The 230,686-nt window shown below is 38.8% G+C and carries 204 protein-coding genes, 1 pseudogene and 1 riboswitch (2 of these 206 running past the window's edge); of the genes and pseudogenes, 118 read left to right on the top strand and 87 right to left on the bottom strand.

All coding sequences use genetic code 11. The annotated features are described in order from the left end of the window. From PL_RS07865 to PL_RS07855, 3 genes are all read right to left on the bottom strand, one after another. A protein-coding gene (locus tag PL_RS07865) for a glycoside hydrolase family 38 C-terminal domain-containing protein (RefSeq protein WP_052496321.1) crosses the window boundary here: on the bottom strand, positions 1 to 1,484 show its beginning. 1,492 nt of this gene lie to the left of the window's left edge; 1,484 of the gene's 2,976 nt are visible here — the first part of the coding sequence; it begins with the start codon at positions 1,482 to 1,484; its stop codon lies beyond the left edge, outside the window. Between the two features lie 19 nt (positions 1,485 to 1,503). Beyond that, the gene (locus tag PL_RS07860; protein ID WP_348621383.1) at positions 1,504 to 3,303 is read right to left on the bottom strand and encodes a class I mannose-6-phosphate isomerase; all 1,800 of its coding nucleotides are present in this window, start codon (positions 3,301 to 3,303) and stop codon (positions 1,504 to 1,506) included. A 128-nt stretch (positions 3,304 to 3,431) separates the two neighbouring features. Next, positions 3,432 to 4,166, bottom strand: a complete 735-nt coding sequence (locus PL_RS07855) for a GntR family transcriptional regulator (RefSeq protein WP_041882615.1) — start codon at positions 4,164 to 4,166, stop codon at positions 3,432 to 3,434. 409 nt (positions 4,167 to 4,575) lie between these two features. Between PL_RS07855 and PL_RS07850 the strand changes: the two genes are divergently transcribed. The 3 genes from PL_RS07850 (at position 4,576) to PL_RS07840 (ending at position 10,631) form a co-directional block, all read left to right on the top strand. Next, complete coding sequence (locus PL_RS07850) at positions 4,576 to 5,871, top strand: hypothetical protein (protein WP_041882612.1); 1,296 nt, start codon at positions 4,576 to 4,578, stop codon at positions 5,869 to 5,871. A gap of 169 nt (positions 5,872 to 6,040) precedes the next feature. Beyond that, positions 6,041 to 9,109 (top strand): SusC/RagA family TonB-linked outer membrane protein, encoded by a 3,069-nt coding sequence (locus PL_RS07845; RefSeq protein WP_041882610.1) that lies wholly within the window; start codon positions 6,041 to 6,043, stop codon positions 9,107 to 9,109. Between the two features lie 10 nt (positions 9,110 to 9,119). Continuing rightward, positions 9,120 to 10,631: a RagB/SusD family nutrient uptake outer membrane protein gene (locus PL_RS07840; RefSeq protein WP_041882609.1), complete on the top strand. Its 1,512-nt coding sequence runs from the start codon at positions 9,120 to 9,122 to the stop codon at positions 10,629 to 10,631. A gap of 101 nt (positions 10,632 to 10,732) precedes the next feature. On the opposite strand, the gene PL_RS07835 is transcribed toward PL_RS07840, so the two are convergent. From PL_RS07835 to PL_RS07825, 3 genes are all read right to left on the bottom strand, one after another. Continuing rightward, positions 10,733 to 11,116 carry a GreA/GreB family elongation factor gene (locus PL_RS07835; protein WP_041882608.1) on the bottom strand — a complete coding sequence of 128 codons (384 nt, stop codon included), beginning with the start codon at positions 11,114 to 11,116 and terminating at the stop codon, positions 10,733 to 10,735. A 54-nt stretch (positions 11,117 to 11,170) separates the two neighbouring features. Continuing rightward, entirely contained in the window at positions 11,171 to 11,386 is a 216-nt protein-coding gene (locus PL_RS07830) for a hypothetical protein (RefSeq protein WP_041882606.1), read from the bottom strand. A gap of 97 nt (positions 11,387 to 11,483) precedes the next feature. Further along, positions 11,484 to 11,642 (bottom strand): hypothetical protein, encoded by a 159-nt coding sequence (locus PL_RS07825; protein ID WP_160292108.1) that lies wholly within the window; start codon positions 11,640 to 11,642, stop codon positions 11,484 to 11,486. A gap of 374 nt (positions 11,643 to 12,016) precedes the next feature. On the opposite strand from PL_RS07825, the gene PL_RS07820 reads away from it, so the two are divergent. The 12 genes from PL_RS07820 to PL_RS07765 all read left to right on the top strand — a co-directional run bounded on the left by PL_RS07820 (position 12,017) and on the right by PL_RS07765 (position 28,767). Then, complete coding sequence (locus PL_RS07820) at positions 12,017 to 12,403, top strand: group III truncated hemoglobin (protein WP_348621379.1); 387 nt, start codon at positions 12,017 to 12,019, stop codon at positions 12,401 to 12,403. 324 nt (positions 12,404 to 12,727) lie between these two features. Next, positions 12,728 to 13,873 (top strand): formylglycine-generating enzyme family protein, encoded by a 1,146-nt coding sequence (locus PL_RS07815; RefSeq protein WP_041882605.1) that lies wholly within the window; start codon positions 12,728 to 12,730, stop codon positions 13,871 to 13,873. Positions 13,874 to 13,909: 36 nt separating this feature from the next. Continuing rightward, positions 13,910 to 14,521 carry an RNA polymerase sigma factor gene (locus PL_RS07810; protein ID WP_052496320.1) on the top strand — a complete coding sequence of 204 codons (612 nt, stop codon included), beginning with the start codon at positions 13,910 to 13,912 and terminating at the stop codon, positions 14,519 to 14,521. Between the two features lie 64 nt (positions 14,522 to 14,585). Continuing rightward, on the top strand, positions 14,586 to 15,764 hold the full coding sequence (locus PL_RS07805) for a FecR family protein (protein ID WP_041882604.1): 1,179 nt from the start codon (positions 14,586 to 14,588) through the stop codon (positions 15,762 to 15,764). A gap of 174 nt (positions 15,765 to 15,938) precedes the next feature. Continuing rightward, positions 15,939 to 19,322: a TonB-dependent receptor gene (locus PL_RS07800; protein WP_160292107.1), complete on the top strand. Its 3,384-nt coding sequence runs from the start codon at positions 15,939 to 15,941 to the stop codon at positions 19,320 to 19,322. An 18-nt stretch (positions 19,323 to 19,340) separates the two neighbouring features. Beyond that, positions 19,341 to 20,999, top strand: a complete 1,659-nt coding sequence (locus tag PL_RS07795) for a RagB/SusD family nutrient uptake outer membrane protein (RefSeq protein ID WP_052496318.1) — start codon at positions 19,341 to 19,343, stop codon at positions 20,997 to 20,999. 103 nt (positions 21,000 to 21,102) lie between these two features. Then, the gene (locus PL_RS07790; protein WP_348621376.1) at positions 21,103 to 22,509 is read left to right on the top strand and encodes an arylsulfatase; all 1,407 of its coding nucleotides are present in this window, start codon (positions 21,103 to 21,105) and stop codon (positions 22,507 to 22,509) included. Between the two features lie 14 nt (positions 22,510 to 22,523). After that, positions 22,524 to 25,697, top strand: a complete 3,174-nt coding sequence (locus tag PL_RS07785; protein WP_041882602.1) for a glycoside hydrolase family 2 TIM barrel-domain containing protein — start codon at positions 22,524 to 22,526, stop codon at positions 25,695 to 25,697. A gap of 181 nt (positions 25,698 to 25,878) precedes the next feature. After that, positions 25,879 to 26,496, top strand: a complete 618-nt coding sequence (locus tag PL_RS07780) for a TetR/AcrR family transcriptional regulator (protein ID WP_041882601.1) — start codon at positions 25,879 to 25,881, stop codon at positions 26,494 to 26,496. Between the two features lie 68 nt (positions 26,497 to 26,564). Continuing rightward, positions 26,565 to 27,785, top strand: a complete 1,221-nt coding sequence (locus tag PL_RS07775; protein WP_348621372.1) for an MFS transporter — start codon at positions 26,565 to 26,567, stop codon at positions 27,783 to 27,785. 57 nt (positions 27,786 to 27,842) lie between these two features. Further along, a complete protein-coding gene (locus PL_RS07770) occupies positions 27,843 to 28,151 on the top strand; it encodes a hypothetical protein (protein ID WP_041882599.1) in 309 nt (102 codons plus the stop codon). 49 nt (positions 28,152 to 28,200) lie between these two features. Further along, a complete protein-coding gene (locus PL_RS07765; RefSeq protein ID WP_041882598.1) occupies positions 28,201 to 28,767 on the top strand; it encodes a cysteine hydrolase family protein in 567 nt (188 codons plus the stop codon). On the opposite strand, the gene PL_RS07760 is transcribed toward PL_RS07765, so the two are convergent. From PL_RS07760 to PL_RS07730, 7 genes are all read right to left on the bottom strand, one after another. Then, a complete protein-coding gene (locus tag PL_RS07760) occupies positions 28,761 to 30,329 on the bottom strand; it encodes a GMC oxidoreductase (RefSeq protein WP_082035936.1) in 1,569 nt (522 codons plus the stop codon). The two genes, PL_RS07765 and PL_RS07760, sit on opposite strands and share 7 nt — an antisense overlap. 63 nt (positions 30,330 to 30,392) lie before the next feature. Then, positions 30,393 to 31,052 carry a hypothetical protein gene (locus PL_RS07755; RefSeq protein ID WP_041882596.1) on the bottom strand — a complete coding sequence of 220 codons (660 nt, stop codon included), beginning with the start codon at positions 31,050 to 31,052 and terminating at the stop codon, positions 30,393 to 30,395. Between the two features lie 221 nt (positions 31,053 to 31,273). Then, a complete protein-coding gene (locus PL_RS07750; RefSeq protein WP_041886095.1) occupies positions 31,274 to 32,332 on the bottom strand; it encodes a phosphotransferase enzyme family protein in 1,059 nt (352 codons plus the stop codon). 83 nt (positions 32,333 to 32,415) lie between these two features. Continuing rightward, complete coding sequence (locus PL_RS07745) at positions 32,416 to 33,444, bottom strand: LacI family DNA-binding transcriptional regulator (protein ID WP_041886096.1); 1,029 nt, start codon at positions 33,442 to 33,444, stop codon at positions 32,416 to 32,418. 130 nt (positions 33,445 to 33,574) lie between these two features. Next, entirely contained in the window at positions 33,575 to 34,924 is a 1,350-nt protein-coding gene (locus PL_RS07740) for a DUF3472 domain-containing protein (protein WP_041886098.1), read from the bottom strand. Between the two features lie 70 nt (positions 34,925 to 34,994). Next, positions 34,995 to 36,452 (bottom strand): RagB/SusD family nutrient uptake outer membrane protein, encoded by a 1,458-nt coding sequence (locus PL_RS07735; RefSeq protein ID WP_200890805.1) that lies wholly within the window; start codon positions 36,450 to 36,452, stop codon positions 34,995 to 34,997. 58 nt (positions 36,453 to 36,510) lie between these two features. Further along, complete coding sequence (locus PL_RS07730) at positions 36,511 to 39,627, bottom strand: SusC/RagA family TonB-linked outer membrane protein (RefSeq protein WP_041886105.1); 3,117 nt, start codon at positions 39,625 to 39,627, stop codon at positions 36,511 to 36,513. Positions 39,628 to 40,082: 455 nt separating this feature from the next. Here PL_RS07730 and PL_RS07725 point away from each other — a divergent pair, with 455 nt between their 5' ends. The 7 genes from PL_RS07725 (at position 40,083) to PL_RS07695 (ending at position 47,930) form a co-directional block, all read left to right on the top strand. After that, on the top strand, positions 40,083 to 40,721 hold the full coding sequence (locus tag PL_RS07725) for a hypothetical protein (protein WP_041886107.1): 639 nt from the start codon (positions 40,083 to 40,085) through the stop codon (positions 40,719 to 40,721). A gap of 36 nt (positions 40,722 to 40,757) precedes the next feature. Beyond that, complete coding sequence (locus PL_RS07720) at positions 40,758 to 42,110, top strand: Gfo/Idh/MocA family protein (protein WP_041886109.1); 1,353 nt, start codon at positions 40,758 to 40,760, stop codon at positions 42,108 to 42,110. A gap of 74 nt (positions 42,111 to 42,184) precedes the next feature. After that, positions 42,185 to 43,696 carry an alpha-L-fucosidase gene (locus PL_RS07715; RefSeq protein ID WP_041886110.1) on the top strand — a complete coding sequence of 504 codons (1,512 nt, stop codon included), beginning with the start codon at positions 42,185 to 42,187 and terminating at the stop codon, positions 43,694 to 43,696. Between the two features lie 136 nt (positions 43,697 to 43,832). Continuing rightward, a riboswitch (Fluoride riboswitch) is annotated at positions 43,833 to 43,897 on the top strand. 50 nt (positions 43,898 to 43,947) lie between these two features. Next, positions 43,948 to 45,306, top strand: coding sequence for a voltage-gated chloride channel family protein (locus tag PL_RS07710; protein ID WP_052496573.1), 1,359 nt, complete (start codon positions 43,948 to 43,950; stop codon positions 45,304 to 45,306). A 144-nt stretch (positions 45,307 to 45,450) separates the two neighbouring features. After that, positions 45,451 to 46,533, top strand: a complete 1,083-nt coding sequence (locus tag PL_RS07705) for a c-type cytochrome (protein WP_041886113.1) — start codon at positions 45,451 to 45,453, stop codon at positions 46,531 to 46,533. A 3-nt stretch (positions 46,534 to 46,536) separates the two neighbouring features. Next, positions 46,537 to 46,992, top strand: coding sequence for a DsrE family protein (locus tag PL_RS07700; RefSeq protein ID WP_041886114.1), 456 nt, complete (start codon positions 46,537 to 46,539; stop codon positions 46,990 to 46,992). Positions 46,993 to 47,006: 14 nt separating this feature from the next. Beyond that, the gene (locus PL_RS07695; RefSeq protein WP_235324653.1) at positions 47,007 to 47,930 is read left to right on the top strand and encodes a molybdate ABC transporter substrate-binding protein; all 924 of its coding nucleotides are present in this window, start codon (positions 47,007 to 47,009) and stop codon (positions 47,928 to 47,930) included. Between the two features lie 62 nt (positions 47,931 to 47,992). On the opposite strand, the gene PL_RS07690 is transcribed toward PL_RS07695, so the two are convergent. The 4 genes from PL_RS07690 to PL_RS07675 form a co-directional block, all read right to left on the bottom strand. Beyond that, positions 47,993 to 48,571: a peroxiredoxin-like family protein gene (locus PL_RS07690; protein ID WP_041886118.1), complete on the bottom strand. Its 579-nt coding sequence runs from the start codon at positions 48,569 to 48,571 to the stop codon at positions 47,993 to 47,995. 100 nt (positions 48,572 to 48,671) lie between these two features. Then, entirely contained in the window at positions 48,672 to 48,989 is a 318-nt protein-coding gene (locus PL_RS07685) for a hypothetical protein (RefSeq protein WP_041886121.1), read from the bottom strand. Positions 48,990 to 49,053: 64 nt separating this feature from the next. After that, on the bottom strand, positions 49,054 to 49,329 hold the full coding sequence (locus tag PL_RS07680) for a hypothetical protein (protein WP_041886122.1): 276 nt from the start codon (positions 49,327 to 49,329) through the stop codon (positions 49,054 to 49,056). A gap of 1 nt (position 49,330) precedes the next feature. Then, positions 49,331 to 49,933: a sigma-70 family RNA polymerase sigma factor gene (locus tag PL_RS07675; protein ID WP_041886123.1), complete on the bottom strand. Its 603-nt coding sequence runs from the start codon at positions 49,931 to 49,933 to the stop codon at positions 49,331 to 49,333. Between the two features lie 207 nt (positions 49,934 to 50,140). Here PL_RS07675 and PL_RS07670 point away from each other — a divergent pair, with 207 nt between their 5' ends. From PL_RS07670 to PL_RS07660, 3 genes are read left to right on the top strand one after another with little or no spacing between them, the layout of a single operon-like run. Next, the gene (locus PL_RS07670) at positions 50,141 to 50,947 is read left to right on the top strand and encodes a cytochrome b/b6 domain-containing protein (protein WP_082036035.1); all 807 of its coding nucleotides are present in this window, start codon (positions 50,141 to 50,143) and stop codon (positions 50,945 to 50,947) included. Continuing rightward, complete coding sequence (locus PL_RS07665; protein WP_041886127.1) at positions 50,928 to 51,716, top strand: molybdopterin-dependent oxidoreductase; 789 nt, start codon at positions 50,928 to 50,930, stop codon at positions 51,714 to 51,716. Before PL_RS07670 ends, PL_RS07665 begins: the two co-directional genes overlap by 20 nt. A 41-nt stretch (positions 51,717 to 51,757) precedes the next feature. Next, positions 51,758 to 52,354 carry an HPP family protein gene (locus PL_RS07660; protein WP_041886128.1) on the top strand — a complete coding sequence of 199 codons (597 nt, stop codon included), beginning with the start codon at positions 51,758 to 51,760 and terminating at the stop codon, positions 52,352 to 52,354. On the opposite strand, the gene PL_RS07655 is transcribed toward PL_RS07660, so the two are convergent. Further along, positions 52,347 to 52,727 (bottom strand): hypothetical protein, encoded by a 381-nt coding sequence (locus tag PL_RS07655; protein ID WP_041886130.1) that lies wholly within the window; start codon positions 52,725 to 52,727, stop codon positions 52,347 to 52,349. The genes PL_RS07660 and PL_RS07655 overlap by 8 nt on opposite strands. A gap of 139 nt (positions 52,728 to 52,866) precedes the next feature. On the opposite strand from PL_RS07655, the gene PL_RS07650 reads away from it, so the two are divergent. Further along, positions 52,867 to 53,439 carry a Crp/Fnr family transcriptional regulator gene (locus PL_RS07650; protein WP_041886133.1) on the top strand — a complete coding sequence of 191 codons (573 nt, stop codon included), beginning with the start codon at positions 52,867 to 52,869 and terminating at the stop codon, positions 53,437 to 53,439. An 84-nt stretch (positions 53,440 to 53,523) separates the two neighbouring features. Continuing rightward, positions 53,524 to 53,958: a carboxymuconolactone decarboxylase family protein gene (locus PL_RS07645; protein ID WP_041886136.1), complete on the top strand. Its 435-nt coding sequence runs from the start codon at positions 53,524 to 53,526 to the stop codon at positions 53,956 to 53,958. Positions 53,959 to 54,017: 59 nt separating this feature from the next. On the opposite strand, the gene PL_RS07640 is transcribed toward PL_RS07645, so the two are convergent. Further along, positions 54,018 to 54,893, bottom strand: a complete 876-nt coding sequence (locus PL_RS07640) for an NAD(P)H-binding protein (protein ID WP_041886138.1) — start codon at positions 54,891 to 54,893, stop codon at positions 54,018 to 54,020. 81 nt (positions 54,894 to 54,974) lie between these two features. Between PL_RS07640 and PL_RS07635 the strand changes: the two genes are divergently transcribed. Then, positions 54,975 to 55,340 carry a winged helix-turn-helix transcriptional regulator gene (locus PL_RS07635; RefSeq protein WP_041886141.1) on the top strand — a complete coding sequence of 122 codons (366 nt, stop codon included), beginning with the start codon at positions 54,975 to 54,977 and terminating at the stop codon, positions 55,338 to 55,340. Between the two features lie 26 nt (positions 55,341 to 55,366). Here the strand turns inward: PL_RS07635 and PL_RS07630 are convergent, their stop codons facing one another. Continuing rightward, a complete protein-coding gene (locus tag PL_RS07630; protein WP_082036036.1) occupies positions 55,367 to 56,119 on the bottom strand; it encodes an adenylate/guanylate cyclase domain-containing protein in 753 nt (250 codons plus the stop codon). 156 nt (positions 56,120 to 56,275) lie between these two features. After that, a complete protein-coding gene (locus tag PL_RS07625; RefSeq protein ID WP_041886149.1) occupies positions 56,276 to 56,860 on the bottom strand; it encodes an NAD(P)H-dependent oxidoreductase in 585 nt (194 codons plus the stop codon). A 74-nt stretch (positions 56,861 to 56,934) separates the two neighbouring features. Between PL_RS07625 and PL_RS07620 the strand changes: the two genes are divergently transcribed. Together PL_RS07620 and PL_RS07615 are read left to right on the top strand one after the other, a co-directional pair. Next, complete coding sequence (locus tag PL_RS07620) at positions 56,935 to 57,786, top strand: helix-turn-helix domain-containing protein (RefSeq protein ID WP_041886151.1); 852 nt, start codon at positions 56,935 to 56,937, stop codon at positions 57,784 to 57,786. A gap of 137 nt (positions 57,787 to 57,923) precedes the next feature. Further along, the gene (locus PL_RS07615) at positions 57,924 to 58,943 is read left to right on the top strand and encodes a class I fructose-bisphosphate aldolase (protein ID WP_041886154.1); all 1,020 of its coding nucleotides are present in this window, start codon (positions 57,924 to 57,926) and stop codon (positions 58,941 to 58,943) included. Positions 58,944 to 59,069: 126 nt separating this feature from the next. Here PL_RS07615 and PL_RS07610 read toward each other — a convergent pair whose 3' ends face one another. The 6 genes from PL_RS07610 to PL_RS07585 are packed head-to-tail and all read right to left on the bottom strand — an operon-like array spanning position 59,070 to position 65,002. Then, positions 59,070 to 59,444 carry a hypothetical protein gene (locus PL_RS07610; protein WP_041886156.1) on the bottom strand — a complete coding sequence of 125 codons (375 nt, stop codon included), beginning with the start codon at positions 59,442 to 59,444 and terminating at the stop codon, positions 59,070 to 59,072. Positions 59,445 to 59,499: 55 nt separating this feature from the next. Beyond that, on the bottom strand, positions 59,500 to 59,928 hold the full coding sequence (locus tag PL_RS07605) for a response regulator (protein WP_041886157.1): 429 nt from the start codon (positions 59,926 to 59,928) through the stop codon (positions 59,500 to 59,502). Beyond that, on the bottom strand, positions 59,918 to 60,997 hold the full coding sequence (locus PL_RS07600; RefSeq protein WP_041886159.1) for a hybrid sensor histidine kinase/response regulator: 1,080 nt from the start codon (positions 60,995 to 60,997) through the stop codon (positions 59,918 to 59,920). The genes PL_RS07605 and PL_RS07600 overlap by 11 nt, the downstream gene beginning before the upstream one ends. Before the next feature lies 1 nt (position 60,998). Continuing rightward, positions 60,999 to 63,122 (bottom strand): 7TM diverse intracellular signaling domain-containing protein, encoded by a 2,124-nt coding sequence (locus PL_RS07595; RefSeq protein ID WP_160292158.1) that lies wholly within the window; start codon positions 63,120 to 63,122, stop codon positions 60,999 to 61,001. A gap of 19 nt (positions 63,123 to 63,141) precedes the next feature. Then, positions 63,142 to 63,849 (bottom strand): hypothetical protein, encoded by a 708-nt coding sequence (locus tag PL_RS07590; protein ID WP_041886164.1) that lies wholly within the window; start codon positions 63,847 to 63,849, stop codon positions 63,142 to 63,144. Further along, positions 63,836 to 65,002 carry a ThiF family adenylyltransferase gene (locus PL_RS07585; RefSeq protein WP_052496575.1) on the bottom strand — a complete coding sequence of 389 codons (1,167 nt, stop codon included), beginning with the start codon at positions 65,000 to 65,002 and terminating at the stop codon, positions 63,836 to 63,838. The genes PL_RS07590 and PL_RS07585 overlap by 14 nt, the downstream gene beginning before the upstream one ends. Before the next feature lie 128 nt (positions 65,003 to 65,130). Here PL_RS07585 and PL_RS07580 point away from each other — a divergent pair, with 128 nt between their 5' ends. Further along, positions 65,131 to 65,598: a response regulator gene (locus PL_RS07580; protein ID WP_041886166.1), complete on the top strand. Its 468-nt coding sequence runs from the start codon at positions 65,131 to 65,133 to the stop codon at positions 65,596 to 65,598. 60 nt (positions 65,599 to 65,658) lie between these two features. Here the strand turns inward: PL_RS07580 and rpoN are convergent. Then, positions 65,659 to 67,132: pseudogene (gene rpoN / locus PL_RS07575) on the bottom strand (RNA polymerase factor sigma-54). A 173-nt stretch (positions 67,133 to 67,305) separates the two neighbouring features. On the opposite strand from rpoN, the gene mscL reads away from it, so the two are divergent. Next, a complete protein-coding gene (gene mscL, locus PL_RS07570) occupies positions 67,306 to 67,755 on the top strand; it encodes a large conductance mechanosensitive channel protein MscL (RefSeq protein ID WP_041884777.1) in 450 nt (149 codons plus the stop codon). A 138-nt stretch (positions 67,756 to 67,893) separates the two neighbouring features. Here the strand turns inward: mscL and PL_RS07565 are convergent, their stop codons facing one another. After that, complete coding sequence (locus PL_RS07565) at positions 67,894 to 68,757, bottom strand: ChaN family lipoprotein (protein WP_041884780.1); 864 nt, start codon at positions 68,755 to 68,757, stop codon at positions 67,894 to 67,896. A 158-nt stretch (positions 68,758 to 68,915) separates the two neighbouring features. Between PL_RS07565 and PL_RS07560 the strand changes: the two genes are divergently transcribed. From PL_RS07560 to tsaB, 7 genes are all read left to right on the top strand, one after another. After that, positions 68,916 to 69,764 (top strand): LiaF transmembrane domain-containing protein, encoded by an 849-nt coding sequence (locus tag PL_RS07560; RefSeq protein ID WP_041884782.1) that lies wholly within the window; start codon positions 68,916 to 68,918, stop codon positions 69,762 to 69,764. A gap of 10 nt (positions 69,765 to 69,774) precedes the next feature. Beyond that, the gene (locus PL_RS07555; RefSeq protein WP_235324617.1) at positions 69,775 to 70,818 is read left to right on the top strand and encodes a sensor histidine kinase; all 1,044 of its coding nucleotides are present in this window, start codon (positions 69,775 to 69,777) and stop codon (positions 70,816 to 70,818) included. Beyond that, positions 70,815 to 71,549 (top strand): LytR/AlgR family response regulator transcription factor, encoded by a 735-nt coding sequence (locus tag PL_RS07550; protein WP_041884783.1) that lies wholly within the window; start codon positions 70,815 to 70,817, stop codon positions 71,547 to 71,549. Before PL_RS07555 ends, PL_RS07550 begins: the two co-directional genes overlap by 4 nt. A 113-nt stretch (positions 71,550 to 71,662) precedes the next feature. Further along, on the top strand, positions 71,663 to 71,821 hold the full coding sequence (rpmH, locus tag PL_RS07545) for a 50S ribosomal protein L34 (RefSeq protein WP_008241331.1): 159 nt from the start codon (positions 71,663 to 71,665) through the stop codon (positions 71,819 to 71,821). A 62-nt stretch (positions 71,822 to 71,883) separates the two neighbouring features. Continuing rightward, positions 71,884 to 72,345: a ribonuclease P protein component gene (locus PL_RS07540; RefSeq protein ID WP_082036013.1), complete on the top strand. Its 462-nt coding sequence runs from the start codon at positions 71,884 to 71,886 to the stop codon at positions 72,343 to 72,345. Further along, positions 72,332 to 72,562 carry a membrane protein insertion efficiency factor YidD gene (gene yidD, locus PL_RS07535; RefSeq protein WP_041884785.1) on the top strand — a complete coding sequence of 77 codons (231 nt, stop codon included), beginning with the start codon at positions 72,332 to 72,334 and terminating at the stop codon, positions 72,560 to 72,562. The genes PL_RS07540 and yidD overlap by 14 nt, the downstream gene beginning before the upstream one ends. A gap of 44 nt (positions 72,563 to 72,606) precedes the next feature. Further along, entirely contained in the window at positions 72,607 to 73,293 is a 687-nt protein-coding gene (gene tsaB / locus PL_RS07530) for a tRNA (adenosine(37)-N6)-threonylcarbamoyltransferase complex dimerization subunit type 1 TsaB (RefSeq protein WP_041884787.1), read from the top strand. 25 nt (positions 73,294 to 73,318) lie between these two features. Here the strand turns inward: tsaB and PL_RS07525 are convergent, their stop codons facing one another. Together PL_RS07525 and PL_RS07520 are read right to left on the bottom strand one after the other, a co-directional pair. Then, the gene (locus PL_RS07525; RefSeq protein WP_041884789.1) at positions 73,319 to 74,716 is read right to left on the bottom strand and encodes a DUF5723 family protein; all 1,398 of its coding nucleotides are present in this window, start codon (positions 74,714 to 74,716) and stop codon (positions 73,319 to 73,321) included. Positions 74,717 to 74,809: 93 nt separating this feature from the next. Continuing rightward, the gene (locus tag PL_RS07520) at positions 74,810 to 76,390 is read right to left on the bottom strand and encodes a hypothetical protein (RefSeq protein WP_041884792.1); all 1,581 of its coding nucleotides are present in this window, start codon (positions 76,388 to 76,390) and stop codon (positions 74,810 to 74,812) included. A 525-nt stretch (positions 76,391 to 76,915) separates the two neighbouring features. On the opposite strand from PL_RS07520, the gene PL_RS07515 reads away from it, so the two are divergent. Then, entirely contained in the window at positions 76,916 to 77,302 is a 387-nt protein-coding gene (locus PL_RS07515; protein ID WP_041884794.1) for a DUF423 domain-containing protein, read from the top strand. Beyond that, positions 77,303 to 79,783: a replication restart helicase PriA gene (gene priA / locus PL_RS07510; protein WP_041884796.1), complete on the top strand. Its 2,481-nt coding sequence runs from the start codon at positions 77,303 to 77,305 to the stop codon at positions 79,781 to 79,783. 40 nt (positions 79,784 to 79,823) lie between these two features. Here the strand turns inward: priA and PL_RS07505 are convergent, their stop codons facing one another. After that, complete coding sequence (locus tag PL_RS07505) at positions 79,824 to 80,504, bottom strand: hypothetical protein (protein ID WP_041884798.1); 681 nt, start codon at positions 80,502 to 80,504, stop codon at positions 79,824 to 79,826. A gap of 277 nt (positions 80,505 to 80,781) precedes the next feature. Between PL_RS07505 and PL_RS07500 the strand changes: the two genes are divergently transcribed. Then, positions 80,782 to 81,438 (top strand): protein-L-isoaspartate(D-aspartate) O-methyltransferase, encoded by a 657-nt coding sequence (locus tag PL_RS07500; RefSeq protein ID WP_041884801.1) that lies wholly within the window; start codon positions 80,782 to 80,784, stop codon positions 81,436 to 81,438. On the opposite strand, the gene smpB is transcribed toward PL_RS07500, so the two are convergent. The 3 genes from smpB to PL_RS07485 all read right to left on the bottom strand — a co-directional run bounded on the left by smpB (position 81,439) and on the right by PL_RS07485 (position 84,520). Beyond that, the gene (gene smpB, locus PL_RS07495; RefSeq protein ID WP_041884804.1) at positions 81,439 to 81,888 is read right to left on the bottom strand and encodes an SsrA-binding protein SmpB; all 450 of its coding nucleotides are present in this window, start codon (positions 81,886 to 81,888) and stop codon (positions 81,439 to 81,441) included. Between the two features lie 82 nt (positions 81,889 to 81,970). Next, a complete protein-coding gene (locus tag PL_RS07490; RefSeq protein WP_041884806.1) occupies positions 81,971 to 83,833 on the bottom strand; it encodes an Nramp family divalent metal transporter in 1,863 nt (620 codons plus the stop codon). 30 nt (positions 83,834 to 83,863) lie between these two features. Beyond that, a complete protein-coding gene (locus PL_RS07485; RefSeq protein ID WP_041884808.1) occupies positions 83,864 to 84,520 on the bottom strand; it encodes a metal-dependent transcriptional regulator in 657 nt (218 codons plus the stop codon). A gap of 136 nt (positions 84,521 to 84,656) precedes the next feature. Here PL_RS07485 and PL_RS07480 point away from each other — a divergent pair, with 136 nt between their 5' ends. Continuing rightward, a complete protein-coding gene (locus PL_RS07480; RefSeq protein ID WP_041884810.1) occupies positions 84,657 to 85,127 on the top strand; it encodes an Lrp/AsnC family transcriptional regulator in 471 nt (156 codons plus the stop codon). A gap of 17 nt (positions 85,128 to 85,144) precedes the next feature. Here PL_RS07480 and ung read toward each other — a convergent pair whose 3' ends face one another. Both ung and PL_RS07470 read right to left on the bottom strand, forming a co-directional pair. Further along, positions 85,145 to 85,822: a uracil-DNA glycosylase gene (gene ung / locus PL_RS07475; protein ID WP_041884812.1), complete on the bottom strand. Its 678-nt coding sequence runs from the start codon at positions 85,820 to 85,822 to the stop codon at positions 85,145 to 85,147. Positions 85,823 to 85,825: 3 nt separating this feature from the next. Further along, entirely contained in the window at positions 85,826 to 86,242 is a 417-nt protein-coding gene (locus PL_RS07470; RefSeq protein WP_152620368.1) for a thioredoxin family protein, read from the bottom strand. 176 nt (positions 86,243 to 86,418) lie between these two features. Between PL_RS07470 and PL_RS07465 the strand changes: the two genes are divergently transcribed. After that, complete coding sequence (locus tag PL_RS07465) at positions 86,419 to 86,958, top strand: membrane protein (protein WP_041884814.1); 540 nt, start codon at positions 86,419 to 86,421, stop codon at positions 86,956 to 86,958. Between the two features lie 54 nt (positions 86,959 to 87,012). Here the strand turns inward: PL_RS07465 and PL_RS07460 are convergent, their stop codons facing one another. The 6 genes from PL_RS07460 to PL_RS07435 form a co-directional block, all read right to left on the bottom strand. Further along, the gene (locus PL_RS07460; RefSeq protein ID WP_041884816.1) at positions 87,013 to 87,225 is read right to left on the bottom strand and encodes a hypothetical protein; all 213 of its coding nucleotides are present in this window, start codon (positions 87,223 to 87,225) and stop codon (positions 87,013 to 87,015) included. Between the two features lie 86 nt (positions 87,226 to 87,311). Then, a complete protein-coding gene (gene lysS, locus PL_RS07455; RefSeq protein ID WP_041884905.1) occupies positions 87,312 to 89,033 on the bottom strand; it encodes a lysine--tRNA ligase in 1,722 nt (573 codons plus the stop codon). Positions 89,034 to 89,150: 117 nt separating this feature from the next. Further along, positions 89,151 to 91,064, bottom strand: coding sequence for an AMP-dependent synthetase/ligase (locus PL_RS07450; RefSeq protein ID WP_041884817.1), 1,914 nt, complete (start codon positions 91,062 to 91,064; stop codon positions 89,151 to 89,153). Between the two features lie 192 nt (positions 91,065 to 91,256). After that, complete coding sequence (locus PL_RS07445) at positions 91,257 to 91,583, bottom strand: HesB/IscA family protein (protein ID WP_041884819.1); 327 nt, start codon at positions 91,581 to 91,583, stop codon at positions 91,257 to 91,259. Between the two features lie 40 nt (positions 91,584 to 91,623). Next, positions 91,624 to 92,037, bottom strand: coding sequence for a Fe-S cluster assembly scaffold IscU (iscU, locus tag PL_RS07440; protein WP_041884820.1), 414 nt, complete (start codon positions 92,035 to 92,037; stop codon positions 91,624 to 91,626). A gap of 71 nt (positions 92,038 to 92,108) precedes the next feature. Then, positions 92,109 to 93,320, bottom strand: coding sequence for an IscS subfamily cysteine desulfurase (locus PL_RS07435; protein WP_041884823.1), 1,212 nt, complete (start codon positions 93,318 to 93,320; stop codon positions 92,109 to 92,111). Positions 93,321 to 93,445: 125 nt separating this feature from the next. On the opposite strand from PL_RS07435, the gene mce reads away from it, so the two are divergent. From mce to PL_RS07395, 8 genes are all read left to right on the top strand, one after another. Continuing rightward, the gene (mce, locus tag PL_RS07430; RefSeq protein WP_041884825.1) at positions 93,446 to 93,850 is read left to right on the top strand and encodes a methylmalonyl-CoA epimerase; all 405 of its coding nucleotides are present in this window, start codon (positions 93,446 to 93,448) and stop codon (positions 93,848 to 93,850) included. A gap of 3 nt (positions 93,851 to 93,853) precedes the next feature. Beyond that, a complete protein-coding gene (locus PL_RS07425; RefSeq protein WP_041884828.1) occupies positions 93,854 to 94,141 on the top strand; it encodes a hypothetical protein in 288 nt (95 codons plus the stop codon). A 94-nt stretch (positions 94,142 to 94,235) separates the two neighbouring features. After that, positions 94,236 to 94,484, top strand: coding sequence for a type B 50S ribosomal protein L31 (locus tag PL_RS07420; RefSeq protein ID WP_041884831.1), 249 nt, complete (start codon positions 94,236 to 94,238; stop codon positions 94,482 to 94,484). 152 nt (positions 94,485 to 94,636) lie between these two features. Beyond that, the gene (locus PL_RS07415) at positions 94,637 to 95,812 is read left to right on the top strand and encodes a putative sugar nucleotidyl transferase (protein WP_041884834.1); all 1,176 of its coding nucleotides are present in this window, start codon (positions 94,637 to 94,639) and stop codon (positions 95,810 to 95,812) included. 124 nt (positions 95,813 to 95,936) lie between these two features. Next, positions 95,937 to 96,698 carry a triose-phosphate isomerase gene (tpiA, locus tag PL_RS07410; RefSeq protein WP_348621339.1) on the top strand — a complete coding sequence of 254 codons (762 nt, stop codon included), beginning with the start codon at positions 95,937 to 95,939 and terminating at the stop codon, positions 96,696 to 96,698. Beyond that, a complete protein-coding gene (prmA, locus tag PL_RS07405) occupies positions 96,698 to 97,537 on the top strand; it encodes a 50S ribosomal protein L11 methyltransferase (protein WP_041884836.1) in 840 nt (279 codons plus the stop codon). Before tpiA ends, prmA begins: the two co-directional genes overlap by 1 nt. Before the next feature lie 73 nt (positions 97,538 to 97,610). Next, positions 97,611 to 98,963, top strand: a complete 1,353-nt coding sequence (locus tag PL_RS07400; RefSeq protein WP_041884839.1) for a UDP-N-acetylmuramate--L-alanine ligase — start codon at positions 97,611 to 97,613, stop codon at positions 98,961 to 98,963. Positions 98,964 to 98,991: 28 nt separating this feature from the next. Further along, positions 98,992 to 99,321 carry a helix-turn-helix domain-containing protein gene (locus tag PL_RS07395; RefSeq protein WP_041884843.1) on the top strand — a complete coding sequence of 110 codons (330 nt, stop codon included), beginning with the start codon at positions 98,992 to 98,994 and terminating at the stop codon, positions 99,319 to 99,321. A 60-nt stretch (positions 99,322 to 99,381) separates the two neighbouring features. Here the strand turns inward: PL_RS07395 and PL_RS07390 are convergent, their stop codons facing one another. From PL_RS07390 to PL_RS07375, 4 genes are all read right to left on the bottom strand, one after another. Next, entirely contained in the window at positions 99,382 to 100,503 is a 1,122-nt protein-coding gene (locus PL_RS07390; protein WP_041884846.1) for a hypothetical protein, read from the bottom strand. A gap of 97 nt (positions 100,504 to 100,600) precedes the next feature. Beyond that, positions 100,601 to 100,801, bottom strand: coding sequence for a hypothetical protein (locus tag PL_RS07385; RefSeq protein WP_041884848.1), 201 nt, complete (start codon positions 100,799 to 100,801; stop codon positions 100,601 to 100,603). Positions 100,802 to 101,229: 428 nt separating this feature from the next. Then, entirely contained in the window at positions 101,230 to 104,178 is a 2,949-nt protein-coding gene (locus tag PL_RS07380; protein ID WP_348621336.1) for a sensor histidine kinase, read from the bottom strand. After that, complete coding sequence (locus tag PL_RS07375; RefSeq protein WP_348621334.1) at positions 104,168 to 104,938, bottom strand: LytR/AlgR family response regulator transcription factor; 771 nt, start codon at positions 104,936 to 104,938, stop codon at positions 104,168 to 104,170. The genes PL_RS07380 and PL_RS07375 overlap by 11 nt, the downstream gene beginning before the upstream one ends. A 164-nt stretch (positions 104,939 to 105,102) precedes the next feature. Between PL_RS07375 and PL_RS07370 the strand changes: the two genes are divergently transcribed. Beyond that, positions 105,103 to 105,816, top strand: coding sequence for a ferritin-like domain-containing protein (locus PL_RS07370; RefSeq protein WP_041884908.1), 714 nt, complete (start codon positions 105,103 to 105,105; stop codon positions 105,814 to 105,816). A 10-nt stretch (positions 105,817 to 105,826) separates the two neighbouring features. Further along, the gene (locus PL_RS07365; RefSeq protein ID WP_041884855.1) at positions 105,827 to 106,657 is read left to right on the top strand and encodes a ferritin-like domain-containing protein; all 831 of its coding nucleotides are present in this window, start codon (positions 105,827 to 105,829) and stop codon (positions 106,655 to 106,657) included. Positions 106,658 to 106,734: 77 nt separating this feature from the next. On the opposite strand, the gene mqnC is transcribed toward PL_RS07365, so the two are convergent. Further along, positions 106,735 to 107,859 (bottom strand): cyclic dehypoxanthinyl futalosine synthase, encoded by a 1,125-nt coding sequence (gene mqnC, locus PL_RS07360; protein ID WP_041884857.1) that lies wholly within the window; start codon positions 107,857 to 107,859, stop codon positions 106,735 to 106,737. A gap of 141 nt (positions 107,860 to 108,000) precedes the next feature. On the opposite strand from mqnC, the gene PL_RS07355 reads away from it, so the two are divergent. Further along, positions 108,001 to 109,245, top strand: a complete 1,245-nt coding sequence (locus PL_RS07355) for a M16 family metallopeptidase (protein WP_041884859.1) — start codon at positions 108,001 to 108,003, stop codon at positions 109,243 to 109,245. After that, positions 109,238 to 110,512: a M16 family metallopeptidase gene (locus PL_RS07350; RefSeq protein ID WP_041884860.1), complete on the top strand. Its 1,275-nt coding sequence runs from the start codon at positions 109,238 to 109,240 to the stop codon at positions 110,510 to 110,512. Before PL_RS07355 ends, PL_RS07350 begins: the two co-directional genes overlap by 8 nt. Positions 110,513 to 110,523: 11 nt before the next feature. On the opposite strand, the gene PL_RS07345 is transcribed toward PL_RS07350, so the two are convergent. Next, positions 110,524 to 112,422 carry a DUF3857 domain-containing protein gene (locus tag PL_RS07345; RefSeq protein WP_041884862.1) on the bottom strand — a complete coding sequence of 633 codons (1,899 nt, stop codon included), beginning with the start codon at positions 112,420 to 112,422 and terminating at the stop codon, positions 110,524 to 110,526. Then, positions 112,419 to 114,440: a transglutaminase domain-containing protein gene (locus tag PL_RS07340; RefSeq protein WP_041884864.1), complete on the bottom strand. Its 2,022-nt coding sequence runs from the start codon at positions 114,438 to 114,440 to the stop codon at positions 112,419 to 112,421. Before PL_RS07340 ends, PL_RS07345 begins: the two co-directional genes overlap by 4 nt. Positions 114,441 to 114,670: 230 nt before the next feature. Between PL_RS07340 and PL_RS07335 the strand changes: the two genes are divergently transcribed. The 13 genes from PL_RS07335 to PL_RS07275 all read left to right on the top strand — a co-directional run bounded on the left by PL_RS07335 (position 114,671) and on the right by PL_RS07275 (position 132,903). Further along, positions 114,671 to 115,141: a GNAT family N-acetyltransferase gene (locus PL_RS07335; RefSeq protein WP_052496499.1), complete on the top strand. Its 471-nt coding sequence runs from the start codon at positions 114,671 to 114,673 to the stop codon at positions 115,139 to 115,141. 108 nt (positions 115,142 to 115,249) lie between these two features. After that, entirely contained in the window at positions 115,250 to 116,719 is a 1,470-nt protein-coding gene (gene guaB / locus PL_RS07330) for an IMP dehydrogenase (protein WP_041884865.1), read from the top strand. 206 nt (positions 116,720 to 116,925) lie between these two features. Beyond that, positions 116,926 to 118,020, top strand: a complete 1,095-nt coding sequence (locus tag PL_RS07325) for a hypothetical protein (protein ID WP_041884866.1) — start codon at positions 116,926 to 116,928, stop codon at positions 118,018 to 118,020. A gap of 109 nt (positions 118,021 to 118,129) precedes the next feature. Continuing rightward, positions 118,130 to 118,714, top strand: a complete 585-nt coding sequence (locus PL_RS07320; protein WP_041884913.1) for a TIGR00730 family Rossman fold protein — start codon at positions 118,130 to 118,132, stop codon at positions 118,712 to 118,714. A 103-nt stretch (positions 118,715 to 118,817) separates the two neighbouring features. Then, on the top strand, positions 118,818 to 120,446 hold the full coding sequence (locus tag PL_RS07315) for an acyl-CoA carboxylase subunit beta (RefSeq protein WP_041884917.1): 1,629 nt from the start codon (positions 118,818 to 118,820) through the stop codon (positions 120,444 to 120,446). 20 nt (positions 120,447 to 120,466) lie between these two features. After that, on the top strand, positions 120,467 to 121,093 hold the full coding sequence (locus tag PL_RS07310; RefSeq protein ID WP_041884868.1) for a toxin-antitoxin system YwqK family antitoxin: 627 nt from the start codon (positions 120,467 to 120,469) through the stop codon (positions 121,091 to 121,093). Positions 121,094 to 121,306: 213 nt separating this feature from the next. After that, on the top strand, positions 121,307 to 122,275 hold the full coding sequence (gene trxB, locus PL_RS07305) for a thioredoxin-disulfide reductase (RefSeq protein WP_041884870.1): 969 nt from the start codon (positions 121,307 to 121,309) through the stop codon (positions 122,273 to 122,275). Between the two features lie 529 nt (positions 122,276 to 122,804). Then, complete coding sequence (locus PL_RS07300) at positions 122,805 to 125,495, top strand: glycoside hydrolase family 2 protein (RefSeq protein WP_041884872.1); 2,691 nt, start codon at positions 122,805 to 122,807, stop codon at positions 125,493 to 125,495. 24 nt (positions 125,496 to 125,519) lie between these two features. Continuing rightward, entirely contained in the window at positions 125,520 to 127,439 is a 1,920-nt protein-coding gene (gene nagB, locus PL_RS07295) for a glucosamine-6-phosphate deaminase (protein WP_041884874.1), read from the top strand. Positions 127,440 to 127,469: 30 nt separating this feature from the next. Next, a complete protein-coding gene (locus tag PL_RS07290; RefSeq protein ID WP_041884877.1) occupies positions 127,470 to 128,732 on the top strand; it encodes a sugar MFS transporter in 1,263 nt (420 codons plus the stop codon). A gap of 47 nt (positions 128,733 to 128,779) precedes the next feature. Then, positions 128,780 to 130,198, top strand: coding sequence for a glycoside hydrolase family 125 protein (locus PL_RS07285; RefSeq protein WP_041884879.1), 1,419 nt, complete (start codon positions 128,780 to 128,782; stop codon positions 130,196 to 130,198). A gap of 35 nt (positions 130,199 to 130,233) precedes the next feature. Then, complete coding sequence (locus PL_RS07280; protein ID WP_041884882.1) at positions 130,234 to 132,120, top strand: beta-N-acetylhexosaminidase; 1,887 nt, start codon at positions 130,234 to 130,236, stop codon at positions 132,118 to 132,120. A 159-nt stretch (positions 132,121 to 132,279) separates the two neighbouring features. Continuing rightward, complete coding sequence (locus PL_RS07275; RefSeq protein ID WP_041884921.1) at positions 132,280 to 132,903, top strand: hypothetical protein; 624 nt, start codon at positions 132,280 to 132,282, stop codon at positions 132,901 to 132,903. Between the two features lie 28 nt (positions 132,904 to 132,931). On the opposite strand, the gene PL_RS07270 is transcribed toward PL_RS07275, so the two are convergent. After that, positions 132,932 to 133,531 carry a hypothetical protein gene (locus PL_RS07270; RefSeq protein ID WP_041884885.1) on the bottom strand — a complete coding sequence of 200 codons (600 nt, stop codon included), beginning with the start codon at positions 133,529 to 133,531 and terminating at the stop codon, positions 132,932 to 132,934. Further along, positions 133,518 to 134,015: an RNA polymerase sigma factor gene (locus tag PL_RS07265; protein ID WP_041884888.1), complete on the bottom strand. Its 498-nt coding sequence runs from the start codon at positions 134,013 to 134,015 to the stop codon at positions 133,518 to 133,520. Before PL_RS07265 ends, PL_RS07270 begins: the two co-directional genes overlap by 14 nt. A gap of 160 nt (positions 134,016 to 134,175) precedes the next feature. Here PL_RS07265 and PL_RS07260 point away from each other — a divergent pair, with 160 nt between their 5' ends. The 4 genes from PL_RS07260 to rpmA all read left to right on the top strand — a co-directional run bounded on the left by PL_RS07260 (position 134,176) and on the right by rpmA (position 136,964). Continuing rightward, complete coding sequence (locus PL_RS07260) at positions 134,176 to 135,561, top strand: dicarboxylate/amino acid:cation symporter (RefSeq protein ID WP_041884892.1); 1,386 nt, start codon at positions 134,176 to 134,178, stop codon at positions 135,559 to 135,561. 46 nt (positions 135,562 to 135,607) lie between these two features. Beyond that, positions 135,608 to 136,120: a hypothetical protein gene (locus PL_RS07255; RefSeq protein ID WP_052496500.1), complete on the top strand. Its 513-nt coding sequence runs from the start codon at positions 135,608 to 135,610 to the stop codon at positions 136,118 to 136,120. A gap of 82 nt (positions 136,121 to 136,202) precedes the next feature. Beyond that, the gene (gene rplU / locus PL_RS07250; protein ID WP_041884895.1) at positions 136,203 to 136,514 is read left to right on the top strand and encodes a 50S ribosomal protein L21; all 312 of its coding nucleotides are present in this window, start codon (positions 136,203 to 136,205) and stop codon (positions 136,512 to 136,514) included. Positions 136,515 to 136,574: 60 nt separating this feature from the next. Next, positions 136,575 to 136,964, top strand: coding sequence for a 50S ribosomal protein L27 (gene rpmA, locus PL_RS07245; RefSeq protein WP_082036011.1), 390 nt, complete (start codon positions 136,575 to 136,577; stop codon positions 136,962 to 136,964). Positions 136,965 to 137,035: 71 nt separating this feature from the next. On the opposite strand, the gene PL_RS07240 is transcribed toward rpmA, so the two are convergent. Further along, positions 137,036 to 137,395 carry a helix-turn-helix domain-containing protein gene (locus tag PL_RS07240; protein ID WP_041878647.1) on the bottom strand — a complete coding sequence of 120 codons (360 nt, stop codon included), beginning with the start codon at positions 137,393 to 137,395 and terminating at the stop codon, positions 137,036 to 137,038. A gap of 191 nt (positions 137,396 to 137,586) precedes the next feature. Between PL_RS07240 and PL_RS07235 the strand changes: the two genes are divergently transcribed. Beyond that, the gene (locus PL_RS07235) at positions 137,587 to 138,552 is read left to right on the top strand and encodes a response regulator (RefSeq protein ID WP_052496070.1); all 966 of its coding nucleotides are present in this window, start codon (positions 137,587 to 137,589) and stop codon (positions 138,550 to 138,552) included. Positions 138,553 to 138,569: 17 nt separating this feature from the next. Here PL_RS07235 and PL_RS07230 read toward each other — a convergent pair whose 3' ends face one another. Genes PL_RS07230 through rnr form a run of 3 tightly spaced genes read right to left on the bottom strand, consistent with a single transcriptional unit; the run spans position 138,570 to position 142,844 of the window. Continuing rightward, entirely contained in the window at positions 138,570 to 139,538 is a 969-nt protein-coding gene (locus PL_RS07230; protein ID WP_041878649.1) for a polyprenyl synthetase family protein, read from the bottom strand. Further along, positions 139,538 to 140,704, bottom strand: coding sequence for a carboxypeptidase-like regulatory domain-containing protein (locus tag PL_RS07225; RefSeq protein ID WP_041878651.1), 1,167 nt, complete (start codon positions 140,702 to 140,704; stop codon positions 139,538 to 139,540). The genes PL_RS07230 and PL_RS07225 overlap by 1 nt, the downstream gene beginning before the upstream one ends. Positions 140,705 to 140,711: 7 nt before the next feature. Further along, complete coding sequence (gene rnr / locus PL_RS07220; protein WP_041878652.1) at positions 140,712 to 142,844, bottom strand: ribonuclease R; 2,133 nt, start codon at positions 142,842 to 142,844, stop codon at positions 140,712 to 140,714. Between the two features lie 244 nt (positions 142,845 to 143,088). Between rnr and PL_RS07215 the strand changes: the two genes are divergently transcribed. Beyond that, entirely contained in the window at positions 143,089 to 143,964 is an 876-nt protein-coding gene (locus PL_RS07215) for a mechanosensitive ion channel family protein (RefSeq protein WP_041878655.1), read from the top strand. Between the two features lie 35 nt (positions 143,965 to 143,999). On the opposite strand, the gene PL_RS07210 is transcribed toward PL_RS07215, so the two are convergent. Then, on the bottom strand, positions 144,000 to 145,718 hold the full coding sequence (locus tag PL_RS07210; RefSeq protein ID WP_041878657.1) for an ABC transporter ATP-binding protein: 1,719 nt from the start codon (positions 145,716 to 145,718) through the stop codon (positions 144,000 to 144,002). Between the two features lie 73 nt (positions 145,719 to 145,791). On the opposite strand from PL_RS07210, the gene PL_RS07205 reads away from it, so the two are divergent. Beyond that, the gene (locus PL_RS07205; protein WP_348621321.1) at positions 145,792 to 147,105 is read left to right on the top strand and encodes a nicotinamide mononucleotide adenylyltransferase; all 1,314 of its coding nucleotides are present in this window, start codon (positions 145,792 to 145,794) and stop codon (positions 147,103 to 147,105) included. Between the two features lie 23 nt (positions 147,106 to 147,128). On the opposite strand, the gene PL_RS07200 is transcribed toward PL_RS07205, so the two are convergent. Next, the gene (locus PL_RS07200) at positions 147,129 to 148,163 is read right to left on the bottom strand and encodes an LLM class flavin-dependent oxidoreductase (RefSeq protein ID WP_348621319.1); all 1,035 of its coding nucleotides are present in this window, start codon (positions 148,161 to 148,163) and stop codon (positions 147,129 to 147,131) included. Positions 148,164 to 148,241: 78 nt separating this feature from the next. Next, a complete protein-coding gene (locus PL_RS07195; protein ID WP_041878659.1) occupies positions 148,242 to 148,751 on the bottom strand; it encodes a hypothetical protein in 510 nt (169 codons plus the stop codon). Positions 148,752 to 149,008: 257 nt separating this feature from the next. Here PL_RS07195 and PL_RS07190 point away from each other — a divergent pair, with 257 nt between their 5' ends. Continuing rightward, on the top strand, positions 149,009 to 149,524 hold the full coding sequence (locus PL_RS07190) for a ferritin (RefSeq protein ID WP_041878661.1): 516 nt from the start codon (positions 149,009 to 149,011) through the stop codon (positions 149,522 to 149,524). A 38-nt stretch (positions 149,525 to 149,562) separates the two neighbouring features. Here the strand turns inward: PL_RS07190 and PL_RS07185 are convergent, their stop codons facing one another. After that, positions 149,563 to 150,009, bottom strand: coding sequence for a GNAT family N-acetyltransferase (locus tag PL_RS07185; protein ID WP_041878663.1), 447 nt, complete (start codon positions 150,007 to 150,009; stop codon positions 149,563 to 149,565). After that, entirely contained in the window at positions 150,009 to 150,500 is a 492-nt protein-coding gene (locus PL_RS07180) for a YajQ family cyclic di-GMP-binding protein (RefSeq protein ID WP_041878664.1), read from the bottom strand. The genes PL_RS07185 and PL_RS07180 overlap by 1 nt, the downstream gene beginning before the upstream one ends. Positions 150,501 to 150,574: 74 nt before the next feature. Here PL_RS07180 and PL_RS07175 point away from each other — a divergent pair, with 74 nt between their 5' ends. From PL_RS07175 to PL_RS07165, 3 genes are all read left to right on the top strand, one after another. Next, entirely contained in the window at positions 150,575 to 151,318 is a 744-nt protein-coding gene (locus PL_RS07175) for a hypothetical protein (protein WP_052496071.1), read from the top strand. A gap of 134 nt (positions 151,319 to 151,452) precedes the next feature. Continuing rightward, positions 151,453 to 153,510, top strand: a complete 2,058-nt coding sequence (ppk1, locus tag PL_RS07170) for a polyphosphate kinase 1 (protein WP_041878666.1) — start codon at positions 151,453 to 151,455, stop codon at positions 153,508 to 153,510. A gap of 6 nt (positions 153,511 to 153,516) precedes the next feature. Next, a complete protein-coding gene (locus tag PL_RS07165) occupies positions 153,517 to 154,401 on the top strand; it encodes an exopolyphosphatase (protein WP_041878668.1) in 885 nt (294 codons plus the stop codon). Here the strand turns inward: PL_RS07165 and PL_RS07160 are convergent. The 13 genes from PL_RS07160 to PL_RS07100 all read right to left on the bottom strand — a co-directional run bounded on the left by PL_RS07160 (position 154,367) and on the right by PL_RS07100 (position 166,071). Then, positions 154,367 to 154,933: a 4'-phosphopantetheinyl transferase family protein gene (locus PL_RS07160; protein WP_052496072.1), complete on the bottom strand. Its 567-nt coding sequence runs from the start codon at positions 154,931 to 154,933 to the stop codon at positions 154,367 to 154,369. The two genes, PL_RS07165 and PL_RS07160, sit on opposite strands and share 35 nt — an antisense overlap. After that, complete coding sequence (locus PL_RS07155; RefSeq protein ID WP_041878670.1) at positions 154,920 to 155,183, bottom strand: acyl carrier protein; 264 nt, start codon at positions 155,181 to 155,183, stop codon at positions 154,920 to 154,922. The genes PL_RS07160 and PL_RS07155 overlap by 14 nt, the downstream gene beginning before the upstream one ends. Continuing rightward, positions 155,176 to 156,453: a beta-ketoacyl-[acyl-carrier-protein] synthase family protein gene (locus PL_RS07150; protein ID WP_041878672.1), complete on the bottom strand. Its 1,278-nt coding sequence runs from the start codon at positions 156,451 to 156,453 to the stop codon at positions 155,176 to 155,178. The genes PL_RS07155 and PL_RS07150 overlap by 8 nt, the downstream gene beginning before the upstream one ends. Next, entirely contained in the window at positions 156,446 to 156,892 is a 447-nt protein-coding gene (locus PL_RS07145; protein WP_041878674.1) for a 3-hydroxyacyl-ACP dehydratase FabZ family protein, read from the bottom strand. Before PL_RS07145 ends, PL_RS07150 begins: the two co-directional genes overlap by 8 nt. Positions 156,893 to 156,961: 69 nt before the next feature. Continuing rightward, positions 156,962 to 158,014 carry a type III polyketide synthase gene (locus PL_RS07140; RefSeq protein ID WP_041878677.1) on the bottom strand — a complete coding sequence of 351 codons (1,053 nt, stop codon included), beginning with the start codon at positions 158,012 to 158,014 and terminating at the stop codon, positions 156,962 to 156,964. Then, on the bottom strand, positions 158,011 to 158,724 hold the full coding sequence (locus PL_RS07135; protein WP_041878679.1) for a methyltransferase domain-containing protein: 714 nt from the start codon (positions 158,722 to 158,724) through the stop codon (positions 158,011 to 158,013). The genes PL_RS07140 and PL_RS07135 overlap by 4 nt, the downstream gene beginning before the upstream one ends. Then, positions 158,724 to 159,857: an NAD(P)/FAD-dependent oxidoreductase gene (locus PL_RS07130; RefSeq protein ID WP_041878681.1), complete on the bottom strand. Its 1,134-nt coding sequence runs from the start codon at positions 159,855 to 159,857 to the stop codon at positions 158,724 to 158,726. The genes PL_RS07135 and PL_RS07130 overlap by 1 nt, the downstream gene beginning before the upstream one ends. A 116-nt stretch (positions 159,858 to 159,973) precedes the next feature. Next, a complete protein-coding gene (gene pgl, locus PL_RS07125; protein WP_041878683.1) occupies positions 159,974 to 160,699 on the bottom strand; it encodes a 6-phosphogluconolactonase in 726 nt (241 codons plus the stop codon). Position 160,700: 1 nt separating this feature from the next. Next, the gene (zwf, locus tag PL_RS07120; protein WP_041878685.1) at positions 160,701 to 162,215 is read right to left on the bottom strand and encodes a glucose-6-phosphate dehydrogenase; all 1,515 of its coding nucleotides are present in this window, start codon (positions 162,213 to 162,215) and stop codon (positions 160,701 to 160,703) included. A gap of 92 nt (positions 162,216 to 162,307) precedes the next feature. Continuing rightward, on the bottom strand, positions 162,308 to 163,723 hold the full coding sequence (gndA, locus tag PL_RS07115) for an NADP-dependent phosphogluconate dehydrogenase (RefSeq protein WP_041878687.1): 1,416 nt from the start codon (positions 163,721 to 163,723) through the stop codon (positions 162,308 to 162,310). Further along, positions 163,713 to 164,489: an ROK family protein gene (locus PL_RS07110; RefSeq protein ID WP_041878689.1), complete on the bottom strand. Its 777-nt coding sequence runs from the start codon at positions 164,487 to 164,489 to the stop codon at positions 163,713 to 163,715. Before PL_RS07110 ends, gndA begins: the two co-directional genes overlap by 11 nt. Before the next feature lie 209 nt (positions 164,490 to 164,698). After that, positions 164,699 to 165,331, bottom strand: a complete 633-nt coding sequence (locus tag PL_RS07105) for a YiiX/YebB-like N1pC/P60 family cysteine hydrolase (protein ID WP_041878691.1) — start codon at positions 165,329 to 165,331, stop codon at positions 164,699 to 164,701. 17 nt (positions 165,332 to 165,348) lie between these two features. Further along, complete coding sequence (locus PL_RS07100; RefSeq protein ID WP_152620258.1) at positions 165,349 to 166,071, bottom strand: hypothetical protein; 723 nt, start codon at positions 166,069 to 166,071, stop codon at positions 165,349 to 165,351. Positions 166,072 to 166,446: 375 nt separating this feature from the next. Here PL_RS07100 and PL_RS07095 point away from each other — a divergent pair, with 375 nt between their 5' ends. From PL_RS07095 to PL_RS07070, 6 genes are all read left to right on the top strand, one after another. Continuing rightward, positions 166,447 to 167,031 carry an RNA polymerase sigma factor gene (locus PL_RS07095; RefSeq protein ID WP_041878695.1) on the top strand — a complete coding sequence of 195 codons (585 nt, stop codon included), beginning with the start codon at positions 166,447 to 166,449 and terminating at the stop codon, positions 167,029 to 167,031. A 68-nt stretch (positions 167,032 to 167,099) separates the two neighbouring features. Then, complete coding sequence (locus PL_RS07090; RefSeq protein WP_041878696.1) at positions 167,100 to 168,293, top strand: FecR family protein; 1,194 nt, start codon at positions 167,100 to 167,102, stop codon at positions 168,291 to 168,293. 257 nt (positions 168,294 to 168,550) lie between these two features. Next, complete coding sequence (locus PL_RS07085; RefSeq protein ID WP_052496073.1) at positions 168,551 to 172,156, top strand: SusC/RagA family TonB-linked outer membrane protein; 3,606 nt, start codon at positions 168,551 to 168,553, stop codon at positions 172,154 to 172,156. 14 nt (positions 172,157 to 172,170) lie between these two features. Continuing rightward, the gene (locus tag PL_RS07080) at positions 172,171 to 173,652 is read left to right on the top strand and encodes a RagB/SusD family nutrient uptake outer membrane protein (protein WP_041878698.1); all 1,482 of its coding nucleotides are present in this window, start codon (positions 172,171 to 172,173) and stop codon (positions 173,650 to 173,652) included. A 49-nt stretch (positions 173,653 to 173,701) separates the two neighbouring features. After that, complete coding sequence (locus PL_RS07075; protein WP_348621310.1) at positions 173,702 to 174,742, top strand: substrate import-associated zinc metallohydrolase lipoprotein; 1,041 nt, start codon at positions 173,702 to 173,704, stop codon at positions 174,740 to 174,742. A 51-nt stretch (positions 174,743 to 174,793) separates the two neighbouring features. Beyond that, on the top strand, positions 174,794 to 175,657 hold the full coding sequence (locus tag PL_RS07070) for a DUF4302 domain-containing protein (RefSeq protein ID WP_052496076.1): 864 nt from the start codon (positions 174,794 to 174,796) through the stop codon (positions 175,655 to 175,657). A gap of 75 nt (positions 175,658 to 175,732) precedes the next feature. Here the strand turns inward: PL_RS07070 and PL_RS07065 are convergent, their stop codons facing one another. Further along, positions 175,733 to 178,096: a M1 family metallopeptidase gene (locus tag PL_RS07065; RefSeq protein ID WP_348621308.1), complete on the bottom strand. Its 2,364-nt coding sequence runs from the start codon at positions 178,094 to 178,096 to the stop codon at positions 175,733 to 175,735. Between the two features lie 118 nt (positions 178,097 to 178,214). Between PL_RS07065 and PL_RS07060 the strand changes: the two genes are divergently transcribed. The 7 genes from PL_RS07060 to PL_RS07030 all read left to right on the top strand — a co-directional run bounded on the left by PL_RS07060 (position 178,215) and on the right by PL_RS07030 (position 186,586). Next, positions 178,215 to 178,697, top strand: a complete 483-nt coding sequence (locus PL_RS07060) for a DUF6702 family protein (RefSeq protein ID WP_052496077.1) — start codon at positions 178,215 to 178,217, stop codon at positions 178,695 to 178,697. A 411-nt stretch (positions 178,698 to 179,108) separates the two neighbouring features. After that, a complete protein-coding gene (locus PL_RS07055; RefSeq protein WP_041883428.1) occupies positions 179,109 to 179,708 on the top strand; it encodes a TetR/AcrR family transcriptional regulator in 600 nt (199 codons plus the stop codon). 214 nt (positions 179,709 to 179,922) lie between these two features. Continuing rightward, entirely contained in the window at positions 179,923 to 181,056 is a 1,134-nt protein-coding gene (locus PL_RS07050) for an efflux RND transporter periplasmic adaptor subunit (RefSeq protein WP_041883452.1), read from the top strand. 11 nt (positions 181,057 to 181,067) lie between these two features. Beyond that, positions 181,068 to 184,259: an efflux RND transporter permease subunit gene (locus tag PL_RS07045; protein WP_041883429.1), complete on the top strand. Its 3,192-nt coding sequence runs from the start codon at positions 181,068 to 181,070 to the stop codon at positions 184,257 to 184,259. Next, on the top strand, positions 184,246 to 185,658 hold the full coding sequence (locus tag PL_RS07040) for a TolC family protein (protein ID WP_041883453.1): 1,413 nt from the start codon (positions 184,246 to 184,248) through the stop codon (positions 185,656 to 185,658). The genes PL_RS07045 and PL_RS07040 overlap by 14 nt, the downstream gene beginning before the upstream one ends. 27 nt (positions 185,659 to 185,685) lie before the next feature. After that, complete coding sequence (locus PL_RS07035; RefSeq protein WP_041883430.1) at positions 185,686 to 185,910, top strand: DUF7336 domain-containing protein; 225 nt, start codon at positions 185,686 to 185,688, stop codon at positions 185,908 to 185,910. A gap of 184 nt (positions 185,911 to 186,094) precedes the next feature. Then, entirely contained in the window at positions 186,095 to 186,586 is a 492-nt protein-coding gene (locus PL_RS07030) for a hypothetical protein (RefSeq protein WP_041883431.1), read from the top strand. A gap of 88 nt (positions 186,587 to 186,674) precedes the next feature. On the opposite strand, the gene PL_RS07025 is transcribed toward PL_RS07030, so the two are convergent. Beyond that, complete coding sequence (locus PL_RS07025; protein ID WP_041883432.1) at positions 186,675 to 187,907, bottom strand: MFS transporter; 1,233 nt, start codon at positions 187,905 to 187,907, stop codon at positions 186,675 to 186,677. Positions 187,908 to 187,987: 80 nt separating this feature from the next. After that, positions 187,988 to 189,151: a metallophosphoesterase gene (locus PL_RS07020; RefSeq protein ID WP_052496408.1), complete on the bottom strand. Its 1,164-nt coding sequence runs from the start codon at positions 189,149 to 189,151 to the stop codon at positions 187,988 to 187,990. Positions 189,152 to 189,402: 251 nt separating this feature from the next. Here PL_RS07020 and PL_RS07015 point away from each other — a divergent pair, with 251 nt between their 5' ends. From PL_RS07015 to PL_RS07005, 3 genes are all read left to right on the top strand, one after another. Next, positions 189,403 to 189,834: a hypothetical protein gene (locus PL_RS07015; RefSeq protein WP_052496411.1), complete on the top strand. Its 432-nt coding sequence runs from the start codon at positions 189,403 to 189,405 to the stop codon at positions 189,832 to 189,834. 61 nt (positions 189,835 to 189,895) lie between these two features. Then, positions 189,896 to 191,122: an exonuclease SbcCD subunit D C-terminal domain-containing protein gene (locus PL_RS07010; RefSeq protein WP_041883433.1), complete on the top strand. Its 1,227-nt coding sequence runs from the start codon at positions 189,896 to 189,898 to the stop codon at positions 191,120 to 191,122. Beyond that, positions 191,119 to 194,790 (top strand): AAA family ATPase, encoded by a 3,672-nt coding sequence (locus tag PL_RS07005; RefSeq protein WP_041883434.1) that lies wholly within the window; start codon positions 191,119 to 191,121, stop codon positions 194,788 to 194,790. Before PL_RS07010 ends, PL_RS07005 begins: the two co-directional genes overlap by 4 nt. Here PL_RS07005 and PL_RS07000 read toward each other — a convergent pair. After that, entirely contained in the window at positions 194,787 to 195,476 is a 690-nt protein-coding gene (locus PL_RS07000) for a phosphatase PAP2 family protein (protein WP_041883435.1), read from the bottom strand. The genes PL_RS07005 and PL_RS07000 overlap by 4 nt on opposite strands. Before the next feature lie 131 nt (positions 195,477 to 195,607). After that, positions 195,608 to 196,390, bottom strand: a complete 783-nt coding sequence (locus tag PL_RS06995; RefSeq protein WP_041883436.1) for a murein L,D-transpeptidase catalytic domain family protein — start codon at positions 196,388 to 196,390, stop codon at positions 195,608 to 195,610. A gap of 246 nt (positions 196,391 to 196,636) precedes the next feature. Here PL_RS06995 and PL_RS06990 point away from each other — a divergent pair, with 246 nt between their 5' ends. The 4 genes from PL_RS06990 to PL_RS06975 all read left to right on the top strand — a co-directional run bounded on the left by PL_RS06990 (position 196,637) and on the right by PL_RS06975 (position 200,375). Next, entirely contained in the window at positions 196,637 to 197,299 is a 663-nt protein-coding gene (locus tag PL_RS06990; RefSeq protein WP_041883437.1) for an START domain-containing protein, read from the top strand. Between the two features lie 208 nt (positions 197,300 to 197,507). Then, positions 197,508 to 198,695, top strand: coding sequence for an ankyrin repeat domain-containing protein (locus tag PL_RS06985; protein ID WP_041883438.1), 1,188 nt, complete (start codon positions 197,508 to 197,510; stop codon positions 198,693 to 198,695). A gap of 11 nt (positions 198,696 to 198,706) precedes the next feature. Further along, positions 198,707 to 200,044: an ankyrin repeat domain-containing protein gene (locus PL_RS06980; protein ID WP_041883439.1), complete on the top strand. Its 1,338-nt coding sequence runs from the start codon at positions 198,707 to 198,709 to the stop codon at positions 200,042 to 200,044. Positions 200,045 to 200,123: 79 nt separating this feature from the next. Then, a complete protein-coding gene (locus PL_RS06975) occupies positions 200,124 to 200,375 on the top strand; it encodes a hypothetical protein (RefSeq protein WP_041883440.1) in 252 nt (83 codons plus the stop codon). 4 nt (positions 200,376 to 200,379) lie between these two features. Here PL_RS06975 and PL_RS06970 read toward each other — a convergent pair whose 3' ends face one another. Next, on the bottom strand, positions 200,380 to 200,760 hold the full coding sequence (locus PL_RS06970; RefSeq protein WP_041883441.1) for a winged helix-turn-helix transcriptional regulator: 381 nt from the start codon (positions 200,758 to 200,760) through the stop codon (positions 200,380 to 200,382). A gap of 97 nt (positions 200,761 to 200,857) precedes the next feature. Here PL_RS06970 and PL_RS06965 point away from each other — a divergent pair, with 97 nt between their 5' ends. From PL_RS06965 to PL_RS06950, 4 genes are all read left to right on the top strand, one after another. Beyond that, a complete protein-coding gene (locus PL_RS06965; RefSeq protein WP_041883443.1) occupies positions 200,858 to 202,117 on the top strand; it encodes a serine hydrolase domain-containing protein in 1,260 nt (419 codons plus the stop codon). Positions 202,118 to 202,127: 10 nt separating this feature from the next. Beyond that, positions 202,128 to 203,294 carry an MFS transporter gene (locus PL_RS06960; RefSeq protein WP_041883457.1) on the top strand — a complete coding sequence of 389 codons (1,167 nt, stop codon included), beginning with the start codon at positions 202,128 to 202,130 and terminating at the stop codon, positions 203,292 to 203,294. Positions 203,295 to 203,386: 92 nt separating this feature from the next. Beyond that, positions 203,387 to 203,989 (top strand): DUF1349 domain-containing protein, encoded by a 603-nt coding sequence (locus tag PL_RS06955; protein WP_200890760.1) that lies wholly within the window; start codon positions 203,387 to 203,389, stop codon positions 203,987 to 203,989. Positions 203,990 to 204,120: 131 nt separating this feature from the next. Beyond that, entirely contained in the window at positions 204,121 to 204,789 is a 669-nt protein-coding gene (locus PL_RS06950; RefSeq protein WP_041883445.1) for a hypothetical protein, read from the top strand. Here PL_RS06950 and PL_RS06945 read toward each other — a convergent pair. Continuing rightward, on the bottom strand, positions 204,746 to 206,425 hold the full coding sequence (locus PL_RS06945) for a MutS-related protein (protein WP_052496410.1): 1,680 nt from the start codon (positions 206,423 to 206,425) through the stop codon (positions 204,746 to 204,748). The two genes, PL_RS06950 and PL_RS06945, sit on opposite strands and share 44 nt — an antisense overlap. A 375-nt stretch (positions 206,426 to 206,800) precedes the next feature. On the opposite strand from PL_RS06945, the gene PL_RS06940 reads away from it, so the two are divergent. The 8 genes from PL_RS06940 (at position 206,801) to PL_RS06905 (ending at position 217,700) form a co-directional block, all read left to right on the top strand. Further along, on the top strand, positions 206,801 to 208,897 hold the full coding sequence (locus tag PL_RS06940; protein WP_041883446.1) for a HEPN domain-containing protein: 2,097 nt from the start codon (positions 206,801 to 206,803) through the stop codon (positions 208,895 to 208,897). Continuing rightward, positions 208,887 to 209,678 carry a uroporphyrinogen-III C-methyltransferase gene (gene cobA, locus PL_RS06935; protein WP_041883447.1) on the top strand — a complete coding sequence of 264 codons (792 nt, stop codon included), beginning with the start codon at positions 208,887 to 208,889 and terminating at the stop codon, positions 209,676 to 209,678. The genes PL_RS06940 and cobA overlap by 11 nt, the downstream gene beginning before the upstream one ends. Positions 209,679 to 209,689: 11 nt before the next feature. Next, positions 209,690 to 211,153 carry a TSUP family transporter gene (locus tag PL_RS06930; protein ID WP_052496413.1) on the top strand — a complete coding sequence of 488 codons (1,464 nt, stop codon included), beginning with the start codon at positions 209,690 to 209,692 and terminating at the stop codon, positions 211,151 to 211,153. 1 nt (position 211,154) lies between these two features. After that, complete coding sequence (locus PL_RS06925) at positions 211,155 to 211,859, top strand: phosphoadenylyl-sulfate reductase (RefSeq protein WP_041883449.1); 705 nt, start codon at positions 211,155 to 211,157, stop codon at positions 211,857 to 211,859. A 10-nt stretch (positions 211,860 to 211,869) separates the two neighbouring features. Beyond that, on the top strand, positions 211,870 to 212,775 hold the full coding sequence (gene cysD / locus PL_RS06920) for a sulfate adenylyltransferase subunit CysD (protein WP_200890761.1): 906 nt from the start codon (positions 211,870 to 211,872) through the stop codon (positions 212,773 to 212,775). Continuing rightward, positions 212,775 to 214,025 (top strand): sulfate adenylyltransferase subunit 1, encoded by a 1,251-nt coding sequence (locus tag PL_RS06915; protein ID WP_041883451.1) that lies wholly within the window; start codon positions 212,775 to 212,777, stop codon positions 214,023 to 214,025. Before cysD ends, PL_RS06915 begins: the two co-directional genes overlap by 1 nt. A 147-nt stretch (positions 214,026 to 214,172) precedes the next feature. Continuing rightward, complete coding sequence (locus PL_RS06910; protein ID WP_041881866.1) at positions 214,173 to 216,305, top strand: carboxy terminal-processing peptidase; 2,133 nt, start codon at positions 214,173 to 214,175, stop codon at positions 216,303 to 216,305. A 102-nt stretch (positions 216,306 to 216,407) separates the two neighbouring features. Further along, on the top strand, positions 216,408 to 217,700 hold the full coding sequence (locus PL_RS06905; RefSeq protein WP_041881682.1) for a gluconate:H+ symporter: 1,293 nt from the start codon (positions 216,408 to 216,410) through the stop codon (positions 217,698 to 217,700). Between the two features lie 51 nt (positions 217,701 to 217,751). Here the strand turns inward: PL_RS06905 and PL_RS06900 are convergent, their stop codons facing one another. The 3 genes from PL_RS06900 to PL_RS06890 form a co-directional block, all read right to left on the bottom strand. Then, positions 217,752 to 218,462, bottom strand: a complete 711-nt coding sequence (locus tag PL_RS06900; RefSeq protein ID WP_348621295.1) for a DUF2490 domain-containing protein — start codon at positions 218,460 to 218,462, stop codon at positions 217,752 to 217,754. A gap of 122 nt (positions 218,463 to 218,584) precedes the next feature. Then, complete coding sequence (dcp, locus tag PL_RS06895; RefSeq protein WP_041881684.1) at positions 218,585 to 220,717, bottom strand: peptidyl-dipeptidase Dcp; 2,133 nt, start codon at positions 220,715 to 220,717, stop codon at positions 218,585 to 218,587. 118 nt (positions 220,718 to 220,835) lie between these two features. Then, positions 220,836 to 221,180, bottom strand: a complete 345-nt coding sequence (locus PL_RS06890; RefSeq protein WP_041881686.1) for a response regulator — start codon at positions 221,178 to 221,180, stop codon at positions 220,836 to 220,838. Positions 221,181 to 221,406: 226 nt separating this feature from the next. Here PL_RS06890 and PL_RS06885 point away from each other — a divergent pair, with 226 nt between their 5' ends. The 6 genes from PL_RS06885 to PL_RS06860 all read left to right on the top strand — a co-directional run bounded on the left by PL_RS06885 (position 221,407) and on the right by PL_RS06860 (position 227,962). Next, the gene (locus PL_RS06885) at positions 221,407 to 222,186 is read left to right on the top strand and encodes an Fpg/Nei family DNA glycosylase (RefSeq protein WP_041881687.1); all 780 of its coding nucleotides are present in this window, start codon (positions 221,407 to 221,409) and stop codon (positions 222,184 to 222,186) included. 63 nt (positions 222,187 to 222,249) lie between these two features. Continuing rightward, complete coding sequence (locus PL_RS06880; protein WP_052496254.1) at positions 222,250 to 223,989, top strand: ABC transporter ATP-binding protein; 1,740 nt, start codon at positions 222,250 to 222,252, stop codon at positions 223,987 to 223,989. Then, positions 223,979 to 225,742 carry an ABC transporter ATP-binding protein gene (locus PL_RS06875; RefSeq protein WP_041881689.1) on the top strand — a complete coding sequence of 588 codons (1,764 nt, stop codon included), beginning with the start codon at positions 223,979 to 223,981 and terminating at the stop codon, positions 225,740 to 225,742. Before PL_RS06880 ends, PL_RS06875 begins: the two co-directional genes overlap by 11 nt. 20 nt (positions 225,743 to 225,762) lie before the next feature. Continuing rightward, positions 225,763 to 226,389: a hypothetical protein gene (locus PL_RS06870; RefSeq protein WP_041881692.1), complete on the top strand. Its 627-nt coding sequence runs from the start codon at positions 225,763 to 225,765 to the stop codon at positions 226,387 to 226,389. A gap of 202 nt (positions 226,390 to 226,591) precedes the next feature. Further along, entirely contained in the window at positions 226,592 to 227,308 is a 717-nt protein-coding gene (gene gpmA / locus PL_RS06865; RefSeq protein WP_041881872.1) for a 2,3-diphosphoglycerate-dependent phosphoglycerate mutase, read from the top strand. Between the two features lie 111 nt (positions 227,309 to 227,419). After that, the gene (locus tag PL_RS06860; protein WP_041881694.1) at positions 227,420 to 227,962 is read left to right on the top strand and encodes an SRPBCC family protein; all 543 of its coding nucleotides are present in this window, start codon (positions 227,420 to 227,422) and stop codon (positions 227,960 to 227,962) included. 22 nt (positions 227,963 to 227,984) lie between these two features. On the opposite strand, the gene PL_RS06855 is transcribed toward PL_RS06860, so the two are convergent. The 3 genes from PL_RS06855 to PL_RS06845 all read right to left on the bottom strand — a co-directional run. Beyond that, a complete protein-coding gene (locus tag PL_RS06855) occupies positions 227,985 to 228,452 on the bottom strand; it encodes a hypothetical protein (protein WP_041881696.1) in 468 nt (155 codons plus the stop codon). 64 nt (positions 228,453 to 228,516) lie between these two features. Then, positions 228,517 to 229,266, bottom strand: a complete 750-nt coding sequence (locus PL_RS06850) for a transporter substrate-binding domain-containing protein (RefSeq protein ID WP_052496267.1) — start codon at positions 229,264 to 229,266, stop codon at positions 228,517 to 228,519. A gap of 105 nt (positions 229,267 to 229,371) precedes the next feature. Then, positions 229,372 to 230,686, bottom strand: the 3' portion of a protein-coding gene (locus PL_RS06845) for a M20/M25/M40 family metallo-hydrolase (RefSeq protein ID WP_082035910.1). The gene runs 269 nt beyond the window's last position; only the last 1,315 of its 1,584 coding nucleotides appear in the window; its start codon lies beyond the right edge, outside the window; the stop codon is at positions 229,372 to 229,374.

The raw sequence follows: 230,686 nt of genomic DNA, 5'->3' as shown, positions 1-230,686 counted from the left end.
TTAAATGCACCCCAGGTATGTTCATTAAATAATAATAGGTTTTTCCAACTCTCCTCAAAGCTCTTTACCGGATAATTTTTTCTGTTGCGGATAGCCCAGATCGCGTCAGCCTGTTTCAGCTGATCGGATAATTTGCGGCTTAAAGCAGTTTCTTTTGCTGCAGATGATACACCGTCAGTCCAGTATTCTGTATAATCCCCGGTGAAGGAAGGAATCTGCCTGTTGTATTTATTCTCAAAATCCGCAAAAAACTGTTTTGTTGAAGTAATAATCAGTTGAGGTGAAGCATATTTTTCATTCCATATCTTAACTGCATCAGGCAGTTCCGGATCAATAGGAGCATTATCACTCATCGCCCAGGTCAGAATTGACATATCATAAGGAAAACCCTTTTGTGCCAGCTGATCAAGATAGTCAAACAGATAAGGATTGAGGAAATTTTTTGAAGGATGACCCGTATAGAACGGCTTCGGATCTTCCATCGTAAAGAAGTTTGGAATTTTATCCCCCTTTAACTGGTAGCCGATAGAATATGGCTGACATTGCCAGAAAAGTAATTTCTGTTTGCCCGAAGGAGAGAGCCAGTAAAAAGGTTTATCCTGCCATTTAGCCAGGTTTCCGATTCTGTCTGAAGCATTTGGCCCTGAAAGGAAATATTTTATCCCTGTCTGTTCAACCTGTGCGGCTAAACCCCATGAGGCACCAGGTACATCTCCCTGAAAAAGAGTATTAATAACAATGCCCTGTTCCTTAGCCAGTTTTTGTGATTTAGAGAACATTTGCATCAGTTGTCTGGAATCAGTCAGACTGGTGTTAATATTTCCATAGGCGCCGTCCAGGTTAATCCATCCTTTTTTTACAGCATCCCAGAATTTGTCTTTCTTTTGCTGACTGGCAAGTGCAAGATAATTATCCACTACCCAGATAGCTTCTGTTGTCCATTTAAAACGTGCCTGGGTAGGGTATTGCTGTGTTTTTTCTGCAAGGGCAATAGCTTCATCAATATTATCCTGATGCAGTTTAAGGACTTTGGATTGTGTATTGGTATATCCTATATCAACATGAGAATGGGGTAACACATACATGTTCCACATTCTGGAAGGTTCAACAATACAGCTCCCTTTGTAAGTTTTTCCGCCGGTTAAAATAGAGACTGTTGCCTGTGTCGCTTTGGTTACGGGACTGCCCGGTAAGGGGATTTCAAAAGATTCAGCTCCGTCTTTACTGGCCTGAACAATCAGGCTTTCCTGTAAACCATTAAAGGAAACAGAGATTTTTCCCTGCTGGTAATTTTTCCCATTTTTAAAGATCAGCCTGATCATTCTTCTGCTTTCTCCGTGATACTTCAGATAGGCAATTGTGGGTTGCAGCTGGATATCACTAAAAGCAGATCCGGTCTTCTGAGCTGATACATTATGGCTTATGCCTATCAGAAAAGTGATCAGAAGAGCATTAAATTGTAGTCTGTAAGACACTGGTTTCATCAGGGTGGTTTTTAATTAATTAACAACATTCTTCTTTCACAAAAGCGGTGATCACTTTCGCGCGGTTTTTACCCTTATTGATCAATTCGTAGTGAACAGCATCAGCAGGGATAATAAAAGTTTCCGCATAGTGGATTTCCTGCTCAGAATTTCCTGTTTTAACAATAATGCTTTCACCTTCTACCAGACTGAGAATATGGCACTGTCCTTCAGTATGAGCTTTAATGGTGGAATCAAATTCAAAACGCCGAACGGCGTAAAAGTGGTCAGGATGTGTTGCCAGATTAACGATCTGCCAGTCATCATCCTGCAGGAGTACAGTCTGTTTAGCAATCAGCGTATCAGACACTATCTGTCCTTTTCTTTCAAAATTCAGATTGGCAAAAGCACGGTCAATATTTAATGGACGTGGTTTTCCATTCAGATCAGGACGCAGCCAGTCATACATTTTAAAAGTGAATATATAGGGAGTGGCACTGATTTCCAGTACCAGATTGTTTTTTCCCGAACTGTGAACCGTACCATTTGGAATCAAAAAAAGCTCATGTTTTTGAGAATCAAATGTCTGTACATAATCTGTTACGTTTACCTGGTTATGGTGTTTGAAGCTGTTTTCCAGCACTGTTCTGAATTCCTCCTGGTTAATGTTTTCCTGAAAACCCAGATAGACTTTAGCATCCTGATGATGATCCAGGATATAATAGGTCTCATCCTGCGTGAAATTTTCTCCAAAATGTTCTTTGGTATAAGCGACAGAGGGGTGGCATTGCAGAGACAGATTATCTCCGTCCATCGTATCAAGAAAATCAAAACGAATAGGGAAATTATAACCAAAGCGTTCGGCTGCTTTGCCTAAAATAGCTTTGTTATTATGGAAAAGAAGCATGTCAAATGAAACTTCCAGCAGCCTGCCTTCATTTTCCATAATAATACCATTTTCAGGGGCAATCAGTTCAAATGACCAGGCATAATTTATAACTTCCTGATTCAGGCCATTTATATTTTCCCGGATCCACTGGCCACCCCATACACCAGGCTCAAACCAGGGTCTTGCCCTGAAGGCGTGTACAGACATCCGGGCAAGTCCACTGCGAAAATCTGTTCCATTCATCCAGGATATTGCTTTGATCCTTTGTTCATCGACAATAATGTCAATACTGGCCAGTAATTGTTGTTTATGTTTATTTAAAACAGGCCAGTCGATAAAATAAAAGCGTTTATACTGTATTTTTGGGTCGGTAGTCGTGGCAGCACCCAGATTGAAAATATGACCAGCTCTTGAACGAAACTGTATCTCATTTTTAGGCACATCAATATAAATAACCTTTGCATCCAGATTGACCAGTGCAGCTCCGCAACCATAAATAATCGTCAGTTCATCATTGATCGGGCTGATTAATCCAAGTTTTTCAGTGTCAAAGAAGTCTGCGAGATCTCCTTCATACTGTTTACCAAATACTGGGTCATTCAGCTGAAGATTGTCAGCTATTAACCGGTCAATAATTTCAGGTGTTTTTAGGGCAGTATCAATATTTATCCAGTGTACTGTCTTTCCATTTTCAATGAGCTGCTGATTGAGTTCCATTCTAAACTGTTCCCAGTACACGCCTGAATAACCATCAATAACAATGTTTTTTTTCTGATTGATGATCCATTCTGATAAACTGGCGAAATCATTATAGATAGGCCCTTCAATTTTGAAAGCAGGATAGATATCATAACCCTGATGGATTGTTTTTTTTTCCGGAATAATAAATTGCGTAGTATTTCTCAGAGAATTGATATCAGCTTTTACTCCGTTCATAGTGTCAGCAGTCATTGTGTTTGGTTAGTTATATGTTATAATGTCCAAACATATGACATTTCACTTAAATATTCAAAGACCTTTTTTTATTCTCTTGAATATTTGGAGTTTCGTTAGCTTTAAAGAGGGGAAATCAATGCTAATTATCTGTTTCTACGGCTTTCTACAGTATAAATAAAGCTTTCAGCTCTATAATAACCCAGATTATATTCCATTGGGCGGTCACCCTGGTCATAAACAAATCTTTTTCTGAATAAAAGAGGACTTCCGGTCTCTACCTCTAACTTACCAGCTATAAACTTACTTGCTGCTATTGCACTGATCTCTTCCTTAGACAGATTGGCAATTACGGAGTGTTCTGATTCAAGCATTTCGTATAATGGCAGTTTGAAATCTTCCTCTCCGCTGAGACCAATTCTGGGATGGAAATAGGATATGAAATACACAAATGCACTGGCTGATCCACCTCGCAGACGCTCCAGTTTCAGGATCTTTTTATCAGTTTTAATGTCGAAAAAACTGGCTATCTGTTCATCAGGATATACCCAGCTTAAATGAAGTTCATAGTTTCTGACAGGTATTCCTCTGGCTTTCATTTCCTGAGAAAAGCTAAGCCAATTCATTGATTTTGAGCTTATTTTAGAGGGAGCGACCTTAGTTCCATAACCTTTTTTTCTAACCAGTAATTCTTCATAGACCAATTTGTTCAATGCCTGTCTTAATGTCGTTCTGGAGATGGCAAGTTTTTTTGCAAGTTCGACTTCGTTTGGTAATAACTTGCCTGCCTGGTAAACGGGATCTTTGATCAGTTCTCTGAGTAATAGTTCTGCCTGAATGTGAAGTGGAATATGACTTTTATGGTCAATTGAAATATTCATGGTCGGTTGATAATTATTCGATGATGGAATACAAATCTAAGCTTTTTAGTACATACATAGCAAATAGGAATGTAGGTATATATGTCTTCCAAATTTGTTGTGATTTAAATCTGATAGCCGATCTGAAATTTAATAACAATGAACAGAAATGTTACAAGAAAGAAAAAATGAGTGTGATCGAAGCCTTCTTCTATGTTATTATTTGAATAATAGATAAATAAGCGGGAAATCAGGAATTACGACTCAGCTGTTTGGAGAGTCGAAAAAAAATCATTAAAAATTTGGAAATAACTATAATACTTCTATGTTTGTACATAACTATTGACCAACCAAATATAAACAGCGACCATTTTCTCCCTGAAAATAGGAGCATGGGAGCTTTTTATTTATCTTATTTAAATAAAACTAAATGAAAAGACCTTTACTTCTGTTTTCTGCTGTTTTTTGTTTTTTACATCTGAATTCTACCGCTCAGGTAGCAGATAGAACAGCGTTAGCCAAATCAATCCGTTCCGATAGCCGTTTAGATACGATTCAGGCAAGAGCTATTCAATTACTTACCGGGTTTTCTGCAGGTACTTCCTATGATGAAGTCTGGATCAGAGACTTTAACACTTTTATCAAAGGATCTTTAAAGATTCAGCCAAAAGAAAAAGTCCGGACCATGCTGCTGATGTTTTTTAAAATTCAGGGCGATGACGGTAATATTGTTGATGGCGTTGTGGATAGTGCTAAAGCAAATGGTGGATATAAATACCGGTACTCTGCTTTATTACCAGGGTGGGCAGCACATAAAAATACGGTAGAAACAGATCAGGAATTTTCATTGGTACAAGCCGTTAAAAAATATGTAGACCTTACCGGAGATGTATCCATCCTTTTTGAGCGGGTTGGAGCTAAAACCATTTTGCAGCGAATGGAAGATTCTTTTGCTTACATCCTGAAAGACAGATGGTCAGAGAAATACGGACTGGTAAAAGGAGCCACTACAGTTGACTGGGGAGATGTGCAGCCAGAAAAAGGCTGGGGAGTAGCAATCAATGAACATACGAAATGGTCAGTTGATATCTATGATAATGCCATGTTTGTCATTGCAATTAATGATTTTCTGGCGATGAAACCCAAAGCTTATCAAACACAAAAAGACTGGAGTGCATTAGCGGCAACAATCAAAGCAAATGTCCGTAAACATTTATGGATGTCTGAAGCCCAAAAGTACAGACCGCATTTATACCTGAACGGCAGTCCGTTTTCAAAAACATTTGACGAGGACAAAATCTTGTATTCCGGTGGATCTGTATGTGCAGTTCTGGCTGGTTTTAATACTAAGAAAGAGGTTGAAAATATTAACCGTCAGCTGTTGGCGGCTGCATCCAAAGAGAAACATGCAACTATTGGTTTTACTGTTTATCCGCCTTACCCGGAAAGCGAATTTCCAAATATGCTTCCATATTCTTATCAGAATGGTGGAGACTGGACCTGGTTTGGGGGCCGGATGATTAAAGGTCTGGTAGATTATGGTTTAGTCAAAGAAGCGTATGCAGAGTTAATCCCTATGGTAGATCGTGCCATTGCCCGTAAAGGATTTTACGAGTGGTATAACGTGCAGACAGGTGAACCTAAAGGATCAGGAGATTTCAGAGGGGAGGCAGGTGTATTATTTGACGCGGTTGAATCCTTGCGGCAGTGGGCAGCTAAAAATTAACTGGCAAAAAAACTAAACCTATTTCATGGCTCCTAACCCGTAATGCATAAAGAGCAGACAGCAAACCCTTGTCTTTTTTTAATCATAATAAATTTCATAAACCTTAGTAAAACAGTTGAATAGCTTATAAACCTCAATATAACCAAACCTAAAACTAAAAACCAAATTTATGAAAAAAGCATTTATTTACTCAATTTTGCTCTCCCTGCTTTCCCTGCAGGTGATGGCACAGATTAAAATTACCGGAAAGGTCACCGGTATAAAAGACAATCTGCCAATTCCGGGTGTCAGTATTAAAATAAAGGGAACAGCTGGCGGTACACTTACAGATGCAGCTGGAAATTATCAGATACAACTGGCCGATGACAAGGGCATACTGGTATATTCTTCTACCGGTTTCTCCCCTCAGGAGAGAACAGTGACCGGCAGAAGCATAATTAACATCCAGCTGGAAGAAAAAGCTGATAATTTAAGTGAAGTAGTTGTTATTGGTTATGGTACAGTGAAAAAATCTGACTTAACCGGAGCCGTTACGACTATTAAAGCTGAACAGCTGATGGATAAACCAGTACCAAATTTATCACAGGCTTTACAGGGGAAAATAGCCGGTGTTGAAGTGAGTCTGAACAGTGCTGCTCCGGGAACTGCTGCGAAGGTTCGTGTACGTGGAATTGGTTCAATCAATTCGAATATTGATCCTTTGTATGTCATAGATGGAGTTGCCGGCGTTGATCCTAATTCCATTAACCCTAATGATGTGGCTTCACTTGAGGTGCTGAAAGACGCTTCTTCAACAGCAATTTATGGTTCCCGTGGAGCAAATGGTGTAATTATGATTACCACTAAAAGAGGAAGAAGAGATGGAACACAAATTAGTTATGAGGCAAATGCCAATGTAAGTGAGCTCTACAGACATGTGCGCACGTTAAATTCAGAAGAATTTTTGAAGGTTTATAACGAAGCTTATGCAAATGGTCAGAAGTTCGATCCTGCGGGCGCTGTATGGAGCCCGCCGAAAGCCCTGAACTATGCAAACTATCCACTATTGTTTGATACAAATAATAAACCTCTTTATGATACAAACTGGGAAAAGGAAACTTATAAACCTGCCTTTTCGCAGAACCATCAGTTAAATCTTCAGGGTGGAAATGAAAAAACACTTTATAGCTTGTCATTAGGTTACCTGAATCAGAAAGGACTGGCGCCTACTTCAGGTTTTAAACGCTATTCGGTAAAAATGACGCTGGATAATGATGTTAAAAGCTGGTTAAAAGTAGGAGGTAATGTGAATCTGATCCGTAGTATACAACGGCTGGTTACCGATGGTAACGGAAGTTTAAACGTGGCGAGAGCTGTAGCAGAAGAAGTGCCGATTTTACCAATCAGATATCCGAACGGTATGTATGCAGGGAATTTTGACATCGCGGGATTAGAAGGCGCTCCAAATCCTATTGCTATTGCAAATAACAGATATACGATTAATAATACACTGCAAATGCTGGGTAATGTTTATGGTTTGTTCCATATTACCAGCGATCTTGATTTTAAAACTGACTTTGGATATAACCTGAGTTCAACCAAGAATAATTATTTTTCTTCTCAGAATCTGCCTCACTTATCTCAGGATGAAGGTGGTATAGCTAATATCAATGCTTATGATAACTATTACTGGCAGACTGAGAATTATTTAACCTGGAACAAAAAGATCAATGACCGTCAAAAACTGACTGCTTTACTGGGTATGTCATTACAACAGACAGGTTATGAAAGAATGCGTGCAGAGACACAGAATTTCATAGATGATATTTTTCAATATCACTATCTGCAGGCAGGTTCTCTAAAAACAGCCAGCGAATCCTATGATACCAAATCATCTCTGGCTTCATTTTATGCAAGACTTAATTATAACATAGATGATAAATATTATTTCACAGCAACAGGCCGTTATGATGGGTCTTCCAGATTTGGAAAAAACAATAAATATGCATTTTTCCCATCAGTAGGAGCTGCATGGCGGGTATCGCAGGAAGATTTCCTGAAAAACAATAAAACCATATCCAATTTAAAGATTCGTGCCAGTTACGGTACTTCTGGAAATCAGGAAATAGGACAGGCACGTTCACTGACCCAGATTCAGCCAGGTACGACAGTACTTAACGGTTCGGCCCAATCCTCCATATTACCAAATTATCTGGGGAACCCGGATTTGAAATGGGAAAGATCTGTTCAGGCAGATGTAGGAGTGGAGTTAGGAATGTTCAATGACAGAGTGAGTCTGAATCTGGATTATTATAACCGCGTAACCAAAGATCTGTTATTACAAACACCAATACCATGGACTGCAGGTTTTACCAATGCGAATGTTTATAAAAATGTAGGTTCAGTTAGAAATTCAGGAATAGAGATCAGTTTGAATACTGTCAATATTAAAACTGAAAACTTTACCTGGTCAACAAACTTCCTGTTCTCAGCGAATAAAAACAAAGTAATTAAGCTGAATGAAGGTAATGCTGATATTTTTCCTGGTCCAAACTTTCTCGGACAGAATTACGTAGTCCGTGTGGGAGAAGCCATTGGTTCTTTTTATGGAATGACCAGATTGGGTACTTACAGTGAATCTGAAGCTACTGAAGCTGCTTCCCATGGTTTAAAGCCAGGAGACAGGAAGTATCTTTATAATCCGGATGGCTCTGTGAATTATAGTATTATCGGTCATGCTTATCCAAAATGGACGGGGACTTTCAGCAGTAGTTTCAAGTATAAAAACTGGGATTTATCTTTTGATATCCGCTTTGTACAAGGTGTAAATACTGCTGCTAACTTTAAGCACTCGACAGAAGACAGACAGACAATTTCAAACAGTCTGGCGACAGTTTTAAATGCCTGGACACCACAAAATCAAAATACCTCTGTTTCTCAGGTACGTAATTATAAATTTGCTCAGGATTCTCATTTTGATAGCTGGTGGGTAGAAGATGGTTCATTTATACGTGGCCAGAATTTTATTGTAGGTTATAGTCTGCCGGCGGCTGTTAATCAGAAATTACATATCAATCGTTTAAGAATTTACGCGAATGTTCAGAATCTGTTTATCATTACCAAATACACTGGTTATGATCCTGAGGTAGATACATTTAACCAGACCTATGGTTCAAATGCCTCTTTCTCTCAAAATCTGGACTTCTTTTCTACACCAAGACCCCGTATCTGGAATTTAGGTGTTCAACTAACCTTTTAAACTGAATCAAATGAAAACGACAAAAAATATAATATTTGCGGTACTGGTCTTATTGACCTGTGCTTCCTGTAAAAAGTTTCTGGAAGAAAAGCCAACCGATTTTATAACTCCGGATTCAGAGCTTTCCAGTGCCAAAGTCGCAAGAGCTTTTGCCAATTCAAGTTATCAGTATCTCCAGGGTGTGCTGAAAGGGCAGACCTCATCTTACGGAGGTAATACCTGGAATTTAATGGAGTTTATGACCGGAAAAGCCAATAGTGATCTTGGACAAACAGGTGCTGTTAATTTCCAGAACCTTTCCTATAATACAACTTCATTTTATATCGATACCTGGTGGCAGCAAATGTATATGGGGATAGGAGCCTGTAACATTGCGATTGAAAAGATACCTTTGATCAATGCTGCAGGACTGAGTGATGCTGATAAAACAAATCTGATGGCCGAGGCCCGTACTCTAAGAGCATTGTATTATTTTTATCTGGTACGGATGTACGGAGCGGTTCCAAAGGTTACTGAAATACCTAAAAACCTGAATCTGTCTATACCAAGAACAGCTGCAAAAGAGATATATGACACCATAATCATTCCCGATTTGCTTGAAGCAGAGAAATCTACTTTGCCGTGGAAAGATAATTCAGGAAAGGTATCTATGGGTGCAGTAAAGTCTATTCTGGCCGATGTCTATTTAACCTATGCAGGTGCAGCTATAAACGGAGGTAAACAATATTACGCTGAATCAGCCAAACGGTCTCTGGCTGTGGCTCAGACAGGCGGATATTCTTTATTCCCGGAATATACAGATATGCTGAAGCCAGCTAATAAAAATACCGGTGAATTTATTTTCCAGGTACAGTATGCTGCGGCTGTTCCGTCTGCAAATCCGCTTACTTCACTGACTATTCCGAATTATTCTGGTATTTCTAATTATTCAGATGAGTACGGTGCGGTATATCCAACCGCACAGTTTATCAGCTCTTTTGCACCAGGCGATAAAAGAGCTGCTGAAAAACAATTTTTCTATACCAATTATAAAAGTGTAAAAACCGGACAGGTCGTTAATTTCAAAGGAGCATATATTTATAAATGGTTTGATTCTCTGGCCGTAGCAAGTACTGTAAAGTCAGATCTTAACTTTACCCTGTATCGCCTGGCAGATGTAGAATTAATGTATGCTGAAGCCTCAAATCAGGCAGAAGGTGTACCTAATGGTACTGCTATACAGTTTGTAAATGATATCAGAAGAAGAGCGAAGCTTGCCCCAATAGGAGCTATGTCATCAGCTGATTTTGAACAGGAAGTATGGGCACAACGTTATTATGAATTATGTTTTGAGAATAAAATGTGGTTTGATATGATACGTACTAAGAAAGTTCATAATGATGTGACTGGTAACTGGGATAATTTTATAGGTCATAAAACAGTTTTTGGAGCAACTTTCTCTGAAAAACAATTGCTTTTCCCATTACCTAAGCAGGAAACAGATGTCAATTCAAGTTTATTGCCAAATAATCCCGGCTTTTAAATAAGATTTGTTACGGTGAAATTGAAAAGCCCTGTTAATCAAATTAACAGGGCTTTTTTTTGAAGATTCTTTATGCGGAGCAGCAGCTCTTTCAGACAGATTTATATCCTTTTATGACTTACACTTAAAATATTAAATGTTTTCATGCCGTCAGGCATTTCCCATTGTACCTGAGCACCGACACGATATCCTAATAACGCCGTACCTATAGGTGCAAAAACTGACATTTTATGCTCTTTCATGTTGGCCTGTGCAGGTAATACGATCTGAAAAGTATATTTCTTTTCACTGACTGTTTCCTGAATTTCTACTTCAGATCCTATACATACCGCATCCTCAGGTAATTCCGCTTCACTGACAACTTTTGCGGAGCCCAGTTCTGCAAGTAATTGATTTTTATTATATGCTGAAAGATTAGAATCTTTAAGATGTTTTTTTAACAGATCCAGTTCTTTTTTAACGATCATTAATTGTTCCGTTTTCATATGATTATTCTTTAAACCTTTTATATATTATTTATTTATCGCAGTGAGCGATTTTCAGCGCGTGAGTATTTTATTGTGGATTTTGAGTTTTCCCTTTGCAGGTTTTATCTTTTGATGGACAAATAACTGGCATACAGCTATCAGAATCGCCAGCACATTCAGCCAGAGATAATCCAGTAATAATGCGGCCAGAACAATGGCCACATTTAGGCCAAAAGCACATATCAAGCCTAAGCCAATCCAGGATATGGATTTAAATTTATTGATCATAAAAAAGATTAATTCAGTAAAAAAGATAGGAGCTGTTGCTTAAAGTTGAACAGCTGCGTGATTTTCCTGAAGGCCCCAAACCAAAGCTGGTCGGGGCTTACTTGATAAAGTCCTTACTGGTAGTTTGGGAGAAAAATCCAAAATGATAATGAATAGCTACCATCTGGCAGTACATAGCAAAAGAAACACGCATCTCTCGGGTAAAAGAGATTTCGAGCATTGCATAAGTAGAACTGTGAGTATGGATTGTTTTCATTAACAGAATAAATTAAGAAATTAAAAAAATGAAGCTTTATCATTGGCCCAAACCTGAAACGGGCCGGGACTTACTGGATAAAGTCTTTACTGTTTTTAAGGAAGTATCCTGAATTGTAAGAAACGGGGCGACGCTGCACAGCACGGACAGGCTGCAATTTTAATGCAACTGTAATCCCAAGCTTTTGTAAGATGTGCTTTAGTAAACCCATTAAAACAAATGTCTGCTTTTAAACTACAAAAGCAAATATTTCTTTAATAAATATTAATTTCTCCTGAGAATGTTACATAGGTATGGTTTAATTATGATTTATATCCTGAAAATATATTTTCAGGATCAGACAACCTCCGCTGATCTTCCGTAAATTTGCAGCTATGAGAGCTGATGTGGAAAATCTGGAAGATATTATTTTGTTTGTTGATACATTTTATGTTAAAGTACAGCAGGACGAACTGATCGGTCCGGTTTTCGGGAGAGCTATTAAAGACTGGGAACCTCATCTTCAGCAAATGTACCGTTTCTGGAATGCTGCATTATTTGGTGTTCCGGGTTTTCGTGGTAGTCCCTTTGCCAAACACGCTCCCCTGGCTATTAATGCATCACATTTTGAACGGTGGTTAATCTTATTCAATGCTACTATAGACGATAATTTTGAAGGCCCTGTTGCCTCAGACGCTAAAAAAAGAGCCGCATTAATGGCTGAAATGTTTTTACAGCGTTTGCGTGGAATGAGTGGCGGAGCAAATAGAGTCATTCAGTAAAACAGGTCTCAGGAGCCTTGAGAGCATAAAACAAACGTTTGTGCTGAGATTTAGCAGCTAAATGCCCAGTTTACTGTAAATCATTAAAGGCACCTTAATTAACTTGATTTTACATTTATTTTGTATCACCTCAGGCAAAAAAGTATCCTGAATTCTTTGATGCAGCAATAGTTATGCAAGCGTTTGCGTAGTTCTGATCTGTTTTAATAGAAAGCATGCCAGTATATTAGTTCTGAACCTGATATACTATTAAAAAAAAAATCCTGACTGACCAGATTCCCCTGCTGAACCTTTTTTGGTTGAAACTCTTGTGCAAGACGATATATGAAAAAGAATAAAAGAGCCTTCTATCTGCTGCCTTTATTGGTTGTGGTATCCTGTAAACAAAAAATAAAGGAACAGCGAGATACAGTGCACACGCATGATTCAGGTTCTTCGTGCAGCAGCAGTTTGCCTTCACGTTACGGCGTTCCGGTAATGAATACAGCTAACCGTATTGTTATAGCACAAAAAGGGAGCAGTAAATCTAAAATGGTCTGGATTCCTGGCGGAAGTTTCGTCATGGGAGCAAGAGATAATGAAGGCAGGATGGATGAATATCCGGCCCATGAAGTAAAACTGAATGGCTTTTGGATGGATGAAACTGAAGTGACGAATGCACAATTTGAAGCTTTTGTTAAAGCGACAGGATATGTAACCGTTGCTGAACGTAAACCGGTTTGGGATGAAATTAAAAAGGATTTACCAGAAGGAACCCCAAAACCAGCCGATGAGATAATGGTTCCCTCAGCACTTACTTTTACGCCGCCCCTACATCCGGTACCTCTGGACAACGCCAGTTTATGGTGGAGCTGGACTCCGGGCGCAAACTGGAGACATCCGGAGGGGCCGAATCAAAATATCAGAGGAAGAGAAGATTACCCGGTTACACAGGTTTGCTGGGAAGATGCTAATGCCTATGCCAAATGGGCTGGCAAACGCTTACCAACAGAAGCCGAATGGGAATATGCTGCCCGTGGCGGACTTAAGAATGCAATTTATTCATGGGGGAATGAACCTATAGAGAAGGGAAGGCCTAAAGCAAATACCTGGCAGGGAAGTTTTCCTGATAAAAATACAAACCTGGACAATTTTCAGGGAGTAGCTCCGGTAGCATCTTTTGACGCCAATACTTATGGATTATATGATATGTCCGGAAATGTCTGGGAATGGGTAGCTGACTGGTATGACGGTAATTATTATCAGGATCTGAGTAATCAGATCACTGTTAACCCGAAAGGCCCGCAGCAAAGTTTTGATCCTCAGGAACCACTGGTTCCTAAAAAAGTGACCCGCGGAGGCTCGTTCATGTGTAACGAATCCTATTGTAAAGGATATAGAGTAACTGCCAGAATGAAATCATCACCAGATACAGGCCTGCAAAATACAGGCTTCCGGTGTGTTTCTACAAAACCTAAACAGAGGAGCTGATCCTTGTAATTGCGAACCAAGACTAAACTCAATAAAATGTTGCATTCATTGTTTACGATCAGGAATAAAAAATCTTATGATATCCTTTCAGATAATGAGTTGGCTATACTCATAACCAGTGGCGATGAAGCTGCATTTAATGAGATTTATAAGAGATACTGGGAAAGACTTTATGTTGCTGCCAGACACAGGATAGAGGATTCCTGTGAAGCAGAAGAAATTGTTCAGGACATTTTTTGTAATCTCTGGAGAAAACGCAGCAATTTTGAATTGACCAAAGGATTTCAGAACTATTTTTCTGTGGCTGTAAAATTTGAAGTCATCAACAGAATGGCTAAAAAGAGCAGAGAGAACAGGGTCAAAAAAGAAGTACTGGTATGGAGTTCAGCAGTGGATGAATCTACTTCAGATCAGCTTGATTTTAATGAGCTTCAAAATCAGCTGGCTATGACTATCAGGGTCCTGCCTGAAAAGTGTCTGCTTGTTTTTAAACTGAAACATGAAAAAGGTTATTCTCAGAAACAGATTGCTGAAGAGCTGAATATTGCAGAGAAAACAGTGGAAGCCCATCTTTCCAAAGCCAGAAAAACTATACGTATCAGATTTGGCTATTTAGCAGAAATGGCTAAGTCCGTACTTTTCTTATAAAAAAATCATTGTAGACTAAGGGATTTCCCCGATTGGTTTGGCTATTAGTTAAACAGCCATTATAATGAGTTCCAATCAGGATAAAGACAAACTATCTGACCTAGCTGAAAAGTGGCGTAAAGGCACAATTACAGAAGAAGAAAAAAATACGTTTAATACGTGGTATAACTCTTTTGATGATACCGGATTGATTGTTGAACAAGAAGATGAACCTGATAATCCGGGAGAGCGTATTCACAAAAAGATATACAGTAAACTGGGTATCCGCTTCCCAAAGCAAAGAAACGCTAGATTGAAATATTCAGTTTTAGCAGCTGCTCTTTTTATCCTGATAGCAGGAACTGCCTTATATTTTTCTTTCCATACCAAATTGTCTTATCCACAGAGAAATGCCGTACAGCTCGCTTCGGTGATCAAGCCAGGAGGAAATAAGGCAACTTTAACATTGGCTAATGGTAAAAAAATCAGTTTAACAGATACGACCAACGGAGAAATTGCAGAGCAATCAGGTATATCAGTTACCAAGACCGCTGATGGACAGCTGGTTTATACCGTAAAGAAAGCTGCCATTGCCGGTACTTCCCAGGCAGGTCCACAATTCAACACTATTGAAACTCCTGTAGGCGGGCAGTATCAGATCAATCTGCCAGATGGAACTAAAGTCTGGCTGAATGCAGCCTCATCATTGAAATACCCGACACAATTTACCGGGAACCTGAGAAAGGTAGAATTAACAGGTGAAGGATACTTTGAAGTATCAAAAGATAAAAAGAGACCATTTACCGTAATCACAGACGGGCAGCAGGTGCAGGTATTGGGTACCCATTTTAATGTCAACGCCTATAAAGACGAACAGGTAACCAAAACCACACTTTTAGAAGGAAGTGTTCAGGTTTCGAAAACCACTGAACTGCAGAATGCGAACAGTTCAAAACGCTTAAATCCTGGTCAGCAGGCAGTGCTGAAACAAGCTTCATTTAAAGTAGATCAGGTAGATATCAATAATGTGGTTGCCTGGAAAAATGGCTATTTCACGTTCGGAGATGAAGATCTTGAAGTATCCATGCGGAAACTTGGCAGATGGTATAACGTAGATATTACCTATGAAGGCCATTTTGATAATATTTCTTTTGGCGGGGCCATTTCCAGATCCAAAAGCCTGGCAGAAGTCATCAAAATTTTAGAATTAACCCGGAAAATGAAATTTAAGGTTGAAGGAAGGAGGGTTATTGTTATGTCATAAATTCTACTTTCCCCACAAACACACCAAGCAACAAAATTATCAACTAAACCCGGTTACTGAGCCCAAAATGAGTAACCGAGATCAAACACAACCAAATCAATGTATGAAAATCTAACTTTTAATTCATGCAGGAAGCCCTGTAGGAATCAAAAAATTCTTCGCGTAACGAAGTTTATGATGATTGTAGTTTTAACCGCTGTTTTGCAGCTTAATGCGATGGCTTTTGCACAAACCCGCATCACTCTTTCACGTAAAAATGCATCACTTGAAAAAATTCTGAATGAAATAAAAACACAAAGCGGATATGATATATTCTTTATCAGGAAAGATCTGAAACTGGCAAAACCAGTTAATATTGAAGTTAAAGAAGCCAGTCTGGAAGATGCCCTTCAGCAGGTATTTGCCAATCAGTCTCTGGAATATACTATTGCAGCTAAAACTATAGTTGTGCAGGAAAAAAAGGCAGCTGTCAGTACTCCGGCAGCTGTGAAAGCAAATATCAGTGTGACTGGTAAAGTTGTTGATGAAAAAGGAGAAGGTATCCCCGGTGCTACCGTTAAAGTAAAAGGTACAGCACAGGGAGGTATTACAGACAGCAACGGACAATTTAAATTAGCGAATGTTGATGAAAAGGCAGTTCTTGTCATTTCTTACCTGGGCTATATTACCCAGGAGGTAAGTGCAGGATCAGGCAGTCCGCTGTTAATTAAACTTGCTGTACAGGCCAGTAACCTTAGTGAGGTGGTCGTTGTGGCCTATGGTACACAAAAGAAAAGCAGCCTGACTGGTGCTATCGCTACGATCAGCCCTAAGCAATTAAAAGACAGACCGGTAACTTCTATGCAAAATGCACTGCAGGGTATTTCTCCCGGTCTGACTATTCTGCAAAGGCCTGGCGATGTCAGCCGTAAATCTGACGGTACTTCAAATGGTTCAGGAGGTGTATCTATCAGAGGTAGAAGTAGTTTGCAGGGCGATGGAACACCGATGTACATTGTCGATGGTATCCCGTCAACCTCAGTAGAATTTTCTGCCTTAAATCCAAATGATATAGCCAGTGTTTCGATCTTAAAAGATGCATCTTCAGCAGCATTATATGGCTCAAGAGCTGCAAACGGAGTTATCATGGTAACTACCAAACGTGGTGGCGGAGACAGAACAGTTGTAGAACTGAATGCTGATTATGGTATTCAGAAAGCGACATTCCTGCCTAAATACGTAGGATCAGTTGATTACGCTAATTTATATAACGAAGCCAGAACCAATGCAGGTGGTAAAGCACTTTTTACACCTGCGCAGATTCAGGCTTACCGCGATGGTTCTCAGCCGGATTTATATCCGAATACAAACTGGTATGATAAAGTATTACGCAAAACTGCTCCTCAGAGTAATATCAGTGTGAATATTAATTCACCAGGCAAAACAACAAGTACTTATTTAGGATTGAATTACCTGACCCAGGCATCATTGATTCCGGATAAAAAACAAAGCAGGATTGGTGGTAAATTAAATACAGAAAGTATTATTGTTCCTGATATTCTGAAAATCGGAACCAATCTGTCTTTCACCAGTCAGAATTTCGATCGTCAGGGTGATTTAAGCTGGACAGAATTAAACCGTTCATTACCTACTTCAGTATATCGTCAGAGTAACGGAGATTGGGGAAGTATCGATAACGGTGTGGTCAATGCGCAGACAGCTGGCCGTAACCAGTCCCGTTCAATTCAGGAAGGTGGCTGGAGCTGGGACAGAGATAATTATCTGCAGACAGCAGCTAATTTTGTGCTGACCCCGTTAAAAGGTTTATCAGTTACAGGATTGGCCTCTTTCAAATTTACAGACGGAAATTCCAATACCTTCAATAATACGACAACGCCAATTAATAATTTCTTAACTGGTGCGCCGCTTACTACTACAGCAACTACTGTAAATGATATGAAGGAATATTACCGTAAACGCAGAGAATTGCTGGTACAGGGAACGGTGAATTACGAACGTACTTTTGATAAACATTATGGAAAGATCACATTTGGTGGAAGTCAGGAAAGTAATGTTTACAGAACTGCTTTTGTAGGCCGTAAAAATTTCCCTAACAATGATATGACTACTGTCGGAAGCGGATCTTCCAACGGTGAAGATATCAATTCGGATGATGACGGACAGGCAAACAGAAGCGGGCAGACAGAATGGGCAATGCGTTCGGTATTTGGCCGCTTTAACTATGTTTACAATGACAGATACCTGTTTGAGGTAAATACCCGTATAGATTATTCTTCACGTTTCCGTCAGGATATCCGCAGAGCAATATTCCCGTCTTTCTCCGCTGGATGGAATGTCTCGAAAGAAGATTTCATGAAAGATATCAGCTGGATCAGCAATCTGAAACTACGTGGTTCTTATGGTTCATTAGGAAATCAGGATGTAGTCCCTGTGGGTAACTATTTCGGATTAATTAATACCGGATATCAGTATAGTTTTGAAGGTGCTGCACAGGATGGTACATGGCAGGGAAAAATCCCTAACCCCTTAGCTACATGGGAAAAAGTCTATATGACTGATTTCGGATTGGATATGACTTTGTTTAAAGGAAAGCTGGATATTACAGCTGATTATTATATCAAAAATACCAAAGACCTCTTGTTAAGAGTTTCCACTCCAGGTACTATTGGTGTGAATACAAGTACTACTGATGCCAGAAACACTGGTTTGCCATTAATCAATGCCGCATCAACACAAAACAGAGGTTTTGAATTTGGTTTAACCTATAATGATAAAATCGGCAGTGATTTCAGTTACAGCATCAGTGGTAATTTCTCTGTAATCAAAAATAAAATTACGGGATTGGGAGATGGAAGAGATAACCTTTCTGACCCATATATCCAGCGTATAGGTGAATCTATAGGTTCATTTTACGGCTATGAGGCAGATGGTCTTTTTACAGATGCTGCTGATGTAAAAAATCATGCATTCCAATCTGCAGCTACAGGACCTGGTGATATAAAATACAAAGATCTGAATGGTGATGGTAAGATTGATGCCCTTGACCGTAAAGTGCTGGGTAATGATGTTCCCTGGTTTAACTATGGTTTTAACCTTAGTGCCAGCTATAAAGGATTTGATTTTAATGTGCTTACTTATGGTGTGGCAAATGTTAAAACTTATTTATCACAGGAAGCTGCCTTTCCATTTTTCAACGGAGCTAATGTTAAAGAGCAATGGTTAAATCGCTGGACAGCAGATAATCCTAATCCTAATGCAGATTTTCCACGCATTTTAACCACTGCCGCAGGTGGACAGAATTATACACAAACTTCATCTTTCTGGTTGTTTAGTGGTGCATATTTCAGAGTCAGAGGAATTACACTGGGTTATACCTTGCCAAAACAGGTGAGTAAGAAATTTGGAATGTCCAGATTACGTTTTTATGCCACAACCAATAATCCATTTACCATTATGGCAGACAAACGTCTGGCAGATTATGATCCGGAATCAGGTTCAGGCAGAGGCGGGTATCCAGGTATTAAAACCTATTCACTGGGCTTAAATGCGAGTTTTTAATCATCAAAAAATAAGACAATGAAAAGATCATCAATATATATACTTACAGGCTTACTGGCACTTAGTGTTGCCACTTCCTGTAAAAAAGATTTTTTAGAAAGACCACCACTGGATCAGCTTTCAGAAACTACTTTCTGGAAAAGTGAAAATGATGTTTATAAGACCGTCATGGGAGTTTATAATCAACTTCCCGGAGTAGATGGGGCATACGGTATTTTTTATTGCGATGGGGCATCCGACAATGCACATGCACAGTATCCATGGGAAAGTTTTGCTACCGATGCTTCTTCAGGAGCAATTACATCGGCCAATTCAGATAACGGATGGGATTATATAGGTATCCGCCGTGCTAATTATTTCCTGGATAACGCAGATAAGGTAACTGCTATAGATAAAGCATTGTTAGAACGCTATAAAGCAGAAGTACGCTTTCTGAGGGCTTTCAATTATTTCAATTTGCTGAGCAGATTTGGAGCCGTTCCTTTAATCACGCATGTGGTAGCCATTGGAGAAGAAAACGTTCCGCAAACTTCAAAGGCGGATGTTTTGAAATTTGTTTTGGATGAACTGGAGGCAGTCTCCAAAGTTTTACCTCAGTCTTATGCAGGTGGTAAGCCAAATGAAAAAGGCAGAATTACCAAAGGGGCCGCTTTAGCTTTAAAAGCCAGAGCTTATCTGTATGATGGACAGTGGCAACAAGCAGCTGATGCATCCAGTCAGGTTATGGGATTAGGTTATAGCTTGTTTAAAGTAACCACCTCAGGAAATACAGATGACTATAGCCAGTGGGTTAACTTTACGGATGCCGCAGATGAAAAGAAATTCCGTTTGGGTTTAAGCAGCTATGAGTCGATCTTTTATCAGAAAAATAACGGAAACTCTGAAGTTATACTGGACCGTCAATATATCAAACAGATAGATGCCAACTCTATTAACACCTATTTACCTCCGGGTACTATTGGCGGATGGAGTTCAGTAACACCTACACAATCATTGGTAGACAGTTATGCAAGTTATAAAACAGGAGATGCGGTAACTCCGGTTGATCCAGCACAGCGTGCAGCCCTGTATCTGGCTAAAGATCCTGCTTTTGCCAACGAATATAAAAATCGTGATCCGCGTTTATATGCAACTGTTTTATTTGAAAATGCACCATGGACAGCAATGGCTGATAATTACAAATTTAACTGGGTAGAAGGAGCTTCCAACATGTCTCAGACAGGTTATAATTTCCGTAAAATGGTAGATCCTGCGATTTTCCGTGAGCAGGTAGATAACTATGCCAACGTAATTTTAATCCGCTATGCAGAAGTTTTATTAACTTATGCAGAAGCTAAAAATGAAGTGAGCGGACCGGATGGAACTATTTATGATGCCCTGGATGCGATCCGTACACGTGCCGGAATGCCGGTGGTAGACCGTTCAAAATATAGCAATCAGAGTTCGTTAAGAGAGTTAATCCGTAATGAACGCAGAGTAGAGTTAGCTCTCGAAGGTCAGCGTTATATGGATATCCGCCGCTGGAAAATTGCACCACAGGTAATGAAAACTATCAATAATATTAAAAACAGTCAGGCGCAGCAACGCTTATGGACTGATAAGTTATACCTGATGCCTATTCCTCAAAAGGAAATCGATCTGACCAAAGGCGTATTAAAACAAAATGCCGGATATTAGACCTGTTTGAATTTTAAAAGGATCTGAAATTCCCGGTATATTTTATAATCAGACAAATCCTGCCTTTTTACAGGCGGGGTTTGTCTGTTAAACGGATTTAAAAATGAAGAAACTGGCTACGTTTATCTGCTTAACTTTTGCAGCGGTTACTATTTTGAAAGCGCAGGACAAACCCAATGTGGTTTTTATTCTGGCAGATGATATGGGTTATGGTGACCTGGGCGCTTACGGACAAAAGCTGATCCGGACACCAAACATTGATAAACTAGCAGAAAACGGGTTGTTATTTACCCAGTTTTATGCAGGTACTTCGGTCTGTGCCCCTTCAAGATCTTCTTTAATGACCGGGCAGCATACCGGACATACCGCAATCCGGGGTAATTACGAGATTAAACCAGAAGGGCAGCGGCCTTTACCAGATTCTACCATCACACTTGCTAAAATGTTTAAAAAAGCAGGTTACACCACAGGCGATTTCGGGAAATGGGGCCTGGGCTTTGTCGGTTCATCCGGCGATCCGTTAAATCAGGGTTTTGATCAGTTCTATGGTTATAACTGCCAGCGCCAGTCCCATAACTATTTTCCGGAACACTTATGGAATAATACACAAAAGGTTAATCTGGACAACAGCTTTACCAATCTCCAGGTTTATGCACCAGAGCTGATTCAGCAACAGGCACTAAACTTTATTGAAAACAATCAGCGCAAACCGTTTTTTCTGTATTTATCCTATACTTTGCCTCATGCTGGTTTGCAGCTGCCGGCTGCAAATGAAGAATTTGAGCAGTATAAAAAAGCATTTAATGAACAGCCACGGGCGATAAAAAAAGAATGGGATGGTAATGGTTATCAGCCACAGGCCTATCCTCATGCTGCCTATGCCGCGATGGTGACCACATTGGATACCTATGTAGGGCAGGTGGTTGCTAAATTAAAAGCCCTTGGACTGGACAAAAACACCCTGATTATTTTTACCAGCGATAATGGACCACATCGTGAAGGCGGTAATGATCCTGAATTTTTTAACAGCAGTGGTGGTTTCAGAGGGATTAAAAGATCACTTTACGAAGGCGGAATCCGTGAACCTATGATTGCCAGCTGGCCGGGAAAAATCCAGAAAGGTAGACGCAGTGATCAGGCAGGAGCATTCTGGGATTTTCTGCCAACTTTTGCCGAATTAACCAGACAACCAGTACCGGCCCATGTAGATGGACTTTCGATTTTACCTGTATTGCTTTCCAAAGGTAAACAGCAGCAGCATGAATTTCTGTACTGGGAATTTCATGAAGACGGAGGCCGTCAGGCTGTCAGAAAAGGGAAATGGAAAGGCGTAAAAAACATGGCTGATCTGGAAACCTCCGGGTGGGAACTTTATAACCTGGAAACAGATCAGAAAGAGCATAATGATCTGGCTGCGCAGCAGCCCGCTATCGTTAAAGAGCTCGAGGAAATTGCAGGCCGGTCACACCGTCCGTCAGATGTGACAGAATGGAACTTTAAAAGAAATTAACGTAAAACACATAAATGAAATCCTCACTTCAATCAACGCTTTTGGGCATGATAGTCCTGCTTTCGGGTACGGTTACCGTGAAAGCACAACTCCTCCCTGCCGAGCTGCAAACCCCGGATATTGTATCCGTTAACCGGATGCCTATGCGTGCGGAGTCTTATGCCTATGAAAATATGGCTCTGGCAGCTAAACGACAAAAAGAAAACTCTGCGTATTTCCTGTCTTTAAATGGAACATGGAAATTCAACTGGGTACAGGACCCGGCCAAAAGACCGCTGGATTTTTACAAAACAGATTACAATGATACCGGGTGGAAAGATTTTAAGGTACCAGCTAACTGGGAAACCAACGGATATGGTTTACCTATTTATGTTAACCAGCCATATGAGTTTGCAGGTCAGAAAAAAAGAGGCGGACGTTTAAATCCCCCTTTTGATATTCCTGCTGATAACAACCCGGTAGGTTCTTACCGTAAAACTATCGAAGTTCCGGCAAACTGGGATGGCAGGCAGATTTTTATCCATCTTGGTGCAGTTAAATCCGCCTTTTATATCTGGGTGAACGGGAAAAAAGTGGGGTATAGTGAAGATAGTAAACTGGCAGCCGAATTTGATCTGACCAAATATGTAAAACCAGGAAAAAACCTCATCGCACTGGAAGTTTATCGCTGGAGTGATGGCAGTTACCTGGAATGCCAGGATATGTGGCGTATCTCCGGAATAGAACGTGATGTCTATTTATATGCCACTACAAAACTGGATATCCGTGATTTCAGGGTAAATGGTAATCTGACTAAAGACTATACTAATGGTGTATTGGATGTACAGGTTAACGTAGACAATTACAGAATGGATCAGCGGACCAATCACAGTAAAGCAGATACCTTTTCTGTTGCACTGGAACTGAATGATGCAAGTGGAAAGTCTATCTGGAAAGAAACTTCAGCTGCACAAACCGTACTGGGTAATTACCATAAGGTGGTGGACTTTAAAAAGGAGATTCCGTCAGTTAAACAATGGTCGGCAGAGATCCCTTATTTATACACGCTGAATATCATCCTTAAAGATCAAAAAGGAGCAGTTCTTGAAGTCATTCCACAGCGTGTAGGATTCCGTAGTGTAGAGATTAAAGGCAGCGATTTTCTGGTTAATGGCAAACGTGTTTTTATCAAAGGAGTGAACAGGCATGAGCATAACGCCAGACAGGGGCATACCTTAACCCATGCAGATATGCGTAAGGATATGGAGATGATGAAAAAACTCAATATCAATGCCGTGCGTCACTCTCATTATCCGCCAGATCCTTACTGGATGGAACTTTGTGATGAATATGGTTTATATGTCATTGATGAGGCAAATATTGAATCACATGGCCGTGGTTATGATCTGGCAGTGACTTTTGCAAATGATAAAACCTGGCGTAATGCTCATTTTGAGCGTATCCGCAGGATGTATGAAAGAGATAAAAATTATCCTTCGGTAGTGACCTGGTCACTGGGTAATGAAGCCGGAAACGGAACCAATATGTATGAAGGATATAACTGGCTTAAAAATACAGACAATACGCGTCCGGTACAATACGAACGTGCAGAAGAAGATTTCAATACAGACATGATTGTGCCACAGTATCCTGATCCAAACTGGCTGATTGAGTATTCAAAAAGCAACGAGACACGTCCTTTAATTATGAGCGAGTTTGCGCATATTATGGGGAATAGTCTGGGTAATTATGATGAATACTGGAATGCGATAGAGCACAACCCTAAATTACAGGGCGGTTTTATCTGGGAATGGATTGACCAGGGTTTAGACACTGTTAAAAATGGAAAACGCATTTTAGCTTATGGTGGTGATTTCCCGCTTTCCGGCCCGGTTAATGAAGATTTTAGTGATAATAATTTCTGTGTTAAGGGAGTAGTTACGGCTTACAGAGGGTTGACACCTATGGCTGTACAGGTTAAAAAGACACATCAGTTTATAAAAACAACTTATGCTGGAAATTATGAGATTAAGATAAACAACAGCTATTTTTTTAGAAATATAGCACATACGCAGTTAAACTGGGAGCTTACAGAAAACGGAAAAATAGTTGATAAAGGAACAGTTGCCAGTCTGGCTGTTGGTCCCCGTGCAGAAATTACTGTTGCTTTACCAGTTAAATTTAAACAGCAGCCTGGTAAAGAGTATTTTCTGAATGTACATTATGTGCTTAAAGAAGCAGAACCATTTTTAGAAAAAGGTTATGAAGTGGCCTATGAGCAGTTTGCCCTAAATAAAATTGAGCCTGCTTTGCAGATACCTGCAGTAAAAGGTAGTTTGCAGGTTAATAAAACCGAGCAGATATATGCTGTTTCGGGTAAAGATTTCAAGATCGAATTTGATGTTAAAGCAGGTTTGTTGAAAAGCTATTTTCAGCATGGAGAGCAGTTGCTGCAAAAAGGACCTGTTCCGGCTTACTGGAGAGCACCAACGGATAATGATATTGGTGCAGGTTTCAATAAAAGACTGCGTAAATGGAGAGATGCTTATCAAACCGGAAAACTGCTTTCTGCAGAACTGAATCAAAATGCTGATGGCAGTTATACTATGAATTTCAAAAAGGAATTACTCGAAGGTGAAGCTATACAGGAGTCGGCTATTACCGTTTTTGCTGACGGTACTTTAAAAATGGATTATCATTTAAATACCGTTAAGGGTAAATATCCGCTGCTGCTAAGAGTAGGAACTGATCTGGAGCTGAAAAAAGAATATGAAAATATAGAGTTTTACGGCAGAGGCCCGTGGGAGAACTACTGGGACAGAAAAACAGCTTCGCTGGTTGGTTTGTATAAACAAAAAACAAAAGACCAGTATTTTGCTTATGCCCGTCCGCAGGAAAGTGGCAATAAAACAGATGTACGCTGGGTAAGTTTCACCAATCAGAAAGGTAAGGGGTTACAGTTTGCTTCCGGAAGTAATCTGTTAAGCTTCTCTGCACTGCCTTACAGCCTGGATGATCTGGACCCTGAACAGGATAAAAAACAGTATCATTCTGGTGAATTAACTGAAAGAAACAGTATTTACGTGCATATGGACGCACAGCAGTCTGGTGTACAGGGAATAGACAGCTGGGGTTCCAGTCCGTTAAAGGAGTATCGTATTCCTTTTGCAGAGCAGACTTACAGTTATTGGATTAAACCGGTTAAATAAGAGATTCCGGTTTTATTCAGGAGGGGAGGTTTTAGCGAAATCAATATCGCTGAAACCTCCCCTTTTTGCGAAATAACAATTCTTTATGATCAGCTGATCGTAAAGGAATAAATAGATTTTTCGACATATTTTGTTTAAATGTCAAAATCACTATATTTGTATCTGTTAAAACAATAAAACTATGTCTGTCAGCGAGCCGGTAAAAGATGATGTAATACAGAAGCAGATATTACAAGCTGCCAAACAACTGTTTCAGGCACATGGACTTCAAAAAGTAACCATGGACGATGTAGCTAAAGCTGTCGGGAAGGGAAGAAGTTCTCTTTACTATTATTATAAAAGTAAAGATGAAATTTTAGATGCTGTCATGGACTCCGAAATTAGCGAAAATCTGGCAGCAGTTGCTGTAGCAGTAGCTCAGGAATCTACTTCAGAACAAAAAATAAAAGCCTTTTACTTAACCAGATTGCAACTTTTGGAGAAAAGAAGAGCGCTTTACAGTGCCCTGGATGTAGGCATGGATGCAACTGAAATGTCTAATTTCAATAAAGCCAAACATCTCATTCATAAACGTGTAATTGAAAAGGAGAGCGAATTGCTCAGACAGCTATTAACCTTTGGTATAAAAACGGGAGAATTGCGCCCTATGGAACCGGCAGAACAGGAAGACTTGATTTTTGTGCTCCTGAGCAGTTTGCATGGTTTAAAAAGAGAAATGGTGTTGGAGAATGATTTTAGCAGGATGGAGACAGCGGTAAGTTCATTGGCCCGTTTAGTTATCCATGGTTTAAAGAAATAAAAAAATTTGCCCGTTATTCGACAAATTGACAAATAATGTCGAAATGATTAATTAATAGAACAGATAATATGATAAAAACTGAGCGTATAACCAATACATTCCGTGCCTTTGGTAACCGAAACTATAGTTTGTTTTTTGGTGGCCAGTCTGTTTCTCAAATTGGCACATGGATGCAACGTACAGGAGTGAGCTGGGTGGTCTATACGATGACACATTCTGCTTTTATGCTTGGTCTTACCGTTTTTGTGTCTCAGTTTCCATCCTTTCTTTTTTCTTTATTAGGCGGGATTGCATCAGACAGATATAACAGATATAAAGTATTACTGATTACCCAGATAGCCTCTATGGTACAGGCCGTTTTACTTGCTATACTGACTTATGCCAATCATTACAGGGTTTGGGAGATACTTTTGCTGAGCGGTATACTTGGCGTCATCAATGCTTTTGATGTACCAGCCCGTCAGCCCCTGATCCATGAGATGGTAACAGATAAAGCCGATTTGCCCAATGCGCTTGCGCTTAATTCTTCAATGGTAAACCTGGCCAGATTAATTGGCCCGGCATTATCTGGCATTATCCTGGTGAAATTTGGTGCAGGTACCTGTTTCCTTTTAAATGCGGTGAGTTTTGTGGCAGTGATCATATCCCTGCTTTTAATGAAATTACCTGTTTATGTAACTGCACCGGTAAAAAAGAAAATCAGGTCTGATCTGAGTGATGGCTTTACCTATCTGAAAAACACATCTTCTATCCGGATCATGATGCTGATGCTTGGCCTGATCAGTCTTTTGGTGTTGCCTTATAACACACTGCTGCCGGTATTTGCTAAAGTGGTTTTTAAGGGGGATGCAGCTACCTATGGTTATATCAATAGTTTTATCGGTGCAGGTGCTGTGATCAGTTCTGTATTTCTTGCATCTGTGAAACCAGAAGCAAATCTTAAGTTTATTTTGCTGATCAATACTATAGTTCTCGGTGTCAGTCTGTTGCTTTTCTCTCAATTCAGTTATTTTCCGTTAGCGATGTTTTTTGCTGCATTGTCAGGGTTTGGAATGATGTGTCAGACAACAATCTGTCTTACCATCATACAAGTAGACTCAGATCCTGAAATGAGAGGCCGGGTAATGAGTTATGTGGCAATGGCTTATTTTGGTATGCTTCCACTGGGAAGTCTGATCATTGGGGTCATATCCCAAAAGATAGGTGCACCGGCTGCTATTTTTTTTCAGGGTATAACTGCACTTATTATTGCGGTTTCATTTTATAAATATCTGAGAAGTGATCAGTAGAAAAATTAATTCAACAGGTTCATATAATAAAAAAAAATATCACTTAAACTCTTCATTATGCAATGGTATCATTATTTCAGCGGCTTCTGGGCCGGTATGTTTTTAGCGAATTTCGTACCTCATTTTACTAAAGGTATTTCAGGAGACGCATTTCCTACACCTTTTGCAAATCCACCGGGGAAAGGACTTTCATCTCCGTTTTTAAATGTAGTCTGGGCGCTCTTTAACCTGGCAGCAGGTTATCTGTTGTTCAGAGCCGGTAAGATATCAGCCGACAACAGTCTTTCGGTTATCGTGTTTTTTGCAGGTATAGCTGTAATAAGCTTATTAATGTCAGTACGCTTCGCTGATAAGATGAAAAATTAAAAGAAACAATTAATCAATCAATCAATCAATCAATCAATCAATCAATCAAATGGAACAAAAAACTCAAAACACAGCATTACTCGTCATGGATATGCAAAGCGGGATATCAGGTCTGATTGAAGCCCCCGTATTAACAGCGCTTACTGCTAATATTGCTGCTGCAATCAAACATGCCCGCAGCCAAAAAATTCCTGTTATCTATGTCACCATTAGTTTCAGAGCAGGTTTACCGGAAATAAGCGATAACAATAAGAGCTTTTCTGCAGGTAAAGACAGGCTTAATGGACTAAACATGGAAGACTTTGCCCGGATTCTTCCGGAGCTTGCGCCAAAGGATAATGAGGTGGTAGTTATTAAACGCCGTTACAGTGCCTTTACCGGAAGTGATCTGGAAGTCGTTTTAAGAGCCGCAGGTATTCAGCATATTGTACTGGCAGGTATTTCTACCAGTGGGGTCGTGCTTTCTACTTTACGCGAAGCCGCAGATAAAGACTATCAGATAACCATTTTATCCGACTGTTGCGCAGACGGTGATGAGGAAGTACATCGTGTTTTAATGGATAAGATTTTCCCGCGTCAGGCAGCAATTTCTACGGCCGGTGAATGGTGTCAGTAGTTTTGGAAATCTTCTGCAATGATCTTTTCTATATTTCTTTCAGCAATTGCAGTAATGGTCACAAAGGGATTTACACCTGTGCTGCCCGGTAGTAATGAACCGTCGCAGGTGTATAATCTTTCATAACCTTTAAATCTGCCATATAAATCTGTTGCCCGGCCTATAACGCAGCCACCTAAAGGATGATAACAGATTTCTCCGTTAATACCGTGCTTAAATAACAAACGGGCGTAGGTGCCTCCATTTTCGTTATTTAATTTGTCCATCAGCTGTTTGACATCCGCTATGGCATTTGTGCTGAAATTTTCGGCGACTTTTAAATTCACTTTATTGGTCAGGGCGTTATAGCTAAATTTACCACGGTTCGGATTTTTAGTAATGGCCAGATATAAAGAAGTCCAGGTTTCCATTTTCATAGGCATGGGCGAAATTTCAGCAAAAACGGGATGTTCTTTATTATCCCAGTCATCAATTGCCATGGTTGGAATACAGGACTGTTTACTGCCTGTACCTTGTTTGATAAAGTTTCTGCCAGCCATTACATTACCATTATTCCCCCATCCTTCGCCTACTTCCTGATTAAGCGCCGGTAAAGTACCAGTTGCTTTGGCTTTGACCATCAATTCGGATGTACCCATGCTGCCAGCACAGACAAAAAGAAAATCGCAGCTGAAATCCTGTGAAAATACGGTATCTCCTGAAGTATTGATGTTATCCACTTCCAGCTTATAACCTGTTTTTGTACTGTGGATAGATCTTACACTATACAATGGTCTGATTTCGACGTTTTTTGTTTTCATGGCTGCGGCCAGATAAGTTTTATCCAGGCTTTGTTTTCCAGCATTGTTTCCATACACAACTTCACCATTTAAAGCAGATTGATAAACCTCTTTCCGGCTTTCTTTTTCCATATAGTCAAAGTCATAGACATTGGGTACAAAAACGGTTTTATAACCAGCTTTGTGAGCCTGATCTCTTGCAGTACGGGCAAATTTATAATAAGGAGTAGTTTCAAAAAAGCGGGGCGAAATGGAATTGACCTTTAACATCCGGTTGGCCAGCGGAAAATATTTGTCGTACATTTCTGCGGCATTGATTTCCGGCATGATACTTTCAAAATAGGCTCTTTTAGGTACTACAGCCATTCCTCCATTGACCAGTGAGCCACCACCGACACCTCTGCCTACATAAACTTTCAGCTGATCGGTATCTATTCTGTCCAATACGCCTGTGTACTTTTTAAAGGTAAAGACATTGGCAAAAGGCAATATACTGTGTGATTTTAACCAGGTAGAACGTTTATCCGGAAAAATCAGTTTGGAGAAAGTGCGATGTTCTTTACTGGCCGGCCAGTCCATACCCATTTCCAGCATGAGTACTTTAATCCCTTTTTCGGCCATGCGCAGGGCTGCAACTGCAGCTCCATAGCCAGTACCAATAACAATTACACGATGGTGTTCAGTCTCCTTTTTTTCAGGCAGCGGAACAGCAGCACTTATTTTTGAAGCCGTTAGTCCTATACCTAAGACAATATTACTTTTGATAAACTGTTTACGATCCATCCTGCTTTAGATTTTAATTAAACACTAAACAAAATTGGTGCCCTTTAAATCATATACCGGATGCTAAAAAGCCAGCCTGGTATCAGGTGAGGATTGCGGAGCCAGCTGATAGTCATTATCTGCCTTATAATAAAGCTCTTCATTTTCGGGAGTATCAAAGATCATACAGTTGAAAAGTGCAAGAGTATAGAGTAGTTTTATTTGCTGAGGATTCCGCTGACCTTTTTTAAGATCAGCTTTCCAGTCGCTGTCAGGGTATTTCTCCTGATAAACAGTAGTGAAGAATTTTAACTGGGATTCTGCATGACTAAAACTGATCCAGTGCGGGAGTACTGACAAACCTGTGCAGCTTGCCATTTTATCCCGGCTTTGTATCTCTTCGGCTGTAGGTTTGCCATAAAAGAAATACAGATATATCCAGCATGCAGTCATGGCAAAGCCAAAGATGCTCTCCGCCAGGAAATTTTTTATACCATTTTCAAAAGTCCAGAAAAGAAAAAAGGCAGCGATGATGAAAGTGAAAAATCTTCCATAAGCAGCTTTAACACTTTTGGAATGCAGTGCCAGATCCCATCCTGTCCTTTTTCTGAAGGAAGAATCAATTACACACATCGAAGAGGTTGGAAACAGGGGGATGAAGAAAACATGAAAGAACTTGGTTTCTATCCAGTGATTTTTGTAGTCCTCTATTTTTCCATAGAAGCCGGTTCCGAATATGATCATGAGAGCGATTTTATAGCTATGAAGATAAAAAAATATTAATATTATTAATATTTTTTTATCAATAATTAATCGCAAGCAGATTAAAGAGAAGCAAGAGGAAAGTTGGGGCAGTGTAAGTGAACTGAGTTGGTATAGGGTTGGTATACCCCTGGGGTATACCAACCCTATACCAACTCAGTTATCTGACCCATAGCTGAGCTATCAGTAAAAGGATTTATGTTTTATTGAATTGCTATTTTGCCAATGATGTTTTCCAGTTGAGGTTCCAGTTCCAGGTATTTCTCCAGCAGCGTGATCTGGTTTTTAGTCCTGTTCAGGTTATGGCCTTCATATTTTTCACCATAATAAATATCGTTCTGAAGATAGTCAGCTAAAAAGCGGATGGCCTGCATGTAGATCAGGAACTTACCTGCATAAATGAAATAGCTTTTTTCAGTTGGGGTCAGCACATCACCCATTTCTTCCATATAACCATCATAAATGGCTTTAAAGAAATCTTTTCTGACATTGATTCTGCTCAGGTCAGTTTCTTCCTCACCAGCGGCTGATAAATAAGTTCGCATCATATCACCAACGTCACTGATGAAATAACCAGGCATTACAGTATCCAGGTCTATTACACAGATCCCTTTATTATTCTGGTCAAAAAGGACGTTATTGATTTTAGTATCATGATGAATTACCCTTTGCGGAATCTCATTGCGCTCTACTATGTTTTTATAAGTAGTCACAATATCCACATGATCCATAATAAAAGCGATCAGGTCTTTAGACTTTTCTTTACGCTCTGCTGAGGCATTTTCTACAGCATAGGTAAACTGATCAAATCTTAAGGACAGGTTATGGAAATCCGGTAAGGTAATGTGCAGTTGTTTAACGTCGAAATCGTTGAGCAGTCTGGAAAATCTTCCAAACTGTCTGGCACCCTCGTAGGCTTCTTCTTTTTTGTTCAGGACATTCAGAGAATGTGAATTCTCTACAAAAGGAAACAATCTGAAATATCCTTCAGAAGTTTCTATTAATGAGCTGCCGGATGATCCGGACAGGGGAGAAACAAAAAGATATTCCGGATGCGTTTTGCTCAGATATGACTTTAGTCGCGATACATTCTGATCTATATCCTGTGGATTTTTAAATACAGACTGATTAACCTGCTGCAGGATATATCCTTTAGATTGAGTAGTTATTTTCCAGGTACGATTGATCAGACCATCTCCAAATAATTGTACGTCACTTTCAACAGGTTGAATTCCGTACAACGGTAAAATCTTATCAAGCATATATTAGGCGAGTTTATTTTTTTTCGTAAACTCAAACTTAATCAATTTCGCTATCAGATTGCTGTGCAAACGTTTGTGTAAATTTATTTCTCCTTGCCTACGATTAATTCAGATTCTACAACTACGTTATAATAAGCAGTTTCTGTTTCAGAATCACCCTTGGGTTTGTTAATCAGATCCAGTAAAATGTCTGCTGCCTTCTTTCCTTGTTTGTACGGAAACTGTTCTACCGAAGCAATAGGTGTAAAGTCCATATAATTGATCAGCGGCAGATTGGCATAGCTTACAAAATCAATATCCTTATTGATCTGGATGTTTAGTGAACGCGCATAACGGATCGCAAATAGAGCCACATAATCATTGAATGTGACTATTGCTGTAGGTTTGCGCTTGTGATTCAGGAAGTTATCCATCGCTTCAATAGTTCCTGCTTCTGTCAGATCACAGTTCAGCATTAAAGATGGATCAAATTTTAACCGGTGAGAGGTCATGGCCTTGATATAACCGTTCTTTCTTTCCGTACTGGCTACCAGGTTAGTAGGACCGTTGATCATACCAATAGTACGGTGACCTTTTTTTAGCAGGAAGTTGACAGCCTCATAAGTACCTGACTCCAGGTTGGAGGCTACAAAGTGTATATTTTTAACAGGTGGGATACGATCAAAAAATACAATAGGAATATTTGATTTTTTGAAAGCTTCCAGATGTTCGTAGGTATTGGTCGTTTTTGATACCGAGATTAACAGCCCGTCTACACGCTGCATCTTCATTTTTTCAATGAGTAACTTCTCTCTGTCTGCATCATCATGAGACTGGGCAAGCAATACGGTATAGTTTCTTTTATAGGCTATATCTTCAATTCCGCTGATAGCCGCAGAGAAAAAAGATTCAGCAAGTTCGGGCAGAATAACGCCTATGGTATGCGATTTACCCTGTAAAAATTGAATAGCTCTCTGATTTGGCTCATAGTTAAGTTCTTTGGCCATTTTTTTTACCCGCATTTTGGTAATCAAACCTATGCTGGAGTGATCATTCAAAGCTCTCGAAACGGTAGATACTGAAATATCGAGCAGCTTGGCTATTTCTTTTATCGTAGTTGGTTTATCTGACATTTATCTCAAATGTTGCAATTATCTTTTAATATAAGTAATAAAAATGACTAAAAAAAAAGCCCCGGCAATTCGTACCGGGGCTTTTTGCTAAGTATCAAATGATAAGCCGTTCATAATCATCAAAGAATAATTAAGGTAACTGGCTGAAATCGATAACCGGATGAGCAGCTCCCGTTGAAGGTCTGTTAAAATTTTGCTTCAAAGTAACAGCATCACTAAAGAAACCACCGTTTCTTAAAAAGAACTGATTACCATTTACTCCGCCTCCGACATCTTTTCTGTAACCTCTGTTGGCAATATCATCACCGGTAAATTTCATAGCTGTAATTTCTGTCCAGTTACCGCTGGTATCAATTGCCCATTGATTGCCGTAATTAGCTTTTCTTTCTATATTTCCCATATCCTGATTGAAGTTTTCAAGGAATGAGTATAAACTTTTTAATCTGGTATTGGTTGCCGGACGCTCAAAACTTGCAATTAACATCCAGTTGCCACCCTCAGGTTTGAAATAAGACGTGTAAACTGTTTTATTGGTAGCTGCATCTGGTTGCGCTCTGGTTAGAAAAGCATAGGTTTTACCTGCTACCCATGGATAAATCAGATAACTCTGTCCACCTGATCCTTCATTGCCAAATTCTCCGCTATGTACATCAGCGCCTTTTTTAATCAGCTTGATTTTTTTATCATCTGGTATAGTAGCCGGATCATCAGTAGGGAATGGACTCCACAGAGAAAACAAAACTCTGCGCTCAGTGGCAGAATTTACCTGGATACCAAAATAGCCTTCTCCGAAGCCATTGGACATGAAATAAGAACCGATCGGGTCTGAACCTACCGGAACATTGATTTCATTATAAAACCATTCTACATTGTTTTTAATGGCATCAGGAATGGTATAGTTGACATGAACTGACGGTCCTCTGCGACCCCAGTAAAAACGGGAGTCGATATTATCTTTTACATAAGATACACTGTCAGTTACCGGTTGTCCGCTGATAATTAAATCAGAAACATCGCCAAAGTAACTTCCTGTTTTACTTACGCCCTGTATATCAAATTTAACGTAACCTTTGGCTGTGATGTTGAAATTTCCAACCGCTACAGTATCAAATGATGAATTTGAAGCAGTCGTGCTGATAGACTGTGTACCAGTCGATACTTTAAACGTACTGTTTCCTCCCGGAACTTTCATTCTCAGTTTAACAGTAATGATACCCGGAGCTTCTGTTCTGAAATAAACACTGGTTACTGCATTGGCATTGGTCCAGTTGGCCAGACCATTGTTATTAATGATTTCACTTCCCGTGGTTTTCACCCAGGCGTTGCCGCCTAAGGCAATGACAATTTTTGGTCCTGTAGCTACAAAATCTGTAATCTGTTTGGCTGTTTTAACATTGTCATCACCTGTTAAGGTACTCTTTTTACAAGAGGTCCCGATGAGCAGGGACAGGAAGGATAAGGATAAGATAAATGTTTTCATAGGTTGGTTGTTTAGGTTATAATAAAAAAATTGAACCAGCCTGGTTAATGCTGGTTCAAAATCGGTGACCTTAAGGATTCTGAATCAGGTTAGGATTAAGCGTAATATCATTCTCAGGAATAAAGAAAATCACCCTCGGATCAGTATAAGGAATTTGCTGTGAAGTTTGTCCCGAAGCCAGATGGGTACCAGGATAATCTCTGTTCAGCGTTCTTTTATTTCTGAAAACGTCAAATTTGCGTTGTGATTCAAAGGCAAATTCCAGTCTGCGTTCATCCAGAATCACATCCAGTACACTGGTATAGCCCATCATATTACCTGTAGAGAATAAAGCATTTCCGCTTAATCCTGCACGGGTTCTGATGATATTCACATCTGCAAGTGCGTCATTTGGTCTGCCCAGCTGGAAAGCGCATTCCGCTCTTGTCAGATACATTTCTGCCAGTCTTAATACGACAGGGGAGCTTAAAGTTTCATAACCTTCCTGGAAGGAGTATTTGTTAATGAAATATTTAGGATAACCATTTCTTTTCTGAAGAACCGGATTGCCCTGTGCGTCTTTCTTAATTGTTCCATCTTCATTTTTTTCATATTGAGGTACAACAAATGAATTACGTAAATCTTCAGGGAATTTATTGACTAAGGATCTGTAAGACTGCGAAGCATACATCTCACCATAACCGATAGCTCCACCCCAGTACATAGAACCTATGGCGTCATCCAGACGGTCATCTTTCAATACGTGTCTGATCGCAAAAATAGTTTCAGGATTTGCTTCAGGAACACCGGTAAAATATTTAGCATATCCTGTAGATGGCACCAGAGAATAACGACCAGTCTTAATTACCTGATCTGCATAATCAAATGCATTTTTATAATCTCCCATATACAAATAGACTCTGCTCAGCAACGCCATAGCAACTTCTTTGGAAGCAAAGTTGTTGTTTTTTGTACTGTTCATCAATTTGATCGACTTTAACAAATCGCTAATTACCAGGGCATAAACATCTTTTACTTTTGATCTGGATGGTAATTCCGTCACAATAGTATTGGTTTTAAGCATGACGCCAAGTGATTCACCATTGTCATCAGTATAGGGACGACCAAAGAATTTGACCAGATCAAAGTTCACCATCGCTCTTAAAAAGTAATTTTCTCCAAGCAATTGATTTTTCACCGGGTCCTGGCTTTCTGCTACTTTTTCTATCACGACATTAGTTCCGAAAACTGCCTGGTAGGCTTTACGCCAGAAGTTTTCCACGTTACTCTGATTTTTCTGATGCTGATAGTTATAAGCATAGAACAGCGGATCAGTTGTTGTTCCGCTCAGCGAAACGTTATCACTTGCATATTCAGAAAAAATATGATAATTACGTACATAGTACGGATCTTTAATATAGTTGTAGGTACCGATAGTAGCTGCCTGAAGACCTTCAAAGGTAGTTACAACTTGTTCAGTCGTCATCCCTGCATAAGGATCCAGGGTCAGGCTTTTTTTACAGGCAGTAGCTGACACAATAAGTGCCATGGCTAAGATTGTTTTATATCTGTTAATCATTTTTGTAATCTTTAAATCGGGTTTATACTTAAAAACCTATGTTTACTCCAAATAATATCTTTTTACTGATCGGATACTTGGTTCCGCTTACTCCACTGTTATTCGTGTTTGGTTCCAGATCAGAAACCTCCGGATCCATGCCTGAAAATTTAGTCAGAGTAACCAGGTTATCTGCGCTTACATAAACTCTCAGATTGGAAACTTTAAGTTTTTTAAGTACTGCATCTGAGAAATTATAGCCAAGAGTAATGTTTCTCAATCTTAAATAAGATCCGTCTTCCAGAAATCTTGAAGAAGGTTTATTCGATAATTTATTCCCGTTAACTACCGCTTTAGGATGAGTAGCAATATCTCCCGGTTTTTCCCATCTGTTCCATCCATCCTTTAAAGTCATGCTGTTGTACTGTGGATAAGCTCCATCGGCATCAAATACTTCACGGTTGGCATTGTAAATTTTATTCCCGTAAACAAAATTGAAAAATGTATTCAGGCTGAAGTTTTTATAGGTGAATTCGTTACCCATACCGCCAGTGAATTTTGGGGATGAGGTACCTACATATCTTCTTTCTGCTGCATTATAATTATTGGTAGTTGTAGTGGTTCCATCTGCCTTGGTTGTATACCAAAGTGGATCACCATTATTAGGATCAACGCCTGCCCATTCTCTGGTATACCATGAATTCATATCATGCCCTACGGCTATACGCTGATTGTAGAATTTGTCAATCGGTTGATTTTCATATAATTTAGAGACATTGTTTCTGTTGAATCCAATATTAAAACTGGTGTTCCATTTGAATTCGCCTGTAAAGTTTTTGGTATTCAATTCGATATCGATCCCTCTGTTTCTGATTGAACCAATATTCTGTGTTAGCCTGTAAAAGCCGGTTGCACTGGAAAGCGGAACATCAATGATCAGATCTTTATTAGTTCGCTGATAAAGATCAACGCTTAATTCTATTCTGTTCCATAAACCGATATTACCACCAAAATTGATGGTTGTAGGAGTTTCCCAGGTTAAATATGGATTAGGTAAAGCTGAAGGATATCCCCCTGGAATGTTTGCATACTGTACATTAAAGGTATATAAGGCTAATGAAGTATAATCCCCATTTGGCGTATTACCAGTAACACCGTAACTACCACGTAGTTTCAGATTGGTAATAACTTTTGACTGAAAGAATTTCTCATTGGAAATCAACCATCCGCCGGCTACAGAGTAAAATAAACCGAATTTATGATTTGCACCAAATTTGGATGAACCATCGTTACGTAAAGAAACCGTTCCGAAATAGCGGTTATCATAGTTATAATCGGCCATGAAAAGCTCTGAAATAAAGCGGCTTTTTGATTTACCACCTAACAGCGTTTTTGGTGTTGCAGTGGCATCCGGAATTTCAAGACCCGGCTGTATACCGTAACCGGTTGCATCAATATTGTCTACATAGTTCTGCTGATATTCAAAACCTCCGATACCGGTTAAATTATGTTTACCAAAACTATAAGATGCATTGAACAAATTGGAAGTAAGAAAGGAGTTGCCATAGTTGTAAAGATTTCTTAGTTCTCCTGAGTTGGCTTTTCCTGTAGGTGTACGTGCATCAGTCAGAATTTCCTGTCTGGAATTACTGGTTGTATATCTGTTTGAAGTTGTAAAGTTTAACCAGTTATTGATTTTGTATTCAAGCTTTAAGTCGCCTGCAAGTGTCTGTGTTCTTGTATTGTCGACATTGTAATCTTTTAAAAATACAAAGTTCGTTTTATCACGGCCATACCAGTCACTTTCCTGATCTATATATCGAGGAGTTCCGTCAGTGTTGTAGGGATTATCCCAGGGTAAGTTGGTATAAGCCTGGTAAAGCGCACCAGTCTGATCATTTGTTTTTTTACCAAAACCAGCGTTGATTCTGGTAGTGATTTTCAGTCTGTCATTAATCTTGTGGTCAAGATTAACCCTGAAATTTGTGTTATTAATTCCTGTATTGATCAGTGTACCCTGTTCATTGTAATAGTCTGCTCCAATATAGAAATGAGTTTTTTCGTCACCTCCCGAAATATTGATATTCTGACTGTTGGTATAGGCCTGTCTGAATGCCAGGTCTCTCCAGTCTGTGTTGTTGGGAACCGAAGGAAGAATTCCTGATAAATAATCAGCATTGGTTAATGGCAACTGATTCAGTTTCAGGTAATCATCTATTTGTTGTTGAGTTGGATTTGGAGTAGTGGCAGAAAGCTTTTTAATGAAATTTGCTCTTTTTGTATTATAGTCATTCGTGTACATATAAGTACTGTAGTCAAGGAGCTGCTGACCGTTCATCAATTTGAAATTACCCTGAGAAGCAGTATTGATCCCGTATGATCCGCTATAGTTGATTTTTGTCTTACCGCTCTTTCCTTGTTTGGTTGTAATAACAATTACCCCGTTTGCTGCTCTTGAACCATATAGCCCTGTTGCACCCGCATCTTTTAATACAGTGATTGATTCTATATCTCTTGGGTTAGCCGTACCGCCAATTACACCGTCAACAACAGTAAGTGGTTCTGCACCAGCACTGAAAGTACCTGTACCCCTGATACGAATAGTTGGTGTGGCGCCAGGTTGTCCTGAAGAAGAAGAAACGGATACACCAGCCGCTTTTCCCTGTAAAAGGTTAGCTGTACTATTACTGGTCACATCCAATAGTTGTTTAGCCGATACCGTTGAAACAGAACTCACAATCTGTGATTTGCTTTTGGAGGTATAACCTACTACTACAACTTCATCCATCAGTTTGGCATCTGGTTTAAGACTGACGTTGATCACACTTTTTCCGGATAGAGTAACATCCTGTGATTCATATCCGATATAGCTGAATTCTAAAACAACATCGGCAGCTGTCTTTAAGACATATCTGCCATCGCCATTGGTAATAGTACCGTTGGTTGTTTTTTTAACTTTTACAGAGACACCCGGCATTGGTATACCCTGTTCATCTGTAACTTTTCCTGTAACCGGCGATTGCGCAAATGCAATACCTGAACACAGGGTGAGTAATACGATTGTTATTGCTTTGGTTAGTTGAATTAAGGAAAGCTCCCTGAGCTTGCTTAATGAAGGGAAAATCCGGTTTACGACCAGATTCATTGGTGTGTAGATTTTTGTCATGCACTGATAAGGTTAGGACTTGGTTAGTAATCCTTTGAAAAGGTTTTTCCGATAGCTTTTCAGAAGGAATGATTGAAGGTATAAAGCAAACGGGCTGCAAAAGGTATTTACAAAGGCTTAAATCCACGCAAACGTTTGATATGTTTTGGGAATGCGTCTGATAGCTAAAAACAAAAAAAACGGAAAAACCGGATGTATTTTTACTGTATTTATTCCGATGTGATGTTATTCGGGAAAAAAATCACTGATTTTATACCGGGTATCCCTTTTTTAGCCTGTATTTTCAAAAAAACCTCTTTTTAGGAGAAGTTGCATGATTACACAAACCTCATATTTTGTAACAGGCAAACGTTTGCGTAATAATTAACTGCAGCCGCTTCATAGCTTGGAAGGAAAATTTATACCTTGTAATCACTAACAGCAGGTTTAAACAGGCTTTTATACCAAACAATAAAATGGACAGGAGAGAAATATTTAATATTTTTTTTAAGGGAGGTTCAGTAAATGAACCTGTTGTCTTAGCACCGGATCCGGTGCTGGAAACACCTGCGCATTTAAAAACAGATCAGACTATCCCTGTTTGTCAGGAATGGACAGCTATACCGGCAACAGGTCGTTTTAATCCTGAAATTTCCACAGCTTATGCATTTACTGTTACACTGGATCTGGATTATTCTTTAAAGTCAGTTCATCATGATCAGACCATCAATCCTGTACAACTGATCCTGGGAATTAAAAATGAACAACCGGCTTCAATACAGGAAACAGCTGTTAAAGCAGGACTGAATCAGGAAGGATATCTTTTTATCAATAATCTGACTGATCTGAGAATGATATCAAAAGATAAACTGCTGACCGGGGTTCAGCTGGTTTTAACCGTCAGCCCTTTGGGAATGGGAATGACTTTCGCCAAACTGAAAATTATGGACAGGGCAGGACTAACCCTTTCTTCCATCAAGTCAATGCAGTATACTACAGCAGACTGGGCTGGGGAACTCACAGTGACAAATCCTGATTTTAATCTGCTGCGCATTGAAGGCCTGCGCGGCGAAGTTGAAACTATACGTACAGAAGATTACACACAATTGAAATAATCATATAAACTAACCAATTATCCGAACAAAGAAATTATGAACAGACGAGAATTTGTAGCATCAACTACGCTTACTGCAGCTGCGCTGACTATCCTGCCAGAGAAATCACTTTTTGCCAATTATGCTGGAGAGAAAGTGAAAATTGCAATGATGGGCGTTGGTCTGCGGGGGCAAAATCACCTTGCTTTACTTTTAAAGAGAGATGACGTTGAATTAGTCGCTATTTGTGATGTTGATTCAAGAATGCTTGACATGGCTAAAGCTATGATCACTAAAAGCGGTAAACCAATGCCAAAAATCTTTACTGGTGATAACAACGCATGGAAAAAGATGCTTCAGTTAAAAGATTTGAAGTCTGTTTTGATTGCTACACCATGGGAATGGCATAAAGCAATGATCATTGGATCTATTGAAGCAGGTGTAAAATATGTAGCTACAGAAGTGATGCTGGGTATTACGCTTCAGGATCACTGGGATGTGGTTCATGCAGCAGAAAAGCATGATGCCCACGTGATGATGCTGGAAAATGTTTGCTACAGAAGAGACGTACTTGCTGTTTTAAATATGGTAAGACAGGGTATTTTCGGAGAGATCATTCACTTACAGGGTGGTTATCAGCATGACCTGAGAGAAGTGAAATTTAATGATGGGATTAAACCTTATGGTGGTGGTGTAGAATTTAATGAAAAAGGATTCTCAGAAGCCAGATGGAGAACCAATCACTCTGTGCATCGTAATGGTGAGTTATATCCTACGCATGGTATTGGCCCTGTTGCACAGTGTATCAATATCAACAGGGGAAACAAGTTTCTTAAATTGAATTCGTTTGCTACAAAATCCAGAGGATTGCATAAATATGTAGTAGATCATGGTGGTGAAAATCATCCGAATGCAAAAGTGAATTTCAGATTGGGTGACATCGTAACCACAACCATTGACTGCGCAAATGGAGAGACGATTATTCTGCAGCATGATACCAATTCTCCGAGACCATATTCTTTAGGTTTCCGTGTTCAGGGAACTAATGGTTTATGGATGGATATCAACAACAGTGTTTATGTAGAGGGAGTTAGTAAACCACACAGATGGGATAGTGCAAAAGAGTGGTTAGAGAAATATGATCATCCGCTATGGAAAAAATACAGTAGTGATGCAGAAGGTGCAGGTCACGGTGGAATGGACTTCTTTGTATTACATGCTTTCATTGAATCTGTGAAACGCGGAACGGCTACACCTCTGGATGTTTATGATGCAGCTGCATGGAGTGCAATTACGCCTTTGAGCGAGCAATCTATAGAATTAGGTAACGAAACTATTGATTTTCCTGATTTTACCGGCGGACAATGGATGAACAGAAAACCTGTCTTTGCTTTAAATGACGATTACTAAAAACCAATAAAACCTTAATAAATAACAAACCGGTCATCTTTCACTGACCGGTTTTGTTTTATCAGCGGATGTCCATGAAAACAAAATATAATAGTTTATTACTACTGGCTTTGAGCTTGAGCACGATGACTTATGCGCAGAAAAAGCAGAATTATGTAACGATTAGTGTAACGGATTCTGAACAGGATATTGTACGTAAAGCAGCAAATTTAACGCCTTCGGCAAGACAGTTGCGCTGGCAGGAACTTGAACTTACAGGTTTTCTGCATTTCGGGATGAATACCTTTACTGACAGGGAATGGGGAGATGGAAAAGAGGACCCGCAGTTATTTAACCCGACTGCTCTGGATGCAGCACAATGGGTACGCACCTGTAAAGAAGCAGGCATTAAACAGGTAATTATAACGGCAAAACATCATGATGGATTTTGTCTGTGGCCAAGTAAGTATACGGAACATTCTGTGAAAAACAGTCCATGGAAAAATGGTAAGGGAGACGTGGTTAAGGAAATTGCTGAAGCCTGTCATCAGCAGGGAGTGGGTTTTGGTGTTTATCTTTCTCCATGGGACAGAAATAATCCGGATTACGGGGATACTGAAAAATACAATACTTATTTTCTGAACCAGCTGACTGAACTGTTAAGTAATTATGGTAAGGTTGATGAAGTATGGTTTGATGGTGCTAATGGTGAAGGCCCGAATGGTAAAAAACCAGTTTATCAGTTTGATGCCTGGTATAGTCTGATCCGTAAATTACAACCAGGGGCTGTAATTGCTGTAATGGGGCCGGATGTGCGCTGGGTAGGAACGGAGAGTGGTTACGGTCGTCTAACGGAATGGAGTACTGTTCCAATGAACGGGCTGGCTAATGAAAGTATAGCGGACAATTCACAAAAGGATATGACTTTTGCGCCAAAGGGAGATATGACCGGTGATGATCTTGGCGGACGTCAGGTCATCAGTAAAGCGAAGACACTGGTCTGGTATCCGAGTGAAACGGATGTCTCTATTCGTCCGGGGTGGTTTTATCATGATACTGAAGACCTGAAAGTGAAGTCACCGGAAAAGTTAACTGATATTTATTACAGCTCTGTGGGGCGTAATTCGGTTTTACTGCTCAATATTCCTCCGGATAAAAGAGGACTGATCAATGAACATGATCAGAAAAACCTGAGGGAATGGAAAAGTGTGATAGACCGGACTTTTAAAAATAACCTGGCAAAGGGAGCTAAAATCATATCTTCAAATGGGGTGAATGCTGCTGCACTGCTGAATGGAAGTTTCAGGAATTACTGGACAACCAGGGGTAAAGATACTGCTGCAGTCCTGGAACTAACACTCTCAAAACCTCAGACTTTTGATGTATTGCTATTGAAAGAAAATATTACCGTTGGTCAGCGGATTGAACAATTTGATCTGGAATATTTTGATGGTAAAACCTGGGCCGTGCTTACTGAAGGAACTACGGTAGGGGCAAAACGATTAATACGTTTTAAACCGGTTACTGCACAAAAGGTGAGGCTGAAGGTCAAGGCTTCGAGATTAAATCCAACTTTAACAGCTTTTGGCTTATACAAACAACCTTAATTGCCGGTAATTAACAGATGCTGAGAACGGTTTTTCGTTTACAGCATCTGTTAAAGTAATGGCTGATTTGGGAATAAGCAGCTTCAATAAGAATCAAGATCAATTAATTTGTTATTACTAAGTACATTCCTATATTTGTGTACACGGAAATGGTGTCTTCCGACTTAACCGCCCTAAAAAGCTGATGGCGCCTGCAAAAATTAAGCTGATGAGCAATACAGTTCATTGGACTAAACTATTTGTAGGTATATATGAGAACTTTTAACCATCTGATCCGCTGGACTCTTTTAATTCTTCCTGTTGCAATTACCATTGGTACTGCGGTCGCCCTTTTTCTATGGCTGCTGTCTGCCGCAATACATTTACGTTTTCAGTATAAATGGCTGCTTTTTTTATTGCCTCTGGCAGGAATTCTGATTCATCTGATTTATCAGTCGGTAGGAAAGTCTTCTGAAAAAGGAAATAATCTGATCATGGACGAGATTCATGAAACCGGCGGCGGAGTACCCTGGACTATGGCACCAGTCATTCTGATCACGACGATCATCACACATCTTTTTGGAGGTTCTGCAGGCAGAGAGGGGACGGCGGTACAAATTGGAGGCAGTATTGCCGCTATGTTCGGGAAATGGTTTAAGCTGAATGAACAGGATACCAAAATGGTCCTGACCGCAGGTATTGCCGCTGGATTCGGAGCTGTTTTCGGAACTCCGGTTACCGGAGCTATATTTGCGCTGGAAGTCCTGACGCTGGGAAGGATTAAATATGACGCGCTGTTTCCTGCATTGATTGCCAGTGTAATCGGCGATCTTACTGTTTCAGCATGGCAAATTCATCATACGGCCTATCATATTACGGTTTTACCTCAGACACCCTATTTTCTGTCGGATTATCTTCCGGTTGATCTTTTACTTTTGAGTAAGGTTATTGCTGCATCTGCAGTGTTCGGACTGGCCAGTTATCTGTTCTCGGTCACTGTACATCAGGTTAAAAATGTATTTTCCAGGCTGTTTAAAATAAGCTGGATGATTCCGCTGGCCGGCGGACTGCTGATTATAGGATTGACTTATCTCATTGGTAAACCTGATTATTTAAGTTTAGGGGTTGATGCAGAATATCCCGGAGCAATTACAATTCCTTCCGCATTTGTCCAGGGCGGAGCTGATACCTGGAGCTGGCTCTGGAAAACAGTCTACACCACCTTAACTTTAGGAACCGGATTTAAGGGTGGAGAAGTTACGCCTTTGTTTTACATCGGTGCCACTTTAGGTAATACACTTTCAGGATTAATGAATGCACCTGTAAGCTTATTTGCAGCTTTAGGCTTTATCGCAGTTTTTGCCGGGGCAACCAATACCCCGCTGGCCTGTACCATGATGGGAATCGAATTATTTGGCAGTGAGTATACCTTGTTTTTTGCTGTTGCCTGTTTTACAGCCTATTTCTTTAGCGGACGTTCAGGTATATACAGTGCACAAAGGATTGCTGTTCCCAAAATATTTGATAATCATTCGTTTAACGAAAATTCTGGTGTTACTGGCCGGGAAAGTTTAAAAGTTTTTTTATATCGTAAGATATCGGTCTGTAAAAGATTCCGCGGACAAAAGTAACAAAATCATTATAAATATTTCTTTATTGGATTAAGCAAGGTATTATACGGATATTACTTCAAGTTATCCGTGATTACTTTTTGTGCTTATGAACCTCTCGCCATTAACCTCATCTTTGATATATGAAGAAATATTTTTAATTTTATGTCAAAGAATAATCTGAATGAAACGGATCAGATACTGGTTCATACTGCGCGCTCAATTACCATAATCGTCCTGCTTTTTATGATTTGTATTGCGATTCTAATGAGTACTTTTATCTGGAACGATACAGACAAAAATGACCAGCGTAAGTTAGCAGAACAGACTTCACCCTTTGCATCGAAGCTAAACGAAATCATAGTCCCTGTACCGGGTAATATTACCGTACAGGAATGGAAAGCTCCTTATGAAGCGACTATACCAGCGGGAGAAAAAGGACAGATGATTAGTTACGGGAAAGAGCTGATTGCCAATACCGCTAAATATTTTGGCCCTGGCGGGTCAATAGCTGCAATTACGAATGGAATGAATTGCCAGAACTGTCACTTACAAGCGGGAACAAAAATGTTTGCCAATAATTATGCAGTATTTTTTACCAGTTATCCCAAAAAAAGTAACAGATCTGGTCTTGTGGTTCCTGCATCAAACCGGATTGCAGAATGTTTTGAACGTAGTCTGGCAGGCACAGTACCCGATCCATCAGGCAAAGAAGTACAGGCAATGCTTGCTTATTTAAAATGGGTAGGATCAGGTTTGAAAAAGGGGGAGAAGGTCCCGGGGACTGCCTTTGAGCGGTTAGCTTATCTGAACCGTCCTGCAGATCCGCAGCGGGGAAAGCTCATTTATGCTTCAAAATGTGTTTCCTGTCATGGCAGCGAGGGCGAGGGGGTACTTTCCGCTGATCAAAAAACTTATGTATATCCGCCTTTATGGGGAGAACACAGTTATAATGATGCCGCCGGGATGTACAGACTGAGTAATTTTTCAGGTTTTGTGAAAAACAATATGCCATTCGGAGCCACTTATAAAAATCCTCAGCTGAGTAATGAAGAATCTTGGGATCTGGCTGCTTTTGTAAATTCCAGACCCAGAAAGCATAAGGATCAGCATAAAGATTATCCTGATCTGAGTAAAAAACCAATTGATGCGCCTTTTGGTCCCTATGCTGACCAGTTTACTGAAGTTCAGCATAAATACGGTCCTTTTAAGCCAATAACAGACTATTATAAATCCTACAAAAAATAAATTATGAAATCTACAATCTTTATTTGCGGCCTGCTTTTAATCATGGCTGGTACAACGACAGGTTTTGCACAGACAAAACCGCAGGAATTTACGGGAGCAAAAGCAACGTTGAAAAACTATAAGGCACTTTACGTTTTGAATAGTGGGGATGAAAAGAAAATGACTGGTACACTCAGAAATATGAAAAATGCTTTGGAGGATCCCCGTCTGAAAGGCAAATTAGAGCTGGAGCTGATTGTTTTTGGTGATGGTGTAGCTGTATATGATAAAAACGGAGCATTTGAAAAAACATTAAGAGACCTACAGGCCAGAGGAGTTTTGCTGGCTCAATGTGAAAATACGATCAGGGAAAGACATATAGAGAAAAGCGCATTGTTTGATTTTATCAGTTATGTACCTAGTGGTAACGGTGAGATTATCATCCGTGGATATCAGGGATGGGCAGTTGTACATCCTTAAATTAAATGTTGAATATGATGAAGAAATTGAACAGCTTATTTTTAGCCGTAATGGTAATGGCTTTGTTTTCAGCAAAGGCCTTTGCCCAGGAATATCATTTTGATCCGCCCTGGAATATACCTCCTGAAAGTGACGTGCAATTTACAGTCCCGGGAGTGGATAATGTACCCGACTTATTTGGTGATATTAATGATCCTCAGCTGGTCGTGTTCTTTGCCGGTAATCAGTTTATGGTGATTGATGAGCTGATAGGTGCATTCAAAAAAGCACATCCTGAATATCAGCGTGTATTTGCAGAAACTCTTCCTCCGGGAATTCTGGCTAAACAGATAGCCACGGGAAGTATAGTAATCGGAAATCTGCGGATTACCTTAAAACCTGATGTTTATACAGCGGGTAAGACCAGAATCGAACAGACACCTGAATGGTTTAGCAGAACTGCTTTATATGCCAGAAATAAACTGGCTATTCTGGTACAGAAAGGTAATCCTGAAAAGGTAAAGGGGCTTGCTGATCTTGGCCAGATTAAACTGAGAATAAGCATGCCTAATCCTGAGTTTGAAGGGATAGGTAAACGCATCGAAGAGGCCTATATTAAAGCTGGGGGAGAGCGGTTGAAAAAGACAGTGATGGAAAATAAATTGAAAGACAAAACCACCTTCCTGACACAGATTCATCATCGCCAGTCTCCAATGCGTATTTTGTACAAGCAGAGTGATGCTGCACCTGTCTGGTACAGTGAGGCTTATTATCAGAAAATGATAGGGCACCCTGTAGAACTGATTGAAATTCCGGAGAAGGAAAATATTCATGCACAGTATTTTGCCGGGCAGCTTAAAAATGCCCCGCATCCGGCAGCTGCCAAAGATTTTATGGACTTTCTGGTCAGTGCTGAAGCAAATGCTATTTACAAAAAGTTTGGCTTTGATCTGCCTTAATACCAGATTTAGCTTAAAGACCAGGGCTGTTTTAATGTTTTGTTAAAACAGCCCTGGATAACTTAAAGGTGTTTAAGTAAAGAAGCTACGGAGGCTCTTTTTTTATAATCTTTGTCAAAATGTACAAAAGTAATTTTTCCTGTATGGTCAATGATATAAGTTGCCGGAACCGGAAGTACGTGATCTGAATTTCCATTATTTTTATTCAGGTCTACTCCATATCCTTTATATTTTGTTACCAGACCTTCATCCATCACAAATTTCACATCATACGCATCCATAATTTTATAACCCTTATCTTGTATCATAGAAAAGGAAGCATGTGTTTTCTCTATAGTTTTGTTAATGTTTTCTCCGGTTTCTGGTGTAACACCTACAACATAGGCTCCTTTGGCAGTTAGCAGCTGCAAAGAGTCCTGTAATTGTTTGATATGTAAATTACAATACGGACACCACTGGCCGCGGTAGAAAAACAGCACTACAGCTTTATGTGATTTTAAAAGCTGATTCAGACTGATGGATTTTCCTGTATTATCTTTTGCTGTAAAAGATGGGGCCTTTGTGCCTTCTTTAAGACCATTTTGTGCCGCTACTGTCAGTGTAAAGAGCAATCCGATAGCTATAAGTACTAGTTTTTTCATTTTATGTTTGTCCGGGGTTTTAAAATTGAACTTCCGTCATCAGACGGCTTTTTAAAGCGTGAGCTTTTTGAAGAAATAGCCCACGCTTTCAATAGTGATTTTACATTTTACCGCTAGAATCCTTTGCCATTTTTGTAGGGGTCATTTTATTCATCTTTTTTGAACTCATTTTACTGCCTGACATTTTACTGCCTGACATTTTTGAAGGAGCCATCTTATCCATTTTCTTTGCACTCACCTTATTGCCCGACATCCTGGACGGAGCCATTTTACTCATTTTATGACCCGCCATTTTTGTCGTGTCTTTTTGCTGTGGATTTTCAGCTGCTATAGCTGAAGTACTTAACACAAAACTGAATGCAATTACTGCAGCCAATACACTTTTAGTGAATGTTGATTTGAAATTTTGAGTTTTCATATATTTAAGATTTGTTTTGTTTCTCCCTTTAGTCGTAAGGTCTGGAAGAACCTTACAATAAATTTTAATTTTTATCCAATTGTTCTTCTATACGTTCCTGTAATTTCTTTTTGTAATCGTCATCCAGCCTGATATCTTTATGTACAGCTGAATGAAATAGCTCATGCACCATTTTGTTTATTCCGATACTCTGTTTTTGAAATAATCTGCAGAAAGAACAGCCGGTGAGGTGAATACGGAGTTCTACTTTTTCTCTTAAAGTCAATGCAGTAATCTGCTTCTTTTCAATTAAAAAAGTAGCTTTTCTGCAGTTATATATAATATTTTTCAGCTCATTCATATTAGATCCAGTTTTTCTGGAGACAAGCTCTCAGATTGAGTTTAGCACGGTGAATAATTACCCAGAAGTTTGAGGGAGTAACTTTCAGTTCAGCACAAATCAGATCGGTAGATTCATCATCCATGTGTTTCATCGTGAAAACTGATAACCATAACGCAGGAAGCTTTTCCATACATCTTTTTAAAATAGCATTAAGTTCTTTATTCATTAGCGGATCCTTATCCTCTATTCCAAATGCCCGGGGCTGGTGTGCTTTGCTCCAGTGCCCGTCATTGGCATCAAAGAAATCCTGATCCTGCTGTACCGTATTTAAATCAATTGTATTTTTCCCTGGTCCTGATGATTTTTTGCGGTAAACATCAATCACTTTATTTTTTAAAATAGAAGTAAGCCAGGTGCGTTCTGAGCTTCTTCCTTCAAATTTATCTATACGTTCCAATGCTGCCAGAAAAGTCTCCTGAACAAGATCTCTTGCCAGTTCTTCATCGTTAATCCGGGTAACTGCATATTTATACAAATAATCTGCATGATTTTCCACCCAATGATGTGGGTCAATGGCAATAGCTTCTGCCTGAGGTGTTTCCGTGCTTTTGTGAATTGACATTTGATCGAATAAAATAGAATAGTCGTAATTCCACGTATTCCTTACAAATTATTTAAATTTATTGTAAGGATTCTTTCTCTCCATCGACAAACAGGTAAATCTTAATTAAAAATAACAAAATGAATGCAATGTTTTTTCTTTTGGTTTGCCTGATTCCCGGAACCACTTAATTAAACGTAGTTATCTGCACATAATTATTCTATAAAAATGAAAGTCATTCATGAAAAACATCCTTTAGCAATACGCTGGACTCATTGGGTTAATTTTCCGATGCTGATGATCATGATCTGGAGTGGTCTGCTGATTTACTGGGCCAATGACGTCTATTCGGTGACCTTTTTTGGTTATACTTTTATACATTTCTTTCCGGAATGGTTTTATCAGTGGCTACATGTCCCGCAACGTCTTGCAGAGGGAATGGCTTTTCATTTTCTGTTCATGTGGTTCTTTACTTTGAATGGGATTTTTTATGTGTTCTATACGCTGATTTCAGGCGAATGGAGACTTTTATTACCTAACCGTCATTCATTCAGGGAAGCCTGGCAGGTGCTTTTACACGATTTGCATATCAGGAAAATGATTCCGCCACAAAAAAAATATAACGCTGCTCAGCGAATTGCATATACGGCTATTATTGTGATGGGTTTTGGTTCTGTGATTACCGGGCTGGCTATCTATAAACCGGTTCAGTTGTATTGGCTGAGCTGGTTATGCGGTGGTTATCATCTGGCAAGGATTTTTCACTTTGCACTCACTGTAGGGTATGTGTTATTTTTTATGATTCATATTGTGCAGGTTATACTAGCCGGTTGGAATAATTTCAGGGCTATAGTTTCAGGTTTCGAGGTCAGGGAAGTACAGGTTGTCATTGAACATGTGGAAATACCCGCTATTGTTAATCCGGAAATATTACCGAATGCTAAAGACGCTAAAAAAGGAAAACCTATACGGCAAAAAAGTAAAATACCAGCAAATCTAAAACCTAAAAAAGCAGATGGAAAAAAAGACCAATAGTGCTGAACTCCGGGAGCTGGCCACTGAGAAGAAAATTAAACGGCGTAACTTTATATCCTTTGCTACTTTTTTTATTGGTGGCGGGGCTGCTTTTGGCGGATGGAAATGGCTTTATAACTCACCGGAAGAAACTGCCGGAGTTACAGCAGGGGCAAGGAGGCCTCTAAGAAGAGCACTTAACAAAACAGAGTTATTTTTCAGGAGGATCTTTAGCAATGAACATGAGGTTAAAACTTATCCAAAGGAGCGCGCTGCAAAAAATGTCAGAGTGAACAGTGATATTGGTATGAATAACGATAATTTTAATGCAGAAGACTGGAAGTTATCGGTGGTGAAAAGCCGGGATAATACACTGAAAGTTGATATTAAAGAGATCAGGTCTCTGCCTAAAACAGAGATTGTATATGATTTTAAATGTGTGGAAGGGTGGGACCAGATACAACACTGGGCTGGTGTTCGTTTTATTGATTTTATCGAACATTATCAGTTACTGGAACAGGCAGGGATGGAATATGTAGGTATGGAGACACCTGACGGAGCATATTATGTCGGGCTGGATATGGAAAGTGCATTACATCCGCAGACTATACTGGCCTACGAAATGAATGATCAGCCTATAACGGATGTACATGGTGCGCCACTCAGGCTGATCGTTCCGGTTAAATATGGAATTAAAAATCTGAAAAGAATAGGTTCGATCAGTTTTAGTAACCAGCGGCCACGGGACTACTGGGCCGAACAGGGTTATGATTATTACTCCGGTCTTTAATTGTTCTTGTCAAACAAAGCCCTATTTTTGCCGCAGATTATATGAGACATAAAATAAGAAGGCACGTCAGAAAAGCAAAATATATCTTTTACAAAGAAACCCTGATAGATTTCAGAGAACATATGTGGACCTTTTTTGGTGCATTTCTGGGTATAGGTATTATAGGTTTTCTGAACAGTAAATATTTCACCGCTTATGAAAACCTTTTTATGATTGGTTCTTTCGGAGCTTCATCGGTCTTGATTTATGGAATTATCAATAGCCCGTTAGCACAACCAAGAAATTTAATCGGCGGACACGTGCTTTCGGCAATAGTAGGAGTAACGATGCATAAATTAATTCCCGGCGAAGTCTGGTTAAGTTCGGCTCTTGCAGTTTCACTCTCTATTGTAGTGATGCAGATTACCAAAACACTTCATCCGCCGGGTGGCGCAACCGCACTCATTGCAACAACAGGCACAGCCAAGATTAATTCTCTGGGTTATTTCTATGTTTTAAGCCCGATATTTACCGGAGTACTGATTTTATTTATTGTGGCTGTAATCTGTAATAATGCAACTCCGCACCGCAGGTATCCCTCCAATAAAAACTGGTATAAACTCTGGAAAGGCAAACATCGAAACCCAAAGGCTAATTGAGAATTTGTCTCAGATCCTCATTGATTTTTTTAACATGCTGAAGTGCAGCTTTACTGTTTTTTAATTTGTCGAATGTCAATTTAAATTCTCCCGGCGTGGATTGAACCAGGAAATTGGTCTTGTCGGCCATGGTAATGCTGATCTCCGAAGGATGTTCAGGTGTGAAAATCGCATCCTGACCTATAAATCCGGTAAGATAATGCTCAACAGTATCCGTTTTGTCTTTATCATAAGTGATAGCTAACTGATATTTTTCCGGAGTTTCTTTGACGATGACTGAACGATCCCCGGGAAAATTTTTACATCCGCTATAAATAAAGACAAAACTTAACAGGATGGCCAGGGTTTTTGCTGTAAAAGGTTTGGTATTCATATGATTAGTTTTTATGGTTTGACAGGTTTTCTAAAGGTTTAGACTACAGTTTGTTGTAAATGTTGCAATCACAAATAGATTAATCTTATTTGTGCCCGTTAATCTTGTTTAAACTGTTAATGATTATTATTGTAGTCAAATGTATCAGGAACTTTTAGACCACATCCGGAAATATGTACAACTGGAACCGCAGGAAGAGCAGCTTCTGTGTGATAAGCTTGAACTTAAAAAACTGAAAAGGAAAGAATTTCTGCTTGAACCCGGCAAGTTGTGTAAGGGAAATTACTTTGTAGTCAAAGGTTGTTTGCGTCAGTTTTTTATCAACAGGAAACTTAATGAGCAGATTATTCATTTTGGTATTGAGAACTGGTGGATTGCCGATCATGATAGTTTATTAAACCATCAGCCCGCCACCTGTTATATTCAGGCTATAGAAGAAGCTGAATTACTCTTGTTAAATGAGAAAGACACTGTGATGCTTTTCAAAGAGGTTCCGGCTTTGGAAACTTATTTCAGAATCATGATGCAGAAATCATTTGTGGCTGCTCAGCGTAGAATAGGATTTATCTTTAACCAGACGGAAGAGGAGCGGTACAGACATTTTTCCAAATTGTTCCCGGATTTTGTACAGCGGGTTCCTCAATATATGCTCGCCTCATATCTGGGTTTTACCCCGCAGTTTTTAAGTCGCTTAAGAGCCAGGAAAGATTAAAATTCCAGGTCGTATTTTCTTAACTGCGGTTCATTGTTCTGAGCCTTGTTATTACCGAAGTTTGTGAGAACAAAAAGAAAAAAGATGAGCAACAGAATTAAGATCAACAAAGTAAAACCAGTAGCATATAATGCGATGCTGGCTTTGGAAAAATATATTGAAAGTACTGGTTTGACCACCAGACATAAAGACCTGATTAAAATCAGAGCTTCTCAGATTAACGGCTGCGCTTTCTGTATCAACATGCATACTTTAGATGCCCGTAAAGATGGAGAAACAGAACAACGGATCTATGCGCTTTCTGCATGGCGCGATACCCCGTTTTTTGACGAGCAGGAACGTGCAATACTGGCGCTTACTGAAGAAGTGACTTTAATCAGTATCCACGTATCTGATACAACCTATAAGAATGCGGCAGATCTTTTTGATGAGGCTTATCTGGCTGATATTATTATGGCTATTATTACCATTAATGCCTGGAACAGAATTGGAATTACTACGGAATTGGAACCCGTATAACAAATCATAAAAAAGTGGATTGCCATAGGCAATCCACTTTTTTACAGCTTATTGGAATATTAAAAACCAGCTGCAAATTCCTTTGCGAAGTCTTCCAGTTTCGTAGCTGAAAATACGGGTTTGTTTAATTCAAAATCTTCCCATAGTACACCAGATCTGATTGCTGAACCCATTTCTACATAATTTTTAGCTATTTCCTCAGATAATCCTGCCTGGATCATTCCTTCTAAGGCCTGCTGATCAGTAAATTCTACCCATTTTAATTCGGGTTTGCCTATTGCATTACCTAATACTGTTGCTACTTCACCAGCCGGACGTACGTCACTGGTTACATAACGAACACTTTTTCCGGTGAATGGCTGTTGTATTTCTTCTGCAATTGCTATAGCAATATCTGTAGGATGAACCATCACTAATGTAGCTGATTCGCCATAGTTACTGCCCAGAATACCAGCGTGTCTGATCATATCGGCGCTGCCATAAAGATTGAAATAGAAGTAAGACGGGCGCATATGTTTAACAGCAACGCCTTCAAGGGTATTAAAAATTTGTTCTACATCATGTAAGCCTTTGATCGGGCCTGTGCCGTCTGATAAATGTGCACCAATGCTGCTTAAATTTACGATCTGCTTAACTCCGGATGCCTGTATGGCTGCAGCATAATTACGACCTGTGGCTGAAATATAAGCTCTGTAATCGTCTGTTGTGAAACTAGGCGGACACATCACATAGATGGCATCCGCACCTGTAAATGTCCTGGTCAGAAAGTCAATATCATCAATCGAGCCAATGGCTGCTTTTGCACCAAGTGCTTCAATATCTTTTGTTTTATCAGTATTACTGCTGATGACGGTAACCTCATGACCTGCATTAACTAATATTTGTGTTAATGGTTTGCTTATATTTCCTAAAGAACCTGTTATTGTAAATTTCATAGTTTTAATTTTTTATTATCAATAAGACAAAGGTATATTTGTACTTACTTTTTTACAAGTACTTACCCCAGAGTATGTATCATGACTAAGATTAAAGAGAGTTCGAGTACTAACATTAATAAAGAGCTGTCAGAGCTTAAATGCCCGGTTACCTATGTAATGAATAAGATAGGTGGTCACTGGAAATCGATTATTATTTTTCAGCTGATCACAGGACCAAAGCGTTACAGTGAACTCAAAAGGGCTATTCCGGTGATTACGGAGAAGATGCTGATTCAAAGCCTGAAGCAGTTGGAAGCTGATCGTCTGGTTATCCGTAAGGCTGAAGTGGTAGTTCCACCTTTTGTTACTTATTCATTGAGTGATTCGGGTCGGGAATTGATCCCGCTCATGCATTTAATGGCCGAATGGGCAATCCATGATAGTCAAAGAACAGTTCGTAATTAATTTCTGTTTGTGCGGCAAATAAACTATTACCCGGATATGCCCAGGTAATAGTCCAGATCCATGTCACTAATCAGGTTTTTACGATGGAAAGGATCACCCATTAACATCACATTCATAGTTGAAGTTATACCTCTGAGATTTACAGATCTCATCTCTGCTTTTTTAGGATCTGTCAGCAAATGATAGGCGCTTTCAGAAATAACCAGATTGTTATTTAATTCTTTGGTTTCTCCCTGCAAACGCGAAGCAATATTAACCGGCAACCCCATAACAGTCATCTGTTCTTTGTTCGCCAGGTTATATTGCCCGACAACCACTTTGCCCTGATGAATACCAATGCCGATTTCATAGTTCAGATTAAAATGGGGTTGTACATAAGAAGAGTTGAAGACTTCAACATCATGCAGTAAGGAATATGCAGCGTCTACAGCAGACTGAACAGCTGTTTTCAGCGTAGTATCCAGACCGAAAACTGCATATATACTGTCTCCGCTGGTTTCAATAATTCTGCCTCCGGCCGAAGTAATAGAATGATTAAACAAGACAAATAGTTTTCTGATCATATAGATAACCTCGTAGGAAGATTTGATTTCCATTGCAGAAGTGAAATTACGGATATCCAGGAATAAAAGGGCAAGTTCACGTTCTTCACCCAGAGTATTGTAAATCTCCTGCATTCTGGCAGGAGATTTACCTGGGAGAGTCTGATCTGTATGGCGGGTACATGAAACTTGATGAACTGGAAGAGTGGATGGGAGGTAATTGTGCTGAGTTTTCATAAGGTAATCTTAAATGGAGGATTTACATTTATTTCTGATTGTAAATTTAAGCAGTTCTTAAGCGCTGCGAATGCGAGAATCAAACCGATAATTGCAAAATTCAAACCTTTTGGACGGGGCAGGCAGTTAGGATGATTTTTTTCCCTGGCACCACTGCTAAACAGTGGTAATTCCGGCGAACAGATTTTCCAGCGAGTTCAGATATGCTTTTCTTGTTTCCTCACTGGCGGTTATAACCGAAGAGAAAAAACGGTGTTCTTCAATCTGTAATCCTGTAAAACCAAATGTATTTTGCGCAACGATCCGCATGGCGTCAAAAATGCCTTTATCCACGTAATTTTGTTCTTCTGAACCTACTGAGTTGATGATGTACATCCTTTTTCCTGCCAGCATCTGCTCCAGTCCATACTGGCCATAGCGATAGGCAAAACCATAGCTCAGTACTCTGTCAAAATAGCCTTTTAAAATTCCGGGCATACCAGTCCACCAGATAGGGTGTACCAGGGTGATGATATCAGCCCACGTAATATGCTCCTGTTCCTGAAGAATATCTGCCGGAGTATTTCCGGCTTTAAAAGCCAGTACATCTTCTCTGGTTAAAACAGGGTTGAAATTTAAGGTATAAACATCCCGGATACGGGTGTGATGACCAGACTGGATTGCTTGTTTTTGTAAGGAGTCTTTTACTGCATGGTTAAAGCTCTCTGGATTTGGATGACAATAAATGATTAAGTTGTTCATGATTTCTTTAAATTTGTTAGGACAAACTTAGAGAGGCAGAGACTCTTAGGATTGTAAGAAAACGAAGCAGATATATGGAAGATAACCCTGATGGCCGTTTTTATGAAGTTCAGGCTCCTTTAAATGAGGTAGTCAGTCATTTCTATCATCTGAATACCGCAGCAGATGCTGATACCATGCTAAAGCATCTGTCACCGAACTTTGATATGCTGCTGATTTTCAATTTCGGTGCCCCTGTCCGTTTTTCATTTAACGATGAACCATTGGGGGACAGGGTACTCAAACATACCTCTGTGATCGGACCACTGCGCAAGATGCTGAATTATGAGCTGCTGCCAGGAGCAGATGTAATTGTTGTAAATTTCACGCTGAATGGTTTTTATCGTTTGTTCAAAATTCCGGTAAATGAGTTAACTGCGGATGAGGGAATGGATCCGGATATATTAATTGATAAAACTTGTTTTGCGGAGCTGTGGCAACAATTAGCCGCATTAAATGTAGTAAGTGACAAGATTAAGCTGATAGAAGGCTACACGGCTTCTTTTGTGGCCGACAATGAGTCTTTTGCCATGCCTTTGTTATCCGGTCGCTCATATTTCAATAATTCCTCTATACAGCCCGTAAAGGCAATAGCTGCCGATGCAGCTTTAACAGAGAGAACTATCCAGCAGCGTTTTCAGAAATTTACAGGCTATTCACCAAAAGAAATACTCCGTTTTATCCGGTTTAAGGAAGTTATTTATCAGCTGATCAATCAGAAAGATAAAGAAATTGATCTGTTTGAACTGATCGGTCAGCATGGTTATCATGATCAGAGTCATTTGATTAAAGATTTTAATCATTTTTTAGGAACCACACCCAGGAAGTTTATGAAAAACCTGGTTGGTAAAGGTTTTTGTGTCACCAGGCCTGGTAAAGACTATTAATTGGAAGTGTAGCATAGCCACAGAAATTCCTGACAAATCTGTGCAAACATTATCATTTTCAGAATGTTTTTTTGTTGAACCTGAACAGGTCAGAATTAACCGATTATAAATATATAATTAACAGATAATGGATATTTATGGAACATAGAGATCACACCAGACAACTAATCAGCACCGCAAATGCTATGGTAGCCGATTTTAAAGGCCTTGTAGCTATTGATGAGAGTGTCTCTACCCTAAACAAACGTTTTGAGCTTGCCGGTATCCCACAAACCGAAGAGTACAGAAGAGCCTATCGGGAAGTGTTAATCACAACTCCGGGAATCGGAGAATATATCAACGGGGCAATACTGTTTGATGAAACAGTCCACCAAAAGACTCTGGCTGGTATTCCATTTCTGGACGAACTGAAAAAAGCAGGAGTGATACCTGGAATAAAGCTGGATGAAGGAACTGAAGATCTTGCTGGTTTTCCAAAAGAAAAAGTGACTAAAGGCCTGGATGACCTGTCAGAAAGATTAACAGCTTATGCTAACCAGGGTTTAAAGTTTGCGAAATGGAGAGGAGTGATACTGATTGACGGAGACCTTCCTTCAGCAGCCTGTGTGGTAAGTAATGCCCATGCACTGGCGCGTTATGCCGCTGCCTGTCAGCGTGCGGGTATTGTACCTATCGTTGAACCGGAAGTGATTATGGACGGTAATCATACGATACAGCGCTGTGCCGAAGTCACTGAAAAGGTATTGTATTCTTTGTTTGAACAATTGCATCTGCTTAAAGTAGAACTGGGTGGCTTAATTTTAAAACCCAATATGATTCTTGCCGGTAAGGATGCGGCTGAAAAAGCAGATCCTGAATTAGTGGCCAGACTTACAGTTAACTGTTTACGGAGTACTGTTCCGGCCACGGTTGCCGGAATTGCTTTTCTTTCAGGCGGGCAGGACCCGGTTACCGCCTGCCGGAACCTGAATGCAATGAATCTGAATCATAAGGCTGAATTACCATGGCCGGTTACTTATTCATTTTCGAGAGCCTTGCATCAGCCAGCACTGGAAGTCTGGAAAGGTAAAGCAGAAAATGTGAAGTCAGCACAGGAATCATTTCTTCAGATGGCAAAAGATTGCAGAGCTGCAAGACTGGGTGTGTTTAGTAGCTAAACAGCTGTGCATTATGTTGATATATCGTGGATAATATTCCACAATATTCTACGTGTTTTTTAATGTAAAGGGGCCCGGAGATTTCTCTCCGGGCCCCTTTACATTAAAAAATTAAATATGGTATGGCTACTGAATTTTAATCTGAAAACTGTCAGTCTTTGGTGCTCCGGGATCTAAGTTTGTCAGCTGATTGGAAACCGTTCTTCCGTAAGAGTCAATTACAATCAGTCTGATGGTTTGCTGTTTTGTAGAATTAATCGTGGTTTTCAGCTCGAAATCGGACACATAACTGAATTTAAAGTCTCCTGAGTTCTTGACATCTACTACGTAATTATCTCTCAGAATAGTGTAGTTCAACATACAATCTGTGCACTCCACTCTGATCACTCCATCCTTGGCGAAAAGAACATTGGATAAGGGATCAAGGCCAGAATCCTTTTTACAGCCTGTAAAAAGAAGGCAGAGACAAAAGATTATTGTAGTGATTCTTAACGTATTCATAATATACAGATGACATTAATAATGCCATTCTGTATTGATGTGTGAGACAGCCCGCTTAATACTTTGAAGTCAGGAAATTTGTTTTGAATAAATCTTCCAGATGCGCCGGGAAAAGTGGTTTCTTTAACAATTTAATCACATAGGGATTGGCTTCGGCCTTACGTATATCGCCGAAATCCAGTGTAGATGAAAGCATCGCTACGACACAATTTTCTTTCAGCTCAGGAGGGAACCGTTTGTAATTCTCCAGGAACTCGAAACCATCCATCTCTGGCATCTGAATATCCAGTAAGATGAGGTTCGGCAATTTATCAGGTTGGCCTGAATGTGTGTTGAAATAACTAAGGGCTTCTTCTCCAGACTGACATTGAATGATTTCGTCGAATAATTTAGAGATAAAAATGATTTTAGAATTAATCTTCAGATCTATGATATTATCATCGATAAGCATCACTTTTACAGGTTTCTCCAGTTTATTTGGCATTGGGAATAGTAATTTTAAACGTAGTACCGTGATTCAGAGAAGAACTAACAGCTATTGTTCCGTCAATTTTGTTTAAAGCTTCTTTTACTATAAACAAGCCTAAACCACTTCCTTTATTATTTTTAGCTTTAAAGAACTGGGTGAATATTTTTTCGAGATGTTCGTTAAGAATACCCAGTCCATTGTCTGTAATTGATATTTCAGCTGATAAAAGATTAGCCTCTATGGCTATATCCACCACTTTATGGTGTCCGCTTTCTTTTTGATATTTGATGGCATTGGAAATCAGATTACCCAGTATCACTTCAATCCTGAAAGAATCACCCATAAAAGGATGTGACTGATTAATATTCAGGTTAAATTGGGTATCCCGGTCACTGTAAGCATAAAGATCAATCATTTCATCGACCAGAGTCTTAAAATCGATAGGTGAATTTTCTGATATGTTTTTATTGTTTTTATAATACTGAAGTGTCTTTTGTATATAATAATCCAGCTTATTTGAGCATGATTCAATCAGTTCCCAGTATTCTCCGCTCGAGTTATAAAGACCTTCCATTTTAACGAGATTGACAATACCGATCACTGAAACCAGCGGAGCCCGCAGTTCATGGGAGATACTATAGATAAACCTGTTCAGCTCGTCATTGGTTTTTTCCAGTTCTTTGATTTTATTTCTCAGATCAATCTTAGACCGGTAGGCATCATGTGCATTTTTGATAGAATTGTGTAATTCCAGATCATTCCATGGTTTGGTAATATACCTGTAAATGTCGCCATGATTAATTGCATCTGCCAATGCCGCAATATCAGTATAACCAGTCAGGAGTATACGAACCGGGTCCGGATAAGTAGTTGCAATACTCTTGAAGAATTCTACCCCGGTAGTTTCAGGCATTTTCTGATCAGCAATGATTACTTCTACAGGGAGGTTCTCCAGTACCTTTAAACCCTCTGCAGCAGAAATTGCTGTGTAAATTTCATATTGTCTCCTAAAACTTGCTTTGAATGCGAGGAGGTTGTTCTCTTCATCATCAATATATAAAACTTTAACAGGCGAGCGAGTCATATTATTGTATGTTTAGAGGCAAGGTAATAATAAATTCTGTACCTATATTCACTTTTGTAACAACATCGATATGGCCTTTATGTTTTTCTACAATGCTGAAAACGATAGAAAGGCCTAATCCGGTTCCTTCTCCAACCTGTTTTGTAGTGAAGAAAGGTTCGAATATTTTTTGTTTGATTTCTTCTGTCATTCCTGCACCGGTATCCTTAATACTTATTTTGACCTGTTCTCCTTCGGACGATGTCGAAATATAGATGAACTCTTCGGGCTGCGGGTTTTCTTTGACCTTTAACGCGTGTATTGCATTGGTAATCAGATTCATGAAAACCTGGTTTATTTTCCCTGGCAGACATTCTACCAGCGGAATCTGCTGCAGATCCTTAACGATATTTATAAAAGGCGGCAATGTACTTCTCAGTAAAACCAGCGTTGATTCCAATCCTTCATTAAGGTCTACCGGTTTGGTATCACTCTCATCCAGTCTGCTGAAATTTTTCAGACTCCGGATAATTTCGGCTGTTCTTTTTGCACCTTCTCCAATTCCTGACAACAATGAATTAATTTCAGTTTTGATAAAATCTATATCAATCTGCTTTTTAAATTTATTGATAGAAACCAGCTGTTCCCTGATATCCTGATCAGGATCCAGTTCTTCGTATTTCTGGATTACATCATACAAATCGTTAATATCTAGCCCCAGAGGTTTAATATTTGAGGTCACAAAATTTATAGGATTATTGATCTCATGGGCGATACCTGCAGTTAACTGACCCAGTCCGGCCATTTTTTCTGCATCAACCAGTTGTGATTGTGCTTCCTTCAGTTCTTTAAGTGTAAGATTTAAAGTGGCATTCGAATTTTGTAATTCTTCGGTGCGTTTACTTACCTGAATCTCGAGTTCAATGTTTTGTTCGCGGATCAGTCTTTCATTTTCTTTTGAAATTCTTAGTGCCTGTTCCTGAGACTGCTCCTTATCTTTTCTGTAGATGTTTATTTTATCAGCCAGTGCAAATGAAAGTAAAGTGATCTGAATAACAGAACCGATTTCCAGGATATAGGAGGTAAACAGGTTATATTCAATTAAGTTGAAATTCCTCAGTACAAAAATTACCACACAGAGTAAAAATATGGTATAGGCAACCAGAAAAAACAGGGCAGGGCGGGAGCCTTTTCTTCTGATTACGTTGGCCACATAAAGGAAATATAAAGAGCCTAACAGTGCCAGTGTCTGCAAACATTTAATACTGTTAATGTGCTGACCCGAGATCCATAAGCCCAGAGCCAGGAAATACATCAATACAAACAGGTCTATTCCGATATGGAGTTTAGGGGTTTGTACTTTGGTCTGTAAAAATCTTTTCAGAAACAGGGCCGTAGTGATACCTGAGAAAAAGGGTACCAGAAAAGAGCTGTTTATAGCTAACCACGGGCTGTCCGGCCATAAAAATTTAAAGGCATAACCCTGGAAAGTAGCCTGAGTAAGTCCTACAAATAAAATGTAAAAGATGTAATAGACATAACTGGAATCCTTTATGGTAAAGGATATAAACAGATTATATAAAATCATAATGATAATAATCCCGGCATAAATCCCGAATAATATGTTCTTATTATTATCATTTACGAGTACAACTCTTGGCGTGCCTAATGAGATTGGAAGCTGGATCTGGTCTGTAGAACTTATACTGATATAAAAAGTTTCCCTTCCACCTTTAGGAATCTTTACCGGAAAGATATAGTTTGGATTATTAACCAGCCTTTCATGAAAAGCTTTAAATTTCCCCAGTTTTGACGAGGCATAAAGTTTATGCTGTTCCAGTCTGTACAAAGTAATACTGTCAATTGCCGGCTGGGCAACAACGAGCATCAGATTTTCTGCTCTGCTATGATTTTCTACTGTAAATTTAACCCAGATTTTATCAGAGGTTATACCCAGATTAGGAACCTTTTGATTGAGATATTCAAATTTACGGCTGATAATCTGGCTGATGGTCAGTGTTTTTGAAGGATCTTTGAAAATAGATATACCATTTTCAATCCGTAGAATATTGTTGTCGTCTTTAAAAATCAGCGTGCTGTCCTGCGTAGCCGAATAGGTCAGTACAGTATTGAGCACTAACGCCATTAATAGGAAAAGTAGCTTTTTAAACAGGATCATGGAGGTTTGGAATGTCTAAATTATATTCTAACTGGTACATGCCTTTTGGTCCTCTTTCTTCAAAAAGCTGATGCGGGTTGTCACGAAGAGAAAGAATCTTTTCGCGCTCCGAATCGTCGGCATTACTCAGGTCAAACGGATTTCTTAATCTCATTGCAGTAGCAACAAGATCATCTTTAGGATAATAGAAAAGGCCATTATTACCCAGTGAAGTTTCGATAACGCAGCCAACTCTTTTCCCCATTCTCACTGTTACAGGGGCACACAATACAAATAAACTTACAATTGGCAATTTCGCCGCCAGTACAGAACCTACTCTGGCCAATACGTGACTGCCGATACCCATACCGGCAACTTCTCTTGAATTCCATAAACCGCATAATTCACAGGTTCCTCCCCGCTCTTCATCGGCATTAATCATGTCATATATTTTGGGGTCATATTTACCTATGGCCGTTGCAATAGGCAATTCGTACTGGTCAGTTTTTATCTGGATTCTGGCACCTCCGTAAACAAATTTTGTTTCTTTGTCTTCAACCAGAATAACCATGGTTTTAGGATCTTCTACCCAATCCTGTTTATTTGAAGTGATTTGCGTTATTCCATAAAGCTCCAGTAATCTTTTGTGGCCGACAATAAATTTTGAGCATGCTTCCGGATCATCCGGAGCTCTGAATGTTCTAATGTGTATCATTGTCTCCGTTTAAATGAGTAATAGTATTGAATTCATCCTGGAATAAATTGTCGAAATCTACAAAGTATCTTCCTGATGTACTAAACTGTTTGAGCAATATTCTGCGGCTAATATCAGTAATCATAGCTCCGCCAAGGGTTACAGCCGAAGCAAGCTGCGGCCAGCCTACAATTGTTTTGTTCATTTCATTTACGGATTTCATCATCGCTTCTGATAAATTTTCGTAACCGATAATTTTGGCCAGATAGCCTATTTTCTCGGGAATAGTCAGCTTATTCAGTTTTTCAGTGAGCTGGTCAGGAGTCAATGCTTCCAATTCGGCTACTTTGCCGTGAAATATAGGTCTTTCCGGTTCCAGATCAAAACGTTCTACGTCAAGCATCCCTTTGTCATTAGTATCCATCACGACCGGGATACCCAGCGCTTTAGCTTTAATACGGGCAAGGATTTTGATGTCGATACCATCACATTCTTCTACCAGAATATCCAGTTTACCATTGCTGGTAAAAAAATCAGCTATATTATCCAGGCTGATGCCGTCAGTAAAACAGATTACATTGATAAATGGATCAAGTTCGGCAATTTGTCTTGCAGCCACAACAGCTTTGTTCAAACCAAGATCCTGTATGTTTACCTTGATCCGGTTCATATTACTCAATTCTATCTCGTCAAAATCAGCCAGGCGGAGTTCACCACAGGTGCGTTCCATAGCTAAGGTTAAAGCAATACTCTGTCCAACAGACAGACCTATAATCCCTATTTTTTTTTGCTGAAGAACAGCTATTTCTTCAGGGGTAACTTTGTATATATTTCTGCTGGTTCTGACCTGGGCAAATTCCTGTTCATCCAGTGTGTGTACCAGCTTGTTGGACCATGGGAAATATACCCATACACCATACTTGTCCGTATCGGTGCCGGCATGTTTGCTGATTAATTCAGCAGACTCTTCCGGACTTAGTTTTTTTTGTGGATTATTGAGCTTGATCAGTTCGGCAAGCTGACTTAAAATGGTATCATAAATAGTTAGGGCAGGATTACTTTTGATTAAGGCTTTTAGGCTTTCTTCCTCTTCCGGATTGATTAACCTGAAATAAACAGGACGGTATATTGTTGAATAGTCGGGAGCATTAATACTAGAATTAATCTTATCCATTTTTGCTTTATTGTATGAGCTTTTGTGTAAAATTGATCAATTATTATTTAGAAATAATTTTTATCCGAAATTAGTTTTTTAGAATTTATAAAAGCAATATATTTAACAAAAAAATCCAATAAATAACAATGAATTCCGACACCTCAATTAATGTGCTTTATGTGGATGATGAGGTTCATAATCTTAATTCTTTTAAAGCTGGCTTTAGAAGGAAATTCAACATTTTTACAGCAGAATCTGCAGTAGAGGGACGGAAAGTATTAGAAACTGAACTTATTCATGTCATCATCACAGATCAACGCATGCCTGTTACTACCGGTATCGAATTTCTGGAATCAATCATCCCTGATTTTCCGGACCCGATCAGAATACTGCTGACTGGTTATGCAGATATTAATGCTGTGATCGATGCCATCAATAAAGGTCAGGTTTATAAGTATATTCAAAAGCCATGGATGGATGAAGATCTGAGGATTAACATCGAAAAAGCATATGAGATTTATGCACTTAGAAAAGAGAATAAAGAACTGACTGAAGCATTGATTGTAGCCAATAAACAGCTTGAATTCCTGTTAAGACAAAATCTTCTTTCTTAAGCTATAAAAAAAAGGAACTTTAAAGTTCCTTTTTTTTATAGCTTAAGAAAGAAAGGCCGGTTAAAGCTCTTTTCTCAGTCTCGCTACTGGAATATTCATCTGCTCCCTGTATTTCGCAACAGTTCTGCGGGCAATATTATATCCTTGTTCTTTTAATATTTCTGTCAGTTTCTCATCGGCAAGTGGTTTGCGTTTATCTTCGTTACCGATACAGTCTTCCAGGATTTTTTTTTACTTCTTTGTTGGATACTTCCTCCCCGCTTTCTGTTTGTATCGCTTCTGAGAAGAATGATTTTAATAAGAAAGTTCCGAATTCGGTTTGTACGTATTTAGAATTGGCTACCCTTGAAACAGTAGAGATATCCATATCAATTTTATCAGCAATATCTTTCAGGATCATTGGACGCATTTTACGTTCATCACCTGTCAGTAAATACTCATACTGATATTGCATAATGGCATTCATTGTTTTCAGTAAGGTCTGCTGACGCTGCTTGATTGCATCTATAAACCATTTGGCAGAGTCCAGTTTCTGTTTAACAAATTGTACAGCCTCTTTTAATTTCTTGTCTTTCTGCGCAGCCTTATCATAATGCTGGAACATATCTATATAAGAACGGCTTACTCTTAATTCAGGAGCATTCTTTGAATTTAAGGTCAAAATCAGCACTGAATCATTATTTGAGATATGAAAATCAGGAATAACCTGTAATTGTTTGGTCGTTACCTGGTTTGAATCACCTGGTTTTGGATTAAGACGAAGGATTTCAGCGATGATTTCCTTTAGGTCTTCACTGCTTAATCCTAAAGATTTTTCCAGTTTATCATAGTGTTTTCTGGTAAATTCATCCAGATAATTTTCTACGATCATGATCGCTTTCTGGATAATCGGGTTATGTGCGTCTTTTCTGCGTAATTGTAAAGTCAGACATTCCTGAAGATCTCTGGCAGCAATTCCGGGAGGGTCAAAACTCTGAATAACTTTAAGCATTTCCAGTACATCTTCTTCTTCAACCATCGCATTTTGTGAAAAAGCAAGGTCATCAATCATCGAAGTAACCGGTCTGCGCAGATAGCCGTCATCATCAAGACTGCCAATAATCTGTTTGCCGATAATAAAGTCCTGATCTGATAGTGGAACAAGGTCAAGCTGTTCCTGCAGGCTTTCAAAAAAGGTGCTCTCAATTGCTATTGGAGTCTCTTTTTTCTCTTCATCGTCATCACTGTTATTGTAAGATGTGCTATAGTCATTTCCACTATCATCCTGTAAATAATCATCTACATTAAATTCATCAGTGCTTTCTTCCTTTGAGCCTCCGTCAAAATCATCAGGAGAATCATTCAGATCATCATATTCACTTTTAGGTTCATCAGCAATCATTAAACTTGGGTCTTCGAGTGCTGGATTTTCTTCTAATTCTTCTTTTATTCTGGTATCAAGGGAAACAGTAGGAACCTGCAACAGTTTGATAAACTGAATCTGCTGAGGAGATAACTTTTGAAGTAATTTTTGTTGTAAATGTTGTTTAAGCATGTTTTGTAGAAAAGGTATTATGACCCGTTTCAAAAATAAGCATTTGGTTTATATATCAGCTATAGAGTTGAGCTAATATTGCGTTTGAATGAGTTTTTCCAATAAAAAAGCTTTGTTTTAGTAATAAAGTTTATATTTTTATTGATAGTTGAACACCATGAAAAATTAAAATTATGAGTTTTGTAAAAGAATTTAAGGAATTTGCCTTAAAAGGAAATGTAGTCGACCTGGCAGTCGGTGTGATTATTGGAGGCGCATTCGGTAAGATTGTAACCTCTATGGTTAATGATTTAATTATGCCTCCTGTTAGTTTACTGATTGGAGATAAGGGTTTTATCAATTATTATATACCGCTAAGTGATAAAGTGAGAGATTTCGTTGCCGCTAATCCTACTGCCTCTCTTGAAGATGCAAGAAAAGCAGGTCCGGTATTTGCATGGGGTAATTTCGCGACAGAGGTGATTAACTTTGTTATTCTTGCCTTTATTATTTTTCTAATGGTGAAAGCTATTAATAAATTGAAACGTAAGCAAGAGGAAGTTGTTGCTGCTGAGCCAGTTCCAACAAAAGAAGAAGTATTATTGGGTGAAATCAGAGACTTACTGAAAACCAAAAGTCTTTAAAAAAATAGAAGGGTTTGTTTTTTTTACGACCCCTGATTTTTTAAAAAAAAAGAGGCTTCCCTGTAAATTACGGGTTAGCCTCTTTTTGCTTTCAGGACAATGATCAGCAGGTCGCCTGTTTGAAATTTAAACAGGTATTTATTTCGTTACATTGTTTGTTATAATCATATAATCTCCAAGATTAGCCTGTTTTGACCAGTCTGGCTCTAAAGTATCTTTACCGGCAAAGCATGAAATATTTACGAGTTTAAGTTTGGGTGCATATTTTTGGAGTTGTGCAAAGGTGCCCAGATGTTCATCACTATGAAATCTGCCATTAACCTGAAATATCTTTTTCTTAGGGTTCAGTTTTGCATATCTGGCAATTGACCAGGCCATCGTAGCGTCCCACAGGTTTTGTGTCTGGAAAATTTTCATTCCTCCCATATCATGACCACCCAGCGTTTCTATGAATTTTTCATAATATCTTCCTGTTGCGGTATCAATAGGTAGCGGTGGAAGAAATGATTTTGAAGCTTCCGGGAAATCATTCAGTTTAGTTAAGCCCGAAAAGGTAACTGCATTGCTATATCTTGTTGCGGCATTTGCACCAATTGCATCAGTCTTATACTGACGGGCCAGCTCAATCAATGGTTTGTAATCCTTATAGTTATTCCAGGCACGTGCCTCTTTAATAAAGTTCTTTTCAGAAATCGCTGCAGCAAGATATTCATTGATCACTGGTTGTACATCGGTTGCAAACATCTCCAGTGAAAGCGCGGTACCAGGGTAGGACCGGATCATTTGAAGAAAAATATCGGCTTCCAGTAAATGTCCAATAGAATCATTGTGTTCTTCGCCAAAAAATAGTACGTCTACATTTTTCATGTTCCTGACTAATTCTTCAACACTAATAGTCTTTCTGGTTTTTGTTTCAAATATTTTATAAGATTGATTAGTCTGCTGAGCAAATAAAACTGTAGGAATCAATAGCCATGCGAAGGTCAGGAGTTTCTGTTTCATTGTTATCTGGTGTTAATTTATTATTTTTCAAAGTAACATATAATTCACCGTCGAAAAAATGATGTTCACCGAGATTTTACAGCTGTACGGGTGATTCCTGTTTAGCAATCATGATTTAAGCCTTAGTTTTGGAGTATAATAAATGAATATAAAAGACAATGGAAAATAATAAATATAAAAACCGGTCTAACAGCGTGTGGAGTGGTTTGATACTTTTGATTATCGGAGCAGTTTTTCTGCTTAGAAATTTTGGGTTTGATATCCCTTACTGGGTATTTAGCTGGCCCAGCCTGTTAATCTTAATCGGTTTGGTAATTGGTGCCAAACGCAATTTTCACGGAGGAGGATGGCTGGTTATGGTATTGATCGGGGGATTTTTCACCTTGCAGAATATAACAGATTTTAATTTTACCCAATATTATATTGGTGCCGGGTTTGTAATTTTAGGTTTGTTTTTAATCTTTAAGCCACGCAGAGCCAAAAGGGACTGGTATGGTAATAGATGCAGGGACCACAGGTATTCAGGAATTTACGGCTGGTCGGGTGATCGCAATAAACCGGCCGACCCATTGAGTAATCCGGCAGATACACAAACTGATGCTGAAGGGGCACAAGGACCATTATTTACTGATCCTGCTGATCCCAATGCCAGAACTTCTGCGAATGAAAATGATTTTATCGATGCGGTAAATGTATTTGCGGGCAGTAAACGACAGGTTTATTCAAAAAGCCTCAAAGGAGGAGATATTGTTTCTGTCTTTGGAGGCTGCGAACTTGATCTGACACAGGCAGATTTTCAGGATAATGTAACCCTGGATATTGTAGCCATATTTGGCGGAGTTAAATTAATTGTTCCGCCATCATGGGTTGTCAGGTCTGAAGTGAGCCCGATATTTGGTGGACTGGATGATAAGCGCTCCGTTAATCCGGTTACCAGTGAACCCATTAAAATCATTACGATAAAAGGAGTAGCTTTATTTGGTGGGGTAAGCATACACAATTACTAAAGAATAAGCTGTGACTGATAATCCTCTGTTAACAAAAAAAGCACAAAAAACAGCAGTAGTTCTCTTCCTGTTATGGGTAGTTGCTTTCATACTGCTGTTTTTTTATACCCTGAATTTTAACTGGTATGTGTCTGTAGCAGATAGCCTGATTACAAACACGCTACTGGCCTGTTCATGTGTAATTGTCAGCACTGTACTGAGATATTATCAGCCCAAGGATGAAATTGTATTGTTTGTTCTTGTGCTGACTATTGCATTTTCAGTACTGATTTCTTTTTTATGCAGGATATTACTGAGTCATATTTTTATTCATGAGCGTACCTATCTGAATTTTCTTGATTTTTCGCTAATATTCAGGTTTATCGTGATTTTTGTTTTTCTGGCCTGGTGTGCATTTGTGAATGTATTATGGTACAGGCTCGAAGAACAGTCTGAAATGCAGGAGCGCCTGCATACTGCACAGAATTTAGCTAAAGAAGCAGAGCTAAACAAACTGAGACATCAGTTGCAGCCTCATTTTTTGTTTAACAGTTTAAACTCTGTATATGCACTGACCATTGTTAATCCGAAAGAAGCAGGAACAATGATTACAAAACTGGCCTCTTTTTTAAGGGGAACGCTGAAAAGAGATGATGAAGTTTGGGTAAGTGTGGCAGAGGAGATGGAATATATCCAGCTATATCTGGATATTGAAAAAGTGAGATTCAGTCACCGGTTAAATCTGGATATCAGTATTGAAGAAGATACATTGTCGCTCACTTTACCAGGGACATTGCTGCAGCCCATTGTTGAGAATGCTATAAAATTTGGTCTTTATAATACTTCGGCCGCCATTATGATCGCTGTTTCAGTAAAAGTAGAAAATGAAGTATTAACGATCAGTGTATGCAATCCCTATGATCCTGATATGAAAGCTACCGAAGGAACAGGTTTTGGACTGAGTGCGATCCGCAGAAGATTATACCTGCTTTTTGCAGATAATACACTTTTACAAACCGCTTCTACAGCAGATAATTTATATATTACTACGCTTAAAATACCACAGAAACTATGATACGCACTATCCTTATTGATGATGAGCCTCTGGCCCGGGATGTTGTAAAACACTATTTGAAAAATTTTCCTGAAATAGAAATTATTGCAGAATGTAATGACGGTTTTGAAGGATTAAAGGCTATTGCTGCTTTTCGTCCGGATTTTATTTTCCTGGATATACAAATGCCTAAAATCAATGGTTTTGAAATGCTCGAACTGGTAGAATCCCCGCCAGCAGTAATATTTACGACTGCATTTGATGAATATGCAATCAAGGCTTTTGAAGTAAATGCGGTGGATTATTTATTAAAACCGATAGAACAGGAAAGATTTGAGCAGGCTATGCAAAGACTTCCTTTAAAGCTAAAACAGCCCGAACTTACTCAGGATTTGCTGGAAACGGCTGCACTGAGTCCTGCACAGCATAACAGGGTGGTCGTGAAAAGCAATGGCGTAATCAAAATTATTGCTGTAACTGATATTCATTATCTGGAAGCTGATGATGATCATGTGAAACTGAGTACTACTGACGGAATTTTTTATAAAAACAAGACCATGAGTTTTTTTGAAAAAACGCTGGATAACGAACAATTTATAAGAATTCATCGCTCATATTTAATTAATCTTGCCCAGGTAACTAAAATAGAACTGAAAGAAAAAGATAATTATATTGTACTTTTGAAATCGGATATCTGGTTGCCTGTCAGCAAAACAGGCTATATTAAACTCAAGGCCGCGCTTGGTTTATAGGGCCTCCTTAAATAAAAATGCAAACACATGCTGCATGTATTTGCATTTAAGAAAAAATCACATTATATTTGCACCTCTCAATTAAAAAATAATAGTTAAGATATCATACAGTTATGAAAAGAACATTCCAACCTTCGCAAAGAAAGAGAAGAAACAAACACGGCTTCCGCGAAAGAATGGCTACAGCAAACGGTAGAAGAGTATTAGCTTCTCGCCGTGCAAAAGGAAGAAAAAAATTATCAGTTTCTGACGAACGTCGTCACAAAGCATAATTTTGATTGCAGCACTTTAAGTGCTGGCAGATCATTTAATCTGCAAATCTGCGATCAAAAACATGAAAAATTTTACCAAAGAAGAACGGTTATGCAGCAGGAAATTATTAGACCTGCTATTTAAGAACGGTTCTTCTTTTTTAGTATATCCCTATCGGGTTTCCTATCTGTTTATACCGGAGAAAAATACCTTTCCCGTTCAGGTAGTGGTTAATGTATCTAAAAAAAGGTTCAAACGTGCGCATGACAGAAACCTGATCAAGCGCAGAATACGGGAAGCTTACAGATTACAGAAATCATCAGCTCTCTATCCTTTATTGAATCATCCTGATCAGTTATTATTGCTTTCTCTCCAATTTGTTGGAAAGGAACACTATGATTTTACTTTTTTTGAAAAAAAACTGGGGATTGCATTAAAAAAACTGATTTTAACTATTGAAGCCGATGCGGGTTTATTAAAGATCAAACCACAGGCCCCAGGGCAGGATATTACTGAATCAACTCCAAAAGATGAAACTGATTAAGCAAATCATTGGCTGGTTCTTTCTGGCACTGATCAGATTCTATCAGTTGTTCTTATCGCCTTTACTGGGGGCGAGTTGTCGTTTTACGCCTACCTGTTCTCAGTATGGAGTGGAAGCAATTAAAAAACACGGTCCTTTTAAAGGAGGCTGGTTAACATTAAAACGTATCGGACGTTGTCATCCCTGGGGAAAACACGGACATGATCCTGTTCCATAATAATAGAGCCTTCCTTAAATTTTAAATCAACTATATTTGCCTTAATGGTTACTATACTTCAACTAGAAACAGCTACTCAGGTATGCTCTGCAGCATTATCTGTCAATGGAGAAACGATTGCTTTAAAAGAACTTGCGGCCCAGAATATACATGCTGGCAGTCTCACGCTGTTTATCAGTGAGGTTATGGAAAAGGCGGGACTTGCTTATGCTGATCTGGATGCCATTGCAGTCAGCAAGGGGCCTGGTTCTTATACAGGACTCAGAATTGGTGTTTCTACTGCAAAAGGACTTTGTTATGCACTGGATAAGCCTTTAATTGGTGTAGATACACTAAAAATGATGGCTCAGGGTTTTTTACAGGCAACTGCAGATTACACTGGTTTGGTCTGTCCGATGATAGATGCGAGAAGGATGGAAGTTTTTACGGGTTTGTATGATACTCAACTGGCAGAAGTTCTGGCTGTTGAAGCAAAGATCATTGATGAGACTTCTTATCAGGAGCAATTAAGCAAACAACTGATCACGTTTATTGGTGATGGTGCAATGAAATGCAGTGAAACTATTTTGTCTGCCAATGCAGCATTCTCTGCACTTAATTTTAATTCTGCGGCAAATATGAGCAGCCTGGCTTATGCGGCCTTCACAGCTGGTCATTTTGAAGATGTAGCCTATTTTGAACCTTATTATCTGAAGGATTTTGTGATTACACAAGCCAAAAAGAAAGTCTGATCAGCAAAACAGCGTACCGGGATAGTTATTTCTTTTTAAATATCCCGAACAGTTTGGCAAAGAATCCTTTTTTATCTATTTCATCCCCAACTCCAGGCATATAACTGCTGTTTTGAGGATGCTCTACCGTATAACCAAATTTAATACCGACTCCCATATAAACCGAGGCTCCAGCATATCTCTGGTCTGGTGTGGTTGGCTGCTGATGGTATGCCGCCGATTTTAGCACATTATCACTACCCAGGAAAAATTCGAAATTAGGTGTCTGATATTTAGCCTGCGTACCCAGCATCATAAACCCATTTAAATTATAGATAGGTGAAAGGCTCACCGAAAATTCGTTGTAGGCGAAATTATTGACCAAAGCAATATCGCCTCCTTTATTCCACAGATTTTTAGAGACAATAAAATTGGGAGTATAAAACTCAAATCTTTTAGAAATCAGGAAATCTGCCTTAGCATTGGTGGCAGAATAAAAACTCTTTTGCTGATCGCGGTTAATGAATTCATCTTCAAATTGCTTTTCTAAAGTTTTGCCCGGAGAAAGATTATTGACAATGACTTCTCCATCAGGAACCACTATAGAATGAGAGCTTTTATTCCATCTGATAAAACCCAGATCTTTGATGCTTCCCATTAAAAAGTAACCTGTTTTTGAAGTATAGGTAGTACCAAAACCAACGGATAACCCGGGGTTTTTAAAATTGGGGATCAGTGTGTTTGCATCCAGTTCTTTTGCCCGTAAAAAGTTTGATTTATAAGTTCCCTGAAATCCTACGGTAAGCTGCTGGGCAGCATTGTTAAACTGGATATCAGATTGTGTGATGTCAATTTTATTGTAGGTTATACCACTCAATAAGCTCAGTTTTACACCAAAAGCCAGTCTTTTATCAATGTTTTCCCGGTAGTTCATGCTGAACTGATGGTAAGATTGACCGTAGCCGTTGCCGTTGAAAGGAGAGTCCTGGTTTTGGTTAAATCTTCTAAAATCATCGAAAGCAACCAGTGTCTCATTCGTATAATCGGCAAAAGCATCTGAACGCATCTGCCAGGAGAAACCCAGTTCCTGATGGTCTTTATAAGATTTGAAAATCCGGAAGCTAAACAAATAGATGTTTGAGCTTTGATAGGCCTGATTTCTGGCATTATCGCCGATAGGAATACCTGAGGTGCGATAAACACGATCATTGATGTAACTTCTAAGGCTGTAATTTGCATCTCCTTTATTTGCTGCATTCAGGCCAAAATAGGGCAGCAGGAAATTGGAAGCGTACTTACGTGAAGAATCCAGGACAAATGCTTTCTGGGCTGGATTTTCAAAAGCGTCAAATAGTGTTTTGGTATTAAACAGCCCGTATTGTTGTGCCTTGATTTGAGTAGAAAGAATTAAAAAAAGGCCCAGTATAAGGTATCTTTTTGCCATAAGTTGAAAGCTGTGTTTTTTTCTGTTCAAATTTAATTAGCTGATTTTAAACAGGTATTTAAATATGGTAATTAAAAAAATAGATAGCGACTATTAATTTGTTAAATTTTCAAGGGTATCAGGAATGATTTCAGGTACAGTATTGATCAGCAGATTAGTTTGAAACGCTCCTTTATCGCCATTTAACTGATAAATCAGCGAAGTAAATTGTTCCAGCCCCTGTTTTTTAATGAAATGATTATAATAGGGGGTATAGATTGTTCTTCTGGCCAGATCGACAGAATTTTTCCGGTTCACGTAGTAGGTGACGTTTGCTGTTTTTGAAATCTGGCTATATACATTGATATAATCAGGGGTATTAATCAGTAATTTATTTTGATGATAATCATCTAAAAATGACCGGAGTGCTCCGGGTTGATTTGAAATGATCATATAATTATCAATTATAGTGTAATATGGTTTAGTGAATGATTTAAAAGGTTCCCCGAAGTAACAGTATAAAAGACCTGATTTTTTGAATTTTTTAATATCCGGATTATAATCCTCACTCATATCCAGTAAAAGTTGTTTAACCTTATCACCATTGGTCAGGTTGATGGCAGCCAGATTTTCGGATGATTTAAGCTGAAAAGTGATCAGCTGATTCTGAAAATATACCGGGAAAATTTTCTCTGCATCTAAATGATATTCTTTGTTGAAACTGCTGATTGTATTCTTAATTTTCTGGTTTTCCCCGTTAATCAAAAACCAGTTACTCAGCGTTTTTCTCCAGGAGTTATAGTCACTCAGTGCATATAAACGGAAATTTGCAGTATTTTCTGGTAAAAGATTATCTATACTGTTTTTTTGAGGAGAAAGGGCTGCAAACAGGCTCAGGTAATTCTTCTGATCATTTAGCTGGGAGCTCCCGTTGAAAAATAATCTTTCTTTACTAAAGTTATAATTGAGGGTTGAAAAAGAATTCTGATGGTTAAATACCGAAAGTCCTCCGTTTAAATGACCGGGCAGCATTGATTTTAATAAGGCAGGAATCTTGTTGAAATCTATATACAGATTACCCAGACTGTTTTTGCTGAATTTTCCGCTCGATTTGATGTAAGCTACAAAATGATTATTCTCTTCATCAGAAACAGCAGAAATTGCTGCTTTTACCGGCGCAGGGCTGTTGGAAAGTAAAATCAGGTTCTTTTCTACATTCAGATAAAAAGAGGCACTGTCATTCAAGGTCAATTTAGCTATACCATCCTCCGTTCTGATATTTATTCCTGTCGATTTTAAAGTGTTGAACAGCTTCTGTTTTTCCAGTTCATCATTGAGCTGGGTACTGATAAGATAATCAACAGTTTTGTTCGCACCGGCAGAAAAACTGATAAAGATATTTCTATTGCCAATCATATGATTCATTGCAGAATTAGCTGTGAGCTTGTTTTTTAGCAAACTAAGCTGACTGAATTTTTCTGGTCCAAGCAGTTTCTGAAAAAAATCCTGCCCCTTCAATATGTCGAATATGCTTTTGTCATTCCGGATGCAGAAGACCAGGCCGGAGTTTGCTGTGGCGGCATATAAACTGGTTTCTTTATAGGTTGTTTCCTGATTCAGTCTGGAGAAATACAGGTAAGCCATACCCACAATCGCTGCGAATAAAGTAAATAGGGTGAAATATATCTTTTTCATTTGTGTTTAAGCACGGGCTTATGACAAATTTACGCTAATTGTTGATCATTAGGTGATATTTTCTTTGTAAAGACTAAGATATTAGCTGCTGTTAACTTATGTTAGTCGCTATGTTCTGCTTACTATTGAAACGGGGTTGATACGGGGTTGAAGCGGGGTTGAAACGCCCCGACCCGTATCAACCCCGTTTCAAACCCGTATCAATGGCGTATTAAACCTAACTACAGTATAGGCTTAATAGCAGTCATGGGTAGCGCAAAACAGAGCTCTACCTTATACCTTATCTTACTGTCTGATTATGGACTTACTTTGGATATTGGGATCAGTAATTTTTATTTGGCAGCTGATATGTTTCATCTTATTTGATAAACAGCTGTAAATCTTGAAGAAAAGCATCCGGGAAATGGTTTAAAATAGAATTAGTTTTAAATTTTAAAGCAGCCGGAATAAATAATTTACAAGCAGAGTTAACAAAAATGCATTTAGGTTGCGTAATTTTGTGAGGCTGGAATTAAGACAAATCGAATGAACAGAAGAATAATTTTGACGGCTTCTTTTTTTGGGGCTGTAGCGGTAATATTAGGTGCATTTGGTGCGCATGGGTTGAAAAGTATGATTTCAGCCGATCAGCTGGCCATCTGGGCAAAAGGAATCGAATATCAGTTTTATCATACTTTTGCACTGTTGTTTCTGTCTACTTTTGCAAGATTCAGAAATAAACTGGTTGATATTGCCTATTACTGCTTCACAATTGGTATCCTGTTCTTTTCTGGATCCCTTTATCTGCTGGCCACCCGCGAGGTACTGCAGTTAAGCTGGGTAAATATAGTGGGTCCGATTACTCCTCTGGGAGGATTATTATTAGTTGCAGGCTGGATTTCTCTATTTTTCGCCGCATTAAAAAACAGATAAATGCAGGAATTTAATGATATAGCTTTTGCCGAAAGGGATACGCTGTTTATAGAGGTTATTTTGCCGCTCTCTCTTTCAAAAAACTATATCTATCGTGTTCCGTTTGAACTGAATGAACATATAGCCATTGGTAAAAGGGTAATAGTTCAGTTTGGAAAGAATAAGATTTATACCGCACTGATCAGAAGTATCAGTCAGACTGCTCCGGAAATATATCAGGCTAAATACATTATAGATGTAATTGATGAACATCCTGTTGTAAATGACATGCAGCTGAAGTTCTGGAACTGGATGACAGCATATTATTTGTGTAATGAAGGAGAAGTAATGTCTGCGGCGCTTCCTGCGGGATTAAAACTAGCCAGTGAGACTATTATTATCCTTCGGGAAGAAGCTTCATTAGAAGAGCTTGATATTACTGATAAGGAGAACGTTCTGGTGACTGCACTGGAAAAACAGAAGCGGCTGACCGTAGATCAGATTTCCAGGTTGTTAGGACAGAAAACGGTATTTCCGTTAATCAGATCTCTTTTGGATAAGGAGGTTATTTACATTGCAGAAGAGGTTGTAGAAAAATATAAACCTTTATTAAAGTCCTATATTACCCTGAATCCGTTCTATCAGGAAGAAGGGAATTTCAAACATCTTTTTGAGGTACTGGAACGTGCCCCAAAACAACTTGATGCACTGCTGACTTATATTAAACTTTCCAAATCGGGAATAGATATCTCCAGACAGCAATTACTGGAAGACAGCAGCTGTGGTCAGGCGGCATTGAAATCTCTGCTGGATAAGGAGATATTCTTCCTTAAAAAGAAAGTAGTGAGCCGTTTAAATGATGAATCTGATGATATGATTCTGAATTTTAAACTGAGTGCTGCACAAAGTGTGGCCCTGCAACGTATTGAGACCGAATTTCAGACTAAAGATGTTGTTTTATTACATGGAATAACGGCATCCGGTAAAACCCAGGTTTATATTAAGCTGATTGAACAGGCAATTGAAAAAGGAGGACAGGTATTATTTCTGCTGCCGGAAATTGCACTGACCACGCAGATCGTAGAAAGAATAAAGCGCTATTTTGGAGATGCTATTGGTGTATATCATTCTAAATTCAATGATAACGAACGCGTGGAAATCTGGAACAGTGTGATGAATGGTAAATATAAGATTGTTCTGGGTGCCCGTTCTGCTGTATTTTTGCCTTTTAAAGAGCTGAAACTGATCGTGGTTGATGAAGAGCATGAATCATCCTATAAGCAGAATGAGCCGGCTCCGAGATACCAGGCAAGAGATGCTGCTGTTTACCTGGCACATCTGCATCAGTCAAAAATAATATTGGGATCGGCTACGCCATCCATTGAAAGTTATTATAATGCATTAAATCATAAATATGGTTTGGTAACCCTGAATGAAAGATTCGGAGGGGTAGAACTGCCGCTGCAGGAAGTGGTTGGGATCGCTGAAGAAACTAAGAAAAAGAAAATGGTTTCTTATTTTTCCAGTGTATTGATTGATGATATTGCTGCAACACTGGAAAGAAAAGAACAGGTAATTCTTTTTCAGAACCGCAGGGGCTATGCAACAATCATGATTTGTAAAACATGCGGTTTTGCGCCCAAATGTGTAAACTGTGATGTGAGTCTGACTTTTCATAAAAGCAGTGGTAAGCTACATTGTCATTATTGCGGATATCATGAGAGCAGTATGAATATTTGCCCTGCCTGTGGTTCAGTGCATATTGAACAGAAAGGTTTTGGAACTGAAAGGGTAGAAGAAGAGTTAAGTCTTATTTTTCCGGACGTGAAAATTGCCAGATTGGATGTGGACAGTACCAGAACCAAAAATAGTCTGCAGAAGATTATTGGTGATTTCCAGGAAAAGAAAACAGATATCTTAATAGGTACACAGATGGTTGCTAAAGGACTCGATTTTGATAATGTAACATTGATTGGTGTGATTAATGCCGATACCTTACTGAATTATCCTGATTTCAGAGCATTTGAGCGTAGTTATCAATTGTTATCACAGGTGGCTGGCCGTGCAGGGAGGAGAGATAAACAGGGGAAGGTTTGTATTCAGGCTTATGATGCTGATCACAGGATTATTAAGCAGGTAGTTGATAATAATTATCTGGAAATGTATAATGATGAGATTGCTGAACGTAAGCAGTTTCATTATCCGCCTTTTACCAGACTGATTTTTATCAACATGAAACATAAGGACTCTAATATATTAAATGCAGCTTCTGCGCGTTTCGCAGCCATGCTCAGAGTCCAATTGGGTACCAGAGTATTGGGACCGGAACAACCTCTGGTGTCCCGGATCCGGAATTACTATATCAAACAACTGATTATTAAATCTGATAAAACTACAGCTATTCAAAAAGTTAAAGCTGTATTAAAGCAAACTATTACAGACTTTAATGCAGAAAATACTTTTAAAGGCGTGATCATACAGATTGATGTAGATCCTTATTAGTAATCTGCAGGGATTTACAGCAGGCTGCATTTTTTTGAGATTAATATTTGTTACCTAAGTGGATCTGTATGCCTATGGTTATTGGAGTAAACAGGAATTCCTTTTTGTGCTCTGAAGTTTCTGTCACCAGAAAAGAAGGGTCCTGTTTAATGATCCGGCTGTGTAAATTGGAATAATAGAATTCAAGGCTCCCTTCTGCAAAAACAGAAATCAGTTCTACGGGGGTAATCCTTATCCCTAAGGAAGGGGCTAATGTAACACCATTTTTAACGGTTTCCAGCTGTGATATATCGGATATGGTTCTCTGCAGACTAATATAGTTCTGTATGCCATTAAAGCGGTTGTATCTGTATCCGAGATCAAATGCAAGATAGGGTTGGATATGGGAATAATTAAGACTTTTTTCAAACCCGAGTTTGACTCTGTAATCTGTAACCTGACCATTGTCCAGTTCACAATTTGTACAATCACTCTGGAACTGAACCGATTTATTATTGATGAAACTTCCACTTACACGGTAACTGATCTGCCGGTCATTGACTTTAAACATTCCACCATTAAAATTTGTAGTCAGATATTTTAATGGGTCCTGATTAGCTATTCTTGGCAACTGCATAATGCTGATCGCATTCAACCCTATACTGTAGATGTTGTTTTCTTGTGAAAATACAGGTAAAGCCAAAATAAATATAAGGAACAGAGAGAGCGTTGTCTGTTTCATAAGCTTTTAATTGTCATTTGGTTAGATAAAAATATGCAATATTGTGCAGTAGAAATCAGAACCGTATGAAAATATATTTAAATGTATTTATTGGAAAAAAACACCTGATTATTTAAATAAGATTTCTTTTTCATCTTTAGGAAGTCAAAAAAATATTCTTTCTCTTAACACATATAGATGTTGTTTAAGATTTGATCTGTTGGACTTTACAGGGATCAGCTTAAATTCCTCGAATTAAAACCTTAAAAATCGGTTTCAAAGAAGTATTTTTGGTTCAATGGCATACAAGTTTGTAGATAATTACCGGGAAAGGGGAGCAAGGAAGAAATTGGTTGAACATCTTAAGTCCAGAGGAATAGCTGATAGTCGTGTTCTTCAGGCAATTGGGAAAGTACCGAGACATTTTTTCTTTGATGAAACATTCTGGAACCAGGCTTATAAAGATATTGCATTCCCTATTGGTGACGGGCAAACCATTTCTCAGCCCTATACCGTTGCTTATCAAAGTGAATTGCTGCATATCAGCAAAGGGGATAAGGTGTTGGAAATTGGTACCGGTTCAGGTTATCAGACCTGTATACTTATGGAGCTGGGTGCCGAGGTATTTACTATTGAAAGACAGGAAAGTATTTATAATCATACGCTGAAAGTATTACCGGGGATGGGATATAAGGCTCATTTCTTTTATGGAGATGGTTCAATGGGGATCGCCGAACATGCTCCCTATCATAAAATTATCGTAACAGCAGGTGCACCTTTTGTTCCTGAAATTTTATTGAAGCAGCTTAAAATAGGAGGAATCCTGGTGATCCCGGTAGGTAATGAACATTCGCAGGTAATGGTTACTGTTATCAGGGTTAGCGAAACTGAATATGAAAAGTTCGAACTCGATACTTTCAGATTTGTACCGCTCGTAGGAGACCAGGCCTGGTAATTAACCTTTTATTGCCCGGTCCATTTCACGTTTGGATTCACGGTCTTTGATACTATCTCTCTTATCAAAATCTTTCTTACCCTGTGCCAGTGCGATTTCTATTTTTGCAAAACCTCTTTCGTTAGTGAAAATACGCAGGGGAACAATGGTATATCCTTTTTCTTCACTTCTGAATTTTAGCTTTTTCAGTTCCTTTTTTTGTAAAAGTAATACTCTGTCACGTTTAATGTCATGATGGTGGAAAGAGCTGTGGCTGTATTCTGAGATATGAAGGTTTCTTACGTACAGTATATTATCGATGAACATACAGAAGGCATCACTCATATTGGCTTTGCCTTGTCTGATGGCTTTTATTTCTGTTCCCAGTAAGGCCAGACCAGCATTGTATTTATCAACAATATGGTAATCAAAGTATGCTCTTTTATTTTTTATTTGAATGTCGTTCGCCATAGAATCAGCTAATATCTGAAAGAATTGCCGATTTACAGCAATTCTTTCAGAATTTAAACAGGATTTTACAATGTATAGAGGATTATCTGACTACTAAAACAGGAATAGTAATTTTGTGTCTTACTGCTTCGACAGTTGTCCCGAATATCAGATCTTTTAAGCCTTTGTGACCGTGGGCTCCCATAACCAGTAATTGCAGGTCATTGTTCCTGGTGATTTCTGCGATTGCGCCCGGTGCTCCCCCAAAGCCTATATGAGGGATACCGTGATAACCCAGATTGGCCAGGTTCTGACAATATTTCTTCAGATTTTCGGCATCACTCAATGTTTCGTGATCCAATGCTGATTCTCCATGATACCTTGCACCTGCAGTTTCAACGATATGAATTAAATGATAATCTGCCTTTTTTCCACCCTGGATCAGGGCATGACGGATAGTATTTAAATCGTTCCTGGAAAAGTCTACGGTAATACCTATCCTGGTATAATGAATCTGTGCAATTGGCTCAATATCCAGTGCATTACCATGTGGTATATTTTTCTCCGGTTTATCCTTGGCTCCGAACATTGGATATACAAAAACATATAATAAAAGCAGCCCGATGAGGATAGCCACCGGTATAATCAGGATATTGATATACCAGCCATCAGAAGCACTTGCCCATCCTGAAATCTCTTCTATAACCAGTTTTATATTCAGCGCTACAATTACTGCAGCACTGATCCATGCTAATATTTTGACCCATAGTTTAATCGCAAAACCTTTCATTTCTTTTTTATCCGAAGTGAAGTGAATCAGTGGGATTACCGCAAAGCCCAGCTGTAAACTTAAGACTACCTGGCTTAAAATAAGCAGGCCGCTCAGTGCATCATTACCGAAGTATAAGATCGTGAAAAAAGCTGGGATAATGGCTAGTAAACGGGTAATCAGACGTCTCAGCCAGGGCTGAATCCTAAGATTCAGGTGTCCTTCCATCACAATCTGCCCGGCAAGTGTACCGGTAATTGTTGAACTCTGACCAGCCGCAATCAGCGCTATAGCAAAAAGACTTGGTGCTACCCCGCCGAAAATATGACCAAGTAATTTATAAGCATCCTGTATTTCTGCAACTTCATGTAATCCGTTTTTGTAAAAGGCTGCTGCCGCAAGAATAAGAATCGCAGCATTCACAAAAAAGGCAAGGTTAAGGGCAACTGCAGTATCTATAAAGTTGAATTTTATGGCTTCTTTAATGCCCTTGTTGTCTCTTTCAAACTTCCTTGTTTGTACCAGCGAAGAGTGCAGGTACAGGTTATGGGGCATTACTGTTGCTCCAATAATTCCGATTGCAATATAGAGTGCCTGTCCGGATAGTACAGAAGGCTCCAGGCCTTTAACAATCTCTTTCAGAGAGGGCTCAACAATAAACATTTCGACTAAAAATGAGATGCCTACAATGAAAACCATAGAAACAATGAAAGTTTCCATTTTACGCATTCCTTTATTCATCAGGAAGAGAAGTAAGACCGTATCAAAAATGGTTATACTGATACCCCAGATTAGCGGTAACCCGAAAAGCAGGTTAAGACCAATTGCCATTCCTATAATTTCGGCCAGATCACAGGCAACGATCGCTGTCTGTGCTAGACCGAATAACGGAATATTTACCCATTTGGGATAAGCATTTCTCGAAGCCTGAGCCAGATCAAGACCTCTTACTATCCCTAATCTTGCGCTCAGGGATTGCAACAGCAGGGCAATCAGATTTGACATCAGTAATACCCAGATTAGCTGATAACCAAATTTACTACCTCCGGCAAGATCTGTAGCCCAGTTGCCGGGGTCCATATAACCTACACTGACCAGATAGGCCGGGCCTATAAATGATAGTATCCTTCTCCATCCCGTACGTTTACCAGTATCTACACTCTGATGTACTTCACTTAATGATTCTGTATTCTTCATTAGTTAAAAAAAATAAATTATTGACTCTTCTCAGGCTAATTTGAGCAGGATATGCTGTGCTACTTTTTTACTTACGTTAATTTTCTGGTTATTCACCTGGAGTTCTACTGAACCGTCGTAATCTGTGACTCCGATTACCTGGACAAGAACACCTATAGTTAACCCCAGTTTTTCAAGATGGATTAAAAATGGAGAGGTGTGTTCACTTACACCAACAATAATCCCGCTTTTTCCGTTTTCCATTTCATGAAGATGTATGTTTTCAAAGTATTCGAAATTTCCATCCTGATCAGGAATAGGGTCACCGTGGGGATCTCTTTTTGGAAAACCCAGAAAATCATCTAAACGTTCAACCAGTATGGCTGAATTAATATGTTCCAGCTCTTCTGCAATATCATGAACCTCATCCCATTTGAATTTCAGCTTTTCAACGAGAAACACTTCCCAGAGTCTGTGTTTCCTGATCACTTTGATCGCAGCGGCTTTTCCTTTTTCAGTTAATGTTACCCCCTGGTACTTGATGTAATCAATTAATTCCTTGTCTGATAGCTTTTTAAGCATGTCTGTTACTGAAGCAGCTTTGGTATTCATTCCATGAGCTATGGCGTTGGTTTGTACTGTACCGGTATCTGCCTGAGACAAATGATAGATGACTTTAAGATAATTTTCTTCGGTAAATGAGTGCATTATATTGACCTAATAATAGTTTTAGATAAATCTAAAAATTTTTAATAGAATAATGCATAATTTTTATGTTTATTTTTAGAATTAAATTTGGTAAATAAGGTGTTCTTATTCTACCTTTGGATTCAAGATCGGAAAAATGGCAGCAGAATTAGATAAGATAGATTTTAAAATACTTAAACTTTTACAGGAAAACGGCAGAATAACCAATTTGCTTTTATCACAGGAAATAGGTTTGTCTCCTGCACCTACACTGGAAAGAGTAAGAAAACTGGAGATGTCCGGTTTCATTAAGAGTTACCACGCACTGGTAGATGAAGAAAAACTAGGTTTGGGAATCAAAACCTTTATCCAGGTACAATTGGATTTTCATAAAAATAATACGATTCAGATTTTTCTTGATGAGGTGAATCAGATAAAAGAAATTACCGAATGTCACCACGTGACAGGACAGGCAGATTTTCTTTTAAAAGTATATGTAAGTGATATTAAAGCTTATGAACGCCTGATTATGGATAAAATCAGTAAAATCAGTGTAGTCAAAACTTTTCAGACTATGATGATTATGTCAACGACCAAGAAAGAACCAATTGTTCCATTGGAATACTAAAAGGGTTAACTGGCAGATCAGCTGATCTGCCAGTTAACTGGCTTTTTGCCTTCGGCAATTAAAATTTCATTTGTTCTGGAAAAATGCCTGCAGCCAAAAAATCCCGTATAAGCGGAAAAAGGTGAGGGGTGAGCCGACTTTAAAACGGTATGTTTTTTCTCATCAATCAATATAGCTTTCTGCTGGGCAAATCTGCCCCATAATAAAAATATAAGTCCCGCTTTTTTTTCTGACAACTGACTGATCGCCTGGTCTGTAAATGCTTCCCAGCCTTTACCCTGATGGGATCCCGGTTCATGTGCTCTGACTGTCAGTGATGCATTAAGTAATAAAACCCCTTCATCTGCCCATTGAGTCAGGTTACCGTGATTTGGTGTTTTAAATCCTTCAATGTCTGTCTCCAGTTCCTTATAGATGTTTTTTAAGGATGGGGGAGTAGCCACTCCTTTTTGTACAGAAAAAGAAAGACCATGGGCCTGACCTACTCCGTGATAGGGATCCTGACCCAGAATGACTACTTCGACTTTGTCAAAAGGAGTATGATTAAAGGCGGCAAAGATATCTGCTCCCTTAGGATATACTGTCTTACCTGTTTCTTTTTCCTGCAACAGAAATGCTTTCAGGTTTTTCATGTATTCCTTTTCAAATTCAGGTTCCAGGACGTTTAACCAGCCTGGTTCTAATGCTGCTGACATGTTTTAATTATTTTTATTCAAGAGTTTAACCATATCGTGTTCCAGTGTAACCAGCGGTGACTCTGTAATCCGAGCTATTTCTTTCTGATTTTTTCTGATCATAAAGGTAGGAACCTTTTCGATATTCAGGTTTTCAGTTAAGCCTCCCATTACTTGTTTTGATTCATCCACAAAAATCAGGGTAACAGCATTCTCTGCTATGCCTGTCTGATCCAGTATTTTGTAGAAATGGGGCACATGTAATCTGCTGTCTGAACACCAGGTACCCAGTACAATGATTACTTCTTTATCTGCAAGCAGTGATTTCAGATTTTGTACAGCTGTAAAATCGGGCTGATAAACAGTATATTCTGTAGTATACTTCTCTTTCATCTCCGGAGATTCCATTAATTTCTCACGGCCGGATTTATCGGACATCATCTTATTGCAATTTAATTATAAATATTTCTCTTACCTGTATCAGCTGTCTGGTTTTCCAAAGCTATCCGGAACAGGCTGTGACAAAGATAAGCATCAGAATGAGATAAATATTTTTTATGCTTATCTGATTTTTGGTATATAAACACGATATTTGCACGAAATAATTAAAAATAGATATGCCAAACATAGTAAGACTTATCGCAGCTTTTGTGGTACTGGGAGGTGCGGTAGCACTGATGATTTTCGGTTTTTGGGGATGGGGGATTTTAGCTGTATTGATTAGTATATTAATCGTAGCAACTTTCTTCTACAATGAGAATATGCTGCTTGCACAATGGTTTTTACGTAAAGACGATATGCCTAAAGCTGAGCGTTATTTAAATAGAATTACAAATTATGAAACTCAGCTGATCAGACCTCAGCATGGTTATTATCAATTGTTAATTGGTTTGATAGAATCCAGAAAAGCACCAATGCAATCTGAAAAATATTTCAAGAAAGCTTTGGCTCTGGGTATGCAGATGGACCATAACATCGCATTGGCGAAATTAAGTTTAGCTGGTATTTCAATGGGTAAACGTAATAAAAGAGAAGCTCAGATGTATCTGACAGAAGCTAAGAAGGCAGATAAGAACAAATTACTTGCTGATCAGATCAAACAAATGAAAGATCAATTAGGAATGCTGGACAAGCAACAACAGGTAAGATACAGGTAGTTAATAAAGAATTAATATATCATTATAAAAAAAAGCCACGTCATGTGGCTTTTTTTATTTATCACAAAGGCTGTCAAAATTTTCAATACTACCCAGTGTTCCACGGCTGATTATATCATCTTCCATGTATTCTTTTTTTCTGCTAAAAAACAATTGTTCAGATTGAATTCTTTTGATAAGCTGACGAATCAGGGACAGATCAAAGGCATCTTTACTTAATTTTATGCAGTATTCGTTTTCAGTTATCTCAAGACTTGAATTATTCATAACATTCAATTTTATTGTTTGTTAAAAATAGAAAAGGCCTGCTATAAATTATCATAGCAGGCCTTTAAGTTTTTGTTATTATTATGTTAAGAGAACCAGGCGGTTACCTCATCTTTTGTAGGCATAGCCAGCTCCAGTTTTAACTTTTTACGCATTCCGCCTAAATCATTAAATACCTTGTTTGCATTAGCTCCTGAAAGTTCTTCTACTGTATTGAAACCCATTTTTCTGATTACCTGAACCCACTGGGCAGGGATACCAGCGTTTACGAAATCTTCGTCGGTGGTTACCCTGGCTTTTTTCTCCGGTCTCATCTGAGGGAAGAAAAGTACTTCCTGAATAGTAGACTGATTGGTCATCAGCATTACCAGACGGTCAATCCCAATACCTAAGCCGGAAGTAGGAGGCATACCATATTCTAATGCACGAATAAAATCATCATCCATTGCCATAGCTTCATCATCACCTCTTGCAGCCAGTTTTAACTGATCTTCAAAACGTTCTTTCTGATCGATAGGGTCATTCAGCTCTGTATAGGCATTTCCAATTTCTTTACCCATAACAAAAAGCTCGAAACGCTCTACCAGACCTGCTGAACTACGGTGTTTTTTAGCAAGCGGAGTCATCTCTATCGGGTAATCAGTGATGTAGGTAGGCTGGATTAAATTAGCTTCTACTTTTTCACTGAATATTTCATCAACCAGTTTTCCACGGCCCATAGTAGGGTCAGTTTCTATATTCAGACTTTTACAAGTCTCTTTAAGCTGATCTTCGGTCATTGCCGAAACATCAATCCCTGTATATTTCTGAATAGATTCATACATAGTCAGTTTCTCGTATGGCCCTGCAAAGTTAATCTCATGTTCACCAACTTTGACAACTGGTGAGCCATGTGTAGCTATAGCCACTTTTTCCAGGCAGGCTTCTACCATGCCCATCATCCAGATATAATCTTTGTAAGCTACATAGATTTCCATTGAGGTGAATTCCGGGTTATGTGTACGGTCCATACCTTCATTTCTGAACATTTTACCGAATTCATATACACCATCAAAACCAGCAACGATCAGTCTTTTTAAATACAGCTCGTTTGCAATCCTCAGATATAGAGGCATATCTAATGTATTGTGATGCGTCTCAAAAGGACGTGCGGCTGCTCCGCCATGAATCGCTTGCAGGATAGGTGTTTCCACTTCCATCCAGCCTTGCTGATCAAAGTATGCTCTCATGGTATTGATTACCTTAGAGCGGGTTATGAAGATCTGTTTAAAGTCCGGATTTACGGTAAGATCTACATAACGTTGTCTATATCTTAATTCAGGATCAGTAAAACCATCAAAGATATTCCCGTCTTCATCGCGTTTAACGATTGGAAGAGGTTTTAGTGATTTTGATAATAATTTAAATTCAGTAACGTGTACTGATATTTCGCCGGTCTGAGTAGTAAATACATAGCCTTTAATACCGATAAAATCACCTAAATCAAGCAGCTTTTTGAAAACTGTATTGTAAAGTGTTTTATCCTCATCAGGACAAAGTTCGTCTCTCTTTAAATAAACCTGGATACGTCCCGAAGCATCCTGTATTTCTACAAAAGCAGCACTACCCATAATACGACGGGTCATGATTCTGCCGGCAAAACTTACCTGCTGATAGGCATCCTTATTATTTTCGTAATTTGCCAGTATATCGGCTGCATTTGTATTAATCTCATATCCTTCAGGTGGATAAGGATCAATTCCCAGTTCACGTAACTGGCTTAACGCATTTCTGCGCAATATTTCTAATTCTGATAATCCTGTACTCATAAATGTTATTATATTCGGCTTTTGCCGGATAAGCTCTGTTTTGCTGGTGATTTGAACGCCTGCGCTCAATCGCCCTGCAAAAATAGTAAATTAGAGCCTTTTATTTTTAGCTAATTTCTAGTCTGCGTCAACTGATTCTGTGTAAAGTTCATTGATGGCTTCGGCATAGATCTTTTCAACTACTTTACGCTTTATTTTCATAGTAGGAGTGATCTCTCCCTCATCAATGCTGAAAGGATTTCTTTTTACCCTGAAATTCTTGATGCGTTCAAACTTGGATAACTCGTTTGATAGTTTTCTGATATCCTGACCGATCCATTCGATGATCTCCGGTTCATTGATAAAGATCTCGGGTTGCAGGAAGAAGGCATCAGGCAAGTTGAATTTTTCCTGCAGACTTTCTCTGTTTGGAATAATAATGGCAGTAAGGTATTCTCTTTTATCGCCAATTAAAAACAGGGAATCTATTTTAAGACTTTTCAGATAGATGTTTTCTACTGGTGTAGGGTAAACGTTTTTTCCGTAAGCATTGACGATCATGTTTTTCAAACGATCAGTAATCTGAAGATTACCTTTATAAAAACGGCCTATATCTCCGGTATGGAACCAGTTGTTTTTGTCTATTGCTTCTGCAGTTTCGGCTGGTTTATTGAAATATCCCTGCATCACACAGTGACCGCGAACAATGATTTCTCCTTCAGCACATTCAAAATCCGGATTGAATGATTCGTGGGTCTGAATGCTGATCATTGCTTTGGTCTCGATATCCTGTATGGCTACTTCTATACCTGGAATGATTCTGCCTACTGTTCCGTAAACCTGTCGGTCATATTCTGTTACAGCCATCACAGGTGATGTTTCTGTCAGTCCAAATCCTTCAAGAATTTTAATGCCAAGGTTACCGAAGAATTCACCAACATTTTTAGGAAGGGCTGCACCTCCTGAAATCATGAATTTTAATCTTCCACCGGTTTTTTCTTTGATTTTACTGAATACCAGTTTCTCAGCAATTTTCTTTTCTACTGACAACAGTATGCCTGGTGTTTTTCCGGCTTCTTTCTTTTGACGGTAATTCTGACCTGTTTCAAGTGCCCACATGAATATTTTAGCTTTTAACCCGCCTTCGGCTGTGCCACTTTTAATGGCTTTGTCGTGAATACGTTCTAATAAACGGGGCACACAGCTCATCACTGTTGGTCTGATCTCGGCCATGTTTTTTGCCAGCAGTTCCAGGCTTTGTGCATAGGCAATTTTACAGCCCTGCGCACAACATACATGGTAAGTGGCTGTTCTTTCAAAAACATGTGAGAGTGGAAGAAATGATAAGAATACATCAGTTTCGTCAATAATAGGGATTTGCTGAAGACATACTTTTACATTTTCCACGAAGTTACTGTGCGAAAGCATTACTCCTTTAGGTGTTCCGGTAGTACCGGATGTATAGATTAAGGAAGAAATGTCTGAAGGACGTAAAATGGCTCTCGCTTCCCTGATTTTAAGCTGATAAGTTGTAACCAGTTCCTTTCCCTGTTTTAAAACTTCTTCAAAGCTGATAATTGTTTTGTCCAGATCTTCAGGAACAGTGGTTTTACTATATTCTGCAAAAGCAGGAATGATATATTGCAGGTGTCTGCAGTTATCAGCTATCTTCAATATCTTTTTATAAAGAAAAGGATTACCGATCAGCAGTGATTTTATACCGGAATCATTAATGATATATTCTACTTCCTGTTCTGAAAGGGTAGGGTAAATAGATACATTGATTGCGCCAATTTGCTGAATGCCCTGATCATAATAGACATAATCTGGTCCGTTCTCAATCATCAAACCCATTCTGTCTCCTTTAACTATACCCTTTGACAGGAAAAATGATGCTACTGCATCAGCTTGATCAAGGGTTTGCTTAAAGGAAATATTCTCCCACTCGTTATTTTTTTTGTGGATCAGGAATGTTTCTTCGGGTTTGTGAATGTTTTCTACTACGTTTCTCAATAAGCTGGGAACAGTAGAAGATTCGTTAAATGAGACCATATTATTTTTTTTGCGAGGGCAATAATAAAGTTTTTTACATTAAAAACACAATACGTATGTCTATAAACAAAGCAAGAAACGAAATGTTAGGCCCGACAGGAGAATTTTTGAACTGAATTCAGTAAAGCTGAACAGATTTTAAATGAAAAAAGGGCACGATAAAGTGCCCTTTTTAATTATTATAATCAGGTTTTAAACTGAGAAACTTTCTCCGCAGCCACATGTGCGGCTCGCATTAGGATTATTGAAGTTAAATCCTTTCCCGTTTATTCCATCTGTGAAGTCAAGCTCTGTACCGGCCAGATATAAAAATGATTTCATATCCAGTGCAATGCGGATTCCTTTATCTTCAAAAAACTGATCTCCTGTTTTCTCCTCATTATCGAAATCTAAATTGTAGGATAAACCTGAACATCCTCCGCCTTTTACTGAAACACGTAAAAAGTAAGTAGTATCCATTTGAGATTCCTGCATTAAGTTATCAATTTTGCTCTTCGCTTTATCTGTTATGGTGATCATATGCTTAAATATTAAATGCCGACCTGATATGCTTTATTTTTTAGTGATGTGATTTAGGCAATGCAATTGGTTCCATGCCATTTTTAACACGGTAATCATTGATCGCTGACTTAATCGCGTCCTCTGCCAATACTGAACAGTGAATTTTTACTGGTGGCAAAGCTAATTCTTCAACGATGTCCATATTGTCAATCGTCATGGCTTCATCAACAGTTTTACCTTTTAACCATTCAGTTGCTAAAGAAGAAGATGCAATTGCAGAACCACAGCCAAACGTTTTAAACTTTGCATCAGTAATTACATTGTTTTCATCAACTTCAATCTGAAGGCGCATTACGTCACCGCACTCTGGTGCGCCTACTAATCCTGTACCAACTGATTTACTGTCTTTATTTAATGTACCAACATTACGCGGGTTGGTATAGTGTTCCATTACTTTTTCTGAGTATGCCATTTTATTTTCCTCCAAACCTCCCGTTAAAGAGGTTGTTTAAATATTTTATTTATTAATGAATCTGCCTGAGGTTAGTGCTCAGCCCATTCAATTTTACTTAGATCAATTCCTTCTTTAAACATTTCCCAAAGTGGAGAAAGGTCTCTTAAATGATTTACTGCTTTTTTGGTATTTTCAATAGCGTAATCAATTTCTTCTTCTGTTGTAAAACGGCCTAAACCAAAACGGATAGAAGAGTGAGCAAGATCATCAGAAAGACCTAAGCTCTTTAATACGTAAGAAGGCTCCAGTGAAGCTGAAGTACAGGCAGATCCCGAAGAAACCGCCAGATCTTTCATTGCCATCATTAATCCTTCACCTTCAACATATTTGAAAGAGATGTTAGCTACGTGTGGCAAACGGTGTTGTGTATTACCATTCACATAACTTTCTTCCATTACAGTCAGTGCGCTTTCCAGCTTATCTCTCAATGCTGAAAGGCGGGTTGCTTCTGCATCCATTTCCAGACGGCATAATTCACAGGCTTTACCTAAACCAACAATTCCCGGAACATTTAATGTTCCTGAACGCATACCACGCTCATGACCACCACCGTCCATTTGTGCAGTAACTTTAACTCTTGGGTTTTTACGGCGTACATATAATACACCTACACCTTTAGGTCCGTACATTTTGTGAGCGCTGAAAGCCAGTAAGTCAATTCCGTCAGCATTTACATCTACAGGAATTTTACCAACAGCCTGAGTAGCATCTGTCATAAACAAAGCACCAAACTTATGTGCAATTGCAGAAATTTCTTTGATTGGCTGAACAACACCGATTTCATTGTTACCATACATAATAGTAACCAGAATAGTTTGTTCTGTCATTGCTGCCTCTAATTCAGCAAGATCAATTAAACCATCTTCTTTTACCTGAAGATAAGTGACTTTTGCACCTAGTTTCTCCAGATGTTTACAGGTATCCAGAACTGCTTTGTGTTCAGTAGTGGCTGTAATTATATGATTACCTTTATCCTGATACATCTCAAACACACCTTTAATACCAAGGTTGTCTGCTTCTGTAGCTCCTGAAGTGAAAATGATTTCTTTTTCAGTGCAGCCAATTAATTTAGCAGCCTGCTCACGTGCATAATCAACACCTTCTTCTGCAACCCAGCCAAAGGCATGGTTACGGCTGGCAGCATTACCAAATTTGGTGGTAAAGTAAGGTAACATTGCTTCAAGCACTCTTGGGTCAAGGGGGGTTGTTGCGTTATTATCTAGATAAATAGGAAGTTCCATTGTATATAATTTATTCTTATTAAGATACAAATGTACTAAAAAAGATTACCAATGATTATAATTAATCCCTATGAAGGTATGCTTAAAACATGCATTTTTACATTCGTTTAACGTTTACATAGTACATGAATAAAATAGAACATATTGGTATAGCTGTAAAAGATCTTGATACATCCTGTGATCTTTATGAAAAGTTGCTGGGAACAGCTGCTTATAAGCGTGAATCTGTAGCCTCGGAAGGAGTAGATACTGCGTTTTTCAGAACCGGAGAAAATAAGATTGAACTGCTTGCGGCTTCAGCAGAAGATAGCCCTATAGCTTCTTTTATAGGAAAGAGAGGTGAAGGGATTCATCATATTGCATTTGATGTGGATGATATTTATGCGGAAATGAAAAGATTGAAAAATGAAGGTTTTGTACTCTTAAATGAAGAACCTAAATTTGGTGCCGACAATAAGCTGATTTGCTTTGTTCATCCTAAAGGGACAAACGGAGTACTGATTGAGTTATGTCAGGAAATAAAAAAATGATTAATGGATGACCTTAAAGCACTCAGCAGAATTATAAGTAATGATTTTGAACTGGAAGAGGAGCTGTCTTCTGCGCAGCTGAGAGAGAAAATGATTTATGCTTTCTCCTGGTTACTGGATAATGATATCTCTAAAATGATGAATATTTTATATCGTACTGATGTGGATGAGGAAAGATTAAAATCTTTATTGATCAGCAGGTCTCAACTGCCTTCGGCAGAAGTGATTGCAGATGAATATATTAGAAGGCAGATGCAGAAAGTTGAAACCCGGAAAAAGTATAGTTCATAATTTTTTAATAATCCTTGTAAATAAAAAATATAATTAGGATATTTGCAACCTTCAAAATAAGCGACAAATAAGTACAAATAAGTATATATTCATTATGAAAAAAGATCTTCACCCTTCAAACTATAGATTCGTAGTATTTAAAGATATGTCTAACGAATACTCTTTTTTAACTAAATCTTGCGTTGAGACAAAAGAATCTGTGACCTGGGAAGATGGTAACGAGTACCCTCTTTATAAATTAGAGATCTCACACACTTCTCACCCTTTCTATACTGGTAAAATGAAACTGGTAGATACAGCTGGTCGTATCGATAAATTTAAAACACGTTACGCTAAGAAATAATTCTACAGTTATAAGAAATTATTTTAAAGTCCCGATGCTAAGCTTCGGGACTTTTTTTATTTTTGCCTATATTATATACTGGTAACATGTTTTGGAGAAGAACAGATAAATTCTGGAAACATGGCTACGAAAAATAAAACAATAACAATTAAATGAACATTAATTTATTTGATGATCACACTGCTCTTTCTTTAAGGCCGCTTACTTTTACCAGGCCTGTGGCCGATTTACGGATTGGAATACTGACCATAGCGGAAAAATGGGAAAAGTATTCATCTGCCGCTGCAGGTTTTTGTACTGCAGAATATCTTACTGCTAAATATAAAATGCATAGTAATGCAGATACCTATATTAATGGTTCTGTATGCCCGGATAAGCAGCTTTTTGAAGCAATTGCTACATTACATCCTGGTCAGGTTCTCTCTAAAGGAGACATTACACTAGCCTGTAAAACCAACCCGGGTGAGGTACCTGATTTAACAAAGCTTAATTTACTCCATACAATTCAATATGACGGGGTTTTTACCCGGATCGTATTTCCTGAAGATATCTTTAGAAATAACGATTTGCAGCTACGTGCAGATTTTGAGCTTTTAACAAAGGGAAGAGTTTCTGCTAAACTGAGTGCAACTAATACTGTGCTTGGAGATCAGATTTTTGTTGAAGAGGGTGTGCAGGCAGAATGTGCTACTTTTAATACGCTGACAGGGCCTGTTTATCTGGGGAAAAATTCACAGGTATGGGAAGGCTGTCATATCAGAGGTTCTTTTGCGCTTGGCGAAGGTTCAAGAGTAAAGATGGGAACCAAGATTTACGGACAGACTACCATTGGACCATTTAGTACGGTAGGTGGTGAGATTAATAATGCGGTAATCTGGGGCTATTCTTCTAAAGGACATGAGGGGTATCTGGGGAATTCTGTGCTGGGGCAATGGTGTAATATCGGAGCTGATACCAATAATTCCAATCTAAAGAATAATTATGCAGAAGTTAAGCTGTGGGATTATGAACAGACTGCTTTCAGAAAGACGGGGCTTCAATTTTGCGGCTTAATTATGGCTGATCATGTGAAATGTGGTATAAATACGATGTTTAATACAGGAACTGTGGTTGGTGTAAGTGCAAACGTGTTCGGTTCTGGGTATCCAAAGAACTTTATCCCCGATTTTGCGTGGGGAGGAGTACAGGGATTTGATATTTATAGCCTTGAAAAAATGTTTGAAACCGCAGAAAAAGTCTTTGAACGTAAAAATGTTGAATTTAATCAGATAGAAAAAGATATATTGTCATCAGTTTTTGATTTAACGTCAATTTATAGATCTTTTTAAGAGAGTTTGTGTATTTTTATCATCTATATGTGTAGTTAGAAAAATGGAACGGTTGTTTTGATGTCAAAATGGCGAATAAATAATAGAAAATAGGATTACAATTAAAATAATATTAGATTTAATTATGAGAAAGAAAATAGTAGCAGGAAATTGGAAAATGAATACGGACTATGCAGAAGGTATTTCATTATTTTCAGAAATCGTTAACATCGTAAGAGATGAAAAAAAAGGCGATCAGATTGCTATCATATGTGCTCCGTTTATCCATTTAAACAGCTTACCAAAATTAGGAGGAGATACCGTTAAAATTGGTGCTCAGAACTGTCATCAGAAAGAAAGCGGTGCTTTCACAGGAGAGATCTCAGCCAAAATGATTAAATCAGTTGGTTGTGAATATGTGATCATCGGACATTCAGAGCGTCGTCAGTATTTTGCTGAAAATGATGCTTTACTTGCTGATAAAACTAATATTGCTTTGGCTAATCATCTGTTACCTATTTTCTGTATTGGTGAGACATTAGACGAAAGAAATAATGGTAATTTCTTTGAAATCTTAAAAGGGCAATTAGAAAATGGTCTTTTCCATTTGAGTGCTGAAGATTTTTCAAAAGTAGTTATTGCTTATGAACCGGTTTGGGCTATAGGTACAGGTTTAACTGCTACTGCGGCACAGGCACAGGAAGTACATGAATTTATACGTGCTGAAGTTGCTGGTACTTATGGTGAAGAAACTGCAGAAAAGACTTCTATTTTATATGGAGGAAGCTGTACACCTAAGAATGCTCCTGAATTATTTGCACAAAAAGATATTGACGGCGGACTAATCGGAGGAGCTTCCCTTAAATCCCGTGATTTCGCTGATATAGTTAAAACGTTTAATTCTTAATGCAGTACATTCAAGTCACATTCAGCTTTAAGCTTATCGAGGAGTATCAACAGGATTTATTAATCAGTGAACTAGCTGAAATCGGATTCAATACATTTGAAGATACAGAAAATGGTTTTTCCGCATTTATTGATACGGATAGCTATAGCAAAGAAAATCTAACCGGAGCGCTCGCAGAATTTGAAGGTGAATTCGAATATACTTACACTGTAACAGAAATTGCAGCAGAAAACTGGAACGAGGAATGGGAGAAAAATTTTGAACCTCTTATTATCGATCAGACCTGCTATGTAAGAGCTACTTTCCATCCTTCACAGCCAACCTATAAATATGAGATCGTCATCGATCCTAAAATGGCTTTTGGAACTGGTCATCATCAAACGACAACTATGATGATGCAATATATCCTTGAAACTGACTATACCGGGAAGCATGTGTTGGATATGGGCTGTGGAACAGGAATACTGGCAATCCTTGCTGCTAAAAAAGGTGCAGAGGAACTGGTTGCAATTGATAATGATGATGTTTGTTATCTGAGTACTATAGAAAATTCAGCATTAAACAATATTCATAATATCACAGCTTTATGTGGTGGAAAAGAAACTATTCCAGTTCGGGCTTATGATATCATCCTGGCTAATATAAATCGTAATATTTTACTGGATCAGATTCCTGTTTATGCAGGGGTATTAAAGAGCGGAGGTGAGATTTTTTTTAGTGGATTTTATGAGTCTCCTGATCTGCAGATGATTAAGGATGCTTGTGCGCAATTAGATATAAATTATCTTGATCATAAAAAGATAGGAGACTGGGTAGCCGCCAGATTTATAAAGGCATAACGAAGCCATCAAAAATAAATTTATACTGATGAGAAAAAGTATTTAGATTACTTTATTTTTTTAATATTTGAGAATGCGAATACATTTTATTGCTATTGGTGGAAGTGCAATGCACAATCTTGCAATAGCTTTGCATAAGAAAGGTTTTGTAGTAAGTGGTTCTGATGATTTAATCTTTGAACCATCAGCGAGCAGACTTTCCAGATATGGAATTTTACCCAAAACAATGGGCTGGCATGAAGAATCAATCACCACTGATCTGGATGCTGTCATTCTGGGAATGCACGCACTTATTGATAATCCTGAATTACTCAGAGCACAGGAGCTTGGTATTAAAGTCTATTCTTATCCGGAATATATCTATGAGCAAACTAAAGATAAACTGAGAGTAGTTATTGGCGGTAGTCACGGTAAAACAACGATTACGTCAATGATTTTGCATGTACTTAACTATTATAAAAAAGATTTTGATTACCTGGTAGGAGCCCAGCTGGAAGGATTTGATACGATGGTCAAGGTGACAGATTCGGCTCCGTTGATTATCATCGAAGGAGATGAATATTTAGCTTCTCCAATTGACAGAAGACCAAAATTTCATTTATATAAAGCAAATATTGCTGTGATTAGTGGTGTCGCCTGGGATCATGTTAATGTATTTCCTACATTTGAAAATTACCTTCATCAGTTTGAGCTTTTTATTGATACAATTGAGCCGGGAGGTAAATTATTTTATTGCGAGACCGACAAAGAATTACACACCCTTGTGAGAAATTCTCGTAAACAAATTGTTAAGACAGGATACCAAATTCCTGCACACCACGTTAACAATGGTATAACTTATTTACTACCGGAAAATTTGCCATTGAAAATTTTTGGTGACCATAACCTAATGAATTTAAGTGCAGCGAAATTGGTTTGTCAGGAAATTGGTATCAGCGAGATAGACTTTAATCAGGCAATTACCTCATTTAAAGGGGCTTCAAAGCGCCTTGAGTTGTTAAATGCCGAAAATAACACCAATGTTTATAAAGATTTTGCACATTCCCCATCAAAATTGAGAGCTACCATTGAGGCGGTAAAGTCGCAATTTGAGGAAAGAAAGTTAGTTGCTTGTATAGAATTACACACATTTAGTAGTTTAAATAAAAATTTTTTACTGCAATATGAAGATACGATGATCCGGGCAGACAATCCTATCGTATATATAGATATAAAAACATTTCAACAAAAAAAAATTAAGCCTTTCACAGAAATAGATGTTCAAACAGCATTTAATAGCGATAAGCTTACTTTTTTTGACAATGCCTCTACTCTTGAGCAATACTTAAGAGAATTAAATTTTAACCAGACCAACCTTTTGCTAATGAGCTCAGGTAATTTTGGAGGGATAGATTTAGTTAAACTGGCACGTGAGTTGAATACTTAAAGAACAAAACACACCTAAATTTATAACAATGAACATCATCGGTAAGAACATCAGACAGCTCCGTCAGAAAAATGGATGGAGTCAGGGCGAAGTAGCTAAAAGACTTAACATCTCTATTCCTGCATTTTCAAAAATTGAAACAGGAATTACAGATATTAATATCTCAAGGCTGGCTCAGATTGCTAATCTTTTTGAAGTCTCTACAATGGACATTATTTCTAAAGAAGGAGAAAATCCTCAGTCCGTTAATTTTGAAGAGATCAATAATCTGAAAGCGAAGCTATCACTGAGAGAAGAAGAGATCATTAAACTTCAAAAGAAGGTTATTGATCTTTACGAAGAAATCAGAGAAAAATAGAGAAATTTTAAAAGCCTGTTTAAACTTTAAACAGGCTTTTAAATTTAAAGATCTTTTTTGTCAGGAGAAGATCTTTCGCATAGTTAGGTGACGCTTTCCAAAAACAGCACCGGTTGCCTCATGAATAGCCAGCATTTTATCATTGAAGTCACCTACCCAGGATAACTCGAGTTCATCATACTGATCCAGCGGCAAAACATATTCTTTTAATTTAATGAACAGGGCAGATTCAAGACCATGTTTCTGATAGGCAGTTTTTGTACCCATAACAATCGCTCTCATTCTGTTTACACCTTTCCATCTCCTGTAAACAAATTTTAGTTTTTCTATTAGGCCCAGTTTTCCGTTAAAACCTTTAATCAGTTGATTAGCATCGGGTATAATAACTACGAAAGAAGCGGGTTCTCCGTTGAGATACGCAAACCAAATTAGTTTCTCATCCATTATAGCCTCCATCTGTTTGAAACTCTCCTGAAGGGTCTCTTTTTTGATAGGGACAAAATTTTCAAAGTCTTTCCAGCCATCATTATAGATTTCCATCAGGTCCTGAACATATTTTTCTGAATTCTTTTTAGAGAAATGTTCAAAAGTATAGCCTGGTTTGTTGGCTACCCAGGTAGCAATTTTAGTAAAGCGTTCCGGAAAAGGTTTTCTGACTGCCAGATGATTGGTTATTTGCTGATAGGAAGTTACAAAGCCGTAGTTGTCAAAAAATGCCTGATAATAGGGCGGATTATAATTCATACCATAGGATGGAGGGGTAAAACCCTCTACCAGCAGACCCCAGAAAGTATCGTTTTCTCCAAAATTAATTGGTCCGTCCATTGCTGCCATGCCTTTTTCCTTTAGCCATTGCTGTGCGGTATCGAATAATTTAAAGGCTGCCTCCTGGTTATTAATACATTCAAAAAAACCTATTCCGCCGGTTGGCTGCTCGTAGTTAAATGCTTTTTTGGTATTGATAAAGGCCGCTATTCTTCCTATTGTCCTTCCCTGTTCATCCTGCAGTATCCATCTGGTACATTCTCCATGTTTAAAGAAAATATTCTTTTCAGGGTCAAATGTTTTTTCTACATCCTGATCCAGTGGACAGATCCAGTTTTTATCATGCTGATAGATATCATGAGGAACCTTTAAAAACTCTTTGATTGTCTGTGAACCGGAAACGGGAATTAACTGCATGTAGTCGATTGAATTTAAGGGCCATCTGAATTGAAACAGCCGCGCATAAAAAAAAAGCATCTTTTTTAAGATGCTCTATATAGATTAACAGGATTACTTAGTAAGTATCATCGTCATCTTCTGAATCAAAGTCGTCGAAGGTGTCCAGATCATCTAAGGGAAGATCAAAGTCATCATCATCATCGTCATAAGTTTTCTTTTTGTCGATGGAGCCATAAGAATTTTCATCATTCATTTCTTTGTCCTGTGCCTGATCATCTAATGAACCTTTCTTAACAGATTTTTTTGGAGTTGTCATTTGTCTTAAATAAAATTACCAGAGGTTGTTGATACGTTAAATTTACAAAAAATCTTTTTAAATAGCATCAAAGCTGTTTTTAATCATTTTTTGCTCAATCAAATTTAACACAAAAAGCTTTTCAAAAAAAGAACTTTTTTCAAATTTCAGCGGAAGTTCTTCAATAGGTTGCTGATCAGATCAATAGTAAACGGGGTATAAGTGCAAAAAAAAAGTGGTAAAGTTTTTACTTTACCACTTTTAACACACAAATGAAACCTGAATTGAGATAAGTTTTAGGTTAGGTTAAAAATATCTTTTGCCAATTCTATAAGAACGCTTTTTACAAACTTTGTTTGTTTTAATATCTATAACAAGTTTAATGCAATTTTAATTTTAAACGAATAATACTTAGTAAGTGGTAGGTATCATTGAGTAAACGGTAAATGTTATCTGTTTGGGACTAAAATAGAGATAGTTGTACCTGAATCACCGTTCTGTTTAATACTAATCTGTATAGGATTTACCTCAATCTGGTTGATCAGATTTATTCTTTCCTGTGTCAGACTCATTCCTTTACTTTCATGCTTATCTTTTTTTATGCTTAAGGAATTGTCTATTCCAACACCATCATCTATAATTTGAATCAGTAAATGATCAGCTCCTTCATGTTTAATGACAATAGCAATACTACCTCCATCATCTTTGGGCATCAGCCCATGCCAGATCGCATTTTCTATATAAGGCTGTAAAATCATAGAAGGAATCATAGTCTCATCCTGATCTATATCAGGCGATATATCAATAGTGTAACTGAATTTTTCTCCAAATCTCTTCTTTTCAAGAACCAGGTAAAGCGACAGGTATTCAATTTCCTCTTCTATGGAAATAAAGCTTTTGGTACAGATATCCAGATTTTTTCTGATCAGTCTTGCAAAACCAGTAAGTATTTTATTTGCTGATGAAGTGTCTTTGGTATTAATATAATGCTGAATAGAGTTCATTACATTAAAGACAAAGTGTGGATTCATCATAGCCTGGAGTGCCTGTTGTTCGAGCATTAGAATTTTATTCTTTAATAAAAGTCTTTGCTGTTCTTTGTCTTTTTGCTGCTTGGTCACAATTACAGCTATTTTATAAAAGCTAAAACTGGCAATAAGAAGAATGAGAAATATAAACCACCAGGAATGCCAGAAATGCGCTTTTAGTATGAAACTAACTTCAACTGGCTTGCTCCACTGGCTGTTATTTGTTCTGGCGCTGAGTTCAAATTTATAGATACCTGGCTCCAGTGAAGAAAATTCCAGTCTTCTGTTTCTGGTTTCAGTCCATGGACTGGTCTCTTTTAGTCTGTAACGGTATAAAATATAATTGTTCTGAAAATCGAGTGCACTGTAATAGAAAGTAATATTGTTATCTGCCGGTGCTAAATTGAAGGAACTGGTATTAATACTCAAGGGTTTTCTGTTATTGATAATAGCAGAAATTAATACTTTCGGGACTTCTTTATTCCGGTCAAAAGGGGTATTGGCAAAGAAGACCAATCCATGGTTGGTAGCAAAATATGCTGTATCCTGATCCACGAATAGTTCATTAATATCATTATCAAGCAGATTGTTTGTGTATTCAAATGATTCTACAGGATTTTTTCCGTTCAGAAAGATCCTGTTTATTCCACCACCGGTAATCACCCACACATGATCTTTTTGTATAAATAGTTTTTTACAGATATTATTAGCTAGCCCGTCTTCTCTTGTGATCTGCCTGATAAGCAAATTATTTTTGAGAAAAAGTAATCCGTATCCATCCGTAGCCAGAACTATAGTTCCGTCAGGTAACTGGGCAATATCATTAATCCTTTTGGTTAGAAGAGGGTGATGCTGATAATGCCTGATCAGTTTTCCTCCAGATAATTCTGCCAGGCCATTCACATTGGAAAACCATAGATTATCATCTCTGTCATAATAGACACGATAAGCTCTGCTACTAAAGAAATTTTCACCTTCTTTATAATTTGATGATGTGAATGATAATTTGTTAAATGGATCATTCAGCATAACCACGCCTGAGGAGAGGGCAAGTGAAAGCTGATTTTTACTGCTGAGACTAAAACTTTTAAGTACAAAACCCGAATTATGAGTTTCCCGCAGATATCTGATGTTTTTTGTCTTTGCATTTTTTGCGGAAAGCATTCCCAGGCCATAATCTGAGCTGAAAAATATAGTTTCCCCACTTGTGTCCGTACTGATTTGTTTAATGCTGCTGAATTTTTTCTGGTCAGGCAGATCAATTTTATTGATCTTATAATCAGGTTTACTGAGTATATTTATTTTTCCATTTTCCAGACCTAACCACAATTTTCCGCTATGGTCTTTCAATACACTTTTTACAATATTATTGCTCAGGCCATGATAATTGTCTACGATATAAACTCTTTTTGACTTCTTGGGCAGCATATAAATGCCATTGCTTGTGGCAAACCACATATTTTCTCTGGTATCTTTGGTAACCTGATTTGTGGTCAGGTTATGCAGATAATGTGTTTTTGTGCCATCTGCTTCCAGATGATAGACTCCGGAACCTGTGGTTAACCATAAGTCATGCTTATTTTCAGCATAAAAATAACCTGGATTATCTGCCAGCAAAGAGCTGTCGATTTTCATAGTCAATTGTTGCTGCGTACCATTTTTAAAATTCAAGCCCTCCCGGTCGAGGAAATACATGGTTTTATCTGGTAGGTTTTTAGCAGTTCTATAGGATAGGGGACTGATATGAAAAGTTGTCTTGTTAAATGTTTTTCCGTCAAAAATACGCAGACAATGTGCGCTTGACGCCCATATTCTTCCTGATTGATCTTCGTAAATAAAAGTATTGATGAATTGACTGGAAGGATTGACCGAGGTGTATTTAGTTAGAAATCTGCCATCCCATCTGGCCAGCAGATTTTTATTCGTTCCAAACCATATACTGCCTTTACTGTCTTCAAAGAATGAAGTGACAACACCATTGAATTTTAAGAGTTTAAGCAGGTTATCATTGCTTTCGTTGTAAATGATACCATTTTTGAAATAACTGAGCTGACCATTTAATGATGAAAACCAGATTCTTCCGGAGCGATCTTCATTCAGCCTGATTATCTGATTATCAGGTAATCCGTCATCAACTGAAAATGTTTCAAAAACTTTTCCATCAAATCTGCTTACACCTGCATCGGACGCGACCCAGATATAACCTTTTTTATCCTGCAGGATAAAATAACAACTATTGCTCGGTAAACCATCTTTGGTACTGTAATGTTTAATGAAAGTAGTCTGACCATAACTGTAAGTACCTGAAACAAGTAAAAGGATGATCAGGACTATTCCTCTTATACCGAAAGCTTTGGCTTTATTTATCACTGGTGAAATTAGTGTATTGTTTTACTTTTTCTGCAAAAATACTTGCTCTTCGTCTTGATACAGCAATTTTTTCTCCATTCTTCAGCAAAACTTCAAGACCATTTCTGGAACTGTATTCTTTAAGATAATTTAAGTTCACAATGCTGGATTTATGAATACGGATAAACTGATCCTCAGGCAAAATTTCTTCATAATCCTTTAGAACTTTTGAAACAGTAATCTTCTCTCTGTTATCCAGATGAAAGATAGAATAATTGCTGTCTGCTTCAATATGAATAATTTCATTGATGTCAATCAGGGTATATCCCTGTCCATTTGGCAAACTTAATTTTCTTATTTCTGATCTGTCTGCTAAATTATTTGCTAAATTTTTTAAGCGTTCATTTCTGTCAGATTCCTGGTCAATAAGCCGTATCTGTTTTGACGCTTTTTCCACTGATTCTTTGAGCTCATCTATGTCAATTGGCTTTAATAAATAATCCAATGCATTTGCTTTTATTGCTCTCAAAGCATACTGGTCATAGGCAGTGGTAAAAACGACCTGTATATTACTCTGTTTCGTATCTGGTATAAGCTCAAAGCCATTTTTTCCTGGCATGGCGATATCTAAAAAAATGAGATCCACTTCATATTGTGAGAGCAGTTCTCTTGCTTCATCTACTGATTTTGCAATCCCACAAATGTGCACGTTTTCACAATTTTCCTGTAAAAGAAAATATAGTGAAGAGCGCGCAAATTCTTCATCATCTACTATAATCACATTAAACACAGGCCGATATTTTTATAAGGTGAAATTATCAAAAAAATGGGGTAGACAAGAATTTTTCTCTAAAAGTCAAAAACCAAATGATTTTATCTGACGTATGTCATCGTATAATCATGGGGGCCCTCACATTGTTGAACCATAATTATAAAATATTTCTTATGAAAAGTTTACAAGAACAAGAGACAGAATTGCTGCAACGGGAAAGCGGTATTCTGACTGCCAAACTGCAACGCAGATCTTTTCTGCAATATGCAGGAGCGGGGGTGGCAGGTGCGGCTTTAATAGCTGCGGGCTGTAAAAAAGATCATAATACTACGCCAGGGCTTGATACAGGTGTGGATTTAGGTAGTGGTGATCCGGGCATATTAAATTATGCTTATGCACTAGAACAATTAGAGGGGGCATTTTATGATGCCGTAGTAAAAACTCCATATGCTAATATATCAGCTGCTGAGCTTGCGCTGCTTACTGACATCAGGGATCATGAACTCGCGCATAGAGAATTCTTTAAAAAGGCTCTGGGTACAGGCGCAATTCAAAATCTGGAAGTAAATTTTTCATCTATCAATTTTGCGGACAGAGCAAGTGTTCTTGGTACTGCCAAAGCATTTGAAGATCTGGGAGTTTCAGCTTATAATGGGGCTGGCAAACTATTGAAATCATCAGAATATTTATTGATTGCAGGGAAAATAGTTTCTGTTGAAGCGCGTCATGCTGCATTGATTCGTGATCTGATCTCCAACGGTACTTTTGCTGATTCTACTGCTGTTGATGCGAATGGACTTGATGGTGCAAGAACACCTGTTCAGGTATTGACGATCGCTAAGGCATATCTCAAAACGTCAATTAACGCATCAAATTTACCTTCTTAACCTGGAAATCATGAATATCATTAACATATTAGAAGAAATTGAAAAAGTGGATGCAGAAGTGTATGAACGCTTAAATCCACGCAGAGCAGCAATGAAATCATTTTTTGATTTCGGTTCAAAAGTAGCTGTTGCTGCTTTGCCACTGGCGTTGGGATCTATGTTTAAAAAAGCTTATGGGCAAACCTCAGCAAGTGTGATCGGGGTATTGAATTTTGCTTTGACTCTGGAATATCTGGAATATTATTTCTATCAGACAGGTACGGGAACCGCAGGACTGATCCCTGCAGGAACCCCTGCTGTAGGCGCAATTAATACAATCAGAGATCATGAACTGGCACATGTGAATTTGCTGAAAGGAGCGATTACGGCTTCGGGTGGTACCCCGGTAGTTTATACTGCAGCCTCATTTGATTTTACTGCAAAAGGGAATTTTCCAACTGTGTTTTCTGATTATCCTACTTTTCTTGCTGTGGCACAGGTGTTTGAAGATACCGGAGTAAGAGCATATAAAGGTCAGGCTGGTAATTTAATGAGTAGTCCGGGGGTACTGCAAACTGCATTACAGATTCATTCTGTTGAAGCTCGTCATGCTTCTCACATCCGTCAGATGCGTAAAGCTCCTGCCGGTGGTGGAGTAACGGCTTTGAAACCATGGATTACAGGCGCAAACGACAGTGGCGTTGCTGCAGCTGCATCTAGTTATGCGGGTGAAGATAATGTAACACAGCTGGGAATAAATATTCCGGGACTTGGTTTTTCGGTAAATGCTTCTACAGAAGCTTTTGATGAGCCATTAACAATGCCTCAGGTAAATGCAATAGCCAGTCTGTTTATTAAATAAGAATTTTGGAGGGGGACTATGATGGGGAAGGAAGAGAGCACATACTCTCTTCCTTTTTTTATAACATCAATTTATAATTAGTAATTGATCACCTGCTCTTCTAAGTGTTCGGGAAGATCACGGTAATTATATTGCTGACCTCTTAACTGAGGCTCAAAACCCGCTTCTCTGATCGCATCCTGAATTCCTTTTGCCGTAAAACGGTGTGGCGCACCTGCAGCCGAAACTACATTTTCTTCAATCATGATAGAGCCAAAATCGTTAGCTCCTGCATGTAAACATAGCTGAGCTACATTTTTACCTACAGTGAGCCATGAGGCTTGTATATTTTTGATATTTGGCAGCATAATTCTGCTCAATGCCAGCATTCTGATATACTCATCTCCGGAAACATCATTGGTAATACCTCTTAAACGCTTCAACAAGGTACCATCATCCTGAAATGGCCACGGAATAAAGGCCAGAAATCCTTTTGCATGTTCTGGTTTTTCGCTTTGCACTTCCCGGATCCATACCAGATGCTCAAAACGTTCATCTATGGTTTCAACGTGACCAAACATCATTGTTGCTGAAGTAGTGATATCCAGCTGATGTGCAGCACGCATAACATCCAGCCATTCCTGTCCGCCACATTTTCCTTTGGAAATCAGTCTGCGTACCCTGTCATTCAGAATTTCTGCACCTGCTCCAGGTAAAGAATCCATACCTGCAGCTTTTAATGCACTTAGAACTTCTGTATGAGTAAGTTTATCAAGTTTAGCTACATGTGCGATTTCAGGAGGACCTAAAGCATGTAATTTAAGATCAGGATAAAGTTCTTTTAATTTTCTGAACAGGTCAGCATAAAACTCAAGTCCCAGGTCTGGATGATGACCACCCTGCAGTAATAACTGATCACCTCCCAGGCGGAAAGTTTCTTCAATCTTAACCTTATATGTTTCTATATCTGTGATATAACTTTCATCATGTCCTGGTCTTCTGAAAAAATTGCAAAATTTGCAATTGGCAATACAAACATTGGTTGTATTGACATTTCTATCAATTTGCCAGGTAACCTTTCCGCTTGGTACTTGTTTTTTTCTCAGTTCATTTGCAACAAAAGCCAGTTCGGCTGTAGCGGCATTGTGGTACAAAAACACGCCCTCTTCTTTAGTTAAAAAGTCGAATTGCAGAGCCCTTTGTAATAATTCGGCAGTATTCATACGACAAATATACCATTTGTTCTTCTGTTTTTATTTCACGAAATTATCACATTTGGGGTACGTTTAAATTTCATTATCTAAATTTAAACGGGCTCCTCAGCCTGAATCATTATTCCTATATTTGGCAGCATATATATATTTATGGTAGATTTTAATCGTTTTACACTAGCTAATGGCTTACGTGTTCTGGTACACGAAGATGATACAACACCTATGGCTGTATTAAATATCTTATACGATGTAGGCGCAAGGGATGAAGAAGAAGGGAAAACTGGTTTTGCCCATCTTTTTGAGCATCTCATGTTTGGAGGATCAGTTAATATACCAAGTTATGATGAGCCCCTGCAAAGAGTAGGAGGCGAAAATAATGCATTCACCAGCAATGATATAACCAATTATTATATCACTTTACCTGCTACTAATATTGAAACAGCTTTCTGGCTGGAAAGCGATCGTATGTTGAGTCTTGCCTTTTCTGAGAAAAGTCTGGATACACAGCGTAATGTAGTTTGTGAAGAATTTAAGCAAAGATATTTAAATCAGCCTTATGGTGATGTCTGGCTGAAATTAAGACCGCTTGCTTATAAAAAACACGCTTATCGCTGGGCAACTATAGGACAAGATCTCGCGCAGATTGAGAATGCCTCCATGGAGGATGTGAAAGCCTTCTTTAAAAAACATTATAATCCGCAGAATGCTATTATGGTAGTAGCGGGGAATGTAAAAACAGAAGATATTAAGCTGCTGGCAGAAAAATGGTTCAGTCCTATTCCTGCCGGAGATAAATACGTCAGAAATTTACCTCAGGAGCCTGTTCAGACTGAAGAGCGTAAAGAAACTGTTATTGCTAACGTACCTTTAAATGCATTTTATCTGGCCTTTAAAATGCCTGCTCGCAGAGATGCTGATTTTCAGACCTATGATCTATTGTCTGATGTGCTTTCTCAGGGACAATCTTCGAGATTATATAATAGTTTATTGAAAGATCAGCAGTTATTCAGTGATATTCATGCTTACATTACCAGTAGTCTGGATGAAGGACTGTTTATTATAGAGGGGAAACTGAGTGAGGGTGTAACTGTAGAAGCTGCGGAGAAAGCTGTTTGGGCAGAACTGAATAAAGTTGCTACAGAAGAGGTTAGTGAGACAGAATTAACAAAAGTGAAAAATAAATCGGAGTCTATCATGGTATTTGCTGAGATGAACCTGCTTGATAAAGCAATGAATCTTGCTTATTATGAATTATTAGGTGATGCTGATGGATTAAATACTGAAATTCAGAAGTATCTTGCTGTTGACGCAGCAAAAATACTTCAGGCTGCCAAAAAGACTTTCGTTAGAGAGCAATGTTCAACTTTATACTATTTAACTTCCGAAAATGCTTAACCGAACCCTTATACCTGAATCGAGACAGGTAAATGATATAAATTTTATAGCTCCTAAAAAACAGGAATTAGCTAATGGAATTAAGGTATTTACTGTTAATGCCGGAAAACAGGAGCTTGTTCGTATTGAATTTGTATTTGAAAATGTAAACTGGGATGAATCCAGGCCATTGCAGGCTATAGCTGTAAACCATTTGATTAATAATGGTACAGCTAAACTTACTGCCAGGGAAATTGCCGATAAGGTGGATTATTATGGTGCCTTTTTGCAAACTGATTATGGTGCTGATCAGTCTAGTATTAAAATATATACGCTTAACAAACATCTGGGATCCGTATTGCCTATTTTATGGTCAATACTGAATGAAAGTATTTTTCCTCAGCAGGAGCTTGATATTTTTAAACAAAATCAGCAGCAATCTCTGAAAGTGAGTCTGCAGAAGAATGACTTTATTGCCAGAAAAAACTTTGCTCATGCTATTTTCGGAACTTCTACTTATGGTTCTGATATAGGAGTGGAAGATTACCAGAAGATAGAACGAGAAGAATTACTGGCTTATTTCAGCGCTGCTTATAAGCCTGAAAACTGTACAATATTTGTTGCTGGTAAATTTGACGAAGCTGAATTTGATTTACTGGATGCAAATTTTGGTAAAGGATGGAATAATCAGGCTATCTCTAAAATAAACCAATTTTCTTTTAGCAGTACGGTAAAAGGTGAGATTTTTATTGAACGTGCTGACGCAATACAATCTGCAATTAGAATGGGGTCTGTAAGTATTAACCGGTCTCATGAAGATTTTGCAGGTTTCCAGGTGATGAACTGTTTACTTGGAGGTTATTTTGGTTCAAGATTAATGGCAAACATTCGTGAAGATAAAGGATATACTTATGGTATCGGTTCTGCTATAGTGTCTTTAAAGGATGCCGGTTACTTTTTCATTTCGACGGAAGTCGGAGCTGATGTTTGCAGTCTCGCATTAATAGAAATAGAAAAGGAGATTGATTTGCTGAAAGCTGAGCTGGTTTCTGAAGAAGAACTGGACCTTGTACGGAACTATATGTTAGGTTCGATGCTTGGAAGCCTTGAAAATGCATTCTCTCATGCTGATAAATTTAAAAACATCTATTTTTCAGGATTAGGGTATGATTATTATGATAATTATATTCACACTGTAAAATCCATTACGGCTGAAGAGATAAAGATTTTAGCTAATAAATATATGAATACAGCTGATTTCACTAAAGTTGTAGTAGGGAAAAAATAAGTGAGTACTGGCTAATTAATTTTAGCCAGTACTGCTTTCTGTTTATCCGCCATATAGACTTTCTTGTAAAAATCTACCAGATCTTTATATTTTTCAGGAGCATATTTCTTACTGTTCATCGTCTGATTTCGGGTATAGACGATCGTATTATCTTTTAGTGTTACCTGAGCTGTATATCTGCCAAATTCTGATTCCACTGAGATATCCTGAGGGATAAACTCTACTTTGTAGCCCTGTGGCAAAGTATAAGTGATCACATCCGTATCCTTGAATCCATAAGGAACAGAAAAAGAAGTTTTTCTGTTTTCAACTTTTGCAGGTACACTCTCTCTTCTATTAAGCAGATTCAAAGTCACAAATAATTTATCCCCTCCCTGATTCACCATTTGTGAACTTTTTAACACAATGTCTTCTTCTATTTTCGGGATGCTTTTGTCTGGTTGCATAAAGCTTGCAGATGAGATTTCCATATTAGGTATCCCAAGGCTTTTCATTATTCTTTTCCGTTGTTCTGTGGGCTCCATCAGCATCATTCCCAGTTGATCTTCATACTGAGAGTTGCTGTAAGAAGTTTTGATATGAACATCAGCAGATCTGTCCGGAGCTAAGACGACGGTAGTTATACGGTTCTGATAGTTGTCTTCAGGTTTGTAAACAGGAGTATTTACCAGTTTACCGCCTGCCTCTGTAACCAATAATACAGTTCTTTCAGAATTATCATTCCCGATATATCCCATCGGCGTATACTGACTTGTACATTCCAGCCAGGTTGTATCTTTTGCTGCAGGGACACAAAGGATCATGTGATTGGCCTGTCCAAAACTTGCATATTTTGTATTAAGCGAAGGTATACCGGATCCAAGAATGACCAGGTTTGATTGTATGCCAGCTTCAGATAACAGGGCTTTCATATAATTCGATAACGCTTTACAATCACCATAATTTACTGCTGCTACTTTATCTGCTGTTATTGGTCTGAAACCTCCAACTCCGAGCTGAACACTTACATACCTTGTGTTTGATTGTAAATACTGATAAAGGACAGCAATCTTTTCCCTGTCAGTTCTGGTGCTGGCAATCAACCTCTGAACATTGGCTTTAGTTGTTTCTGGCAGAGGCTGCACGGTATTACTTAACTGATAGATCCAGGAGCCAAGATTTTTCCAGTTTTCGACGTTGCCTTTTGAATTGTCATATTCAAAATCATTTGGCGAAACCATTACCCATGGCGTAACGGCCTTCAATCCTGTCGACATAGGTTCATATTCAAATGATTTGATATGCTGACAAGACCATTTATAAGTTACTTTATCATTAATTACAGCCGAATCTGTTTTAAGATCCTGGCTTTTCAGATATTTAAACGTAATTGTCTTTGGGATCTGTAGCGTGTAAACAGATTTTTCCAATGCACAATCATATGAGCCTATTGGTGTCCAGGAAGGAAAAGAGATATAACCATTATAGCTTTTTTCATAGCTATACTCAATAGTATACGGATAGGTTGCATTTAAAAATTCGAGTTTTTTAATGCGGTTATCATCATACATTGTTCCATCTGAAGTAATACTTTCGTCTTTGAAATCAGAGGTTTTATAAGTTCTGATTTTTATTCCTTTTGCATCGTACATTACTGCTTTAAGATTATATACGGAAGAAAACTTATCATAATATTCAGACATCACAGCATTACCCTCACCATTTTTACTCAGAATTGTGATTGCCGTTTTATAGCTCATGATAGCACTATTCTGACTTTTAATCACGAGATTCTGCTCTTCATTGCGAACAACTACAGTTGATTTTTGCATTAAATCTGCAGGGATATTGGCAACATCATAAACTTCCTGTGCATTAGTTATAATTGTACAGCTTATCAGGAAAGGGAAAAGAAAAATACTTAGTCTCATATTTTTTTGAATACTATTTGTTCAGCTTGTTTACGGATGATGTTTTTATAGAGCTCTTTTAAATTATAGTATTCCTCGGGCGTGAAAATTGGTTTTAGAATGGAAATTTTACTGACCATACTCAATCTGTTTCCTTCGGTAGTATAGAGCATTGTAAATGATCCACCGCCATCTGGTAAAGTGAATTTTTCACTTTTAGGAAGTTGATCCAGTTTGTAATCTGACGGGAACTCAATGGATAAATGATAGTTATGCTCATTTGGATGTGCAAAGTCCACAGGATAGTTCCGTTCTTCCAGAGTGAATGGGTTTTCTTTTGTGCGTTCAAATAATAATGGCATGAAATAGGAAAGGTTACCTGCTTCCTCAATATTGTCATCAATAGTAACATCCATGTTTTCTATAAGCGACTGTTCTGGGGTATTGAGATTTTCTATTTTATAATTACTGATTTCCAGTCCCGGCTTATTTCTTTTATATTCTTTTAAAAATTCTTCTTCGCTGGTCGCTGCCTGATAAGAATTTCTTCTTTCTACACCGTCGTAGTTGTTTTTAGAGATAGATAGTGTCCCTTTGAATTTATTTTCAGGAGCTAAAGTAAGGTTATAAAAAACACTGGTTCTGCTGGGCGTAGTAAAATCAGTAGAAATCCATTGTCCATCATAAGTTGACCGGTCCATTTTTAATCCGCGGTGATTTAAATTGTCGTAACTCAGCAAATCTGGAGTGTTATTTTTATCTACTGCGTCTAATAAATGTTTTTTCTCATCAATTATGGTCATTACAATAACACTGTTAAACTTACTGGCCAGCGGATAACCAGGATGCGTACCATTTTCTCTGGTACTGATGATGACAGGATAGCTCTCCAGACCTGCAGCATCTAATAGGTTAAGCAGGAGCAAATTGATTTCGGATGAACTACCCGATCTTTTTTCTATAACGGCCTTCGGATTGCTGGCTTCGGTATAAACACGATATTTATTGTCCCATTTAATATTGTTTTTGACATAATTGAAAATGAGATTCATTTTTCCTTCAGGGCTGGTTTCATCTTTGATAATCTCTTTGATTAGTTCTTTACCTGGATTTTTTTTCTGAATAAAGCCACCGAAATTCTGATGATCCATCATTTCTTTGATAATCTTTGGCCAGGTAGAAGTATAAGCTTTATAGCCATTCCCCGGGAAATTGGTTGAGTTGAGCTCAAATCCTATTTTACTGACATAATCATCCAGCGTAGTAATGTAACTTTCATTTTTAATTGCGGGAATATTTTCGATGTAGTATTGTGTTTTTACTGTCTTTACAGAAATGGTTTCTGATTTATTTGCCGCGTTGGTTATAACCATATTCTGAGTATTTTCAACAGCATCAAGCTTGTTGATGTCATAATAACCGCCTGCATCGAACTTGTAGCTATAAAAATCGGGAATATTTATGCAAAATGAAGAGTAAATAGTTGGATATTTGCCCTGAAAATACCAGTCATCAAGTTTAAAAATAAAATCTGATTTTGTTTTATAACGATATTCAATAATTGAACCTTCTTTGATATTAGGAAGAGTGTATTTTTTAATAATGTGTTTGTTGTCCTGATAATTGGTGAATTTTGCATCTCCAGCCATTTTACTGACTTCGATTTTACCATTATTCAGATTATAGGTAGCGGCATTGATGTTGTCCATTTTTTCTTCGTTACCCTTACCATCACGGTATAATCTTATTTCCAGGTCTGCCAGATCATAACCTTTTTTGTTAATGATTTTATATCTGACATGGCGTTCAAATACATAGATGAAGCTGCCACCCGGACCAATATCAAAATAACCATTACCCACATCAAAAAGCTTAACGGCAGCAGCAGCTGAATCGGCACCTTTAGGTTTGGTGTCGAATTCTTCAGGAGTCACTTTTCCATATTTAAAAACGGGAAGCTGTTTTTGTGTTTTTTGTGCTGAAACCTCAAATTTTATCAATAGCAGGACTATTAAAAAAAGGTTTATTTTTTTAATCATGAGAGTGTGTTTTGTTCTGCAATTTTAATCTTAAATTTTCTAATGGAAAAACATTTTTAAATTTAAATATTTTTAAGTTTCAGGAATTGTATTCTTCTTTGTGGAAATAAAATATAAATGATAAAAAAAGCTCCTTTTCTTTTCTGCCGTTTTTTTAGCTGAAATATTTGTTCATATTTGCGCCAAATAACTGACCATTTCTAGTAGGAGACTGGTTGTAACCTATATTTATGACGCTTAAAAAAATAGATATTAATAATCTTGTTTATAAAATAAACCATGATTTGTCTACGGTAGACTGGACTTACGTTTGTGAGCTTTTTTCAAAGATTGAATGGAGAACCAGGGTAGAGCCGGAAATCGAGGCTGCTTTCAAAAAAAGTACCTGGACTTTATTTGTTTATTATGAAGATCAGATTATTGCTTTTGGCAGGGTAGTAGGTGACGGCCGCTATTATGCTGTAATGGCAGATATAGTTGTAGATCCTGATTTTCAGGGAAATGGTTTGGGAAAAAAAATCATTAATATGCTAAATGGTCAGCTGGATAACTATCACTTTGTAAATCTGACTGCTGCACCGGGAAAGGGTGATTTCTATCAGAAACTTGGCTGGAAAAAACAAACTACTTCTTATATCTGGCCTCAGGGACCAAAGCAGCTAAGACAACATTGCGAGCCGGAGGAAGGTACAGAGATTTAATCTGATTGTCAGATTCTCTCTGATTATGATTTATTAGAGAGAAAAGTTTCGTATTACAAATAATTTATTTAAATTTGCCCGGCAAGTAATAACTCCTAATTATTTGCTATGCAACTCGATCCCCAAAAATTTATTGCCGAAGGACTAACATACGATGACGTATTATTAGTTCCAGCCTATTCTGAAGTCCTTCCACGTGATGTAAACACCGGAAGTTATTTAACAAAAAAAATTCGTATTAATGTCCCAGTAGTTTCTGCTGCAATGGATACCGTTACCGAATCCGGACTTGCAATTGCAATTGCTCAGGCTGGTGGTATTGGTATGTTGCACAAAAACATGAGTATTGAGCGTCAGGCTGAAGAAGTCAGTAAAGTTAAACGCTCTGAAAGTGGTATGATACAAGATCCGGTAACTCTTCGTGCAGATGCTATCATTGCAGATGCTTTCCAGATCATGACTAAATATAAAATAGGTGGTATACCTGTTATAGACAATGATAATAAACTGGTTGGTATTATAACCAATCGTGATCTGCGTTTCCAAAAGGATATGCAGCGTCCGGTTTCTGAAGTAATGACTTCTGAAAATCTGATCACTGCTGCTGAAGGTACTACACTGATTCAGGCTGAAGAAATTCTTCAGGATTATAAAATTGAAAAATTACCCGTAATTAATAAAGAAGGTCATCTTGCAGGTTTAATCACCTTTAAAGATATCCAGAAATATAAAAACTATCCTAAAGCCTGTAAAGATGAACGAGGCCGTCTTAGAGTAGGTGCTGCTGTAGGTGTTGCTGCTGATAATATTGACCGTGTTGCTGCTTTGGTTAAAGCCGGTGTGGATGTTGTTACAGTTGATACTGCTCACGGACATTCGAAAGGTGTTATTGATATGGTTAAGGCTATTAAAGCCCGTTTCCCTGATTTACAGGTTATTGCCGGTAATATTGCTACTGCAGATGCTGCTCTGGCACTTGCTGAAGCTGGTGCTGATGCTGTTAAAGTGGGTATTGGACCAGGTTCAATCTGTACAACAAGAATTATTGCAGGTGTGGGAGTACCTCAGTTATATGCAGTTTATGAATGTGCGCAGGCTTTAAAAGGCACAGGTATCCCTGTTATAGCTGATGGTGGTATCAAACAAACGGGTGATATTGTTAAGGCTCTTGCCGCTGGTGCAAGTTCAATTATGGCAGGTTCATTATTCGCCGGAGTAGAAGAGTCACCAGGAGAGACTATTATATATGAAGGACGTAAATTTAAATCTTATCGTGGTATGGGATCTGTTGAGGCAATGCAACATGGTTCTAAAGATCGTTATTTCCAGGATGAAGAAGATGTGGTAACTAAACTGGTTCCTGAAGGTATTGTAGGCAGAGTTCCTTATAAGGGAACATTGGCTGAAGTTATATATCAATATGTTGGTGGCCTGAGAGCTGGTATGCATTATTGTGGTGCTGCAACTATTGAAGAGTTACAGGAAGCTAAGTTTGTTAGAATTACTGCAGCAGGTATGAGAGAAAGTCATCCACATGATATTTCTATTACTAAAGAAGCTCCAAATTATTCTCGCTAGGATTTATCCTGTACTTTATTGAAAATATGCTATGTATTCACATAGCATATTTTTTTTGTTCTGATGTTAACGGGTTCAACCAGGTAATAATCCATTGGTATGAAGAAATAATTATTTCAGTTTATGTTCATCATGTGTTGTAGGGTGTTAATTATTTTTTATTTTAGTGAACTGATTATCAGTGTTCAACATGAAACGATATAAGAATGAAAAATCTGAAAGTAATCTTTTCCATTGGGTTATTAGCCCTGCTTATCTCTTGTTCTAAAAAGAGTAATCCTACGCCCGATCCCGTTAAACCACCTATAGTAGTTCCACCTGATCCCGTTAGAACAAGGGATGTTTATGTAGCAGGCTGGGATTATAGTAATAAAATGTATTCTGTGGCCACTCTATGGAAAAATGGGACTGCTACCGCATTAACTGATGGAACAGCAGACAGGGCAGAAGCATATTCTGTTTATGTAAGCGGAACTGACGTTTATGTAGCAGGTATTGATGGTGGAAAGTGTGTGATTTGGAAAAATGGAGCTCCTACTGTACTGGCTACAGATCTGTATTCATCTGTTTATTCTGTTTTTGTAAATGGAACAGACGTTTATGTTTCCGGCTTTAGCCATGGATTAGCAACTATATGGAAAAATGGAGTGGCTGTCAGATTGACCAGCGGACCGGAGTTTTCCAGGGCTTATGCAATTTATGTTAATGGAGGAGATGTATATGCAGCTGGTTATGAATATAACAAAGAGCAAAAATGTGTGGCCATGATGTGGAAAAATGGAATTGCCACGCAATTAAGTGATGGTACCAGACAGGCTACCGCAAAATCTATTGCTGTAAGTGGTAATGATGTTTATGTTGCAGGCACAGAAAATGTAGATCCTGCTGACCGGGATCTGGCAGGTAATGAAAGTTCAAGTGTAATTCCTTTACCAAGATCTATTGCCAGAATATGGAAAAATGGAGTGATTGCCAATCTCACAACAGGAGACAAACAAGCAGTTGCAAATTCTGTTTTTGTAAATGGAGCAGATGTGTTTGTTGCAGGATATGAATATGATGGTAGTACATCCAGAGCTATTTTATGGAAAAATATGAAGCCCGCAGGTTTGAACGCACCTACTGAGGGTGGTGTCAGGAAATCTTCTGCAAATTCTGTATTTGTCCATAACGGGGATGTTTATGTGGCAGGTAATAGTGGTGTGACAGCCAGAACGTGGGTAAATATAATTGATCCGGGCTCACTTGTTTTAGGAAAGGGTGGAGCTGTTGCGAATGCTGTTTTTGTTAAACAGTTGTAGTCCTTGTCCAGCATAAAGTAAAAAGAAATTAATGCTTGTTGAAAATATTTCGGCAAGCATTGTTGTTTTAAAATCTATTTAAGGCATTTTTGTTGAAAATTATATGCTGATGAAATCGATTTGTGTTTATTGTGGAGCCAATTTTAATGGCGATCCTGTTCTAAGAGCAGCTGTGGAGAATCTGGCTCAGGCATTTGTAGATCATGATATACGTTTGATTTATGGTGGGGGCAGTGTTGGAGTAATGGGGATTATTTCGGAAGAAGTTTTGAAACGCAAAGGACTGGTAACTGGAGTGATACCTCAGTTTTTATTAGATAAGGAAGTTGGGAATCTTGAAGTTACTGAACTGATTGTTACGGAAAATATGCATCAGCGTAAACAGAAGATGGCTGATCTTTCAGATGGGTTTATTATTCTGCCTGGCGGATTCGGGACTTTGGAAGAGTTTTTTGAAGTATTGACATGGCTGCAGCTGGGACTCCATAATAAGGCTATTGGGGTACTAAACGTTGGAGGCTTTTATGACCATTTGTTTGCACAGCTGGATGTAATGGTTGAACACAGATTGCTGAAGCCAAATAACAGGGATCTGGTCATTAATGCGAAGGAACCAGTTGAGCTATTACAGAAGATGATGGCATTCAAAGCCAGTCCTGACTCGGTTTGGTTTGAGGATAGAAATCTGAGTTGATAGCCCAATATCTGATGTGTCTTATTGACAATAAGAATGATTTTATCTTGTAAAATTTGTATTTCTCTTTCTATTATTTGGTAGAATGATTTATCTTGCCCAAATGAACATCGAATTTAATAAAAACGAAGATATCAATAAGCAGCTGGTTTATGATCTTAAAACAAAGCTGAAGAAAATATACGCAGGCGGAGGAGAAAAGAGCGCAGCAAAACAGAAAGAGAAAGGTAAAATGCTGGCCAGAGAAAGAATTGCTTACCTGATTGATCAGGAAACTGAATTTTTAGAAATTGGTGCTTTTGCAGCTGATGGCATGTATGAAGAACAGGGGGGCTGTCCGTCGGCTGGGGTGATTTGTGGTATTGGTTATGTATCCGGACGCCAGTGTATGATTGTTGCTAATGATGCCACAGTTAAAGCAGGTGCATGGTTTCCTATGACTGCAAAGAAGAATCTTCGTGCACAGGAGATTGCCATGGAAAACAGGTTGCCTGTTATTTATCTGGTAGATAGTGCAGGGGTTTATCTGCCAATGCAGGATGAAATATTTCCTGATAAAGAGCATTTCGGCAGAATGTTCAGAAATAATGCAATGATGTCTGCTGATGGTATTGTACAGATTTCTGCAATTATGGGATCTTGCGTCGCTGGTGGTGCTTATCTGCCGATTATGAGTGATGAGGCAATGATTGTTGAAGGTACTGGTTCCGTTTTTCTTGCCGGTTCTTATCTTGTTAAGTCTGCCATTGGTGAGGATGTGGATAATGAAACATTAGGTGGGGCAACCACACATTGTGAAATATCTGGTGTTACTGACTATAAACAGCCTAACGATAGCGCAGCATTGGATAGTATACGTAATATTATGAGTATGCTGGGTGAACCTCAGTCGGCTGGTTTTAGTCGTGTTAAATCTGAAATGCCAAAACTTAATCCTGAAGATATATTTGGAATTTTACCTGAAAACAGGGAGAAACAATATGATATGCATGAGATTATTCACCGTTTGGTAGATAAATCGGAGTTTGAAGAATACAAGAAAGAATATGGACAAAGTATCATCTGTGGTTTGGGCCGGGTTGATGGCTGGGCCGTTGGTATTGTGGCCAATCAACGCAAGGTGGTGAAGTCAAAAAAAGGAGAAATGCAGTTTGGCGGAGTAATTTATTCTGACAGTGCTGATAAAGCTGCCCGTTTTATCATGAACTGTAATCAGAAAAAAATTCCTCTTGTTTTTCTGCAGGATGTAACGGGGTTCATGGTTGGAAGCAGATCTGAGCAGGGTGGGATTATTAAAGATGGTGCCAAAATGGTAAATGCCGTAGCTAACTCAGTTGTACCAAAGATCACTATTGTGATTGGTAATTCTTATGGTGCCGGAAACTATGCGATGTGTGGTAAAGCTTATGATCCGCGGTTAATTTATGCATGGCCAACAGCTAAAATAGCCGTGATGGGTGGTTCTCAGGCAGCAAAAACCTTGTTACAGATTCAGGCAGCTTCATTAAAATCCAAAGGCGAAACTATTACTCCTGAAAAAGAAGCTGAATTATTGAACGAGATTACGGAAAGATATGATAGCCAGACGACTCCGTTTTATGCTGCATCAAGATTATGGGTAGATGGAATTATTAGCCCTTTAGAGACCCGAAAAGTCATTTCTATGGGAATCGAAGCTGCAAATCAGTCTCCGATAAAAAGACAATTCAATGTTGGAATTATCCAGACCTAGTTCCTAACTTTGATCTTATAATGAAACGAATACTTGTTTGTTTTTTCTTCCTGTTTACCGGTATAAATGTCGATGCCCAGATTAAAACAGTTTTGCTTGATGCCAAAGATCAGTTTACTGCAGATTCTACACTGGCAGTAACTTATGGTGTATTTGGTAAAATCAGTGGAGATTCACTGTATACTTTCAAAAAGTTTGATTTTAGTGGGGTGTTGCTGGCTTCAGGTTCATTCAGAGATGATCAGATGCAAATCCCTCAGGGTAAATTCATTTATTATGAATGGATTACTCCAGAAAATAACAATAGCAATGATGGCTTTGAAATCAAAGGCAAAGAAAGATTTGTTGAGCTGATTGGCTCTTATGAGGATGGTAAACGCAGTGGCCGCTGGATCACCTTTTATCCTGATGGAAAAATGAAACAGATTATCACCTTCTCTCAGGGAATTATACATGGCCCGTATATGGCTTTCGATCAGGATGGAAGGGAACAGGTTAGCGGTTTGTATAAATCCGGAAAAAAGGAAGGAACCTGGATACTAAATGGTGGTAAGCAGGAAAATCAGTATGCTGATGATAAATTGATATCAACCTTAAGAGGAAAAAAGCTTCGTGAAAAACGAGCCGAAAGTAAAAAAACTAATTAACCGGTTTAACTTTTTGTGCATCCCGCTTTAAAGCTTAATTTTGTATATTAAAAGAATATAAAACCACATATAAATTATATATGTGTACGCAATAGCTATAATAGAAAATATAATTATGAACCCGACATGATTAAAATAATTACTAAACCCGCAGGGCAATTATTATTTTAATCATCAAAGGCTCCATCTGACAAAAAGTAAATAAATAAATAGATGAATACTTCTCAAGAAATAGAACACGTTCAGTGTCTGATCATAGGTTCGGGTCCTGCAGGTTATACTGCTGCAATTTATGCTTCCAGAGCAGATTTAAAGCCTGTATTATATACAGGAATGGAAGCTGGGGGACAACTTACCCAGACTACTGATGTAGACAATTTCCCAGGTTATCCCAATGGAATTATGGGACCTGAAATGATGGAAGACTTCCGTAAGCAGGCAGAACGTTTTGGAGCAGACATTCGTTTTGGTTATGTAAGTTCAGTGGATTTTTCTTCGACCCCACATAAGGTAGTGGTAGATGAAATTAAAACTATTACAGCCGATACGGTTATTATTTCTACCGGCGCTACTGCTAAATGGTTAGGCTTACCAAGTGAGCAGCATTACAATGGTTTTGGTGTTTCGGCATGTGCTGTATGTGATGGTTTCTTTTTCAGAAATCAGGATGTAGCCATAGTTGGGGCAGGAGATACTGCAGCAGAAGAAGCTACTTACCTGGCTAAATTGTGTAAAAAAGTATATATGCTGGTACGCCGTGATGAATTCAGAGCTTCAAAAGCAATGGTTCACCGTGTACTGAATACGCCTAATATTGAGGTAATCTATAATTCTGAAGCTAAAGAGGTTTTAGGTAATGGTAAAAATGTTACAGGATTGAGAATTCTGAATAATCAGACAGGTGAAGAGAAAGATCTGGCAGTAGAAGGATTCTTTGTGGCTATTGGTCATAAACCTAATACAGATATTTTTAAAGGCTGGTTGGAAATGGATGAGACTGGTTATCTTAAAACCATTCCTGGTACAACAAAGACTAATATTGAAGGTGTTTTTGCTGCTGGTGATGTACAGGATCATTATTATCGTCAGGCAGTAACGGCTGCGGGTTCAGGTTGTATGGCAGCGCTGGATGCAGAACGTTATTTAGCTGCGAAAGAACATGAAGTAAAAGCTGTTTCTTAAACAGTATATAAATATAATCCTGAAAAGGGATGATTTAAATTGCTTTTTCTGCTTTTGAATCATCCCTTTTTGTTTTGGATAAAAGTCTGAACATTTACCGGATTGATTATTCGGCTGCTTAACATTATTGTTATAATCATATTACATAACAAATTTTTGACTGTAAAAAACACTTAACTAGTGTTTTGATGGCAAAATCATAAACAAACAGGGCTCTCTTGTTTTGTATTCTCCATATTTTATTATAATTTCATCAATTTAATAAGCTAAAGCGATTTAACATCGGATAGTTTTTAGATTTTCGAATAATTTTAGGGTATTACAGTACTTAATTTACTGTTAATATATATCATTATAAAAAATGTAATTCTTTTAAAGACCAGCTTCTTCATTCTTAGGATGATATTCTGCCTGGTTACGTTCTTTGTGTTGCGCAGACTCCAGTTCTGACAGCAGATAATTATCTTATGAAATAAATTGAACATATTTAACTATTATATTCAAAACCAAATAAATACACAAATTCATAATGTTTAAAATTACCAAATTCCGATTGCTCAGAATGCTGTTTTCTTTACTGATCATGCTTACAACATTTAATCAGTTATCAGCTCAGGATCAATATGAACTCAATTCGGGCTGGCTATGTATGCCGTCTGCTAAAATTAAAGCAAAGGGTACCGAAATCTCCAATTCTTCTTTTTCTTTATCTGGCTGGAAAAAAGCCGTAGTTCCCGGAACAGTATTGACCACAATGCTGGAGAATAAAGAAGTCCCTGATCCTTTTTTCGGAATGAATAATAAACTGATTCCAGATATTTATGACACAGGAAGAGATTACTATACGTACTGGTTCACTAAAGAATTTAAAGAGGCGATTCCTTCAGCAGACGGACAGGTGTGGCTTAAGTTCAGAGGAATTAATTACAGTTGTGATATCTACCTGAATGGTAAAAAAGTAAATGATCAGCCTTTCAAGGGGATGTATCTGAGAAAGGCATTTAATATTACAGGACTACTTTCTAAAACCGGCACAAACAGATTGGCTGTAATAGTTTACCCTCCTGATGAAGTAGGTAATCCTAATGGTGGCCAGGGTGGAGATGGAACCATTGCTAAAGGTGTAGCACACCAATATACCGCAGGATGGGACTGGATTCGTCCGATCAGAGATAGGAATACAGGTATATGGGATAAAGTTTATATAGAAAAAACCGGAGCAGTAAGTCTGGATAATCCACATGTAGTTACGCTGGTTCCAGGAAAACGTCAGGTGTCAGGACAACAGCAGCCTGCAATAATCAAGGTATCTGCAGAGTTGAAAAATACAAAAACTATTCCGGTAACCGGAAATCTGGTTTATACCATTAGTGGACAAAAAGTAATTAAGCAGGTTACTTTAAAAGCTGGCAGTACGACTGAAATCAATTTTCCTGAACTAAGTCTGGCTAATCCTAAGTTATGGTGGCCCGCTGGTTACGGTAAACAGGATTTATATCCATTACAAATCAGTTTCCTGGAAAAGGGTACTAAGCTGAGTGATAGTCAAACTGTCAATGTAGGGATCAGAGAGATTCAGACAGAATGGAATTTAACAACCAAGAGCAAAGAGATTCTGGTTAATGGACAGAAGATATTTATTAAAGGAGGTAACTGGATTATTTCTGATGCGATGCTTCGTTTTACCAATGCCAGATATGATACGGAAATCAGATATCATCGTGATATGAATCTGAATCTGATCAGAATCTGGGGTGGTGCATTAATTGAACGCCCTGAATTTTATGAAGCCTGCGATAAATACGGTATGTTGGTTTTACAGGATTTCTGGATGTCAGGTGATTGTAACGGAAGATGGGAAGACCCTATGAAGCTGGAAGATCAGTGGAAACGCAGAAAATATCCCGATGATCATCACTTATTTCTTGAATCTGCTGCAGACATGATCAAAATGGTGAGAAATCATGCTTCATTGGCTATATGGTGTGGAGGAAATGAAATTACACCACCAGATGATATCTTAATTCCTCTGCGTGATTCTATTTTGCCAAAACTGGATGGTACACGCTGGTTTATTGATTACTCGAATTCAGATAGCATGTCATTAAACACCATAGGTGGAAATGGTGACGGGCCTTATACTATTCAAAATGTAAGTACTTTCTGGAAAGACCGAACTTTTCCATTCAATTCTGAAGTTGGTTCTGTAGGTGTCGGAGATATGGAATCTCTGGAAAGATTTATTCCAAAAGCCAATTTAGTGGCACCCGTTTATATCTCTCCTGAAAAACGTGAAGCTAAAGGGCCATCTGAAAAAGTTGATTCTGTATGGGATTATCATAATTATCTGGGCGTAGGTTATGAGCAGCATATATTACCTTATGGAAAACCAGCTGATGTAGCTGATTTTGCTAAAAAAGCTCAACTGGTAAATTATGATCAGTACAGAGGGTTAATGGAAGGTTTCAGTGCGCATATGTGGGAATGGTACACAGGTGTGATCATATGGAAGACACAAAATCCATGGACATCAATGCGCGGGCAGATGTATGATTATTATTTGGATCCAAATGCCTGTTTATTTGGTTTACGTTCTGGAAGCGAACCTCTGCATGCTATGTATAATCCTGTGGATGGTATGCTGATGGTCGTTAATAATGGCTTTCAGGGTAAACAGAATATTATGCTGGATGCCAGAGTATTTGATATGGATGGAAAAGAGACCTCTTTAACAAAGGTATTTTGTTTCCTTGATCCGGCAAGTACTAAAAAAGTGATGTCGGTTAAAAAGATTGTAGATGATCTTTCTGCTAAAAAGGGAGCATTCCTTTCATTACAATTGCTGGATGAGCATAAAAATTTACTAAGCAATAACCTATATTGGCTGGCAGATAGTAAAGGTACTTATTCCGGATTAAATGAACTTAAGGGATCTGCACTTAAGGCAAATGCCAGATTATTAAAAACCGGGCAGGTAGAAGTGTCATTGACTAACGCTGCAGGCGGTCCTGTAAGTTTCTTTAACAGAGTTTCACTGGTAGATGGACAAACTAAAAAGAGAATTTTACCGGTATTTTATGATGATAACTATTTTTCTATCCTTCCGGGAGCTGATAAAAAAATTATCATTGATTATTATCCTGAAAAAGGTGCGGCTATGCCTGTCGTAACCCTTACAAATTATGTTGGACAGGAACAAACAATTCAGATAAACCCATAGAACCAAACCTCATATAATATAGACATGTCAAGATTAAATTTATTAGAAGAGACCAGATACGAAAAATTGCCGGTAAGTGTTTACGCCGATGAACAAACTGCAAGTATTGAAGTCGCAAAAAGAATTTCTTCACTTATCATTTCAAAACAGGAAAAAGGAGAACAGGCTGTATTAGGCCTTGCGACCGGAGCCACCCCCGTTAAAGTGTATAAAGAGCTGATCCGTTTGCACAAAGAAGAAGGATTGAGTTTTCGTAATGTAGTGACCTTCAATCTGGATGAATATTATCCGATGAAGCCAGGATCGAATCAGAGTTATGTTCGATTTATGAATGAGAATCTCTTTGATCATATTGATATCAACCGTGAAAATATCAATATCCCTGATGGTGAATTAAAGAGAGAAGATATTGAAGATTTCTGTTTGAAATATGAGCAAAAGATCAGTGGTTTTGGTGGTATTGATTTACAGATACTCGGAATAGGAAGAACAGGTCATATCGGATTTAATGAGCCAGGTTCAGCACCTAATTCAGGTACCAGATTAGTCACACTTGATGAATTGACCAGAAGAGATGCTTCCCGTGATTTCGGAGGACTGGCAAATGTACCTACCAAAGCTATTACAATGGGTATTGGTACAATTTTCAAGGCTAAGGAAATTATCCTGATGGCCTGGAATGAAAAGAAAGCCTCAATCGTGAAAAAAGCTGTAGAAGGTGATATCTCAGCTGATGTGCCGGCAACTTATTTACAGTTATCTCCTAATGTAGAATTTATTCTGGACCATGACGCAGCATCATCACTGACACGTTTTGATACACCGTGGTTAGTTAAAGATTGTGCATGGAATGATGAGCAGGTAACTAAAGCAGTAATCTGGTTGGCAAAGACGCTGAATAAACCAATCCTTAAGCTGACCGAAGATAACTATAATAACAATGGAATGGCACAGCTCGCTACCCAGCGTGGCCCCGTTTATCAAATCAATATCCAGATTTTTAATAAGCTTCAGCACACTATTACAGGGTGGCCGGGTGGTAAGCCTAACGCAGATGATAGTCAGCGTCCGGAACGTGCAGAACCTGCATTGAAACGTGTCATAGTTTTCTCTCCACATCCTGATGATGACGTTATTTCTATGGGGGGTACATTTATCCGTCTGGCAGATCAGGGGCATGAAGTGCATGTCGCTTACCAGACTTCTGGTAATACCGCTGTCTGGGACGATGATGTATTGCGTTTCATGGAATTCAATATAGATTTTGTAGAGTCAAGAGCTGAGGATACCAAAGCTTTAAAGCAGACATATGACGGGATGCGTAGTTTTATCAGTACAAAATTGCCAAATCAGACAGATCCGGAAGAAATCCGTACAGTAAAAAAACTGATCCGTAAAGGGGAAGCAATTGCCGGTGCCAGATTTGCCGGGGTAAAAGATGAGCGTATCCACTTTATGGATCTCCCTTTTTATGACAGAAGCAAGTTTCACAAAGAAGTAAGTTTTGAAGATGATATTGTGCAGACTATGGAATTATTGCAGCAGGTAAAACCACATCAGATTTACGCTGCAGGTGATTTTGCAGATCCCCACGGTACCCATAAAGTATGTTTCAATATTTTAGTTGAGGCTATGATTCGTTTGAGAAAAACGGAGAGCTGGACAAAAGATTGCTGGTTATGGTTGTACAGAGGAGCATGGCATGAATTTGAAACACATGAGATTGAGATGGCTGTACCACTTTCACCTCAGGAAGTCGAAAGAAAGAAACTAGCTATATTTAAACATCAGTCACAAAAGGATCTGCCTGTTTTTCCGGGAGAAGATTCAAGAGAGTTCTGGGTAAGGGCAGAAGCACGTACACAGGAAACGGCAAGGGCTTATGACCAGCTTGGGCTGGCTGAATATGAGGCTATGGAAGCATTTGTGAAGTGGAAGTTCTAATCTTAATTGATCATCTCTAAATTATATTAAATGACAACAACAGCTAAAAAGGGAATGCCACCAATTATTATTATTGGTGCTTTATTCTTTATTTTCGGGTTTGTAACCTGGTTAAATTCAGTACTGATTCCATATTTGAAACTTGCCTGTGAGCTCAATAATTTTGAGTCTTATCTGGTTGCTTTCGCATTTTACATCAGTTATCTCGTGATGGCTATCCCATCAGCAAGTGTGCTTAAAGTTACGGGCTATAAAAAAGGTATGGCTCTCGGACTGGTCGTAATGGGTATCGGGGCACTGGTTTTTATTCCGGCAGCACTAACACGTACTTATGGATTATTTTTGCTGGGGTTATTTATCCAGGGAACCGGACTTGCGCTGTTACAGACAGCTTCCAATCCTTATATTACTATCCTGGGGCCTGCTGAAAGTGCGGCAAAACGGATCAGTATAATGGGAATCTGTAATAAAGTTGCAGGTGCTATCGCTCCAATTGTTTTGGGTGCAATTGCATTGAAAGATGCTGATGGTTTTCATGACAGGTTACTTTTAATGAATCCGGCCGAGAAAATTGCTGAACTGAATGCATTGGCTTCAAGAGTAATTTTGCCTTATGTAATTATCATTATTGTGCTTTTGATTCTGGCAGTGCTGATTTATTTCTCCACTTTGCCTGAAATTGATACAGACAAAGAAGATGAAACTGTTTCTCAGGCAACGGCCGGAAAAACCAGTATTCTGCAGTTTCCTCACCTATTATTAGGTGTATTGACCGTATTTTTATACGTAGGAGTAGAAGTTATGGCAGGCGATACGATAATCAGTTATGCGCATTATCAGGGAATCCCACTTTCTACGGCTAAATTTTTTACCACTTTTACTTTGCTGGGAATGATCCTTGGTTACCTGATTGGAATTATTTGTATTCCTAAATATATCAGCCAGGAAAACGCGATGAAATGGTTTGCAGTCCTGGGTATTGCCCTTACGGTTACTTCTATTTTTACAACCGGATATACATCGGTTTTATTTATTGCTTTGCTTGGGCTGGCCAATTCACTGGTATGGCCTGCAATCTGGCCTCTGGCACTTTCAGGGCTGGGCAGGTTTACTAAAATAGCTTCTTCTTTATTGATTATGGGTATCGCAGGCGGAGCAATTATTCCGCTTTGTTACGGAGCTCTTGTTGATGCATTAAATGCGCAGCAGGCTTACTGGATTATGGTTCCTTGTTACGCGTTTATCTTTTATTATGCTTCTGCAGGATATAAAATAAGGAGCAAAAAACACTAATTTTAATTAGCGTCTGGTTAAACAGACGCTAAAAACACCAAATATAAATGAATAGAAAAGATTTCATTACCAGCACAGGTTTACTTACCGCTGGTTTGTTTTTGAGTAAAGATTTAAGCGCATTTGAATTAACTTATCCAAATGTAAGGGTGCCCCTGAACAAAAGAAAATTCAGTAGTCCGGCCGTAGAAAAAGCAATTCTTAAATTTCAGCAGAAAGTATCAGATAAAGAATTGGGATGGTTATTCAATAACTGTCTGCCAAATACACTGGATACAACAGTTTCATTCTCTACAAAGGATGGAAAACCTGATACCTATGTGATCACCGGAGATATTGATGCGATGTGGCTCAGAGATAGTTCTGCTCAGGTCTGGCCTTATCTGGCTTTCATGAAGGAAGACAAGAAGTTACAGCAGTTAGTTGCGGGAATTATTCATCGTCAGGCCCACTATGTAATTAAAGACCCATATGCTAATGCATTTTACAAAGATGGAGAACAGAAAAGCGAGTGGGCAGGTGACCATACAACGATGCTGCCTGGTGTTCATGAGCGGAAATGGGAAATAGATTCACTTTGTTATCCAATGCGTCTGGCGTACAACTATTGGAAAATGACCGGAGATGTAACTCCTTTTGATGAAGAATGGAAAACATCTGTTCATACTATTCTGAAAACCTTTAAAGAACAACAACGTAAAACAGGTTTGGGGCCATATCATTTTCAGCGTGATACAGCTAAGCCAACAGATAGTTTGCCAATGGCTGGTTATGGATTCCCGGTTAAACCAGTCGGTTTAATCTGCTCTATGTTCAGACCGAGTGATGATGCAACGATCTTTCCGTTTTTAATCCCTTCAAACTTTTTTGCCGTGGTAAGTTTAAAACAGATGGCCGAAATGTTTACTTCGATTTTCAAAGAACAGGCATTTGCTGCAGAGCTGACCGCTTTGGCAACAGAAGTAGAAGCTGCGATTCAGAAATACGCCATTGTAGAACATCCTGTTTATGGAAAAATATATGCTTTTGAGGTTGATGGATTTGGAAACGTAAATCTGATGGATGATTCCAATGTACCGAGTCTGCTTTCACTTCCATATCTGAATGCAGTGCCGGTGACAGATCCGATCTATCAGAACACCCGTAAGTTTGCCCTGTCAGAACATAATCCATATTTTTATAAAGGTGCAGCTATAGAAGGTATCGGTGGTCCGCATGTGGAACAACAGGATATGATCTGGCCGCTTAGTATTATATGCAGAGGATTGACAAGTACAGATGATCAGGAGATCAGGGAATGTATTGCCGCATTAAAGAAAACACATGCTGGTACTGGATTTATGCATGAATCATTTAAAAAGGATCATCCCGAGATCTTTACAAGACCCTGGTTTGCATGGACAAATACCATATTCGGAGAGTTTTTATGGGAAGTGTTTCTGGCACGCCCGCATTTATTGAGCTAACCAACAATGAACCAAATATAAAATTAACCAAAATCATGAAGAAAATCATTTCAGGGCTTATTCTGGCCTGTGTAGCTTTCAGTGTACAGGCACAGACAGATGAAAACTTAGGTATTATACCTGCGCCGGTATCCGTAGAGAAAAAAGCCGGTTTTTTTAAACTGGACAAGACTGTGGTACTGGTTTCTAATGAAGCACCAAACGCAGCAGCAGCGGATATTCTTAACGCCTATATCGTGAGTCAGGGTGGTTTCGCATTGCGATCATCAAAAGCAGCTGCTACAGGTCAGCGAACAATTGTATTGAGTTCGGCGGGTGCTGATAAATTACCTGCTGAAGGTTATCAGCTGCAGGTTACTGCTCAGAATATTACAGTTACCGGTAAAGGTGCCGGTTTGTTTTATGGTGTTCAGTCACTGATGCAGATGATGCCTGAGAAAAAAGGTCAGGAAATTGACGTACCTGCCAGTATGATCAAAGATTATCCGAGATTTCAGTACAGAGGTTTACACCTTGATGTAGGAAGGCATACTTTCCCTGTTTCCTTTATCAAGAAGTATATTGATCTGATGGCTGCTTATAAACTGAATAATTTCCACTGGCATTTAACTGAAGATCAGGGCTGGAGAATAGAGATTAAAAAATATCCTAAACTGACCAGTGTCGGAGCAGAGAGAAATGGTACAGTTGTAGGCCATCATCCAGGTGTTACCAATGATAATACAACCTATAAAGGGTTTTATACTCAGGATGAAGTGAAAGAAGTTGTGGCTTATGCAGCAAGAAAATTTGTGAATGTGATTCCTGAAATTGAATTGCCCGGACACAGTTCTGCTGCAATTGCGGCCTATCCTCAACTGAGCTGTTTTCCTGACAGAGATACTTTTGTAGATCCTAAAACGCCATGGGCCGGATCAAGAAAAGGAAAACAGGTTCAGCAGCAATGGGGTGTTTTTGACGATGTATTTGCACCAACAGAATATACTTTTAAATTCCTGGAAGATGTTCTGGATGAGGTGATGGTTCTGTTTCCTTCAAAATATATACATATTGGTGGAGATGAGAGTCCAAAAGAATATTGGAAACAATCACCTTTCTGTCAGCAGCTGATCAAAGAAAAAGGCTTGAAAGATGAGCATGAATTACAGAGCTATTTCATTCAGCGTATAGAAAAATACATCAATTCCAAAGGCAGATCTATTATTGGATGGGATGAGATTTTAGAAGGTGGATTGGCTCCGAATGCGACAGTGATGTCCTGGAGAGGTGTTGAAGGCGGTATTGCTGCGGCTAAACTTAATCATGATGTTATTATGACGCCAGGAAATCAGGGATTGTATTTTGACCATGCACAATCTAAATCAAGTGGTGAACCTGTTAATATAGGTGGAAATGCTCCTTATTCAGTAGCTTATGCTTATGATCCGGTTCCTGAAGTACTTTCAGCCGATCAGAAGAAATTTATCAAAGGAGTACAGGCAAATCTATGGACAGAATATGTTGAAAGCCCTGCAAAAGCAGAATACATGATCTTACCAAGAATGTTTGCTCTGGCAGAAATCGCATGGACTCCATTAAACAAAAAGAATTATAAAAACTTTTCTGAAGACAGAATTCCAGTGCATTTAGCCCGTCTGGATAAAACCAATACAAATTACTGGGTACCTGTTCCGGTAGGGCAGTCTGATAAACAAATTGATGGAGAGAATATTACAATAGATTTAAAAGAGCCGGTTAAAGGAGCTAAAATCTATTATACTTTAGATGGTACAACTCCTTCTGAAGTTTCTAATCAATACCGTTCTCCGTTAAAAGTTAATGTACCCAAGGGTAAGAAGATTTTATTGAAGACTATTGTGGTTACGCCTAAAGGAAAATACAGTGTAATTTCTGAGACCCCTTTAAATAACGAAGCAAAATAATCTTTAAAAAGCCACTTGAATTCAGGAATGAATTTAAGTGGCTTCTGCTGATTTTAACTATATAAAGCCTGTTTGGGATTCATAATTTGAATTTTAAGCAGGCTTTATATTTGGTTAAAATGCTTTTTTAGCATAAATTGCTGGAATAAAATGAACCCGATGAAACGAGCCCCATATATTTTACAACAGTCAGCATTATGCCTGGGTCTGTTGTTTTTGTTTGCCTGTAACAATGATCAGCCTGCTAAAATTTCTCCGGCAGCGGCAGATAAAATTGTTGCTAAAAATACGGCAGGAACATTTCCTTTTCATAAAGATATAGTGATTAAACCAGGTCTTCATTTTGAAATATTAAGCTGGGGGAGAGGAGTAGACAGTGTGGGTGGTTATCTGATTCTGATGTCTGATTCACTTAAAAACAGTTATAAATCTTTTCCTGTAGAGCGGAATGGTGTTATTACTGATGCCTGGAATATGGATATGGATAATGATGGAAATCCTGAATTGTATATTGAATTGCTGAGTAAGAAAAATGTGAAAGACCTCAACGTTTATGAATACAATGGCAGCTTTAATAAAATCAGTTTTCCGCCTTTAAGCGCTAAGATGAAGAAGATTTATGGCGGAGATGATAAGTTTACCCTGAAGAACGGAGAGCTGTTCAGATCTTTTCCTATTGTGAATTCTTCAGATTCAACACAAAAGAACGGAGCAGTAAAAATGCTGCACTATAGTTTAAGAGGAAATAGCTTCTCTGTGGACGAAATTAAAGAGCAGGAATAATCATTCCTGCTCTCAATGTTGTTTAAGATTAAACAGATTCTTTAAACTGTGCGCTGATTCTTTCAAATTTTTCTATCAGAAGATCAATGCGTTCTTTTTCTTTATTCATATAAGACTTACGCAGAATGGTTGCGCAGAAGGCCATCCATATTACTGTAAACAGTACGATTGCTATTTGTACCCAGGTATTCAGGTGATTTAGCGTCTCAAAGAAAAATAGAATAAAGCCAATTGATATTGCAGCGGCATAAAACCAGTAAAGTTTATTATATAAATTGAAACGGCTCAACTGATATTCATGAAGTTTTTTCAGGAATGCACCAGGATGTTCTGTAAAGTCGTTACGTGAAATCAGTCTGTGCTCTCTGTATAATAAAATGGTATAAATAGCTACAGCCAGTACGATAATTCCTATCCCAGCGAAAGTTGCAAGAGAACTGAAGTCGAAATAAAAAAGTAATGAGCTGATAGCGAGGAAAGAAATGATCATTCCACCAATGTTAAACAGCGATTTGGTACGAATGGAATTCACTTCTTTTTTTGCCTGATCCAGCATCTCTTCCGAGGTGATTTTTACCTCCACCGCATGTGATTGCCAAAGAGACTGTATATGTTCAAATTCTTGCATGATGATTGTATAATTCGGTGAGTTTTTGTTTAATCCGGTGAATCTTAACCCTAAGATTTCCCTCGCTGATTCCTGAAATTTCCGCTATTTCATGATAGGGAAGTTCATCAAGAACCATGGTAATAATTAAACGGTCGTTTTCTTCTAATTTGGATATTGATTTATATAAAAGAGCCACCTGCTCATTTTTTTCAGAGAATTCTTCCACTCTGTTTTCAATAATATTTTCTGTCAGTTCGTCTTTGGCCTGCCTTTTTTCTGAACGGAGATAAGTAAGGCAGGTGTTTACTGCGATACGATAGATCCAGGTAGAAATCAGTGATTTCTGTCTGAACTTGTCCAGGTTCTGCCAAACCTTAAGAAATGTTTCCTGTAGTAAGTCATTGGCAGATTCGGCATCACCCGTATAGCCATAGCACAAATGAAATATTTTCTTGGAGTTAGTATCGAAGATTTGCTTAAATAAGATGTCTTTCTGATCCAATTGCGTTGTTTCTTTTGTTGTTTGACAAGGTTAATGCTGAATTGTTACAGCACAAAATTATTTCCATATTTCCACAATCCCATAAAATCGGGGTAGCAGATTCTGAAAATAAGTTTATTATTGTAGTTTTACGCTCGGAAAAAACACACAACCAAATATAATGTCAAAAAACAACAGATTAACATTCTTTATATTTTTAGCACTGATACTGGGCGTTGTCTTGGGTTATGTATTAAATGTAAACTCGTTTGATGGGTATAATAACAAGATTACCAGTGCAGATGCTCAGATTAAGACGCTGGATATAAAGATGGGTGGAATTACGGATACAAGTTCCGTACAGTACTTACAGCTGAAAACACAGAAGGCTGAAAACATTAAGATCAGAAGAGAAAATGAAACTGAAAGAGAGAAAAAGCTTGAGCCGCTTACTTTATTAAGTGATATTTTTCTAAGATTAATCAAAATGATTGTCGCTCCGCTGGTTTTTACTACACTGGTTGTCGGTGTTGCTAAAGTAGGAGATATTAAAGCAGTAGGAAGAATAGGTGGTAAAACGATGCTCTGGTTTATGAGTGCTTCTTTACTGTCGCTTTTCCTGGGAATGGTAATGGTCAATATCTTCAGACCTGGTGAGGCCATGAATCTGCCATTGCCTAGTAGTCATGCAGATACCGGTATACATAAGGTAGCGCTGTCTATGAAGGACTTTATTGCCCATATCATACCTAAAAGTATGACTGAAGCTATGGCGACTAACGAAATTCTGCAAATTGTAGCATTTTCTTTGTTTTTTGGCGTAGCAACAGCAGCTATTGGCGAAAAAGGTAAGATTATCATTGAATTTTTTGATGCAGTAGCTCATGTGATTTTAAAAGTGACAGGTTATGTCATGAATTTTGCACCCTTTGCAGTATTTGGGGCTATGGCGGCCATTATTGCTAAACAGGGATTGAGCGTATTGTCTACTTATGCCTTATTTATAGGAGAGTTTTATTCCACTATGCTTTTGCTTTGGGTGGTATTGATACTGATTGGTTATCTCATTTTAAAAGGAAGAGTATTCAATCTGATGAACAGGATGAAAGAGCCTGTTATTGTCGCTTTCAGTACAGCCAGTAGTGAGGCTGCTTATCCGAAAACGATGTTACAGCTGGAGCGTTTTGGCTGTAAAGATAAAATTGTGAGTTTCGTATTACCATTGGGTTACTCTTTTAATTTGGATGGATCAATGTTATATATGACCTTTGCATCCTTGTTTATTGCACAGTCCTACGGTATACATCTGTCATTTCAGCAGCAGATTACGATGTTGCTGATCCTGATGTTAACCAGTAAAGGTATTGCTGGTGTTCCAAGAGCTTCATTGGTAGTTATTGCAGGTACAATTGCTACTTTTAATATCCCTGAGGCTGGATTAGCATTACTGATTGGTATCGATCCATTGCTGGATATGGGCAGGTCAGCGACTAATGTAATTGGTAATAGTCTGGCTACTGCTGTTGTCAGCAAGTGGGAGGGAGAGCTTACAGAGCCTCTGGACTAGATTTTTAGATTACCGGATACAAGACCAATTTATATAGATTAAAAAAATGAGTACCAAAGCAAAAAAAATATTTCTACTGCTTACCATAGTTGTCCCTTTTCTGGCGTACTGTGTGTTTTATTATATGCCAATTCTTAAAAACGCACCTTTCAGATCAGATGAGTTTGTTTCTTTTCAGTTCAAATGGGGTGAAGGAAATGATTTAGTAAACTCTTACGATTCTGCTACCGGGGATTATCAGTATCTGAATAAGAAGGATTCTCTGGTAAAAACCAATGTGAAGCTTAGGGAAAATGATATCATTTATCTGCACCATAAAGCCAGTGAACTTGGATTCTGGAATTTTCCGGATGTGATTTCAAATGCAGGTACAGACCTTAATAAATCTAAAGTGCTGCGTTATGTGATGCAGTTTAATTATAAGCGTAAGACTAAAAAAGTGATTTTTGTTACTGATTATAATGAAATCGCTAAGTTAAGAGACGTTGCCAAGCAAATGGAGACCCTTTTAGAGCAGAGTATAAACGATGCTCAAGAAAGATATGGTAAGAAAAAGTAATTCATTATGAATTTATAAATATATATTCTATATTTGCACCTCGATAAAAAAATAAACAATTTAAAATACTAATTATTTAACAATGTACGCAATAGTAAATATAGCAGGACAGCAATTCAAAGTTGCAAAAGACCAGCACCTTTTTGTACACCGTTTGCAAGGAGATGAAGGCGCTAGTATTGAATTTGACAATGTATTGTTGGTTGAAGACGGAGGTAAGATCTCTGTAGGTGCCCCTTTATTATCAGGAGCTAAAGTTTCAGCTAAAATCGTGTCTCATTTAAAAGGCGATAAAGTGATCGTTTTCAAAAAGAAACGTAGAAAAGGTTACAAAAAGAAAAATGGCCACCGCCAGTATTTCACAAAAATCCAGATCTCTGGTATCAGTTTATAATTAGTTGTTAAACAAAAATTATCAGTTTTATAACTGTTAGTTGATAAAATATAAAACAAAATGGCACATAAAAAAGGAGCCGGTAGTTCGAGAAACGGACGTGAGTCTCATAGTAAACGCTTAGGTATCAAAATTTTTGGTGGTCAGGAAGCAATTGCAGGAAACATCTTAGTACGTCAACGCGGAACTAAACACCATCCTGATAAAGGCGTAGGTATTGGAAAAGACCATACTTTATTCGCTCTTGTTGCTGGTACTGTAGTTTTCAGAAAGAAACAAGATAACAAATCTTATGTTTCTGTATTACCTGCAAGTGTAATTAGCGAAGTTGTTGAAAAAGCTGCACCAGCTAAGAAAGCTGTTAAAGCTGCTGCTCCGGTAGCAGAAGCACCTGCTAAAAAAGCACCAGCTAAAAAAGCTGCTAAAGCTGACGCTGCTCCGGCAGAATAATCTTTAAAATATTATAATAAAAAAGCCGCAACGTTTTCGTTGCGGCTTTTTTATTGACCTTTTTTGACCTGCTATGAAACGGCTATCTTTATTTTTATGCTTTGAAGTTCGTTTTCCAGTTTTTCCAGACACGAAGAGAAATTCTTGAGTGTCGTTTCCAACTCATTCATCAGACTGGCTACCGGCAATACTACTGGTGGTTCAGGAGTCTTTTCTTCCCCGTGTAAAAGCCACTCATAACTCTTATTATAATGCCTTGAAAGAGCACAAAGTGTGTTAAATGTCGGGTATTGATTGCCAAGCTCAATTTGAGAATAATTACTCCTCGATAAGTTCAAGAAATTAGCTACATCAACCTGAGCATAAGCCTTTTCGAGTCTCAATGACTTAATTCTCTTCCCTAATATTTTCTTTGATAGAATTTCTTGCATAAATAATATTTTTTTTGTTGGTTTGTGACTTTATTCTATTGGTGTAAAAAAGACAATTATCGCACCACTACATCCGATAGTATAATTTGATTATCTTTATAGGAAGATCGTAAGAATTAAAGTAGGTAGTTAAATGTTAAAAAAAAATTAAATGAGTGCTTGTATTTGTGTCATACTAAAGGAAATCAACTATGAAGCTTAGTGCTTACTGTGATTATTATACTGATAACTCCTATTTCCTTTTTAATAAAAAAAATCACATTACTTTTTTTAACATTCATTCCATAGAAAAAATAGGGTATTTTTTAGCCAAAAATCCCGCTATTGGGGAATCCTTTGTGGAAATCATTTCACAAAAGTATGAACGGGCCTTTTCAAAACTGGTTGCCGAATGTTTCGAAGGGAAATCATTCAATATAGAAAAACGGTTAAAAGTAAAAGATATGGATGATGTGCTGCTGCAGATTGTTCTGACTCCGGTTTTTACCGATCCAGGGGAGCCCCTTGTTGCCTGTACCATTATAGACAGCAACAGGAAATCAAATCAGATGAAATTACTGGACGAATATTCACATCTCGCTTCACATGATCTTCGTGCACCTATAACCAATATATTAAGTCTGTCGAGTCTGATGAATTTTCCTGACATGGAATCATTTGATACCAGCAGGATAAAAGACTTGTTACGGGATATTAATTATCAGGCAGAAAAGCTGGACGATATTATTAAAATGCTGAACAGCTTAATTAATAAAGAACATAGCCCAGATGATTTCATTGCAGATTCTATCAGAACTGATTCCAAACATATTATGCTTATTGATGATGATTCCCTGACTAACAGGCTGCATCATATGATTATTACCAAGTACAATAAAAACAGGAGGGTAGTTCAGTTTGGCAGTTCAACTCATGCACTTGATTATCTGAAAGAAAATAAGCCTGATTTAATTCTGCTTGATCTGAATATGCCAGAAATTGACGGCTGGACTTTTTTAAGGCTCCTGGAGGAACAGAAACCTGATGTTGATGTAGTTATCATCTCTTCTACAATTGATCCGACAGAGCGCACCAGAGCGCAGTCCTACAGGTCAGTTAAGGATTTCCTGACGAAACCCTTAACTTATGACAAAATCAAACATCTGGTAGATAATTAATCATCCGGGATTCAGTTCTAGTGCTCTCTATCGAGCAATGACTCGGCAAGGGCAATGAGCTCATTCTTTTTAACTGCCTCAATACTTACTTTTTCTAATGCTGTAAAAGCAATTTCAAGGCTGCGTTTCATTTCAGTAACTGCCAGTTCTCTGATTTTGTAGCTGTTATACAGCTTTGTAATGGACTCTATTTTGGCAGGATAATCAGTATTTGGATATTGTGCTTCCAGCAGGGCCAGATCGTCTCCCTGGGCAAGCTCTTTTAGTTTAAGCAGCAGAAATGTTTGTTTGTTGGAAATGATGTCTCCACCAACCTGTTTGCCAAATTTAACCGGGTCGCCGTAAACATCAAGAATGTCATCCTGAAGCTGGAAGGCGATTCCGAAGTTTTCGCCAAAATCGTAAAGATGATTTGCATCTTCCTCACTTGCGCCGCCTACAATTGCCCCAAGTTTCATTGCTCCGCCTACCAGTACTGCCGTTTTCAGACGGATCATGTTAACGTATTCTACAATACTGACGTCGTTTCTCTGTTCAAACTCCATATCCAGTTGCTGACCCTCACAGACTCCCTGAGCAGTAGTGTTAAAACAGTGTAATGCATTTTTAAGAACGCCGGAATCCAGATTAGTCAGATGTTTATTGGCTTCTACCATCATTACATCCCCGCTTAAAATGGCATTATTTACACCCCATTTGATATGAACAGTATCCTGTCCTCTGCGTAAAGGGGCATTATCCATAATGTCATCATGAATCAGTGTGAAATTATGAAAGGTTTCAATTGCCAATGCGGCCTCAATAGCTTTGGTCGCATCATTGTTAAAAAATTCACTGGAAAGCAATAGCAGAACCGGTCTGATCCGTTTACCGCCAAGGCGCATAATATAACTTATTGGTTCATACAGCTTTGATGGATGAGCCGGATATTCGACCTTTTTAATCGCTTCTTCAATTAATTGTTGTAACTCAAAAATGGTATGCATTATTTTCTTAATGTGGTGTTTTTTTCTAAAATTTCTATTGCTTTCTGTTCTTTTTCTGTCCTTTTAATCCCTGGATTCTTCTTCCAGAAATCTTCATTATAGGTCATCGCTTTGACCAGATTACTGTCATTGATAGTTATACTTACTTCTTCCAGATCGTTTCGGTTAATGTGGTCATCATCCACCATGTATAAGGTAGAATAAAGGTCTGTATCCTGGATACCCAAACCTAGCATTTTCAATCGGTTTGTTGTGTTAAGAACTGCATAATCCAGAACGTTGTCACCCCGTTTGTTCAACCTGTACTGGGCTATAAAGACGGTTTCCTTATTCTTGATACTGACAGTTCCGACACTTTTGAAAAACATACCCTTGATTACGCCTTCAATTTTAAGGACATTATTTGTTACCGTATTAACATAATAAGCGCCCTCAAATCTTTTTTCTTTTAAAGCGCGCCTTGGCGTACAGATAATCTTAGCAATTTCTTCCCCGTCCAGCAGATAGGTACCAGCAAGTTTAAAACTATACAGGGAGTCTACCTTTCTTAAAAGGGGTTTTTTATGGAAGGAATTGGCCAGATAACCTGAGAAGATAAAAGAAAAGAAGCTGGTATTGCTATAAGATATGCCATTCTTGCCCTGCAGATGACGTGCCTCTGTAGGATGCCAGCCAATCAGACCATATGGTTTCCATTCAGCATCCAGCCAGATTTCATTCAGGTATACAGGTTCATTGGCTTCATAGGCAATTTGTCTTAAAAAGGCCCTGCCAAAATTTGATTTATTATATGTTTTTAATGCTTTATCAGTTGCATCCTGCATGATAGCAACTGCAGGATTGCCAACCGTAACCTCCTTTAAGGTCAGCACCTGCGGATCAAGTACTATTTTTATTTTTTCATCAGTCGTTTTGACTTCAAAGCTGCCCCCGGTATAACTCAGGTGGGTAACCAGCAGGTTAACCGGCAGTGAAGAAACCGTAAGTTCGAATTCCCCGTTTCCGTTAGTTAAAGTACTTTTCTGATCTTTTGCCTGAATTGTAGCAAAAACAACAGGGTTACCTGTGTTTTTTTCTACTACAATACCCGATATCTTTAACTGCGCGAAAACACATACTGAAGATAAAAACAGCAGGAAGAAGAGAACAATGCCTGATTTATACATGCTAACCTTAATCCTGGATCAGTGAAAAATCAATTTGTCGTTTAGACAGATCTACTCTTTTTACTTTCACTTTGACTTCATCACCCAGCTGATATTTCTTTTTCTTGCGCTGACCTACAATACAGTAGTTCTTTTCATCCAGTACATAGAAATCATCAGCTATATCCTTCAGTCTGATCATGCCTTCGCATTTGTTCTCAATCAGCTCCACATACATTCCCCATTCAGTTACACCCGAAATAATTCCCATAAAGAGTTTACCTACGTTTTCTTCCAGATACTCTACCTGTTTGTATTTAATAGAAGCACGCTCTGCATCGGCAGCACGTTTTTCCATCGCAGATGAGTGAGAAGCGGCCGTTTCGTATTCTTCCTCATTAGCCGAACGCTCTCCGTTCAAATAAGCAGCCAGCAGGCGATGAACCATTACGTCAGGGTAACGACGGATAGGAGAGGTGAAATGCGTATAGTGATCAAAAGCCAGACCATAATGACTGGTTTTTTTTGTAGTATAAACCGCTTTAGCCATAGAACGAATAGCTAATTGGGTCAGCACATTCTGTTCTTTTTTGCCTTCTACATCTTCCATCAGAAAATTCAGGGATTTAGCAATATCCTTATCTGATTTCATGTTTATTTTATAACCAAAACGGGCAGCAAATAAGGCGAAATTACCCAGGTTTTCCAGATTCGGTGAATCGTGAGATCGGTAAACGAAAGTATATTTAGCTTTTCCTTTACCTTTTTTAGCAATAAATTCAGCTACCTTTTTATTGGCCAGCAACATAAAGTCTTCAATCAGTTTATGAGCGTCTTTACGTTCTTTTACATAAACACCAACTGGTTTTCCTTTTTCATCCAGCCTGAATTTGACTTCTGTGCTTTCAAAACTTATCGCACCATTTTTAAACTTTCTGTCTCTTAAAATGTAAGCAAGTTCATTTAGTTTAAGGATTTCTCCGGCATAATCACCTTCCTTATTTTCTATCACTTCCTGAGCTTCTTCATAGCTGAAACGTCTGTCAGAGTGAATTACAGTTCTTCCAAACCATTCCTCCACTACATTAGCTGCTTCATCCAGTTCAAAAACAGCTGCAAAGCAGAGTTTATCCTCGTTAGGGCGAAGAGAGCAGACCCCGTTACTTAGTCTTTCAGGAAGCATCGGGATTACCCTGTCTACCAGGTAAACAGAAGTAGCTCTTGAATAGGCCTCTTTGTCTAAATAAGATTTAGGTTGTACATAATGTGAAACATCTGCAATATGTACCCCAACTTCGTAATTGCCGTTTGGCAGTTTTTTGAAAGATATTGCATCATCAAAATCCTTTGCGTCTGCAGGGTCAATCGTAAAGGTTACCGTTTCGCGGAAATCACGGCGGTTTTTAATTTCGTCTTCAGTAATCTGTTCAGGAATTTCATTTGCTTCTTTCTCTACCTCAGGAGGGAAGGAAAGCGGAAAACCATACTGTGCAAGAATGGCATTCATTTCCGTATTATTTTCTCCCTGGGTACCCAGAATATTGATAATCCTTCCAATAGGGTTTTTAGCGCCCTCCGGCCAATCGGTAATTGCTACCTGTACCTTTTGTCCGTTTTTGGCTCCGTCAAGGTCGCTTAACGGCACAAAAATATCATGCAGCATTTTCTTGTCATCGACGGTCACAAATGCAAAACGGTCAGATATTTTGATTACGCCTATAAAATCAGTTTTTAAACGTTGTATGATTTCAACAACTTCACCCTCGTTTTTCCTGCCTCTCTTTTTTGCATAGATATACACTTTTACTTTATCTCCGTTAAGCGCATTATGCAGTTTACGGGCAGAGACGAATACGTCTTTTTCAAACTCATCATCAGGAATAATAAAAGCTGCCCCGTCGGCAGTCATATCTACTCTTCCTGTGATAAAGGTTTTTAAATCTTTAAGCTTGAATTTTCCTTTTTGAGGTTCGGTAAAAACACCTTTATGTGCTTGTTCTTTCAGGATCTCCAGAATGGTTTCCCTGGCTTCATCATCTTTTATGTTGAGTTTGGCCGAAACCTGTTTGTAATTCAAGGCTTCATTGTTGCTATTCTCTAAAACATCACTGATTAACTGAGTTAAGACGAGTTTTATTTGAGAAGATTTCTTTTTTGCCATAGTATATTTGTCAATATTCCGAAGGTAACACTTTGAAATGATTTATTATGCCTCAGGGGCTATAAAATCCAATATTGAGGGCTTTAAAGAGCGATGAAGATTTGTTTAATTGTAATTTAAGTCGGAGATTTAGACGGGTTCTGAACGGTCTTCAGCTATTTGCCGAAATAACAGGTTTTCCCTTAAATAGTATACCTCAACAGTACAGGACAGGATTTAAACATTTAAGTAGCAGGAGAATAAAATGATAGAAGAAAAACAGCGGAGTACGAGAAAAGAATTTCTGATGATTATTATCAAGGTTATCATTTTCTTTGCGCTGACCTATTTTGAAATTTATCAGCCTGTACTATTTAAAGACTATCCTTTCATTGCACTTACTGCTCATGCTTTTACGGTATTTCTCGGTCCGAGTGTTGCAGTTTCCTTTCTGCGTTTGATTGTGATTTACTGGTATATTAAGAAACATCGTTTTAAATCTACTATCAAGGACAACTTCATTTTAGGAATTAACAGAATTGTTTCTATTCTCAATACCGTATTCGGAGTTATTGCGATTATGATCTGGATGGGAATCAAACCTCTGGAGTTTTTAACCAGTATTACGATTGTGGCAGCAGCTATTGCTGTAACGTTTAAAGATTATATAACCAATATGATCAACGGATTGATTATTATGTTTTCAGACCGTTTATCCCTGGGAGATCATATCCGTGTAAATGATCATGAAGGAAAGATTCTGGATATTACACTGATTAATATGATTCTTCAGAATGAAGATAATGATATGGTCATCATCCCGAATTCTGTAGTTTTCAGTTCCGTTATTATCAACCAGTCAAAGCAGAATATTAAAAAACTAAGTGTGGAATTTGAGATGGCTCTGCATTTTGGCTATACGCCGGATTATCTGGAAAAGTACCTTTATCAGGTTCTCGATAATTTTAAAGCTAATATTGTGTCCGGTGGGCTGACGATAAAAACGCTGGCAATCAATAAGGATATTACCAGATTTAAAGTGCAGATACTGCTGAATAACTATGATAAGCTCAAAGAAAGAGAAATCAGACGGGTGCTCAATACTGCATTGATTAAACTGACTGTACCAGAACAGGCCTGATGTTTTCGGTAATTACTGATCCTGCACCGGCAGCCTTAGCCGACCAGGTTTAGTTTACCTGGAATTGCAGCAATTAACTTTTGAGTATAGGCTGTCTGCGGATGTTCGTAAATGATTTCCGGAAAATTCTCTTCTTCTATTTTTCCTTTGTTCATGACGATCATTCTGTCTGAAAGATGTTTGACCACGGCAAGGTCATGAGAGATGAAAATATAAGTCAGACCAAGTTCTCCCTGTAGCCTTCTGAGTAAATTTAAAACCTGTGCCTGTACCGAAACGTCCAGTGCAGAGACAGATTCATCACAGATAATGAGTTTAGGCTGCAGGGCTAGTGCACGTGCAATGACTATGCGCTGCCGCTGGCCTCCGGAAAACTCATGAGGATAACGGTCAAAATGTTCCGGTTTCAGATCTACCAGTTCCAGCAGGTGTTGTACATGAGCTTTGCGTTGCACATCAGTATCGAATATGCGGTGTACCAGCAAAGGTTCCATTAAAGCATGACCTACGGTTAGCTGTGGGTTTAATGAAGAATAAGGATCCTGAAAAATGAGTTGTATATCCCTTCTGAGTTTTCTCAGACTATCATTTTTTAGATGTGTGATATCCTGACCATCAAAAAAAATACTTCCTGAAGTAGGTTCAACCAGACGAAGAATACTCCTGCCCAGTGTGGTCTTACCACAGCCGGACTCACCAACCAGGCCTAAAGTTTCACCCGGATATAGTTTGAAACTTACCTGATCAACAGCTTTGATCAATTCTTTGGAATGTCCGAATAATCCCTGTCTGACGGGGAACCAGGTACAAAGATCTTTTATTTCAAGCAGGGGAGATGTGCCATACAGAATTGCTCTTCTGCTGTCAATTTCCTGCTGTGTATAACTATTTATTTCCCTTAAATCAGCAATTGGTTTAGCTGTACATTTCTGCAGAAAGTCGGCTACTACCGGCAATTTCTTTAAACGGTATAAAGGTGATGGTCTGCAAGCCAGTAAACCTTTGGTATAAGGGTGTTTGGGTTGTTTGAATAACTGATCAGCGGAGCCCTGTTCAACGATTGTTCCTTTATACATGACGGCAACATCGTCTGCAATTTCACTGATTACGGCCAGATCATGGGAAATGAAAATTATTCCCATATTCCGTTCTTCTTTAATTTGTAACAGCAGTTGCAGAATCGTTTGTTGCACAGTTACATCCAGTGCCGTAGTTGGTTCATCAGCAATGAGGAATTCAGGATTACAACTCAAAGCCATTGCGATCATGACTCTCTGTTTTTGTCCTCCGGAAAGCTGGTGCGGATAAGTACTGAAAATAGCTTCAGGCCGTGGGAGCTGTACCTCTTTAAAAAGTTCAATGGTTTTTTCCCTGGCTGGTTTTCTGCTTAATTTCTGATGCAGCATAATCGCTTCCTGAACCTGGTAACCACAGGTGAATACAGGGTTCAGAGAAGTCATGGGTTCCTGGAAAATCATAGCAATCTTATTGCCCCTGTAAGTATTCATTTCCAGATCAGACAAGGAAAGCAGGCTGATGTTGTTAAAAAGAATATCTCCTTTTACCCTTGTGTACTGCGGATCATGTAACCGCATAATAGAAAATGAGGTAACAGATTTCCCAGAACCAGATTCGCCAACTATCCCTAAAATACGCCCTTTTTCGGCCTTGAAGCTGATCTGATTTACTGCAGTATGCCAGGAGCGGTCTTCCTGGTTAAAAAATTGGATATTTAGATCAATTACGTTTAACATCAGAGGTACAATATAGCTAAAAATATCATCTGAATTTAATCGGCTTCTTCGGTTTTTGTGCTATTTTTGCGGAATGGAAAGAGAAATTCTTGATACCAAGCGTAAAGCCCTTAATATTAATTTAAACTCTGATATTTACGGAACTTTTGCTGAGATCGGAGCGGGGCAGGAAGTCGCACGTAATTTTTTTACAGCAGGTGCAGCTTCAGGGACAGTAGCCAAAACGATGTCCGCTTATGATATGACTTTTAGTGATGCGATCTATGGCGCAGAGGAAACCGGGCGGTATGTAAGTCAGTCCAGGTTAATCAAAATGCTGAATCACGAATTTGATTTGCTGACTGAGAGACTGCATGGCGAAAAATATGAAACCAGGAGCTTTTTTGCTTTTGCTGATACAGTAACTACGTTGAATTATAACAAATCCAATGATCCTCACGGATGGATTGGTATCAAATTTCAGACAGAACCCGGTGGTGAACCTAACGAAATCTTTTTCCATGTTCGTTTACTGGATACCGATGCTGCTCTTCAGCAGAATGTACTGGGTATAATTGGAGTAAATCTGGTTTATGCAGCGTTCTATTATCATACAGATCCAAAGAGAATGGTTGAATCTCTTGCAGATAACCTGACTGTAGGCTCTGTAGAGATAGATCTGATTTCCGTAAGCGGTCCGGCTTTCAAAAACATTAATAATATCCTGCTGAATCTCTACCTGATAGTTAAAGATTTCTCGGATGCAGCTATCTTTGATTCCCTTGGGAATCCATGTCTGCCTAAAGATCTATTGTATAAAAAGGACATCATGATTTTGCGGACTAAATATGCGCAGAAGTCTTTACCCAACTTTAGTATGTTCAATAAAGCTGTAGATCAGTTCAGAAGGACAGAAGATGTGAAGAAAGATAATCTCAGTGTATTAATTGAAGTTTTATTATCAAACGTACTTACTGCTGATGAAGAAATTCCTGAAAACATTGATCTGGAAGCTGTGGCATTAAGAGCAGAAGAATTATGTAAAACAGGTAACCTGGTTATTGTTTCCAATTTTGCAAGACACAATAAACTGGCAAAATATCTGGACCGGTGTAAACCAAAAAGTGTAGGTATTTCAACCAATATCAATAACCTGAAATTTGTATTTAACTCAAATAATTTTGGAGAAAACTATTCCAGTATGCTCCTGAGTTATGTAAGTGATATGTTTACCAAAAATGTAAAACTGTTTGCTTATCCTTTCCTTGATAAAAAATCAAATAAGGTGATTACCACGGTAAATATGCCGGTTACACCAGAGGCTAAGCCACTATTTGATTTCCTGATCCTGAACGGATATATTACCGACATTAAAGAATATAGTGAAACTGATGTGAAGACTGTTTAAAGTCTTCACATCAGTTCTTTTGTTTATTTTTTTAATGCCTCTCTGACCTTTGGTGCTATTTTAGTTCCAAAGATTTCGATAGATTTCATCATGTCTTTATGTGAAGGCGCACCAATATCCATATGTGCTGCAAAACGGGTTAAGCCAAACATTTCCTGTATAGATAAGATTTTGTCAATTGCCTGTTCTGCATCACTAACAAACAACGCACCTTCTTTTTGTCTGCCATAATCAAACTGATATTTAGTATATGGAGACCATCCGCGCGATTTTCCTACTCTATCCATTTGCGCTGCATATAAAGGATAATAATCAGCAGCTACTTTGTCACTGTCCTCACCAAAAAACGAATGTACGTGTACACCGACCTGAATTTTAGCTAAATCATGTCCCGCTTTTTTATATTCTTCACGATACAGATTAAATAGAGGCTTAAACTGGCTTGGACTACCGCCAATAATAGCAATGGTTAAAGGAAGACCCAGTACCCCAGCTCTGATAACAGATTCGGGAGTACCCCCCACAGCAATCCAGATCGGTAAATTATTGTCTACAGCTCTGGGTAATACCTGCTGATTAACTAATGGTGCCCGGAATTTTCCACTCCAGTTTATTGTTTCCTCTTTGTTGATCTTTAATAGCAACTCTAATTTCTCTGAGAACAGACCATTATAATCATCAAGGCTATAGCCAAATAGCGGGAACGATTCAATAAAACTGCCCCGGCCTGCCATCAGTTCTGCACGACCATTGGACAACAAATCTACCATCGCAAAACTCTGATATAGTTTTACCGGGTCAGACGAGCTGAGTACACTTACTGCACTACCCAGTTTAATATTCTTAGTGACAACTGCAGCAGCAGCCAGTAATATTTCAGGACTGGATACAGCAAAATCCGGACGGTGATGTTCACCTATACCGAAGTAATCAAGGCCTATCTCATCCATTAATTTTATCTCTTCAATAATTTCGCCCAATCGTTGCTGGGCAGGTTGAAATTTATTCGTTACCGGATCAACACGTAAATCCCCGAACATACTAATACCTAATTCCATAATTGCCTTGTTTTAAATCTCAGACAAAGTTAAGTCCGAAACTAAAATTCGATGTTAACCTATGATAAGTAATAGCTTTTACTTGCAGGCTTTGTCCAGATCCACTAACAGACCTTTATTAAAAGGTACAGCAATCAAAGAATCCGAAGCTGCGTCATATTCAAATAACTGTCTTTTTACAGGATCAAAACTATATCTGGCAATTACCGGAGAATGGTCAGGATAACTCTCATGCACACTATAGTCGTAGGTTTTAGAGTAGTTCATCGCACTATCAATTTTTGGCTGCGGGCTGCCTTCATAAAAAAAGCCAAATGAAGTCCCACCGTTTTTGACTATTCTTTCAGTCAGGCCATTGGTTAGTTCCTTATAACTCGCTGAGGTGGTCATGATCTTAAACACAACCTGGCTGCAGGTGTTTTTAGATAATGGTTTTAAGCTATCTGTTTTTGAAGGCTTGTTTGCAGTAATACCTGATCTGGTTAAAGTATCCTGAACCGATTCATCTTTTGTTTTGGTCTGTTGTGTACAGGATGCTGCAAACAGAAGCGATGCAAGGAGTAAAGTGCTGAATTGAATTATTTTCATTAAATTGATATAAGCTGTGTTGAAATTACAACCAGCAAGAATAGTGTTTTGTTTTTAAAGAACAGGTCTGTTTCTCCGGAAGCGGGAATTAAATGCAAGAATTCCTGTCGTTGAATCACATGTGACCAGGACTGCTGTCAATTACAGCGAATTTGAAATACAAAAGACAGTAGCTATTATTTGGAATTGTTCTTAATTGCTTTTAGCTTGCATCTTTAAATTATAAGAAAGACTAAATATTTATAAAACACAATCCTATGATCAATAAGAGAATGGAAGATTTGCTCAATGCGCAGATCAATTTAGAGATGTATTCGGCTAATGCCTACTGGGCAATGTGTTCCTGGTTTTCAGACAGAGATCTGGATGGTTTTGCCAATTACTTTAAAGTACAGGCTAAAGAAGAGCTTTTCCATGCTGAAAAACAATTTGATTATATACATGAAGTTGGTGGGAAAGTGACTATTGATACCATTAAAAAACCTGCATCAGATTTTACCTCAGTGCTGAATGTTTTTGAAATTACCCTGGCACACGAAAGAGCTGTAACTAAAAGTATAGGAGAACTGATTAAAGCATCCTTTGAGGAAAATGATTTTGCCACTCATAACTTTTTGCAATGGTTTGTGACCGAACAGGTAGAAGAAGAGGCAACAGTTTCACAGATTATCAGCAAACTGAAAATGATCGGGGATAACTCTTCTGCGCTGTATCTGCTGAATTCAGAACTGATGCAAAGAACATTTAACGCAGCTACCGGTGGGGCTGCTTAGCCAATAGCTTATAGCAACTAAGAAAAAAAGCAGGGAGATTAATCTTCCTGCTTTTTATAAATGTCTTTGATGTTAACTGCCATTATATTTTCCGGCGTGTCAAGAGGCTTAAAACCATATTGGCTATATAAACTATGTGCGTCTCTGGTGGCCAGCATATATCTTCTTAAGCCCTGCAGATCAGGGTGAAATAACATGAGCGACATTAGTTTTTTTGAGAGTCCCAAACCGCGGAATTCCTCTTCCACATAAACATCTGCCAGATAGCCGAAAGTAGCGCGGTCAGTAATCCATCTGGCAAATCCTATCTGCCGGTTTTCTTTGTAGATACCAAAACAAAGAGAGTGTTCAATAGATCTGGTAACCGTTTCCAGAGGGATACCTTCAGCCCAGTAAGATCTGGTACTCAGGAAAAGATGAACAGCAGCAGCGTTGATTTTGCTTTTGTCATCTGAAAAAATAAAGCCGTTATCAGCAATTTCCATTAGTTACGCATGTTGAGATATTGCAGTGGCTGTCCAAAATCTTCGCCCTTGCAAAGTGAAATAACCTTTTGCAGATCATCTATGCTTTTGCTCTGTACACGCAACTGATCGTCCATCACAGAAGCCTGAACTTTAAGTCCGCTTGCTTTGATTTTGGCAACTATCTTTTTAGCAACATCTTTGTCAATTCCTTCTTTAATAGCAATTTCTTTTCTGATCATATTACCAGAAGCATATTGCTCTTTTCCAAAATCAAGACTTTTAGGATCCAGGTTTTGCTTGACCATACGGGAGATAATAGAATCCTCAATTGCTTTCAGACGCATGTCATCTTCGGTAACAATAGTGATCACATTACTCTTTTTATCATGATCAATAGTACTCTGAGAGGTAGAGAAATCATAACGGTTAAGGATCTCTTTTTTTGCGTTGTTCATTGCATTATCCAATGTTTGCGCGTCAACTTTACTTACGATATCGAAAGTGGGCATGATTATAGCTTTAGTATAAAAAAAATATTAGATTTATATATTAATTATTTAACGTTCTGGCTAAAAAAATTATTATGAAAACCAATAAATCAAAAGTGCAAAAAAATAATGCTAAAAAAGCAGTTAAAAAAGAATTGGAGCAGAGTCTTTCGCAAAAATTTTTTGAAGCAGTTTCTCATTTGGGTCATGATGCTGAAAAAATTGGTGAAGAACTCACTAAAGCAGCCAGATCGGTTGCCGGTAAATTAGCTAAGAAATTCAAAGCTGTAAAAGCAGAAGCCGTTAAAAAAACAAAACCAACTAAAAAAGAAATCGCAAAAACAGTTAAAGAGGTTAAAAAGGCAACTGCTAAGGGAGCTAAAAAGATCAAAAAGGAAGTTAAAAAAGCAGTTTCTGGTATTAAACCATCCGTAAATAGTATTAAAGTCCCTGTAATTGCAAGTGAAGAAAAAGCAGCCGATGCTATAGCTAAACCTGTAAAGAAAGCTGCAGCAGCAGTGAAAAAGGCTGCCCCGGCAGTTAAAAAAGCAGTTTCTACAGCTAAGAAAGCAGTTCCTGCAGTTAAAAAAGAAGCAGCAGCAGTTCAGGCTAAAACAGCGGCAGTTATTCAGGATGCTGCTAAAGCCGCACCTGTACAAAGAGCTAAACGTGCCGCTACCACAGCCACAGCGGCTGCAAAAAAAGCAGTTACCACTACTGCTGCGAAAACAGTTAAGGCGGCTCCGGCAAAGAAAACAGATGCAAAACCTGCTGCTACAGCAGTTAAAACTCCGGTCGCTGCAGAAAAAGTTGCGGAAAAAACTACAGAAGAAGGTTAATTTTAATATCCGGGGTAAGTTAATTTAAAAATATTTTCCCGGCTATTAACGCTCGAATAATTAACACTGAATTAACAATAGAATTCGCAGTTTTGAGCATCCGTTCCCACCAGGGATATTTTTGATAAACCCCCATGACAAAGAAGAAGGTCCCATTTTTAAATAGAGAACTCAGCTGGTTATATTTTAATGAACGGGTTTTACAGGAGGCAACAGATGAAACTGTTCCACTGATTGAAAGAATTAAATTTCTGTCTATTTTTTCTTCTAACCTGGAAGAATTTTACCGGGTACGTGTAGCTACAATGACCAGATTGTCCAATTTAAACGACAAGGCCAAAGAGCTGCTGGGATTTAATCCGAAGAAAGTACTTAACGAGATTAAGAATATTGTCGTTAAACAGGAACGTAAATTTGAACAGCTTTTTCAGGCTACCCTGATTAATGAACTCGCACAAAACAGGATTTTCATCCTGAATGATACACAACTCAATGTGGCCCGCGGAGAATTTGTAAAAGAACATTTCCGCGATAAAATACTTTCTAATCTGGTACCGATTATGATTGATCTGGAAAAACCATTTCCGGAGCTCAGAGACAGGTACCTTTATTTTTTTGTAAGACTTAAAAAAAAGGCCGGCAAAAAAGATGAGAAGTATGCACTGATAGAATTGCCACCAGATCTGCCCAGATTTCTCGTGCTTCCGGAAACTAACGGACTGAAATTTATTATTCTGGCTGAGGATATTATCAAATACTGCCTGGATGATATCTTTTATGTATTTAAATACGATGAAGTAGATGCTTATTCCATACAGTTAACCAGAGATGCAGAGCTGGACATTGATAAAAATGTAAGTGATAAATTTATTGATGAACTGAAGACCAGTCTGGATAAAAGAAAAAAAGGTAAGCCTATGCGTTTACTTTATGATACAGAAATGCCATTTGATATGCTGGGAGTGCTGGTTGCTAAAATGAAAATTGAGGCAGAAAGTCTGATTCCCGGAAACCGTTATCATAAATTTGGTGACTTCATTCGTTTTCCCAATGTCGGTGATAAAAGTCTGGAGTATCCTGTGAATGTCCCTTTAAAGGTTTTTGGCTTACACCGTACACAAAGCATCTTTAACAAACTGGCAGAAAGAGATTACCTGGTTAATCTGCCTTACCAGTCTTATGATTATATCATCCTGTTTCTGCGTGAAGCAGCGATAGATCCGAAGGTAACCGCTATCAATATCACACTTTATCGTCTTGCAGAAAATTCAAGGGTAATCAATGCACTGATTAATGCGGCAAAGAATGGTAAAAAGGTAAACTGTCTGGTAGAGCTTAAAGCACGTTTTGACGAGCGGGCGAATATCTTCTGGACTAACAGACTGGAAGAAGAAGGTGTGCATGTAAACTATGGTCTGACAGACTATAAAGTCCATTCCAAGATCTGTCTGGTAACCCGGATAGAAAAAGGCCGTCCGGTTTATTATGCAAATCTGGCTACTGGTAATTTCAACGAAAAGACAGCTAAACTTTATTGCGATCACAGTATTTTTACGGCTAAAAAAGAGATCACTCATGACCTGATTAAACTTTTTGCGGCCTTAAATAAACGTACAGTAGCAACAGGATTTAAGTACCTGATTGTTTCCCCTTTAGAATCAAGGACAAAGTTTTATACGCTAATAGACCGGGAGATTAAAATTGCCAGAGCAGGTAAACCTGCCTACCTGATTTTCAAAGTAAACAGTCTTGCAGATGAAGGCATTGTAGAGAAATTATATGATGCCAGCAATGCAGGAGTGAAGATTAAACTGATTGTGAGAGGTATTTGCTGCCTGATTCCCGGAGTTAAAGGTTTCAGTGAAAATATCACAGTCATCAGTATCATTGATAAGTTTCTGGAGCATGCCCGGGTTTTTATTTTTGGTAACAATGGTAAAGAAGAGTTATTTCTTTCTTCGGCCGATCTGATGAGCAGGAATTTTGAACATCGCGTAGAGGTTGGATTTCCCGTACTCGATGAAGATGTGAAACAGGAAATCAGGGATATTATCGACTTTCAGTTACAGGATAATGTGAAAGCCAGAGATATCACCAGACTGAATAATAATAAATACCATAAAAACCGTATCAGCACTAAAGTGCGGGCACAGGTTCAAACATATAATTACTTAAAAAACAAACACCAGTAAAAGATTATGCTCAGATATGCAGCAATTGACGTTGGCTCTAATGCCGTAAGACTGCTTATTGCAGATATAACATACAATGAAAATGGGTTTGGTTTTAAAAAGAATACACTGGTAAGGGTTCCTTTGAGATTAGGCGATGACGCTTTTCTGGATCATAAAATCTCTGCACGTAAAATCGAAGATCTGATTAAAACAATGCAGGCCTTCAAGAACCTGATGGATGTTTATCAGGTAACCAAGTATCTGGCCTGTGCCACATCTTCTATGAGAGAAGCACAGAATGGCCGTGAAATTATTAAGCTTATTCAGGAAAAAGCAAATCTGGATCTGGAGATTATAGAAGGACAAAGAGAGGCAAATATCATTTATGCCAATCATATCGAAGATGATCTGGATATCAGGAAAAACTATCTTTATATAGATGTAGGCGGCGGTAGTACAGAATTATCTGTTTTTGTCAATAAAGTACCCGTAGCTTCTAAATCATTTGATATCGGAACTATCCGTATACTGGATAATCAGGATAAGGAAGAGACCTGGGAAGAGATGAAGCTCTGGGTAAAAGATCAGACTAAATATCATAAAAATCTTGCCGGGATTGGTACTGGTGGAAATATCAATAAACTCTATAAAATGGCAAATGAGAAAGAAGGAATGCCATTAACCTTTTTAAAGTTAAAATCCCTCTATAATCAGTTGAACAGTCATTCACTGAAAGAACGGATTCAGCTCTTTAATCTGAACCCAGATCGGGCAGATGTTATTATTCCTGCCTGTGAGATATTTATCACTGTGATGAAGTGGACCGGAATCAAACAGATCCATGTACCGAGAGTTGGAATGGCCGATGGTATTATCAATCTGCTGATAGAAGAGAATCTGAATAAATAATTGCCAGATATTCACCATGGTGACTAACTGAAACAGCATGCTTATGGCCGGTTATCTGATGGGTTAACTCCGGAAGACCTGATGGAGTACCGGCCAGTAAATAAAGTCCTGATAAACTATTGAATTCTTCTCTGTAGGTGGCTGATGGCTGCAGATAATGCAGATGCAGATGCTCAAAATCACTGCTTTGCGGGACAGCCGAAGAATGAATGCAATTGTCTTTGATTTCGGTTCTGATCTGGAAAATCTCTTCCAGATAATTTACCGTTCCGCTGGCCTGCAAACCATCATGACAGGCCACCTCACAACAGAATTTCAAAGGCACATAACTTCTGATGCCCGTTTTGCGCTGAACAATCTTACACGCTGATTCTTTCATGGTCCAGATTAACCATAACATCCTTGCGGGGTATAAAGCTGTAAGGATCATTTGCTGCTCGGGAGCAGTACAGATTTTATCGAGATAACCTTTACGCTGCCAGTTGCTGTCCAGCTCAGCCTGTCTGAGATCAACAATATCATTTCCTATCATGTGCGCGCATTTTCGCCTCAATGATTTCCACAGTTGATTTGACATTCAGCATCCTGGCCATTGCATCATTATCTATTTCTATCCCGAATTTTTCTTCCAGATCCAGCACTATATCTACCAGATTGGCTGAATTGATTTTAAGATCCGTAATAAAATCGGTTTTTTCACTGAGATGAGCCAGTGCTGTTTTATCCGCAGTATAAGGAGCGGCAATTTCTTTGATAGCGGCAATTAATTCATCTTTATCCATGATTATATTTTTTTAATAGCAGACAGGCATTTACATCTCCAAAGCCAAAGCTGGCCTTAATCAGTATAGCTGGCTTTTTCTCCAGAGAAACCCTTGGTATACATTCCTGATCTATCAGCATTTCAATCTCAGGATGCAGATCTTCACAATTTATATTCGGAAAAATAAAGCCTTCGCTGAGTTGTAAAACAGAAGCTACACATTCAATACTGCCCGATGCGCTGATACAATGACCAATCATCCCTTTAACGGAATTGATATAAGGAAAATCCTTGCCCGAACGCCCCAGAGCTGTGACCCAGTTCTGTATCTCCAGTGGATCTTTTGATGTTGCTGTTAAATGACCATTGATCAGGTCTACCTCATCAGGCCTGATGCCCGACGATTTCAGTGCGCTGACTATGCATCTTTGCACTGCCTGAGGATTAGGGGCAGTCATGGTACCTGTACCGCGTTGTCCGCCGGAGTTGAGATGGCCGCCCAGTATTTCCGCATAGATTTTAACGCCTCTGGATAAAGCACTGTCCAGACTTTCTAAAACCATTGCTCCGGCACCACTGCCGGGAACAAAACCACTGGCAGAAGCGCTCATCGGGCGGCTTGCTTTTTCAGGAGTTTCATTGTGCTTGTAGGTACAGACTTTCATTGCATCAAAGCCGGCCCAGATATAAGGCCCGCTGTCACTTGTGCTGCCGGCAAGCATTCGTATTGCCTGACCGGATTTAATGCGCTCATAAGCCATTAAAATGCTTTCTGTGCCCGTTGCACAGGCAGATGAATTTGTAGTGACCTGATTGCCCAGACCAAGTTTGCCTGCTAAAAGCGCGCTGACACCACTCGCCATGGTTTGTGCAACCACCGTACTGCCCAGTTTACGGATCTGGAGATTATCCAGTTTGTAAATAGCTCCTCTGAATTTGTCAATACCCGAGGTTCCGGTGCCAAAAACAGTACCGCTGTCCCAGTCCGGGATCTCAGCAGGAGCGGGCAGGAGGCCGGCATCGTGCCAGGCATCCATACCAGCTATTACGCCATAAACAATCCCGGTACTTTCCAGGTTTCTGATTTCAAGTTCAGTAAAATACTGTGGTAAACGTGTCTCTTCAATCACCGGTTTCCCTGCTACATGGCAGGAAAACAGCAGTTGTTCCAGCTGCGGATCGTGCTTAATGCCAGACAGACCATTTCTGATCGCATGGCTGAATTGCGCGATGTCCGCACCATTAGGTGAAACAACCCCTAAGCCGGTGATCACTACACGTTTAGTCATTCATTTTTGTCGTTACCATGCCAGATATATTCCCTTTACATACTGTTTCTCCCGCTTCATTTTTCATCACTACATTACAGTTCAGTTTTTTGAATCTGAAATATACTTTTTCAGCAGTTACCGTAACTTTTTCACCTGGAAATACCGGTTTCATAAAATCCATTGCTGTAGAAGTCAGCATGACATGAGCTTTCATCTCTGTGCCGGTGCTGCCAGAAAGATAAATACCCAGACAAACCAAACCAATCTGTGCCATGGTTTCTGTTAAGATTACCCCTGGTGTAACCGGTGCATCTTTGAAGTGTCCTTTATAGAAATCAAGGTCTTTGTCAAAAGTATAGGTTCCTGTTGATCCGTTTTCGTCAATCTGCAGTAACTCATCGACAAATAAAAAAGGTTTGCTATAAGGTAATCTGGCTAATATTTCTTGTGCGTTCATTATAAGTTTTATTTTGTTTCAAAGGTGTAAAGTAAAAACAAAAAATGCTTAAAAAAATTCAAATCTTTCCTACCACTGCAATAAAATCCGTTGTGCGGAAAATCCCGGACCAAAACTGAGCATTAGTCCTGTCTCTCCCGGACGGGGCTGTTTATCCATAATCCGCTCAAGGACATATAATACCGTGACACTTGACATATTCCCATAAAGCCTTAATACCGCTTTGGTATCCTCTATGTTTTTGCCCAGTGCACCGAATAGTTTCTCTACGGTTTCAATGATTTTTTTTCCGCCGGGATGAAAAATAAGATGATCTACAGCCGGAATATCCAAATTGTTTTTAGCTAAAAATGGATGGATGATTGCGGGGAAATGGTTCGCGATAATTTCAGGGACAGTAATATCCAGTACCATCTGTAAACCTGTATCAGTGAATTTAAAACCCATCATGTCTTCAGCATCATAAAAATGGTACATCCCGTCATCCAGAATTTCCGGACCCTTGTCTTCTTCATGCGAAGATAACAGGACGCAGGCGGCCCCGTCACCGAAAATAGCAGCACTGACTATATTGGTCATGGAGAAATCGTTGAGCTGAAAAGTAGCAGTCGGAGATTCCACAGCCACCACGGCCGCTCTTTTACCCGGATTGGCTTTTAAAAAGTTCCGGGCGTAAATAATTCCGGAAACCCCCGCTGCACAACCCATTTCTGTTACCGGCAGCCGTATAATATCCTGACGTAATTTTAAATTATTGATCAGATAAGCATCCAGAGAAGGAATCATGATTCCGGTGCAGCTCACAGTAATGATATAGTCGAGATCTGTATTTTTCCATCCCGCCTTTTGAATGGCAGCATCCAGACAGCGGGTACCGAGTTTTATACTTTCCCTGATATAAATATCATTCCGCTCTCCAAAGGTCAGTTCACTGAATACCTGTTGCGGAGACAGGATAGAATAGCGCTGGTCCACAGCTGCATTTTCAAATATCTTTTTAACCTTACGGATAAATCTTTCTTCCTGTCCGTGTAGCCATCCATCAAGAAAAGGAATAATTTCGGCGGTAGTTCTTGAATGCGCCGGCAATACTTTGCTAATGCTTTTTATAATTACACTCATGCTATTTTAACTATCCACTGGTACCGGAATGCCCATTTCCATTTGATCTGGTAATTCCTGTACGCCAGTTTTTTTGAATATAAAACCAGGTCAGCTCTTTTAAATCCGCGGAGAATAGAAACCAGCCCATCTTCACGTGACATTTTATTCAGCCGGAATATAAAACATAAACCCAGAAACAGATAATAGGCAACCGCACTTCGCTGCAGATCATTAATCACTATACCCAGTCTTGCTGCGGCATTGAAACTTTGCAGCAGGGCGATGATATCCTGATCTTTAAAATGATGCAGTGTTAAAGTGCAAATGATAATGTCTGTTGGTTCCTGCCTGTTTAGCTGATCAAATATGTCCAGACACTGATAATTAATATTCGTATACCCCGCAGAAAGGCTCCGGGCATGTTCAACGGTGAAATTATTTGCATCAATCCCTGTAAGCATAAAATTCAGCTGATTTTTGCGGGCATAATCTGCAAGTACCCTCAGCATATCTCCATTTCCGCAACCTATATCTGTAATACGGATAACAGCAGACTTTGGTTGTGTCTGAATTAAAAATTTAATGCCCTCTAAAGTCACTTTGTTTCCGCCCAGCAACCTGTTGATACCGGCAATTTTGTCCAGCGCGTCCCGGAGTATTTCTCCTTCCAGCTGAAAATTGTCCATGATTTCAGGAGCAGTGCTTCTGTGTGAGGTATCTACGGGCATTAGGGTTGAACGTTAATCAAATGTCCATGTGTTTTTCTGATCAGCAGCGGCAGGATAGAGGGTATTCTGATAATCCCGCTAACCAGTTTTTCTGCCAGATATTCTTTTTTTAAAATTGCAGATAAAGTATTACCCATCCATAGTCTGGATTTAAACTGTTGATTCCAGGCTATAAGATAGCGTTTTTCCAGGGTAATTCTGTCTGTAATATCCCCTTTAAAAAAACGGATCAGTAATCCTGCACAAAGCTGTGCACTGTGTATAGCCATGGCCATGCCATTGCCGCATAAAGGATGTATCAGTGCTGCAGTATCACCGATCATCAGGATATGATCAGTTACTGCTTCTCTGGTGCCAAATGATAGTTGACTGATAGTTAACGGTGTTTCAAACAAAGGGGTGGTGTTCTCAAAAATATCTTTCAGGTGTTTATTTTGATAAAGTACTTTTTCCTGAAAAGAACTGATGTTTTTATAGCGTTTGAATGTGCTGTAATCTGTCAGATAACAGATGTTTATCTTTTGATCCTCGATTTTTGAAATGCCGCAATATCCGCCCTTAAAATTATGCAGTGCGACAAGATCCTGATCAAATTCTCCGGAATAATGGGCTTTTATAGCCAGAAAAGGTGAGGGCTGCTGCATAAATTTCCTTTTTAATTTAAGATCAACGGCAGAGCGTTTACCATAAGCACCAATAACCTGTCTGGCAGTAAACTGTTTTTCATGGAGCGTGTAAACTGTAAAAAGGTCCTTTTCAAAAACTATATTACTCACTGTATCCTGTATCACAGTGCCACCTCTGGCTATAAATTTTTCATACAGCAAATTATCCAGCTGATATCTGCTGATACCAAAGCCACCCAGGGGCAGGCGGGTAAAAATGCTGCGTCCCGAACTGGTAGAAAATTGCAGTGTGGAAATCCGTGAAGGATGGAGTATTGCAGGATCGGCATCCAGCCATTGGAGATAGGGGATAACCTCGTTGGAAACATACTCACCACAAACTTTATGATGCGGGTATTTATCCTTTTCTATAAGGATAACCTCCATTCCTGCCCGTTGAAGATGCAAAGCTGCAGTTAGTCCGGCCAGTCCGCCGCCTGTAATGAGAATATCTGTTTGTGCAGGCATAGGTTAAGGTTGAACGTAACGTATGGATATAACACATTAACAGCCAGTTTGTTCTGTCGCATAAAAAAGCCCTGTTTCAAATTGATGAAACAGGGCTTTTGCTATAGCTATGCGGATTAGTTTTCCAGCAGTTTTGCTGCTTCACTATCCAGAAACCAGGTAAGGCTTCCGTCAATCGGATTGATCAGTTCAGAAGGATACAGGTGAGTATCCTTAGGCTCATCTTCGATCACATGTTTAAGCGCTTCAGCTTTGGCTTCTCCAAATACCAGGAAGGCAACATTTTTTGCCTTATTGATCAGAGGGGCAGTAAAGCTGATTCTGTAAGTTGCCAGTTTTTCAACGTATACACTCTCTACAGTTACTTCTTTACTATCCAGAATAGCTGTGCCCGGGAATAATGATGCCGTATGTCCGTCATCACCCATACCTAACAGAATCAGATCAAATGCCAGATCAGCACCTTTAAAATGCTCAGAAATAGCTTTTGCGTACTCAATGGCAGCCTTTTCGGGAGCCAGTGTTGTATCTACAAAAAAGATATGATCCGAGTCAACGTTCAAAGGATCTAAAATGGATTTCTTAGCCATCAGGCCATTATAGCTTTCATGTCCCGGAGGAACATTACGTTCATCCCCGATAAAGAAAAATACCTTTGACCAGTCCAGCTTCTCACGATACGTAGTGGATAGCATTTCGTATAACTCTTTAGGAGAGTTGCCGCCGGTAAGCACAAAATTAAAACAATCTTTTTCTGCAATTGCTTTTTCCGCGATTGCGATAATATAATCTGCCAGGTCTTTCAGCAGCTCACTTTTTGTTTTATAGATGAGTAAGTTCATGCTAGTCTTTATTTTTTAAAGGTAAAGTGAACCAGTGGAAACCATCTCTGGCAATCAGTGCTTCAGCATCTTCAGGTCCCCATGAATCTGCAGGGTAATTAGGGAAACTCAATGAAGTTTTACTTTCCCATGCATTGATGACCGGCATCAATAATTCCCATGCACTTTCTACCTGATCTGCACGCATAAACTGTGTCTGATCAGCGATCATGACATCCAGTAATAAAGTTTCATAAGCTTCAGGCGCTTCTGAACTATAGGTTCCTTTGTAATCGAAAACCATATCAACCGGGTTGAGTACCATGTCCAGGCCTGGTCTTTTAGCCTGTACCTGTAAACGGATACTCATTTCAGGCTGGATACTGATGATCAGTCTGTTCTGTTGCCAGTGTTCAGTTACACCTGCAGGAAATACCTGATGGGGAACATCCTTAAACTGTATCGTAATCAATGAAGAAGTCTGGAACAGACGCTTACCTGTACGTACATAGAAAGGAATTCCCTGCCAGCGCCAGTTATCCACGAAGAATTTTGCTGCGGCAAAAGTTTCAGTGTTGGAATGTGCATCCACATCTTTTTCAGATCTGTAGCCAGGAACCTCTTTACCTTCAACCCATCCTTTAGAATATTGTCCGCGGACAGTACTGTTACGAATATCATCAGGGCCGAACGGACGCATAGCTTTTAATACATCAACCTTTTTGTTTCTGATCTCATCTGCGTCAAAATTGATAGGAGTTTCCATACCAATTAAGCAAAGCAATTGTAAAATATGATTTTGAATCATATCTCTCAGGGCTCCTGCACCATCATAATAACCACCGCGGTCTCCAACGCCCAACTGTTCAGTTACAGAAATCTGTACGTGATCAATGTAAGTACGGTTCCAAAGCGGTTCAAGGAAAGAGTTGGCGAAACGGAAAGCCATGATATTCTGGACAGTTTCCTTACCCAGATAATGGTCAATTCTATAAATCTGTTTCTCAGTGAAGATTCCTGTCAGTAATTTATTTAACTCTCTGGCAGTCTCTAAATCACGACCAAAAGGTTTTTCAATTACGATACGGCAGTTATCTTCATTTCCTGCAAGATCATATTTAGAAATACACTCTGCAATCAGTGGAAACAGGTTAGGCGCTACTGCCAGGTAATAAATAACCTGTGTTTTAGGACCAAATTTCTTTTTAAGTTTTTCAATGCTTGTTTTCAGATCCTGGAAAGTTTCAGGAGCAGATACATCTACCGGATTATAGTATACATTTGCTGCGAAATCATCCCATTTTTCTTTTTTTACCTTTCCGGCACGGGAAAACTGGTTTACACCGTCCATAATCGTAGTACGGAACTGCACATCAGTGAGTTTACTTCTTGCTGTTCCGATGATTGCATAATCTTTAGGCATATAGCCGTCAGAATACAAGTTATAAAGTGCTGGCGCAAGTTTGCGCATATTTAGATCCCCTGTGCCACCAAAAATGACAAAAACGGTTGGGTTAAGGCATTGACTTGTTTTCATTTTGCATATTTTATTTATCGGTGATGAATCCTGAATGAGCTTGTGATGGTTTTGAGCTTTGAAAGGCTCATTCAGGGTTCATATCTTTTGTATTATGGTTTTGCCGGATTCCAGATTGCGTGGAAAGTTCCTTCAGCATCTGTACGTTCAAATAAATGGGCACCAAAGAAGTCTCTCTGGGCCTGAATCAGGTTAGAAGGCATTCTTGCAGTTTTTAAAGCATCAAAATAAGTCAGCGCAGAAGCGAAGGCAGGAACAGCCAGTCCGGTTAATACACTATGACTTACTACAGATCTCATTCCAGGTAAGATTTCTTCCAGTTTTTTTGCGATGCCAGCATCAGCATACAGGTGTTCCAGATCAGGTTGTTTTTTATAAGCCTGATAAATATCTTCCAGGAATGCTGCTCTGATGATACATCCGCCGCGCCAGATCTGCGCAATTTCGTGCAGATTCAGTTTGTAATCGTAAGTAATAGATGCCTGCCATAATAAGTGCAGACCTTGTGCATATGAAGTAATTACCGCAAAATATAAAGCCTGTTCAAGTTCTGCGATAAACTGATCTTTATCTCCAACTGTATATTTGCCCTGAGGATAAGTTTTAGATAAAGCTACACGCAGGTTTTTGAATTTAGATAAATCTCTCGTACTGACTGCCTCGTTGATAGTTGGAATAGGTAACTGCAGATCCATTGATACCTGCGAAGTCCATTTTCCTGTACCTTTTGATTTAGCCTCGTCTTTAATATAATCAACCAGGTAGCCACCTGTTTTCTCATCTTTAAACGCAAAAATGTCTGTTGTTACTTCTAAAAGGAAAGATTGTAAACGGCCATTATTCCATTTGGCAAATACCTCATGAATCTGTTCGTTTGAATATTCAAGCGCATTTTTCATCAGATCGTAAGCCTCTGCAAGCAACTGCATCATGGCATATTCTATACCATTGTGCACCATTTTCACAAAGTGACCTGAAGCTCCGGGGCCAATATAAGCCACACATGGATCGCCATTTACTTTTGCAGAAACAGCTTCCAGAATTTCTTTCATCTCACCATAAGCGGTTTTGTCACCACCTGGCATAATACTGGGGCCAAAGCGTGCACCTTCTTCACCACCTGAGATTCCCATACCAAAGAAGTGAATTCCCTGGCCGGCAAGATCTTCTGCTCTTTTGCTGGTATCAGTAAAATGAGAGTTTCCGCTATCAATAATAATATCGCCTTTATCCAGTAAAGGTAAAAGTTCCTGAATAACACTGTCAACGATTGGTCCTGCAGGTACCAGAAGCATAATTCTTCTTGGTAATTCCAGGCTTCCAATAAAGTCTTCCAATGAGCTGTAAGCAGTCAGATTGTGTTTTGCACCATCTTCTTTAAGTTTCTGGATCATTTTAGGATCCTTGTCATAACCTGTAACCGCAAAGCCTTTATCGGCCATGTTCAGCAATAAATTGCGGCCCATAGTACCCAGGCCTATCATTCCTAATGTGAATTTACTTTCCATTTTTTGTATTTGATTTTGGATAGGTAGTGAAAACATGATATTTTTCTTCAGCAGCCCATAATTTTGCTCCGCCTTTAATTCCATCCCGGTTAGAAACCAGGTGGATATTATGATCTAGTTCAAAATTGATGTGTTTGGAATTACCACCTCCAAGATAGAGCACATCATAGTTAAACACTGTTTTATAAATTTCTATAATTCGTTTTAGTCTTTCGTTCCATTTTTTATCCCCTTCTTTCTGAAAGGCTTTCTCGCCGATATAATCATCATAATCCTTGTTTTTTGAAACCGGAAGATGAGAGAGTTCCAGATGCGGCAGTAAATCTCCGTCAAAAGTCAGTGCCGTACCGAAACCTGTACCCAGGGTAAGAACGATTTCAAAACCTTTACCGGTGACTATACCGAGTGCCTGCTGATCAGCATCATTAATTAAGCGGACAGGTTTCCCTAAAACATCACTGATTTGTTGTGCAAGAGGATAACCGGCCCATTTGTTTTTAGCCAGATTGGGAGCGGTTTCTACTATACCACATTTAACATATCCCGGAAAACCGATGGCGATTTTCCCATAAGGCGCAAGCGGAGCAACTAGTTCATGAATAACTTTGATCACATTCTCAGGCGTAGAATCCTTGGGCGTAGGAAGCTTTGTGTACTCAGAGAATAGTTCGCCTTCTTCTGTTAAGATACAGGCCTTGATACCGGTGCCACCAATATCAATTGATAAAATATGGGTACTCTCTTTTTCTTTCTCGTTGTTGGCCATAATTCTTTTTTTATGAATATTGCTTTTTGGTGCCTGGGTGCCAATATTTGACGTTTCAAATTAACAAATTTCTGGCCATATAAAGCCATAAACAGGATAAGAAAGTCCAATTATCGGGCATAATTGATAAAAAACTTAATAATGGTCGTTTAAATAGGAATTTGGCGGTTAATTTGATTTCTATATGACTTTATAAACGATTTTGAGGATCATTTATATTGCCCGAGAATATCAATTTTATCAGATAAAGAGATGCCGCCGGGGTTACATCCGGGTTTGCCTTCCGGAACCTCCATGTTTAAGTGTTCAAAATACACTTTCCATACCGGGAAAAAGGCGCCTGATCCGGGCTCTTTATAGGTCATCGGGAATAGCTTAAAGAAAGGTTTGTTTTTATTGGCTGCTTTGAAAGCATCATATATTAATTCCGAACAATAGTATTTGCCATTATTGTACAGATACTGCTCATCATATAGTACACCCATTTGCTGCATGGAAAATGCAATGGCAGTGGGGATTATTTTCTGATGAGCTGTTTTCAGTCTTCCCACATAATGCGGATGTGCTGATTTGGACAAAAATTCATTCAGCGGGGTAAGATGAACGTTTTTACCGGATGCTTCAATGATCAGTACGCTGTCGTTTCTAAGCAGCACCATACCCATGTGACTAAATTTATTTCCCTGGTAACCTTGAGTAACTGCATTGATTGCATCACATAAAGGACCGCAGTCCAGGTTCTGGAAAATAAGGTCACCGGTTTTTAGCTGAATCTTTTCCTGGGCACCAGCATTAATGCTCAGAAGCAGAGCCGATAAAATACATATAATCAGTTTACGCATAATTCTTTTTAGGACATTTAATCGTTGATTTTATATTTGGAAGGAGGGACAAAGAAGCTTTCTGACAGCTTAACTTTTTCAATCTGATTAGCTTTAATACCAATATTCATCCCTCTGGATAAAGTTCCTATGGCGAGTGCGCAACCAGGGACACTTTTTAAATAACTGTATTTCTGCCAGTACAGACGGGGCAGCTCGGCAGCATACCAGACAGTAATTACATTTTCAGGAGAGTTCGGATTTACAAAGATTGCCTTTTTACAGGTATATCCCTGGATCTGCAACGTTCCGGGTTTCAGCTCCATGACAAAATCTGCAGAACTGATCACCATCATCGAATCTCCGGCCATAGCGGTTTGTATATTAGGCATAGCTGCAGGATATCTTGAGGCTGTTTTTTCGGTAGTATCCAGCTGATAACTTACTGTATCTCTTTTATCGGCCAGTGTGATTCCACCACCTAATCCTTTTTGTTCTACCCTGATATATTCCGGACTTACATAACAGATCAGCGGAGGGCTGTCATCAGTTGATCCAGATAGCGATCTGGCCAGCTCCATCATCGCGATTTGCCCCTGGTCTTCTTTGGAAGAGGCAATTTTTTGCTTTGGTGAACCGAAATCCAGTGCATAGCTTATCTTCCATGCAACTACATTTTTTTCTTGTTTTAACTGTTGTCCGTTAGCTAAAAAAGCTGATAAGCTAAGGAGCAGTATCAGGTAGCTCTTGATGTAATTCAAAATCTGTTTTATTTGTTTTACAATTTTACAAAAAAAAGCGATCGTATTAATCATTATAAGCGAAGCTTTTTCTTTCCTGATAGTTTAATGAGATTTTTTATGAAATGCGGGCTTTTTCATCAGGTAGTAAATGATTTGTTTTGTCAAAAACGTTAATTTATGTAATATATAGTTGCTTTTCTTTGGATTTTTTTGCTAAATACGCTTTATCTGACTTTGATTTGTTGTTTTTTTTGGATCTTTCTATAGTTGTTGATTAATTTTTTTCCGGATACCATTAAATTAATTGTTTTTAATTAGGTTTACTGAAAGCGTAGTGAGTAACGCTGTTGTTTTTGTAAAATCTTTGCAGTTTATTCCTATAAGTGATAATTTATGGCCAGGTATTGTGAATATTCAGATAATGAATTGGTGGATCTGCTGAAATCAGGTGATCGTCTGTCATTTACTGAAATCTACAACAGGTACTGGAGTTTAATGTATGCGCAGGTGTATAAAATGCTCAGAGATGAAGAAGAAACTAAAGACGTGATTCAGGAAATATTCAGTAATCTATGGATCAAAGCTGGTGATATTAAATCCAGCCATAATCTGGGAGGATTGTTATATGCTGCTGCCCGAAATAAGGTGTTAAATATTTTAGAGAAGAGCAGGGTACGCAGTGACTATGCCAAATCAATCGCTGCATTTGTTACCTATACGGATCCGGAAACGCTTGACAAGCTGGATGAAAAACGACTTATTCTGATCATTGAACAGGAAATTCAGCGTTTGCCGCCAAAGATGAGAGAGATATTTGAGCTAAGCCGTAAAGATGATCTTTCCCATAAAGAAATAGCTAAAAGGTTAAACCTATCTGATCAAACCGTGAAAAAGCAAGTTCAGAATGCCCTTAAAATTATTAAACCAAGGATCAATCAGATGGGGCTTAGTATGGTAATTCTATTTATTTTCAGATAATTGCAGATTGATCTACCCCCAAAACTATCCTGACCGGTTATTACAGTAAATGCACTAACCAGATCAGGATGAACAATAAAGAAGCAATCAACCTTCTTGCTAAATATAATTCAGGTACTGCCACAGAAGCAGAGATTGTACTATTGGAAAACTGGTACAGTACAGAAAGTCTGAAACGAAAACTTTCTGAGACTGAGGCAGATTTTGGTCATCTGAAGGAAGAAATCTGGGCCGGAACGCTTCGAAGGGCAAATATGGTGGTGGATGTTACCGGGATTTCTGAAAAAACACCGGTCAGATCCATAAGAAGGTGGTATCTGCAGAGAGTAGCGGCAGCAGTCATATTCATCGCAGGATCTGTTTACTTATTGAACAGACAGCAAATTTCGCAAACCGGTATTTCAACGTCTATTGCATTGGCCGACCAGATTACTGCAGGCAAAAATAAAGCTACGCTAACGCTTGCTGATGGACACAAGATCATTTTATCCGACGATGTAAAAGGTAAACTGGCAGAAGAAGCCGGAGTAAGTATTACCAAAACAAATACGGGAGAACTGATTTACACTGTAATTTCAAAACCGGGTAATGCTGCCTCGGCCAGGATTTTGTATAATACAATCTCAACAGCTGCCGGAGAAAATTACCAGGTGATTTTGCCTGATGGCTCGAAAATCAAACTCAATGCAAAATCTTCTTTAAAATATCCTGCATCCTTTGCCGGGAATACAGACCGCAGAGTTGAGTTGAGTGGTGAAGCTTATTTTGAAGTAGCTAAAGATAAAAAGCATCCTTTTAAAGTGAAAACCAATGCGCAGGAAGTGGAAGTACTGGGCACACACTTTAATATTAACAGTTATACAGACCATGCCGCTACACAAACAACCTTACTGGAAGGTTCTGTGAAAGTTTCTCCGCTGGGTTATACAGATCTGAAAGAAAGAGCTGCCCATGCAGTCTTATTGAAACCAGGGGAACAGGCAGTACAGAAAGCAAATAGTATCACAACGGCATCTGCGGATATAGAACAGGCTGTGGCCTGGAAGGAAGGCTGGTTCTTTTTTAAAAGTACCAGGCTGCAGGATGTACTGGGCGAGGCAGCGAAATGGTACGATCTGGAAATTATTTACCGTGGTCCTGTACCAACCGATCATTTTACAGGGAAAATTGCTAAAAATGCCAGCTTAGGCAAATTCATAAGACTTCTACAGCTGAGCGATATCAAATTCAGTATCGAAGGCAGAAAAATGATAATTAACTAATCAATCAAACCAAAAACCTAGACCAAAATTACATGAAAAAAATCTACAGAGACGACGGGCGATATTAAGCACCAGGGCCTCGTATAAAAACAGAAACCCCGACGGCAATCGGAGCTTCTGAAATGATCGGGTCAACCCTTTAACAATTTCCGCAAACGTTTAATCATTAACCCAATCCAAACAAAAATATGAATAATATTATTCATTGCCCCCTGCTGTCCAAAAATTGGCAGGGTCGCAACTTAATTTGGCGAACCATGAAGGTAACCTTCGTTCTTTTATTCTCGGTATTAATGCATGTAAGTGCTGCCGGATTAGCCCAAAAGATCAATATTAATAAGAAAAACAGCGCTTTACCAGAAATTTTTAATGATTTAGGTAAACAAAGCGGATACCAGTTTTTTTATAATGAACGCCTGCTTGAAAAGGCAAAAAAAGTAAACTTAAAAATTCAGGACGGAACTTTAGACGAAACCCTGAAACTCTGTTTTAAAGATCAGCCCTTTTCTTATGAGATTATAGACAAAACTGTTGTTGTTAAAGAAAAAGAGAAAACTGAAAAAGAAGTTGTTACCACTAAGGCAGCAGATCCTGTCGTTGTAAAGGGTACAGTTTCCTTTGCTTATCCTGACGGTAGGGTAGAGAAGGTCTTCGGCGTAAATGTTACCGAAAAAGGTACTGCTAATGTCAGACAGACAGGTGCTGACGGACAATTCACAATCAGTGTCACCAAAGGTGCGGTACTGGTTTTTACCAAAATCGGATTTAAAACTCAGGAGGTTAGAATATCAGATAATAACCCGGTTCTTGCTATTAGAATGGAAGAAAGCTCGATGAATCTGAAAGAAACAGTAATTACAGGTTATCAGCAATTGGATAAGAAAAAATTTACTGGTGCTTCTGTGAAATTAAAAGGTGATGAACTCAGACAGACCGGGTCTACAGACATTGGCCGTGCGCTGGAAGGTAAAGTGGCCGGGGTGTCTATTCAGAATGTATCCGGAACTTTCGGTTCTGCACCAAAAATCAGAATCCGCGGGGTTACTTCACTAACTGGTTCAAACAAACCACTATGGGTGGTAGATGGTATAGCCCTGGAAGATGTAATTGATGTAACCAACGATCAGCTTGCCAGTGGTGATGCATCTACGCTTTTAGGTTCTTCGGCAGCAGGGATCAATATGAATGATGTTGAAGATATTTATGTTTTAAAGGATGTTGCAGCAACTTCACTGTATGGGGCAAGAGCAATGAACGGAGTAGTGGTGATTACCACTAAGAAAGGGAAAAGCGGGAATTTACAGATCAACTACACCGGTAATTTTAGTTCACAACTGCGTCCCAGCTACAATGGCTTTAATATTTCAAATTCAGCTGATCAAATGTCCATTTACTCTGAGTTATATGGAAAAGGTATGCTCAATCTTAAAGATATCGGCAATGCAGCTAATGTCGGCGTATACGGGAAGATGTATAATAATTTGCAAACCATTGATCCGGCAACCGGACAATTCCTTTTACAGAATACGCCGGATGCGCGTAATGCTTTTTTGAGCAGATATGCATCGGCTAACACTGACTGGTTTAAATACTTGTTTCGTAATACTTTAACTCAGGAACATTCGATTAGTATCTCCAGCGGAACTGATAAGGCGCAGCATTACACCTCAGTAAGTTTTTATAATGATAATGGATGGACTATTGCTGATAAAGTGAAGCGTTATACTTTTAACTCGCAGAATACCTACAATTTTTCCAGTAAACTAAGCGGTGGAATAATCACTACAGCATCTTACAGAGAGCAAAATGCACCTGGTACTATAAACCGGACAAACGATGCTTATTTTGGTAAACTGACCCGTGAATTTGATATTAACCCTTATAGTTACGCTTTAAATACAAGCCGCGCATTAACTCCATATGATGAGCAGGGTAACCTGGAATATTTCAGAATGAATTATGCGCCTTTTAATATTATCAATGAATTACAAAACAACCAGCTGAAATTAACAGGACTGGATGTCAAATTACAATTGAATCTGGCTTACAAAGTAGATCCTTATCTGAAATACGAGTTTCTTGGGGCGGCCCGTTATGCCAAAACAACTCAGGAAAATCTGGTGAATGAAAATTCTAACAGAGCCAATGCTTACAGGGCTAATTATAATTCACAGATTGCAAATGGTAATACCTATTTATACAAGGATACCGATAACCCGAATGCATTACCCGAAGTTGTTATGGGAGCCGGTGGATTGTACAACCGGAATGATAATTCACTGGGAAGTTACAATTTCAGAAATAACCTGACTTATATCAGGAGTTTTGGCAGACATGATCTGAATGTTCTTGTCGGGCAGGAAATCCGATCGGCGGACAGGCAGGATGCGTTTAATAATGGTTTTGGTTATCAGTATGAAAACGGTGGAATTCCACTGGTGAATTACAAAATCATTAAACAAGGGGTGGAGCAGAACAGGCAGTACTATGGAATGGGTAAAACGCAGGATAGGTTTGCTTCCTTTTATGCAACCGCAGGTTATACCTTTGATCATAAATATAACCTGAGCGCGGCAGCCAGATATGACGGTTCCAATCAGCTTGGAAAATCACCTCAGGCAAGATGGTTACCTACCTGGAGTGTGAGTGGTTCCTGGAACATTGATCAGGAAAAATTCTTAAAGGATGTCGAGGCTATCAGTACCTTGAAATTAAGAGCCAGTTACGGTTTATCAGCCAGTACAGGTAACGCAACTAATTCTGCACTGATATTAAAAACAGTTAATACGCTAAGACCATATTCGCCGGAAATTGAATCGGGAATAAATATAAGAGACCTGGAAAATTCAAATCTGACCTATGAAAAGCAATATTCTGGTAATATTGGTATGGATGCCGGGTTTTTTAATAACAGGCTTAGTGTTACAGCTGATGTATATAATAAAAAAGGTTTTGACCTGATTGGCAGGTTAAGAAGCAGCGGTATTGGCGGACAGATTGATAAAACAGGGAATTATGCGAATCTCCGGTCTCATGGAGTTGAATTTACAGTTTCAGGTGAAATCATCAGAGAAAAAGACTGGGGATGGAGGTCTACACTTATATTTTCTTATGCTGCCAATAAGATTACCAATACTAAGGATCAGCCTATTATTTTTGATATGTTATTACCAACAGGTGGTAATCAGCTGGGGCGTCCTGTTGGTTCATTGTACTCTCTGGATTTCAAGGGACTGGATCATCTGACTGGTATTCCGCTTTTTGTAAACGAACTGGGAGAAATCAGCCAGAAAACAAACTTACAGGATATCGAAACAAAATATCTGAAATATGAAGGACCGGTAGATCCTCCTTATTCGGGTGGTTTTACTAATAGCATCCGCTATAAAGCATTTACATTGACAGCACAACTCATCTATCAGGGGGGGAATAAAATAAGACTGAATTCAGTATTTAAACCTACCTACTCTGATCTTGATGCGATGCCGACAGAATTCAGAAACAGATGGATACTTCCCGGTGATGAAGCAAAAACTAACATACCATCCATTATGGATGCGATTAACAATTATAATATGCCATCGGGTTATTATCCATATAATAATTACAATTTTTCTTCTGCACGGGTTGCCAATGGTGGTTTTGCAAGATTAAAATATGTTTCACTGGCCTACCAGCTGCCAGAGAGATTTGCGAATGCTATAGGTCTGCATTCAATGTCTTTAACAGCGGCAGCTACAAATATGCTGCTGTTTTTTGCAGATAAAAAACTGGAAGGACAGGACCCTGAATTTTTTAACGCCGGAGGTGTTGCGCAGCCACTGCAGAAACAGGTAATTATTTCTTTAAAAATTGGGCTATAAATTTGATATCTGATATGAAAACAAAATATATTTATTACAAAATAAGCGCATTCACATTTGGGATACTGATTTGTGCTATATCCTTTACAGGATGTAAAAAAATGCTGGATACTGCGCCAGATAACAGAGCAGAGCTGGATAGCCCCGATAAGGTCTCTCAATTGCTTACTTCGGCTTATCCTGGTAGTGATTATATCACTTTCTGTGAATCTATGAGTGATAATGCAGGTGACAGAGGTTATAAGACTACTTCTAACAATGCCTTGTTAAATGATAATCCATATCGTTTTATAGATTTATCATCACCGGATGATGGTTCTGCTGATATGTATTGGGCCTCTAACTATAATGCAATTGCAGCAGCCAACCAGGCGCTGCAAACTTGTAATAATGCAAAAAATCCTGCTGATTATAGTGCTTATAAAGGTGAGGCATTAATTGCCCGGGCATATGCTCATTTTATGCTAGTATCTCTTTTTGCTAAAACCTATGATCCGGCAACTGCCGCGACTGACCTTGGTATTCCTTATGTAACCGAACCAGAAAAAACGCTTTATAAATCTTATGAACGTAAAACGGTTGCCTACGTCTATGATATGATAGAAAAGGATCTGACTGAAGGAATACCTTTATTAAATGATAATGCCTACAAAGTGCCGGCTTATCGTTTTACAAAAGCGGCAGCCCATGCTTTTGCAAGTCGGTTTTATCTGTTTAAAAAGCAATATGATAAAGTAACCGAACATGCAAACCTAACTTTCCCAACTGGTATTGCAGATAACCTGAGACCTTGGAATTCAACTTATCTTGGACTGACAGATGCTGGAAAAGCAGCGATTTATACCAATACTTCTGAAAAAGCTAATCTGTTATTGGCAACTACAGGTTCTTCGTGGAGTGGGAACTGGCAAAAATTCAGATATGGACTCAATTCAACTCTGCAAAAGCAAATTTATTCTGCTTCTAATGTTGCTAATGGCTCCTGGGCCAATCAGGCAGTAGGTTACGGCTCAAGCGGAGAAATGATGGGGATTAATAAGTGGAGACGTAATTTTGTTTATATCACTACGCAGATTGGAAATAACTATATCTATATACCACTATTCAGTGCAGAAGAAGTGTTGTTTAACAAAGCTGAAGCTGCGGTAATGCAAGGTAATAATGCCGTGGCTATTGCAGATCTTAATACTTACTTGAGCACACGTATTAAAGACTATACTTCAGCTAAGAATGATTTAACCGAAGCTAAAGTAACTGCTTTTTATAAAACGGGCGATGTGAAACAGGCACTCATTAACACCATTCTTGATTTTAAGAGAATTGAATTTATGCAGGAAGGTCTGAGATGGTTTGACATTCTCCGCTATAAGCTGCCAGTGGTTCATATTGATGAAGACAAAAAGGAATTTTCATTGAAGCCTGATGATCTGAGAAGGGTTTTACAAATCCCTCAGACTGCGCAGACTGCAGGTGAACTGCCGGCAAATCCAAGATAAGATGACCGGATTTATTTATAAAATATAACATTCTTAATTATAGTATATTATGAAAACTATCATAAATATCAGTTATGGCAAATTGTTGTTGTTCATACTGATCTCAATTTCTATATTTTCTTGTAAGAAAAGTGAGAAGTTAGCACTTCAGGATAATTATCTGGGTGAAGAAGTATCTGGTAATACAGCTCTTGATAAAGATTTATTTGACCTTATGGGTAAGACCTATAACATAGAGGTAAAGTATAAATGGGACCAGTCAGAATTTAATATGCAATATACATTGGTGCCGCCAATTGCAGATAAAGTACTTCCTGCAATGACAGCTGTAAAAAAAGTATGGATTGATCCTTATAATACAGAAACAGGAAGTGATCTTTTTATGAGAACATATGCACCCAAACAATTGATCCTGTCCGGTAGTCCGCAATTGAATAAGGATGGAACAAGTACTGAAGGTGTTGCTGAAGGCGGGCTGGATATCTTACTGACTAACATCAATAAGATAAATGCCAGAAGTCCGGCAGATGTTAAAGGTATGCTTCACCTGATGCACCACGAGTTCACACACATTCTTAATCAGAAAAAAGTGTATACACAGGATTTTAATAAAGTTACGCCATCAGATTATATTGCTGAGTGGTACAATTCCACTATAAATCCACTTTCCTTAGGTTTTATCTCGGACTATGCCAGAAAATCTCCGGAAGAGGATTTTGCAGAGATGGTTTCCTGGATGCTGACCTGGGGTAAGGATAGTTATGAAAATACCTATATTAAGCAAGGGCTACCTGTCCCGAATCCTGCTGTGTATCCTGCCGGGTCATATAGTGAATATGACGCTGCTGCCGGACAATATTATAAAAAGTCAGATCTTGATGCAATACTTAAAGTATGGGATCGCAAGACAGCAGCTTCGATTGCATCCTTTTTTATCAAGGATCTGGTTAAACCAGATTATTCTGCAGGAATAGCTAAGCTAAGGCAAAAGGAAGCTATTGTAGTGGCCTACTTTAAATCAGCCTATAATATTAATTTTTATAGTCTGCAGGCCAATGTACAAAAGTCTCTTGCAGAGGCGATCAAATAAGAGCAGACCGGAATTTCGATATATCCTAAACAATTAAAGATTTATATACTAATGAAAAGATATTTAATTTATATACCCGTGTTACTACTCATTTCCGGTTTAGCTGGTTGTAGTAAAAAGGATAATGAGTCGCTTTTCGGTGATACACCGGAGCAGCGTGCAACAGCAGAGCTTCAAAAAAACAAATCACTTTTAATAGCTGCTCCATATGGATGGAAGGCGGTTATTTTTCCCGGACTTTTAAGGGGCAGAGGTTTCTTTTTTAAATTCGATGAGAAAAACCAGGTACAGAGCTATGCAGATCCATCTTTGCAAATAATTTCACCCGATCTTGGTGGTCCCGGAGTAAGTGGGTATCAAATGAAAGCCTTGCAAAGATCATCACTTATTTTTGATACCTATTCTCCTTTACATATCCTTTCTGATCCTTCCAATGGAACTAAAGGTGTAGGATATAAGTCGGATTTTGAGTTCTCCGTTTTAAGTGCTTCGCCTGATACGATCAAACTTGACGGAAACTTTAATCATACACCAATGACTCTGATCAAGGCCACTGAGGCAGAGTATGCTGCTTATCAGAATAAGGGATTTGATGCTGTGAAAGCTGCCCTTGTCAATTATGCGATTGCAACTAAAGGAAAGAAAATAACTCTTGCAATTGATGCTACGCATAATCCGGAATGCAAGATCGTTACAGATCAGGACAATGACAGAACGTTTACGCTATCTTTTCCGGATGGTCAGGGTGTAATGCAGACCCAAACAACAAAATGGGGGCCTACTGTTAATAGTATCTTTTTTCAGAATGCTATTGTATACAATAATATGATCATTAACGAAGTATTTTATGACAGTGTGAAATTGTCATTATACATCCAATGGCAAGGTAAACGCTATGATCTGGTAGTTACATAAATTTTCTCTGTCCTGCATTTACCTAAAAAAGGCTGATTATCTTGAATAATCAGCCTTTTTATAATATGCTTTTTATTAAAGTCCTTTTGCGCTCTGCATAGGATTAACACCTACCGACTGGCCACGGGCAGCAGTAGATTTCTGTTTAAATAATTGGAATTTAGAAGTCTGTGCTTTGCCTCCCCAGGTATTATTACTTTCATCAATATCTGCTGTTTCACGCATAGGATCTAATTTTATAGCCGTTACTTCCTGGTCCTGTACATAGAATTTGGAAGCTTTGAATTCATCATGTCTCCAGATCTGCGCCGGAATTCTGTCTATCTTTTTAGTACCGTCAGCGAATGTAAATTCAACGATAACCGGCATAATCAGACCTCCTTTGTTACTGAACGATAATTCATAGAAGAATTTTCCGGCATATTTTGCCTGATCTTCGGAAGACAGCTCTTCTACCAGGACAGGTAATTGCTGTTTCTGTTCTTTGTTGTTATATTTTTCCAGGCCACGATCATATCTCCAGTAAAAATCCTGGGTAGACTTATCCCGATCAGTATAGAATTTAATATTTTTATCAGCTCTGTTTCTGACTTTGGAAATATCATCAAAAGCATTCACCATTGGTGCGTCCAGTTTAATCATAGCGACTTTTGAAACGGGAACTTTAGAGTTTACATCTGCTTTTGCAAATTTAACTTCGTCCAGAGAGATATCACAAGGGTCTGTCGTGTAAAACCAGCCTCTCCAGAACCAGTCCAGGTCTTCGCCGCTGGCATCTTCCATTGTTCTGAATAAATCGGCAGGAGTAGGATGTTTAAAGGCCCATCTTTTCGCATACTCTTTAAAGGCATAGTCGAACAGCTCTCTGCCCATAATGGTCTCTCTGAGAATATTCAGGGCTGTAGACGGTTTGGAATAGGCATTGGGGCCAAAACGCTCTATATTTTCTGAGTTGGTCATGATAGGTTCCAGCTGATCCTTTGGTAATTTCATATAATCAATGATCGTATAGGCAGGGCCCTTTTTAACCGGGAACTTGTTATCCCATAGTTCCTCTGTCAGATATTCAAGGAAAGAATTCAATCCTTCATCCATCCAGGTCCACTGACGCTCATCACTATTGACAATCATAGGGAAGAAATTATGGCCTACTTCATGGATGATTACACCCAGCATCCCATTTTTAGAACTTTCACTATAAGTGCCGTCTTTTTCCGTACGTCCGTAATTGAAACAGATCATCGGATATTCCATTCCGTTGGCAGCTTCCACACTCTGGGCTACAGGATAGGGATAAGGGAATGTAAAATGCGAATAGGTTTTAACGGTATGCGCTACAGCTTTGGTAGAATAAGGTCTGTACAGGTTATAGGCTTCTTTGCCATAAAAACTCATGCACATTACCGATTTATCTTCTACTTTCTGGGCCATTGCATCCCAGACAAATTTTCTGGATGAGGTCCAGGCAAAGTCACGCACATTATCAGCCTGGAATACCCAGGTTTTTGTTTTTGTACTTTTAGATGCTTCAGCTTTTTTAGCTTCGTCCAGGGTGATAATTTCTACAGGTTCTGCAGCAGTTTTAGCTTTATTATACCTGGCTAATTCTGCCGGAGAAAGTACAGCGCTGTAATTGATACATTCTCCGGTTCCGCCAATCACGTGATCAGCAGGAACGGTCATTTGTACTTTAAAATTACCAAAGGTCAGGGCAAATTCTCCTCTGCCTGTAAACTGATGATTCTGCCAGCCCTGGAAATCACTGTATACACATAAACGGGGATACCACTGTGTCATTGTAAACAGGTAATTACCATCTTCCGGGAAGAATTCATAACCCCCACGGCCACCGCCGGCAATTCTGTCTGTTATTTTGTATGTCCAGTTTACATTAAACACAAACTGCTGACCCGATTTTAGCGGAGCTGGTATTTCTACCCGCATCATGGTTTTGTTGATGGTATATTTAAGCTCTTTACCGGCAGCATCAGTAATTTTCAATACAGAAACCCCGTTTCCGTTATCCGGCTGATCGAATGCTGCTTTATCCAGTTCGCGGGTGGTAGTGGTTTCCGGAATTTTTGTGCTGGTCTGATAACCTGCATTACGAATGTTATTGTGCTCATTTTCATCAAGCTGTAACCAGATATAGGTAAGTACATCAGGAGAATTGTTGAAATAAGTTACTTTTTCGGTACCGGTAAGTTCCAGTTTTTTTTCATCGAGACTGCACTTGATGTCGTAATCCGCACGCTGCTGCCAGTATTTTACACCCGGTGCACCACTTGCTGTGCGCTGTTCATTTGGTGTAGCCAGTATGGTACCCAGTTGTTCAAATTTATTTCCGTGATTACTTCCCGGATTGTACTGAATGTTCTGGGCGTAGGAAACCTGCATACAAGAGCAAAGCAGGAGCGTAGCGGTTAAAAGTTTAGTCATTTGATTTTTATAGTAGGAAGTCTAAATTTAAACCGTTTTTTTGTAAAGCAAAAATTATATCAGTGCTATGTTGTCTTTCTTATACCAACCTCTATTAATTTGTTACTTAGTTATCGGGATGCTTAAATCACAGGGCTTTGCCGAAGCCGGAAGCGGTGCCAGACACCCTTTGCATCTCAGCTCAACTGAATTGAATTATAATCTCAAAGAAAGTACAATGGAGGTCAGCTGCCGGATATTTACTGATGATTTTGAAGATATTCTCAGTAAAAAGTATAAGGTAAAAGCCGATCTTTCTGCTGAAGGGAAACATAAGGAAATGGATCAGCTGGTGAGTAAGTATATGGCTGCTCATTTACAGCTGGCTGCCAACGGAAAAATACTTCCACTGAGTTATATCGGTTTTGAAAAAGATAGTGAGGCCGTTGTCGTGTATCTTGAATCTGTAAAAATCAAAAACCTGGTCAAACTGGAAACAACCAGTACAGTATTATATGATCTTTTTGATGATCAGACCAATATCTTTCATCTCACTTTTAAAGGAAACAGGCATAGTTTCAAGATGACCTATCCGGAAAAAAAGCAAATTTCTTCTTTATAAATTATTCATCGCTCTTTAGTTATTAACTGAATATCGGTTATTCTTCAGGATAAGTTATGTCCTGATGTGGTTAGAAAGGTATCCTGCGTACCATACGGGCTATAGACTGGTTAATGTTGATACGGGTTTGAAGCGGGGTTGATACGGGGTTGAAACGCCTCGACCCGTATCAACCCCGTATCAACCCCGCTTCAAACCCGTATTAAAGGTAATGACAAACTAACGACTGTCTTATTGACGTACTTTGTCTCCCTTAGCCATTAGCGAATCTTTTTTATGTTGTTACAGACTGCGTTTAAATAGTAATAAGGCTGTTTTTTATACTTGTGACAATACGCTGATATAGATTTTTAAAACTAGTTATACATTTGCTTAACACTGTTAGATTATTTACACCGTATCAAGTAAGCCATGGGTAGTAAAGAAAGAATTCAAAGGGTTAAGGAAGAAACAAGAGCTAATATTCTTGATGCTGCCCTGGAAATTGTCAAAGAAGATGGTTGGCAGGCGCTGAGTATGCGTAAGATAGCAGATAAAATAGAATATACTGCGCCAATTATTTACGAGTATTTTGCGAATAAAGAAGGTATACTGCTGGAGCTGACCAGAAAAGGTAATTTACTTTTACTGGTTTATCTGAAAGCTGCTAAAGCCAAACATCATACACCTGAAAAGCAACTCGCAGCAATGTGGACTGCTTACTGGGATTTTGCATTTGAACATACGCATTTATATCAGGTCATGTTCGGTGTGGATATGATTTGTTGTGAACAGCAGCAAACCTTGCCTGAAGTGGAAGCCTCTCGTAAGCTGATTTGCGATAGCATTATAGAAATTATGAAAGTTGACGGACTCTGTCAGGATAGAGTTTGCAGAAAATATTATACTTTCTGGTCTGTTATACACGGATTAATTTCAATCAATCTGGTTAGAAGAGGCACTGACGATGAGATGAATCAGCAGATCCTAAAAGATGCGATTCACGGAATTATACAAACTATCAACGATTAAAATTTTTTTTATGGAGTACTTAACACTGTTAGATTATTTATATGTTATCAGCTCACCGCTGAGAAGGAAATCTATCCGCACTATTTCGTTTTTTTTGCCTCATAACTTAACAGTGTTAAATAACTTATTTACATTAAAAAAGCATTACCCCAATATTAAATAAATGATACATTTTACCTATATCCCTCAACAAGTTAAACAACAGATTAACGTTATGAAAATTTCAATTTTACTTCTCGCCGCATTATTTATTGGCTGTTCCAGCGATAAAGGTCAGGTAGCTCCACCTGTAATACAATCACTTCCGGTTATTGCCTTACACAATAGTTCAGAAACCACCTTTACTGAATATCCGGCTTCCATTCAGGGGGCTGTTGATTTGGAAATACGCCCGCAGATTTCTGGTTCATTAGATAAGATCTATGTGAACGAAGGCGCCCTTGTCCAGAAAGGACAACCACTTTTCAAAATTAATGAACTTCCTTTTAAAGAAGCAGTAAACAACGCTAAAGCTCAGTTACATGCAGCACAGGCAGCAGTAATCAATGCACAGCTTGAAGTAGATAAACTGACTCCACTGGTAAAAAACAAAGTAGTATCTGATTTTCAGCTTAAAAGCGCAAAAGCTACGTTGCAATCTGCACAGGCTAGTGTAGAACAGGCAAAAGCAGGAGTAGCTACAGCGAATATCAATCTGGGTTATACTTTGATTAAAGCACCGGTAACAGGTTATGTAGGCAGGTTACCTAAAAAACAAGGTAGTCTGGTAGGTACAGCCGATGTAACTCCGCTAACCCAGCTTTCAGATGCACATGAAGTTCATGTTTATTTCTCTTTAGGAGAGGATGATTTTATCAACTTCAATGCTACCTATCCAGGTAAGACCATTACAGAAAGACTTAAAAAGTTACCAGGTGTTTCTTTGGTTCTGGCAGACCGTACGGTTTATGCACAGGAAGGTAAAATAGACATGGTTGACGGACAGTTTGATAAACAAACAGGTTCAATTGCCCTTAGAGCTACTTTCCCTAACAATCAGGGCTTATTAAGATCTGGTAACACAGGTAAATTGAGACTGAGCCTGAATCATCCGGATGCTATTCTGGTTCCGCAATCATCTACTATAGAAATTCAGGATAAAATGTTCGTCTATACTGTGGATGCCGGAAACAAAGTAAGCAAAACTCCGATCACTGTTCTTACCACTTCAGGAACTAATTACCTGGTTAAAGAAGGTGTGAAATCAGGAGATAAAATAGTCTTTGATGGTATTGATAAACTGAAAGAAGGTGAAGTAATCAAACCTGAAAAACTAAAAGAAGAACCTATTAAAACTGCATTAAGATAATCTAACCTATCATGTTTAAGAAATTTATAGACAGACCTGTCTTAGCCACTGTTATTTCCATTTTACTGGTGATATTGGGGGTGTTGGGACTTACTAAATTGCCCTTACAGCAATTTCCGGATATCGCGCCTCCTGCTGTACAGGTAACTGCGCTTTATCCCGGCGCGAATGCCGAAACTGTACTACGTTCTGTAGCTCCTTCCCTTGAAGAGTCAATCAACGGGGTAGAAAATATGAGTTACATGAGCTCTACGGCCAGTAATGATGGTTCATTGGTAATTTCAGTTTATTTTAAACTGGGTACCGATCCCGATCAGGCGGCGGTTAACGTACAAAATCGTGTAGCACAGGCTACAAGTCAGTTACCTGCCGAGGTTATTCAGGCCGGTGTAACTACTGCGAAACAACAGAACAGTTTAATCATGGTGGTAGATTTACACACCGATAATGAGAAAAGCTATAACCAGACCTTTTTAGCCAATTATGCGCAGATCAATCTGATTCCTGAATTGAAAAGGATTCAGGGTGTAGGTCAGGCCAATATATTTGGTGGTAGCAGGGATTATTCAATGCGTGTATGGCTCAACCCTGCACAAATGGCTACTTATAATTTAACACCAAACGAAGTCATAGCAGTTATTAAAGATAAAAACTTAGAAGCTGCTCCGGGTAAATTCGGAGAGAGCAGTAAGAATGCTTTTGAATATGTACTGAAATATAAAGGTAAATTAAACAAACCTGAGGAGTATCAGAACATCATTATCCGTTCTAATCCTGATGGTTCATTTTTACGTCTTAAAGACGTGGCAAGAGTAGAACTGGGTTCTTATACTTATTCTAACTTAACCCGTGTAGACAGTAAACCAGGTTTGAATATCGCGATTCAGCAGTTAAGTGGATCTAATGCGAATGAGATCCAGATTGCGATTACCAAATTCATGAAGAAAGCCGAGAAGGAATTTCCTAAAGGCGTAGCTTATGATGTGGTTTATAGTACAAAAACATCTCTGGATCAATCTATCGATCAGGTAATTCATACTTTGATTGAGGCATTTATCCTGGTATTTATTGTTGTATTTATCTTCTTACAGGATTTCCGTTCAACGCTGATCCCGGCAATTGCTGTTCCGGTAGCGATTTTAGGTACCTTCTTTTTCATGAAGCTGTTTGGCTTCTCGATTAACCTGTTAACCTTATTCGCACTGGTACTGGCCATTGGTATTGTGGTCGATGATGCGATTGTGGTAGTGGAGGCTGTCCATGCGAAGATGGAGCATAAGAAAATAGGACCAAAACCTGCTACAACAGCAGCGATGCATGAGATTACCGGAGCGATTATTTCGATCACCCTGGTCATGAGTGCGGTGTTCTTACCGGTTGGTTTTATGGAAGGTTCTACCGGAGTTTTCTACAGGCAGTTTGCCTTTACACTGGCCATTGCGATTGTAATTTCGGCTGTAAATGCGTTAACACTGAGTCCGGCTTTGTGTGCACTGTTTTTGAAAGAAAATCATACTGAAGATCATGGCCCAGAAGTTAAAACCAGTTTTAAACAACGTTTCTTTAAAGGTTTTAACACTAGTTTTGAATCTTTGACCAACAGATATGTAGGTAGTCTGAAATTCCTGATCCGTACTAAATGGGTTGGTCTTGCAGGCTTACTGATTGTTGTGCTGGCTACGGTATGGATGGTGAAAAGAACTCCAACAGGATTTATTCCTTCAGAAGATCAGGGCTTTATCGCTGTTTCAATGTCATTGCCAGCAGGTGCGTCACTGGAAAGAAGTACTGCGGTACTGAAAGAAACAGAGACTTTGTTAAGACCACTGGCATTTACCAAGCTTTATAACGTGTTATCAGGTTTTAACCTGCTTACCCAGTCAAACAGCCCTTCAGCGGGTGCGATGTTTATCTTATTGAAACCTACTGAAGAACGTGGGGAAGTCAAAGATATCAATGCGATCATGAACGTGATCAGAGGTAAACTGGCAGGAGTGAAAGGCGCGAATTTCTTCGTCTTTACTTTCCCGACAGTTCCGGGTTTCAGTAATGTGGATGGTTTGGATATGGTGCTGCAGGATAAAACAGGTGGTAAAATTGATAAATTCAGTGGGGTAGCCTATAACTTTATCGGTGAGCTGATGAAACGTCCTGAGATTGCTGTAGCCTTTACCTCTTTCAGAGCGGATTATCCTCAGCTGGAACTTCAGCTGGATGAAGCTAAAGCGGAACAGTTAGGCGTATCTGTCAGAGATGTTTTAACTACAATGCAGGCTTATTTTGGTAGTGCCCAGGCTTCAGATTTTAACAGATTCGGAAAGTACTACAGGGTAATGGTGCAGGCAGATGTGGCCGACCGTGCTGATCCTTCAACGATGGATAATGTATACGTGAAAAACAGATCCGGAGAGAATGTACCGATCAATACACTGGTTAAATTACAAAGGGTTTATGGTCCGGAGACAGTATCCCGTTATAACCTGTTTAATTCAATTGGTATTAACGCGATGGCTAAACCAGGTTATAGTTCTGGTGATGCAATCAGGGCGGTAGAAGAAGTAGCTGCACAGCAACTGCCAGCTGGTTTCTCTTATGAGTTTACCGGTCTGACTAAAGAAGAGATTACTTCAGGTGGTCAGTCTGTAATCATATTTGGTTTGTGTCTGGTCTTTGTATACTTCCTGTTATCAGCACAGTATGAAAGTTATATTCTGCCTTTAGCAGTTATCTTATCAATCCCTACTGGTGTATTTGGTGTATTTGTTGCCATTGGTTTAACCGGAATTGAAAACAATATCTATGTACAGGTTGCACTGGTCATGCTGATAGGTTTGCTGGCCAAGAATGCGATTCTGATTGTAGAGTTTGCTGTTCAGCGAAGAAGAGCTGGTAATACACTGGTTTCTTCGGCTCTGGAAGCAGCTAAATTAAGGTTGCGTCCGATTATCATGACTTCCCTTGCTTTTGTGGTAGGTCTGGTTCCCATGATGCGTGCATCAGGTCCTTCTGCTTTGGGTAACCACTCGATCAGTATTGGTGCTGCAGGTGGTATGATTACAGGAGTAATCCTTGGATTATTTATCATTCCTGTGTTGTTTGTGATCTTCCAGTTTTTACAGGAAAAAGTTACTGGTAAACCTGAACAATCAACTTTAGAAGCACACGAAGAACCTATTAATATCAATGAATATGAAACCGTATAAAAGTATATATACTGCCCTTTTACTGGTACTCGTACTGGGTGCCTGTAAAGTATCTAAAGATATTCCCTTACCGAAGAATGCTGCTCCTGAAAACTTCAGGGGCAACACTTCTACCGATACGGTGAGTATTGCTGCGCTGCCTTATAAAGAATTCTTTAAGGAGCAAACTATCAGGAATCTGATCGATACCGCAATTGTCAATAATTACGATATGCAGATTGCCCTGAAAAATATAGAAGCTGCTGCTTTATTATTTAAACAATCAAAACTGGGTAATTTACCGGAACTGAGTTTAAAAGCAACTGCGAACTCTAACCGTCCTTCAGATAATAGTCTGAATGGTTTGCAGATCGGCCAGTTTGCGCAGACCAAACATATAGAAGATTACAACATAGGTGCCGGATTGAGCTGGGAAGCTGATATCTGGCGTAAAATTGCTAACCAGAGAAATGCAGCAGGAGCGGCTTTTATGCAATCTGCTGAAGTGAAAAAAGCGGTGCAAACCAGACTGGTGTCAAATATTGCACAGAGTTTTTACAGACTGATTATGCTGGATACGCAGCTGGAAATAGCTAAGAAAAACCTGTCTTTAAATGATAGTACATTAACGATTATCAGATTACAGTTTGATGCTGGCCAGGTTACTTCATTGGCTATTCAGCAGGCTGAGGCACAGCAACTGGTTGCGGCTGGTTTAGTTCCTCAGTTAGAGCAGAGAATCGCGCTGGAAGAAAATGCACTAAGCATTCTGACTGGTGCTTTACCTAAAACTATTGCCAGAATCGGAACTCTGAATACGATCACTGTGCAGGATCAGATCAGTGCGGGTATTCCTTCCCGTATGCTGAGCTTAAGACCGGATGTGAAAAGTGCGGAACTGGAACTGGTTAAAGCAAATGCCAAAGTTGGAATTGCAAAAGCGAGTTTGTATCCTTCGCTGACAATTACTGCAAATGGTGGTCTGAATTCATTTAAAGCAAGTAACTGGTTCAATATTCCGGGTTCTTTATTTGGTGTAGTTGCCGGTGGTATTGCTCAGCCGATATTTCAGCGTAAACAACTGAGAACTCAGTATGAAGTTGCCCTGGTTGACCGTGAGAAATCAGTAATTCAGTTCAGGTCTTCGGTACTGACTGCAGTTGGGGAGGTCTCTGATGAGCTGGTTAAAATTGAAAAACTGAAAGAGCAGTATACGATAGCTGATAAAAGAGTGAAGACTGTACAGAGTGGTTTGAGCAATGCGAATATGTTGTTTAAAAGCGGTATGGCTAATTATTTAGAGGTAATCAACGCACAAAGTAATGCTTTGCAGAGTGAACTGGATTTAGCAACTGTAAAGACTGCACAGCTGAATGCTGTTGTAGAGTTGTACAGAGCTTTAGGCGGCGGTTGGAAGTAATTACCCGTTATAATAATATAGAGAAATATGGAATTTGTTTATTTACTATGGCATACACATTCAGATGGTGCTCTTTTGTATAATGAAGATGGTAAACTAATAGGTGTTTATAATTCGAAAGAAAATGCAGAAGAGGCACAATCCCGTGCTGAGCAGTTAAATGGATTTAAAGATCATCGGGAAGGTTTTGAGATCTCCCGCAATGAAGTTGATAAGGATGAATGGACTTCAGGTTTCGTTAGTTTTACCTGATAGTTGAATTGAATATTCATCAAATGAAAAGGTTGCATCAGATAGGTCTGATGCAACCTTTTTTGTTTAAGGGGAAATAGATTAGGGAACTGCCAAAAAATACTTTTCGCAACATGGTTGCAATAATGAATTGTTAACTGTATTTTTGGCCAATATCATATCCTTCATTCATACAATCTTAACTATGAAATTCATTAAAACATTTATGGCTGTGGCCATCACAGGAACAGTACTGTTCTCTGCATGTACTGAAAAAACTTCAACCCTGGAAAAGGAACTATCCGGCGAACATACCAAGCTGGAAGCTGAGCATAAAACACTCGAAGAGGCTCACGAGAAAATGGAAGCTGCACATGCTATGTTTTCTAAAGCCCATGAGGCGCTGAAAGAGGGGACAAACAGTAAGCATCATGCGATAGAATTGGATCATATAAAGTTATTAGCTGCACATAAGGCATTAATTGACAAACATGCTGCAATTATAAAAGCTCATGATGAACTGGAAAAAAAACATGCTGATGGAAAAAGTACTGAAGAGGAAATTAAAGCAGATCATCAGCAAATGCAACAGGAAGATGAGCAGCTGATGGCAGAACACAAAAAAATGGAAGCTGAGCATAAACTGATCACTGAACAGGACGAGAAAATAAAGAAAGAAGATAAAATGGGTTTGTAACCGAATGGTCTTTCAGCCAGGTGTTTATCTGGTAAAAAGGGTTGCGTCAATTATAATTGATGCAACCCTTTTTTTGAATATAGCAGTGCTAAAACTCTTCCTGGTAATCCAGGTCTTTATGAAAAGTTTCTTCTGATTTACTTAAGGCATATAAAGCTAAAACCATACTGATTGCACCAACGGTCATCCCTGAATAAATTATAGAACCGTTGAAAACAGATTTGAAAAACTGAAACAGGAGTGTGATGGGAATCAGTGCAGCACGAATAAAATTTGAGATGGTAATCGTAACAGTAGCTCTGATATTAGTACCGAATTGCTCTGATGCTATCGTAATAAAGAGTACAGAATAACCGGTAGCGACTCCGATAGCTCCGCATAACAGATAGAACTGTGACAGGTTAAGTCCATAAGTGGTAAAATAAACTACTGTACCTACGGCATTGGCCAGTAAGAAAATGTAGACCACTTTAATTCTGCTTTTTAACCATTGACTCATCAGGCCGCTCATAATATCGCCAATTACTACGCCACCATAACACCAGGCTACTGCGGCACCAGCACTAACTTCACCCTGAACATGCAGTACCTTGCCAAATTCTGGGGAGAATGTGATTAATATACCAACGACAAACCATAGTGGAATACCAATCAGTATGCATCTGAGATACTTCAGAAATTGGGTTTTGTTTCTGAAAATCGCCAGAAAATCACCCCGGTTACTGGCAGTTTTTGATTCGTGGAACAAACCGGATTCTACAATACCAAAACGTAAAAGGAGCAGGAACAGGCCCAGTCCGCCACCAATGAAATAAGAGGTTCTCCAGTCAAAAGACTGGGCTACAAAATAGGCGACAACTGCACCACTGACGCCTACTGCTGCTACGATGGTAATGGCATAACCTCTTTTTTCTTTAGGCATTAACTCAGCAACGAGGACGATTCCTGCGCCAAACTCTCCTGCAAGTCCAATGCCTGCTATAAATCGCCAGATGGCATAAGCTTCAACTGAATGGACGAGTCCGTTGGCAACGTTAGCTATGGAATACATCAGGATGGAACCAAATAAGATAGAGATCCGGCCTTTTTTATCTCCCATTACACCCCATAAGATTCCGCCGATCAGCATGCCAATCATTTGTGTGTTTAACAGCAATATTCCCGTGTCTGTTAACTGGGCACCTGAAAGACCTATGGATTTTAAACTGGATATACGGATAATGCTGAAAAGTAACAGATCATAAAGATCCACGAAATTGCCCAATGCGGCAACAATGACGGTCACGATCAGTGCCGTTTGAGTAGGTTTTTTGTTATTCATAGAAGATAAGTAGAGTAGATATATGTCTGATTAGAACGGATTTTTGATGAAAATCTTGCGCTAACCAGACCTATAAAAACCTATAATTTCGTCGTACTGACAGTGTTTTTGCCTGTAATACTCAGTTTATAGGCGATGTCACCTGGTTTAATAAGTATTCCCTGACGAATACCATCATGTGTATCCACGTCAGTACAATATACTTTTCCATTATAAAATGAGCCAACCTCCGGGTGTGTTGTATGGCCAAATATCATGTGATCTACTGCAAAATGCTTACTGATGAAATCAACATCTTTCTGAGAAAGCAATGGATCTTTGAAATAACCTCTAAACCATATCAGAGACTGGTCTCCGGTTAAAAAGTCTTTTGAGCTTGTAGTCGCTTTAGGAGAATCATAATTTGCTTTTGAAATGGTATTGAAATTTTCAATGGTGGAATTAGGATATTCATCAACCAATTCTCTGGAAACCCCTGCATGAACAAATAAGATATTGTTTCCAATCTCTATTATATTTTTGGTTCTCAGCCATGCACCCAGAACTGTGTTTTTTGCATACAAATCAAGTGGTTTCTTCAAGCCTAATGTCTGGACTGTTTTAAAATATTTGCTGTTAACATAATTAGACTGACTTCCTGAAATATTCATGACGTCATGATTTCCAAGTAGAAAATGCAGATTTCCACCTTCAGCTTCTAACTTGTAGAATAGCCAGAGACATTCCGGAACCTGTTTACCTCTGTCAAATGTATCTCCGCCAATGATAAGTTGACCATTGCCAAAGGTCCATTCATATTTGTCATTAATTACACCTGCGCCAATCAGCAGGTCTCTTAATACGCTGAATTCTCCTTCTATATCAGAGATGACAAAAATCTTGTCATCTGTTTTCCATCTTGAAGGGGTTTGTTTCAGCTCTTTACTGATTTTTACATTAAAATTCCAGGATGGAGTGTCGTTGAATCCTACAGTAAATTCAACATCTTTCGGAGAATCTATAGACTGACTGCTGATTGTTAAACCTGATTTTTTGTCCAGAATGTATTTGACTTGTGTTTTTCCGTTTTCCTGAAAGACATAAGGACCGTCAAATACTTTGTCAGTTGCAGTGATTACTGCCTGAGTACTGTTTGCGAATGATTTTGTTTCGTTTGATAATGAAGTGTCCTGAACTTTTTCCTTCTTACAGGATAAAATCAGACAGGCTAATGTAATTACGCTTAAAATGTTTGTGATTTTCATGGTAAATTGTTTTTTTTGGTAAAATGTGAGCTGAAGTTACCCCTTTTTGGTATACCTGAAAAATTCATATTGTTCATTTTTTTACTGATTTTTAGGACATCTGCTGATGAATTTTCTGAGCATTAGTAGTTTAAGGAATATTGTGAATAATTTTTAGCTTTAATTATCATGTTTGATTGATTCTGAAGGGATTGAACACGTTTGTTTCGATTCTGGAACAGTTGTTGATTACCGAAATTAAAACATCATCTATGGAAAATACAAATTCTGCTACGCCTCAAAAAAAATCCAGAGGAAAATTCTGGACTATACTGATACTTTTAGTGATCGTGTTTTTGGCCGGTTTTGGTTATTACAGGTACTTTTTTGTTTTTGGCGAAGGTGTGAAAGCCGGTCAGCTGAATTATTTTGTGAAAAAAGGCTATATGTTTAAGACCAATGAAGGCCGTTTAATACAGACCGGTATACGTTCTCAGGCTCCTGGAAATATTGCTTCCAATGAATTTATGTTTTCGGTAACAGATCCAAAAGTTGCTGAAGAGCTGAACAAAAATGCGGGCTCTAATATCGAAGTACATTACAAAGAATATATCAGTCCACTTCCATGGAGAGGAGTAAGCGTATTTGTTGTAGATAGCTTGATCTCTGCTAAACCGGGAAACGGAATAAATTTGGAAAACTAATTAACCGTTGCCTGCTGAATTAAACAATTATCCCTGCAATTGTTTAATTTAGCAGGCAACGATGAGAATTCTTCATACCGCCGACTGGCACCTTGGAAAAAGACTGGAACAGAGTGAGCGTACAGATGAGCATCAGGCTTTTCTGAACTGGCTGATATTGACCCTGCAAACCGAAAAAATAGATGTTTTAATTGTTGCAGGAGATATCTTTGATACAGGAAGTCCTTCTAATGCTGCTTTTGAACAGTATTATGGGTTTTTAAGACAGGTGAAAGATACCCCCTGCCGGGAGGTAATCATTATCGGAGGGAACCATGATTCTATCAGTACATTAAATGCGCCTTCTGCTTTACTGAAGTATTTTAATGTACATATCATTGGTGGTGTTCCCGAAGAATTTACAGATCAGATTATTGAAATCAAAAATCCTTCCGGCGAGCTGGAACTGGTTGTTTGTGCCGTTCCGTTTCTGCGTGACCGGGACATCAGACTTTCTGTTTCGGGCGAAACTGCCGAAGAAAGGGAAAACAGAATCAAACAGGGGATTTGTGATCATTATCATCGTTTTAAAGAATATATAACAGATTATAAGACTAAACATATTCCTGTAATTGCTACAGGACATCTTTTTGCTGCGGGCTCAAGTACTTCGGACAGTGAAAAGGAGATTCATGTGGGGAATCTCGGACAGGTTGGGGGAGATCAGTTCCCGCAGGAGTTCGATTATGTAGCTCTTGGCCATATCCATCGTCCGCAGGTCATTAATCAAATGAACCATATCCGCTACTCCGGATCACCTATTCCATTGAGTTTTTCTGAAACAGATGACAGGAAACAGGTGATTGTTCTTGAATTTACTGCCGGTAAAATGGTTAGTCTGGAAGAAATTGAAGTACCTGCTTATCGCAAACTGATCAGAATCAAGGGGGATTTTGAAAAGGTAAAAACCAAACTGGTTTTACTGGAAAATCCCGGGACAATGTATCCTGCATGGGTAGAGGTTCAGGTAGAAACTGAAACCTTTATTTTTGACCTGGACGAACAACTGAATACGCTGATAGTTAATAAACCTTTTATAGACAGAATTTTTCCGAGACAACTCAGAACAAGAGCTGCACGAAACCTGGATGAACAGACCGGTGAAGCAATGGCTTTAACAGATCTTGATCCTAAAACCGTGTTTTTAAAGCGCTGTGCAGCAGAGTTCCCGGACAAGGATCATGCTGAACTGCTGCTCACTTTTAATGAGGTACTGGAATATATGGCACAAAAGGAGGATAAGCCATGAAGATTATCAGTGTCAGATTTTTAAATCTTAATTCGCTGAAAGGTCAGCACGAGATTCGTTTTGACCGGCCTCCGTTTACTGAAAGTGGAATATTTGCCATTACAGGGCCTACCGGAGCAGGAAAAACTACTATACTGGATGCGATCACAGTTGCTTTATACGGACGGGTACACCGCCATACTAAAGATGTGTTTGAGATTATGACCCGCCATACGGGTGAATCTTTTGCAGAAGTTGAATTTGAAGTTAAGGATAAATTATACAGGGCCAAATGGTCTATCAGACGCAGCCGGGGTAAGGCAGAGGGACAGCTGCAAACACAAAAGATGGAGCTGGCGGAAGCCATCAGCGGTACGATTATCATTGAACATCCTTTACAGGACGTAAGAGATGAAATTGTCAATTTATGTGGTCTGGATTATAATCAGTTTTTACGTTCCGTGATTTTATCGCAGGGCGATTTTACCCGTTTTCTGAAAGCGGATGAAAATGAAAGAAGTGAACTGCTGGAAAGAATAACTGATACGGGTATTTATTCGCAGATTTCTATTGATGCCTATGAAAAAGCTAAGGAGGAACGGACTAAACTCGATCAGCTGCGCAATCAGCTGGATCATGTAGTCTTACTGGCCGCAGAAGAAAGAACAGCTTTTCAGCAGGAACTAACCGAACTTTCAGTCCGGGAAAAGGAGCTGAAAGAACAGGAGGCTTTATGGAGAACTAAAATTGACTGGCTCAATCATCTGGGAAAGCTGGAAAACAGAAAATCAGAGTTACAACAGAATTTAGCCGCGGATGAGCTTTTTTATGCCTCACACGAGTCACGCTTTTTGAAATTGCAGAAACATCTGTCGGCTTTGGTTCATCGCCCTGCACTGGCAGAATTAAGTACGATAGAAAACCAGCAGGTTAAAATTGAAACTGATCTGAAACAGGCAGAGTCAGAACATCCTGATCTGGTTAAAGAGGAAGTGGTCATGAAAACTGCACTGACTGAAGCTAAACAGAAAACTGAACAGACGGAGCAAACTTTAACTGAATCAGAACCTGTTTTTGAAACAGTTATTAAGAAAGATATACAGATTGAACAGGTCAGAACTGAGCTGGAAAAGACGACCCGGTCTTTTGAAAATACGAACCTGACACTGCAAACTATAACTGCTGCCCGTAAGGAAATGACCGGACAGTTAAATGCCTTACAGCAAAGAATTGATGTTTTATCCATCTGGCTGAAAACACATGTTAAAGATAATGAGCTCGATAAGCAGGTTATTGTATTCAGTCAACTGCTTACACAGCTTAAAAATCTGGAACAAAAGTCTGGCGATAAGCAGAAAAATCTGCTGGATTATTCTGCCCAGATAGAGAAAGCAAAACTGAATTCAACTGAGCTCCAAAAGAATATTCGTTTAGCCGGACAAAAACTACAGGATTATACGACAAACAGTGTACAACTGAATCAGCATCTGCAATCTGCTATGGCCGGAAAATCTCTGGAAGAGCTGGAAGCTGGCTTAAGAGATTTTCCGGTATTAATCCAAACCTCTGAGCAACAGTTGCGGCTTTCTGGTCAATATCATAAATTACTGAATGAGCAGACCGTACTAACGGAAGCTTTAGCTCAGTTTCGCAGTCAAACTGCTGATTCAGAAAAATCGCTGGCTGTGCTTAAGCTGGAAAATGAAGAAGGGGCAACTCATCTTGATTATCTGCAGCAGATTTATGAACTGGAAGTGAAGGTGCAGAAATACGATGCAGACCGTTTACAATTGGAACCTGAACAGCCTTGTCCGCTCTGCGGTTCGGTACACCATCCATTTGTAGAAGGGAAATATACCAGTAAACTAACAGAATCGGCGGAAAGACGCAATCAGCAACTCGAGAAGATGAATTTGCTGAAAGCTCAATATAATCAGCAGCTGATTGAATTAAATACGCTGAATTACCAGGTACAGACCAGTGAAAAATCTTTACTGGTTTTACAGGAATCGCTGTCGCAGAGTCTTCTGGAGTTTAATGCAAATAATGAGAAATTACCGAAACCTTTAGATCTGAATAAACCCGGAATTATAGAGGCCGTAATCAACAGGAAGAAAGCAGAGCAACAGGCGTTACAGGTTCAGTTAAAAGCAGTAAAAGATATTCAGATACAGGTTAATGCCCTGGAAATTAGTGTTAATCAGCAGAAGGAGCTTTTAGCGCAGGAGCAGCATAAACTGGAACAAACTGATTTAACGATCGGTTTTGCTGAAAACCAAAAGACTGTTGTGATACAGGAACTGGCAGCAGGGGATGAAGAAATTAAAACAATAGCGGCTAAAGCTGCCTTATTAACTGAACCATTCGGGATACTTTTTGAAGCTGAAAAAGCGGAAGAGATTATCCTGGTGATGAAAGAGAGATATACCAGGTATCAGGCCTCTGAAAAAGAACTGAACCATTTGCAGCCTGATCTTCGTCAGAAGGAGACAGAACTTAAAAATAGTCTTGCAGTACTCCAGGACAAGAAAGATGTCATAGAGCAGCTTAAAGGTCAGCTGGAAGGAGAACAAAAGGTCTTACAGCAAATGCAGGAAGACCGTATGGAAATTTTTGGACTGAAAGATCCTGTAGAGGAAAGAACTCAGCTGATGAACGCACTGAGAAAATACAGGGCTGAGTCAGAAAATTTTCAGCGTTTATTACAGGAAAAGCAAGAACGGGTGCGTATCGTGGAAGACAGGAAGGCCAATCTTCATGTTTCCTATTTAGCTGCCAAAGAGTTGTTTAATAAGCAGTTAGATAAACTAATGGGTAAGCTGGCTGACCAGGGGCTTAAGGATCTGGCAGAACTCAAAGAATTGTATCTCGAAGACCAGGAAGCTACAGCTGCTGAAGAACTGCAGAAAGAGGCGGCACAACGTATAGCCTCTGGTAAAAGTCTTTTACTGGCCGCAGCAAAGGAACTGGAAGCAGAACAGCAAAAAGCACTGACAACAGAAACCAGCGAAATGATTACACCACAGTTAGAAGCATGTGGTCAGCAGTTAAGATCTTTACTGGAAAGTATGGTGAAACTGCGTCATCATCTGGATGAAGATGATCAGCTGAAATTAAAACATAGTGAAGTAGCTCTGCAAATTGAGCATCAGCAGAAACAGGCTGATCGTTTCCAGAAACTCTCTGCTTTGATTGGTTCTGCTGACGGTAAAAAGTTCAGCCGCTTTGCACAGGGACTTACACTGGCCAGGTTAACAGAGCTGGCCAATCGTCATTTGCTAAGGCTGACTGACCGGTACAGCATCCTGAAGAGCCCGGAAAAAGATCTTGACTTACAGATTGTGGATGGTTATCAGGCTGATGTAGTCAGACCGATGTCTACGCTTTCCGGTGGAGAGAGTTTCCTGGTTAGTCTTTCACTGGCTTTAGGTTTATCAGATCTGGCAAGTCGTAAAGTACAGATCAATTCATTGTTCATCGATGAAGGATTTGGTACACTGGATGCAGAAACGCTGGATGTAGCCATAACAGCTCTGGAAAATTTACAGGCTAATGGAAAAAGTATAGGCATTATTTCGCACGTTGAAGCTCTTAAGGAACGGATCGGTACGCAGATTCAACTGAGCAGACAACCCGGAGGATCAAGTAAAATAGCTTTATTCAGCTACGGGGAACTGGTAGAGGTTTAATTAGTGGTTTGTATATAATCGGGCTCTGCCTGAATAGGTACCGGTTGTTTTTTTCGGTATAGTCTGTCTAATTTTAAAGGTCTGTCCTGCTCAATCAGATAAAAACTGAAGAAACCAAAAATAGACCCGGTAATTGCGCCTGCCACTACATCCTGCAAAAAGTGCTGGGCAAGATATATCCTGGAATAGCCTACCAGCACTGCTGAAATCAAACAGAGCAAGCTGATTTTCCAGTTTCTCAGAAAAAGAACAAGTACTGTCGCCATAGCAAAGGCTGATGTGGTATGACCGGAAGGGAAAGAACCTGAATGTGCATTAGTAATCCCATGAACAAAATGGGTATAATGAAAGGATATCTGTTCGAAATAAAGACTTGGTCTTGGTTTGGTGAACATTCTTTTTAATAGCTGCGCAAAAATTCCGGAACTCAGATAGGCTATCAGTAAAGTCAGAGCCGCTTTTTTCTTCTTGTAGAAAAATAAAATAAGAACTGCTATTCCACTGATTATTCCATCTCCCATTAGGGTGTAATAAGTGAAAAAATAATCAAGCCATTGCGTATGATATAAATTAAGCTGGATAAAACTAGCTAATTTTGAAGTGTACAGACAAAAACCAATTCCCGTTATCAGCAGTAAAATCAGCAGGAAAAAAAATAATGGGCAGTATTTAATAGTTTTCAGCATTCAGGCTTTATAGGTTGCAGACCTAAAGGTATATTAATTTTCTAAAATTATACAGACAATGCGATGACAATATTAAGGCATGATGATTAAAAGATTAATTTAATCATCATGCCTTATCGCAAAATATGCTTTTATATGCGTGCAAGCAGACTGGTGTCTGCTATGGGAACTATCCAGTTTGCAGCAATACGGGTATTAAGATATTTGGAGAAGTAACTCTGATGAGTACCATTAATAAAAATCACAGTTTTTCCTTCAATAGTATTAATTACGCGGTCAGATAATTCGGCAGGTACCGCCGGACAGCCCTGGCTGCGTCCCAGTCTTCCTAATTCATTAATTGTGCCCTGGCTTACGTATGGAGCCCCGTGCACAACTATAGAGCGGCTTCTGGCATTGGAGTTATATCCTTCATCCATTCCATCCAGTCTGAGTGAACGGCCATGTTTTCCTCTGTAAACTTCACCGGTAACATAAAATCCCAGGCTGCTTTCATTGGAATCCCGGGCATCCGAAAAACGGGTGGCCAGATCATCACCGCTGCGCTGCCCATGAGCAACCCAGGTATTCATCAGAAGAGAATCTATGGATAAATCTATAATCCAAAGACGCTTTTTGGTGCTGTTCTGATCAAAATCCGCAATGGTAAGTATAGATTTCTCACTGGAAACCTTACCAATGTTTTTAAGGTTATAAAATCCTGTTAATGCTTTTTCAAAGACCTCAGGTCTGAGGCCGCTTTGTTCAAGATGTGCTGCATGATAGATCTTACTAACGTGCAGATTATACAATGAATCCTGAGTAACAACTTTTTCCGGTAAACTCCGGTTTGAACAAGGTATCCAGCTAATTATAATGGTCAGGGCAAGTACGATAAATGTTATTCCTGCTCCGCCTAAAAGGTATTTTCTCATAGAATGGGGTTTAAGTGCTATGTTTGATACGATTAATTAGGTCTTGTTTTTCTTCAGATGATGCTTGTTTTTGTTAGGTTTTTTTGTGTTTAATTAAACAAATGTACTGAATTCTAAACGGTTAGAACAAAATTATGGTATAATTACTTGATGATGACTGAGAATAACCGGTAAAAATAGCCGGGCAAATTCGATTTATGTATTTTTGAATCCCGGTTAAATTATCAATTAATACGGTGATTTTTTATGCAAAGGTCAACTTATTCTTACGTCGTATTTTTAATATTTATTTCATCTTTTCTTAACCTTAATCAGCTGTTTGCACAGGAAAACTGGTCTTTATCTGTAAACAGGGAGGGTATACAGGTTTATACGCGTCCTATAGAAAATTCTAAAATCAAGGCGATCAAAGTAGTCGGTAATTTGCAGGCAACATCCTCGCAGTTACTTGCTGCAATTATGGATATACAAACCTGTAATGAGTGGGTTTATCACAGCCAGGAAAATGTGCTGATTAAACAGATTTCACCGCTGGAACTGATCTATTATTCCAGAGTAGATGTTCCGTGGCCGGTAGAAGACCGGGATTATGTAGTTCATATACAGGTAGAGCAGCATCCTCAAACCAAAGTGATTACGGTAAATTCTCCATGTATACCAGGTTATGTAGCGCAAAAGAAAAATATAGTCAGGATTAGTCACTCTGTTGGAAAATGGACTATTACACCAGTAGCAAATAACCAGGTCAGAGCTGAATATGTACTTGAAGTAGATCCGATGGGGAATATACCAGCCTGGTTAGTCAATCTTTTCGCTACCAAAGGCCCGCTGGAGACTTTTAGAAATCTGAAAGTTCATGTGCAAAAGGAGGTTTATAAAAAAACTCATTATAAACTGATCAGCGATTAAAGAACTGGTTCAGTTTGAGCTTTATCCGGCTTTCCGGGATGTTCATGTATTTTGCTAAAATATTTTATTTGTTCTATAAAACATTCATTCGTATTTGGAGTTATACTTGTAAATAAATAATTACAGGTATTTTTAAGTCATTAAGCTTTAAGAGGGAAAATTAATTCTTTTGGCGATGTGAAAATGACAATCTAATTAATGGAAAATAATGAGAATCGAAAACGAAATTGTAAATGCAATTCGGTCCGGAGACTTTGAAAAAGCTAAAACACTACTCAGAGCAGGCGAAAAAATATCCGGAGAAATAACTAGTCAACCCAATTTCAGTCTTCCTTTCAGTGAAGTGATCAGGGCAAAAGAATTTGAAATTCTTGATCTCTGGATTGCCGACCGGACTATTGAAACTGATGTTTATGAATATGATTCTTTCAGAAATACAATTTTTGATACGATTATCCGTGAATTTCCTTCCGATGATGAGTCAATAACTTATCTTTCTCAGTTTATCGGAAAACTGGATAATATCAATGATGAAATAGGAGATATAACCTTATTGGGTTATGCGCTCGAAAATGCTGCGGATGTTGCAATCATTAAATGTCTGATTAATGCGGGCTGTGATATAAATTACACCAATAATGCAGAGCAAACGCTGCTTTATGAGGTAGTCAATAAAAGAATGATGGCTCCTGAAAAAGCTTTGGCTTATATGGAAGTGCTGATTGGTGATGGTCTGGATGTCAATAAAGGTAATGTAGTCAGAGAAACTCCTTTAATGGTCGCTGTGAGTAATAATAAACTGAGTTATCTGGATTTGCTTTTAGAGAATGGTGCAGATCCCAATGAGCAGGATCAAAAGGGAGCGACAGCTTTTAGCCGGGCAGTGGTAGACCAGTCCAGTGTAGCTTTATATGATCAGCTGGCTGCTTATGCGTCTCCGGATTTCGATCAGGTTGACAAGGAAGGAAATACACTTTTTACAGCTTATTTAAGCCGTTTGACTAGTAATCATCAAATTGGTTTACTGCCTAAACTGCTGGATGCAGGTGCTGATATTAATCAGAAAGCACCTTATTATGAAAAGCAGAAATCCGGTCTGGACTGGCTGGCAGAAAAATCTTTTGAGACGCTGGAAATAGCAATGGGAACTGGTAAAATTGAGGTCAATGAACAGGATGATCTGGGAGAAACCTTATTGCATAAAGTATGTGCTTATAATGTTGTTCTGGATGATCGTATCGCAAAGGACATTTATAAAAAGGTGAAATTACTGATAGAGGCCGGGGCGGATGTTAACGTGATCAGCGCTAAAGACGAAACACCTTTAATGCTGGCATCCAACAACAATATCAAAATGAAAACAGTACAGTTATTAATGTCCAATTCAGCAAAATAATTAAATATAAGATGTCAATGTCATTCCTGATTGCCTGTAAAAATGGCAATAGAAAAATAGCGGAGTTATTACTCTCTGCAGATGAAACGGATGTTAAGTATACAGATGAAAAAGGCCGCACGGCTTTACATTATGCAGCACACAGAGGATACCTCGATATTGTAAAAATACTGGCAGATAAAGGGACAGATATTGATTATGAAGATCATAATGGTGAAACTCCGCTTTATTTTGCATTGCTCCAGAAACAAAAGCAAACAGCACTTTATCTGATTGAAAAAGGAGCTTCATTGAGCTTAAATGACAATCAGGGCAATAGTTTTCTGCATATTACAGCAAGAACTGCACAGATAGAAGTGCTTAAAAAGCTGATAGAACTGGGAGTAGAGGCAGATCTGGAAAATAATGATGCTGAAACTCCTTTGCTCAATGCTGCGGTTAATGGAAACCGGGAAATTGTAAAGACACTTCTGGAGCATGGTGCCGTTGTTGATAAGGCTGATAATTTTGGAAACACCGCTTTGCTGTTAGCTGTGAAGGCTAAAAACAGCCAGATGACTGAACTTTTATTAGATAACGGGGCAAACATAAATCATATCAATGATGCAGGTGAAAGTGCGTTATTAATTGCCTGTTATGAAAATAACCAGATGATTGTGAAACTGCTGGTCAAAAGAGGCGCTGATATTTTTATCTCTTCGAAAGAAGGAATGTCACCGATGTGGTATGCTGCAGCACATAATCAGAAAGAAGCGGTTAGTTCTTTTATTGAGAACGGATTGGATGTGAATTATGCCAGACCATTCAATAAAGCAGATGGGGCAATGAATTCTTATCTGGATTGGGTGGAGACAGCTGCAGACATCTCTCTGGATAGTAATTTTAGTCTGAGAAATGAAGTTTGCAGCGGAGAAAGTATATTACATGTTGCTGTTAAATCGGGCTATCTGAGTATGGTCAGACTATTGGTTGAAAAAGGTGCTGATATTAATTATCAGGATGAATCCGGGAACACGGCTTTACATTATGCGGCAGCAAATGGTAAGAAGGATATCGTTAAATTCTTACTGGAAAATAGCGCTGATGTTAACGTAATCAATGTAAAAGAACAAAAAGCAATTGACTATTCTAATATTAAGGGCTATAATGAAATCACTGAACTGATTTTGAAAAACAGTGCTCCGGGAACCGTTGTGACACCTGTAGGGCCGGCTGATACGCCTGCTCCACCTGTAAATGATATAGCTTCTAAAAAACAGGCATTGATGGATTTGAAAGAATTATTTGATGCAGGTATACTTACCCGGGAAGAATTTGATCTGGAGAAAACTAAAATTTTAAAAGGATAATATAAAAGGGCTGGTTTCGTTTGTAGAAACCAGCCCTTTTATACGAATAACTTGATTTTTTGCCGGGATCATCCCGTAAATGAGTTTAGAAATAATGGATGAATTTAGTATAAGATTTTTGCACCATACAGTAACTGTGACTTCGACGAATAACAGCCAGTATATTGTTTCTTATGATGAAACGGTAAACGGTGTTGTGGTACCCCTGGTATTAGGGGTAATCTATCCGAAAGAAGATGCTGATCTGGGCATTAAATGGATCACAGATGATGATTTATCTGATGAACTGGTACAATTGCTCGGAGAAATGATCCGGGACAGGGGGATGTGATAAGCTAGCTTTCTACTTCACAAACTGTTTTTGACAGTTCACGGTGTTTCGCACCCCAGCTGCTTAACTGTTTCCAGATCGGAATCAGTTCTTTTCCTATTTCTGTCAGCTGATATTCAACTCTCGGCGGCACTTCTGCATATACTGTACGTTTGACAATTCCATCACTTTCCAGCTCTCTGAGGTGCAGGGTAAGCATACGCTCAGTGATATTGCATATATCTCTTTTCAGCTCACTGAATCTTAATTTTCCGTGTTCCAGTTTGCACAGGATTAACAGCTTCCATCTTCCGCCAACCAGACATACAGAATAGGTCAGGTTACAGTCACTCATAATATATTTCCTATTCAGGTTATTCGTTGAATTCTCTTTGATCTTTCCCATTACTTACTTTTTTGTATGTACCATACAACAGGTGCATTACCTGCAAAACTAGTTGTTACATTTTAATTTTACCAGCTCAATTAAAAATAATAACGAAATGACTAAATCTCCAATAATCTTAACTATGATACTATCAGCATTAAATTTACAAGCGCAAACACAGGTTTTTACAGCAGGGAAATTAGAACGGATTGATAACCTTGCCGAACAGCTGACTAAAACACAGCAGGTTGCGGGCATCAGTATACTGCTTTTTAAAGATGGACAGACTGTTTACAATAAAGCATTTGGCTATGCGGATCTTGAAACAAAAAAAATGATGCAGCCTAACAGCATTTTCAGGATCGCCTCACAAACCAAGGCTATAACCAGTATTGCAGCGATGATGCTTTGGGAGGAAGGTCATTTTTTACTTGATGAGCCTGTTTCCAAATATATACCTGAATTTAAACAAACAGCTGTACTTAAAAAATTCAATGCGGCAGATAGCAGCTATACTACGCAACCTGTAAGCAGAGAAATCACTATTCGTGACTTGTTGCGTCACACTTCAGGATTGAGTTATCCAGTCTTTTCAATTGATGAAAGGATGAATGCCATTTATGCTAAAGCGGGTATTAGTACCGGTCTTGGCAGTAAGGGGACTTTAGCGGAAAGAATGAAGCTACTGGCCGGACAACCTCTGCTGCATCAACCAGGAGAGGCATTCACCTATGGATTGAATACGGATGTAGTTGGACGGCTGATAGAGATCTGGAGCGGCCGGACATTAAATGATTTTTTCCGCGACAGGATTTTTAAACCACTGGAAATGGAAGATACCTATTTCCGTTTACCTCTGGATAAAAGCAGCAGGCTGGTGGCTGTTCATCAAAAGATAAATGGTAAACTGGATAAGCAGAAGGGACTGATTTATGAAGGGAATAGCACTCAGTATCCAACAGCAGATGGTATTTATCTGTCAGGAGGTGCAGGGCTGAGTTCTACGACGGCAGATTATTTAAAATTCCTCCAAATGGTACTGGGTAATGGCGTTTATAAAGGGAAAAGACTGATCGGTCAGAAAACTATAGAACTGATGCTGAAGAATCAATTGACTAAAAATATGAAAATAAATGGGGAAGGGGAAGACTTTCAGTTTGGTTTGGGCTGGGGCCTGGTCAATGAGCGGAACGGTTATCTTCATCCTTTAAGTACAGGGGCTTTCTTTTGGGGAGGTGCATTCAATACGCATTACTGGGTGGATCCGAAAGAACAGGTTATCGGTCTCGTTTTTACACAGGAATATATGCCGGAATCTTACTGGGATCTGGGTTATCTGTTTAAAAATGCATTTTACTCTTTAATTGAAAATTAACGCTGGTATCATGATCAATAAAAAAACGGCCTATATAGGCTGCCTTGGATTAATTGGCATTATTACCACGGAATTTGGTGTTATCGGTGTATTACCTCAGCTGGCTGAATATTATCATATTACAATTGACAAAGCGGGAGTTTTACTGAGCGCCTTTGCGCTCGTGATAGCTATAACGGGTCCCTTTATGATGTTAATGGCATCAGGTTTTGACCGTAAAAAAGTAATGCTGACTGCTATTTCCATATTCTTAATCACAGGAATTGTTTCTTCTTTCGGACCACCTTTCTGGTTGCTGCTGACGGTACGTATATTACCTGCGTTCTTACAGCCTGTATATATTTCTTCGGCTATTGCTGCTGCTGTTGCCTCCGGAGATAAAAAACACGAGCATCAGCTCATGGGAATTGTATTGGGGGGAATTGCTATAGCTATGGTGACTACTGTTCCTCTGGCCACTTATTTAGCGGGTATATTTACCTGGAAAGCTTCATTTATGGTTCAGACAGCTGTGAGTGCATTAGCTGTTTTTGGCATCATGAAATCGTTGCCGCCAATGCCGGTAAAAACCAGGAAATCTTATGGCAGCCAGTTACAGATTCTTAAGCAGTCTTCTTTTTTACTGAGTACGGCAATGAACTTTTTTATGATTGCTGCATGGTTCTCTACTTACAGCTATTTTGCTGATTACCTGGGCAAGGTTAAGCATATGGACGAGAAAATGATCAGTTATATGCTTTTTCTGTTTGGGATTACCGGTATTGGGGCTAACTGGATCTCGGGCAAAATGTTGAGTAAAAGTGTTCCGTTAACTACCGCACTTTTTCTTTGCGGGACTATTATTGTACCTTTTGCTTTACAGTATTCGGGTGGAAATACCTGGTCAACGATACTGGTTATTGCGATATGGGGCTTTTTATATGCACCATGTTTTTTAAATGCTTCTGCTTATATGATTTCTGCTGCCCCGCATGCATTGGAGTTTGCCAATAGTCTGGCTACGTCTTTTGGGAATTTCGGAGTCTCTGTTGGAACTATTGTAAGTGGCTGGGTTATTGTACACCATGGAGTAGCGATGTCTCCATGGGTAGGTATGTGTTTTGGATTACTGTCTTTACTGATGATAGGAATGAGGAGCCTGATAGAAAGAAGCAGGGAGCCGGTAAGTTGCATCTGATGTGATCATCTGAATTTATACTATTTCTTACTATATTACAGTTATTAAAGTAATCTAAAACCATCCCGAAATTTAATTTACAAGAAAATAAAATGAGCGTTATACTGTGTTTGTTTGCAAGCACTGGTGTGATGGCACAAAATCAAACATCAGCTATGAAATGGTTCAATCAACCCGGCGCATGGAAAGGTAATGCTGCCAACTTAACTTTTACCGTAGATCCGGATACAGATTACTGGCAGGTTACCCATTATGGTTTTAAGCGCGATAATGGCCCTTTCTATTATCAGGAAATTGATGGGGATTTTGAAGCAAGTGTTAAGATAACCGGAAAATACGAAGAGCTTTTTCATCAGGCGGGATTAATGATCAGAATAGATGATAAGAACTGGATTAAAACAGGTATAGAGTATGTTGATGGTGTTCAGAATATAAGTGCTGTGGTAACCAGAGAAGTTTCAGACTGGTCTGTTGTACCCAGACATAACAGTCCTGAATCTGTCTGGTTAAAATTACTTCGTAAAGGGGATTATGTGGAGATCAGGTATTCTTTTGACCAGAAACAATATGATATGCTGCGTCTGGCCTATTTCCCCCCGGGAGTGAAAGTACAGATAGGTATGGTTGCGGCGGCTCCTGGTAAACAGAGCTTTCCTGTGACTTTTGAAAACTTTAAAGTTGAAGCAGTAAAATAAGCAGTCCGGCACTGTGAAATTTTAGCTTTCAGGATGATAAGCTCTGGATTCAGAGCCCTGTTTAAAATAAAGGTTTAGCATTGATAATACAGTAATATTAATCTATTTTTATATAGAATAAAATATTAATAATGAAGATATTATCAATGCTTTTCTATTTCTTTGCCCATCACGGGGCATGGGCGTTTTTTGTACTTTTGCTTGCAGGTGTGATTATCTCTTTCTGGCGGAATAGTATCTTTTATGTGGTTATGAGCTTTATCTTGGCTCTGGCTAATGTTTTTACGGGTCAGTTTGTCAATGCTGCTTTCCTGGCTCACTTTGGACAAACAGGGTCGGCAGTGATTACGCTGGAACAGGAGACAAGTGCTATGTTGAATGATTCTCCAATCTGGGATTACGATGCGGTGGTGAAGACTGCAGATGGAAAAGATGTAGTCACAGATTTTTCCACTACTACTGCTTCCATTTATCCAATTCGTAACGAAATTCTTATTCCATCCCGAGGAGAACGTTTTGTAGTGAAATACATAGCGGGTTTTGAAAAGAATATGGTAATTATGAGTGATGAATCGGCTTATGGGATTAAAAGAAAAATTGCAGAAAATCTCAGACCGGTACAGAAAGCAGAGGGACAATACAATGCAAATACCAGTAATGAGTCTTTCCGTAAAGAATATATTCAGGCAATGGAAAGCTATATAGAGAATCCTCAAAATTCAACTGATAGTCTTAATATCAGTGCCTTTAAAGCTGTTATTCAGCGCTTAACTCATCCTTCATCATTAAATCAACAGTAGCGTTGGCATCTGCAATAACGGATGCCGGATAATTATTGATCTCGAGAATTCTGATTGCATTTCTGGTTTTTAACGGACCCTTTTTTATGGTATGATCAAAAATCAATTCCTCTGCCTCAATGGTTTCAGAGAAGTGGTAATGTTCATATTCTGTTTTGAGTAATTCATTGAGCTCAGTATCATGTGTAGATACAAATACAAAATTGTTGTTTTTTGCCAGATAGGAGAGGATAGCTTTTCCGGCAGATACTCTTTCAATCGTATTTGTGCCTTTAAAGATTTCATCCAGAATAAAAAAGCAGGGTTCTTCACTTGTTGATTCTTCGATGAAGTTTTTGATGATTCTCATTTCTTCAAAATAATAACTCTTATCTTCCAGTAAGCTGTCTGCTATAGTGATGGAAGAGAATACCTTAGAGTAAGGTACACTAAACTTCTTTGCCATACAGGTGTACAGTGTTTGTCCCAGAATCATATTGACACCTGCTGATCTGATAAAGGTAGTTTTTCCGGACATATTTGAGCCGGTGAGCAATAAGTTTCTATGTTCAAGATAGAGGTCATTTGGAACACAGTTAGCAATCAGCGGATGTTTTACACCTGTAATATCCATACAGTTTTCCTGATTGAAAATGGGTTTGCAGTACTCGCCTTCCCATGAATCTCTTAAAGATGCAACTGAAATCGCTGTATCTATTGTTCCAATGAATTTAAAGAGTCGTTTAAGTTCTTCTTTTTTTGATCTGAGTGAGTCAATAATGGAATAGAAAAGTATAATCTCCACGTTAAAGGCGATTTTAAGTAACTCAAACAGCATGTAGCCTATCATAACCGTATCTGCCTCCGCCATGTTATCGAGCTTTACGCCAATCATTTTTCTTTTCAGCGGGGTCAGTTCTTTAATCAGACCTGCGGTTTCAGGAAAAGCAGCAATAAGCTGGGTATCGGCATCTAATTTTTTTGCGGTTTCAAATGCCTTAAGAAATTCACCAAGAGAAGAAGTGTGAACACTGACCTTATTTTTATTCCAGTAATGGATACCTGAGTTGATAATGAATATGCCAAAAAAGACCAGTAAAAAACCTGGGTGAAAGATGGAAATAATCAGGCAAAGCACATTTAAAAAGGAAAGAATATAGACTATAGGCATAAATTCCGGCGAGTCTATTTTCTTCGCATAAACCAGATCCTGGAAATAATAGGAGTCATTTTTTTCCAGCAATTGCAGCTTCATTTGCGTATCCAGCCTGAGCTTCTCATCTGCTGACATCATCTCTGCCAGTTTATCCAAAAAGATCAGATCTGTTTTATCCTGGTCTATGGTTCTCAACCTGGCATATAAAAATTGCTGCCCAATTCTGGATGTAGTTCTGTCAATCAGTTTAAAAACATCATTGAGGTATAAATCATCTGCTATTTTGTCTGAAATCAATTGTAATTTCTCTGAGGATTCAGTAATGGTATTTAAGAAATAATTCTCGATCAGATCAATATCAATATATCTGCTGTTTTTAGGAGTTCCCCAATCCCGCTTAAATTCTTCCCGCTGACTTTTAACAGAAAAATTCTTTTTATAAAGATAGATGAGCAGGTAAAGTGCAATTAATGCAAGAATAATGTAGGCTAGAATCAGCATTGGTTATATAAAATATGAAAAGATGCGAAATTTAGATAAAAAATAAGAAGCCTGAACACGATAGGCAGATTAAATTTTATTTTAACACTGAATTTATATAGGGCATGTATGTTTGTGCCAGTAAAATATTTGGTTAGTATTTTCTAGTTAAGGTTTAGTTGATAAAAAATACCCGGGTGGATATCCGGGTTTTTTATTTTCAGAGGAGTATCTACAAGGTGAAAATAAAAATATTAGTTTAATATGCTTTAAAACAAGGTGGTTAATGTTTTTTTGCATTTAATACTACTAATTCTATATAGAATATATATCTTTGAAATATTGACTGTAAAAACGTCTTTAAAACAAAACAATCCTTAACCAAGATTTATTGACATGCAAAGTTTTAGAACGGAGCTGGAGAACCCGGTAGTAGAAAAAGATATTATAGATCTTGAGCAAAAGATCCGTGCTTTCCGTGAAGGAAAAATACACGACGAGAAGTTTCGCAGTCTGCGACTGGCCCGTGGTGTTTATGGTCAGCGGCAGCCGGGCGTACAAATGGTACGTATCAAATTGCCATTCGGAAAAGTCACCTTTAAACAATTATTGCGTATTGCTGATGTTTCTGATGAGTACGGAAGTGGAAACCTGCATCTAACCACCAGACAGGATATTCAGATTCATTATGTGAGTCTTGATCGTACACCTGAATTATGGGCAGAACTGGAACGTGATGATATTACCTTACGCGAAGCTTGTGGTAATACGGTTAGAAATGTGACCTCATCTCCTGATGCAGGAATCAATCCTGATGAGCTTTTTGACGTTTCACCTTATGCACAGGCGGTATTTAAATATTTTTTACGGAATCCGATCTGTCAGGAGATGGGCAGGAAAATAAAGATCTCTTTCTCCGCTACGGAGAAAGATACGGCTTTCAGTTATATACATGATTTAGGATTCATTCCTAAACTGAATGAGAAAGGAGAACGCGGGTTTAAGGTGATGTTTGCAGGTGGATTGGGTGCACAGCCTTTTCTGGCTAGTGTAGTTCATGACTTTTTACCCGAAGATCAGTTGATTCCTTATACTGAGTCTGTTTTAAGGGTATTTGATCGTCATGGCGAAAGAACCAACAGAAATAAAGCCAGATTAAAATACCTGGTGCAAAAACTTGGACTGGAAGAGGTCACACGTTTAATTGCTGAGGAAGTTATTGCCAATAAATCAAAAACTTTCGAGGTGGATCTGGGTACAGTACCATTGCCGCAGTTACCAGCAGCAATTGGCGCATCAGACTTACGTCCGGCAGATGAAACTCATTATAAAAGATGGCTGGACACCAATGTATTTGCTCAAAAACAAAGTGGTTTTTATGGGGTATATATCAAGGTGCCTGTAGGTGATATCAAAACCGATAAGGCCAGGTTATTTGTAGAAGCCATACGTCCTTATGTGGCTGATGAAATCAGAATTACACAGAACCAGGGATTGTTACTGAAATTTGTCAGAGAAGAAGCACTGATCCCTTTATATACGGTATTAAATGAGCTTGATTTTGCTGTTCCCGGATTTGATAGTGTTGGTGATATTACCACATGTCCCGGAACAGATACCTGTAACCTGGGAATTGCAAACAGCATGTCTCTTGCAGCGGTACTGGAAGGTGTAATCCATGAAGAATACCCTGACCTGATTTATGATAATGATATTAAGATAAAGATAAGTGGCTGTATGAATTCATGTGGTCAGCATGGTTTAGCCCATATAGGGTTTCATGGAAGTTCGGTAAAAGCCAACGGAAAAGTTGTTCCTGCTGTACAGGTGATGATTGGTGGGGGAACAGTTGGTGATGGTGAAGGCAGAGTAGCTGAACGTGTTATTAAAGCTCCAACCAAACGTGCTCCGGCTATTTTACGGACGGTTTTAGATGATTTTAACAGTAATTCTGGTGCTGAGGAAAGTTTCCATCAGTATTATGACGCAAAAGGTAAAGATTATTTCTACCAGCTGCTTAAACCTCTGGCTGATCTTACAGCTCTGAAAGATGAAGAATTTGTAGACTGGGGACATGAGGAGACCTTTGTTACTGCAATTGGTGTAGGTGAATGTGCAGGTGTGGTTATTGACCTTGTTGCTACCTTACTGCTGGAAGGAGAAGAGAAATTATTATGGGCAACTGCAGCTTTTGAAGGCAAAGCCTGGTCTGATGCTATTTATCATGCCTATAGCGTCTTTGTGAATACAGCGAAGGCTTTATTGCTGGATAAAAATATCAATAGTAGTACGCAAACCGGAGTAATCAGAGAGTTTGATACAAATTTTGTTGAAACTGGTGAAGTGATTTTACCTTCTACCTTTAACGAACTGGTATTGCAAATTAACAAAAATGAACCTACTGAAGAGTTTGCTACAGCTTATCTGGAGCAGGCCAGACAGTTTTATACACAAATGAGAGCGAAAAGGGAGGCGCAGGTCAATGGTAATTAATTCAAAAAAAGCAATCAGAGAACCAAGAATTACGTTGGTTGGTGCAGGTCCGGGAGATCCGGAACTGATTACCATGAAAGGGGCAAATGCATTAAAAGATGCAGATGTGATCTTATATGATGCACTGGTAAATGAAAAAGTACTGGATTATGCTTCGGCTGATTCAATTAAGGTATATGTAGGAAAACGTTCGGGAGAGCATTCTTATTCACAGGAAGCTATTAATAAACTGATGGTTGATTATGCGATCAATTACGGGCATGTAGTTCGTCTGAAAGGTGGCGATCCATTTGTGTTTGGCCGTGGTTTTGAAGAATTGAATTTCGCTGCGGGTTATAATATACCTGCTCAAATGATTCCAGGACTTTCAAGCTCTATTTCAGTGCCTGGTTTACAGCAGATTCCTGTTACTCACCGTGGATTAAGTGAAAGCTTCTGGGTAGTTACCGGTTCAACGGCTTCAGGGGCTATATCGAATGATCTTTATGAAGCTGTTCGTACCAAAGCAACTGTAGTTGTGCTAATGGGGTTAAACAAACTGAAACAAATTGTTAAACTTTATCAGCAGGAAGGAAAACATAATTTACCAGTTGCAGTGATCCAGAGTGGTTCTACCGAAGAAGAAAAACTGGCTGTTGGTATTGTTGATACTATTGAAGAGGTAGTTGAAGAAAAGGGAATAGGTGCACCGGCCATTTTAGTATTTGGTGAAGTTGTTTCTCTTCATCCTTCTTTTCAGCCAATCAAAGACTTTTTTCAGGCCATTAAAGAGGAGTTATAGTTTTGGAAGAACTGAAAGGTAATCAACTGTTTCCTGTGTTTTTAAAGCTGAATCAGCTGCATACGGTAATCATCGGTGCAGGACCTGTAGGACTTGAAAAACTGCATGCGGTATTAAACCAGAGTGAGCAGGCAGGAATTACAGTAATTGCCCGGGAGATAAGTCAACAGGTTTATGATTTAGTGGCAGAACTGCCAAGGGTTAAGCTTTTGAAGAAAAGTTATAGTGCCGCAGATCTTGAACAGGCAGATATAGTGATAGCTGCTACCAATGACAACCTGTTAAACGAGGAAATAATACGTGATGCCCATGCTTTGAAATTACTGGTAAATGTGGCTGATAAGCCTGATCTATGTGATTTTTATCTGGGTTCTATCGTAAAAAAAGGAGACTTGAAAATAGCCATCTCTACCAATGGAAAATCACCAACCATTGCGAAAAGATTGAGAGAATTGTTTAATGATAACCTACCGGGAGAACTGGATATTACCTTGCAGCAAATGAGTTTATTACGTAATACTTTACAGGGAGATTTCAGCTCAAAGGTGAAGAAACTGAATGAGGTGAGTGCTGTACTTGTTGAACCGGCAGCCCGGAAAACTTCATTTCCTAAATTCAGATGGCTGATCTGGTTAACGATCGTATTGTCAATTGCTGTACTTATCACAGTTTTCTGGCAGAGAGAACCAGAATTTCAGGCTTATGTCGCAGAGATTAACCCGATGTTTTACTGGTTTCTTGCAGGAGGTTTTGTTTTTGCAATGGTGGATGGTGCTATTGGTATGTCTTATGGGGTTACCTCTACAGCTTTTTCACTTTCTATGGGGATCCCGCCGGCTTCAGCAAGCATGGGGGTACACCTCTCAGAAGTATTAAGTAACGGAATAGCCGGATGGATGCATTACCGGATGGGGAATATCAATTGGAAACTTTTCAAACTCCTGATTATTCCGGGAATTCTAGGTGCGGTAACCGGGGCCTATTTATTATCCTCTTTGGAGCATTATGGAGCTTATATCAAGCCGTTGATCTCTTTGTATACTTTGATACTGGGAGGTGTGATTCTTTCCAAAGCTTTTAATGTTGCCAAAAGAAGAACAGGTGGTAAGATTAAAAAAATTACTTTATTAGGTCTTTTTGGCGGTTTTATTGATGCTGTTGGCGGTGGCGGATGGGGATCTATTGTTTTATCCAGTCTGATTGCCGGTGGCCGGAATGCAAGATTTTCTCTTGGCACAGTAAAGCTTACCCGCTTTTTTATTGCCCTGATGAGTTCTTTAACTTTTATCACCATGCTGAAATCAGCCCATTGGGAGGCAGTGGCCGGATTGGTTATCGGCAGTGCTCTGGCTGCACCAATAGCAGCGAAGGTTTCTAACCGTATTTCAGTAAAGAGTATCATGGTTGCTGTTGGGGTGATTGTAATCCTCGTGAGTTTAAGAAGTATTATTATCTTTATTACAAAAGTTTTATAAAATGAAAGCGTACCTGGAAGAAATAGCTGTGGAGATTAAGAATCTGGGGCCTGTGGAAGCCCTGGCTTTCCTTTCACAGAAATTTGCCGGACAAATTACCTTTTCTACCAGTTTTGGCTGGGAGGATCAGGTGATTACAGATCTGATATTCGCTAATGATTTACCTGTAAGGGTATTTACACTGGAAACAGGAAGATTGTTCCCTGAAACCTATTATGTATGGAACAGGACTCTGGAAAATTATCAGAAGCCTATTTATACTTATACTCCGGATGCGGCAGCACTGGAAGATATGGTTTCCAAAAAGGGACCAAACAGTTTTTATGAATCTGTAGAAAATAGAAAAGAGTGCTGTTTTATCAGAAAGATAGTCCCTTTGAAAAGAGCACTTAAAGGAAATAAATGCTGGGTGACAGGAATCCGTGCAGAACAGTCTTTAAACCGTACTGATATGTCAAATCTGGAATGGGATGAAGAGAATCAGCTGATTAAATTTCACCCGATTTTTGACTGGAGTCTGGATGAAGTGAAAGCATATATCAGGAAAAACAATATCGTATACAATACGCTTCATGACAAAGGTTTTCCAAGTATCGGCTGTGCTCCCTGTACAAGGGCAGTTCAGGAAGGTGAGGATTTCAGAGCCGGAAGATGGTGGTGGGAAGATCAGTCAAAGAAGGAATGTGGTTTACATGCCACAAAATAATTGAAAACACATGAGTAAATATAACTTGGATTATTTAGACGAATTAGAAGCAGAAGCAATTCATATTCTGCGTGAGGTAGCGGGACAGTTTGAGAAACCGGCATTGCTTTTTTCTGGTGGAAAAGACTCAATTACTTTGGTAAGACTTGCTGAAAAGGCTTTCCGGCCGGGTAAATTCCCTTTTCCGCTGGTTCATATTGATACCGGACACAATTTTGAAGAGACAATCACCTACAGAGATGAAATGGTGGAGCGCCTGGGCGAAAAACTTATCGTTGGTTATGTACAGGAGTCTATCGATAGTGGTAAAGTGATTGAGCAGAAAGGTAAAAATGCGAGCAGAAATGCTTTACAGACTGTTACTTTGCTGGATACGATTGCTAAACACGGTTTTGATGCCTGTATCGGCGGTGCCAGAAGAGATGAGGAGAAAGCAAGGGCTAAAGAAAGAATATTCTCTGTAAGGGATGAATTTGGCTCATGGGACCCTAAGCGTCAGCGTCCGGAGCTCTGGAACATCTATAATGGTAAAATTAATAAAGGAGAAAATGTAAGGGTATTTCCGATAAGTAACTGGACTGAACTGGACGTCTGGAATTATATCCGCAGAGAAAAAATGGAACTACCGTCTATCTATTTTGCGCATAACCGGGACTGTATTACCAGAAACGGACAGCTGATGGCTGCATCTCCATTTCTGAATATGGATGAGGCTGATGTGGTTACGCACCGTAAAGTAAGATTTCGCACAGTAGGAGATATGAGCTGCACTGCAGCAGTAGAGTCTGAAGCTGATCAGATTGATGATATTATAAATGAAATCAGCGCATCAAAAATAAGTGAACGTGGTGCCCGCCTGGACGATAAAGTGTCTGAAGCAGCAATGGAAGACCGCAAAAAAGGAGGATACTTTTAATGAATATACTTAAGTTTTTTACAGCAGGAAGTGTTGATGACGGGAAAAGTACCCTGATCGGCAGATTATTATATGATACAGATTCTATTCTGGCCGATCAGCTGGAAGCATTACAGCAGTCAAACCGTAAAAATGATGACGGCACGATTGATCTGGCCATTTTAACTGATGGACTCCGGGCAGAAAGGGAGCAGGGGATTACAATTGATGTGGCCTATAAGTACTTTCAAACCGAAAAAAGGAAGTTTATTATTGCCGATACACCTGGTCATATTCAGTATACACGTAATATGGTTACCGGAGCATCTACCGCAAATCTGGCTATCATTCTGGTAGATGCAAGAAATGGAGTGGTTGAGCAGACAATCCGACATTCTTATCTTGTCTCTCTTTTAGGCGTGAGTCATGTAGTCATTTGTATAAATAAAATGGACATGGAAGGATACAGTGAAGATGTCTTTAATACAATCACTGATAATTATAAAAAAATGGCTGCCAAACTGAATTTGCAGGACATTACTTTTATCCCGGTAAGTGCCCTGAAAGGCGATAATATTGTTCATACTTCTGAACATATGCCGTGGTATAAAGGAACCAGTTTACTGGATTTTCTGGAAACTGTAGAAGTGACTGCCAACCAGGATCTGCACTATGCAAGGATGCCTGTACAATGGGTTATCCGTCCACAAACTGAAGAACTGCATGATTACAGAGGATATGCCGGAAGAGTACTAAGCGGTACGTTTAAAGTTAATGATCTGGTAACTGTATTACCTTCCGGAAACAGCTCGGTAATTGACAGAATTGAAGTCTTTGATCAGCTCCCTGAAGAGGTTACCGCAGGCATGTCAGTTACTTTACATCTTAAAGATAATATTGATATCAGCAGAGGTGACGTATTGGTCAATTCAGCCTATCTGCCACAACGTTCTCAATTGATAGAGGCTGATCTTTGCTGGATGGATAATAAGCCGATGGATGATTCTATTACTTATTTCTTACAGCATAACAGTAAACTAACCAAGTGTAAAATCAGAGAGATTCTGCATAAAGTGAACATCAATACTTTAGAAAAAGAGGAAACACATGAGTTTAAACTCAATGATATAGGCCGTGTTGTGATTAAGACCGCTGACGAACTGGCCTTTGATTTATACACGGATAATAAAGCCAATGGCTCTGCAATATTGATTGACGGACGTACCAATTTAACAGTGGGTGCATTGATGTTCAGAGCAGTTGTTGAGTAAAATGAAATTTCATTTACCTGTGCACAAAGGGATAAGCTTTATAGTTTGTCCCTTTTTTGATAGTTAAGAATTTTATAGGGTATAGTAGAAGAAATTGGCATTATATTAGTCGCAGAAATAAAAATGGATTTTAAATTATTGAAAGAGATGTTGAAAAGAATATTACTCGCAATCTTTACAGCTGCCGTATTAGCTTGTCAGGCTACCCCAAAACCGCAAAAGCTGGTTGAAGGTATCCCCAATATTAAACCTGATGAGAAACAAAGTCTGGTATGCAGACAGGTAGTTGCTCTGATAGAAAATTACAGCTATAAAAGACTGTCGGTAAATGATTCTATTTCTTCGCTCGTGCTGGATAAATATATCAAAGCACTGGATCCATACAGAAATTATTTCCTGGCATCTGATATTAAGGATTTTGAGCAATTCCGTACAACACTTGATGATGCTTTCAGAACAGGAGACCTGAGTGCTCCGTTTTATATCTTTAATGTTTATTCTAAAAGATATAATGAGACGCTTAATTATGCGATAGCTCATATTAAGGACAAGTATGATTTTAATCAGCAGGATACTTACTTTTTTGACAGGGCAAATATGCCGTGGATAACGTCAGTTGCTGCATTAAATGATGTCTGGAAAAAAAAGGTTAAGTATGAACTGGTCAATCTCAGACTTGCCGGAACAGATGAAGCTAAAGCTGCCGTATCGCTGACCAAAAGATATCAGAACCTTAAACTGCAGTCTTCAAAATTAAATAATCAGGATGTATTCCAGGTTATTATGGATGCATTTACCGGAGCTATAGACCCGCATACCAATTATTTTAACCCGGCTAATGCAAGTGAGTTCAATGAACAGATGTCACGTTCTATAGAAGGAATCGGGGCTTATCTGCAATCAGAAAATGATGTACTGAAGATTGCTGAAGTTACTCCGGGCGGACCGGCTTTTAAAAGTAAACTGCTCCATGCAGGTGACAGAATAATTGGTGTTGCACAGGAAACCGGAGACTTTGAAGATATTATTGGCTGGAGACTGGACAATGCGGTTGCTAAAATAAAAGGTCCGAAAGGTACCAAAGTAAGACTGAAAATTATTCCTGTTGGGCATGATATGTCCTCAAAACCTGTTATCGTAGAGATTATAAGAGAGAAAATTGTAATGGAAGATCAATCGGCTAAAAAAGAAGTAAAGACGATACAATCTAACGGCAAACCTTATAAAATAGGGATCATTACTGTTCCTGCTTTTTATGCTGATGCTAAAGCTGCTATTGCCGGTGATCCTAATTATAAAAGTACAACCAGGGACGTCAGATTATTGATTGATACACTGAAAGGTAAGGATAAAGTTGATGCCATTGTAATGGATCTGCGTTCAAACGGTGGTGGTTCATTAATGGAAGCCATTGACCTTACGGGATTATTTATTGATAAGGGCCCTGTCGTTCAGGTTAAAGATGTAAAAGGGGAGGTAGAAGTAAATGGTGATGAACATCCGGGAGCATTATGGAGCGGACCTTTTGGTGTTCTGGTAGATCGTACAACGGCTTCAGCATCTGAGATCTTTGCTGGTGCCATACAGGACTATGGAAGAGGAATAATTATTGGTACACAGACCTTTGGTAAAGGAACTGTACAACAACCTATTGATTTAAACAAATTGGTTAATCCTTCTATCCTGCAGCGTCTGGCCAGTTTTGTTCAGAAAGGTAAACCTGGTTCCGGTAAAACGGTAAAGGGTGAAAATGATATCCCGCAATTGGGGCAGATTAATTTAACCATAGCTAAGTTTTATCGCGTGAATGGCAGTAGTACTCAGCATAAAGGAGTAATGCCGGATATTACTTTACCATCTTTTTATCCAATGGATAAGGTAGGAGAGGATACTGAATCTTCGGCCCTGCCATGGGATGAGGTGCAAAAATCAGATTTTGTGGCTGTTGCTGATTTATCAGCAATGAAAGCAGAACTGGTTAAACTTCATGATGCGAGAATGGAAAAATCTCTGGATTATAAAACTCTTATTCAGGATCTTGCTGATATGAAGAAACGAAGTCTGGAAACATCGGTTACTTTAAATGAGAACAAACTAAAAGCTGAAAGAGATAGTCTGGAAGTGAAGGCGCTGGAAAAAATTAACAGGCTGAGAGCCTCAAGAGGCCTGGCACCGGTTAAAAAAGGAGATAAGATTAAGAAAGCTGAAAATTTTGATTTTCAGGAGGATGAAACACTAAAGGTAATGGCTGATTATATCCAGCTGAAAGCTGTGGTATAACTAATAAAATGCTATCTTAAGAAGCCGTTTAAAACTCAGATTTTAAACGGCTTTTTATATTTTGATTATTACCGAAAACAAGAATTATCTAATCACTTTTCTATGGACTTATTACTGGTACTGTTTGGGATCATTATCCTGCTGATCCTGATCCTTAAAAAAGTAAACCCAATGCTTGCACTGCTTATTGTAGCAGTAGTAACTGGACTGATGCTGGGTTTACCTGTACAGCATGTCATGACTTCGGTGAGCAAAGGTATTGGCAGTACTATGGGAGATATGGTTATGGTACTTGCATTAGGCGCTATGGTAGGTAAACTTGCTGAGGATAGTGGTGCTGCAAAGAAAATCGTATTTGTACTGATCAGGACTTTCGGGATTAAAAACATACAATGGGCAGTACTACTGACGGGTATACTGGTCGGAATTCCATTATTTTATAATGCGGGTTTTGTTGTATTGATTCCACTGGTATTTACCATTGCCTCTGCTGCTAAACTGCCTAAATTATACGTAGGTATCCCAATGGCAGCAGCATTGTCTGTTACACATGGTTTTTTACCCCCACATCCCGGACCGGTTGCTTTAGCAAGTATTTTTCATGCGGACATTGGCCGTACGCTGGTATATGGTCTGATCATCAGTATTCCTGTCGCCATAATTGCCGGGGTATTTTTTCCTAAAGCAATTATTAAATTACCTGCAGGAAAAAGAGAACAGCAGAAAATTGATCTGCAGGGAGAAGAGAATCTGCCTTCGGCTTTGAAAAGCTTTATTATTGCACTTTCGCCAATATTTTTTATTGTGGTTGGTACTGTTGGTATTTTAATGACTACAAATCCTGCTGTACAGCATATACTCACCTTTATTGCGAATCCTACGGTAGCTTTAACAATGGCTATCATCATTACGATATTTATACAACATATCCCGATGCAAAAGGCAATGGATTCCTGTGTGGAAGGTGTTAAGAGTATAGCTATGATTATCCTGATTATTGCAGCCGGAGGTGCATTTAAACAGATTCTTGTTGATAGCGGAATTGGTGACCAGGTGAAAGTTCTGACCGCTGGTCTGCATATTTCACCTTTGGTACTGGGTTGGCTGATTGCTGCTTTACTGCGTGTCACACTGGGCTCTGCAACTGTTGCCGCTCTTACTGCTTCGGGGATGGTCATCCCGTTTATTACTGCCGGTGCTTCACCTGAGTTGATGGTTCTGGCAGTTGGTGCCGGAAGTCTGATGTTTTCTCATGTCAATGACACAGGTTTCTGGATGTTTAAGGAATATTTTAATCTGAGTTTAAAAGAAACCTTTAAAACCTGGACGGTTATGGAAACACTGGTCTCAGTAATGGGGCTGTTAGGGGTAATTATCCTGAATCAGTTTGTTTAGCTGTTTTTTAACAGGTGATCAATGGATAATCACCTGTTAAAAAACAGCGAATTAAAACCTGGTATATACAGCCAGTTGAATTACATTATTTACAGAGTTATTACTGGCTCCTTTTACAGCTTGGTTTAAATAGCCGGCCTCCAGATCGAATTTCTTGCTAAACCGGTATCCTAAAGCACCGTAGGCCCTGTTCTGATCAAAGAAATGACCATTCAGTTTGTCTTTATTCTGAACATTAAAGAAAAGTTCGTTTTGCAGAGCTGCGAATAAACCTTCTTCAAAGTTTTTAACTTCTTTTTTCAAGGGAATGATAAAACGGACAAAATATCTGAAACGTTGTGCAAATATGTCTTCGTTCCGGATTTTTTCTGCAAATCTTTGTTCCAGTCTGAACCTGTGACTTACATTAATTGTGCTGATTTTATGTTTATGAATGTACTGCTGCCAGATTCTGTGCTCAGTTAGTTTATGTTCACCTAAGTCATCCACCTGATTATGGGTTTCACTTAGTAAATAGCCAAGGGTAATATCATTTTTATCATTCAGGAAATAAGTTATCCCCGGTCTGAAAAGAAAGTTTTTGACATTATTCCAGTTATCTGCACTTCTGAGCTGAATATCGAGATGTGTACCCCATTTTTTATTAATTTTAGTATTATTGAGTAAGAATAACCAGCCACTATTCTGATAATTAGTCTGAGCATTGATTGTCGTGCCAAAAAAGCAGAGTACAATCAGCAAAAAAAAAGAATTACGTTTCATCTGAGTTTATTTGTGTGTCTGGCTAAAATAAGAACAATATTTATAACAAGTAAACAAGAAGCTGATTTACTTAAAAAACAGGATTGCTGCTGTAATAAGCAATCCTGTGAGCAGCTATGAATCTATTTGGTAATCAGACCGCGATTTTTTTCCATTGGCCCGATCTTAGGATCATGACCTCTGAAATCACGGAACATCTTTCCATAATCCTCAGTATTTCCTTTAGATAGGATCATATCACGAAAACGCTGACCATTTGTTCTGGTTAAACCGCCATTTTCTTCAAACCAGGAATAAGCGTCATCATCCAGCATTTCTGTCCAGAGATAAGCGTAATAACCAGCACCATATTCTCCTCCCCAGATATGAGAGAAATATGAGGTACGGTAACGTGGTGGAACCTCCTGAAGATCCAGATTTAGTCTGTGCAAAGAGGATTGTTCAAAATTATCAGTGCTTTGTACGGGATCTCCAAGCTTGAGTTTATGCCATGCCATATCCAGAGAGGCAGCTGATAAGATCTCAGTGAGGTTATATCCCTGATTAAAAGTGGCTGCTTTTTTTATTTTTTCAACCAAAACCTGCGGTATCGGTTGTCCTGTTTTGTAATGAACGGCATAGTTCTTAAATACCTGCGGACTCAATGCCCAGTGCTCGTTGAATTGAGATGGAAACTCCACAAAGTCTCTTGCTACATTTGCACCCGACAAGGCAGGATATTTCTGGCTGGCAAATAAACCATGCAGTCCATGCCCAAATTCATGAAACATGGTTACTACATCGCTAAAGCTGATTAAAGCTGGTTGTCCTTTAGCTGGTTTAGTGAAATTGCAGACATTATAGATCACTGGTTTGGTGCCCATTAATTCAGACTGACCAACAAAATTAGACATCCATGCACCACCGGATTTGTTATCACGTTTAAAATAATCGCAGTAGAACAAACCAATAGTAGATTTATCTTTGTCAAATACCTCGAAGACTCTTACGTCTTTCTGGTAAACTGGGAGATCATGACGTTCAGTGAAAGTTATTCCGTAAAGTAAATTTGCGGCATAAAAAACACCTTTTTCCAATACCTTATTCAATTCGAAATAAGGTTTCACCTGGCTCTCGTCCAGATCATATTTTTGTTTTCTTACTTTGTCTGCATAATAATCCCAATCCCATGGCTGTATTTTAAATCCGCTTTTTTCAAGGTCAGCCTGTGCTTGTATATCGGCAGCTTCCATTTTGGCTTTTGCAGTTGCAGCAGGAACCAGCTGGGCAAAAAAGGCATCTACAGCTGCCGGAGTTTTTGCCATCTGATCCTGTAGTTTCCAGGTAGCATAATCCGGAAAACCCATCAGTCTGGCTTTTTCTGCACGGATTTTTGCAATGCGTATAATGGTACTTCGGGTATCATTAGTATCCTGTTTCTCGGCACGGTTCCACGCAGCCTTAAATAATTTCTCCCTTGTTGTACGATTTGTTAAGGATTGTAAAAGAGGTTGCTGAGTGGTGTTTTGCAACGGGATCAGCCATTTACCTTCCTGTTTATTTGATTTTGCGGCCTGTGCAGCAGCAGCAAGTTCTCCCTGTGAAAGACCGGCAAGTTCATCTTTATTGGAAATTATCAATGCACCTGCTTTGTTTGCGGCCAGTAACTGATTAGAAAACCTGGCGCTTAAAGATGCTTCTTCTTCGTTCAGTTTTTTCAACTGGCTTTGAGCCGCGTCTGATAATTTAGCACCAGCCAGTTCAAACTGCTGCTCGTAGTACTCAACCAGACGTTTGGATTCAGGATCCAGTTTCAACTGTTCACTATTATTATAAATCACCTGTATCCGTTTAAAGAGTTTTGAATTCAGATAGATAGCGTCCCTATGTGCTGCTTGTTTTGGTGCAATTTCTTCCTGAACTTTTTGCAGTTTGGGATTTGTATTTGCGCTTGTCAGTGCATCGAAAACATTTCTTGCGCGGGTTAGCATTTGCCCGCTTTTTTCCAGAGCAACCATTGTGTTTTCAAAAGTGGGAGCCTCTGTATTATCTGCTATTTTCTGTATTTCTTCCAGTTGAATTTTCATCCCTTCTTCAAGCGCAGGCTTAAAGTCGTCATCGCTGATCTGATCAAATGCAGGAGTCTGATAAGCAAGTTTACTGGCTTCAGCAAAAGGATTGGAAGATTTTTTGTTTCCGGATTTATCGTTATTGTTTCCGCAGGATGCCGTAACGGCAATAATGGCTACAAGGGGCATGACAAATATTTTATTCATGATCGGTTATAAATGGTTTAGCCGAACTTACATAAAATCGGGATAATTATTTGATTTGCCTGATCCTTAGCGGGTAATAATATGGTTACGGCAAAATACTGACTTTTCTGGTCGGTTTTTAGTACTTCTTAAGTATGGTCAGTAAATGATCTATATCAAAAGGTTTACAGACATAATCATCAAAACCAGCAAGTGCATACTCTTTTTCAATATTATGGTTGCAACTGAGGGCCAATACAGGAAGGTGTGGGAATTCCTTTTTTATAGAAGCACATAAACAGGTACATTCTGTTCCTGAGAGTCTGAAGTCAAGTAAAACAAGTTGTGGGTTAAAGGTGCTGATCTTTGAGGCCACATCCTTATAGTGAAGTACGGGAAGCACTTCAAAACTGGCATCTTCTAAAAGAAAAGTCAGTGTTTCGAGCAAGTCAAAGTCAGTATCCTGTACAATTACTTTTTTCATCAGGACTCATTTTAGTGAATATCAAAAAATGAGTTTGAGAGCATTTGATGATCTATTAAATATAAATATTTTATTGGTTAAAAATAAAATACCAACTCCTTTTAGGAATGCAGGGGCCTGTTTTTCCTTAATTAGCACTTGCCTGAATTGATAAGTTGACTTTAACAGCTCTCAATTCAGAAAATTTCACGTATATTTTAGCCTATTTTAAAATAAATGATACGATATGCCTGAATTACCTGATTTAGAAATTTTCAGCCGCAATCTTGAGCAACATTTAAAAGGAAAGCAGCTGAAAGAGATAGTTGTGAAAAATAGTAAGAAACTGAATGTCTCAGTTAAGGAATTGAATCTTTCTCTTCAGAATCAAAAGATCATAAATGTATCCCGTTCTGGCAAAGAATTGTATTTTGAGTTTGAAAACAACGCCATCCTGAGTTTACATATGATGCTGAAAGGAGAGCTTCATTTGCTGAAAAAAGAGGAAAGCCCAAAACACGTAATTATGGAGATGCATTTTCAGGATGGTATGCGTTTTTGCTTATCTGATTTTCAGGGTATGGCAAAGGCGGCGTTAAATCCGGTTGAAGATCAGGCTCCTGATGCATTAGCGAATGAGATAGATGAACATTTTTTCAAAAAGATTTTTGCTTCCAAAAAAGCAGCAGTCAAAAATGTACTGTTAGATCAGCATATCATCCGTGGAATAGGTAACGCCTATGCGGATGAGATCTTATGGGAAGCAGGAATTTCTCCATTTTCTGCAGCCAGTAAAATACCTGACGCAAAGCTTAAAGATTTAGCTAAGGCTGTAAGGCATGTCCTGAAAAATGCTGTAGAACAGATTTCCAGAACACATCCGGCAATTATAAGTGGTGAAGTCAGAGATTTCCTGAAAATTCATAGTTCAAAGAAAACTCATAGCCCGTCCGGTGTCCCCATCATCATTGTAAAAACCGGAGCGAGAAAGACCTATTATACAGAAGAACAGGAGATCTTTAATTGATAGAAAATTTATAACTTCATCGGCTCATTATGCTGATCATGGCTGAAGGGATAAAATTTTAAAATGAAAGAACAAATCGGTACTGATAAAAAGAATTCTCCGGGTATCTTCAGTCTGCTAAAACCCTACCGGGCGATGGTCATCCTGCTTATTCTGTTTGCTTTATTCAGCAATGGTTTAAACTTATGGCTGCCCAGGATGATTGGTCACAGCATTGATGCGTATAATTCAGGGAGCTTCTCTTATAAAACTATCATCGCAGAGTTTACCTCAGTGGCAGTGATCATTTTTATATTCAGTTATTTGCAGGGGATAGTACAAACTTTTGCATCTGAAAAGGTAGCAAAGGATCTGAGAACCAGAATTACCAGGAAAATTTCGGATCAGAGTTTTGCATTTATTGAAAAGACCAATCCATCAAAATTACTGACTAACCTTACTTCTGATGTTGATTCAGTAAAGCTTTTTATTTCACAGGCTATTGTCTCTATAATTTCTTCTGTTTTTATTATTATCGGTGCCACGGTTTTACTGCTGAGCATTAACTGGAAACTGGGTTTAACAACGATTTGTATTATCCCAATCATCGGTGGTGCGTATTATGTTGTATTGGGAAAAGTAAAAGTCTTGTTTAAAAAGAGCAGGGAAGTTATTGACTGGTTAAACAAGGTGATTAATGAAAGTATCCTTGGTGCTGCACTGATTCGTGTCATTAATTCCCAGCAGCTGGAATATGACAAGTTTTTCAATGCCAGTACACAGGCGAAAAATATTGGTGTTTCTATACTTCGTTTATTTGCATGGCTTATTCCAATTATAGTTTTTACAGCAAACATGGCCGGATTGACTATTCTGGCTTTAGGTGGGCATTTTGTAATTAAGGGAAGTATGTCCATTGGTGATTTTGCTGCATTTAACAGTTATCTTGCCTTATTGATTTTTCCAATCCTGGTTATAGGTTTTATGAGTAATGTAATTGCACAGGCAACAGCATCCTTTGGAAGAATTAGTCAGGTGCTGGATGCAAAAGATCCGGAAGAAACCGGAACCATCATAGAAAATCTGACCGGGGCTATAGAAGTTCAGCATGTTAGTATCGCCTATGGGGAGAAGTTTTCGCTGAAAGACGTTTCTTTCAGTGTAAAACCAGGAGCCAAAATTGCCATTATAGGACCTACTGCAGCAGGAAAATCACAATTACTTTATCTTCTTACAGGTCTTATACAGGCGAGTACCGGTAAAGTTTTATATGATGGCAATGCTATTGAAGAATATAAATCTGAAGCTTTTTATGAACAGGTAGGTTTCGTATTTCAGGATAGTATTATGTTTAACATGAGCATCCGGGAAAATATAGCTTTCAGTGACATTGTAACTGATGAGTCACTGGAAAAGTCCATTGCAACTGCAGAGCTGAAAGACTTCATCAATACTTTACCTGATGGCTTAAATACAAAGGTGTCAGAACGGGGTTTAAGTCTTTCTGGTGGGCAGAAACAGCGGATTATGCTGGCCAGAGCACTGGCATTAAACCCTAAGATTCTATTGCTTGATGATTTTACTGCAAGGGTAGATCCGCAGACAGAACAGAAAATATTAGCTAATATTGCGGCAAATTATCCGGGATTGACATTAATTTCTGTTACGCAGAAGATAGCGGCAGTAGAACATTACGAACAAATTATTCTGTTAATGCAAGGCGAATTGCTGGCTGCAGGAACCCATCAGGAACTGATGACCAAATGCCCTGAATACGTACAGATTTTTAACTCTCAACAAAGTACCGCCAACTATGAATTATAATCTGAACAGCCTGCCTGAGGGAGAGTCTAAAAGTTCTACCTGGTCAGGAGTGAAGAGTCTGCTGAAACTGGTCGAACAGGAAAGAAAGACATTGATTATTGCACTTTGTGCAGTTCTGATGAATGCTTTTCTGAATCTGTTAGGACCTTTTTTAATTGGACATACCATCGATAAGTATATTCTGACTAAACAATATCATGGTGTTCTTGTATTTTCAGGAATACTTTTAACTATGTACGTAACTGCTTTTGTATGCAGTTATTTCCAGACCAAGTTAATGGGAGGATTGGGGCAGCGGATCATTTTTGAATTGCGTAATGCTATTTTTAATAAGATTCAGCAGCTACCACTTGCATTTTTTAATGAAAATAAAGCTGGAGATCTGATATCCAGGGTAAATAATGATACAGATAAGCTGAGTCAGTTTTTCTCGCAGGCATTAATGCAGTTTATCAGTAATATTGTCATTATGACCGGAGCGGGAATATTTCTGCTGATCATAAATCCTGAACTCGGTTTGGCTGCCCTGGTACCTGCCGTTTTTATCTTGATTTTTACTAAACTAATATCTCCCTGGATAAAGAAAAAGAATGCTTTAAACTTAAAAAGTACAGGCGCTATGAGTGCCGAAATTCAGGAGAGCCTGAATAACTTTAAAGTTATTATTGCTTTTAACAGACGGGATTATTTCAGGAAAAGATTTGATCTGGCTAATCAGCAGAATTATAAAACTGCAGTGGGTGCGGGGTTGGCTAATAATATATTTTTACCTGTATTTGGTCTGTTTTCCTCAATCGCACAATTAACGGTTTTATCTTTTGGTATTTATCTGATCACACAGGGGCTTTTCACAATTGGTTTATTGGTAAGTTATCTTTCCTATGCAACAAATTTTTATAATCCTTTAAGACAGTTAGCCGCTCTGTGGACCAGTTTCCAGGTAGCACTTGCCGGATGGGACAGGATTTCTCAGATTTTGTCACTTAGTAATAATCTGGTAACTATATCTTATGATGATACTGATAATCCGACAGATGCTGTGCTGGAATTCAGAAATGTACATTTCGGTTATCCTGGAGGATATGAAATCCTGCATAATATCAGTTTTTCCATGGAGCGTGGAAAGACTTATGCACTGGTGGGTCCGACTGGTGGGGGTAAGACAACCACTGCTTCCCTGATGGCCCGTTTGTATGATCCGTTGGAGGGAACGATATTGCTGAAAGGTAAAGATATACGAACTTACAGTGCACAGGAACGTGCGGAAAAAATAGGGTTTATCCTGCAGGAACCTTTCCTGTTCACAGGAACAGTCAGGGAAAATATTTTATACAGTAATGCGCTGTATCAGAAGATGAACAATGAGCAGTTTTTGCAGATACTGAAAGATGCCAGACTTGAGGGGCTGCTGACTACTTTTGATGAAGGACTGGATACCGCAATTCTATCTGCTGGAAATAGTTTAAGTATCGGACAAAAACAACTGATTGCATTTATGCGGGCAGTTTTGCGTAAACCAGAATTGCTGATTCTGGACGAGGCAACTGCTAATATAGATACGATCACAGAACAGCTGCTGGGGCAGATTCTGGATAATTTACCAAAGGAAACAACACTGGTAGTAATTGCACACCGGTTAAATACAATTGAAAATGCAGATGAAATCTTCTTCATTAATTCGGGAGAAGTAACCAGAGCAGGATCTTTTAAAGAGGCAGTAGACAGATTGATGAGCGGAAAGAGATTGAGCTGATTATCATTTAAAGATTAAATATGGCAGTAACGAAGTATGCTAAGGAGGATATCATTCCTTTAATTATCCATGTATTGAGTTTTTCTACAATGAAATTTGCAGAATATGGTTATCATTCTGTAGTGGAAAATGAGGTGACACCTTTAAAAGGTTTGGCTGAAAATGACATTAAACCGGTTATGTATTTTGAACTTCTGGAGGCATCTGACGATAAAATATCAAAAGCAATTCTGGAATGCATAGCGCTTATTGATACAACTGTTGATACTTTTTGTCTGCTATATAATATAGATCTGGATGAACTCTATTCAAATGAGCAAATTCATGAACAGGCAAGTTCATTATATTTTGATCTTTTTAATTATGCAGATGGTTTGATCGAAAGTGATATTGAAGAGGCCATTACAGAATTACCTTTTGCCACAGCCAATACACTTTTCTTTTTATGCAAACTAATCATTCATCAGGAGATTGATCAGGAATTTTTAATGGAAGATGGTTTACATGGAAAAGGATCACAGGAGCTCGAATTTATGGATACTTCAAATAATAATGTGGCAATTCTGCATGATCTGATTGATCAGATGCTGGCATTGAATCTGGAGATTTCTTCCATTTATGCCAATAGAAATAATCAGACCCTATAGCGGGGCATAATTCCATTATATACGTCTGATTTATAGTTTTGTTATTATGCAGGAGAAGGTATCTCTGAGCATGAAGCTTTTCCGGGATAAGGCCGGTTAGAAATAATACCAGTATACAAACTGTTGTTATTTTCTTTACCATAGCTGGAAATTAAACAAAAAGTTTGTTTTTATGTTCTGTAATTATAATCAATTATTTTTCATGAATAAACTAGTTTTAATCAGACACGGGCAAAGTGAATGGAATCTTGAAAACCGGTTTACAGGGTGGCAGGATGTGGACTTAAGCGAAAAGGGGAAAGCCGAAGCAGTACAAGCCGGCAAGCTACTGGCTCAGGCAGGTTTTACCTTTGATATAGCCTATACTTCGATGCTTAAAAGAGCCATAAAAACTCTGCATCTTGTACTGGAGTCAATGGACTTACTCTGGATTCCGGAAGTCAAAGCATGGCAACTCAATGAACGATACTATGGAGCTCTACAGGGCCTTAATAAAGCTGATACTATAGAAAAATACAGTCCGGAGCAGGTGCTTACCTGGAGAAGAAGTTTTACGGTTCAGCCACCAGCTGTAACAGCAGAGGACATCCGGTCACCTTTAAAAGATATAAGGTATGCAGCTATAGATCCTTCGCTTTTGCCACTAACAGAAAGTTTGGAAACTATGATGGAAAGAGTTATACCATATTATCAGAATGAGATATCGCCGGCACTTAAAAGTGGTAAGCATATTCTGATTGCAGCTCATGGCAATACACTCCGGGGGCTGGTTAAATATCTGGATCATCTTTCTGAAGAGGATATTGTGAGTTACGAAATACCAACTGGAATTCCTCTGGTTTATGAAATGGATGATAGTTTTGTGCCTTTGCAAAAATATTTTCTGCACTCCGATACTATTGGGAACACGGTCTTATAGGCCAGCTCTGATAGAGCTGAATATTGGCTGGAATTATTTTTTGTATTTCCGTGTTTGATTGAAAAAATTATTAAGTTTATCTAATTTTTTATTCACTAAATACTTGATAATATGAAAATTATAAAAACTATTCTTACCATCCTCGTTCTGTTGATTGTGATCGTTTTAGTAGTGGCGGCATTTATGAAAAAGGATTATTCTGTAGAACGGGATGTTACAATTAAGAAACCAAAACAAGAGGTTTTTGCTTATCTCGTTTTACTGAAAAATCATAATAATTTCACAAAATGGGCAAGTATGGACCCAAAAATGAAACAAGAATTTAAAGGAACTGATGGAACAGTTGGTTTTACTTCTTCATGGGACAGTAATATGGAAAATGTAGGAAAGGGAGAGCAGACAATCAGTAAAATAAATGATGGAGAGAGGATAGACTATAATCTGCATTTTATAAAACCTTTTGATGCAAATGCTACGGCTTACCTGGAAACAACTGCACCTTCTGCCAATCAGACTAAAGTGAGATGGGTATTTGAAGGGAAAATGAACTATCCGATGAATATTATGTGCTTGTTTATGAATATGGATAAATCATTGGGTGCGGATCTGCAGACCGGATTAGATAATTTAAAGAATGTATTAGAAAAACAATAAAAATTCTATGAGCAAAAAGGAGCTATTTAAGCTCCTTTTTGCATGCTATAGGAGCATAAGTAAATCTGCCTTGTGCAAAATCAATTGGTACGCCTTTACTGAAGAATGTTCTGCCTAATACATTTTCTATTTTCCCGATACCCATTATCAGTTTACCATCCTTTTTCAGAAAAGCCAGTGGATTTTTATAAACTGTGGGATTTTTTCCAATTTGAAAGGTGTAAATAACAGTGAGGGTATCACCTTTGAATGAACCCTCAAATTCCCCGTGATTATTGTCTTTTTTATCATAACTGACTACAAGATTTCCCTTGATCTTTTCCTTATTGAAAGTGCCAAGCTCCATGCGGGCAGTATCTTTTCCATCTACAGCCATATAACAGGTTGTAGAAATCGCTTTTTCCAATGATTTGTCTGAACCATGATTCTGATTACAGCTGTATAATACGGTTGATGCCAGTATTGTACAGATTAGGAGGTGATTTCTCATAAGTCTTATATTTAAATACCAGTAAGATGCTTTGATCTGACTAATTCCATAAAAACAGATGCATTTATTTATTTAACCATTTATTCACTTTAAGTTGCAGAACAGTATCTGTTTTGTTATACATAATTGCCTTGGCATAGCTGGGACTGATATGTTCGTCCAACCTGATCCAGTAAAGTTCAGGATGCTTTTTCTGTTGATATTTTGCTTCTGTCTCATCTGTAAACATAATATCGGCACCACCGTTTAACAATGTTTTAAAAACCAGCTGATTATCTGGAATGACATTCAGGGTTGCCCGTTGAATGTGTTTTTTAGCAAATACTTCATTGGTACCACCTATATTTTCAAGGACTCTGATACCCGGTTGATCTATAGTCTTAAAATCTCTGAATTTTGCACGGTCTGTTAAACGGAAAACGGCAACTTTACGATCCATAATTAAGGGGACAGAGAAATTAAACAGCTTTTCTCTTGTTGCATTAACAGAAATTCCACCTATCGCGATATCAAACTTCTTTGCCAGTAAATCTGCACTGAGTTCTTTCCATGTTGTTTTTACAAAGATTATCCTTTTTCCCAGGTGTTTACCCAAGCGTAAGGCCAGATCAATATCTTCACCCTGAAACTGGCCTGTGAGTGTGTCAAAGCTGGTCAGAGGAGGATAATCCCCTGTAGATCCGACTCTGAGATCCGAACTGGTTAAAACCTCCGGATCTGAACCGCTTGCTGAATTTTTAAGGATTCCCGGGCTGCACGCTGCCGACAGGAATAAGCAGAAGTATAAAAGATAATGACGGAAATTTTTTTGCATGTAATTCATGCAGGTAAAGTTACCATAAAAATAAAATGGCAAAAAGAAGCCGGTTGCTAACTAATCAGCAAACGGCTTCTTTTTGCCATTTTATGTTGAATCTGTTTAGTTCACACCACCTTTACGTGTAGGTTTTACAACCGGAGGCCAGGTACCAGGTTCACCAGTTTTGGGATTAACAGGCAGTACTACTCTTTCTCTGGATGTTTTTTCCGGATCTTCACTGGCCATATAGGCCAGAATTGCTGTTAATGTCGCATTGTTACGTATGTCATCGAATACGATCTTGTCATAGGTATCCCGGTTGGTGTGCCAGGTATAATTACCATAAGACCAGCTGTTAGAGCTAAGAGAAAATGCCGGAGCACCAGCTGCAACAAAGGATGCAAAATCAGAGCCACCACCACCCGGAGCACCCGGGAAGCTGGTTGTGATATGTTTTTTGATGCTTTCAGGCGCATTTGATAACCAGCGTCCCAGATAATCATAAGAATTCAGAAAACCCTGTCCTGCAAGGTTAACAACTCTTCCTGTTCCATTGTCCTGATTAAATACGACCTGTATATTTTTTACAATTTCAGGATGATCCTGGACAAAGGCTCTTGATCCGTTTAAACCTTGTTCTTCACTGCCCCAGTGTCCTATTAAAATTGTTCTTTTTGGATTAGGGTATATCTTTTTCAGAATTCTTGCAGCTTCCATCATAGTAATTGTTCCTGTACCATTGTCTGTAGCACCGGTTCCACCATCCCATGAATCGAAATGTGCAGATAAAATCACATATTCATCTGGTTTTTCGGTACCCTTTATTTCAGCAATAGTATTGAAAGTTGGTACCAACCCCTGTTCTTTAGATTCTACATGAACACTAATTCTGGGTTTGTTTCCAGAGGTAGAGAGCCTGTATAACAGACCATAATCTTCCAGGGAAATGTCTACAGTAGGGACTGTTTTAGTGTTGGCTCCGAAAATCTTATTTACACCAAAACCATTTGACCAGTTGCAGGTTATTACGCCTAAAGCACCTGCTTTTTCAAATGCAGCAGGCAGAGTTTTTAATGTTAAACCTGTTCTTTTAACATTAGCAAGCCATGCTGTAGTCTGTGCAGCTCTGCTGTTTTTCATTTTTTCAAAAGATTCGGGAGTAGCAAATTCTGCCCAGTTATAATCTGGCCTGCCTGTTGGCTGGTTCATGGAGAACAGGACAAATTTACCTTTCACACTCGGCAGCCAGTTTTTAAAAGCTAAGGAGTCAGTTAGTTCTTCCGGGAAAACAATTGTCTCTCCAATTACAGATTTTCCTTTGGTACCAGGACTCCATGCAACCTGCATTCCTTCCAGAGATTTTACCCGGGGATATACCATGTCAATATGAGAAATTCCTCTTTCCCATCCACGCCATTCACCCCATTTTTCATTC

Source organism: Pedobacter lusitanus, from assembly GCF_040026395.1.
Classification (GTDB): Bacteria; Bacteroidota; Bacteroidia; order Sphingobacteriales; family Sphingobacteriaceae; genus Pedobacter; species Pedobacter lusitanus.
This window is presented reverse-complemented; position numbering and strand designations above follow the sequence as displayed.

Coding starts and splice junctions, on each gene's coding strand:
- PL_RS07860 (WP_348621383.1), bottom strand. CDS start 3,303: ATGACTGCTGACACTATGAACGGAGTAAAAGCTGATATCAATTCTCTG.
- PL_RS07855 (WP_041882615.1), bottom strand. CDS start 4,166: ATGAATATTTCAATTGACCATAAAAGTCATATTCCACTTCACATTCAG.
- PL_RS07850 (WP_041882612.1), top strand. CDS start 4,576: ATGAAAAGACCTTTACTTCTGTTTTCTGCTGTTTTTTGTTTTTTACAT.
- PL_RS07845 (WP_041882610.1), top strand. CDS start 6,041: ATGAAAAAAGCATTTATTTACTCAATTTTGCTCTCCCTGCTTTCCCTG.
- PL_RS07840 (WP_041882609.1), top strand. CDS start 9,120: ATGAAAACGACAAAAAATATAATATTTGCGGTACTGGTCTTATTGACC.
- PL_RS07835 (WP_041882608.1), bottom strand. CDS start 11,116: ATGAAAACGGAACAATTAATGATCGTTAAAAAAGAACTGGATCTGTTA.
- PL_RS07830 (WP_041882606.1), bottom strand. CDS start 11,386: ATGATCAATAAATTTAAATCCATATCCTGGATTGGCTTAGGCTTGATA.
- PL_RS07825 (WP_160292108.1), bottom strand. CDS start 11,642: ATGAAAACAATCCATACTCACAGTTCTACTTATGCAATGCTCGAAATC.
- PL_RS07820 (WP_348621379.1), top strand. CDS start 12,017: ATGAGAGCTGATGTGGAAAATCTGGAAGATATTATTTTGTTTGTTGAT.
- PL_RS07815 (WP_041882605.1), top strand. CDS start 12,728: ATGAAAAAGAATAAAAGAGCCTTCTATCTGCTGCCTTTATTGGTTGTG.
- PL_RS07810 (WP_052496320.1), top strand. CDS start 13,910: ATGTTGCATTCATTGTTTACGATCAGGAATAAAAAATCTTATGATATC.
- PL_RS07805 (WP_041882604.1), top strand. CDS start 14,586: ATGAGTTCCAATCAGGATAAAGACAAACTATCTGACCTAGCTGAAAAG.
- PL_RS07800 (WP_160292107.1), top strand. CDS start 15,939: ATGATGATTGTAGTTTTAACCGCTGTTTTGCAGCTTAATGCGATGGCT.
- PL_RS07795 (WP_052496318.1), top strand. CDS start 19,341: ATGAAAAGATCATCAATATATATACTTACAGGCTTACTGGCACTTAGT.
- PL_RS07790 (WP_348621376.1), top strand. CDS start 21,103: ATGAAGAAACTGGCTACGTTTATCTGCTTAACTTTTGCAGCGGTTACT.
- PL_RS07785 (WP_041882602.1), top strand. CDS start 22,524: ATGAAATCCTCACTTCAATCAACGCTTTTGGGCATGATAGTCCTGCTT.
- PL_RS07780 (WP_041882601.1), top strand. CDS start 25,879: ATGTCTGTCAGCGAGCCGGTAAAAGATGATGTAATACAGAAGCAGATA.
- PL_RS07775 (WP_348621372.1), top strand. CDS start 26,565: ATGATAAAAACTGAGCGTATAACCAATACATTCCGTGCCTTTGGTAAC.
- PL_RS07770 (WP_041882599.1), top strand. CDS start 27,843: ATGCAATGGTATCATTATTTCAGCGGCTTCTGGGCCGGTATGTTTTTA.
- PL_RS07765 (WP_041882598.1), top strand. CDS start 28,201: ATGGAACAAAAAACTCAAAACACAGCATTACTCGTCATGGATATGCAA.
- PL_RS07760 (WP_082035936.1), bottom strand. CDS start 30,329: ATGGATCGTAAACAGTTTATCAAAAGTAATATTGTCTTAGGTATAGGA.
- PL_RS07755 (WP_041882596.1), bottom strand. CDS start 31,052: ATGATCATATTCGGAACCGGCTTCTATGGAAAAATAGAGGACTACAAA.
- PL_RS07750 (WP_041886095.1), bottom strand. CDS start 32,332: ATGCTTGATAAGATTTTACCGTTGTACGGAATTCAACCTGTTGAAAGT.
- PL_RS07745 (WP_041886096.1), bottom strand. CDS start 33,444: ATGTCAGATAAACCAACTACGATAAAAGAAATAGCCAAGCTGCTCGAT.
- PL_RS07740 (WP_041886098.1), bottom strand. CDS start 34,924: ATGAAAACATTTATCTTATCCTTATCCTTCCTGTCCCTGCTCATCGGG.
- PL_RS07735 (WP_200890805.1), bottom strand. CDS start 36,452: ATGGCACTTATTGTGTCAGCTACTGCCTGTAAAAAAAGCCTGACCCTG.
- PL_RS07730 (WP_041886105.1), bottom strand. CDS start 39,627: ATGACAAAAATCTACACACCAATGAATCTGGTCGTAAACCGGATTTTC.
- PL_RS07725 (WP_041886107.1), top strand. CDS start 40,083: ATGGACAGGAGAGAAATATTTAATATTTTTTTTAAGGGAGGTTCAGTA.
- PL_RS07720 (WP_041886109.1), top strand. CDS start 40,758: ATGAACAGACGAGAATTTGTAGCATCAACTACGCTTACTGCAGCTGCG.
- PL_RS07715 (WP_041886110.1), top strand. CDS start 42,185: ATGAAAACAAAATATAATAGTTTATTACTACTGGCTTTGAGCTTGAGC.
- PL_RS07710 (WP_052496573.1), top strand. CDS start 43,948: ATGAGAACTTTTAACCATCTGATCCGCTGGACTCTTTTAATTCTTCCT.
- PL_RS07705 (WP_041886113.1), top strand. CDS start 45,451: ATGTCAAAGAATAATCTGAATGAAACGGATCAGATACTGGTTCATACT.
- PL_RS07700 (WP_041886114.1), top strand. CDS start 46,537: ATGAAATCTACAATCTTTATTTGCGGCCTGCTTTTAATCATGGCTGGT.
- PL_RS07695 (WP_235324653.1), top strand. CDS start 47,007: ATGATGAAGAAATTGAACAGCTTATTTTTAGCCGTAATGGTAATGGCT.
- PL_RS07690 (WP_041886118.1), bottom strand. CDS start 48,571: ATGAAAAAACTAGTACTTATAGCTATCGGATTGCTCTTTACACTGACA.
- PL_RS07685 (WP_041886121.1), bottom strand. CDS start 48,989: ATGAAAACTCAAAATTTCAAATCAACATTCACTAAAAGTGTATTGGCT.
- PL_RS07680 (WP_041886122.1), bottom strand. CDS start 49,329: ATGAATGAGCTGAAAAATATTATATATAACTGCAGAAAAGCTACTTTT.
- PL_RS07675 (WP_041886123.1), bottom strand. CDS start 49,933: ATGTCAATTCACAAAAGCACGGAAACACCTCAGGCAGAAGCTATTGCC.
- PL_RS07670 (WP_082036035.1), top strand. CDS start 50,141: ATGAAAGTCATTCATGAAAAACATCCTTTAGCAATACGCTGGACTCAT.
- PL_RS07665 (WP_041886127.1), top strand. CDS start 50,928: ATGGAAAAAAAGACCAATAGTGCTGAACTCCGGGAGCTGGCCACTGAG.
- PL_RS07660 (WP_041886128.1), top strand. CDS start 51,758: ATGAGACATAAAATAAGAAGGCACGTCAGAAAAGCAAAATATATCTTT.
- PL_RS07655 (WP_041886130.1), bottom strand. CDS start 52,727: ATGAATACCAAACCTTTTACAGCAAAAACCCTGGCCATCCTGTTAAGT.
- PL_RS07650 (WP_041886133.1), top strand. CDS start 52,867: ATGTATCAGGAACTTTTAGACCACATCCGGAAATATGTACAACTGGAA.
- PL_RS07645 (WP_041886136.1), top strand. CDS start 53,524: ATGAGCAACAGAATTAAGATCAACAAAGTAAAACCAGTAGCATATAAT.
- PL_RS07640 (WP_041886138.1), bottom strand. CDS start 54,893: ATGAAATTTACAATAACAGGTTCTTTAGGAAATATAAGCAAACCATTA.
- PL_RS07635 (WP_041886141.1), top strand. CDS start 54,975: ATGACTAAGATTAAAGAGAGTTCGAGTACTAACATTAATAAAGAGCTG.
- PL_RS07630 (WP_082036036.1), bottom strand. CDS start 56,119: ATGAAAACTCAGCACAATTACCTCCCATCCACTCTTCCAGTTCATCAA.
- PL_RS07625 (WP_041886149.1), bottom strand. CDS start 56,860: ATGAACAACTTAATCATTTATTGTCATCCAAATCCAGAGAGCTTTAAC.
- PL_RS07620 (WP_041886151.1), top strand. CDS start 56,935: ATGGAAGATAACCCTGATGGCCGTTTTTATGAAGTTCAGGCTCCTTTA.
- PL_RS07615 (WP_041886154.1), top strand. CDS start 57,924: ATGGAACATAGAGATCACACCAGACAACTAATCAGCACCGCAAATGCT.
- PL_RS07610 (WP_041886156.1), bottom strand. CDS start 59,444: ATGAATACGTTAAGAATCACTACAATAATCTTTTGTCTCTGCCTTCTT.
- PL_RS07605 (WP_041886157.1), bottom strand. CDS start 59,928: ATGCCAAATAAACTGGAGAAACCTGTAAAAGTGATGCTTATCGATGAT.
- PL_RS07600 (WP_041886159.1), bottom strand. CDS start 60,997: ATGACTCGCTCGCCTGTTAAAGTTTTATATATTGATGATGAAGAGAAC.
- PL_RS07595 (WP_160292158.1), bottom strand. CDS start 63,122: ATGGCGTTAGTGCTCAATACTGTACTGACCTATTCGGCTACGCAGGAC.
- PL_RS07590 (WP_041886164.1), bottom strand. CDS start 63,849: ATGATACACATTAGAACATTCAGAGCTCCGGATGATCCGGAAGCATGC.
- PL_RS07585 (WP_052496575.1), bottom strand. CDS start 65,002: ATGGATAAGATTAATTCTAGTATTAATGCTCCCGACTATTCAACAATA.
- PL_RS07580 (WP_041886166.1), top strand. CDS start 65,131: ATGAATTCCGACACCTCAATTAATGTGCTTTATGTGGATGATGAGGTT.
- mscL (WP_041884777.1), top strand. CDS start 67,306: ATGAGTTTTGTAAAAGAATTTAAGGAATTTGCCTTAAAAGGAAATGTA.
- PL_RS07565 (WP_041884780.1), bottom strand. CDS start 68,757: ATGAAACAGAAACTCCTGACCTTCGCATGGCTATTGATTCCTACAGTT.
- PL_RS07560 (WP_041884782.1), top strand. CDS start 68,916: ATGGAAAATAATAAATATAAAAACCGGTCTAACAGCGTGTGGAGTGGT.
- PL_RS07550 (WP_041884783.1), top strand. CDS start 70,815: ATGATACGCACTATCCTTATTGATGATGAGCCTCTGGCCCGGGATGTT.
- rpmH (WP_008241331.1), top strand. CDS start 71,663: ATGAAAAGAACATTCCAACCTTCGCAAAGAAAGAGAAGAAACAAACAC.
- PL_RS07540 (WP_082036013.1), top strand. CDS start 71,884: ATGAAAAATTTTACCAAAGAAGAACGGTTATGCAGCAGGAAATTATTA.
- yidD (WP_041884785.1), top strand. CDS start 72,332: ATGAAACTGATTAAGCAAATCATTGGCTGGTTCTTTCTGGCACTGATC.
- tsaB (WP_041884787.1), top strand. CDS start 72,607: ATGGTTACTATACTTCAACTAGAAACAGCTACTCAGGTATGCTCTGCA.
- PL_RS07525 (WP_041884789.1), bottom strand. CDS start 74,716: ATGGCAAAAAGATACCTTATACTGGGCCTTTTTTTAATTCTTTCTACT.
- PL_RS07520 (WP_041884792.1), bottom strand. CDS start 76,390: ATGAAAAAGATATATTTCACCCTATTTACTTTATTCGCAGCGATTGTG.
- PL_RS07515 (WP_041884794.1), top strand. CDS start 76,916: ATGAACAGAAGAATAATTTTGACGGCTTCTTTTTTTGGGGCTGTAGCG.
- priA (WP_041884796.1), top strand. CDS start 77,303: ATGCAGGAATTTAATGATATAGCTTTTGCCGAAAGGGATACGCTGTTT.
- PL_RS07505 (WP_041884798.1), bottom strand. CDS start 80,504: ATGAAACAGACAACGCTCTCTCTGTTCCTTATATTTATTTTGGCTTTA.
- PL_RS07500 (WP_041884801.1), top strand. CDS start 80,782: ATGGCATACAAGTTTGTAGATAATTACCGGGAAAGGGGAGCAAGGAAG.
- smpB (WP_041884804.1), bottom strand. CDS start 81,888: ATGGCGAACGACATTCAAATAAAAAATAAAAGAGCATACTTTGATTAC.
- PL_RS07490 (WP_041884806.1), bottom strand. CDS start 83,833: ATGAAGAATACAGAATCATTAAGTGAAGTACATCAGAGTGTAGATACT.
- PL_RS07485 (WP_041884808.1), bottom strand. CDS start 84,520: ATGCACTCATTTACCGAAGAAAATTATCTTAAAGTCATCTATCATTTG.
- PL_RS07480 (WP_041884810.1), top strand. CDS start 84,657: ATGGCAGCAGAATTAGATAAGATAGATTTTAAAATACTTAAACTTTTA.
- ung (WP_041884812.1), bottom strand. CDS start 85,822: ATGTCAGCAGCATTAGAACCAGGCTGGTTAAACGTCCTGGAACCTGAA.
- PL_RS07470 (WP_152620368.1), bottom strand. CDS start 86,242: ATGATGTCCGATAAATCCGGCCGTGAGAAATTAATGGAATCTCCGGAG.
- PL_RS07465 (WP_041884814.1), top strand. CDS start 86,419: ATGCCAAACATAGTAAGACTTATCGCAGCTTTTGTGGTACTGGGAGGT.
- PL_RS07460 (WP_041884816.1), bottom strand. CDS start 87,225: ATGAATAATTCAAGTCTTGAGATAACTGAAAACGAATACTGCATAAAA.
- lysS (WP_041884905.1), bottom strand. CDS start 89,033: ATGAGTACAGGATTATCAGAATTAGAAATATTGCGCAGAAATGCGTTA.
- PL_RS07450 (WP_041884817.1), bottom strand. CDS start 91,064: ATGGTCTCATTTAACGAATCTTCTACTGTTCCCAGCTTATTGAGAAAC.
- PL_RS07445 (WP_041884819.1), bottom strand. CDS start 91,583: ATGATCACCATAACAGATAAAGCGAAGAGCAAAATTGATAACTTAATG.
- iscU (WP_041884820.1), bottom strand. CDS start 92,037: ATGGCATACTCAGAAAAAGTAATGGAACACTATACCAACCCGCGTAAT.
- PL_RS07435 (WP_041884823.1), bottom strand. CDS start 93,320: ATGGAACTTCCTATTTATCTAGATAATAACGCAACAACCCCCCTTGAC.
- mce (WP_041884825.1), top strand. CDS start 93,446: ATGAATAAAATAGAACATATTGGTATAGCTGTAAAAGATCTTGATACA.
- PL_RS07425 (WP_041884828.1), top strand. CDS start 93,854: ATGGATGACCTTAAAGCACTCAGCAGAATTATAAGTAATGATTTTGAA.
- PL_RS07420 (WP_041884831.1), top strand. CDS start 94,236: ATGAAAAAAGATCTTCACCCTTCAAACTATAGATTCGTAGTATTTAAA.
- PL_RS07415 (WP_041884834.1), top strand. CDS start 94,637: ATGAACATTAATTTATTTGATGATCACACTGCTCTTTCTTTAAGGCCG.
- tpiA (WP_348621339.1), top strand. CDS start 95,937: ATGAGAAAGAAAATAGTAGCAGGAAATTGGAAAATGAATACGGACTAT.
- prmA (WP_041884836.1), top strand. CDS start 96,698: ATGCAGTACATTCAAGTCACATTCAGCTTTAAGCTTATCGAGGAGTAT.
- PL_RS07400 (WP_041884839.1), top strand. CDS start 97,611: ATGCGAATACATTTTATTGCTATTGGTGGAAGTGCAATGCACAATCTT.
- PL_RS07395 (WP_041884843.1), top strand. CDS start 98,992: ATGAACATCATCGGTAAGAACATCAGACAGCTCCGTCAGAAAAATGGA.
- PL_RS07390 (WP_041884846.1), bottom strand. CDS start 100,503: ATGCAGTTAATTCCCGTTTCCGGTTCACAGACAATCAAAGAGTTTTTA.
- PL_RS07385 (WP_041884848.1), bottom strand. CDS start 100,801: ATGACAACTCCAAAAAAATCTGTTAAGAAAGGTTCATTAGATGATCAG.
- PL_RS07370 (WP_041884908.1), top strand. CDS start 105,103: ATGAAAAGTTTACAAGAACAAGAGACAGAATTGCTGCAACGGGAAAGC.
- PL_RS07365 (WP_041884855.1), top strand. CDS start 105,827: ATGAATATCATTAACATATTAGAAGAAATTGAAAAAGTGGATGCAGAA.
- mqnC (WP_041884857.1), bottom strand. CDS start 107,859: ATGAATACTGCCGAATTATTACAAAGGGCTCTGCAATTCGACTTTTTA.
- PL_RS07355 (WP_041884859.1), top strand. CDS start 108,001: ATGGTAGATTTTAATCGTTTTACACTAGCTAATGGCTTACGTGTTCTG.
- PL_RS07350 (WP_041884860.1), top strand. CDS start 109,238: ATGCTTAACCGAACCCTTATACCTGAATCGAGACAGGTAAATGATATA.
- PL_RS07345 (WP_041884862.1), bottom strand. CDS start 112,422: ATGAGACTAAGTATTTTTCTTTTCCCTTTCCTGATAAGCTGTACAATT.
- PL_RS07340 (WP_041884864.1), bottom strand. CDS start 114,440: ATGATTAAAAAAATAAACCTTTTTTTAATAGTCCTGCTATTGATAAAA.
- PL_RS07335 (WP_052496499.1), top strand. CDS start 114,671: ATGACGCTTAAAAAAATAGATATTAATAATCTTGTTTATAAAATAAAC.
- guaB (WP_041884865.1), top strand. CDS start 115,250: ATGCAACTCGATCCCCAAAAATTTATTGCCGAAGGACTAACATACGAT.
- PL_RS07325 (WP_041884866.1), top strand. CDS start 116,926: ATGAAAAATCTGAAAGTAATCTTTTCCATTGGGTTATTAGCCCTGCTT.
- PL_RS07320 (WP_041884913.1), top strand. CDS start 118,130: ATGAAATCGATTTGTGTTTATTGTGGAGCCAATTTTAATGGCGATCCT.
- PL_RS07315 (WP_041884917.1), top strand. CDS start 118,818: ATGAACATCGAATTTAATAAAAACGAAGATATCAATAAGCAGCTGGTT.
- PL_RS07310 (WP_041884868.1), top strand. CDS start 120,467: ATGAAACGAATACTTGTTTGTTTTTTCTTCCTGTTTACCGGTATAAAT.
- trxB (WP_041884870.1), top strand. CDS start 121,307: ATGAATACTTCTCAAGAAATAGAACACGTTCAGTGTCTGATCATAGGT.
- PL_RS07300 (WP_041884872.1), top strand. CDS start 122,805: ATGTTTAAAATTACCAAATTCCGATTGCTCAGAATGCTGTTTTCTTTA.
- nagB (WP_041884874.1), top strand. CDS start 125,520: ATGTCAAGATTAAATTTATTAGAAGAGACCAGATACGAAAAATTGCCG.
- PL_RS07290 (WP_041884877.1), top strand. CDS start 127,470: ATGACAACAACAGCTAAAAAGGGAATGCCACCAATTATTATTATTGGT.
- PL_RS07285 (WP_041884879.1), top strand. CDS start 128,780: ATGAATAGAAAAGATTTCATTACCAGCACAGGTTTACTTACCGCTGGT.
- PL_RS07280 (WP_041884882.1), top strand. CDS start 130,234: ATGAAGAAAATCATTTCAGGGCTTATTCTGGCCTGTGTAGCTTTCAGT.
- PL_RS07275 (WP_041884921.1), top strand. CDS start 132,280: ATGAAACGAGCCCCATATATTTTACAACAGTCAGCATTATGCCTGGGT.
- PL_RS07270 (WP_041884885.1), bottom strand. CDS start 133,531: ATGCAAGAATTTGAACATATACAGTCTCTTTGGCAATCACATGCGGTG.
- PL_RS07260 (WP_041884892.1), top strand. CDS start 134,176: ATGTCAAAAAACAACAGATTAACATTCTTTATATTTTTAGCACTGATA.
- PL_RS07255 (WP_052496500.1), top strand. CDS start 135,608: ATGAGTACCAAAGCAAAAAAAATATTTCTACTGCTTACCATAGTTGTC.
- rplU (WP_041884895.1), top strand. CDS start 136,203: ATGTACGCAATAGTAAATATAGCAGGACAGCAATTCAAAGTTGCAAAA.
- rpmA (WP_082036011.1), top strand. CDS start 136,575: ATGGCACATAAAAAAGGAGCCGGTAGTTCGAGAAACGGACGTGAGTCT.
- PL_RS07240 (WP_041878647.1), bottom strand. CDS start 137,395: ATGCAAGAAATTCTATCAAAGAAAATATTAGGGAAGAGAATTAAGTCA.
- PL_RS07235 (WP_052496070.1), top strand. CDS start 137,587: ATGAAGCTTAGTGCTTACTGTGATTATTATACTGATAACTCCTATTTC.
- PL_RS07230 (WP_041878649.1), bottom strand. CDS start 139,538: ATGCATACCATTTTTGAGTTACAACAATTAATTGAAGAAGCGATTAAA.
- PL_RS07225 (WP_041878651.1), bottom strand. CDS start 140,704: ATGTATAAATCAGGCATTGTTCTCTTCTTCCTGCTGTTTTTATCTTCA.
- rnr (WP_041878652.1), bottom strand. CDS start 142,844: ATGGCAAAAAAGAAATCTTCTCAAATAAAACTCGTCTTAACTCAGTTA.
- PL_RS07215 (WP_041878655.1), top strand. CDS start 143,089: ATGATAGAAGAAAAACAGCGGAGTACGAGAAAAGAATTTCTGATGATT.
- PL_RS07210 (WP_041878657.1), bottom strand. CDS start 145,718: ATGTTAAACGTAATTGATCTAAATATCCAATTTTTTAACCAGGAAGAC.
- PL_RS07205 (WP_348621321.1), top strand. CDS start 145,792: ATGGAAAGAGAAATTCTTGATACCAAGCGTAAAGCCCTTAATATTAAT.
- PL_RS07200 (WP_348621319.1), bottom strand. CDS start 148,163: ATGGAATTAGGTATTAGTATGTTCGGGGATTTACGTGTTGATCCGGTA.
- PL_RS07195 (WP_041878659.1), bottom strand. CDS start 148,751: ATGAAAATAATTCAATTCAGCACTTTACTCCTTGCATCGCTTCTGTTT.
- PL_RS07190 (WP_041878661.1), top strand. CDS start 149,009: ATGATCAATAAGAGAATGGAAGATTTGCTCAATGCGCAGATCAATTTA.
- PL_RS07185 (WP_041878663.1), bottom strand. CDS start 150,009: ATGGAAATTGCTGATAACGGCTTTATTTTTTCAGATGACAAAAGCAAA.
- PL_RS07180 (WP_041878664.1), bottom strand. CDS start 150,500: ATGCCCACTTTCGATATCGTAAGTAAAGTTGACGCGCAAACATTGGAT.
- PL_RS07175 (WP_052496071.1), top strand. CDS start 150,575: ATGAAAACCAATAAATCAAAAGTGCAAAAAAATAATGCTAAAAAAGCA.
- ppk1 (WP_041878666.1), top strand. CDS start 151,453: ATGACAAAGAAGAAGGTCCCATTTTTAAATAGAGAACTCAGCTGGTTA.
- PL_RS07165 (WP_041878668.1), top strand. CDS start 153,517: ATGCTCAGATATGCAGCAATTGACGTTGGCTCTAATGCCGTAAGACTG.
- PL_RS07160 (WP_052496072.1), bottom strand. CDS start 154,933: ATGATAGGAAATGATATTGTTGATCTCAGACAGGCTGAGCTGGACAGC.
- PL_RS07155 (WP_041878670.1), bottom strand. CDS start 155,183: ATGGATAAAGATGAATTAATTGCCGCTATCAAAGAAATTGCCGCTCCT.
- PL_RS07150 (WP_041878672.1), bottom strand. CDS start 156,453: ATGACTAAACGTGTAGTGATCACCGGCTTAGGGGTTGTTTCACCTAAT.
- PL_RS07145 (WP_041878674.1), bottom strand. CDS start 156,892: ATGAACGCACAAGAAATATTAGCCAGATTACCTTATAGCAAACCTTTT.
- PL_RS07140 (WP_041878677.1), bottom strand. CDS start 158,014: ATGAGTGTAATTATAAAAAGCATTAGCAAAGTATTGCCGGCGCATTCA.
- PL_RS07135 (WP_041878679.1), bottom strand. CDS start 158,724: ATGCCCGTAGATACCTCACACAGAAGCACTGCTCCTGAAATCATGGAC.
- PL_RS07130 (WP_041878681.1), bottom strand. CDS start 159,857: ATGCCTGCACAAACAGATATTCTCATTACAGGCGGCGGACTGGCCGGA.
- pgl (WP_041878683.1), bottom strand. CDS start 160,699: ATGAACTTACTCATCTATAAAACAAAAAGTGAGCTGCTGAAAGACCTG.
- zwf (WP_041878685.1), bottom strand. CDS start 162,215: ATGAAAACAAGTCAATGCCTTAACCCAACCGTTTTTGTCATTTTTGGT.
- gndA (WP_041878687.1), bottom strand. CDS start 163,723: ATGGAAAGTAAATTCACATTAGGAATGATAGGCCTGGGTACTATGGGC.
- PL_RS07110 (WP_041878689.1), bottom strand. CDS start 164,489: ATGGCCAACAACGAGAAAGAAAAAGAGAGTACCCATATTTTATCAATT.
- PL_RS07105 (WP_041878691.1), bottom strand. CDS start 165,331: ATGCGTAAACTGATTATATGTATTTTATCGGCTCTGCTTCTGAGCATT.
- PL_RS07095 (WP_041878695.1), top strand. CDS start 166,447: ATGGCCAGGTATTGTGAATATTCAGATAATGAATTGGTGGATCTGCTG.
- PL_RS07090 (WP_041878696.1), top strand. CDS start 167,100: ATGAACAATAAAGAAGCAATCAACCTTCTTGCTAAATATAATTCAGGT.
- PL_RS07085 (WP_052496073.1), top strand. CDS start 168,551: ATGAAGGTAACCTTCGTTCTTTTATTCTCGGTATTAATGCATGTAAGT.
- PL_RS07080 (WP_041878698.1), top strand. CDS start 172,171: ATGAAAACAAAATATATTTATTACAAAATAAGCGCATTCACATTTGGG.
- PL_RS07075 (WP_348621310.1), top strand. CDS start 173,702: ATGAAAACTATCATAAATATCAGTTATGGCAAATTGTTGTTGTTCATA.
- PL_RS07070 (WP_052496076.1), top strand. CDS start 174,794: ATGAAAAGATATTTAATTTATATACCCGTGTTACTACTCATTTCCGGT.
- PL_RS07065 (WP_348621308.1), bottom strand. CDS start 178,096: ATGACTAAACTTTTAACCGCTACGCTCCTGCTTTGCTCTTGTATGCAG.
- PL_RS07060 (WP_052496077.1), top strand. CDS start 178,215: ATGCTTAAATCACAGGGCTTTGCCGAAGCCGGAAGCGGTGCCAGACAC.
- PL_RS07055 (WP_041883428.1), top strand. CDS start 179,109: ATGGGTAGTAAAGAAAGAATTCAAAGGGTTAAGGAAGAAACAAGAGCT.
- PL_RS07050 (WP_041883452.1), top strand. CDS start 179,923: ATGAAAATTTCAATTTTACTTCTCGCCGCATTATTTATTGGCTGTTCC.
- PL_RS07045 (WP_041883429.1), top strand. CDS start 181,068: ATGTTTAAGAAATTTATAGACAGACCTGTCTTAGCCACTGTTATTTCC.
- PL_RS07040 (WP_041883453.1), top strand. CDS start 184,246: ATGAAACCGTATAAAAGTATATATACTGCCCTTTTACTGGTACTCGTA.
- PL_RS07035 (WP_041883430.1), top strand. CDS start 185,686: ATGGAATTTGTTTATTTACTATGGCATACACATTCAGATGGTGCTCTT.
- PL_RS07030 (WP_041883431.1), top strand. CDS start 186,095: ATGAAATTCATTAAAACATTTATGGCTGTGGCCATCACAGGAACAGTA.
- PL_RS07025 (WP_041883432.1), bottom strand. CDS start 187,907: ATGAATAACAAAAAACCTACTCAAACGGCACTGATCGTGACCGTCATT.
- PL_RS07020 (WP_052496408.1), bottom strand. CDS start 189,151: ATGAAAATCACAAACATTTTAAGCGTAATTACATTAGCCTGTCTGATT.
- PL_RS07015 (WP_052496411.1), top strand. CDS start 189,403: ATGGAAAATACAAATTCTGCTACGCCTCAAAAAAAATCCAGAGGAAAA.
- PL_RS07010 (WP_041883433.1), top strand. CDS start 189,896: ATGAGAATTCTTCATACCGCCGACTGGCACCTTGGAAAAAGACTGGAA.
- PL_RS07005 (WP_041883434.1), top strand. CDS start 191,119: ATGAAGATTATCAGTGTCAGATTTTTAAATCTTAATTCGCTGAAAGGT.
- PL_RS07000 (WP_041883435.1), bottom strand. CDS start 195,476: ATGCTGAAAACTATTAAATACTGCCCATTATTTTTTTTCCTGCTGATT.
- PL_RS06995 (WP_041883436.1), bottom strand. CDS start 196,390: ATGAGAAAATACCTTTTAGGCGGAGCAGGAATAACATTTATCGTACTT.
- PL_RS06990 (WP_041883437.1), top strand. CDS start 196,637: ATGCAAAGGTCAACTTATTCTTACGTCGTATTTTTAATATTTATTTCA.
- PL_RS06985 (WP_041883438.1), top strand. CDS start 197,508: ATGAGAATCGAAAACGAAATTGTAAATGCAATTCGGTCCGGAGACTTT.
- PL_RS06980 (WP_041883439.1), top strand. CDS start 198,707: ATGTCAATGTCATTCCTGATTGCCTGTAAAAATGGCAATAGAAAAATA.
- PL_RS06975 (WP_041883440.1), top strand. CDS start 200,124: ATGAGTTTAGAAATAATGGATGAATTTAGTATAAGATTTTTGCACCAT.
- PL_RS06970 (WP_041883441.1), bottom strand. CDS start 200,760: ATGGGAAAGATCAAAGAGAATTCAACGAATAACCTGAATAGGAAATAT.
- PL_RS06965 (WP_041883443.1), top strand. CDS start 200,858: ATGACTAAATCTCCAATAATCTTAACTATGATACTATCAGCATTAAAT.
- PL_RS06960 (WP_041883457.1), top strand. CDS start 202,128: ATGATCAATAAAAAAACGGCCTATATAGGCTGCCTTGGATTAATTGGC.
- PL_RS06955 (WP_200890760.1), top strand. CDS start 203,387: ATGAGCGTTATACTGTGTTTGTTTGCAAGCACTGGTGTGATGGCACAA.
- PL_RS06950 (WP_041883445.1), top strand. CDS start 204,121: ATGAAGATATTATCAATGCTTTTCTATTTCTTTGCCCATCACGGGGCA.
- PL_RS06945 (WP_052496410.1), bottom strand. CDS start 206,425: ATGCTGATTCTAGCCTACATTATTCTTGCATTAATTGCACTTTACCTG.
- PL_RS06940 (WP_041883446.1), top strand. CDS start 206,801: ATGCAAAGTTTTAGAACGGAGCTGGAGAACCCGGTAGTAGAAAAAGAT.
- cobA (WP_041883447.1), top strand. CDS start 208,887: ATGGTAATTAATTCAAAAAAAGCAATCAGAGAACCAAGAATTACGTTG.
- PL_RS06925 (WP_041883449.1), top strand. CDS start 211,155: ATGAAAGCGTACCTGGAAGAAATAGCTGTGGAGATTAAGAATCTGGGG.
- cysD (WP_200890761.1), top strand. CDS start 211,870: ATGAGTAAATATAACTTGGATTATTTAGACGAATTAGAAGCAGAAGCA.
- PL_RS06915 (WP_041883451.1), top strand. CDS start 212,775: ATGAATATACTTAAGTTTTTTACAGCAGGAAGTGTTGATGACGGGAAA.
- PL_RS06910 (WP_041881866.1), top strand. CDS start 214,173: ATGTTGAAAAGAATATTACTCGCAATCTTTACAGCTGCCGTATTAGCT.
- PL_RS06905 (WP_041881682.1), top strand. CDS start 216,408: ATGGACTTATTACTGGTACTGTTTGGGATCATTATCCTGCTGATCCTG.
- PL_RS06900 (WP_348621295.1), bottom strand. CDS start 218,462: ATGAAACGTAATTCTTTTTTTTTGCTGATTGTACTCTGCTTTTTTGGC.
- dcp (WP_041881684.1), bottom strand. CDS start 220,717: ATGAATAAAATATTTGTCATGCCCCTTGTAGCCATTATTGCCGTTACG.
- PL_RS06890 (WP_041881686.1), bottom strand. CDS start 221,180: ATGAAAAAAGTAATTGTACAGGATACTGACTTTGACTTGCTCGAAACA.
- PL_RS06885 (WP_041881687.1), top strand. CDS start 221,407: ATGCCTGAATTACCTGATTTAGAAATTTTCAGCCGCAATCTTGAGCAA.
- PL_RS06880 (WP_052496254.1), top strand. CDS start 222,250: ATGAAAGAACAAATCGGTACTGATAAAAAGAATTCTCCGGGTATCTTC.
- PL_RS06875 (WP_041881689.1), top strand. CDS start 223,979: ATGAATTATAATCTGAACAGCCTGCCTGAGGGAGAGTCTAAAAGTTCT.
- PL_RS06870 (WP_041881692.1), top strand. CDS start 225,763: ATGGCAGTAACGAAGTATGCTAAGGAGGATATCATTCCTTTAATTATC.
- gpmA (WP_041881872.1), top strand. CDS start 226,592: ATGAATAAACTAGTTTTAATCAGACACGGGCAAAGTGAATGGAATCTT.
- PL_RS06860 (WP_041881694.1), top strand. CDS start 227,420: ATGAAAATTATAAAAACTATTCTTACCATCCTCGTTCTGTTGATTGTG.
- PL_RS06855 (WP_041881696.1), bottom strand. CDS start 228,452: ATGAGAAATCACCTCCTAATCTGTACAATACTGGCATCAACCGTATTA.
- PL_RS06850 (WP_052496267.1), bottom strand. CDS start 229,266: ATGCAAAAAAATTTCCGTCATTATCTTTTATACTTCTGCTTATTCCTG.